The sequence below is a fragment of the Streptomyces sp. NPDC048182 genome (genome assembly GCF_043202555.1).
Classification (GTDB): Bacteria; Actinomycetota; Actinomycetes; order Streptomycetales; family Streptomycetaceae; genus Streptomyces.
Genome location: NZ_JBIDAQ010000011.1, coordinates 1 through 227,904 on the forward strand (window position 1 = coordinate 1; position 227,904 = coordinate 227,904).

A 227,904-nucleotide genomic window follows, 5' to 3' on the forward strand; every position below is an offset into this window, starting at 1 on the left:
GCGCCGGGCTGCGCCACGCCCCCCGTAGTGCCGGGTTGCGCCACGATCCCGGGTGCGGGCACGTCGTGGCTGGTCGCGCAGTTCCCCGCGCCCCTAAAGGGCGTGCAGTCACGTCGGCCGTACGGTCACAGCCGTAGCTGAGGCCATCTCGTGCCCGGCGTCAGCCGACCAGGTGGCCTTCCAGTTCCTCGACGTCCTCGGCGTCCTCGCCGATGTTGGCCTCCGTGCCCGGGATCCCGAGGTCGGACGCACGCTTGTCGGCCATGGCGAGGAGACGGCGGATCCGCCCGGCGACGGCGTCCTTCGTCAGCGGCGGGTCGGCCAGCGCACCCAGCTCCTCCAGCGAGGCCTGCTTGTGCTCCATCCGCAGCCGCCCCGCCGCCGCGAGGTGCTCCGGCACATCGTCGGCGAGGATCTCCAGCGCCCGCTGCACCCGCGCCCCCGCCGCGACAGCGGCCCGCGCGGACCGCCGCAGGTTCGCGTCGTCGAAGTTGGCAAGACGATTCGCCGTGGCCCGCACCTCCCGCCGCATCCGGCGCTCCTCCCAGGCCAGCACCGACTCGTGCGCACCCAGCCGGGTCAGCAGCGCCCCGATCGCGTCGCCGTCACGGACGACGACCCGGTCCACGCTGCGCACCTCGCGGGCCTTGGCCGCGATGGACAGCCGGCGCGCGGCCCCGACCAGGGCGAGCGCGGCCTCGGGGCCGGGGCAGGTCACCTCCAGGGAGGAGGAGCGCCCCGGCTCGGTCAGCGACCCGTGCGCCAGGAACGCCCCGCGCCACGCGGCCTCGGCGTCACAGGTGGCCCCCGAGACCACCTGCGGCGGCAGACCGCGGATCGGGCGCCCCCGGCCGTCCACCAGACCGGTCTGCCGGGCCAGCTGGTCACCGCCCGCGACCACCCGCACCACGTACCGCGAGCCGCGCCGCAGCCCGCCCGGGGCCATCACGATCAGCTCGGAGCTGTGCCCGAAGATCTCCAGGATGTCCCGCTTGAGCCGGCGCGCCGCCATCGCGGTGTCCAGCTCCGCCTCGATCACGATGCGCCCGCTCACCAGGTGGAGGCCGCCGGCGAACCGCAGGATGGCCGAGACCTCCGCCTTCCTGCAGCAGGTCCGGGTGACGGGGAGCCGGGAGATCTCATCCTTCACCGCTGCCGTCATCGCCATGGGCCGATCCTTCCATGCATCCGAAAAATACGGTCGTACGCGGCGGCCAGCAGCTCCGGGTCGTGCCTCGGAGTTCCGTCGGGCCGGGCGACCGGGGTGAGCTCGACCGCGGCGCCGAACCGTTTCGCGGCATCGGTGAGTGAGTCGCGGTCGGGCACCGCGGCCTCGTCGGCCAGCACCACGTCCAGGGCGAGTTTAGGGGCGTGTCGTCCCAAAACCTCCAAATGACGCTGCGGGGAGAACCCCTCGGTTTCTCCGGGCTGCGGCACGAGGTTCAAGGAGAGCACGCGCCGGGCCTTCGTCTCGGCGAGCGCGTCCAGCAGATCGGGCACGAGCAGGTGCGGGATGACCGAGGAGAACCAGGAGCCGGGTCCGAGCACCACCCAGTCCGCGTCCAGCACCGCGTCGACCGCCTCGGGCACTGCCGGCGGGTCGTTCGGCACCAGGTGCACGGACTGCACCTCGCCCGGGGTGAGCGCCACGGTCGCCTGCCCCCGCACGGTGTCGACGTCCTCGGGCCGCTCCGGGTCGTGCCCCTTGACCAGCGCCTGCAACTCCAGCGGCACCGCCGACATGGGCAGCACCCGCCCCTGCGCGCCGAGCAGCTTGCCGACCAGGTCGAGGGCCTGGACGTGGTCGCCGAGCTGCTCCCACAGGGCGACGATCAGCAGGTTGCCGACCGCGTGCTCGTGCAACGCGCCCTGGGACTGGAAGCGGTGCTGGATGACCCGGGCCCAGGTCTGGCCCCAGTCGTCGTCGCCGCACAGCGCGGCCAGCGCCTTGCGCAGGTCGCCGGGCGGCAGGACGCCCAGCTCGTCGCGGAGCCGGCCGCTGGAGCCGCCGTCGTCGGCCACCGTGACCACCGCGGTGAGGTCGCCGGTGATCCGGCGCAGCGCGGCGAGCGAGGCGGACAGGCCCATGCCGCCGCCGAGGGCGACGACCTTGGGCTGGGCGCCCCGGCGGCGGGGCCGGCCGCCGCGCGCCTCGGCGGGCCGCGCCGTGCGGGCCTCGGCGGGCCTGCCGCCCCGGCCCTCGGGCACCACCCGGCGCAGCTTGCTCAGCCGTGGCGGGCGCCCCGTCATTCCCGTCCCATGTCCCGGTGGACGACCACCGTCTCCACGCCCTCGGCGGCGAGCCGGGCGGCGAGCTTCTCCGACATGGCCACCGACCGGTGCTTGCCGCCGGTGCAGCCGACGGCCACGGTCACATAGCGCTTGCCCTCCCGGCGGTAGCCCGCGGCGATCAGCTGGAGCAGCTCGGCGTAGCGGTCGAGGAACTCCTTGGCGCCGGGCTGGTTCAGCACGTAGTTCGCCACCTCCTCGCTCTTGCCGGTGAAGGGGCGCAGTTCGGGGACCCAGTGCGGATTGGGCAGGAAGCGCATGTCCACGACCAGGTCGGCGTCGACGGGCAGGCCGTACTTGAAGCCGAACGACATGACCGTGGCCCGCAGCTCGGGCTCCTCGTCGCCGGCGAACTGGGCGTCCATCTTGGCGCGCAGCTCGTGCACGTTGAGGCTGGAGGTGTCGATCACCAGGTCGGCGTCGCCGCGCAGCTCGCGCAGGAGTTCGCGTTCGGCCGCGATGCCGTCCACGATGCGGCCGTCGCCCTGGAGGGGGTGCGGGCGGCGCACCGACTCGAAGCGGCGCACCAGGGCCTCGTCGGAGGACTCCAGGAAGACGATCCGCCGGGTGACGCCCCGGGAGTCGAGGTCGGCGAGGGACTCGCGCAGGTTGTCGAAGAAGCGCCGGCCGCGGACGTCCACGACGACCGCGATCCGCGCCACGTTGCCCTGCGAGCGGGCGCCCAGCTCCACCATGGTGGGGATCAGCGCCGGGGGCAGGTTGTCCACGACGAACCAGCCCAGGTCCTCCAGGCACTTGGCCGCGGTGGACCGGCCGGCCCCGGACATGCCGGAGATGATCACCAGCTCGGGGATGGGCGCGTCGTGCGCCGGGGCTGGTTCCTTGGCCGTACCCACCTGTGCTCCGTCGTCCGTGTCGGTCCCGCCGTCGGCGCGTTCTCGCGCCGCCGCGTTCGGTGTCTCGTGCTCGGTCATCGCTCCTGCCCCCGTCGTCTTTCCGGATCGCCCGCTGCCACGGGCTCCGTCGGGGCCTCCGGCGCCGTCGCGGGCGCCCCGTCCGGTTCTTCCATGATCTCGCCGGTCGCCGTGTTCACGGCGGGTCCGGCCGGTGTCGCCCCGGCGAGGGCCACGGCGACGGTCTCGGCCGTCTTGCGGCCTATGCCGGGCACCTCGCAGATCTGGTCGACGGTGGCCGACCGGAGCCTCTTCACCGAGCCGAAGTGCTTGATCAGCGCCTGCTTGCGGCTCTCCCCCAGGCCCGGCACGTCGTCCAGGGGGCCGGCGCGCAGGCGCTTGGCGCGCTTGGTGCGCTGGTAGGTGATCGCGAAGCGGTGCGCCTCGTCGCGGACCCGCTGGAGCAGGTAGAGGCCCTCGCTGGTGCGGGGCAGGACGACCGGGTCGTCCTCGCGGGGCAGCCAGACCTCTTCGAGGCGCTTGGCCAGGCCGCACACGGCGATGTCGTCGATGCCCAGCTCGTCCAGGGCCCGCTGGGCCGCCGCGACCTGCGGCTGCCCGCCGTCCACCACGACGAGCTGCGGCGGGTAGGCGAAGCGCTTGGGCCGGCCGTCCTCGTCCTTCAGTCCGCCGTCCTTCAGCTCGCCGTCGTCCACGACGTCGTCGCCGGGGGGTTCGTCGCCGTCCGCCCACTCCCCCGTGCGCTCCTTCTCGGCGAGATAGCGGCGGAAGCGGCGGGTGATCACCTCGTGCATGGACCGGACGTCGTCCTGTCCGCGGAATCCCTTGATCTGGAACCGGCGGTATTCGCTCTTCCGGGCCAGTCCGTCCTCGAAGACGACCATGGAGGCCACCACGTCGTCGCCCTGGAGGTGGGAGATGTCGTAGCACTCGACGCGCAGCGGGGCGCTGTCCAGGCCGAGGGCCTCGGCGATCTCCTCCAGGGCGCGGGAGCGGGTGGTCAGGTCGGAGGCGCGCTTGGTCTTGTGCAGGACGAGGGCCTGCTGGGCGTTGCGCTGCACCGTCTCCATCAGGGCCCGCTTGTCGCCGCGCTGCGGGATGCGCAGGGAGACGGCCGACCCGCGCCGCTCGGTGAGCCACTCTTGGACCGGTTCCACCGGCTCGGGCAGGGCGGGGACCAGGACCTCCTTCGGCACCGCGTCCCCGGTCTCCTCGCCGTAGAGCTGCTGGAGAGCGTGCTCGACCAGAGCGGCGGTGGTGATCTCCTCGACCTTGTCGGTGACCCAGCCGCGCTGGCCGCGCACCCGGCCGCCGCGGACGTGGAAGATCTGGACGGCCGCCTCCAGCTCGTCCTCGGCGACGGCGATGAGGTCGGCGTCGGTCGCGTCGGCGAGCACGACCGCGTTCTTCTCCATCGCCTTCTTCAGGGCCTCGATGTCGTCGCGCAGCCTGGCCGCCCGCTCGTACTCCATCTCCTCGGCGGCCTCGGTCATCCGCCGCTCCAGGCGGCGCAGATAGGTGCCGGTGCGGCCGGCCATGAAGTCGCAGAACTCGTCGGCCAGGTCCCAGTGGTCGTCGGGGGTGATCCGGCCGACGCAGGGCGCGGAGCACTTGCCGATGTAGCCGAGCAGGCAGGGGCGGCCGGTGCGGGCCGCGTTCTTGAAGACGCCGGCCGAGCAGGTGCGCACCGGGAAGACCCGCAGGAGGAGGTCGACGGTGTCGCGGATCGCCCACGCGTGCGCGTACGGACCGAAGTAGCGCACGCCCTTCCGCTTGTGGCCGCGCATGACCTGCACGCGCGGGAAGTCCTCCTGCATCGTCACCGCGAGGTAGGGGTAGCTCTTGTCGTCGCGGTACTTGACGTTGAAGCGGGGGTCGTACTCCTTGATCCAGGAGTACTCCAGCTGAAGGGCCTCGACCTCCGTGGACACGACCGTCCACTCCACGGACGCGGCCGTGGTGACCATGGAGCGGGTGCGGGGGTGCAGGTGCGCCACGTCCTGGAAGTAGTTCGCCAGACGCTGGCGCAGGCTCTTCGCCTTCCCGACGTAGATCACCCGGCGGTGCTCGTCGCGGAACCTGTACACCCCGGGACTGTCCGGGATCTCTCCCGGCCTGGGGCGGTAGCTGGAGGGGTCGGCCATGACTCACACCCTACTGGCGGGGGCGGACACTCCGGCGGGGCTGTGGACAACCGTCGGGGCAGGTCCCGGCGGGGGTCAGCTCGCGGGGCCCGCGACGATCCGGCCGCCCTTCACCTTCACCGGCAGTGCTTCCAGCGGCTGGGTGGCGGGGGCCTGCAGCACCTCGCCGGTGCGGGCGTCGAACTCACTGCCGTGGCAGTTGCAGATCAGCTTGGAACCCTTCAGCTCGCCGATGGGGCAGTGGGCGTGGGTGCAGATGGTGCTGAAGGCCTTCAGGGAGCCGTCGTCCGCCCGGCTGACCACCACCTTCTCGTCGCGGTACAGCTTGCTGCCGCCCTTGGCCACCTCGGTCTCCGCGCCGAGGTCCACGGGCGCGCCGCCACCCTCGTCCTCGCCCGAGGAGCAGGCCGCCAGGCCGAGTCCGGCGACGGGCGTGAGCGCCGCCGACCGCAGGACGGTGCGACGGCTCGGGTGGGGGCGACCGGCCATGAGGACTCCGCTGTTCAAGGGGCGAGGGTGTGCGAAACGCACGCTATCGGGCGCGAGGGCCACCGGAGGCGCGGGGGGCGCCCGCGAGTGACACGTAAGCGTTTACGTGCAGGCCGGTCATGGGATACGGTCCCGGCCGGTGCGGCGGGGCGAGCCGCGCCGCGGGCGGTACGAGGAAGGGGACCTTCGATGGCGACCATGGCCGATGTCGCGCGCGCCGCCGCGGTCTCGGTGGCCACCGTGTCGCACGTCCTCAACGGCACCCGACCGGTGCGCCCCGGCACCCGCCGCGCGGTGCTCGACGCCGTCGAACGGCTCGGCTACGCCCCGAACGGCCTGGCCCGCTCCCTGGTCACCTCCCGCACCCGGTCCATCGGCCTCGCGGTGCCGACGACCGGCAACCCCTACTTCACGGAGATCCTGCAGGGCGTGGAGACCGTCGCCCTGGAGCACGGCTACAGCCTCCTCGTCGCCGACCCGCACGACGACCCGCGGCGCGAGGTCGGGGCCGCCCGGCTGCTGCACGAGCGGCGGGTGGACGGCGTGATCGCCGTGCCGTCCGCCGACCCCGGCGGCCTGGTGGCCCACCTGCGGCGGCACGCGGTGCCCGCGGTGTTCCTCGACCGGCTCGTCGCCGCCGGGGACGACGCCCCGCGCATCGACCAGGTCTGCGCCGAGAGCGCCGGACCGACGGCGCTGCTGGTCGGTCACCTGGCCGGGCTCGGGCACCGCCGGATCGGCCTGGTCGCGGGCCGGGCGGGCCTGAGCACGACCCGCGAGCGCGTCGACGGCTATCTGCGCGGCCTGGCCGAGGCGGGACTGCCGTACGACGCGGGGCTCCTGGCGCACGGCGACTCCGAGGCGGCCGGCGGCGAGCGGGCCACCGCCGCGCTGCTGGCCCTGGCGGAGCCGCCTACCGCGCTGGTCACGGCGAACGACGCGATGACCCTCGGCGCGCTGCGCGCCCTGCGCGACCGCGGCCTGTCCGTGCCCGCCGACATCGCCCTGTGCTGCTTCGACGACTTCCCCTGGGCCGACCTCCTCACCCCGCGCCTGACCGCCGTGGCGCAGCCCGGCAGGGACCTCGGCGCCACGGCCGTACGGCTGCTCCTGGAGCGCCTCGCCGCGCCGGACCGGCCCGCCCGCACCGTGCGGCTGCCCTGCTCCTTCGTCCACCGCACCTCGTGCGGCTGCCCCGAACCGCCATCCGTGAAAGGCAGGACCCCGTGATCGTCGTCGCCGGTGAGGCACTGATCGACCTGGTACCGCAGGGCACGGGCGCCCTCGCCGCGCTGCGCCCGGCCCTCGGCGGCGGCCCGTACAACACGGCCGTCGCGCTGGGCCGCCTCGGCAGCCCGACCGCCTTCTGCTCCCGCGTGTCGCGGGACCTCTTCGGCGAGGCGCTCCTTGACCGGCTGCGCGAGACCGGCGTGGACGTGTCGCCGGTGCAGCGCGGCGCCGAGCCGACCACCCTCGCCGTGGCCACGGTGGACGCCGGCGGGTCCGCCGCGTACTCCTTCTATGTGGAAGGCACCGCGGACCGGCTCTTCGCCGTGCCCGCCGAACTGCCCCCCGGCACCCGGGCGGTCTCCTTCGGCACCTGCTCGCTGGTCCTGGAACCGGGGGCGAGCGCCTACGAGGAATTGCTGCACGCGTCGGCCGCGCGAGGCGTGTTCACCGCGCTTGACCCGAACATCCGGGCCGGACTCATCTCCGACCCGGACGCCTACCGGGCCCGCTTCCGCGGCTGGCTGCCCTCGGTGTCGCTGCTGAAGCTGTCCACCGAGGACGCCGCGTGGCTCGGCGGCACGCCCGAGGAGTGGCTGGCGGCCGGTCCGGCGGCCGTCGTCGTCACCCGGGGCGGTGCCGGGCTGACCGTGTTCACCCGGGACGGCGGCGAGTACGCCGTGCCGGGCGAGCGGGTCGAGGTGGTGGACACCATCGGCGCCGGCGACACGGTGAACGCGGCGCTGCTGCACGGCCTCGCGGTCCGGGACGCGCTGGACGCGGGGAAGGTGCGGGCGCTGGGCCGCATGGGCTGGGAGGACCTGCTGGGCTTCGCCGCGCGGGCCGCGGCCGTCACCTGCTCGCGGGCGGGCGCGGAGCCGCCGTACGCCCACGAGGTGGCCGGCTGACGGCCGGCGAGGCGTCAGCCCGTCGAGGGCACCGCCCGCAGCGCGCCGGGGCGGCGGCCCTGCAGGCGGTCCAGGGCCGCGGCCGTGGCGTCGTCCGCGGGCAGGTGGACGATCATCCGCTGCCCGTCGTCGGGCAGGGCCAGCGTCTCGTGCAGCAGCCTCAGCCGGCCCGCCACCGGGTGATCGACCAGCCGGCTGCCGACGCCACGCGGTATCGCCCCGATCTCGGCGTAGCGGTCGGTGAACTCCGCCCCGGCGGTCACCGCCAGTTCGTCGGCCAGCTCGGTGACATAGGGGTCGTGCAGCGGCACCTCGTGCCGCAGCCTGGCGACCAGGTCGTCCGCGACGCGGTCCCAGTCGGGAAAGGCGTCGCGGGCCCGCGGGTCGGTGAACAGGTGCCGCACCAGGTTGGGCCGCTCGGCGTCGAGCAGTCCGAGCGGGCGGGTCAGCCGGGCGTAGCCCTCGGTGTGGGCGAGGACGTCGCCGATCCAGTTCAGGACGACGGCGGGGCCCGGTTCCAGCCGGTCGAGGAGGACCCGCACGGTGGGCCGGATCGTGCGGCTGAGCGGCGGGGCCGCGGCGCAGACCAGGGGGTCGCCGCCGTCGGCCTCCTTGGTCAGGCGGCGCAGCAGCATCCGGTCCGCCAGGGAGAGCAGCAGCGCGTCGGCCAGGGCACCGAGCACCTGGACGGACGGGTTGCGATCGCGGCCCTGCTCCAGTCTGGTGAGGTACTCGACGCTGACCCCGGCGAGCGTGGCCAGCTCCGCCCGGCGCAGCCCCGGGGTGCGGCGGCGGGGGCCGCCGGGCAGCCCCACCTCCGCCGGGGTGACGGACTCGCGCCGGCCGCGCAGGAAGGTCCCCAACTCGTTGTCGCCCACGCGAGGACCGTACCCACCCAGACGGCGGAAAGGGTGGCCCTGCGACTACCAGGATCGGGCCGGTCTCCCACGTCCGGCGGGCCGGGCGCAGGGTGGGGGCATGACGACCGACGACATCAACGCCACCGCCGCCTCCGACACCACCGCGTTGCCCCTCAGGCCCGGGCAGTGGGCCCTCGACCCGCTGCACTCGAACGCCAACTTCCAGGTCCGGCATCTGGGGATCTCCAAGGTCCGGGGCCGTTTCACCGGCGTGACGGCCGAGCTGGTCGTCGGGGAGCGCGTCGAGGACGTCCGGGTGTCCGCGACGATCGACCTGGCCACCATCGACACCGGCAACGCCGACCGGGACGCGCACGTACTCTCCCCCGACCTGCTCGATGTGGCGAAGCGCCCGACCATGGTGTTCCGCTCCACCGGGGTGTCGGGGGCGGGTGAGGACTGGACGATGGCGGGGGAACTGACGATCGGTGAGGTCACGCGTCCGGTGACGCTGGCGGTGGACTTCGGCGGTGTGGTGGACGTGCCCATGGGCGGCGGCCGGCACGCCGGGTTCGAGGCGGCGGGTGAGATCCGGCGCAGCGAGTTCGGCCTCGACTTCGCTCCGGGGCTGCTGGGCGAAGTGGTGAAGATCCAGCTCGACATGCAGTTCGTGGAGCCGTCGGACGCCTGAGCGGGCGTCCGTCGGGATGTGCCGACGCGCCGCGTCCCACCGTGGGGTGGGGGACGCGGCGCGTCGGCGTGCCCGGGCGGCCGGTCGGTGCGGTCAGCCCTTGCGGGCCGGGGCCGTCTTCTTCGCGGTGGCCTTGGCCGTCTTCGCGACGGTCTTCTTGGCGGCGGCCGTGCTGTTGACCGTCCTGGCGGCGGTCTTCCTGGCCGCCGTCGTCTTGGCGGCGCCGGTCCTGGCCGCCGCCTTGCGCGGGGCCTTCACGGGGGCGGCCTCGCTGATCCGGTCGGCGCCGAGGACGTCCTGGAGGAACTTGCCGGTGTGGCTGGCCGGCACAGCGGCGATCTGCTCGGGGGTTCCCTCGGCGACGACCAGGCCACCGCCGGCGCCGCCCTCGGGGCCCATGTCCACGACCCAGTCGGCGGTCTTGATCACGTCGAGGTTGTGCTCGATGACGATGACCGAGTTGCCCTTGTCGACCAGGCCGCCGAGGACCGTCAGCAGCTTGCTGATGTCCTCGAAGTGGAGGCCGGTGGTCGGCTCGTCCAGGACGTAGACCGTGCGGCCGGTGGAGCGGCGCTGGAGCTCGCTGGCGAGCTTCACGCGCTGGGCCTCACCGCCGGACAGCGTGGTCGCGGACTGCCCGAGCCGGACGTAGCCGAGGCCGACGTCCTTGAGCGTCTTCAGGTGCCGGGAGATCCCGGGGACCGCCTCGAAGAAGTCGGTGGCCTCCTCGATCGGCATGTTCAGCACGTCGGCGATGGACTTGCCCTTGTAGTGGACCTCCAGGGTCTCCCGGTTGTACCGGGCCCCGTGACAGACCTCGCACGGGACGTAGACGTCCGGCAGGAAGTTCATCTCGATCTTGATCGTGCCGTCGCCCGCGCAGTTCTCGCAGCGACCGCCCTTGACGTTGAAGGAGAAGCGGCCCGGCAGATAGCCGCGGACCTTCGCCTCGGTGGTCTCGGCGAACAGCTTGCGGACGTGGTCGAAGACGCCGGTGTACGTCGCCGGGTTCGACCGCGGGGTGCGGCCGATGGGCGACTGGTCGACGTGCACGACCTTGTCCACGAGGTCGTCGCCGTCCACGCGCGTGTGCCGGCCGGGCACATTGCGGGCGCCGTTCAGCTCGCGGGCCAGGTGGGTGTACAGGATGTCGTTGACCAGCGTCGACTTGCCGGACCCGGAGACACCGGTGACGGCCGTGAACACGCCAAGGGGGAAGGAGACGTCGATGTCCTGGAGGTTGTTCTCCCGGGCGCCGTGCACGGTGAGCTGCCGGGACGGGTCGCGCGGGCGCCGGACGTCGGGCAGCGGGATGGCCTTGCGGCCGGACAGGTACTGCCCGGTCTGCGACTCGGTGTTGGCGAGCAGCTCCTTCAGCTCGCCGCTGTGCACCACCTTGCCGCCGTGCTCACCGGCGCCGGGGCCGATGTCCACGATCCAGTCGGCGACCTTGATGGTGTCCTCGTCGTGCTCGACGACGATGAGCGTGTTGCCCATGTCGCGGAGCCGGACCAGGGTCTCGATCAGGCGGTGGTTGTCGCGCTGGTGGAGGCCGATGGACGGCTCGTCCAGCACGTACAGCACGCCGACGAGGCCGGAGCCGATCTGGGTGGCCAGGCGGATGCGCTGGGCCTCGCCGCCGGAGAGCGTGCCGGCCGCGCGGTTCAGCGAGAGGTAGTCGAGGCCGACGTCGACCAGGAAGCGCAGGCGCTCGTTGACCTCCTTGAGCACGCGCTCGGCGATCTTCTTGTCGCGGGCGGTGAGCCGCAGCTCGCCCAGGAAGTCGGCGCAGTCGCTGATGGACATCGCCGAGACCTCGGCGATCGACTTGCCCATGACCGTGACCGCGAGGACGAGGGGCTTGAGGCGGGTGCCCTGGCAGGTGGGGCAGGGGACCTCGCGCATGTAGCCCTCGAAGCGCTCGCGGCTGGCGTCGCTCTCGGACTCGCTGTGCCGGCGCTTGACGAAGGGGATGGCGCCCTCGAAGGCCGTGGTGTAGCGGCGCTCGCGCCCGTACCGGTTGCGGTAGCGGACCTCGACCTGGGTCTTGTGGCCGTACAGCAGGGCCTTGCGGGCACGCTGGGGCAGGCCCGCGAAGGGGATGTCGGTGCGGAAACCGAGCGCGTCGGCGAGGGCGCCGATGAGGCGGGCGAAGTAGTCCTTGGTGTGCCCGTGCGACCAGGGGTGGATGGCGCCCTCGTCGAGGGACTTCTCCTCGTCCGGGACGATCAGCTCGGGGTCGACTTCCATGCGCGTGCCGATGCCGGAGCAGTCGGGGCAGGCGCCGAAGGGCGAGTTGAAGGAGAAGGAGCGCGGCTCCAGCTCCTCGAAGGACAGGTCGTCGTACGGGCAGTACAGGTGCTCGGAGTACATGCGCTCGCGCTCGGGGTCGTCCTCGGGGAGGTCGACGAAGTCGAGCACGACCATGCCGCCGGACAGGCCGAGGGCGGTCTCCACCGAGTCGGTGAGGCGGCGCTTGGCCGACCCCTTCACCGTGAGGCGGTCGATGACCACCTCGATGGTGTGCTTCTCCTGCTTCTTCAGCGTGGGCGGGGTGGAGAGCTGGACGGTCTCGCCGTCCACCCGCGCGCGGGAGTAGCCCTTGGTCTGGAGGTCGGCGAAGAGGTCCACGAACTCGCCCTTGCGCTCGCGCACCAGCGGCGAGAGCACCTGGAAGCGGCTGCCCTCGGGCAGCTCCAGGACCTTGTCCACGATGGCCTGCGGGGACTGGCGCGAGATCGGCCGGCCGCACTCCGGGCAGTGCGGCTTGCCGATGCGGGCGAAGAGCAGACGCAGGTAGTCGTACACCTCGGTGATGGTGCCGACCGTGGAGCGCGGGTTGCGCGAGGTGGACTTCTGGTCGATGGAGACCGCTGGGGAGAGGCCCTCGATGAAATCGACGTCCGGCTTGTCCATCTGGCCGAGGAACTGCCGGGCGTAGGAGGAGAGCGACTCGACGTAGCGCCGCTGGCCCTCGGCGAAGATCGTGTCGAAGGCCAGGGAGGACTTGCCCGACCCGGACAGGCCCGTGAAGACGATGAGCGCGTCACGAGGCAGGTCGAGCGAGACGTTCTTCAGGTTGTGCTCGCGCGCGCCACGGACGATGAGACGGTCGGCCACGCCGGTCCGCACCTTTCTTGAGAGAAGTGACAGGGGCGGGGCCCCCGTCACTTCCAGACTAGGGGGAGCCACTGACAACGCCGGTCGATTCACCGGTTGTCAACAAACCCCGACTCCCCAGCATGCCCGACGCCGCTTCCGACCATATAGGACGTGCATTCGATTCACGGCTGTCGTCGGCTTGCTTCACCCGAAGGTGTGACGCGGTCTAGGGTCAGCAGCATGATGGATCACGCGCATGACCTGGTCTCTGTACGTGACGCTACCGAGCGACTGCTCGTCGCGGTCGGCACACTGGACAACGCGGCCGTGACGGAGTCGTCACGGCTGCCGGGCTGGAGTCGCGGCCACGTCCTCGCCCACCTGGCCCGCAACGCGGACGCCCTCGTGAACGTCCTCGAAGGACGCCCCATGTACGCCTCCGCCGAGGTCCGCGACGCCGACATCGAGCGGGACGCCCCGCGGCCTCTCGACGTCCACCTCGCCGACCTGCGCGAGAGCGGCACCCGCTTCCAGGAGACGGGGGCCGCGCCCGCCGACTGGTCGCGCACAGTCGCGCTGCGCAACGGGGTCACCGACACGGCCTCGCGGGTGCCTTTCCGGCGGTGGATCGAGGTGGAGCTGCACCACGTGGACCTGGGCATCGGCTACGAGCTGGCGGACCTGTCCGCGGAGTTCACCGAGCGCGAGACGGAGTTCCTGGCCGCCCGGTTCGCCGGCCACCCGGACGTGCCCGCGACCCGGCTCACGGACGGCACGCACACGTGGCACACCGGCCGGACCGCTGACGCCCCCGAGGTGACCGTCACCGGTCCCCCGGCCCACCTGCTCGGCTGGCTCGCCGGACGGCCCGCCGGCACGGACGCCCTGACGGCCGAGGGCGGCCCGCTGCCGACTCTGCCGCCGCTGTAGACCCTGGGCCGGCGGGGGTCGGACCGGCGCTAGGCTGATCGACATGACCTACAGCGGAGCGGTGCGGGTCGGTGGACCCGCGGACGTGCACGAGCTCACGGACCTGATGATCACCAAGGTCGCGGTCGGCCCGATGGACAACAACGCCTATCTGCTGCGCTGCCGGGCCACCGACGAGCAGCTGCTGATCGACGCGGCGAACGACGCGCGGACGCTGCTCGGCACGATCGGTGACGACGGGATCACCTCCGCCGTCACCACCCACCGCCACGGCGACCACTGGCAGGCACTCGCCGAGGTCGCCGCCGCCACCGGCGCCCGCACCTACGCCGGCCGCCACGACGCCGAGGGCATCACGGTGCCGACCGACGTCCTGGTGGACGACGGCGACACGATCTCGGTCGGCCACGTGCGGCTTACCGCGCGCCACCTGGTCGGGCACACCCCCGGCTCGATCGTCCTCGTCTACGACGACCCGCATGGGCACCCGCACGTGTTCACCGGGGACTGCCTGTTCCCCGGCGGTGTGGGCAACACCCACAAGGACCCGGCGGCGTTCCGCAGCCTGATCCACGACGTGGAGACCAAGGTCTTCGACGTGCTGCCGGACGAGACCTGGGTCTACCCGGGGCACGGCCAGGACACCACCCTCGGCGCCGAGCGCCCGCACCTGCCGGCGTGGCACGCGCGCGGCTGGTGACGTCAGGCGCGCTCCGGGCTCAGGTCTCGGCGCGCCCCTCCCCGGCCAGCGCGGCGATCCGCTCCACCCCGAACGCGTACCCCTGCACCCCGCACCCGGCGATCACCCCGTCGGCGCGCTGCGACACGTAGGAGTGGTGCCGGAACGCCTCGCGCCGGTGGATGTTGGAGATGTGGACCTCCACCACTGGCAGCCCGTCGCAGGTGTTGAGCGCGTCCAGGATCGCCACGGACGTATGGGAGTAGGCCGCCGGGTTGATGACGATCCCACAGTGGTGCAGCCGGGCCTCGTGGATCCAGTCGACCAGTTCGCCCTCGTGGTTGGACTGCCGGAAGTCCACCGTGCCGCCGTGCGCCGCCGCCGCCTTCGCGCACAGGGCCTCGATGTCGGCCAGGGTGTCCGAGCCGTAGATCTCCGGCTGCCGCTGGCCGAGCAGGTTCAGGTTGGGGCCGTTGAGGATCATGATCGGGGCGTTGGCCAGGCTGCGGGGCACGGTTCCTCCGGTCGGGGCGGGGCGTGCGGCGGCACCAGGCGCCCGCCGCTCGGACCGGTCTATCACGGAGCCGTCCGCGGCCCCTCCCCCCGCCCGCCTCACGGGTTGATGGCCAGCTCCAGGTACGCCGCGAACAGGACCAGGTGGACACCGCCCTGGAGCGGTGTCGCCCGGCCCGGCACGACCGTCAGCGAGGCCACCACCACGGTCAGGGCGAGCAGCACCATGTGGATCGAGCTGAGGCCCAGGACGAGCGGCCCGGAGAGCCACACGGAGGCGAGGGCGACCGCCGGGATGGTCAGCCCGATGCTGGCCATCGCCGAGCCGAGCGCGAGGTTGAGGCTGGTCTGCACCCGGTCACGACGCGCCGAGCGCAGCGCGGCGATGGTCTCCGGGAGCAGCACCAGCAGGGCGATGATCACACCGACGACCGCGTGGTGCAGTCCGGCGGCGGCCACGCCGTCCTCGATGGTCGGCGACACGCCCTTCGCCAGTCCGACCACGCCGATCAGGGCGAGCCCCAGCAGCCCCAGGCTGATCAGGGCGCGGCGCGCGGACGGGGCGTCGGCGTGCTCCTCGACGGTGATCACCTCCCCCTGCCGGGTGATCGGCAGGAAGTAGTCCCGGTGCCGCACCGTGAGGGTGGCGATGAACAGGCCGTAGAGGATCAGCGAGGACAGCGCGGCGAAGGTCAGCTGCACGGGCGAGAACTCCGGTCCGGGCGCGCTGGTGGTGAACGTCGGCAGCACCAGGCTGAGCGTGGCCAGGGTGGCGACCGTGGCGAGGGCGGCGCCGGTGCCCTCCGGGTTGAACACCGCGATGCCGTGCCGCAGGGAGGCGACCAGGAGGCTGATGCCGACCACGCCGTTGCAGGTGATCATCACGGCCGCGAAGACCGTGTCCCGGGCCAGGGTGGCGCCCTTTTCGCCGCCGTCCGCCATCAGCGTCACGATCAGGGCGACCTCGATCACGGTGACCGCCACGGCCAGGACCAGCGAGCCGAAGGGCTCCCCGACCCGGTGGGCGACCACCTCGGCGTGGTGCACCGCGGCCAGCACGGACGCCGCGAGGACGACGGTCAGCAGCGCGACGACCACGCCGGGCAGATCGCGGCCCCAGGTGAAGAGCAGCAGGACGACCGCGACCACCGGCACGACGGTCGTCCACTGCGCGAGGAGCGCCCTGGGTCCAGTGGTCATGTCGCGATCGTCGCAGAGGGTCACGGTCTTCGCACTCCAGATGGCCGGCTCGGCCGGCGGGCGGCCCCCCGCCGGCCGAGCCGGCCGCGGTCAGGCCCCGACGCTGTCCTTGGCGGCCCCTTCGCTGCCGGCTGCCGCCGCCTCCGCCTCTGCCTCCGCCTTCTTGCGGGAGGCCCTCAGGCTGGTGATCGTGGTGACGATCAGGACGCCGCAGATCACGCCGAGCGAGACCGGGATGCTGATCTCCGGGACGTGCACCCCCGCCTCGTGCAGGGCGTGCAGCACCAGCTTGACGCCGATGAAGCCCAGGATGATCGACAGGCCGTAGGAGAGGTGGACCAGCTTCTTCAGGAGACCGCCGATGAGGAAGTACAGCTGCCGCAGGCCCATCAGGGCGAAGGCGTTGGCCGTGAAGACGATGTACGGGTCCTGGGTCAGACCGAAGATCGCCGGTATGGAGTCGAGCGCGAAGAGCACATCGGTGGTGCCGATCGCGAGCATCACGACCAGCATCGGGGTCATGACGCGCTTGCCGTTCTCCCGGATCCACAGCTTGGTGCCGTGATAGCGGTCGGCCACGCCGAAGCGGCGTTCGGCCGCCTTGAGCAGCTTGTTCTCCTCGAACTCCTCGTCCTCCTCGTCGGCCCGGGCCTCCTGGACGAGCTTCCAGGCGGTCCAGATCAGGAAGGCGCCGAAGAGGAAGAACACCCACGAGAAGCTGGCGAGGATGGCGGCACCGGCGGCGATGAAGCCGGCCCTGAGGACCAGGGCTATGAGGACGCCGATGAGGAGCACGCGCTGCTGGTACTGCGAGGGCACCGCGAACTTCGCCATGATCAGGACGAAGACGAAGAGGTTGTCGACGCTCAGCGACTTCTCGGTGATGAAGCCCGCGAAGAACTCACCGGCGGGCTGTCCGCCCCCGAAGAGAAGCAGGCCGAGGCCGAAGAGGCCCGCCAGGGCGATCCAGACGACCGTCCAGATGCCGGCTTCCTTGATCGACACGTCGTGCGGCTTGCGGCCGATGAAGAAGTCGACCGCGATGAGGGCGGCGAGGCCCAGGACTGTCAGGACCCACAGGGTCACCGAGACTTCCACTACACCTCCGGCAGTGTGGCACGTCAGATGTCAGCGTCATCGCTGCCGGAGGGGCTGGCCCTCCGTGTGGAGAACGGTACCCCAATCACCAAGGAACAGTAAAGAGATTGGTAAAGGGGAATCCAAAAGGCCAGTTCAGATGGGCTTTACCTACGCTTGACACATCCCCCGTCACCGGTTCCAGGAGCGCCGGGCGGCGGCCACCTGGCTGAGTACCCGCTGGAGCACCTCGCTGCCGGGCGGCACGAGCGACGGCTCGTAGGTCCAGGCGTGCCCGACCCACGGGTCGGCGAGGTGGTCGTCGGCCACCGGCGTCAGCCGCAGCAGCGAGCGCCACAGCGGGTCCAGGAGCGGCCCGTATCCGGCGGACTCCTCGCGGTCGGCCACCATCATCAGGTGGACGCCGACGGAGGGCCCTTCGTCGGCGAGGTAGCGCAACTGGTTCACCGCGCGGTCGTCGAAGCCGTGCGGGAAGTCGTTGACGATCAGGAGCTGCTGGGCAGTGTCCATCCCCGGCGGAAGCGCGTCCGGGGCGCCGCCGCGCAGCGCCATCTGCACCAGGTCCACGCGCTGAGTGAGCCGCGAGAGCACGTCCGCCACCCCCGCCGCGCCTTGCGTCGGCTCAGCGGCGAGCACGCCGGTCCGCACCAGCGGCGCGAAAGGCTGCGCCCCCGACCCGGCCGGGTCGATGACGTGCACGGTGAACTCGCCCGCGGGGTAGACGGCCAGCAGCCGCGCCGCGATGGCCACCGCCGCCTCCAGGCCCAGGCGCCGCAGCTCGTGGGAGTCGGCGAAGGAGCCGTCCAGCGAGCCGGCGCGCCCGCTGTCGATCCACAGGCCCCGCTCCAGCGGCAGCCGGACCAGCATCGGGATGCGTATCCGCTCGGCCTCGGGCAGGTGGAGGTCGCCCAGGCGCAGGGCCATCGGGATCTCCATGGGCGGGCGGTAGGCGTGCCACACGGGGTTGTCCCAGCGCGCGAAGGCGGCGGGCAGGGCCGGCTCGACGACGTCGGCCTCGGCGGCGAGCTGCTCCACGTCCCGGTCGAGGACCTCGCGGGCCTGGTCCACCAGTTGGCTGTGCTTGGCTCGCGCCGCCTCGCGCGCGGCGTCGCCCTGCCCGCCGATCCGGCTGCGCGGGTCGGACAGGACATGGTCGAGTTCCTTCTCCATGCGCGACTCGGCGAAGTCGACGGCGCTGCGGTAGGCGGCGGTGGTGCGGGCGAGGTCCTCGAACATGCCCCACACCTGGTTGTACAGGCGCTCCTCCATGGACCAGCCGGTGGCGTCCCCCGCGACGGGCTGGGCCGGCCGGCCGGGCTCGGCGGGAGGCGCGGACGGCGGGGGCGGCGGCGGGGCCGCGTGCTGTCGGCGCGGGTGGCTGTAGTCGATCGGGCCGCCGGTGGGCGCGGACGGCTGGGCCGGGGCGGCCGGGTCCCCTGCCGTACCCGGGTCCCCCGCCGTACCCGGGTACGGCGTCTGCGGCAGGGGGTCGGAGGTGCCCTGAGGTACCGGAGTCGCGTGGTCCGGTCCCGGCGCCGCTGCGGCGGAGCGGCGCGCGCGTTCGCCGTCCGGCGTCCGCGCCGGAGAGGCAGGCGGGGACGCGGGGGCCGGCGGGGCCGGTACCGAGCGGGCCAGGCCACCGGCGAGGGCAGCCTGGATGTCGGCGGCGAGCTGGTGCGCCTGGGGCAGCCCCTGGTCGGCGAGCAGCTCGGCGAGCCCGCCCGCGTACCCCTGGCCGACGGCGCGCACCTTCCAGGCGCCCTGCCGCCGGTACAGCTCGAGGGCCACGACGGCCGTCTCGGCCTCCAGGCCGGTGAGGGTGTAGCTGGCGATCTCCGTGCCGTCGAGGCCGGTGACGGCGACGAACGGGGCGGCGACGGCGCCGAACCGGGCGGGCCCCGCCCCGGTGGGCAGGGCGAGGAACACGCTGACCCGGTGCACCGCGTCCGGCACGGCGTCCAGGTCCACCGCCAGGCGGTGGTCGGCGGCGGCCTGCCGGGAGACCTCCAGGCCGGGCAGGGTGGGGGAGCCGGGATGGGCGACCCACTCCACTCCGTGCACCGTGCCGTTCTCGTCGCCGGTCGTGGCACCGGCCGCGACCGGTGCACCGGCCGAGACCCGGATCTCCAGACGGGTCCGGGACAGCGGGTGGTTCTGCCCGCGCACCAGCTCGGCCGTCATCGCCTGTCCCCCTGATTCACTTGGCTGTCACTCGCGCCGTGTCGTTCGCGACGGGGCCCGCCCGTGGGCCCCGTCCCGCCTCGTCAGGAGCTAGAGCGCCGGCAGGATCGCCGGCATCAGGTCCTGGAAGGTGCGCCCGTTGGCGGGCGTACCGAGGGCGGTCATCGCCCAGCCCTGACCCACGCGGTGCACCTTGGCCATGATCTGCGCCGTGAAGGCGCCGCCGCCGGCCAGCGTGTACCGGGCCAGTTCCTGGCCGTTGGTCTCGTCCACCAGGCGGCAGAACGCGTTCTGCACTTCCTGGAAGGTCTGGCCCGTGAAGGAGTTCACGGTGAAGACGATCTGGTCGATGTGGACGGGAACGCGCTGGAGGTCGACCAGGATCGCCTCGTCGTCGCCGCCCTGGCCGACACCGCCGACCAGGTTGTCGCCCGTGTGCCGGACCGAGCCGTCGTCGCTCACCAGGTGCCGGAAGAAGACGACGTCGACCGGCTGCTTGTCCGCGAACAGAACGGCGGAGGCGTCCAGGTCGATCTCCCGGGTGCGCGAGCCGAACAGGCCGCGCCGGGGAGCCGCCTGCCAGCCGAGACCCATGCGGACCGATGTCAGGCTGCCGCCGTCGTTCTTCTGCAGACTGATGGCCTGACCCTTGGTCATGTTGACGGTCACGCGCTGATTCCCCTCTCGAACTGTCCCCTGTTGCCGCGGTGCCCGCGGTTGACCAGAACACTACGCAGCGGCACCGACAGCGCCCCACCCTGGGTCGCACTTTGTGTCGGTCTTGCAACACACCGCGTGTCCGGACGGTCCGTCAGCCGTCGTCAGGCCAGGCCCGCCTCCCGCATCTGGCGCAGTTCCTTCTTCATCTCGGAGACCTCGTCGCGCAGCCGGGCGGCGATCTCGAACTGGAGGTCGGCCGCGGCGGCCCGCATGCGGTTGGTGAGGTCCTCGATCTGCCCGGCCAGTTCCTCCGCGGGACGGTCGGTGGGTGCCGTCTCCTCCGCCGCGCGCCGGCCCGCCTTGGCCTTCGTGGCCTTGCCGCCGAGCGCGGGAACGGGGGCCTTGGCGCCCTTGCCGTCCTTGGTCTGGCGGTAGCCCGAGCCGAGCAGTTGCTCGGTGTCGACGTCCTCGCGGGCGATCTGCGCGACGATGTCGTTGATCTTCTTGCGCAGGGGCTGCGGGTCGACGCCGTTCGCCGTGTTGAAGGCGATCTGCTTCTCCCGGCGGCGGTTGGTCTCGTCGATGGCCTTCTCCATCGCCGGGGTGATCTTGTCGGCGTACATGTGCACCTGGCCGGAGACGTTGCGCGCCGCGCGGCCGATGGTCTGGATCAGGGAGGTGCCCGAGCGCAGGAAGCCCTCCTTGTCGGCGTCGAGGATCGCCACCAGCGAGACCTCGGGCAGGTCCAGGCCCTCGCGCAGCAGGTTGATGCCGACCAGCACGTCGTACTCACCGGCGCGCAGCTCGCGCAGCAGCTCGACGCGGCGGAGGGTGTCGACGTCGCTGTGCAGATAGCGGACCTGGATGCCCAGTTCCACGAAGTAGTCGGTGAGGTCCTCGGCCATCTTCTTGGTGAGCGTGGTGACCAGGACGCGCTCGTCCTTCTCGGTCCGGGTGCGGATCTCGTGCACGAGGTCGTCGATCTGGCCCTCGGTGGGCTTGACGACGACCTCCGGGTCGACGAGTCCGGTGGGGCGGATGATCTGCTCGACCGCGCCGTCCGCGCGGGACAGCTCGTAGGCGCCCGGGGTGGCGGAGAGGTACACGGTCTGGCCGATGCGCCCCTGGAACTCCTCCCACTTCAGCGGCCGGTTGTCGAGCGCCGAGGGCAGCCGGAAGCCGTGGTCGACCAGGGTCCGCTTGCGCGAGGCGTCGCCCTCGTACATGGCGCCGATCTGGGGCACGGTCACGTGCGACTCGTCGATGACGAGGAGGAAGTCCTCCGGGAAGTAGTCCAGGAGGGTGTTGGGCGCGGTGCCCGGCGCGCGGCCGTCGAAGTGCATCGAGTAGTTCTCGATGCCAGAGCAGGTGCCGATCTGGCGGAGCATCTCCAGGTCGTAGGTGGTGCGCATGCGCAGCCGCTGGGCCTCCAGGAGCTTGCCCTGCTTCTCCAGCTCGGCCAGCCGCTCCCCCAGCTCCTTCTCGATGTCGTTGACGGCCCGCTCCATGCGCTCGGGGCCGGCGACGTAGTGGGTGGCCGGGAAGATGTACAGCTGCTCGTCGTCGCTGATGATCTCGCCGGTGACCGGGTGGAGGGTGGACAGGGCCTCGATCTCGTCACCGAACATCTCGATGCGGACGGCCAGCTCCTCGTAGACCGGGAAGATCTCGATGGTGTCGCCGCGCACCCGGAAGGTGCCCCGGGTGAACGCCAGGTCGTTGCGCGTGTACTGGATGTCCACGAAGCGGCGCAGCAGCTCGTCCCGGTCCAGCTCGTCGCCGACGCGGAGCGGGACCATGCGGTCCACGTACTCCTGCGGGGTGCCCAGGCCGTAGATGCAGGAGACGGAGGCGACCACGACGACGTCCCGCCGGGTGAGCAGCGAGTTGGTCGCGGAGTGGCGCAGCCGCTCCACCTCCTCGTTGATGGAGGAGTCCTTCTCGATGTAGGTGTCCGACTGCGGGACGTAGGCCTCGGGCTGGTAGTAGTCGTAGTACGAGACGAAGTACTCGACCGCGTTGTTCGGCAGCAGCTCCCGGAACTCGTTCGCCAGCTGGGCGGCGAGCGTCTTGTTCGGGGCCATCACGAGCGTGGGGCGCTGGAGCTTCTCGATCATCCACGCGGTCGTGGCGGACTTGCCGGTGCCGGTGGCGCCGAGCAGGACGACGTCCTTCTCGCCCGCCCCGACGCGCCGGGCCAGCTCGGTGATGGCCGCCGGCTGGTCGCCGCTCGGCTGATAGGGGCTGACGACCTCGAAGGGCGCCGGCGTGCGTTCGATCTCGGTAACGGGCCGCATGTCCTCAACGGTACGACCCACCACCGACAACCGGCCGCGATCAGCGGTTCTACGGGATCCGGGCGCCTTCCCGGACGGTCTGCCGGTCCGGCGACCGCGGCGCCGGCGGACGGTGGGCCGCGGCGCCGGCGGGCACACCAGGCCGGTCCTCGCCGCCGGGACGGGTGGCCGGCTTCCCGGTGACCATGAGCGGATCGAAGAGCACCACGACTCCGGCCAGGACGAGGAAGGCGAGGGGGCCGATCAGCATGGGGCCGAGCAGCTCGGCCGGCGCTCCGCCGGTGGCGGGGTCGGCGGTGCCGTGGGCGTGGACCTCGAGGGCGGCCATCCCGGTGTAGTGCATGCCGGTGACGGCGAGGCCCATCACCAGGCTCGCGCCCACGCTCCACAGGAAACCCCGGATCTGGCCGGCCGCCCACAGGGCGGCGGTCGCGGCGGCCACGGCTATTACGACGGACACGGCGACCGTCGGCGTGTCGTAGCCCAGCCGGCCGTCCAGACGCATGCCGGCCATGCCCAGGTAGTGCATCGAGGCGATGCCGAGACCGGTGATGGTCCCGCCGGTGAACAGGGGCGTGCCCCGCGCGCCCTGGTAGCCCACCATGAAGATCCCCACGCCGACCATGACGACGGCGACGGCGAGGCTGGCGAAGGTCATCGTCCAGTCGTAGCGGATCGGCGTGTTCTCGATCGTGAACCCCATCATCGCGATGAAGTGCATGGTCCAGATGCCGGAGCCGATGGCCGCGGACCCGAGGGCGAGCCATGCGGGGCGCCGGTGCCGGGCGGCCGAGAGCGACCTGGTGGTGCAGCGCAGTCCGAGCGCACCGCCGAGGCAGGCCATGAGGTAGGCCACCAGTGGGGTGACGAGTCCGTACCGGAACCCGTCGACCGTGTCGTGCATGTGCGGCTGCCTTTCCGCCCGCTCGCGTTCCCGGTAGCTCCCGGGCACGTCATGGTGCTGCGTCCCGTCCCCGAACCGGGCGAACGGTCGGGGCCGAGGCAGAGCGTATGTCCCCCACCGGAGTGGTCGAACGATTCTGCGGCAAAGAATCACGGCCTTGCCCCAGTTGTGCGGTCGCGGTGAGCGGGGTCGAGGCGGAGTCGGGTGACTTCCTTCGCCCGGTGGCCATGTCCCGACCCCCCGCCGCTCACTTTCCGGTGTCACAGTGAGACCGTCCGTGATCGACCCAGGCAAGGAGTACGCATGCACGCGCGCGCAGTAGCCGTCACGACCACCGCGCTCCTCGGACTCGCCCTGACGACCCCCCTCTCCCATGCCAGGACCGCCGCCGACGAGGGGCCCTCGGTCATCGCCCACCGGGGAGCGTCCGCGTACGCGCCGGAGAACACCCTGGCCGCCGTCGACAAGGCGGCTGAGCTGGGCATCCGCTGGGTGGAGAACGACGTCCAACGCACCAAGGACGGGGAACTCGTCGTCATCCACGACGACAGCCTCGCGCGGACGACCGACGTCGAGCAGGTCTTCCCGGGGCGGGCGCCGTGGAAGGTGAAGGACTTCACGGCCGCCGAGATCCGGCGACTCGACGCGGGCCGCTGGTTCGCCGCCGCCTACGCGGGCGCGCGCGTGCCGACGCTGAAGCAGTACCTCGACCGCGTGACACGCCACCACCAGAAGCTGCTCCTCGAACTGAAGAACAGCGAGCTGTACCCGGGCATCGAGCGGCAGACCCTCAAGGCCCTCGACGACGCGGGCTGGCTCGACCGGCCGCAGGACACCGACCGGCTGATCGTGCAGAGCTTCGACGTGGACAGCATCCGCACCGTGCACGCCGCCGCGCCGGCCGTGAAGACGGCGATCCTCGGAACGCCGTCGGTGTCGGCGCTGCCGGGGTACGCCGACTTCGCCGACCAGGTCAATCCGTCGTACGACACGCTGTCGTCCAGCTACGTCTCCTCCGTGCACGCCTTCACGGGGCCGCACGGCCGGCCGATGGAGGTGCTCGCCTGGACGGTGAACGACGCGGCCACCGCCCGCAAGGTCGCCGGACTCGGGGTGGACGGCCTGATCACCAACAAACCGGACGTGGTGCGTGACGCGGTGGGCGGGGCGGTGGACTTCGCGCGCCGCTGACCTGCGCGTATCCCGGTCCGCCACCCGTTGTCAGTGGCGGGCCGTACGGTTGCGCCCATGGACAGCCATGGGCGCAACACGCAGCAGGTGGTGTGGACGGTGGTCGACACCGGCATCGGGCCGTTGCTGCTCGCCGCGACCCGCGACGGCCTGGTGAACGTCGTCTTCCACGCCTCCGGCGCGATACGCGACCGCGCCCTGGAGCGCCTGGCGTCCCGGCTGGGCACGGAGCCCGTCGAGGCGCCCGGCTCACCGCTGCTGGCCGAGGCGATACGGCAGGTCGAGGCGTACTTCGCGGGCGACCGGCGCGACTTCGAGCTGCCGCTGGACTGGTCACTGATCGCGGGCTTCAACCGCGAGGTGCTGCGGGAGCTGGCCTCCGGCGTGCCCTTCGGCTCGGTCGTGGGCTACGGCGACCTCGCCGACCGGGTCGGCCAGCCGGGTGCCGCACAGGCGGTGGGCACGGCGATGGGCGCCAACCCGCTGCCGGTCGTGGTGCCCTGCCATCGCGTGGTGGAGAGCAGCGGCGGCCTGGGCGGGTTCGGCGGCGGCCTCGACACCAAGCGCCAGTTGCTCGCCCTGGAGGGCGTGCTGCCGCAGCCGCTGTTCTGAGGGCGTTGCGCAGTGTCCCGCCCGCCCCGCGGGCTGCGCCGCGTCCGGGGACGTCAGTCGTAGTGCCGGGCCTCGATGATGTTGCCGTCCGGGTCGCCGAAGTAGAAGCTGCGGCGGGCCGGGCCCCGGGCGCCGGAGGAGTCGTAGGACAGCTCGGAGACGGGGACGGACTGCGCCTCGAGCCGGGCCCGCAGGGCGTCGAAGTCGTGACGCGGCAGGGCCAGGCAGATGTGGTTGACGGGGTGGCCCGCGCTGCCCTCCGCCCCGGGCAGCATCCGCATCTGCTCGGCCAGGGCACGCGGGGCGAGATCGAGGATGGTCTCCTCGGTGAGACGTACCGAGGGGAAGCTCACCGTCCCCGCGGCGTACTCGGGGACCCGCAGCGGCTCCAGGCCGACGAGCTTCTCGTAGAAACCGGCTGCGGCGACCGGGTCCCGCACCCAGAGCACGACATGGTCGAGACGTACTGCGCTGTCCGTCATGGTTCCAGGCTGTGCGCCGGGCCTCGATGACGCAAGGGAACCACCGGTGTGGTGCGTGGGGTTTGGCGGGGCTCCGGGGTCGCCAGGGATGGAGAGAGGGCCGACGGAGGGGAGGCGGACGCATGCGACTGGTGGTGTCCGAGGAGGTGCGTGCGGCGCTCGACGCGCGTCGCCCCGTGGTGGCGCTGGAGTCCACGATCATCGCGCACGGACTGCCGCGACCGCGCAACCTGCTGGTGGCCCGGGAGCTGGAGGAGGCGGTACGGCGGGAGGGCGCCGTGCCGGCGACGATCGCCGTGCTGGACGGACGGCCGCTGATCGGCCTGGACGAGCGGCAGCTGGAGCGGATCGCGAACGAGGAGGGTGTCCGCAAGCTGGGCCACCGCGACCTGCCGCTCGCCGTCGCCGCCGGGGTGAGCGGGGCGACGACCGTGTCGGCGACCGCTCTGCTCGCGGCGCTGGCCGGCCTGCGGGTGTTCGCGACCGGCGGGCTCGGCGGGGTGCACCGGGAGTGGACGGTGACCCAGGACGAGTCGGCCGACCTCGGCCTGCTGGCGCGCACCCGGATCACGGTGGTGTGCGCGGGCGTGAAGTCCATCCTGGACGTGCCGGCGACCCTGCAACGGCTGGAGACCCTCGGCGTGGCGGTGGCCGGGTACGGCACGGACCGCTTCCCCGGCTTCTACCTCTCCGACTCGGGGCATCCGGTGGACTGGAAGCTGGACACCCCGGAGGCGGTGGCGGCGGCCATGCGGGCGCAGGACGCGCTCGGCGGGCCCCCGGCGGCGCTCGTCCTCGCCAACCCCGTGCCGGAGGAGGAGCAACTGGACCCGGCCGTGCACGCGCGGGTGCTGGCCGACGCGCTGCACGCGTGCGCGGTGGAGGGGGTGACGGGCCAGGCGGTCACGCCGTTCCTCCTCGACCACCTGGTACGGCACACCGACGGGGCCTCGCTGAGCGCCAACCTCGCGGCGGTGCGGGGCAACGTGCGGCTGGCGGCCCGGGTCGCGGCGGCCTGGGCGGCGGGGTGAACGCGGGCGGGGACGGCGCGCTGCTCGTCGTCGGCGACGTCGTGACGGACATCGTCGCCCGCCACCGCGGACCGCTGGCGACGGGCACGGACACGACCGCTGCCATCCGACGGCTGCCCGGCGGGGCGGGGGCCAACGTCGCCTGCTGGGCGGCCCGGTCCGGCTGCCCCGAGGTGCGGCTCCTCGGACGGGTCGGCGCGGACGCGGCGGCCTGGCACGAAGAGGAGCTGGCGGCCCACGGAGTACGCCCCCTGCTCACCGTCGACCCGGTCGCGCCGACCGGCACGGTGATCTGCCTGGTCGACTCCGGCGCCGGGGGCGAGCGGACCTTCCTCACGGACAGCGGGGCGTCGCTGCGCCTCGGGCCCGGCGACTGGTCGGACTCCCTCCTCGACGGGGTCGCTCGGCTGCACCTGTCGGGCTACCTGCTGTTCTCGGAGCCGGGCCGCGCCGTGGTCGCCGCGGCGCTGGCCGCGGCCCGTGCGCGTGGCACTCCGGCCAGCCTCGATCCGGCGTCGGCCGGATTCCTCAAGGAGCTCGGCACGGACCACTTCCTCCACCTGATCGACGGTGTGGACCTCCTGCTGCCCAGCCGGGACGAGGCGTGTCTGCTGACGGGGCGGTCCCGGGCGGCGGACGCGGCGGCCGAGCTGAGCCGGCGCGTGCCGCTGGTGGTCGCGACCCACGGGGCGCGGGGTGCCCTGGTGGCCCGGTCCGGTGCCGTGACCGCCCGGGTGCCCGCCCCCGCGGTGTCGCCGCTGGACAGCACGGGGGCGGGTGACGCCTTCACCGGCGCGTTCCTCGCCGCGCTGATCGCCGGCGCGGAGCCGTCGGCCGCCGCGGCGGCAGGGTGCCGGGCGGGGGCCGAGGCGGTGGCGCGGGTGGGCGGGAGGCCCCCGCGGCGGCACGAGTGAGGTGCCGGGCCACCCGAGCACCGGCGCGGGTCGGGCCGCCCGCGAGCACCGACGGCGCCGGTGACGCGATCGCTCTTGGACGCCGATGCCACGCGCCACACCGACGGACGCCGGCGCCACCCGCGACACCTTCGGGCGCCGGCGCCGCACGCCGACGGCCGCCGGCGCCGTACGCGGCACCAATGGCCACCGACCCCGCACGCGACGGTCGGCAGCCCGCGACAAGGCGCTGCGCCACCGCCCGTACCGGGCCCGCACGACCGCTACGCCTTGCGCCCCCACGCCGAGATCATGGGTGCCGTCGCGAGGTCCATGTCGCCGGAGGCCACGTTGGCGAGATGGCGGTCGATGTCCTCGTCGGTGGCGAGGCCCGCGGTGACCAGCCGGTCCCGGATCTGACGCACCGTCGCCGACTCCAGGGCGGCGCAGGCGGGCGAGGTGACGGGGAAGCAGGCGTCGGCCTCCACGCCGCGCAGGCCGGCCTCCCGGAGCAGCCGGGGAAGCCTGCGGCCGTAGGAGAGGTCCGCGCCGCGCCGGGCGAGCAGTTCGCGGAAGCCGTGCCGCAGCCGGTTCGCGAGCTGCTGTTCCTCGCCGCGGTCCTCGGGGCAGAGCAGGGGCTGCAGCGCGGGGTCGGCGTCCTCGATCAGGAGCCGGCCGCCCGGCCGCAGGGCGGCGACCATGGACAGCAACGCCTTCTCGCGGTCCGCGACATGGACGAGGACGAGCCGGGCGTGGATCAGGTCGAAGTCCTCCCCCGGCGGTTCGTCCGCGCCCACGTTGTGCAGCCGCACCTCGACCGGCGGGCGGGCTGCCGCGGTGAGGCGCGAGGTGTCGATGTCGCTCGCGACGACCCGGCCGGTGGGTCCCACCTTCTTGGCCAGCCAGGACACCACGGACGTGCCGCCGGCCCCGACCTCCCAGCAGCGCCAGCCGGGTCCGACACCGAGGGCCGAGAGGTGTCGGAACGTCGTGGGGTCGAACAGGGCGGCGAAGGCGTCGAAGCGCTCCGCCGCCTCGTCCTGCCGGTTGTCGAGGAGGTATCCGTCGGTTCGCGTCATGCCGCGATCATCCCAGTTGCCCGCCTTGTGGTGAACGGTCGACGCTCCGGCGCGGGCGGGCCCCGACGGCGTGTCGTCCACAGGCGGGAACCAACCGGAATCCGCGCTGTCCACAGGCTCGTTCGCGCTTCGCACGGATTTGGCAGACTGGCGGCCGAGGCGCGGGAGGCACGGCGCAAGGGGACCCACGCGAGGAGATCCGGATGTCGGTGGCAGGGAATCTGCGGAAGGTCAGGAGCCTGGGCAGGGCGAGCGGTCTGCGCAAGGTGGCGCGGCTCGCCCGCCGCCGCCCCCGGGTGGACCTGAGTCACCCCGCCCGCTCTCCGCTGGGCTCCTCGGTGGTGAACTGCGTGACCTACCGGGACGGGATCCGCATCCCCGAGGGCGACGATCCGGTGGCCGCGGTGCGGCGGGTGCGCGGGTACGGCAAGGGGTTCGTCTGGCTGGGCCTGCACGAGCCGACGGACCAGGAGTTCGCCGGGGTGGCGGAGCTGTTCGGACTGCATCCGCTGGCGGTCGAGGACGCGATCGAGGCCCACCAGCGCCCGAAGGTGGAGCGGTACGGCGAGACGCTGTTCGCCGTGGTCAAGACGGTCTGTTACGTCGAGCACGAGCAATTGACGGCGACCAGCGAGGTGGTGGACACCGGCGAGATCATGGTGTTCCTCGGCGAGGACTTCGTGATCACCGTGCGGCACGGACGGCACGGCTCCCTCGGCCCGTTGCGCGAGGAGCTGGAGTCGGACACCGCCCAGCTCGCCAAGGGCCCGTCCGCCGTGCTGCACGCGATCGCGGACCAGGCGGTGGACGAGTTCCTGACCGTCATCGAAGCGGTGCAGGCGGACATCGACCAGGTGGAGACGGACGTGTTCGCGGAGAACGGCGGACGGGTCGACGCGGGACGCATCTACCAGCTCAAGCGCGAACTGCTGGAGCTGAAGCGGGCGGTGGGGCCGCTGAGCCGGCCGCTGGAGGAGCTGGCCATCCGGCCGTTCCGGGCGGTCGACCCGGAGATACAGGCCTACTTCCGCGACGTGGCCGACCACCTGCTGCGGGCCACGGAGCAGCTCGCCGCCTTCGACGAACTGCTCAACTCCATCCTCCAGGCCCACCTCGCCCGGGTGACGGTCGCGCAGAACGAGGACATGCGCAAGATCACCTCCTGGGCCGCGATCGTCGCCGTGCCGACGATGGTCTGCGGGGTGTACGGAATGAACTTCGAGCACATGCCGGAGCTGCGCTGGCGGTACGGCTACGGCCTCGTCATCGGGGTGATAGCCCTCGCCTGCCTGTCGCTGTACCGGGGCTTCCGGCGCAACGGCTGGCTCTGACGGCTCGCCGGCCGGTCCCGGCCGGTGGCCCGGGCCGGCGATTCCGGCCAGTGGCCCCGGTCAGCCGGTCCACGCCGGGTGGCGCGGGTCGTCGGCGCGCACCAGAACGTCGGCCGTGCCGGACGGGTCGGCCTCCGTCTCGTAGCGCTCGAAGGCGGGCAGGGTCCAGTGCTCGGACTCGGGGGTGCGGCGGCGCAGGGCGCCGGGGCTCAGGACGAGATGGACGGTGAGGTCGAAGGGGAACCAGTGGCGCAGCAGGAAGGGGCCGTGCAGGAGCAGTGCGCCGCCCGGGGGCAGCTCGGCGTACGGGCTGCGCGTGGCGCGGTCGGTGCGGGGGTCCCACAGGTCGGGCAGGACCCGTCCGTCACCCTCGGGACCGAGCGGGTCGAAGACCTCGCGCCACAGGGCGCCGGTGTCCTGCCAGCCGTCGTAGTAGGACTCGACGTCGTGGTGCCCGTACTCCAGGCGCACTGAGGCGGGCCGCAGGAAGCCCTCCGTGCCGACCACGAGGGAGGGCCTGCCGCGGACCCGCAGCGCGTCGGACACCCGCTCGGCGAGGTCGCTGGCCCGGGCGGCCGGGGCGCCGTCGAGGGCGATCCGGGGGCGGAGGCCGCCGTCGGCGGGCTCCAGGGCGAGCACGCGCTCGGCGAGCAGGTCGCCGAGCCGGTCCCAGGTGATCGCTTCCAGTCGCACCCGCCCATGATGCGTCAACCGGCGGCCCGCCCGCCTGGACGCTCGCGCATGGGCCCGCGCGGCTGGGCCATGGTCGCCACGGCCGCGCGCAGGTTGACTTGGATCATCGGCGACGGCGGTCGGAACGACAGCATGAACACTGGGGAGACGAGGGGACATGATCGACGGACCGTACTTGGTGCTGGCGGTGCTGGGCGTGCTCGGGACCGGCATGACGGCAGGCGTCTTCTACGCCTTCTCCACCTTCGTGATGCGCGGGCTGGCCGCGCTGCCGCCGGCCCAGGGCGTCGCGGCCATGAACGCGATCAACACGGCGGCGGTGCGAGTGCCCTTCATGCTCCTGTTCCTCGGGACGGCGGCCCTCGCGCTGGCCACCGGCGTGGTGACGTGCGTGGTGTGGCCGGCGGAGGGTGCGGTGCTGTTGCTGGTGGGCAGCGCGTTGTATCTGGTGGGCTCGTTCGGTGTCACGGTGGCGGCGAACGTCCCCCGCAACGCCACGTTGCTGCGCCGGGAGCCGGGCTCGGCGGAGGCGGCCGGCCACTGGGGTCGCTATGTGCGCGAGTGGACCGCGTGGAACCACATACGCACGGCGGCCTCGGTCGCGGCGACGGCGGCCTACGCGCTGGCCCTGGTCTGACGGGACGGCATGGGGCGGCGGCACCGCGGCACAGGCGGCGCGGCCGGTGGACTGCGTACGCGGTGGGCGCGACGTATCGTGGCCGGAAGGGTCCCGTCCAGGCCCGGCTCCACGACTCCAGGACCGCCCCCGCCACGCTAGGAAGACGGCCATGGCCGATCCCAAGGGTTTCCTCTCCACTCCTCGCGAGGAGTGGCCTCGCAGGCCCGCCGAGGAGCGGGTGCGGGACTGGGAGGAGGTGTACGTCCCCGGTGCCCTGCTCCCGATCGTCGGACGGCAGGCCGATCGCTGCATGGACTGCGGGGTGCCCTTCTGCCACGAGGCCTGTCCGCTCGGGAACCTGATCCCGGAGTGGAACGACCTGGTCGCCCGGGAGGACTGGCGGGCGGCGAGCGAGCGGCTGCACGCGACGAACAACTTCCCGGAGTTCACCGGGCGGCTGTGTCCCGCGCCGTGCGAGGCGGGCTGCGTGCTGGCCATCAACCAGCCGGCCGTCACCATCAAGAACGTCGAGTGCGCCATCGCCGACCGGGCCTGGGAGGAGGGGTTCACGCCGCCGCGTCCGCCGGACCGGCTGTCCGGGCGGACGGCGGCGGTGATCGGCTCCGGGCCCACCGGCCTGGCGGCGGCCCAGCAGTTGACCCGGGCCGGTCACACGGTGGCCGTCTTCGAGCGTGACGACCGGATCGGCGGGCTGATGCGGTACGGCATCCCGGCGTTCAAGATGGAGCGGCGGCATCTGGAGCGGCGCATCGAGCAGATGCGGGCGGAGGGGACGAGGTTCCGTACGTCGACCGCGGTCGGGCGGGACGTCGACGCGGCCGGGCTGCGGAGCCGTTACGACGCGGTGATCGTGGCCGTCGGGGCGACCGCCTGGCGCGAGCTGGCCGTGCCGGGGCGGGAGCTGGCCGGGATCCACCAGGCCATGGAGTACCTGCCGTTGGCCGACCGGGTGTGCGAGGGCGATCTGTCGGCCTCGCCGTTGTCGGCGGCCGGGAAGCACGTCGTCATCGTGGGAGGAGGGGACACGGGAGCGGACTGTCTGGGGACCGCGGTGCGGGAGGGCGCCGCGTCGGTGACCCAGCTGGACATCTACGCGCAGCCGGGCGCGGAGCGCGACGAGGCGGCGGAGCCCTGGCCGACGTATCCGAAGCTCTACCGGCTGTCGGCCGCCCATGAGGAGGCGGGGCAGTTGCGGACCGCTCCGGCGGCGGACGCGGACGCCCGGCTGTTCGCGGCGTCCACGCTGCGCTTCTCGGGCGACGCGGACGGGCGGGTGCGGTCGCTGCATCTGGTCGGGGTGGACGCGGGGCGCCGGCCGCGGTCGGGCAGCGAGCGGGAGCTCCCCGCCGACCTGGTGCTGCTCGCCCTCGGCTTCTCGGGTCCCGACCGGCGGGACGGGCTGGTGGAGCAGCTGGGGCTGACGCTGGAGCCGCGGGGCACGATCGCGCGGGACGGGGACTTCGCGACCGGTGTGCCGGGGGTGTTCGCGGCCGGGGACGCCGCGCGCGGGCAGTCGCTCATCGTGTGGTCGATCGCGGAGGGCCGGGCGGTGGCGGCTGCCGTCGACCGTCACCTGTCGGGCGGGAGCACGCGACTCCCGGCGCCGATCGGCCCGTTCGACCGCCCGATGAGGGCCTGACGGTCGTTGCCGCGTCGTCGTCCGATCACTGATGTCGGGTGGCCTTCGAGCGGGTCGGCCGCGATGACACGTGTCGACGGCCGTTCATCAGCGGTCATGACAACAGAAAGTCCGCCTCCCCCGCCTTCGCGCCCTCGATGAACGCGGTCATCTCGGCGGTGGTGTAGATCAGCGCGGGCCCGTCGGGATCGGTGGACTGGCGGACGGCTATCCGGCCGTCGGCGAGTTTCATGGCCTCCAGGCAGTTGCCCCCGTTGCCGCCGCTCCACGGCTTGTGCCAGCCCTCGCTGCCCAGCTCCCGGGCCGGCATGCCGTTGTAGATCCGCTCGGAGCGGTGGCCTGCCGGGCGCGGGGGCCACGGGGAGTCGATGCGGTTCATTCACAGCTCCTTGCGGAGGTCCCGGAGGATCTCCTTCGTGCGATGTGCCGTGGCGGCCTGCGCCGCCATGCGGTCCATGACCTCGAGGTGGGTGGCCACCTCGGCGCGCGCGTCCAGGTAGACGGCGCCGGTCAGGTACTCGCTGTAGACCATGTCCGGAAGCTCCGGCATGGCGAACCGGAACAGCACGAACGGCCCGTAGGTGCCCGGGTGCGGCCCGGCGGCGAACGGGGCGATCTGGAGCGTCACATGGGGCAGCTCCATGACCTCGAGCAGCTTGTCGATCTGGGCGCGCATCACCTCCGGGCCGCCGACCGGGCGGCGCAGCACGGTCTCGTCCATGACGGCCCACATCCGGGGCGCGTCCTCGCGGGTGAGCAGGGCCTGGCGCTGTGTGCGCAGGGCGACATGGCGTTCGATGTCGTCGGGCCGGGTCTGGCCGACGGCGCCGGAGCGCAGCACTCCGCGCGCGTAGTCCTCGGTCTGGAGCAGGCCGGGGACGAAGTGCGGTTCGTAGGAGCGGATCAGGGCGGCGGCGCCCTCCAGGCTGACGTACATGGAGAACCAGCCCGGCAGGATGTCGTGGAAGCGCTGCCACCAGCCGGGCTGGTTGGCGTCCTCGGCCAGCCGGACGAATGCCTCGGCCTCCTCCTCGTCGACGCCGTAGGCCCTCAGCAGGAGCTGGAGGTACGGAATCTTGAGGGCGACCTCGGCCGTCTCCATGCGGCGCACGGTGGCGGGGGCGACGCGCAGGACGCGGGCGGCCTCCTCGCGCTTGAGTCCGGCGCGTTCCCGCAGGTCCAGCAGGCGTCGGCCGAGGACGACCTGGCCGACCGTCGGCGCGGACCGCGGCTCGCTCACCGTTTCGCCTCCCGAAATGTCCCGACAAGCCCGGCGGCGCCATTCGAAGATCTTTTCGAAGGTCCTGGCAGACCTTCGGTGATCTGAAGTGGCGCCGCTCGACGTGCTGTTGCGAGCAGTGTGCCACGCCGGTCCGGACCGTCACACAGCACTCTGCATATTTCAGAGTGAGTCTTGCCAAGTGTTCACGCCGGGGCGATAGTGGCAAGCGTGATTCCGTCCGCGCCCTTAGGAACAGACGCCGCCACGACCCGCCCGGGTCTCGGTGCCGCCATGGGAGCCGGGACCGCCGCCGCAGGGCGCAGGTTCCGCTTCGAGCTGGCCGCGCATCCGGGCTCCCCCGCGCAGGCCAGACGCCTGACCCGGGCCCGGCTGACCGGCTGGTCGGTGTGCGAGGACACCTGCGACACGGCGGCCCTGGTGGTCTCGGAGCTGGTCACCAACGCGATCGTGCACACCGCGAGCAGACACATAGTCTGCGAGCTGCACGACGGCCACGACCTGGTGCGCATAGCCGTCCGTGACGAGGGCTGCGCGCCCGGCCAGCCCTATGCCGACGGGCAGCAGCCGGACGACGAGCACGGCAGGGGCCTGGTCCTCGTCGACGCCCTGTGCGCCGCCTGGGGCGCCCACGAGCACGGTCCCGGCCTGCTGGTCTGGGCCGACCTGCCGCGCACGGCCGGCGAGCCGGACACCCTCGCACCCCGCGGCGACCTCGGCTGGGGCGCCCGCCCGAAGCCCGGCCCCGCCGACGGCTCCGAGGGCGACGGCGACACGCAGGCCCACCACCGCGACGCCCACCACCGCGACACCCATCACGACGAGGCGCACGGCCGCGAGGCCCACCACCGCGAAACGGGGACCGCATGGCTATGAGGTCCGCGACCGGCAGCACCCTGCCGCTCGCCCTTGACACCCTGGTCCGCCTCACGCGCCGCCGGCACACCCCGGGCGTGCCACTGCGGCTGTCCGTGCCGGAGGGCATGACGGCCCCGCTCGGCTGCGACGCCGTCGCGACGCCAGCGACCCTCGGCGCCCAGCTGGTGCCCCGGCTGCCCCGCGTGGGCTGCGTCTACGCCGACCGGGGGCGCTGGTGGTGGCTCGTGCCGTCCGACTCCGACTACGCCCTGGACTGGCCCGCGCCCGCCCGCTACGCCACCGACGCGGTCGTCCCCGACACCCCGGACGCGCCCCAGCTCCTCTACCGCCCCGACGGCCCGGTCCCCTACACCCCGCCCATCCCCCTCTACCTGGCCCTGTGCCGGCTGACGGGGACCACGCCGGCCTGGTCCCGGCCGGTCAGCGCCTAGGAGGCGCACGGGCCGAGACCCAGCTCGGAAGCGGGCTGCCAGACGGCACCGGAGGAGGCCGTGAAGCGGCGCGGAAGCCTCCCGTCGCGCGCCCCCGCGCCCCCTCTCAACCCCTCTCGCGCCCTGCCACCGGGCGCCCCGCCCCGCGATAGTGGCCGTTCGTCCACGATCGGGGGAGGGCCGACGGTTGCGGGTGCGCGGAGCGAGCGACGGGACGAAGAGGGACGGCGACCCGGAGGCGGCCGGGGTGTCGGAGTCCGAGCGGCTGCTCTTCGGCGGGCCGCTGCGCTACGACATGGGCTGGAACCGGCACTCCGACGCGTTTCTCGAACTGGGCCTGCGGGCCATGGTGACCCGGCTGCCCGCCCTGCTCGTCTCGAGCCTCGCGCTCGCCCGCCGCGCCGACGCCCGGGCCGCGCGGACCGTGCTGGCCGCCGAGGCCGGCCGGGGCGTGGCCCAGGCGGTCGGACTGCTCGCCGTCAACAGCGTCCTGGGCGGCCTGATGACCGCGGGCCCGGTCGGCGAGCGGCTGCGCGGCAGCCTTCCCGCGCTGGTCGTGCTGGCCGTCGTGACGTTGGCCGGGGCGCTGCTGCGGGCGGCCTCCACCCACGCCACGGGCCGGCTCGAGCCCAAGGTGGAGCGGGTGGCCACCGAGCGGTACCTGGAACGGGCGGCCTCCGTGGAGCTGGCCGCCATCGAGGACCACGCCTTCCACAAGCTGCTGGACACCGCCCAGTACGGCGCGGCCTCCGCCCGGCGCATGATCTCCCTCGGCGCGGCCGTGATGAACGCGCTGATCTCGCTGGTCGCCGCGGCCGGCGTGCTGACCGTGCTGCACCCCGCCCTGCTGCCGCTGATGGTGGCGATGACCCTGCCCAGCGCCTGGAGCGCGCTGACGCTGGCCCGCCGCCGGTACGAGTCGTTCCACGCCTGGGTGCAGCACGCGCGGGCGGGGCGGCTGCTGGCCGGCCTGCTGATCGAGCCGGGCGCCGCGCCCGAGATCCGGGTGCACGGGGTGGGCCCCTTCCTGCTGCGGCACTTCCGCGCGATGTCGGAGACCGCCGAGGGCGAGCAGGCGCGGCTCGCCCGCCTCGCGGCGCGCACCGGGCTGATCGCCTCGGCGTGGACGGGCCTGGCGGCGGCCGCGACGTACGCCACGCTCGGCGCTCTGCTGCTCGGCGGCGCGATGGCGCTGTCGGTGGCGGGCACGGCGGTGATCGCGATCCGCACCGGCTCGCAGAGCCTCGGCAGCCTGGTCGTGGAGGTCAACGCGCTGCACGAGGAGGCCCTCTTCGTCGGGGACCTGGACCGCCTGCATGTGCAGGCCGCGCAGTGGGCGGTCCCGGCGGGCGGCGCCGCGCTGCCGGAGGACCCCAAGGAGATCCGCTTCGAGAACGTCACCTTCCGCTACCCGGGCGACGCCGCCCGCCCGGCGCTCGACGACGTCACGCTCACCCTGCCGCTCGGCCGCATCGTGGCGCTCGTCGGCGAGAACGGCTCGGGCAAGACGACCCTGGTCAAGCTGCTCGCCGGGCTGTACACGCCGGACCGCGGGCGGATCCTGTGGGACGGCGTGGACGCGGCGACGGCGGACCGGCGGGCGCTCGCCGAGCGCGTCGCGATGGTGGCGCAGGACTTCAAGCGCTGGCCGTTCACCGCGCGCGTGAACGTCGCGGTGGGCCGCTCCTCGGCGCCGCTCGCCGACGACCGGGTGGCCGCCGCTGTCGCCGAGGCGGGCGCCGGCGAGGTGGTCGCGGACCTGCCGCGGGGCCTGGACACCCTGCTGGCCCGCGACTTCAGCGGCGGCCACGAGCTGTCCGGCGGGCAGTGGCAGCGGATCGGCATCGCCCGGGCCGCCTATCGCGGCGGCGACATCCTCATCGTGGACGAGCCGACGGCGGCCCTGGACGCGCGGGCCGAGCTGGAGGTCTTCGAGAAGATCCGCGCCCTGGCGGGCAGCGGCCAGACGGTCGTGCTCATCACCCACCGGCTGGCGTCCGTGCGCCACGCGGACCTGGTGCACGTCCTCGACCAGGGCCGGCTGGTGGAGTCCGGCTCACCGGAGGAGCTGCTGGCCACGGGCGGCGTCTACGCGGAGCTGTACGCGCTCCAGGCGGACCAGTTCGCCTGACGCGTCAGGCGAGGACCACCCCGGCGGTCTCGCCCCCACGGACGATGACCAGGAACATGTCCGTGACGAGGTCCATGACGACCTCCGCGGCCAGGCCCTCCTGGCGGCGTGCGTGAGCGAACTCCTCCGCGGGCCAGGATCCGCGGGGTCCACCGGCAGGAAAGCTTTCGAGCACTGTTCGCCCGTTCACCCTGCACCTCCATGTCGCGCTGTACTCGTAGAACTAAACGACAACCATGGAGTGAACGGCTCGCGGCGTGACGCTACTGAGACGTGGTCGACACTCGATCACCGTAAAGAGTGAGCTTCACCTGCGCCGTTCGGGTCTGTTCGGGACCGTGGGTGTCAGAGGTCGTACTCGTCGTGATGGCGGACGCCGCCCCGGGGGTCGCGCCGGCCGAGCGCCGTCAGGTCCAGGAGGCTGTCCGCCGAGCCGAGCCCGTCCAGGCCGCGGCCGAAGGCCGAGTAGGTGTGCAGGACCCGGTCGCCCTCGCGCAGGAAGCAGCTCAGCCCGGCCCGGTCCAGCGGCTGCCCGTCCCGCTCGACGGTCGCCTCGAGGTCGCGGTCGAAGTCGCCGGGGTACGAGGAGTACCAGGGCAGCGTCCAGCCCATCCGCGCCTTGAACGGCAGGATCCGCGGGTACGGCGCCCGGGACACGGCCGCGAACGACGTGCCCCGGGCGCGCAGGTGCGCGAGGTGCCCGATCTGGTCCAGGAACGCCGAGCAGCCGGGGCAGCCGGCGTCCCACTCGGGGGCGAACATGAAGTGGTGCACGACGAGCTGGTCGCGGCCCTCGAAGAGGTCGAGCAGCGTGGCCTTGCCGTCGCCGCCCTCGAAGACGTACTCCGTGCCGACCTCCACCGCGGGCAGCCGCCGCCGCTCGGCGCTCAGCGCGTCACGCGCGCGCGTGGCCGCCTTCTCCTTGGCCAGCAGGGCCTCGCGCGCCGCGCGCCAGTCCGCGCGCGGGACGATCTCGGGAAGCGACATGGGCGCCGGCTCCTCGTGTCCGGGGATACGTGGAAGTGGTGACCGCCGGACCCGGCGGAACTCATCGCGACGGCCGCAACCACTTCCGCCGCGACCGGCGGAACGGATGCGCGGCCACCCAGCGGGACGGATGCGCGGCCACCCCGCGGGACGGATGCGCGGCCCCGCGCACGGCCACGGCGCTCCCCGTACGACCCCGCGGCTACCCCGCGTGCGGCAGCTCGGGCAGGCGCAGGCCGCCCGCCGGGCCGCCCCGGCGTTCGGCGAGCTCGTCGCGCAGTTCGGCCAGCCGCCGGGCGTGCCGGGGCGTGAGCCGGCCGGTGTCGTCGAGGTGCACGGCGCACGCGGTGGTCGTGTCGACCAGCCGTTCCAGCACCGCCGCGACCCCGTCCGCGTCCCGGGCGTGCCGGGACAGCGGCGGCAGCTCGGCGGCGGCCAGGGCGATGGCCGCGCGGGCCTCGGCCAGCGTGCGGTACGCCTCGCGGCGAAGCCGCCACCGGGTGGCCCGATCGCCGGACTCGCTCAGGACGTGCGCGAGATACGCCTGCGCGGCGCCGGTCGCCGCCTCGGTGCGGGCCCGGACCCCGCCCCCGGCCTGCCCCGGCAACGGCAGATGGCCCACGACCAGGACGATCGCGCAGGCCAGCAGCGTCTCGCCGATGCGCCCCGCCGACGCCTGCGGCTCCCCGCCAGCCATCACCAGGGCGAGCACCAGCACGGTCACGACCGTGGTCTGCGCGGCGAAGTGCCGGGCCGCGACGGGCACCAGGGCGCCGCAGACCACGACGAGCGCGACCAGACCCGCCGGGCGGGGCAGCACCGCGGCGAGCCCGGCGAAGAGCAGGGCGCCGAGGACGGTGCCCGCCGCCCGGTTGAGCGCGCGGGAGGCGAGCGGCCCGAGATCGGGCTTGACGAGGAAGACGGCGGTCGCGGGCAGCCAGTACCAGTGCTGGTGGGAGCCGTACCACTGCTGGTGGTGCAGGAACTGGGCGGCGGCCACGGCGGTGCCGAAGCACAGGCCGACGCGCAGCCCGTACTCCCGGCCGCCGGCGCCGAGGGCGGTGCGCAGCAGGGGGTGGGCGCCGCGCGGGCGGGTGTGCAGGTCGCTCGCCCGTCCCCGGTCGAAGGTGTCGGCCGCCTGGAGGAGGGCGTCGTCCAGGGCGCGCAGCGCGGGCTCGGTGCGGTGGGGGGCGGGCAGCGGGCCGGTGTGGGTGTTGCCCCGCACGGCCGCGGCGAGGCGCCGAGGGCCTTCGGCGGCCCGCGCGGCAACCGGCCGCTCCGCCCAGGCCAGCGCGGTCGCGGCCTCGGCCAGCGGCAGCGCGGCGGCGTACTGGGCGCGCAGCCGCCGCTCGGCCGCCGGCAGGGCGCCGGGCCGCAGCCGGGGCCCGGCGAAGGCGTCCTGCGCGTCGTCCAGGGCGGCGGTGAGCGCGGCCCGCCGGGCGCCGGCGTCGGGGGTGCCGGCCGCCTCGAGGAGGGCGGCGACGGCGTCGTACACGCCGGCCACGGCGGCCCGCTCGCCGTCGAAGCGGAAGTCGCCGGCGAGGGAGCCGGGCGTGGGCAGCGCCAGCCGCAGCGCGAGCAGCCACCCGGCGCCGGCGAGGAAGGCGGCCACGTTCTGCCAGGCGGGCCCCGGCAGCGGCATCCCGGCACCCACGGCGGCGGTGACCAGCACCTGCGTCCCGGCCGCCGAGGCCACTCCTCCGGCGGCGCTGACGCTCCCGGCGAGCAGTCCGAGGCAGGCCAGCGCGAGGGTGAGCGCGACGGGCCCGAGGTACGCGCCGGCGCAGCTCCCGGCGCTCAGGCCGGCCGCCCCGGCCAGCGCGGGCACGCCGATCCGCTGGACGGAGGCCCGGCGGCTGCCCGGGCGGTCGTTGATCCCGGCCAGCATGGCGGCGACGGCGGCGACGACGCCGAGCGAGACCCGCCCGGCCATCAGCGCGGCGCACAGCAGCGGCCCGCCGGCCAGCGCGCCCCGCGCCACGGCGTTCCACGGCACGGGCCCGCGCTGGGCGCGCAGGGCGTGGGCGAGCCAGGGCGGCGGAGCGGTGGCGGGGTGGTACACGGGGGTCGGCCTCCTGATCGTCCGGCGCCGGGGCGGGGGTGAGCCTCCGGGCGACGGTGACCGGGCTGCGGGGGGGGTGGGTGGATCCGGGATGGATGCCTTGTCGGAACTTCCAGGGTACGGGGGCGGGACCCCCTTCCCCGTCAGCGTTCCGGCGCCGTCGGCAGTCCCGTCGCCGTGGCCGCCGTGCGCAGCACGTCGCGGAGCATCGGCGGAGTGAGCCGGCCGGTGAAGGTGTTGCGCTGGCTGACGTGGAAGCAGCCGAAGACGTCCAGGCCAGGATGGTCGTCCGGACCGTCGAGCCACACCCGCCGCCCGTGCCCGAAGGCCGGCCGCGGCTTCGGCACCGCCCAGCCGGCCTCGGCGAGCGCGGGCAGCGCGGCCTGCCAGCCGAAGGCGCCGAGCACGACCACCGCGCGCAGCGTCGGCCGCAGCAGCCGCAGTTCCTGGACGAGCCAGGACCGGCAGGTGTCGCGCTCGCCGGGGGTCGGCTTGTTCGCGGGCGGTGCGCAGTGCACCGGCGAGGTGACGCGCACGCCGTACAGCTCCAGGCCGTCGTCGGCGGAGACGGCCGTGGGCTGGGAGGCGAGGCCCACGTCGTACAGGGCCTGGAACAGCACGTCGCCCGAGCGGTCGCCGGTGAACATCCGGCCGGTGCGGTTGCCGCCGTGGGCGGCGGGGGCGAGCCCGCTGATCAGCAGGCGGGCGTCCGGCGGCCCGAAACCCGGCACCGGCCGGCCCCAGTACGTCCAGTCGGCGAAGGCGGCCCGCTTGGTGCGGGCCACCTCCTCGCGCCAGGCGACCAGGCGCGGGCAGGCCCGGCACTCCGTGACGTGCCGGTCGAGCTCCCGCAGGCCGAGGTCCGGTCGATCGTCCATGGCACCACCGTAGGCCGCCGCCGGGCCGCGAAATGCGGGGGCCGGGCGGGAGGCCGGGCGACTATCGTCGGGGCCATGGCCTCCGAGCATGACCGCGCTGCCGAGCACGCCCCCCGGACACAGAACCCCGGCCTGAACCCGGACCCGAACCCGGATCCGGGCACCACCGCCGCGGTCGCCGCCGCCGAGGCGGCCGGGCCGCAGGGCGGCGAGAGCGTCCGGGTCGACAGCTGGATCTGGGCGGTCCGGCTGATCAAGACCCGCTCGCTCGGCGCGACCGCCTGCAAGGGCGGGCACGTGCGGGTGAACGGCGAGCGCGTGAAGCCCGCGTACGCGGTGCGCGTCGGCGACGAGGTGCGGCTGCGGCACGAGGGCCGGGAGCGGGTCGTGGTGGTCAGGCGGCTGATCCGCAAGCGGGTCGGCGCCCCGGTCGCCGTCCAGTGCTACGTCGACAACTCCCCGCCGCCCCCGCCCCGCGAGGCCGTCGCCCCGGCCGGGATCCGGGACCGCGGCGCCGGCCGGCCGACCAAGCGCGACCGGCGCGAGATGGAACGCCTGCGCGGACCGGACAGCCTGGGGCTGAGCCGGTCCGCGCGGGAGCGGGAGCAGTAGGGGGCGGTCAGACGCGCCGGCGGACCAGGCGCAGCAGGTCCGCGTTGTGCGCGCGCCGGTTCCAGGCGATGAGCAGCAGCGGCACCATGAGGATCAGCGGTGTGGCCGCGTTGGCCCCGTCGAAGTAGGTGAGCTGCACGACGAACGCGCCCACCATGAGGGCGCTCAGCCCGGTCGCCGCCGCCGACTGCAGGACGGGCACGAGCAGGCCGATCGCGCCGGCCAGTTCCAGGACGCCGACGGCGTACATGCCGAGGCTGCCCCAGCCCATGTCGGCGAAGGAGTCCGCGGCCGAGGGGTGGGCGACCAGCTTGGGTCCGGCGCTCGCGACGGCGAAGAAGAGGGCGAGGACCACCTGCACCGTGCGCAGGGCGATCCTCGCGCCGCGCCGGCCGGTGGGGGCGGTGACGTGGACGGCGGGGGCGGCGGATGCCGTGGTCTCGGTCATGGTGTTCTCCTGGGCTGCGTGCGGTCCGTGCCGCTGGCTGCTGTCGGAGAGGTAGACGGCAGGGCCCGCCGGAACTCATCGTTCGCGGCGGGCCCTTCAGTGTCTTTTCGGGAAGAGGTCTCAGTCGTCGAACCGGGCGCGCTGGAGGTACTCCGGGTTCGGGTCCAGGGCGGCGGCCAGCCGGAAGTGCCGCTTGGCCTGGTCCGGGCAGCCGCGCCGCTCGTAGGTGCGGGCCAGCGCGAAGTGCGCGAAGGCGTTGTCCGGCTCGCGCTCCAGGACGATGGTGAACTCCAGCTCGGCCGGCCGCAGCTGCGCCGCCGCGAAGAAGGCGCGGGCGCGCAGCAGGCGGGCGGCGGTGCTCTCCGGGTGGGCGCCGATCACCCCGTCCAGGAGCTTCACCGCGCCCTGCGGGTCCCGCGCGGCGAGCAGTTGCTCGGCGGCGCGGAAGTCGATGACGTCCGTCTCCGGAGTACGTCCGGTGGAACCGCTGGTCTCGGGCACGGCACACTCCTTCCCTTGCTGAGAGGCGTCAACGCCCGCTCGGGGATCGCTATTCCGGCGTCCCGCGCCCGGCGCGCGCCCGGTCGGCCAGCTCGGCCCACACCTCGCCGACCCGCTCGCGCAACCGCTCCAGCGGTACGTCGTTGTCGACGACGATGTCGGCGATCTCCCGGCGCTGCTCGCGGGTGGCCTGCGCGGCCATGCGCGCCCGGGCGTCCTGCTCGGTCATGCCGCGCAGCCGGGTCAGCCGGTCGAGCTGGGTGGCGGGGGCGGCGTCCACGACGACGACCAGGTCGTAGAGGGGGGCCAGGCCGTTCTCGGTGAGCAGCGGCACGTCGTGGATGACGACGGCGCCGGCGTCGGCGGCCTCCTCCAGGGCCCGGGAGCGGGCGCCGACGAGAGGGTGCACGATCGCGTTGAGCGCGGCGAGCCTCTCCGGGTCGGCGAAGACGATCGAGCCGAGCTTCGGCCGGTCGAGGCCGCCGTCCTCGGCGAGCACCCCGGTGCCGAACGCGGCCACCACGGCCGCCAGCCCCTCGGTCCCCGGCGCGACCACCTCGCGCGCGATCCGGTCCGCGTCGATCAGCACGGCGCCGTGCTCCACGAGCAGCCGCGACACCTCGCTCTTGCCGGCGCCGATCCCGCCGGTCAGGCCCACCTTCAGCATGAGCGACAGCCTAGGGGCGTCTCCCCTGGGGCGGGTCAGTCCTCGCCCTCGCGCTCGGCCAGGAAGCGCTCGAACTCCAGGCCGATCTCGTCCGCCGAGGGGATCTCGACCGGCTCGGCCAGCATGTTGCCGCGGGTCTCCGAGCCAGCGGCCGCGTCGTACTGGTGCTCCAGGCCCTGGATGAGCGAGGTCAGCTCCTCGTCGCCCTCCTGGACCTGCCGGTCGATCTCGGTCTGGGTGCGGTGCGCCTCGGTGCGCAGGGAGTGCGCGATGCCCGGCAGCACGAGGCCGGTGCCCGCCGTGATCGCCTCCAGGACGGTCAGCGCGGCGTCCGGGTAGGGCGAGCGGGCGATGTAGTGCGGCACGTGCGCGGCGACGCCCAGCACGTCGTGGCCGGCCTGCATGAGCCGGTACTCCACCAGGGCCTCGGCGCTGCCGGGGACCTGCGCCTCCTCGAAGGGGCTGCGGTGGCCCGGGACGAGGTCGGTGCGGTTGCCGTGCGGGGTGATGCCGACGGGGCGGGTGTGCGGGACGCCCATGGGGATGCCGTGGAAGTTGACGGCAAGGCGCACGCCGAGGCGCTCGACGATCTGCCGCACGGCCGCGGCGAACCGCTCCCACTCGACGTCCGGCTCGGGTCCGGACAGCAGCAGGAAGGGCGCCCCGGTGGCGTCCTGGACGAGCCGCACCTCCAGGGCGGGCTCCTCGTAGTCGGTCCAGGAGTCGCGCTTGAACGTCAGCAGGGGGCGCCGGGCGCGGTAGTCCACCAGCCGGTCGTGGTCGAAGCGGGCGACGACCTGGTGCGGGAGCGCGTCGAGCACCCGCTCCACGATCTGGTCGCCGGTCTCGCCGGCGTCGATGTAGCCGTCGAAGTGGTAGAGCATCACCAGTCCGGCGGACTCCTGGGCGAGCGCCATGTCGACGACCGCCAGTCCCTTGGGCTCCCACTCGTACAAACCCTGCGGATCAAGCACAGTGACCGCTCCCCTCCTCGTGTTCACCCGTCACAACGCCCGCCGGGACCTCCGCATTCCCGCCCGGCGCCCTGTCCGCCCTACGTGGAGAGCACGCGCGTGTGCAGGGCGGTGACCGTGCGGCGGGCGGAGGTGAGGGCGCCGTGCTGCCAGGCGTCCATGTAGCTGATCCAGTCGCCGGCGAAGTGGACGCGTCCGGCGGGCTCGGTCAGCGGCCGGTAGCGGGCGTGGTCGGGGCCGCCGGGGGTGCTGTGCCAGGCGGCCTCCAGGTGCGGGGTCTGGCGCCAGTGGTGGGAGAAGGACGAGGCCAGCTCGGTGCGGTACTTCGCGCCGTAGATCTTCACGCCGGCGGCCACCGCCCGCTCCTCCCGTGCCCTGGGCGCGAGGCGGGCGTAGGAGTCGGCGTCGGTGCCGTAGTTGTAGTAGCCGACGAGGACGCCGCGCTCGCCGTGGAAGCCGTAGGACGGGTGCCAGATGTGGGTGACGTCCTGGTCGGTCTCGGTGATGCCGCCGTAGATGCGGTGGTCGGTCTCCCACCAGCGGGACCGGTACTCCAGGCCGATCTTGCCGGCCGAGGAGGGGGTGATCGCCTCCAGCGCGCTCTGCACGCCGGTGCCGAGGTTGTGCGGGACCTTGGCGAGGATGTTGGGCGGCAGGGCGGCGACGCAGTAGTCGGCGCGCGCGGTGCGGGTGCGGCCGTCCTGGCGGTAGGTGACCGTGACGCCGCGGCCGGTGTCGGTGATGCCGGTGACGACGGCGCCGGTGCGGATGCGGCCGGGACCGATCGCCCTGGTGAGGGCGCGGGGTATGCCGTCCATGCCGCCGACGGGCTGGAACATCAGCATCGCCTGGTCGTACTCGAACTCGAAGGCGAAGTACCGGCCGACCTGGGTGGCGAAGACCTCGGAGGCACCGGCCGCGGGGGTGCGCAGGACGCCGGGGGTACCGGCCGCGCCGGGCCAGGTGGTGTAGCCGCCGTTGGCCCCGCCCCGGTAGGTGAGGTCGCTGCCCAGCTGACCGTAGTCCTTGACGAAGTCGAGCAGCAGCTCCCGGTCGGCAGCGGTGAGTTCGCCGTCCAGGGCGCCCTTGTCGGTGGCCTTGGCGAGCAGTTCGGAGAGGTAGCCGAGGTAGTCCGCCTTGGCGGCCCGGTAGCGGACCGGCGCGGTCATGCCGGCCTTCTCGTTGTAGAGGTAGGCGTCGGCGTTGACGTTGGTGAAGACCTCGATGGGCACGCCGAGTTCGCGGCAGTAGTCGAGGGTGACCATCCACTGCGCGAGCCGGGCGGGGCCGGCGTTCAGGTACTGGCCGCGGGAGAAGCGGGCGGTCTGCGTGTTGCCGTAGAGGTCGGTGGTGGTGTCGCCGCCGCGGACCGTGAAGTTGCGTCCCCCGGTGCGGTCGCGGGCCTCCAGGATCGTGCAGTCGTAGCCCGCCTTGCCCAGTTCGTACGCGGTGGCGAGACCGGCGATGCCGCCGCCGATGACCAGTACGGAGGCGGCGGAGCGGCCGGTGAGGTGGAAGTCGCTCGCGGTGGGCGCCCGGAACGGCTGCTCGCGGCCGGCCGCCGCGGCGGTGGGGGCGAGCCCCAGCGCGCCCATGGTGGCGAACATGACGCCGGCGCCGCCGGTGAGGCCGACGTCGCGCAGAAAGGCCCGGCGGCTGGTGCCCTCTCGCGCCTGAAGCTCTGCCATGGTGGGCTCCCCTCTCGATCTTGACCGACGCGGGGAAGCGTGGCAGCGGCCCGTTACGGGCCGCCCCGCATTCGTGTATCGCACACGTTTCGGGCCGCCGGGGCCACGGGGCGGGGCGGCGTGCCCGAGGAGGGCCGCGGTACGGCCCCGACGGCGACACCCGCACGGCCCGACCGGTCGGCGGGCGCCAGGCCCGGGCCGAGGTCTGCCCATGGCCGGGGCAGGCCGGCTTCGCGGGCCGCGCAGGCCGCGGACGCTGGGCCCGAGGTCAGCCCCCTGGCGGGGGCAGGTCGGCTCCCCGGGAGCCCCGCGGGCTGCGCACGCGGCGGGCGCCGGGACCGGCCCGGGGTCTGACCGAGTCTGGGACAGGGCGACTTCTCGGGCCCCTCGCCCGCCGCGCAGGCCGCGGGTGCTGGGCGGGACCCGGGGCCTGCCCATGGCCGGGGCGGGCCGACTCCCCCGGCCCCTCGGGTGCCGCACAGGCGACGGCTCGGCCCGGCCGGTGGGACGGTCGCGTTCACGGCCGGGCGGGGACAGGGAACCCCGTGCGGACATGCCGAGGGCCCGCACCCCGGGTCGGGTGCGGGCCCTCGGTCGGTGAGCGGAGCCTGGGCTCAGCTCACCGCGGTCAGCTCTGGCCGCCGGCCAGCTTCTCGCGGAGCGCGGCGAGCGCCTCGTCCGACGCGAGGGCGCCGGAGTTGTCGCCGCCCTCGGAGGAGTACGAGCCGCCGCCACCGGACGCGGCCGGAGCCGCACCCGCGGTGTCGCCACCCTCGGCGGCGGCCTTCTCGTCCGCCTCGCGGGACTTGATGACCTGCGCCTGGTGCTGCTCGAAGCGCTGCTGCGCCTCGGCGTACTGGGTCTCCCAGGTCTCGCGCTGGGTGTCGTAGCCCTCGAGCCAGTCGTTGGTCTCGGGGTCGAAGCCCTCGGGGTAGATGTAGTTGCCCTGGTCGTCGTAGGACGCGGCCATGCCGTACAGGGTCGGGTCGAACTCGACCGAGGACGGGTCGGCACCGAAGGCCTCGTTGGCCTGCTTCAGCGAGAGGCTGATGCGGCGGCGCTCGAGGTCGATGTCGATGACCTTGACGAAGATCTCGTCGTTGACCTGGACGACCTGCTCCGGGATCTCCACGTGGCGCTCGGCCAGCTCGGAGATGTGGACCAGACCCTCGATGCCCTCGTCCACGCGGACGAACGCACCGAACGGCACCAGCTTCGTGACCTTGCCGGGCACGACCTGGCCGATCTGGTGGGTGCGGGCGAACTGCTGCCACGGGTCTTCCTGGGTCGCCTTCAGCGACAGGGAGACGCGCTCGCGGTCCATGTCGACGTCCAGGACCTCGACCGTGACCTCCTGGCCGACCTCGACGACCTCGGAGGGGTGGTCGATGTGCTTCCAGGACAGCTCGGAGACGTGGACCAGACCGTCGACGCCACCCAGGTCCACGAAGGCACCGAAGTTGACGATCGAGGAGACCACGCCGGAGCGGACCTGACCCTTCTGGAGGGTCGTGAGGAAGGTCTGGCGGACCTCGGACTGGGTCTGCTCCAGCCAGGCACGGCGGGACAGGACCACGTTGTTGCGGTTCTTGTCCAGCTCGATGATCTTCGCCTCGAGCTCCTTGCCCACGTAGGGCTGGAGGTCGCGGACGCGGCGCATCTCGACCAGGGAGGCCGGGAGGAAGCCGCGGAGGCCGATGTCGAGGATGAGACCACCCTTGACGACCTCGATGACGGTACCGGTGACGATGCCGTCCTCTTCCTTGATCTTCTCGATGGTGCCCCAGGCACGCTCGTACTGGGCGCGCTTCTTCGAGAGGATCAGGCGGCCTTCCTTGTCCTCCTTCTGGAGAACAAGGGCCTCGATCTCGTCGCCGACCTTGACGACCTCGTTCGGGTCGACGTCGTGCTTGATCGAGAGCTCGCGGCTCGGGATGACACCTTCGGTCTTGTAACCGATGTCGAGCAGGACCTCGTCCCGGTCGACCTTCACGATGACGCCGTCGACGATGTCGCCGTCGTTGAAGTACTTGATCGTCTCGTCGATCGCGGCGAGGAAGGCTTCCTCGTTACCGATGTCGTTGACCGCAACCTGCGGGGTGGTGGCGGTGGTCTCGGTGCTGCTCGTCATGTGGGAAAGGGCTCCGGTACGGACATTGAAGTCGTAGGTACTGCTTACGCCGGGAGCCCGTTTCGCTCTGCAGAAGCCGGACAGCCAAGGAAGCGTCACCCGGGAACACCGGTGACGCCTCGAGAACCGAGGGGACATACAACAGATGCGAGCGCGACCTGCTACGTCTGAGGTGCGCAGGCCCGCAGCGCAACTTGTAGCATACGGGGGCGGCCGGGCAGGGTCAATGCGCGAAGCCGCCCACCCGGGGCGGATCGGCGCATACCCGGCACAGAAAGCCCGGACCGCACCGAACAGGCCGCAGGTTAGTACGAGGGAGCCGGTCATCCAAGAGCTTGAACCGCCCGAGCCCGAAGCCACCCGCCGGGCCGCCGGGGTCACCGAGAGTTCCCGCGCCAACCGCGGCTGGTGGGACCGGAACGCGGACGAGTACCAGGTCGAGCACGGCACCTTCCTCGGCGACGACCGCTTCGTGTGGTGCCCCGAGGGCCTGGACGAGGTCGAGGCCGAGCTGCTCGGCCCCGCCGAGGACCTCAAGGGCAAGGGCGTCCTGGAGATCGGCGCCGGCGCCGCGCAGTGCTCGCGCTGGCTGGCCGGCCAGGGTGCCCGCCCGGTCGCCCTGGACCTCTCGCACCGCCAGCTCCAGCACGCGCTGCGGATCGGCTCCGGCTTCCCGCTGGTGTGCGCGGACGCGACCGTCCTCCCCTTCGCGGACGGCGCCTTCGACCTGGCGTGCTCGGCCTACGGGGCGCTGCCCTTCGTCGCCGACCCGCGCCTCGTGCTGCGGGAGGTGCGCCGGGTGCTGCGGCCGGGCGGGCGCTTCGTCTTCTCCGTGACCCACCCGTTGCGCTGGGCGCTGCCGGACGAGCCGGGCCCGGAGGGCCTGACGGTGTCCGCCTCCTACTTCGACCGCACGCCCTACGTCGAGCAGGACGACGAGGGCCACGCGGTCTACGTCGAGCACCACCGCACGCTGGGCGACCGGGTGCGGGACGTGGTGGCGTCCGGGTTCCGACTGGTGGACCTCGTGGAGCCGGAGTGGCCGGAGTGGAACACCTCCGAGTGGGGCGGCTGGTCGCCGCTGCGGGGCCATCTCGTCCCGGGCACGGCGATCTTCGTCTGCGAGCGCGACTGACCCGGTGCGCCGGCCCCCTACGACACTGGGGGCGTGACCCGGAGCGATGCCCCCGTACGACACTGGGGGCGTGATCCGCTACGACGCCCTGTCCGCGCTCCCCGTGCGCGCCGCCCTGCCCGCGCTGCGCGCCGCCCTGGAGGGGCCCGGCACCGCGGTCCTGGTCGCCCCGCCCGGCACCGGCAAGACCACGCTGGTGCCGCTCGAGCTGGCCGGGCTGACCGGCGACGGGCCGGCGCGGCGCGTGGTGGTGGCCGAGCCGCGGCGGATCGCGGCGCGGGCGGCGGCCCGGCGGATGGCGTGGCTGCTCGGCGAACGGCCCGGCGAGAGCGTCGGCTTCACCGTGCGCGGCGAGCGGCTCACCGGGCCGCACAAGCGCGTGGAGGTCGTCACCACCGGTGTCCTGCTCCAGCGCCTCCAGCGGGACCCCGAACTCCCGGGCGTCGACGCCGTGGTGCTCGACGAGGTCCACGAGCGGCACCTGGACGCGGACACCACGGCCGCCTTCCTGTGGGACGTCCGGCAGACCCTGCGCCCCGAACTGCGCCTGGTGGCCGCGTCCGCGACGACCGACGCGGCCGGCTGGTCCGCGCTGCTCGGCGGGGCGCCGGTGGTCGAGGCGGCGGGGGTGGCCCACCCGGTGGAGGTGGTCTGGGCGCCGCCCGCCCGCCCGGTTCGGCCGCCGCACGGCATGCGGGTGGACCCGGCGCTGCTCACGCACGTGGCGGCGGTGGTGCGGCGGGCGCTGGCCGAGCGGGACGGCGACGTGCTGTGCTTCCTGCCGGGCGTCGGCGAGATCGCCCGGGTGGCCGGGCAGTTGGGCGACCTGGGCGGGGCGGAGGTGCTCCAGGTGCACGGGCGGGCACCGGCGGCCGTGCAGGACGCGGTGCTGGCGCCCGGGGCGCGGCGCCGGGTGGTGCTGGCGACGGCGGTGGCCGAGTCGTCGCTGACCGTGCCGGGCGTACGGGCGGTGGTGGACGCGGGGCTCGCCCGGGAGCCGCGCACCGACCACGCCCGTGGGCTGAGCGCCCTCACGACGGTCCGCGCCTCGCGGGCGGCGGCCCGGCAGCGGGCCGGGCGGGCGGGGCGCGAGGCGCCGGGCGCGGTGTACCGCTGCTGGGCGGAGGCGGAGGACGCGCGGCTGCCGGCGTTCCCCGCCCCGGAGATCAAGGTGGCCGACCTGACGGCGTTCGCGTTGCAGGCGGCCTGCTGGGGCGACCCGGACGCCGCCGGCCTCGCCCTGCTCGACCCCCCGCCGGGCGGGGCGATGGCGGCGGCGCGCTCGGTGCTGACGGCGGTGGGCGCGGTGGACCCGGCGGGACGCGCCTCGGAGCGGGGCGTACGGCTGGCCCGCCTCGGCCTGCACCCGCGGCTGGGCCGGGCGCTGCTGGACGCGGGGCCCGGGCGGGCGGCGGAGGCGGTCGCGCTGCTCTCCGAGGAGCCGCCGCGGGAGTACGGGGACGATCTGGCCGCCGCACTGCGCGCCGCCCGGCGCGGGGGCGACGCGTACGGGGCCCGGTGGCGGGGCGAGGTCCGGCGGCTGCGGGGAGTGGCGGGAGCGGGCGAGGGCGGCGGGGAAGCGGGCGAAGGCCGCGGCGCCGGCGGGACGGACACGGACGCGCCGGCCGGTCTGGTGGCCGCCCTGGCGTATCCCGAGCGGGTGGCGAAGCTCGACGGCGGCTCGTACCTGATGGTCTCCGGCACCCGGGCCGAGCTGTCGGAGGCGTCGGCCCTGCGCGGGGTGGCGTGGATCGCCGTCGCGGTGGCGGACCGGCCGGTCGGGCGGGGGCACGCGCGCGTGCGGCTGGCGGCGGCCGTGGACGAGGCGACGGCCCGGAGTGCGGCGGGAGCGCTGCTGTCGGCGCGGGACGAGGTGCGCTGGGCCGGCGGTGACGTGGTGGCGCGGCGCGTGGAGCGGCTCGGGGCCGTGGAGCTGTCGGAGCGGCCCCTGAAGGACCCCGACCCCGGTCTCGTACGAGATGCGCTGCTCGAGGGGTTCCGGGAGGGGGGGCTCGGGCTGCTGCGCTGGTCCGAGGGCGCGCGGGGGTTGCGGCAGCGGCTGGCCTTCTTGCGGCTGCACCTGGGCGGGCCCTGGCCGGACGTGTCCGACGCCGCGCTGCACGCGCGCGTGGACGAGTGGCTGGAGCCGGAGCTGGGCCGCGCCCGGCGCCGGGCCGACCTCGCGCGGATCGACGCCGGGCAGGCGCTGGGGCGGCTGCTGCCCTGGGCGTCGGGCGAGGCGGCGCGGCTGGACGAGCTGGCCCCGGAGCGGGTCACCGTGCCCAGCGGGTCCCGGATCCGCGTCGACTACGGGGTGCCCGAGCAGCCGGTGCTGGCGGTGAAGCTACAGGAGATGTTCGGCCTGGACCGGTCCCCCGAGGTGGCCGGGGTGCCGCTCCTGGTCCACCTGCTGTCCCCCGCCGGGCGCCCGGCCGCCGTCACCGCCGACCTGGCGTCCTTCTGGCGGGACGGCTACCGGGGCGTCCGCGCGGAGCTGCGCGGACGCTACCCGAAGCACCCGTGGCCGGAGGACCCGGCCACGGCCGAGCCGACCCGGTACACCAACGCCCGGCTCGGCCGCTGACGACTCTCAGGAGGCGGTGCCGGTCGGCTTCGTCGACGGGGTGGTGGTGGGGCTCGGGGTGGCCTCGGGCGTGGCGCCGCCGGTGGCCGGCGCGGAGGGGGTCGGCGTCGGGGACGGCTGGGCGGCGGCCACCTTCAGCTCCACGTCGAGCGTGCCGCCGCCGGGCGTGGTCAGCCGGAGGACGAAGGTGCCTGCGGTGTCGTCCGCATAGAGCCGGGGCAGCGTCAGCAGGCCCTTGGCGTCGGTCTTCAGGCCGCTCAGGGTGCGGACGGGGTTGCCGTCGGCGCCCTTGAAGTACGGGCCCTTGCCGCTCGCGGCCGTGTCCTTCGCCGAGGCCAGGAGGCTGGCGGTCACCGCGACCTTGTCCGCCGCGGCGCCCTTGCGGGTGGCCTTGACCCCGACCTGCCCGGCGAACTCCCCGCCGGCCACTGCGGTCAGCGCGGTGTCGCCGGTGCGCGCGAGGGCGTCGGCGGTCCGCTCGGTGACCGTGGCCCGGTAGTCGAGGCCGGGTACGACGCGGCCGACGACGGTGGCCCGGACGGTGAAGGTCCCGGTCTTCTCCCCCGCCGTCAGCGCGGGCGCGGTGGCCGTGCCGGACGCGTCGGTGAGGACGGTGGCGACGTGCTCGCCGCCCGCGAAGGCGGTGTCGGTGTCGCCGAGCACGGTGAAGCGGACCCGCACCTTGCCGACGGTCTTGCCGTCCTTCGTCTCCGCCCGGCTGGTGATCCGTCCGGCGAAGGTGTCGCCGGCGGTCGCGGTCAGCGTGGGGCCGCCGGTCTTCTCCAGGTGGTCGACCGTGTCGGTGGGCGTGGGAGTGGTGGTGGGCGGCTTCGGGCCGGGCGGCGTCGTCGGCGGGGTGCCGGGCTTCTCGGGCGCCGGCTTCTCGGGGTGCGGGGTCTGCGGGTGGGGCGACGGGGACGGGGTCGTGCCGGGGGCGGCCGGGGTCTGCGGCGGGCGGGGCGAGGGCAGGGGCGGGGCGGTGCCGGCGCCGTCGTCGCTGCGGCCCACGGGCAGGGTGCCGGTGCCGTCGGGGATCTCGTGGCTGCCCCGGCGGTAGTGCTCCAGCCAGGACATGACCGTGTAGAGGTACGCGTCGGAGTTGTTGTAGCTGAGGACGGCCCGCTTGAGGTCGGCGGTGTCGGACAGGTCCCAGCCGTTGCGGCACAGGTAGTGGCCGGCGGCGAGCGCGGCGTCGTAGACGTTGTTGGGGTCGGACGTGCCGTCGGCGTTGCCGTCGCGGCCCGCCCAGGCCCAGGTCGACGGGATGAACTGCATGGGTCCGACGGCGTTGTCGTAGCTGCTGTTGCCGTCGTAGCGGCCGTCGTCGGTGTCCGGGATGAGCGCGAAGCCGTTGCCGTCGAGCTGCGGGCCGACGATCGGGCTGAGGGTGGTGCCGTCGGCGGAGACGCGACCGCCGCGGGCCTGGCCGGACTCCACCTTGCCGATGGCGGCGAGGAGTTGCCAGGGCAGGTTGCAGCCGGGCTTGGCCTGGCGCAGCTCCGCCTCGGCCCGCTGGTAGGCGTCGAGGACGGTGGCGGGGATGCCGGCCTCGGCGGTGCCCCGGGATACGGGGGTGCCGATGGTGGGCGGCGCCACGGGGACGGGGCTCTGCAGCGGCGGCAGGTCGGTGTAGTAGCGGGAGTTGCCGGTGGCGGTGTCGCCGGCGGCGGGCGCGTCGGGGGTCGGGAGGCTGTCGGCGGCGGTGGGTCTGTCCTGCGCGTCGGCCGTGACGTCGGGGGCCTGGGACGCGGAGAGGGCCGCGACCACGACTGCCGCGACCGTGGTGGTCACCGCGCCCTTGCGAAGCCTGCTGCCGAACTGCGCCGCCATAGGTAGACCCCTCCCGTGGACGCCGTCGCGCCCTTCTTCCCGCTGTCTGCGCGGCTGCTGTCGCTCCGGCCGCGGCGCACGCCTGTACGGTGCCCAGGCGACCCTACGACAACTTGTTTTGCCGGGGCACCGGTTGACGCCCGATATTCACCACTTGGCCATGCGGGGCAGCGCCGTTGCCCTTCGGGGCAGACGCTCACCGCCTCCTGGCGTACCGCCGCCCTGCCCGGGGCCCCGCGCCGCCCCTCGGGCCTCGGGCCCGGCGGAGACCGGGGGCGGCGTCGCCACACATCGCATCACGTACCGCACGGGTGCTGCAGGGCACCGGGGGCAGCCCCGGATACGCGACCCAACCCGCCCGACCGCCGGGGCTAGTGTGCCGCCGACTCCCAGTCCTGCCCCACGCCCACCGAGACGCCCAGCGGGACGCTGAGGCGGACCGCGTCGGCCATCTCGCGGCGGACCAGTTCCTCCGCGGCGTCCCGCTCGCCGGGGGCGATCTCCAGGACGATTTCGTCGTGCACCTGGAGGAGCATGCGCGAGCGCAGGTCGGCCTCGCGCAGGGCCTTGTCCACCTTGAGCATGGCCATCTTGACGATGTCGGCCGCCGTGCCCTGGATCGGGGCGTTGAGCGCCATGCGCTCGGCGGCCTCGCGGCGCTGGCGGTTGTCGCTGTTGAGGTCGGGGAGGTAGCGGCGGCGGCCGAAGAGCGTCGCCGTGTACCCGGTGGCCCGCGCCTCGTCCACGACCCGGCGCAGATAGTCCCGGACGCCGCCGAAGCGCTCGAAGTAGGCGTCCATCAGGCCGCGGGCCTCGGCCGCCTCGATGTTGAGCTGCTGGGAGAGGCCGAAGGCCGACAGGCCGTACGCCAACCCGTACGACATGGCCTTGATCTTGCGCCGCATCTCCGCGTCGACCGCCGACTGCTCGACGGAGAACACCTGCGCGGCGGCGGTGGTGTGCAGGTCCTCGCCGGAGGTGAACGCCTCGGTCAGGCCCGCGTCCTCGGACAGGTGGGCCATCACGCGCAACTCGATCTGGCTGTAGTCCGCCGTCATCAGCGACTCGAAGCCCTCGCCGACCACGAAGCCGCGGCGGATCGCCCGGCCCTCGTCGGTGCGGACCGGGATGTTCTGCAGGTTCGGGTCGGTGGAGGAGAGGCGGCCGGTCGCGGCCACCGTCTGGTTGAAGGTGGTGTGGATCCGGCCGTCCGCGGCGATGGTTTTGATCAGGCCCTCGACGGTGACCCGCAGCTTGGCCTGCTCGCGGTGGCGGAGCATGATCACCGGCAGCTCGTTGTCCGTCTGGGCGGCGAGCCAGGCCAGGGCGTCGGCGTCGGTGGTGTAGCCGGTCTTGGTCCGCTTGGTCTTGGGCAGCGCCAGCTCGCCGAAGAGGACCTCCTGGAGCTGCTTGGGCGAGCCGAGGTTGAACTCGTGCCCGGCCGCCGCGTGCGCCTCCTTCACCGCCTGCTGCACCGCGCCGGCGAAGAGCTGCTCCATGGCCTCCAGGTGGGCCCGGTCGGCCGCGATGCCGTGCCGCTCCATGCGGGCGAGCAGCGCGGAGGTGGGCAGTTCCATGTCGCGCAGCAGGTCGGCGGCGCCGACCTCCGGCAGCCGGGCCTCGAAGACCTCGCCGAGGTCGAGGATCGCGCGGGCCTGCACCATCAGCGCCTCGGCCTCGGCTCCCTCGTCCGCCCCGAAGGCGAGCTGGCCGTCGGCCGCGGCGGCCGGGCCCAGCTCGCGGTGGAGGTACTCCATGGACAGCGCGTCCAGGGCGAAGGAGCGGCGGCCCGGCTTGACCAGGTAGGCGGCGAGCGCGGTGTCCATGGCGACGCCGGCGATGTGCCAGCCGTGCTCGGCGAAGACGCGCATGGCGCCCTTGGCGTCGTGGAAGGTCTTGGGCCGCTCCGGGTCGGCCAGCCAGCCCGCCCACGCCGACTCGTCCGCCTCGTCCAGCTGGGCGGGGTCGAACCAGGCGGCCTTGCCGTCGGGTGCGGCCAGCGCGACCTCGGCGACCGAGCCGGCGCCCAGCGCCCAGGCGTCGACGGTGGCGACGCCGAGCGGCCCGGTGGCGTGCTCGGCGAGCCAGTCGGCCACCTCGCCGGTGGCGAGCACGGTGCCGTCCACCTCGACGCCGTCGGCGAGGACCGGGGTGGCCTCGGCCTCCTCGGCGCCGGGGTCGACGGCGAAGAGCCGCTCGCGCAGGGAGGGATTGCGGATCTCCAGGGTGTCCAGGATCATCGCGACGCCCTTGCGGTCGTACGCCGGGCGCGCCAGGTCGGCGACCGCCTTGGGCAGCTCGACGGCGCGCTCCAGCTCGGTGAGCCGGCGGTTGAGCTTGACGGACTCCAGGTGGTCGCGGAGATTCTGCCCGACCTTGCCCTTGACCTCGTCGACCCGCTCGACCAGCTCGGCGAAGGAGCCGAACTGGTTGATCCACTTAGCGGCCGTCTTCTCGCCGACGCCCGGGATGCCCGGCAGGTTGTCCGACGGGTCGCCGCGCAGGGCGGCGAAGTCCGGATACTGGGCCGGGGTCAGCCCGTACTTCTCCTGGACCTTCTCCGGGGTGAACCGGGTCAGCTCCGAGACGCCCTTGGTCGGATACAGCACGGTGGTGTGCTCGCTGACCAGCTGGAACGAATCCCGGTCGCCGGTGACGATCAGCACGTCGAAGCCGGCGGCCTCGGCCTGGGTGGCGAGGGTGGCGATCACGTCGTCCGCCTCGAAGCCCTCGACGGCGAAGCGGGTGACCTGCATCGCGTCCAGCAGCTCGCCGATCAGCTCCACCTGGCCGCGGAACTCGTCCGGGGTGGTGGAGCGGTTCGCCTTGTACTCCGTGAACTCCGCGGAGCGCCAGGTCTTGCGGGAGACGTCGAAGGCCACCGCGAAGTGCGTGGGCGCCTCGTCACGCAGCGTGTTGGCCAGCATCGACGCGAAGCCGTAGATCGCGTTGGTCGGCTGGCCCGTCGCGGTCGTGAAGTTCTCCGCGGGCAGCGCGAAGAACGCGCGGTACGCCAGCGAGTGCCCGTCCATGAGCATCAGCCGGGGGCGGTCCTCGCGGGAGGTCTGGTCGGTCTTCTTCGATGCTGTCTTCGCCACGTCCCCGATCCTGCCACGGACCACTGACACTCGGCTCCGGCCCGCCCGCGCCGCGCCGCCGGCCGCGGGGCCGCCGGGGCCGCTCCCCTCCCCCACCAGCGCTGTCGGTGGTCCGTGGGAGGATCGAAGAGGTATCCCACCCGTGGACGCGAAGGAGCGCGCGATGGCGAGCAAGCCGCCGAAGGGTGACCCGGTGCAGGACGCGCCGCGGGTCACGGCACCCAAGCACACGGCGGCGGGGATCCCGGCCATCGGGCACACCCTGCGCGTCGCCCAGCAGCAGATGGGCGTGCGGCGCACCGCGCTGACGCTGCTCAGCGTCAACCAGAAGGGCGGCTTCGACTGCCCGGGCTGCGCCTGGCCGGAGCCGGACCACCGGCACGCCGCCGAGTTCTGCGAGAACGGCGCGAAGGCGGTGGCCGAGGAGGCCACCCTGCGCCGGGTCACCCCCGAGTTCTTCGCCGCGCACCCGGTCGCCGACCTCGCCGGGCGCAGCGGCTACTGGCTGGGCCAGCAGGGCCGCCTCACCCACCCGGTGTACCTGCCGGAGGGCGGCACGCACTACGAACCGGTCAGCTGGGAGCGCGCCTTCGGGATCGTCGCCGAGGAGCTCACCGCCCTGGACTCGCCGGACGAGGCCGTCTTCTACACCTCGGGGCGCACCAGCAACGAGGCGGCGTTCCTCTACCAGCTCTTCGCGCGCGAGCTGGGCACGAACAACCTGCCCGACTGCTCCAACATGTGCCACGAGTCGTCCGGTTCGGCCCTGGTGGAGACCATCGGCATCGGCAAGGGCAGCGTCTCCCTGGAGGACCTGTACCAGGCGGACCTGATCATCGTGGCCGGCCAGAACCCGGGCACCAACCACCCGCGCATGCTCTCCGCCCTGGAGCGGGCCAAGGCGAACGGCGCGAAGATCATCAGCGTCAACCCGCTGCCCGAGGCGGGCCTGGAGCGGTTCAAGAACCCGCAGACGCCCAAGGGCCTCACCGCGGGCGCCGCGCTCACCGACCTCTTCCTGCAGATCCGCCTCGGCGGCGACCAGGCCCTCTTCCGGCTGCTCAACAAGCTGATCCTGGAGACCGACGGCGCGGTCGACGAGGAGTTCGTCGGCGAACACACGCACGGCTTCGCGGAGTTCGACGAGGCCGCCCGCGCCGCCGACTGGCAGGAGACGCTCACCGCGACCGGCCTCACGCGGGCGGAGATCGAGCAGGCCCTCGGCATGGTCCTCGCCTCAGAGCGCACCGTCGTCTGCTGGGCGATGGGCCTCACCCAGCACAAGCACTCCGTGCCCACCATCCGCGAGGTCGTCAACTTCCTGCTGCTGCGCGGCAACATCGGCCGCCCGGGCGCGGGCGTCTGCCCGGTGCGCGGCCACTCGAACGTGCAGGGCGACCGCACGATGGGCATCTTCGAGCGCCCGGCACCCGCCTTCCTGGACGCCCTGGAGAAGGAGTTCGGCTTCGCCCCGCCCCGCGAGCACGGCTACGACGTGGTGCGGGCCATCCGCGCGCTGCGCGACGGCGAGGCCAAGGTGTTCTTCGCCATGGGCGGCAACTTCGTGGCCGCCTCCCCCGACACCGAGGTCACCGAGGCGGCGATGCGCCGCGCCCGGCTCACCGTGCACGTGTCCACGAAGCTGAACCGCTCGCACGCCGTCACGGGCGCGCGGGCGCTGATCCTGCCCACCCTCGGCCGCACCGAGCGCGACCGCCAGGCGGGCGGCGAGCAGTTCGTCACCGTCGAGGACTCCATGGGCATGGTGCACGCCTCCCGGGGGAAGCTGGCGCCGGCGAGCGAGCATCTGCTGTCCGAGCCGGCCATCGTGTGCCGCCTCGCCCGCCGGGTGCTCGGCGTGCGCAGCACCGTGCCGTGGGAGGAGTTCGAGCGCGACTACGCGGCGATCCGCGACCGCGTCTCCCGGGTGATCCCGGGTTTCGAGGACTTCGACGCGCGCGTGCGGGACTCCGACGGGCGGCCCGGCGGACCCGGCTTCGCGCTGCCGCACGCGCCACGCGACGAGCGCCGCTTCCCCACCGCCACCGGCAAGGCCAACTTCACCGCGGCGCCAGTGGAGTACCCGGCGCTGCCCGCGGGCCGGCTGCTGCTGCAGACCCTGCGCTCGCACGACCAGTACAACACCACGATCTACGGCCTGGACGACCGCTACCGGGGCATCAAGGACGGCCGCCGGGTCGTCCTGGTCAACCCCGAGGACGCCGCAGCCCTCGGCGTGCGCGACGGCGAGCACGTCGACCTGGTGAGCGAGTGGCGGGACGGCGTGGAGCGCCGGGCGCCCGGCTTCCGCGTCGTGCACTACCCGACGGCCCGGGGCTGCGCGGCGGCGTACTACCCGGAGACCAACGTCCTGGTGCCGCTGGACGCGACGGCGGACGTGAGCAACACCCCGGCCGGCAAGTCACTGGTGGTCCGTCTGGAACAATCGGCGACCGACTGAGCGTTTGCTCAGCGAGTCTCACCACGTCTCGAACGGAGCCGGTCCATGGGCGAGCAGCAGCCGACGCAGTTCCCGCAGGAGGTCATCGACGAGTACGCCGCGCTCGGCGTCGACCTGCCCGCCCTCTTCTCGGCCGGCCACCTCGGCACGCGCATGGGCGTGCAGATCGTCGAGGCGTCCGCCGAGCGGGTCGTCGGCACCATGCCGGTGGAGGGCAACACCCAGCCGTACGGGCTGCTGCACGGCGGCGCCTCGGCGGTGCTCGCCGAGACGCTCGGCTCGGTCGGCTCGATGCTGCACGGCGGCAGCACCAAGATCGCCGTCGGCGTCGACCTGAACTGCACGCACCACCGCGGGGCCCGCTCCGGCCTGGTCACCGGCGTGGCCACCCCGGTCCACCGGGGCCGCTCGACGGCGACGTACGAGATCGTGATCAGCGACGAGGCGGACCGCCGGGTGTGCACCGCCCGGCTGACCTGCCTGCTGCGGGACGCGGGCACCACGGGCTGACTCCGGACGGGCCGACCCCGGCGCGCCGCGGGCGTTGCCCGCACCCGCCCCGCGCCCTACCGTCGGGGCATGTCACGCGACGGTCGTCCGGACCGGGGTCCGTGGGGCTCGTGAGCGGGATCGGACCGGTCGAGCCGGGTGAGGGCACGCACGTCCAGGAGCCGCCGGCCGCTCCCCCTGCCACCGCGGCGGGCCTGCGGCGACGCCGCCGCAGGGCCCTGCTCGGCGCCGCCGCGGCCCTCGCCCTGCTGGCGGGCGCCGGCGCCCTGTACACCGCCCGCAGGGCCGCCCCGGAGCCTCCGCCGGCACCGCCCTACCCCGCGCAAGCCGTCGACCTGGTCTTCCTGAACGGTGTGACCACTCCGCCCGGGGTGCCGCCGGGCGGCTCCAGCTTCGCCGTCGCCCTGAGCGTGGAGTCCGGTCCGCCGGTCACCGTGACCCGTCTCGCGCAGCCCTACGACGGCCTCTCCCTCACGGCCTCACCCAAGCCGCCCTTCCGGACCGCCCCGCACGCGGCACGCAAGATCACGATCACTCTCCGGGTGACCGACTGCGGGAAAGCCCCCCGGAATCCCGGGCTCCCTTTTCTCGACGTAACACTGCGTAATAGTCGGGCAATACAGGACCAGAGTTTCCTGCTGGGACCCCGCTATGCGCGGTACCTGGATCACATCCTGCAAGTCGCCTGCGGCAACGACTCCAAGTAATCACCAAAAAGCCTCATACGCCTGAACGTTGCCGGTCGACCCTGCGGATTCTCACTATGTGGACAGGGCGAATCGGCCGGAATTCCGCCCTTCTCCCCAACGTGTACCGCTCTGCATTACCCCGTGTCATAACAAGAGCGTCACAGCATGAGTCAGACCCTCCTCCACGTTCCCTGCACACGCTTAGAGTCACGCCCAGTCACCGCGCAGTCGGATTGTCACCTCCGTACGGCGCGCGACCCGGCCGTCTCCACGGGGACACGGCCGTGCCAGCGAAAGGACTGATCGTGCGTCAACGTTCGCTCATCGCCATCACCGCCGCTCTGGCGGCGGGGGCGCTCACCCTCACCGCCTGCGGCTCGCGCGACGACGACGGCGGAGACGACTCCGGCAAGGGCGGCGGCACCACCGTCGTCATCGGCGTCGACGCCCCCCTGACCGGCGACCTGTCCGCGCTCGGCCTCGGCATCAAGAACTCGGTGGACCTCGCCGCCAAGACGGCCAACAAGAAGAAGTACGTCGACGGCGTCACCTTCAAGATCCAGGCCCTCGACGACCAGGCCCAGCCCTCCGTCGGCCAGCAGAACGTCACCAAGTTCGTCGCGAACAAGGACGTCCTCGGCGTGGTCGGCCCGCTGAACTCCTCGGTGGCCGAGTCCATGCAGAAGGTGTTCGAGACGTCCAAGCTCGTCGACGTCTCCCCGGCCAACACCAACCCCGCCCTCACCCAGGGCACCGACTGGCAGAACACCAAGAAGCGCACGTACAAGTCGTACTTCCGCACCGCCACCACGGACGCCATCCAGGGTCCGTTCGCGGCGCAGTACGTCTACAACGACGCCAAGAAGACCAAGGTCTTCGTCATCGACGACAAGAAGACCTACGGCGCGGGCCTGGCCGGCACCTTCACCGAGGAGTTCAAGAAGCTCGGCGGCAACGTCGTCGGCACCGAGCACATCAACCCCGACACCAAGGACTTCTCCGCGGTCGCGACCAAGGTCAAGAAGTCCGGCGCGGACGTCGTCTACTACGGCGGCGAGTACCCGCAGGCCGGCCCGCTCAGCAAGCAGATCAAGGCCGCGGGCGCCAAGATCCCCGTCGTCGGCGGTGACGGCATCTACAGCGCCGACTTCATCAAGCTGGCCGGCGCGAACGGCACCGGCGACCTCGCCACCTCCGTCGGCGCCCCGGTCGAGACGCTGCCCTCCGCCAAGGAGTTCGTCGCCAACTACCAGGCCGGCGGCTACAAGGAGGCCTACGAGGCCTACGGCGGCTACTCCTACGACTCGGCCTGGGCCATCATCGAGGCCGTCAAGAAGGCCGTCGACGACAACGACGGCAAGCTGCCCGACGACGCCCGCACCAAGGTCATGGAGGCCATGCAGAACGTCTCCTTCGACGGAGTGACCGGCAAGGTCTCCTTCGACGAGTTCGGTGACGCCACAAACAAGCAGCTCACCGTCTACGCGGTCGAGAACGGCGCCTGGAAGGCGGTCAAGTCCGGCACCTACACCGGCTGACCCGGCGGTCCACACCCGCCACCACGGACGAGCCGCGCGGGGCCCTGTTCCACAGGCGCCCCGCGCGGACTCGCATCCGGCCACATTCGTCGAACATCCGAAAGTCTCGGAGGACATGCGGTGCACGAACTGCCGCAGCAGCTGGTCAACGGCCTGCTACTGGGATCCATGTACGGGCTGGTCGCCATTGGCTACACGATGGTCTACGGCATCGTCCAGCTCATCAACTTCGCCCACGGCGAGATCTTCATGACCGGCGCCTTCGGCGCGCTCACGGTCTACGTCTACATCCTGCCCGACGGCACCTCCATGCTGATCGCCCTGCCGCTGATGATCATCGGAGCCATGATCGTCGCGACCACCGTCGCCGTCGGGGCGGAACGGTTCGCCTACCGCCCCCTGCGCAGCGCCCCCCGCCTGGCCCCCCTCATCACCGCCATCGGCCTCTCCCTCGCGCTCCAGCAGGCGGTCTGGGCCTGGTACCCCGAGGCCAAGTCCGCCCGCACCTTCCCCCAGATCGACGGCGGCCCCTTCCACATAGGCAGCGTCACCATCCAGACCGGCGACGTCTTCCTCCTGATCGCGGCCCCGATCAGCATGGCCGTCCTCGCCTACTTCGTGATGAAGACCCGCACCGGCCGCGGCATGCAGGCCACCGCACAGGACCCCGACACCGCCAAGCTCATGGGTGTCAACACCGACCGCATCATCGTCGTCGCCTTCGCCCTCGGAGCCGTCTTCGCCGCCATCGGCGGCGTCGCCTACGGCCTCAAGTACGGCCAGATCGACTTCAAGATGGGCTTCGTCCTCGGCCTCAAGGCCTTCACCGCCGCCGTCCTCGGCGGCATCGGCAACATCTACGGCGCCATGATCGGCGGCGTCGTCCTCGGCATCGCCGAGACTCTGGCCACCGCCTACATCGCCGACGTCCCCGGCCTGGACAAGTTCGGCAGCCAGTCCTGGGCCGACGTCTGGGCCTTCATCCTCCTCATCCTCGTGCTGCTGCTCAGGCCACAGGGCCTGCTCGGCGAACGCGTTGCGGACAGGGCGTGACAACGATGACCACACAGACCACCGCCCCGCAGAGCGCGAGCCACCCGGCACCCGCGGCCCCGGCCGGCCTCATCGGCATACCCGCCCCGATCGGACGCGCCCTCGCCACCGTCGGCGGCGCCCTCACCGTCGTCTCCACCTTCCTCGCCTGGACCTGGACCTCCGCCTTCCCCGGCGACCTCACCGTCTACGGCTACCCCGGCGGCCTCCAGGTCCTGGTCCTGGTCGGCGGCGCCCTCACCACCCTCCTCGGCCTCGCCTCCTACGGCGTCAAGGGCCTTGGCTGGCTCGCCCCGGCCGACGCCGACGCGGCCGTCAAGCTCGCCGCCCTCGCGACCTTCGCGACCACCTGGTACACGCTCATCGCGATCACCAGCAAGCTCGGCGGCGTGGTCAACCTCGAACCGGGCGGCTACATCGCCGGGGTGACCACCCTCGTCGCCCTCCTCGGCTCCCTCGCCCTCCCCTTCGAGCGGCCCGAACCGGAGCCCATCGACCCCGACGACACCGGCTGGGAGCACTTCAAGCACGGGCTCTCGCACAACTGGCAGACCACCAAGGCCGTCTTCGCCGCCCGCGCCCCGCGCCCCGCGCGCGCCCTGCCCGGCTACGTCGAGATCCTCCTCATCGTCGCCGTCCTCGCCGCCGCCCTGCTCGTCTTCACCTACGGCATCGGCACCGAGTACGACGAGCTTTTCGTCGGCTTCCTCATCACCGCCGGCTTCGGCTTCGCCGCCCTCAACAAGTCCGGCCTGATCGCCCACGCCTCGCAGATCACCGCCCGGCACCAGAACATCACCGTCTGCGGCGCCTTCGTCGCGGCGGCCCTCTTCCCCTTCACACAGACCGACGACCAGTACGCGACCCTCGGCGTCTACATCCTCATCTTCGCCACCGTCGCCCTCGGCCTGAACATCGTCGTCGGCCTCGCTGGCCTCCTCGACCTCGGCTACGTCGCCTTCCTCGGCGTCGGCGCCTACGCCGCCTCCCTGGTCTCCGGCTCCCCCAGCTCCCCCTTCGACGTCCACTTCCCCTTCTGGGCCGCCGTCCTCGTCGGCGCCGCCGCCTCGCTCGTCTTCGGCGTCCTCATCGGCGCCCCCACCCTGCGGCTGCGCGGCGACTACCTCGCCATCGTCACCCTCGGCTTCGGTGAGATCTTCCGCATCACCGTGAACAACCTCGACGGCACCTCGGGGCCCGACGTCACCAACGGCTCCAACGGCATCGCCTCCATCCCGGACCTCAACATCCTGGGCTGGGACCTCGGCGTCCAGCACGACATCGCCGGCTTCACCATCGGCCGGTTCGCCAACTACTTCTTCCTGATGCTCGTCATCACCGCCGTCGTCGTCCTCGTCTTCCGGCGCAGCGGCGACTCCCGCATCGGCCGCGCCTGGGTCGCCATCCGCGAGGACGAGACCGCCGCCCTCGCCATGGGCATCAACGGCTTCCGCGTCAAGCTCATCGCCTTCGCCGTCGGCGCCTCCCTCGCCGGACTCGCCGGCACCGTCCAGGCCCACGTCACCTACACCGTCACCCCCGAGCAGTACCTCTTCGCCGGCACCACCCCGCCCAACTCGGCCTTCCTGCTCGCCGCGGTCGTCCTCGGCGGCATGGGCACCATCGGCGGACCCCTGATCGGCGCGGCCCTGCTCTTCCTCATCCCCAACAAGCTCCAGTTCCTCGGCGACTACCAGCTCCTCGCCTTCGGACTGGCCCTCATCCTGCTGATGCGCTTCCGCCCCGAGGGACTCATCCCCAACCGGCGCCGGCAGCTGGAATTCCACGAAGACGCCGAAGCGCCCACCGTCCTCGGCAAGACAGGGGCCTGACCGCCATGACCACCGACACCACCACCAAGGACACCACCCCGGGCGCGGCCGGCCCCGGCACCACCGTCCTCGACGCCCGCGGCGTCACCATGCGCTTCGGCGGCCTCACCGCCGTCCGCGGCGTCGACCTCACCGTCAACAGCGGCGAGATCGTCGGCCTCATCGGCCCCAACGGCGCCGGCAAGACCACCTTCTTCAACTGCCTCACCGGCCTCTACATCCCCACCGAGGGCGAGGTCCGCTACAAGGACAAGGTCCTGCCGCCCAAGTCCTTCAAGGTCACCGCCGCCGGCATCGCCCGGACCTTCCAGAACATCCGGCTCTTCGCCAACATGACCGTCCTGGAGAACGTCCTCGTCGGCCGGCACACCCGCACCAAGGAAGGCTTCTGGTCCGCCGTCCTGCGCGGCCCCGGCTTCCACCGCGCCGAAAAGGCCTCCCGCGCCCGCGCCATGGAACTCCTCGAGTTCATCGGCCTCGCCGCCAAGGCCGACCATCTCGCGCGCAACCTCCCCTACGGCGAGCAGCGCAAGCTGGAGATCGCCCGCGCCCTCGCCAGCGAACCCGGCCTGCTCCTGCTCGACGAGCCCACCGCCGGTATGAACCCGCAGGAGACCCGGGCCACCGAGGAACTCGTCTTCGCCATCCGCGACCAGGGCATCGCCGTCCTCGTCATCGAGCACGACATGCGGTTCATCTTCAACCTCTGCGACCGCGTCGCCGTCCTCGTCCAGGGCGAGAAGCTCGTCGAGGGCGACAGCGCCACCGTCCAGGGCGACGAACGCGTCATCGCCGCCTACCTCGGCGAACCCCTGGCCGACGACCCCGGCGCCGCCGAGGTCGCCGAAGTCGAAGCCGCCGAGGCCAAGGGCAAGGAGACCGACCGATGACCGCACTCCTGGAGGTCGAGGACCTCCGCGTCGCCTACGGCAAGATCGAGGCCGTCAAGGGCGTCTCCTTCAGCGTCGAGGCCGGGCAGGTGGTCACCCTCATCGGCACCAACGGCGCCGGCAAGACCACCACCCTGCGCACCCTGTCCGGACTGCTCAAGCCGGTCGGCGGCCAGATCCGCTTCAACGGCAAGTCGCTCAAGAAGGTCCCCGCCCACCAGATCGTCTCCCTCGGGCTCGCCCACTCCCCCGAGGGGCGGCACATCTTCCCGCGCATGACGATCGAGGACAACCTCCGCCTCGGCGCCTTCCTGCGCAGCGACAAGGCCGGCATCGAGCAGGACATCCAGCGCGCCTACGACCTCTTCCCCATCCTCGGGGAACGCAGGAAGCAGGCCGCGGGCACCCTGTCCGGCGGCGAGCAGCAGATGCTCGCCATGGGGCGGGCGCTGATGTCCCGGCCCAAGCTGCTCATGCTCGACGAGCCCTCCATGGGGCTCTCCCCGATCATGATGCAGAAGATCATGGCCACCATCGCGGAGCTGAAGTCCCAGGGCACCACCATCCTCCTGGTGGAACAGAACGCCCAGGCCGCGCTCTCCCTGGCCGACCAGGGCCACGTCATGGAGATCGGCAACATCGTGCTCTCCGGCTCCGGGCAGGACCTGCTGCACGACGAGTCGGTCCGCAAGGCGTACCTCGGCGAGGACTGAGGCCCGAGCCGACCGAGGTCCGTACCCCTGCGCCGGGGGTACGGGCCTCACTCCTGCTCTCCCGCGATCAGCCCTTGGCCGCCTTCTTCTCCTCGGCGTCCTGGATGACGGCCTCCGCGACCTGCTGCATCGACATGCGGCGGTCCATCGACGTCTTCTGGATCCAGCGGAACGCGGCCGGCTCGCTCAGGCCGTACTCCGTCTGCAGCACCGACTTCGCCCGGTCCACCAGCTTGCGCGTCTCCAGCCGCTGGCTGAGGTCGGCGACCTCCTGCTCCAGGGCGCGCAGCTCCGTGAAGCGCGAGACGGCCATCTCGATCGCCGGGACGACGTCGCTCTTGCTGAACGGCTTCACCAAGTACGCCATCGCACCGGCGTCCCGCGCCCGCTCCACGAGGTCGCGCTGCGAGAAGGCGGTCAGCATCAGCACCGGGGCGATGCTCTCCTCGGCGATCTTCTCGGCCGCGGAGATGCCGTCCAGCTTGGGCATCTTCACGTCCAGGATGACCAGGTCGGGGCGGTGCTCGCGGGCCAGCTCCACGGCCTGCTCACCGTCACCGGCCTCCCCCACGACGGAGTAGCCCTCCTCCTCCAGCATCTCTTTGAGATCCAGCCGGATGAGCGCCTCGTCCTCGGCGATGACGACGCGGGTCGTCAGCGGGGGCACGTGCGACTTCTCGTCTTCGGGCGCGTCGGCTGGCTGGGGCGACTCGGGGGCGCTCACGTGGGCTCCTCGTTCGGGGCGGGGTGCTGCTGACAAGAGCGTACCTAGCTGCGACGTGCAGGACGGAGCCGGTACACTTCCCTCAGGTCGCGACCTGCCCGGTTGGAGGAATTGGCGATACTCGCGGTGCTCAAACCACCGTGCCTTCGGGCATGTGGGTTCGAATCCCACACCGGGCACTTCTGAAAGCGGAGGCTCACGTTCTCGTGAACCTCCGCTTTCTGCTGCGTGTCGCGCTGACTCCTGCCTCAAAGTTGCCGCATGTACGACCACAGCACACGCGTTCTGGCTCTGGCACTGGTGGCCCAGGGCCGCAGCCTCAACTCGGTCAGCCGCGAGACGGGCGTCTCGCGCGCCGCGCTGCGATCCTGGCAGGAGCGCCTGGAGCCCCTGCCTCGCGCGGCGACTCCTGCCCCGGGCCCGCCGAGCTGCCCGCGCGCGTACGCCTACCTGCTCGGCCTCTACCTGGGCGACGGCTGCGTCAGTGCCCATCCACGCGGCACGGGCCATTACCTGCGGATCGCGTGTGCGGACGCGTGGCCCGGGCTCATCGAGGAGTGCCGCGCCGTCATCCCGCAGGTGCGCCCCGGTCTACGCGTCCACCTCGTGCAGCACCCGGGGTACGTGTCCGTGAACAGTTATTGGCGCCACTGGCCCACCCTCTTCCCCCAGCACGGCCCCGGCAAGAAGCACGAGCGGCGCATCACGCCAGAACCCTGGCAGCAAGCGATCATCGACGCGCACCCCTGGGAGTTCGTCCGCGGACTCGTCCACTCCGACGGCTGCCGGATCACCAACTGGACCACTCGGCTCGTCCGCGGCGAACGGAAGCGCTACGAATACCCGCGGTACTTCTTCACCAACGTCTCAGCCGACATCCGGCGGCTCTACACCGACACCCTCGACAAGCTGGGCGTGGAGTGGACGGAATGCCCGCGCAACGGCATTCCGTTCAACATCTCCGTCGCCCGCAAAGCCTCCGTCGCGCTCATGGATCTCCACGTGGGCCCCAAGTACTAGTCCTCCCCGATCCGATGGACCCGGACCAGGTTGGTCGTGCCGGAGACGCCGGGGGGCGAGCCCGCCGTGATGATGACGACGTCGCCCTTCTCGCAGCGGCCGTAGCGGATCAGAAGCTCGTCCACCTGGGCGACCATCGCGTCGGTGGAGTCGACGTGGGGGCCGAGGAAGGTCTCGACGCCCCAGGTGAGGTTGAGCTGGGAGCGGGTGGAGGGTTCGGGGGTGAAGGCGAGGAGGGGGATGGGCGAGCGGTAGCGGGAGAGGCGGCGGGCCGTGTCGCCGGACTGGGAGAAGGCGACCAGGAAGCGCGCGCCGAGGAAGTCGCCGATCTCGGCGGCGGCGCGGGCGACGGCGCCGCCCTGGGTGCGGGGCTTGCTGCGCTCGGTCAGCGGGGGCAGGCCGCGGGCGAGGATGTCCTCCTCCGCGGCCTCGACGATGCGGGCCATCGTGCGGACCGTCTCGATGGCGTGCTTGCCCACGCTGGTCTCGCCGGAGAGCATCACCGCGTCCGTGCCGTCGATGATCGCGTTGGCGACGTCGGACGCCTCGGCGCGGGTCGGCCGGGCGTTGTCGATCATCGAGTCGAGCATCTGCGTGGCGACGATGACCGGCTTGGCGTTGCGCTTGGCGAGCTTGACGGCGCGCTTCTGGACGATGGGGACCTGTTCGAGCGGCATCTCCACGCCGAGGTCGCCGCGGGCGACCATGATGCCGTCGAAGGCGGCGACGATGTCCTCGATGGCGTCCACGGCCTGGGGCTTCTCGACCTTGGCGATGACGGGGAGCCGGCGGCCCTCCTCGTCCATGATGCGGTGGACGTCCTCGATGTCGCGCCCGCTGCGCACGAAGGAGAGGGCGATGACGTCGAAGCCGGCGCGCAGCGCCCAGCGCAGGTCGGCCTCGTCCTTGTCGGAGAGGGCGGGGACGGAGACGGCGACGCCGGGGAGGTTGAGGCCCTTGTGGTCGGAGACCATGCCGCCCTCGACGACGGTGGTGCGGACCTCGGGTCCTTCGACGCCGGTGACCTCCAGGCAGACCTTGCCGTCGTCGACGAGGACGCGTTCGCCGGGGGTGACGTCGGCGGCGAGGCCGGCGTAGGTGGTGCCGCAGCGGTGGCGGTCTCCGGCGGCGCCCTCCTCGACGGTGATGGTGAAGGTGTCGCCGCGTTCGAGGAGTACGGGTCCTTCGGCGAAGTGGCCGAGCCGGATCTTCGGGCCCTGAAGGTCGGCGAGGGTGCCGACGCTGCGCCCGGTCTCGTCGGAGGCCTTGCGGACGCGGTGGTACCGCTCTTCGTGCTCGGCGTGGGTGCCGTGGCTGAAGTTGAAGCGGGCGACGTCCATTCCGGCGTCGACCAGGTCCTTGATCTGGTCGTACGAGTCGGTGGCGGGTCCCAGGGTGCAGACGATTTTGGCTCGGCGCATGGGCCGAGCCTATGACTTACCGGTCGGTAGTGAACTGGCGGTGCGTGACTACTCAACGCACAAAGGATTAACCGGTGTTGACAAGTGTTGAAGTGGGCGCTTGCGCGCTCCTTTGAGCATCTCCGCACGGCTCTTTGTTCGCCTTTCGGGCATTCACCCGGCCCACTGTTGACAGGTGCACGAATCAGGGCGGAATCTACGCGCGTTGTGCCAGCAGTGACCGTCGCCAGCCAGAGGAGCACTCCGCCATGCCGCTGAACCGTCGGAAGTTCTTGCAGAGGTCCGCCGTGACGGGGGCGGGTGCCGCGCTGACCGGCGCCGTGGCGGCGCCGGCGGCGGAGGCCGCCCCGGCCTCGCACCACCGGCACGAGCGGCACCCCAAGCGCTACGCCCTCACCGTGCTGGGCACCACCGACCTGCACGGGCACGTCTTCAACTGGGACTACTTCAAGGACGCGGAGTACACCGACGCGGCCGGCAACGCCCAGGGCCTGGCCCGCATCTCCACCCTGGTGGAGCAGGTCCGCAAGGAGAAGGGCCGGCAGAACACGCTGCTGCTCGACGCGGGCGACACGATCCAGGGCACCCCGCTGACGTACTACTACGCCAAGGTGGACCCGATCACCGCCAAGGGCGGCCCGGTGCACCCGATGGCGAAGGCGATGAACGCGATCGGGTACGACGCGGTGGCGCTCGGCAACCACGAGTTCAACTACGGCATCGAGACGCTGCGCCGCTTCGAGCAGCAGTGCCGTTTCCCGCTGCTGGGCGCGAACGCGGTGGACGCGAAGACGCTGAAGCCCGCTTTCCCGCCGTACTTCATGAAGACGTTCCGGGTGCAGGGCGCGCCGCCGGTGCGGGTGGCGGTGCTCGGCCTGACCAACCCGGGCATCGCGATCTGGGACAAGGCGTATGTGCAGGGGAAGCTGAAGTTCCCGGGGCTGGAGGAGCAGGCGGCGAAGTGGGTGCCGAAGCTGCGGTCGATGGGCGCGGACGTGGTGATCGTCTCGGCGCACTCGGGTGCGTCGGGCACGTCGTCGTACGGTGACCAGGTGCCGTACGTGGAGAACGCGGCGGCGAACGTGGCGAAGCAGGTGCCGGGGATCGACGCGATCCTGGTGGGGCACGCGCACGTGGAGATCCCGGAGCTGAAGGTCGTCAACGACGCGACGGGGAAGACGGTCGTGCTGTCGGAGCCGCTGTGCTTCGCCGAGCGGCTCTCCCTGTTCGACTTCTCGCTGGTCCTGGAGCGGGGGCGCTGGCGGGTGGAGTCGGTGAAGGCGTCGCTGCGCAACACGAACGCGGTCGAGGACGACCCGAAGATCACGCGGCTGCTGCGCGCCGAGCACGCCAAGGTGGTGGCGTACGTCAACCAGGTGGTGGGCCGGGCGACCGAGACGCTGACCACGGTGGAGGCCCGGTACAAGGACGCGCCGATCATCGACCTGATCACCAAGGTCCAGGAGGACGTGGTGAAGCAGGCGCTGGCGGGCACGGAGTGGGCGGCGCTGCCGGTGGTGGCGCAGGCGTCGCCGTTCTCGCGGACGTCCGAGATCCCGGCGGGCGAGGTGACGATCCGGGATCTGTCGGGTCTGTACGTGTACGACAACACGCTGGTGGCGAAGTTGCTGACGGGTGCGCAGCTGCGGGCGTACCTGGAGTACTCGGCGGAGTACTACGTGCAGACGGCGCCGGGCGCGCCGGTGGACGTGGAGAAGCTGACGAACGCAGGGGGCCGCCCGGACTACAACTACGACTACGTGTCGGGGCTGTCGTACGAGATCGACGTGGCCCAGCCGGCCGGGTCGCGGATCAAGAAGCTGTCGTTCGGGGGTGCGCCGCTGGACGACGCGGCGCAGTTCGTGCTGGCGGTGAACAACTACCGGGCCAACGGCGGCGGGGCGTTCCCGCATGTGGCGACGGCCCGGGAGCTGTGGTCGGAGTCGACGGAGATCCGGACCCGGATCGCGGAGTGGGCGACGGCGAAGGGCGTGCTCGATCCGAAGGACTTCGCGTCGGTGGACTGGTCGCTGACGCGGAACGGCACGCCGCTGTTCTGATCCCGGAAAGCGGCAGGAGGGCGGCCTCAGATCCCGTCCACCAGGGGCGTGAGCGTCCTCGGGTGGCGTGCGGACGGGATCCGGGGCCGCTGCTGTTCCAGGCCGAAGGTGGTGAAGGCGGTGCGGTCGGGCAGGGGGTAGGGCTCGGTGCCGGTGAGGTCGTTGAGGATGGTGGCGCTGCGCCAGGCGGCGAGGCCGAGGTCGGGGGTGCCGACGCCGTGGGTGTGGGTCTCGGCGTTCTGGACGTAGATCCGGCCGGTGACGCTGGGGTCGAGGAGGAGGCGGTAGCGGTCGTCGACGCGGGGGCGTTCGGCGCTGTCGCGGCGCAGGTAGGGGTCGAGGGCGGTGAGCAGCGGGCCGAGGGGGCGTTCGCGGTAGCCGGTGGCGAGGACGACGGCGTCGGTGGTGAGGCGGCTGCGGGTGTTCTGCTGGGCGTGTTCCAGGTGCAGTTCGATCTTGGTGGTGGCGAGGCGGCCCGCGGTGCGGACGGTGACGCCGGGGGTGAGGACGGTGTCGGGCCAGCCGCCGTCCAGGGTGCGGCGGTACAGCTCGTCGTGGATGGCGGCGGCGGTGTCGGCGTCGATGCCGCGGTGGAGCTGCCACTGGTCGGCGACGAGGCGGTCGCGGACGGGTTCGGTCAGGGCGTGGAAGTAGCGGGTGTAGTCGGGGGTGAAGTGCTCCAGGCCGAGCTTGGAGTACTCCATGGGGGCGAAGGCGTCGGTGCGGCCGAGCCAGTGCAGGCGTTCGCGTCCGCGGGGCCGGTGGCGGAGCAGGTCGAGGAAGATCTCGGCGCCTGACTGGCCGGTGCCGACGACGGTGACGTGGCCGGCGGCGAGCAGGCTCTCGCGGTGGTCGAGGTACTGGGCGGCGTGCAGGACGGGGACGCCGGGGGTGTCGGCGAGCGGGGCGAGGGGCTCGGGGACGTGGGGTTCGGTGCCGATGCCGAGGACGAGGTCGCGGGTGTGGGTTCTGCCGAGGGCCTCGGCCGTGCCGTCGGCGTCGAGGCGGGTGTGGTCGACCTCGAAGAGGGCGGTCTCGGGGTTCCAGCGGACGGCGTCGACCTGGTGGTGGAAGCGGAGGGTGGGGAGCTGTTCGGCGACCCAGCGGCAGTAGGCGTCGTACTCGGCGCGCTGGATGTGGTGGCGTTCGGCGAAGTAGAAGGGGAAGAGCCGGTCGCGGGCCTTGAGGTGGTTGAGGAAGGACCAGGGGCTGGCGGGGTCGGCGAGGGTGACGAGGTCGGCGAGGTAGGGGACCTGGATGCGGGCGCCGTCGATGAGCAGCCCGGGGTGCCAGTGGAAGGCGGGCCGGCGGTCGTAGAAGACGGCGTCGAGGCCGGGGAGGGGGTCGGCGAGGGCGGCGAGGGAGAGGTTGAAGGGTCCGATGCCGATGCCGACGAGGTCGCGGGGGGTGTCGGGGGCGGTGGGGTTCATGCGGGTCCTTCCGGGGCCGGCCGCGGGTCTGGTTCCGGGTCGGGGGGTGTCGTCGCGAGGGTGAGGAGCGCGGCCAGGTCGGCGGGGCGGGTGTGGGGGTTGAGGAAGGTGGCCTTGAGCCAGAGCCGGCCGTCGGCGCGGGCCCGGCCGAGGACGGCGCGGCCGGTGGTGAGCAGGGTGCGGCGGCGTTCGGCGACGGCGGTGTCGTTCGCGCCGGCGGGCCGGAAGAGGACGGTGCTGAGGGTGGGCGCGGCGTACAGCTCGGTGCGCGGGTCGGCGTCGGCGAGGGCGGCGAAGCCGGCGGCCTGCTGGAGGACGTGGTCGACGAGGGCGCCGAGGCCGGTGCGGCCCAGGGTCTTGAGGGTGACGGCGGTCTTGAGGACGTCGGGCCGGCGGCTGGTGCGCAGGGAGCGGCCGAGCAGGTCGGGCAGGCCGGCCTCGGTGTCGTCGTCGGGGTTGAGGTAGTCGGCGCGCTGGGCCAGGGCGGCGAGGTCGGCGGTGTCGCGTACGGCGAGGAAACCGGCGGCGATGGGCTGCCAGCCGAGTTTGTGCAGGTCGAGGGCGATGGTGTGGGCGGCGTCGAGGCCGTCGAGCTTGGTGCGGTGCCGGTCGCTGAGGAGCAGGCCCGCGCCGTAGGCGGCGTCGACGTGCAGGCGGGCGCCGTGGGCGGCGCAGACGCGGGCGATCTCGGGGAGTGGGTCGATGAGGCCGGCGTCGGTGGTGCCGGCGGTGGCGGCGACGAGGTGCGGGCCGGGGAGGCGGGTGAGGGCGTCGTCCAGGGCGGCGGGGTCGAGGGTGCCGGCGGGGGCGGGCACGGTGACGGGGTCGGGCAGGCCGAGGAGCCAGGCGGCGCGGGGCAGGGAGTGGTGGGCGTTGGCGCCGTGCACCAGTGTGGTGCGCGGTCCGTGGCGTTCGCGGGCGAGGAGGACGGCGAGCTGGTTGGACTCGGTGCCGCCGGTGGTGCTGAGGGCGTCGGCGGTGCGCGTCTCGCGGGCGAGGGCCTGGGTGACGAGGGCCTCCAGGGCGGAGGCGGCGGGTGCCTGGTCCCAGGAGTCCAGGGAGGGGTTCAGGGCGCTGGCGGCGAGGTCCGCGGCGGCGGCCACGGCGAGGGGCGGTCCGTGGAGGTGGGCGGCGCAGCGGGGGTCGGCGGGGTCGGCGGCGCCCTCGGCGAGGGCGGTGACCAGGGCGCGCAGGGCGCCGGGGTCGCCGTGCTCGGGCAGGATCTCGCCGGCGGCGTGGCGGAGCCGGGCGGTCACTTCGGCGGGGCCGCCGGCGGGCAGGGGGCCGTTGCGGGCCCGGGTGCCGGCGCGGAGGGCGTCGAGCACGGTGTCGAGCAGGGGGCGCAGGGCGTCGGGGCCCTGGGGGCCCGAGGCGAGGGGCGGCAGACCCATGACTGTCCTCCGGGCACCGGTACGGGGGCCCCCAGCTTCCCGGCGGGGGCGCTGCCGCGCCGGGGAAGCGGGGGGATCGGAACCCGAAAGGGTGGAAGTGCCGCGGGGGAAGTGCGAGTTGCGGAGGCGATGTGCCTAGCCCCGGCAGGCAGGCGTGACCGCATGCCCTAGGGCGTGTCCGCAAAGTCCCGTCGTCCGCCCGTAGGGCGGGCCGCGCGGCGTCCGGTGCGTGCTCTCGGTGAGCCGGGCGGACGCCCGCGTACTGGTTGTACGCGGGTGTTCGGCCGGTGCGGCGAGAGTGGGTGCCGGGCGTCGCACGGCAGGCGGGACTTTGCGGACACGCCCTAGGGGCGCGGGGAACTGCGCGACCAGCCACGACGCACCCGCAGCCGACAGACAGCGCCGCCCGCCCTCCGCATCAGTCGGTCTGGGCCTCCCGAACCCGCAGCGCCCGCGCCAGGTCGTCGAGCTGGTCGGCGAGCTTGCGGCGCAGCGCCGGGGTCGGGTCGGCGTCCGCCAGGCACTCGTGGCCCAGCCGCAGGGTCTCGGCGTCGACGGCGTGGACCGGGAAGGCGTGCCGGCCGGCGGCCTCGGCGATGGCGGGCCCGCGGCGCGCGGCGACGGCGACCGCCTCGGCGTAGAAGCGGGGGACGTAGCCGGCGACCAGGTCGGCCTGTTCGGGCTGCCAGAAGCCCTGGGCGGTGGCGGTGAACAGGTAGTTGGAGAGGTCGTCGGTGGCGAACATGGCCTCCCAGGCGCGGCTCTTCGCCTCGGCGTCGGGCAGCGCGGCGCGGCAGCGGGCGGCGCCCTCCTGCCCGGTGGCGCTGGGGTCGCGGGCGAGTTCCGCGGCGATGGCGTCCTCGTCGGTGGCGCCGAGGACGGCGAGGCGGGTCAGGACGCGCCAGCGCAGCTCGGGGTCGAGTTCGGGCCCGCCGGGGACCGTGCCGTCGGCGAGCCAGGCGGCGATGGTGTCGGGGTGCAGGGCGGTGTCGATGCGGTGGCGCACGGCGATCAGCCGCAGGCCGGGGTGGTCGCCGTCCTCGGTGCGGCGGATCAGGTCGCGGCACAGCTCGGTGAGGGTGGCCAGGGCGGCGGGGCGCTCCTCGGGCGGGAGGTAGCGGTCGGCGACATGGGTGGCGGCGAAGGTGAGGACGCCGTCGACGAGGGCGAGGTCGGTCTCCTCGCCGAGGTGGGCGGCGGCGGTGGCAAGGTAGTCGGCGGGGGCGAGTTCGCCGTCGCGGACCATGTCGCGCAGCGCGTTCCAGACCAGGACCCGGGTGATGGGGTCGGGGATGCCGGACAGGCCGCGCAGGGCGGTCTCCAGGGAGGTCTCGTCCAGGCGGATCTTGGCGTAGGTGAGGTCGAGGTCGTTGGGCACGACGAGGGCCGGGGCGATGCCGGGGCGGGGCTCGGGGTCGCCGGTCTGCGGGACGTCGGTCTCGTAGCGCTCGCGCAGGCGCAGGGAGCGGCCGTCGGACAGGTCGCGGTCGTAGACACCGACGGTGACGCGGTGGGGGCGGGAGCCGGCCCGGTCCAGGGTGAGGGCCCACCGGCCGGGTTCGGTGCGGACCGCGGCGGTGATCGTGTCGACGCCGGTGGTGCGCAGCCACGCGTCGGCCCAGGCGTGCACGTCGCGGTCGGTGGCGGCGGCGAGGGAGTCGACGAAGTCGGCGAGGGTGGCGTTGCCGAACCGGTGCCGCTCGAAGTGGATGTTGATGCCGGCGAGGAAGTCCTTCTCGCCGAGCCAGGTGACGAGCTGGCGCAGCGCGGAGGCGCCCTTGGCGTACGAGATGCCGTCGAAGTTGAGCAGGGCGGAGGCGCTGTCGGCGACGTCGTCGGGGGCGACGGGGTGGGTGGTGGGCCGCTGGTCGGCGTCGTAGCCCCAGGACTTGCGGCTGAGGCCGAACTCGGTCCAGGTGCCGGTGAAGCGGGTGGCCTCGGCGGTGGTCTGGTAGCCCATGTACTCGGCGAAGGACTCGTTCAGCCAGATGTCGTCCCACCACGTGAGGGTGACGAGGTCGCCGAACCACATGTGGGCCATCTCGTGGGCGATGACCATGGCCCGCACCTGCCGCTGGGTGTCGGTGACGGCGGACCGGAAGACGAAGTCGTCGCGGAAGGTGACCAGGCCGGGGTTCTCCATGGCGCCGGCGTTGAACTCGGGGACGAATGCCTGGTCGTAGGAGTCGAAGGGGTAGGGCTCGGCGAACTTCTCGTGGTAGCGGTCGAAGCAGGCGCGGGTGATGTCGAGGATCTCCTCGGCGTCCGCGTCCAGGTGGGCGGCGAGGGAGCGCCGGCAGTGGATGCCGAAGGGCAGGCCGCGGTGGTCGGTGCGCACCGAGTGGTAGGGGCCGGCCGCGACCGCGAGGAGGTAGGTGGAGATCGGCGGGGTGGTGGCGGCCTTCCACCGGCCGTCGCCGAGGTGCTCCGTGACGCCGTTGGCCAGCACGGTCCAGCCCTCGGGGGCGGTGACGGCGAGGTCGAAGACGGCCTTGAGGTCGGGCTGGTCGAAGGCGGCGTAGACGCGCTGGACGTCGTCGAGGAAGAGCTGGGTGTAGAGGTAGGTCTCGCCGTCGGCGGGGTCGGTGAAGCGGTGCATGCCCTCGCCGGTGCGGGAGTAGGCCATGGCGGCCTCGACGCACAGCTCGTGCTCGCCGGGGGCGAGGCCCGTCAGCGGCAGCCGCCCGTCGTCCAGGGCGGCGGGGTCCAAGGGGTGCCCGTCCAGCGTGACGGTGCGCAGCTCGGCCGGCTTGACCTCGACGAAGGTGTCCGTGGCGTCGGCCTCGCCGCGGACGGTGAAGCGGATGACGGTACGGGAGTCGAAGGTCTCCTCGCCACGGGTGAGATCGAGGTCGATCGCGTAGTGGTGGACGTCGAGGAGCCTGGCACGGGTCTGCGCTTCGTCGCGCGTGAGTACGGACATGGACGCCATGCTGCCCGATGCCCGGCGCGCGGCACGAGGGGGTTACCGCTTCCCGGAGTCCTCGGCGATGCGCTCGTGGTGGTGGATCACCTCGGCGATGATGAAGTTCAGGAACTTCTCGGCGAAGGCCGGGTCGAGCTTGGCGCTCTCGGCGAGGGAGCGCAGCCGGGCGATCTGCTGGGCCTCGCGCGCCGGGTCGGCGGGCGGCAGCTGGTGGCGGGCCTTGAGGTGGCCGACCTGCTGGGTGCACTTGAAGCGCTCGGCGAGCATGTGGACGACGGCGGCGTCGATGTTGTCGATGCTGTCGCGCAGCCGGGCCAGTTCGTCGCGGACGGCCGGGGCGGCGCCGGTACCGGTGTTGCTGGTGGTCATGGGGGACCACCCTACGGGTCGTGCGCCGCCCGGCGGCGGGGCCGGTCGTAGAGTGGGACGGGGGTTCCCGGTCTTGGGGGTGCGGGCGTGGCGAACGGCGGTCCGGTCGAGCACGGCTTCCCGCATCTGGAGACGGTGCGTGCCGCGGTGACCGCGCTGTACCGGCGGCTGTCGCACGACACGGTGCGGACCTTCGCGGCCAGCGTGGCCCCGGCCGACGTGGCGTTCTGCGACACCGACGACCTGTATCTGGGCGCCCAGCGGGTGGCCCGCGAGCTGGTGGCCCACTACCGGCTGCCGGACGCCCGGATGATCGTCTCCTTCCGGGAGATGACGCACGCGGCGAACGTCGAGCTGACCGCGGGCCCGGAGTACTTCATCGAGCTGAACGACCGCTTCCGCACCCACCGCCGGGACATCGGCGCGGCCCTGGCCCACGAGGTCATGCACGTCTACCTGCACCGCCTGGACCTGTCCTTCCCCGGCACCCGGGACAACGAGATCCTCACCGACACCGCGACGACGTACCTCGGCGCGGGCTGGCTGCTCCTGGACGCCTACCGGGAGGACGCGGCGTCCTCGCAGAAGCTGGGGTACCTCACCCCGGAGGAGTTCGGGTACGTGCTGGCCAAGCGGGCGCTGGTGTTCGGCGAGGACCCCTCGGTGTGGTTCACCAGCCCGCAGGCGTACACGGCGTACGGCAAGGGCCTGGCGCTGGCCCGGCAGGACGCGCGGCAGCCGCCGCTGACGGCGGCCGGGTGGGCGGGGCGCCGCCGCTACGCCCGGGACCGGCGGCATGCCCAGGACGTGCACGGCGGCGGTGCCGCGGCGGACGCCGGCTACTCCTTCGCGCCGGGCGCGGCGGGCGCGGCGGGCGCATCGGGCGGGGCGGACGGGTCGCTGCGGGTGGCGTTCCCCTGCCCGACCTGCCACCAGCGGATCCGGCTGCCGGTGCGGGGCCGGGTGCGGGCGCGGTGCGGGCTGTGCCGGACGGTGCTGGAGTGCGACACCTGACGTGCCGCCCGGGGTTTTCCACAGCCTCCCCGGCGTGCGCGGCGCGGTGCTTGAATGCCCGCATGACACAGGCGATCGGGGAGCCCTGGGGGCTCAGTGTGTACGGGGCGGGCAGTGTGCGGGCCGAGCCGCGGCTGGCGCGGGTGCGGCTGGCGGTGGACGTGCTCGAGCCCTCGCCGGACCGGGCGTTCGGCGAGGCGGGTGCGGCCGTGGCCCGGCTGCGGGCGGTGCTGCGGCGGCACGGGATAGCGGACACGGCGGTCTCGGGCTCCCGCCTGGAGCTGACCTCGCAGCACAGCGGCTACGGGGCCGAGCGCACGTTCCTGGGCTACGCCTGCCAGGCGGCGTACGTGGTGGAGACGGAGGCCCTCGACGGCCTCCAGCAGCTGATCGTGGACGCGGTGGAGGCGGGCGCCCACCGCATCGACAGCGTGGAGTTCGACGTGCCGGACAAGCCGGTGCTGCGGGACGAGGCCCGGCGCCGGGCGGTGGCGGCGGCCCGGCGCAAGGCGGAGGTGTACGCGGAGGCTGCGGGGGTGCGGCTGGGCGTGGTGCTGCACATCCAGGACGTGGACGCGGAGTACGCCGCGCAGCGCTACCGGGGGCACGGCGGCGGGGGCGGCGACTCCTCCGGCGACCTGGCGCCGGGGATGGTGGAGGTGTCGGCGGCCGTGCTGCTCGGCTACGCGCTCACGCGCTGACGATGCCCCGGGCCCGGGCGGCGGCCAGCCAGTCGGGGAACTCCCCCACCAGGCGGTCGTACAGCTCGGCGTCGCTCACCCGGCGCGGGTCGCGGCCGGCGTGGAAGAAGCCCGCGTTGTCCACGACCCGCTTCCCGGGCACGGCCAGCTCGTCCAGCTTGCGCAGGTACTCGAACTGCCGGCTGCCCGGGTCGCCGAAGCCGACGAACTGCCAGAACAGCGGCAGCACGGCGGCCTTGCAGAGGTACTTCTCGGCGGCGAGCCGGTTGATCGGTCCGCCGTCGGTCTGGAAGACGACCAGGGCGGGGTGGCGCGAGCCGCTGTCGAGGTAGTGGTCGATGACGGCGTCCATGGCCAGGTGGTAGCTGGTCTTCCCCATGTGTCCGAGGCCGGCGACGATCCGCTCCACCCGGCCCGTGTGGTCGGCGAGGGCGATCTCGGTGACGGCGTCGACGTCGGTGGAGAAGAACACCACCGGCACGCTGCCGTCGTCGTCCAGGTGCGCGGAGAGCCCGAGCACCCGTTCGGCGAGGGCCTGCACGGTGCCGTCCTGGTAGTACGGCTTCATGGAGCCGGAGTAGTCCACGACGAGGTAGACGGCGGCCCGGGTCCCTGCCATGCCGTGCTTGGCGAGCGACTCCCCGGCGCTCTTGTACAGGCTGACCAGCGCGGGCGCGGTCTCCTCGACCTTGGTGAGACTGATCGCGGCCATCTTCGGCTCCCCCTCGGCTCCTGCGGCCCATGACTGAGACAACGGTGCCCGCCCCCGGGTCCGGTCGGGGACAGGGGGCGGGCTCCGTCTACGGGGTCTGGGGTGTCCCCAGATGTCCCGCCCGTACGCCTTTGTACGGGACGTCTGCGCCGAGCGGTCAGGCCGTCAGGGCCCGGTCCGTCGGACGGATCGGGGCCGGCAGGTCGCTGGCTCCGGTGAGGAAGCGGTCCGCGCCGCGGGCGGCCGAGCGGCCCTCCGCGATCGCCCAGACGATGAGCGACTGGCCGCGGCCGGCGTCACCGGCGACGAACACACCCGGCACGTTGGTCTGGAAGTCGGCGTCGCGTGCGATGTTACCGCGCTCGTCCAGGTCGAGGCCGAACTGGTCGACCAGGCCGTTGTCCCGGTCGGTGCCGGTGAAGCCCATGGCGAGGGTGACCAGCTGCGCGGGGATCTTCCGCTCGCTGCCGGGCTTCGGGGTGAGCCGGCCCTCGATGAACTCGACCTCGCCCAGGTGCAGCCACTGCACGTTGCCGTCGGCGTCGCCCTCGAAGTGGGTGGTGGAGACGGCGTAGACCCGCTCGCCGCCCTCCTCGTGGGCCGAGGTGACCTTGTACAGCATGGGGAAGGTCGGCCACGGCTGGGCGAGCGGGTTCCGCTCCTCGCCCGGGCGGGGCATGATCTCCAGCTGCGTGACGGAGGCCGCGCCCTGGCGGTGGGCGGTGCCCACGCAGTCGGCGCCGGTGTCGCCGCCGCCGATGACGACGACGTGCTTGCCCTCGGCGGAGATCGGGGGCGCCACGTAGTCGCCCTCCTGGACCTTGTTGGCCAGGGGCAGGAACTCCATGGCCTGGTAGATGCCCTTCAGCTCGCGGCCGGGGACCGGCAGGTCGCGGGCGGTGGTGGCGCCGGCGGCGATGACGACGGCGTCGTAGCGCTTCTTCAGGTCGCCGGCCTTCAGGTCGCGGCCGATCTCGACGCCGGTGCGGAAGCGGGTGCCCTCCGCGCGCATCTGCTCGATGCGGCGGTTGATGTGCCGCTTCTCCATCTTGAACTCGGGGATGCCGTACCGCAGCAGGCCGCCGACGCGGTCGGCGCGCTCGTAGACGGCGACCGTGTGGCCGGCCCGGGTGAGCTGCTGGGCGGCGGCCAGGCCGGCCGGGCCGGAGCCGATGACGGCGACGGTCTTGCCGGACAGGCGCTCGGGGATCTGCGGGGCGACGTCCCCGGTCTCCCACGCCTTGTCGATGATGGAGACCTCGACGTTCTTGATGGTCACCGGCGGCTGGTTGATGCCGAGCACGCACGCCGACTCGCAGGGGGCCGGGCACAGCCGCCCGGTGAACTCCGGGAAGTTGTTGGTGGCGTGCAGCCGCTCGGAGGCGGCGCCCCAGTCCTCGCGGTAGGCGTAGTCGTTCCACTCCGGGATCAGGTTCCCGAGCGGACAGCCGTTGTGGCAGAACGGGATGCCGCAGTCCATGCAGCGGCTGGCCTGCTTGCTGATGATCGGCAGCAGGGAGCCGGGGACGTAGACCTCGTTCCAGTCCCTGACGCGCTCGTCGACCGGGCGGGAGGTGGCCAGCTCGCGGCCGTGGTTGAGAAAGCCCTTGGGATCAGCCATTGGTCGCCGCCTCCATCATCTTCTCGGTGATCTCGGTCTCGGAGAGACCGGCTCGCTCGGCGGCGTCCTTGGCGGCGAGCACTGCCTTGTACGTGCTGGGGATGATCTTGCTGAAGCGCCCGGCGGCCTCGGACCAGTTCGCGAGCAGCTTCCCGGCGACGGTGGAGCCGGTCTCCTCGGCGTGCCGGCGCACCACGTCGTGCAGCCAGTCCCGGTCGGCGTCGTCCAGGGCCTCCACGGCCGCGACGTTGCCGGCGTTGACGTTGTCCCGGTCGAGGTCGATGACGTAGGCGATGCCGCCGGACATGCCGGCCGCGAAGTTGCGCCCGGTCTCGCCGAGGACCACCGCGTGGCCGCCGGTCATGTACTCGCAGCCGTGGTCGCCGACGCCCTCGGAGACGACCAGCGCGCCGGAGTTGCGGACGCAGAAGCGCTCGCCGACCTTGCCGCGCAGGAACATCTCGCCGCCGGTGGCACCGTAGCCGATGGTGTTGCCGGCGATGGTGGAGTACTCGGCGAGGTGGTCGGCGCCCCGGTCGGGGCGGACCACGAGCCGGCCGCCGGAGAGGCCCTTGCCGACGTAGTCGTTGGCGTCGCCCTCCAGGCGCAGGGTGATGCCGCGCGGCACGAAGGCGCCGAAGGACTGGCCGGCGGAGCCGGTGAAGGTGATGTCGACGGTGTCGTCGGGCAGCCCGGCGCCGCCGAACTTCTTGGTCACCTCGTGGCCGAGCATGGTGCCGACCGTGCGGTTGATGTTGCGGATGCTCACCTGGGCGCGCACGGGGGCGGCCTCGGTGGCGTCGGTGGCGCCGAGCGCGTCGGCGGCGAGCTTGATCAGCTCGTTGTCGAGCGCCTTCTCCAGGCCGTGGTCCTGGCCGACGGCCTGGTGGCGCACGGCGCCCTCGGGCAGGGCGGGCACGTGGAAGAGCGGCTCCAGGTTGAGGCCCTGGGCCTTCCAGTGGTCGACCGCGCGGGTGACGTCGAGGGCCTCGGCGTGGCCGACGGCCTCCTCGATGGAGCGGAAGCCCAGCTCGGCGAGGAGCTCGCGGACCTCCTCGGCGATGAACCGGAAGAAGTTCACCACGTGCTCGGCCTTGCCGGCGTAGCGCTCGCGCAGCACCGGGTTCTGGGTGGCGATGCCGACCGGGCAGGTGTCGAGGTGGCAGACGCGCATCATGACGCAGCCGGAGACGACCAGCGGCGCGGTGGCGAAGCCGAACTCCTCGGCGCCGAGCAGCGCGGCGATGACCACGTCGCGGCCGGTCTTGAGCTGGCCGTCGGTCTGCACGACGATCCGGTCCCGCAACCCGTTGAGCAGCAGGGTCTGCTGGGTCTCGGCGAGGCCCAGTTCCCAGGGGCCGCCCGCGTGCTTGAGCGAGGTGAGCGGGGAGGCGCCGGTGCCGCCGTCGTGGCCGGAGATCAGCACCACGTCGGCGTGCGCCTTGGACACGCCGGCCGCGACCGTGCCGACGCCGACCTCGGAGACCAGCTTCACGTGGATGCGGGCCTGCGGGTTGGCGTTCTTCAGGTCGTGGATGAGCTGGGCGAGGTCCTCGATGGAGTAGATGTCGTGGTGCGGCGGCGGGGAGATCAGGCCGACGCCGGGCGTCGAGTGCCGGGTCTTGGCGACCCACGGGTAGACCTTGTGGCCGGGCAGCTGGCCGCCCTCGCCGGGCTTGGCGCCCTGGGCCATCTTGATCTGGATGTCGTCGGCGTTGACCAGGTACTCGGAGGTGACGCCGAACCGGCCGGAGGCGACCTGCTTGATCGAGGAGCGGCGGGCCGGGTCGTAGAGCCGCTCGGGGTCCTCGCCGCCCTCACCGGTGTTGGACTTGCCGCCCAGCTGGTTCATGGCGATGGCGAGCGTCTCGTGCGCCTCCTGGGAGATGGAGCCGTACGACATGGCGCCGGTGGAGAAGCGCTTGACGATCTCGGAGACCGGCTCGACCTCGTCCACGGAGATCGGCGCGCGCCCGGAGTCGAAGCCGAACAGGCCGCGCAGCGTCATCAGGCGCTCGGACTGCTCGTTGACCCGGTCGGTGTACTGCTTGAAGACGTCGTAGCGGCCCGAGCGGGTGGAGTGCTGGAGGCGGAAGACGGTCTCCGGGTCGAACAGGTGCGGCTCGCCCTCGCGGCGCCACTGGTACTCGCCGCCGATCTCCAGCGCGCGGTGGGCCGGGGCGATGCCGCTGGCCGGGTACGCCTTGGCGTGCCGGGCGGCGACCTCCTTGGCGACGACGTCGATGCCGACACCGCCGATCTTGGTGGCGGTGCCGTGGAAGTACTCCGCGACGAAGCCCTCGTCCAGGCCGACGGCCTCGAAGACCTGGGCGCCGCGGTAGGAGGCGACGGTGGAGATGCCCATCTTGGACATGACCTTGAGGACACCCTTGCCGAGGGCGTAGATCAGGTTGCGGATGGCCTGTTCGGGCTCGCCGTCCTCGGTCTCCAGGAAGGTGCCGGCGCGGACCAGGTCCTCGACGGACTCCATGGCCAGGTACGGGTTGACCGCGGCGGCGCCGTAGCCGATGAGCAGGGCGACGTGGTGGACCTCGCGGACGTCGCCGGCCTCGACGAGGAGGCCCACCTCGGTGCGCTGCTTGGTGCGGATGAGGTGGTGGTGGACGGCCGCGGTGAGCAGCAGGGAGGGGATCGGCGCGTGCTCGGCGTCGGAGTGCCGGTCGGAGAGCACGATCAGGCGGGCGCCGTTGTCGATGGCGGCGTCGGCCTCGGCGCAGATCTCCGCTATGCGGTTCGCGAGCGCCTCGCCGCCGCCGTGCACGCGGTAGAGGCCGGAGAGGGTCGCGGCCTTGAAGCCGGGCATGTCGCCGTCGGCGTTGATGTGGATGAGCTTGGCCAGCTCGTCGTTGTCGATGACCGGGAAGGGCAGCACGACGGAGCGGCAGGAGGCCGCGGTCGGGTCGAGGAGGTTGCCCTGCGGGCCGAGGGAGGAGCGCAGCGAGGTGACCAGTTCCTCGCGGATGGCGTCCAGCGGCGGGTTGGTGACCTGCGCGAAGAGCTGGGTGAAGTAGTCGAAGAGCAGCCGGGGGCGCTCGGAGAGGGCGGCGATGGGCGAGTCGGTGCCCATGGAGCCGATCGGCTCGGCGCCGGCGCGGGCCATCGGCGCGACCAGGACGCGCAGCTCCTCCTCGGTGTAGCCGAAGGTCTGCTGGCGGCGGGTGACCGAGGCGTGGGTGTGCACGATGTGCTCGCGCTCGGGCAGGTCACCCAGCTCGATCTCGCCGGCCTCCAGCCACTCGGCGTAGGGCTGCTCGGCGGCGAGGGACGCCTTGATCTCGTCGTCCTCGATGATGCGGTGCTCGGCGGTGTCCACCAGGAACATGCGGCCGGGCTGGAGGCGGCCCTTGCGGACCACCTTGGCGGGGTCGATGTCGAGGACGCCGACCTCGGAGCCGAGGACGACCAGGCCCTCGTCGGTGACCCAGTAGCGGCCGGGACGCAGGCCGTTGCGGTCGAGGACCGCGCCGACCTGGGTGCCGTCGGTGAAGGTGACGCAGGCGGGGCCGTCCCAGGGCTCCATCATCGTGGAGTGGTACTGGTAGAAGGCGCGCCGGGCCGGCTCCATGGAGTCGTGGTTCTCCCACGCCTCCGGGATCATCATCAGCACCGAGTGCGGCAGGGAGCGCCCGCCGAGATGGAGCAGTTCCAGGACCTCGTCGAAGGAGGCGGAGTCGGAGGCGTCGGGGGTGCAGACCGGGAAGAGCCGCTCCAGGTCCGGGGAGCCGCCGAAGAGGTCGGAGGCGAGCTGGGTCTCGCGGGCGGTCATCCAGTTCCGGTTGCCGCGGACCGTGTTGATCTCGCCGTTGTGCGCGACGAAGCGGTACGGGTGGGCGAGCGGCCAGGACGGGAAGGTGTTGGTGGAGAACCGGGAGTGCACCAGCGCGATCGCGGAGGCGAAGCGACGGTCGGAGAGGTCCGGGAAGAAGGGCTCGAGCTGGCCGGTGGTCAGCATGCCCTTGTAGACGATGGTCCGCGCGGACAGCGACGGGAAGTAGACGCCGACCTCGCGCTCGGCGCGCTTGCGCAGCGCGAAGGCCCGGCGGTCCAGGGCGATGCCCTGGGCGGGGCCGCCGGCGGCCTGTGCGGGGCCGTCGGCGACGAAGATCTGGCGGAAGGCGGGCATCGTGGCGCGGGCGGTGGCGCCGAGCAGCCCCGGGGCGACCGGGACGTCGCGCCAGCCGAGGACGGTGAGGCCCTCCTCGCCGGCGACGGCCTCGATGCGCGCCACGGCCTCGTCGGTGCCGTCCTCGGGGAGGAAGGCGATGCCGACGGCGTAGCCGCCGGCCGCGGGCAGCTCGAACCCGGCGACCTCGCGGAAGAAGGCGTCGGGGACCTGGGAGAGGATGCCCGCGCCGTCGCCGGAGTCGGGCTCGGAGCCGGTCGCGCCGCGGTGCTCCAGGTTGCGCAGGACGGTGAGGGCCTGTTCGACCAGCTGGTGGGACGCCTCGCCGGTGAGGGTGGCGACGAAACCGACGCCGCAGGCGTCGTGCTCGTTGCGGGGGTCGTACATACCCTGCGCGGCAGGGCGAGCATCCATGAAGGACCGGCTCACGGCGCGGTCGTTCGCGGAGTGCTGGGACGGCTGGCGCGGCGTACGCATCGGCTCTCCCGTCGTCGTCAAGTGGCAAGTGCAGTGCCGAGGGACGACGTTGGCCCTCTGCGTGAGCGCAAAATTTCGTGCAGGTTACATGATGGAGCGGTTCTCGGAAAGCGGATAGTCCATTCCAACATGCGGACACCGTCGGGGGGTGTGCACGGACTTTCGCGCCCGGTGGGACGGAAGCTGTGGGGGCCGGCGCGGGCAGATCGGTGTCCGGCGGCCCGACGGGGTGGTGCGGCGGGGCGGGCTTCGTCGCTCGCTCCGCGGTGCACGGCAGGCCTCATTGCCCACAGCGCTTACGGCTCATGCCCGGTGGTCACGCACTCGAAACCAGCGAGTAACGGGTACTTATGCGGCCCCTCGCATAAGTCAGAGATGGCCGGGCCGGGTCATCCTACGGTCGTACCGAACAGATTGCCCAGGAGGTACGTCACACCGGCCGCGGCACCGCCGAGGGCGAGCTGGCGCAGGCCGCTGTACCACCAGCTGCGCGCCGTCACCCGGGCCACCACCGCGCCGCACAGGAACAGCCCGGCCAGCGCGAGCAGCACCGCCGGCCACAGCGAGGCGGCCCCCAGCAGGAAGGGCAGCACCGGCAGCAGGGCGCCGAGGGCGAAGGACCCGAACGACGACACGGACGCGACCAGCGGCGAGGGCAGGTCGGCGGGGTCGACGCCCAGCTCCTCGCGGGCGTGGATCTCCAGGGCCTGCTCCGGGTCGCGGGACAGCTGCCGGGCCACCTCGCGGGCGAGGTCGGGCTCGACGCCCCGGGCCGCGTACAGGGCGGCCAGCTCGGCCTCCTCGTCGGCGGGGTGCTTGCGCAGTTCGCGGCGCTCGACGTCCAGCTCGGCCTCGACCAGCTCGCGCTGGGAGGCGACGGAGGTGTACTCGCCGGCGGCCATGGAGAAGGCGCCGGCGGCGAGGCCCGCGAGGCCGCTGAGCACGATGGTGTGCTGGCCGGCCGAGCCGCCGGCGACGCCGGTCATCAGGGCCAGGTTGGAGACCAGGCCGTCCATGGCGCCGAACACGGCGGGGCGCAGCCAGCCGCCGTTGACGTCGCGGTGGGTGTGGTTGTCGCGGTGCGCCTCGTGCAGGACGGCTTCGGTCTCGATGATGGCCACGATGTCCCCCGGATTCGGATCGGATTTGGATCGGTTCTACTTCTCGACAACGCCCAATCTACGTCGATCATTCCGGCCGTGCCAGCAAGGAAAGGCTGCGCTTACCTGCGGCTTTACCCTTTCTTGCTCATTCGTGAGCCGCCCCGCGCAGATGTCGACCGGGTGACACCGGGGCCGCTGAGGCTGCGCCGCGCACCGCACCGGGGACAGTTCCGGCACAGTCCGCGAACGTCGCGAACGGATGAGGAGCCGCCGCATGGCATCCATGGCGTCCATGGCATCCACCGCACTGCGCGAACGCGCCCGCGGCGCGCTGCTCGGCCTGGCCGTCGGGGACGCCCTCGGGGCGCCCGCGGAGAACCTGAAGCCCTCGGAGATCCGCGCCCGCTGGGGCCGTATCACCGGCTACGTCGCCGAGGTGCCGGCGGGCACGGACGACACGGAGTACGCCATCTTCTCCGGGTTGCTCCTCGCCCGGCACGGCTCGGGGCTCACCCCGGCGCACGTGGAGGCGGCCTGGCACGAGTTCATCGCGGACCGGGAGGAGGGGCCTTTCCGGGGGGCGGGCTTCAGCGAGCGCGGCACCCTGGAGAACCTGCGCCGGGGCCTGGCCGCCCCCATCTCCGCACAGCACCGGCACGCCTGGAGCGACGGGCTCGCGATGCGGGCCGCGCCGCACGGCGTCTTCGCGGCGGGCCGCCCGGCCGAGGCGGCCCGGCTCGTGGCGATCGACGGATCGGTCAGTCACGACGGTGAGGGCATCTACGGCGGCCAGGCGGTGGCGGCGGGCGTCGCGGCGGCGATGGCGGGCGCGGTGCCTGACGTGGTCGTGGCCTCGGCCCTCGCGGTGGTCCCGGAGGACTCCTGGACGGCGCGCTGCCTGCGCCGCGCGATGACGGCGGCCCACCGCGGCGAACGCGCCGTCCGCTCCGCGGTCGTCATCGGCGGCTACCCCTGGACCGACCTGGCCCCGGAGGCCGTCGCCCTGGCCTTCGGGGCGTACGCCGCGGCCGACGGGGACTTCCGGCAGGCGGTGCTGACGGCCGTCAACATGGGCCGCGACGCCGACACCACGGCTGCGGTCGCGGGCGCCCTGTCCGGCGCGACCCACGGCGCCGCCGCGATCCCGCCGGAGTGGTCCTCGGCCATCGGCCCGGCCCGCGGCAGCTGCCTGCCGGCGATGGCTGGGCAGCATGTACGGGAGGTGGCGGACCTGTTGGTGGCGGCGGCAGAACGCGAGCGGGGGCGGGGCGGCGCCGGGGGCGGGGTGGACGGGGCTGGGGCGGGGGACAGCGCCGGGGGCGGGGCAGTGGGCGGTGCGGGGCGTGACGCCGGGAGCGGCGCAGTGGGCGGTGCGGGGCGCTGCACCCTGAGAAGCGAGGCCGACGCTACGAGAACGGCGCGCGGCACCCGAGGCAGCGAAGCCGACGGCGCGAGAACGGGCCGCGGCACCCGAACCAGCGAAGCCGACGGCGCGGGCAAAGGACCTCGCACCCGGGACGGCGAAGCCGACGGCGCGAGGGCGAGGCTCGACGCCCGGGACGGTGTCCGCGCCCAAGCCGTGGGCACAGCTCCCGCCACCGGTGACCGCGCAGCCGACGGCAGGAGCACAGCACCCCGTACCCCGACCACCGAAGCCGACGGCACAGGCACGGCGCCCCCCACCCAAGACGCCGAACCCGACGGCACAGCCACAGCACCCCCCACCCAGGACGCCGAACCCGACGGCGCGAGGCCCGGCGGCCGGGACGGCGTTCAGGTCGGCGCCACAGCGGCAGCGCCCGGCGCACGGGACGGCGCCCCGTACGTGATCGTGCCCGCGCCCGACGGCGAACCCGCGGTGGAGGCCGGCTCGTGACGCGGCCGGAGGCCGGGACGCCCGCCGCCACGGCGTACGCCGCCCCGCCGGAGGCGCTGGAGCAGCCCGGCCCGGCGGGGAGCGGGCCCCTGACGATGCCGTCGCTCGCGGCGGAACCGGCCGGCGCGGTCCCCACCCCCCTCATCGCCCCCGGCGCCCGCCGGCTCGAGGGCCTGCTGCTCGGGCTGGCCGTCGGGGACGCCGCCGGCTGGCCCGCCGCCCGGCACCGGGCCGCGCGGATGCCCGAGTGGACGCGGCGGCTGACCCGCGAGCTGGACACCTTCGCCGAGCAGAACGCGACCACCACCCTCCCCGTCCCCATCGCCCTGAACCAGCCGCCCGAGCCCCTGCTCCTCGGCCCCTCCGACGACGCCGAGTGGGCGGCGTTCGCCGCGGAGGCCGTGCTGCGGGCCGGGGACGCGGCGGCGCTCGGGGATCTGAGCCGGGACCGCCGGATACGGGCCGCGATCGACCTGACCTGGAACGCCCTGGCCAGCGAGGTCGCCGCCGCCGCGGACCGCGCCCCCGAGATCGAGTCGGCCGTGCTGCCGCTGCGGGCCCGGATCTCGGTGCGGGCGGGCCTCGGCAACCTGGCCACCGGCCTGCGCCCGCCCGCCACCGGGCACGACAACCCGCACCACTTCGACGACGCCGCCTGCGTGCGGGCCTGCGTCCTGGCCGTCGCCCATCCCGGCGACCCGCGCCGCGCCGCCGCCCTCGCCGAGTTCGACGCCCGCTACACCCAGGACGGCGACGGCGTGCACGGCGCCCGGGCGATGGCGGCGGCGCTGGCGAGCGCCCTGGCCGGCACCGACGTGGCCGGCTGCGTGCGGGCCGCCCTCGCCGAGCTGCCCGAGGAGACGGAGATCGGGCGCAACGCCCGCCAGGCCCTCGCGCTGGCCGAGCGCGCGGAGAGCGCCTTCGCCCTCGTACCGCCCCTGGAGCACCGGATCGTCGACCACGTCTACAGCTACGGCGTGGCCGCCGCCGAGACCGTGCCCGTGGCCCTCGCCCTGAGCCTCGCGGCCCGGGGCAGGATCGCGGAGGCGGTGCCCGCGGCGGCCTGCCTGTCCCGGGTCGCGGACTCCGCGCCCGCCCTGGCCGGCGCCCTCACCGGCGCGCTCGGCGGCGGCGCCGCGGTGCCGGACACCTGGCGGGACGCCTGCCGCGTGCTGCCCGGCTGCTGCCTGCCCCGCCTGACCGGCACCGACCTGGTGGAGCTGGCCGCACTCCTGGACGCGGACGCCCCGCACCCCGGCACCCGGCCCGCCGGGACCCCGCACCCCGACCGACGACCGGAAGGACGCGCGACATGACCCCCGCCACCCCCCGCACCGGACCCGCCACCCTGGAGGAGCGCGTCGCCGGCGCCCTCGTCGGCGCGGCCGTCGGCGACGCCCTCGGCGGCCCCGTCGAGGGCTACTCCCCCGACCAGATCGCCGAGCGCCACGGCGGCCGGATCCACGGCATCGTCGGCCCCTGGAACGGCGACGCCTGGCGCACCGCCCGCCCCATCGCGCCGTACCACAAGGGCGACGGCCACGTCACCGACGACACCTTGATGACGCACGCCCTGGTCCGCGTCTACGCCACCGTCCGCGACCACCTCGACGCCTACGCCGTCGCCGAGCACCTGGTCCCCGACCTGATGACCAACCCGCGCTGGGTCCCCGAGCTGGAGGCCGAGGCCCTGCCCCTGCAACGGATCTTCCTCGCCGAGAAGTGGCTGGTCGCCCGGATCCACTACGGCCACGTCGACCCCCGCGAGGCCGGCACCGGCAACATCGTCAACTGCGGGGCGGCGATGTACATGGCCCCGGTCGGCCTGGTCAACGCGGCCAACCCCGCCGCCGCCTACGCCGAGGCCCTCGACGTCGCCGGCGCCCACCAGTCGTCCTACGGCCGGGAGGCGGCCGGCGTCTTCGCGGCGGCGGTCGCGGCGGCCTGCGCGCCCGGCGCCACCCCGGAGTCGGTGGTGGAGACCTGCCTGGCACTGGCCAAGGACGGCACGCGGGCGGCGATCGAGGCGGTCAGCGAGGAGGCGTCCCGGCACACGGACACCGAGTCGGCGCTCACGCCCCTGCGCGCGGCCGTCGCCCCCTTCGACACGGTCGGCCCCGACTACCGCGCCCCCTCCCTCGGCGCCCGCCGCCCCTCCCGGCTGCACGCCATCGAGGAACTCCCCGTCGCCCTCGGCATGCTGCTCGCGGCCGGCGGCGACTACCGGCACGCGGTGCTCGGCTCGGTCAACTACGGCCGCGACTGCGACTCCATCGCCACCATGGCCGGCGCCCTGGCCGGCGCGCTGGGCTCGCCGGTGCCCGAGGAGTGGGCGAAGACGGTCGCGGAGGCCAGCCGCCTGGACCTGTGGGAGCCGGCGGCCACGCTCACCGCGGTGACCCGGGAGGTCTTCGCCCGGGACGTCGAGCGGCGGCGGGCCCATGAGCGGGCGTTCGACGGGATCGGGGGCGCGGAGTGCTCCGCCTGACCTGGGTGCAGCCCGAGGACCTGGTCGGGCACGAGCTGGCCCAGGCCCGCCAGGACGGCCGGGACGCCACCGCCGTCGCCACCCGCTGGCGGTCGGCCGGCGGCTGGGAGGCACCCCCGCGCGCGGGCGCCTCCCCCGAACCTGCCTCCCGCTACCTGCGCCTGCTGGCGGAGGACCTGCTCGACGAACTGGCCGCGATGCCCTGCCCCACGGCGGACCGCGAGCCCACCGACCTCGCCGCGATCAAGGCCCGGTGCCCCGACTGGCCGGCCACGCGGCACACCGACATCACCCCCGACCGCCTGGAGGCCGCCTGGCTGGGCCGCGCCGCCGGCTGCCTGCTCGGCAAACCGGTGGAGAAGCTGCCCCTGGACGCCATCCGCGAGATCGGCCGGGCCACCGGCAACTGGCCCCTGACCGGCTACTTCACCGCCCGCGGCCTGCCCGCCGACCTCGCCGCCCGGCACCCCTGGAACCGCCGCTCGGCCGCCACCTCCCTCGCCGAGAACATCGACGGCATGCCGGAGGACGACGACCTCAACTACCCCCTCCTCAACCTGCTCCTCCTCCAGCACCACGGCCGCGACTTCACCACCGCCGACGTCGCCCGCGTCTGGCTGGACGAGCTGCCGGCGGGCCGCACCTTCACCGCCGAGCGCCTCGCCTACGGCAACCTCCTGGCCGGTCTCGAACCCCCGGACACCGCCCGGCACCGCAACCCCTTCCGGGAGTGGATCGGCGCCCTGATCCGCGCCGACGTGCACGGCTGGACCAACCCCGGCGACCCCGGCGCCGCCGCCGAACAGGCCCACCGCGACGCGACCCTCACCCACACCGCCAACGGCGTCTACGCGGCCATGTTCACCGCGGCCGTCGTCGCCACAGCCGCCGCCGGCACCCACGACGTCCACGCCTGCCTGGCCGCCGGCCTCACCGTCGTCCCGCCCGGCTCCCGGCTCGCCATGGCCGTCCGGCACGCCGTGGACCTGGCCCGGGCGCACGCCGACTTCGACGCCGTGGTGGACGCGCTGCACGCCGCCCACGCCGGCCACCACTGGGTGCACGCCGTGCCCAACACCGCCCTCCTCGCCGCCGCCCTCACCCACGCCGACGGCGACTTCACCACCTCGATCCGGGGCGCCGTCGCCGGGGGCCTGGACACCGACTCGGTCGGCGCCGCCGCCGGGAGCGTCGCCGCCCTGCTGGCCGGCTCCCCCGGCGCACTGCCCGAGCGGTGGACGGCCCCGCTGAAGAACCGCCTGGCCACCTCGGTCGGCGACTTCCACGGCACCGGCTTCGACACCCTCGCCCAGCTCACCCACCGCCTCGCCCACAGAGAGGCCCCCCGCCCATGACCCCGCGCCCCGTGACCCCCGCGACCCCCGCGCCCCTGGCGGGCCTGCGCGTCCTCGACCTGGCCACCCTCTTCGCCGGCCCGCTCGCCGCCACCATGCTGGGCGACTTCGGCGCCGAGGTCGTCAAGGTGGAGCACCCCACCCGGCCCGACCCCTCCCGGGGCCACGGCCCCTCGAAGGACGGGGTGGGCCTGTGGTGGAAGCTGCTCGGCCGCAACAAGCGCACCCTGACCCTCGACCTGTCCAAGCCCGGCGGCCGGGCCACCCTGCTCCGCCTCGCCGCCACCGCCGACATCGTGATCGAGAACTTCCGCCCCGGCACCCTGGAGAAGTGGGACCTGGGCTGGGACGACCTGTCCGCCGTCAACCCGCGCCTGGTCCTTACCCGGGTCACCGGCTTCGGCCAGTTCGGCCCCTACGCGCGCCGCCCCGGCTTCGGCACCCTCGCCGAGGCGATGAGCGGCTTCGCCGCGATGACCGGCGAGCCGGACGCGCCCCCGACCCTCCCCCCGTTCGGCCTCGCCGACTCCATCGCCGCCCTGGCCACGGCGTACGCGGTGATGACGGCGCTGGCCGCCCGCGACCGCACCGGGGAGGGGCAGGTGGTGGACATGGCGATCATCGAGCCGATCCTGACCGTGCTCGGCCCGCAGCCGCTCTGGTACGACCAGCTCGGCCACGTCCAGGCGCGCACCGGCAACCGCACCGCGAACAACGCCCCGCGCAACACCTACCGCACCGCCGACGGCACCTGGGTGGCCGTCTCCACCTCGGCGCAGTCGGTCGCCGAGCGGGTGATGCGCCTGGTGGGCCGCCCGGAGCTGATCGACGAGCCGTGGTTCACCAGCGGCGAGGAGCGGGCCCGGCACGCCGACGAACTGGACGCGGCGGTCGGCGCCTGGATCGCCCGGCACTCCCGCGCCGACGTGCTGGCCGCCTTCGAGAAGGCCGAGGCGGCCGTCGCCCCGGTGCAGGACGTGCGGGACGTGCTGGCCGACCCGCAGTACCAGGCCCTGGACACCATCACCACCGTGGACGATCCCGAGCTGGGCCCGCTGCGGATGCAGAACGTCCTCTTCCGGCTCTCCGCCACGCCGGGCGCGATCCGCTGGGCGGGCCGCCCGCACGGCGCGGACACCGAGGAGGTGCTGGCCGAGCTGGGCCTGACCCCGGCCGACGTCAAGGAGCTGCGCGAGGAGGGCGTCGTATGAGCGCACCCGCACTGACCTGGCTCTACGCTCCCGGGGACCGGCCCCATGTGGTCGCCAAGGCGCTGGCCGCCGGGGCCGACGTGGTGGTCGTCGACCTGGAGGACGCGGTCGCCCCGGACCGCAAGGTCTACGCCCGCGAGGCCACCGCCGAGCTGCTCACCGAGCCGCAGCCGGTCCCGGTGCACGTCCGCGTGAACGGCCCGGACACCGACTGGGCCGACGCGGACCTGGCAGCGCTGGCCGCGCTGCCGGGCCTGTCGGGGCTGCGGCTGCCCAAGGTCGACTCGCCGGAGCAGATCCTCTCCGTCGCCGCTGCCACCGACGGGCCGCCGCTGTACGCCCTCCTCGAGTCGGCCCTGGGCGTGGAGCGGGCGTACCCGATCGCCGCCGCCCACCCGGCGCTGCGCGGCATCGCGCTCGGCGAGGCGGACCTCGCGGTGGACCTGGGGGTGCGCGGGAACGCGGGCCTGGACTGGTCGCGCTCCCGGGTGGTCGTCGCCGCCCGGGCGGCGGGGCTCGCGCCGCCCTCGCAGACGGTGCATCCGGACACCCGGGACCTGGAGGGGCTGGCCGCGTCCTGCGCGCACGGGCGGGCGCTGGGCTTCCTGGGCCGGGCGGCGATCCATCCCCGGCAGCTGCCGATCATCGAGCGGGCGTACCTGCCGACCGAGCGGGAGCTGGAGGAGGCGGAGACGATCCTGAAGGCGGCCACCGCCCAGCCGGGCGCCCAGGCGCTGCCGGACGGGCGGTTCATCGACGCGGCGGTGGTGGCGCTGGCCCGGCGCACGCTGTCGCTGGCGCGACGGCCGACGCTGGCCTGACGCGGTCCGCACGCGACGAGGGCGCCCGGAGCGGTACGGCTCCGGGCGCCCTCGCGCCGTTCGTGTGCGGGCGCGCCCGCCGACCCGTCAGCTCTTCTTGGCCGACCCGGCCCCGTTCGTCACTTCGTCCCCGTCGGTCACCTCGGTGTCGGCCTTGCCCTCGGGTTCGGCGTCCGGCGACGCCTTCCCCTCGGGTGCGGCCTCCTCCTCGGGTACGGCCTCCCCGGCGCCGGCCTCCTTCGCACCGTCGGAGACACCCGGCTCGATCTCGGTCTCCCGGCCCGGCCGCTTGCGCGCCGACACCACCATGTAGACCACGGCGAGCAGGAAGACGAGCAGCGCCGTCCAGTTGTTGAGCCGCAGGCCGAGGATGTGGTGGGCGTCGTCGACGCGCATGTACTCGATCCAGAACCGGCCCGCGCAGTACGAGGCGACGTACAGGGCGAAGGCGCGGCCGTGGCCGAGCCGGAAGCGGCGGTCGGCCCAGATGACCAGCAGGGCGACGCCGATGCACCACAGCGACTCGTAGAGGAAGGTCGGGTGGTAGGTGCCGGGCTCGCGGCCGTCGGTCGTGGCGGTGATCTTCAGCGCCCAGGGCAGGTCGGTGGCCCGTCCGTACAGCTCCTGGTTGAACCAGTTGCCCCAGCGCCCCGCGGCCTGCGCGAGGGCGATGCCGGGGGCGACGGCGTCGGCGTAGGCGGGCAGCGGGATGCCGCGGCGCCGGGCGCCGATCCAGGCGCCGAGCGCGCCGAGCGCGATGGCGCCCCAGATGCCGAGGCCGCCCTCCCAGATCTTGAAGGCGTCCACCCAGTCACGGCCGTCGCTGAAGTACAGCTCGTAGTCCGTGATCACGTGGTAGAGCCGGCCGCCGACGAGGCCGAAGGGAACGGCCCAGACCGCGATGTCGGCCACCGTGCCGGCCCGCCCGCCGCGGGCGACCCAGCGCTTGTTGCCGAGCCAGACGGCGATGAAGACGCCGATGATGATGCAGAAGGCGTAGCCGCGCAGCGGGATGGGTCCGAGGTGATACACCCCGCGCGACGGGCTGGGAATGAAGGCAAGTTCCATGGCAGTGTCGACGCTACCGTGTCGGGCCGGACCCGCGGCGGGCAACCCGGCTACGGGTCCGTAACGGGCGGGTCCCGTCGGGCTCCCCGGTGCTAACCGTTGGCGTCCTCCACCAGCTTCTTCAGCTTCGGCGGGGTCATGCTGCGGTCCTGGTAGATGTTCTTGCCGTCGAGCAGGACGGTCGGGGTGCCGCTGAAGCCGCCGCTGCGGAAGGCCGCGTTGGACTTCTCCACCCAGCTGTTGTGCTTGCCGCCCTCGACGCACTCCTGGAAGAGGGTGGAGTCCAGGCCCTCGACCTTGCCGGCGAGGTCGATCAGCTTGTCCTCGTCGGCGAAGCCGTCCTCCGTCTCCGGGGGCTGGTTGTCGTACAGGACGTCGTGGTACTTCGGGAACTTGCCGGCGTCCTGGGCGCAGGCGGCGGCGTTGGCGGCCTTGCGGGAGCCGGTGCCGCCCATGTTGCCGTCGATGAGGGTGGCCAGGTGGTACTCGACCTTGAGCTGCCCGGCCTTCGTCAGCTCGTGGATCGTGTCCCGGTAGGCCAGCTCGAAGGCCCGGCAGGCCGGGCAGCGGAAGTCCTCCCAGACGGTGAGCGTGGACTTGGCGCTCTCCTTGCCGACCGGGATCGCCAGGCTGTCCTTGCCTTGGGCGCCCGAGGGGGCGACGATCGGGCCCGCCGACTCGCTGCCGTCGTCCTTGCCGGCGTTGGCGGCGACCACGCCGATCACCGCCGCGAGGCCCAGGACGCAGACCGTGCTCGCACCCACGATCAGGGCGCGGCGGCGCTTGTCCCTGGACTTCTGCTTCTCGCGCTCGTCCGCCAGCCGCTCGCGGGCGGTGCGCTTTCCGTCACGGTTCTTCTCGCTCACACCCGCCAAACGAACCGGGGAGGCGCTGAGCGCCTCCCCGGTTCCAGGTCCACCCGTACGAGGGACCCGCGCCGTTCGCTAGACGTCCCCGCGCACGCCCTTGGCCAGGTCACCGGCCAGCTCGCGGACCGCGGCGAGGCCGGCCGCCTCGTCCGGCGCGTCCAGCATCCGCTTGACGAAGGCGGAGCCGACGATCACGCCGTCGGCGAACCGGGCCACCTCGGCGGCCTGCCGGGCGTCGGAGACGCCGAGCCCGACGCAGACCGGGGTGCCGGTGGTGGCGCGGGTGCGCCGGACCAGGTCCTCGGCCTGCGAGCTGACCGAGGCGCGGGTGCCGGTGACGCCCATCAGGGAGGCCGCGTAGACGAAGCCGCTGCCGGCCGCGGTGATCTCCGCGAGCCGGGCGTCCCGGCTGCTGGGCGCGACCACGAAGACCGTGGCGAGCCCGTGCTTCTCGGCGTGCTCGCGCCACAGCGCCGACTCCTGGACCGGCAGGTCGGGCAGGATGCACCCGGCGCCGCCCGCCTCGGCCAGCTCGGCGGTGAAGCGCTCCACGCCGTAGCGGTCGATGGGGTTCCAGTACGTCATGACGAGGATCGGCTTGCCGGTGGCGGCGTGCGCCTCGCGGACCGTGCGCATCACGTCGGCGATCTTCACGCCGCCGCGCAGGGCGATGTCGTCGGCGGTCTGGATGACCGGGCCGTCCAGGACGGGGTCGCTGTGCGGCAGGCCGACCTCGACGACGTCGGCGCCGCCGTCGATGGCGGCCTTGACCGCCTCGATGCCGCCGTCGACGGTCGGGAAGCCGGCCGGGAGGTAGGCGATGAGGGCGGCGCGGCCCTCGCTCCTGGCGGCGGCGAGGGTGTCGTCCAGCAGCCGTACGTTCCCGCTCACTTGGCGTCCCCCTCGATCTCGGCGGTGCGCCCTGCCTCGTCGGCGGCGACCTCGGCGTCGGTGTCGTACAGCCCGAAGTACCGGGCGGCGGTGTCCATGTCCTTGTCACCGCGGCCGGAGAGGTTGACCACGATCAGCCCCTCCGGGCCCAGCTCCTTGCCGACCTCCAGGGCGCCGGCCAGCGCGTGGGCGCTCTCGATGGCCGGGATGATGCCCTCGGTGCGGGAGAGCAGGCGCAGCGCCTGCATGGCCGCGTCGTCGGTGACCGCCCGGTACTCGCCGCGGCCGGTGTCCTTGAGGTGGGCGTGCTCGGGGCCGATGCCGGGGTAGTCCAGGCCGGCCGAGATCGAGTACGGCTCGGTGATCTGGCCCTCGTCGTCCTGGAGGACGTAGGACCGGGAGCCGTGCAGGATGCCGGGCTCGCCCGCGGTCAGGGTGGCCGCGTGCTCGCCGGTCTCCACGCCGTGCCCGGCGGGCTCGCAGCCGACGAGGCGGACGCCGGTGTCGGGGATGAAGGCGTGGAAGAGGCCGATGGCGTTGGAGCCGCCGCCCACGCAGGCCACGGCGGCGTCCGGGAGGCGTCCGGCGCGCTCCAGGATCTCCCGGCGGGCCTCGACGCCGATGACGCGGTGGAAGTCGCGGACCATCGCCGGGAAGGGGTGCGGTCCGGCGACGGTGCCGAAGAGGTAGTGGGTGCGGTCGACGTTGGCGACCCAGTCGCGGAACGCCTCGTTGATGGCGTCCTTGAGGGTGCGGCTGCCGGACTTCACCGCGATGACCTCGGCGCCGAGCATCCGCATCCGGGCCACGTTCAGGGCCTGGCGCTGGGTGTCGATCTCGCCCATGTAGATCGTGCACTCCAGGCCGAACAGCGCGCAGGCGGTGGCCGTGGCCACGCCGTGCTGTCCGGCGCCGGTCTCGGCGATCACGCGGGTCTTGCCCATGCGGCGGGTGAGCAGGGCCTGGCCGAGGACGTTGTTGATCTTGTGGGAGCCGGTGTGGTTCAGGTCCTCGCGCTTGAGGAAGATCCGCGCGCCGCCGGCGTGCTCGGCGAACCGGGGGACCTCGGTGAGGGCGCTGGGGCGGCCGGTGTAGTGGACCAGGAGGTCGTCCAGCTCGCGGGCGAACTCCGGGTCGGACTTGGCCTTGTCGTACTCGACGGCGACCTCGTCCACGGCGGCGACGAGGGCCTCCGGGATGAACTTGCCGCCGTACGCCCCGAAGTAGCCTTCGGGGCTGGGGGTTTGACCCTCCGGGTCGGGGAGGAAGAACTGGCTGGGCATGTGTGTGCCTCACGGTGGGTTTTCGGTGGGATCGAAACGCCGTGGGGGCGGGGGTTGTCAGACGGCTGCGGGCCCGTTGGGGCTGGTCGCGCAGTTCCCCGCGCCCCTGGGGCATCGCCATCGCCGTCCGTTTACCTGGCCTGGTTCGTCTCCGATGACGTAGCGCACCCTGCGGCCGTGGATCCTGCGCGCGGGGGCGCGGCAGCCACGGGGACGGCAGCCGCGCGCGAGGCGGGCGTACGGGTCCCTGGTGGCGAGGGTCGGCAAGGGCGTCATCGGGGTCAGCCTAGCGGCCGTGGCGCAGGGCCGGGTGTTCGCCCGCGGCGACCAGGTCGGCGACGGCCGTCTTGGGGTCGCGGCCGGTGACGAGGGACTCGCCGACCAGGACCGCGTCGGCGCCCTCGTTGGCGTAGGCGATCAGGTCGTGCGGGCCGCGGACGCCGGACTCGGCGATCCGGACGATGCCGGCCGGGATCTCCGGGGCGACCCGCTCGAAGGTGCCGCGGTCGACCTCGAGGGTCTTGAGGTTGCGCGCGTTGATGCCGATCACCTTGGCGCCGGCGTCCACCGCGCGCTCGACCTCGTCCTCGTCGTGCACCTCGACCAGCGGGGTGAGCCCGATGGAGTGGGCGCGCTCGATCAGCGACTCCAGGGCCGGCTGGTCGAGGGCGGCGACGATGAGCAGGGCGAGGTCGGCGCCGTAGGCCCGGGCCTCCCACAGCTGGTACGAGGTGACGATGAAGTCCTTGCGCAGGACGGGGATGTCGACCCGGGCGCGGACGGCCTCCAGGTCGGCCAGCGAGCCGCCGAAGCGGCGCTGCTCGGTGAGGACGGAGATGACGGCGGCGCCGCCCGCCTCGTAGTCCGCGGCGAGGGCGGCCGGGTCGGCGATGGCGGCCAGCGCGCCCTTGGAGGGGCTGGACCGCTTGACCTCGCAGATGACCTTGACGCCGTCACCGCGCAGCGCGGCGGCACCGTCCTTGGCGGCGGGGGCCTTGGCCGCGCGCTCCTTGAGTTCGTCGAGGCTCACGCGCGCCTGCCGCTCCGCGAGGTCGGCACGGACTCCGTCGATGATCTCGTCGAGCACACTCACGCGAGCGGTCCCCTTTCCGGACGGCAAAACCTGTGGTCACTGCGATGGTATCCGCAGCGGGGCGCGGGGCCCGCATCCGGTTGACGCCGGTCCCACTACCTGGACGTTCATCGGATGATCAAGGGACGAGCCAGCCACCGAACGGCAGGTTCCGGACAACCGTGAAGACCAGCAGCAATGTCCCCAGGACCCAGAGATGGGCCGGTCCGAGGCTCAGGCGCAGCGGGCGACCGCGGGCCGCGCGGACCACCCAGACGGTCCACAGCGCGGCGAGGGCCGTGTAGCCGAGGACCGCGGCGGCGTTGGCGTGCAGGGCGGTCATCAGGTCGCCGTGGGCCACGGCGTGGGCGCTGCGCAGGCCGCCGCAGCCGGGGCAGTACAGGCCGGTGAGGCGGAACAGGGGGCAGACCGGGTAGTGGCCGGGCTCGTTGGGGTCCACGCGTCCGACGTAGGCGAAGGCGCCCGCGACGGCGGCGAGCAGCCCGGCGGGGACGGCGAGGCGGGTCGCGGCGAAGCGGGTCGCGGTGCGCGTGCGCACCGGGGGCAGGGGCTGGGCGTCCACGCCCCGCATTCTCCCCCGCACCGGTCGTGACCGCACGCGAAGGGGCGGCCCTGGCACCTGCGTGCCGGGCCGCCCCTTCGCGTGCGGTGGGGGCGTCAGCCCTTGGCGGCGACGGGCTTCTGCTCGCCGGTCAGCTGGTGCGGCTGGTGCTCCTCCTTGGGCTGGCCCATGCCCATCATGCGCATGGCCGCGCCGACGGCACCGCCGAGGAGGATGACGCCGATGCCGGCCCAGAAGCCCGCCGGCTGCGCGAGGACCATGAACATGCCCGCGATGCAGAAACCGATGAAGACGATGATGACACCGGTCCAGGCGGCCGGGGTGTGACCGTGGCTGCTGCCCGACATTGCTTGCTCCTCGTTGCTGTGTGCGCTTGTGCCTGTCTGAGCAGGACGCTCCGGCTCATTGTCCCGCACCGGCACCCGCGCCGTGACCGGGGGTCACCGAGTGCCCAGGGCCGGACGGGCGAACCTACGCCCCGGTCGGGTCCTCGCCCCGGTCCAGGGCCTTCCACAGGTCCTCCGGGCGGTCCGGGTCGACGGCCGGGGCGCGGCGCGGGCGGGGGGCGCCGGCGCGGTCGTAGCGGCCGGACATGGCGGGCCAGCGCCGGCCGTAGCGGAGGGCGAGCAGCCCGGCGACCAGCAGCAGGGCGCCGCCGACGGCGGTGGCGTAGGGCCAGGCCGTGTGGGTGAGGCCGGCCACGGTGGCCGAGGTGTCGCCGGCGGCGCGGGCCGCCTCCTCGTCCAGGGCGGCGTCCCCGGAGGCGCCGGCCAGGGCGGCGGCGACGGTGCCGGCGCCGCTCAGCGCGAGCAGCGCGGACACGGCGAGGCGGCCGGCCCGGCGCACGGCGAAGACGGCGACCAGCGCGGCCAGGCCCACTATGGCGAGCGCGGCCGGGACGCCGGTGACGTCGCTGCCCTTGACGGAGAGCGGGAAGGCGCCGCCGGCGACGGACGCGGTGCCCGACGCCCACTCCTGCCGGGTCGCCAGCAGGGTGACGGCCGCGCCGAGCGCGCCGCACAGCAGGGCGAAGGCCAGGCTCCGGCGGCCGGTCCGCGCGGGTTCCGCGGCGGGGGTACGGGGGTGAGGTACGGCAGTCACGTACTCCACTATCGCCCCAACCCCGGGCGGCACGGCACCCGGGGGCGGGACGCGGGACGTGAGAAGCGTCCTATCGGAGCCGGTTCGCCGTGTGCACCGCGCGCAGCACCGCCGCCGCCTTGTTGCGGCACTCGGTGTCCTCGGCGACCGGGTCGGAGTCGGCGACCACCCCGGCGCCGGCCTGCACGTAGGCGGTGCCGTCGCGCAGCAGGGCGGTGCGGATGGCGATGGCGGTGTCGGAGTCGCCGGCGAAGTCGAGGTAGCCGACGCAGCCGCCGTACAGGCCGCGCCGGGAGGGTTCGAGTTCGTCGATGATCTGCAGGGCGCGGGGCTTCGGGGCGCCGGAGAGGGTGCCGGCCGGGAAGCAGGCGGTGAGGACGTCGAAGGCGGTGCGGCCCGCGGCGACGCGGCCGGTGACCGTCGAGACGATGTGCATGACGTGCGAGTACCGCTCGACGGACATGAAGTCCACGACCTCCACCGAGCCGGGCTCGCAGACCCGCCCCAGGTCGTTGCGGCCCAGGTCGACCAGCATGAGGTGCTCGGCGCGCTCCTTGGGGTCGGCGAGCAGCTCTTCGGCGAGGGCCTGGTCCTGCTGCGGGGTGGCCCCGCGGTGCCGGGTGCCGGCGATGGGGTGCACCATGGCCCGGCCGTCCTCCACCTTGACCAGCGCCTCCGGGGAGGAGCCGACCACGTCGAAGCCGTCGAGGCGGAAGAGGTACATGTACGGGGAGGGGTTGGTGGCGCGCAGCACCCGGTAGACGTCGAGCGCGCTCGCGGTGCACGGGGTCTCGAAGCGCTGGGAGGGGACGACCTGGAATGCCTCGCCGGCCCGGATGCGCTCCTTGATGTCCTCCACGGCCCGCTGGTAGTCCGGGCCGCCCCACAGCGCGGTGTACTCGGGCAGCTCGGAGGGCGGCAGCGCGGCGGGCGGCTGGGCGACCGCGCGGGACAGGTCGGCCTCCATGGCGTCCAGGCGGGCCACGGCGTCGGCGTACGCCTCGTCCACGCCGGTCTCCAGGTCGTTGTGGTTGATCGCGTTGGCGATCAGCCAGACCGAGCCCTCCCAGTGGTCCATGACGGCGAGGTCGCTGGTGAGCAGCATGGTCAGCTCGGGCAGCTTCAGGTCGTCCCGCTCGCCGGGGCCGACCTTCTCCAGGCGGCGCACGATGTCGTAGCCCAGGTAGCCGACCATGCCGCCGGTGAAGGGCGGCAGGCCCAGGTCGTGGGCGAGGTCGCGGGGGGTGTGCAGGGCCTCGACAGTGGCCCGCAGGGCGGCGAGCGGGTCGCCCTCGACGGGGACGCCGACGGGCGGGACGCCCTGCCAGTGCGCCTGGCCGCCGCGCTCGGTCAGGGTGGCGGAGCTGCGCACCCCGACGAAGGAGTACCGGGACCAGGACCGGCCGTTCTCCGCCGACTCCAGCAGGAAGGTGCCGGGGCGCTCGGCGGCGAGCTTGCGGTACAGCGCGACCGGGGTGTCGCCGTCGGCGAGGAGCTTGCGGGTGACCGGGACGACCCGGCGGTCGGCGGCGAGCTTGCGGAAGGTGTCGAGGTCCATGGCGGCTGACCTTACTGATCCCGGGCCGGGGACTGGTCCCGGGCCGGTTCGCCGTCGGCCAGGAGCACGTCGGCGTCGAAGCAGGTGCGGGCGCCGGTGTGGCAGGCGGCGCCGACCTGGTCGACCTTGACCAGGACGGTGTCGGCGTCGCAGTCCAGCGCGACGGACTTCACCCACTGGACGTGCCCGGAGGTGTCGCCCTTGACCCAGTACTCCCCCCGGCTGCGCGACCAGTAGGTGCAGCGGCCGGTGGTCAGCGTGCGGTGCAGCGCCTCGTCGTCCATCCAGCCGAGCATCAGCACCTCGCCCGTGTCGTACTGCTGGGCGATGGCGGGCAGGAGGCCGTCGGGCGTGCGCTTGAGGCGCGCGGCGAGTTCCGGGGCGAGCGGGCCGGGGGTGGGGGTGGTGCTGCTGGTCATGCCGCCCATTGTGCCGCGCCGGTCGGGTGCTGCCCGGCGTTGTCCACTGGGCGGACCGGCGGCGCGGTCGTAAGCTGCACGCATGTCGACCTTCGCCAAGCGTGAACGACTTCTCTTCGCCGACCTGTTGGAGACGGCGGGTCCGGACGCCCCGACGCTGTGCGAGGGGTGGCGGACCCGGGACCTCGCGGTGCACGCGGTGCTGCGCGAGCGTCGGGTGGACGCGGCGGGCGGGCAGTTCATCAAGCCGCTGGCCGCCCGCCTGGACCGGGTGCGGGAGGAGTACGGCGCGAAGCCGTACGAGGAGCTGCTGCACCTGATCCGCACCGGGCCGCCGCGCCTGTCGCCGTTCGCCGTGAAGCAGCTGGACGAGGCGGCGAACACGGTGGAGTTCTACGTGCACGGCGAGGACGTGCGCCGGGCCCAGCCCGACTGGTCGCCGCGCGAGCTCGACCCGGTCTTCCAGGACACCCTGTGGGCCCGCCTGGAGCGCACCGCCCGGCTGCTCGGCCGCGGGGTGCCGACGGGTCTCGTGCTGCGCCGCTCGGACGGCCAGACCGTGGTCGCCCACCGGGGCACGCCGGTGGTGACGGCGACCGGCGAGCCGTCCGAGCTGCTGATGTTCGCCTTCGGCCGGCAGAGCGCGGCGAAGGTGGAGCTGGAGGGGGAGCCGGACGCGATCGCCAAGCTGCACGGCTCGAAGCAGCTCGGTCTGTGAGGCCGGCGGTCGGGTGCGGGCTGCGTCGTGGCTGGTCGCGCAGTTCCCCGCGCCCCTAGGGCACGCAGTCACGTCGGCCGCTCAGCCGCCGCCCACCCCGCCCGCGTAGCTGCGGGCAGTCGTGCCGCTAGGGGCGGCACGGGTGGGCGCTGGGGGTCCCCCCTGCTCGAAGAGCTTGGGGGAGGCACCCCGCTGCGCCGGGCTGCGCCACGCCCCCCGGAGCTACCTGGGCAGCTCGGCCCGCCGCAGGTGTGGCGCGCAGAGGACCACGACGCCCCCGAGCCCGCAGACCGCCGCGCTCGCCGCGAAGACCGGCCCCGTCCCCCACGCCCCGATCGCCGCGGCGGACACCGGCATGCTGAGCGGCGCCAGCCCCAAGCTGACGATCCCGGCGACCGAGGACACGCGGCCCAGGTAGGCGGGGTCCGCCGTGGTCTGGAGCAGCGCCCCGCACACCGCCCCGCTGAGCCCGGCCAGCAGCCCGATCAGCGCCGCGTCGGCGACAGCCGTCACGAGCCCCGGGGCCTGCGGCAGCAGGCCGATGGCGACCGCGCCCGGCAGGATGGCGCCGGCGGCGACGTACCCGGCGCGCGGCAGGTGCCCCCGGACGGCCAGCAGCAGGGCCGCCGCCCCGGCGCCCGTGCCGAAGCCGGCCAGCACCCAGCCGACCCCGGGCGCACCCCAGCCCCGTTCGTCCGCGAGCAGCGTGAGACCGACGTTGAGCGGACCGACGAAGCCGAGGTCACCGAGCGCGATGGCCAGCATCAGCGGCCCGAGCACCCGGTGGCCGCGGATGTACCGCAGCCCGTCCCGCAGGTCCCGCCAGGCGGTGGCCTTCCCGGCGGGCGCCTCGCCGCGTGGCACCTCGCGCATCCGCACGGACACCAGCAGCGGCACCGACACCGCGATCAGCACCCCGGCCAGCGCGAAGGCCGTCGCCGCGCCGCCCGCCGCCACGCCGAGGCCGCCGAGCGGGGCGCCCACGACTGAGGCGAAGCGGATGGCGAGGCCGCGCAGGCCCTGCACCCGGGCCAGCTGGTCCCGGCCGGTGATCCGAGCGGGCAGCGCCCCCACGGCGGGCAGGAACAGCGCGTCGACCGTGCCGAAGACGAGGGCGAGGACGGCGAGCAGCCACAGCCCGGGGTCGGCGGTGAAGACGAGCGCCGCGACCGCGAGGACCGCCGCGCAGCGGACGGCGTCGCTGCCGATGACGACCCTGCGCGGGCCGAGCCGGTCGGCCACCACGCCGCCGCCGAGCATGAGCAGAGCGCGCGGCAGGGCGCTCACGGCGGTGACGACACCGGCCTGGGCGGGCGAGCCGCCCTGCACGGCGGCCCAGGACAGGGCGATGTAGTAGACGCTGTCGCCCAGCATGGAGGCGGTGTAGGCGACCAGCCAGCGCAGTACGTTGCCGTCCCGGTGGGCCGGTACGGCGGCGGGGACGGGGGCCGCGGTGGCGGCTTCGGTGAGGGTGCCCGGCGCGGGCACGAGGTGCTCAGACACGGAACGGGAAGCCGTAGACGTGGACGGCGACGTTCTCGCGCCCCTCGGTGTCGCCGGCGGCGCGGCCGAGAGCGTCGTACTTGTTCATCAGCGCGATCAACTCCTCGCGCATCTCGTCCAGTTCCCCGGCGGTCAGCCGCAGCAGCGCCTCGCTGTCGGGCGCCGCGGAGTTCCACCCGGGCCCCCAGGTCGGGCGCTCGTCCAGGTAGCGGCGGTACATGTCGGCGCGCTGCTCGTGGAAGAGCCGGGTGGCGGCGATGTGGGCGGCGGCGCGCTCGGGGGCGTCGCGGAAGTCCGCGTCGCGGATGCTGACGCCCTCCGAGGCGGGCTGCCACCAGCGCTCCCGCCCGTCCGCACTCTGCGGCTCGGCCTCCTCCACCAGGCCGTGCTCGGCCAGCTTGCGCAGGTGGTAGCTGACCAGGGACACGGCCTCGTCGACCTGGTCGGCGAGGTGGGAGGCGGTCGCGGTGCGCGACACGCACAGGGCGCGGTAGAGGCGCATGCGCAGCGGGTGGGCGAGCGCCTTGAGCGTGCCCAGATCGGTGATGGAGCGGTTCTCCTGGCTCGGCATGGCAGGACCGTACGACGCGGAGGAGAAGTTGCGCAACAGTTTTTGCGCAACTTTCCTTTCGCATCTCCGCCGGCCGCTACCGGACGGGGTGCCCCGCCTCCCGCAGCGTGTCCTTGACCTGGCCGATCCGCAGGTCGCCGAAGTGGAAGACCGAGGCGGCCAGGACCGCGTCCGCGCCCGCGGCGACGGCCGGCGCGAAGTGGTCGAGCCGGCCGGCGCCGCCGGAGGCGATGACCGGCACGGAGACGTGCGCCCGCACGGCCGCGAGCATCTCCAGGTCGTAGCCGTCCTTGGTGCCGTCCGCGTCCATGGAGTTGAGCAGGATCTCCCCCGCGCCGAGGTCGGCGGCCCGGTGCGCCCACTCGACGGCGTCGATGCCGGTGCCCCGGCGCCCGCCGTGCGTGGTGACCTCGAAGGAGCCGGTCCCGGTGCGGCGGGCGTCCACCGACAGGACGAGCACCTGGCGGCCGAACCGCTCGGCGATCTCCCGGATGAGGTCGGGGCGGGCGATGGCGGCGGTGTTCACGCCGACCTTGTCCGCGCCGGCCCGCAGCAGCTTGTCCACGTCGTCGGCGGTGCGCACGCCGCCGCCGACGGTCAGCGGGATGAACACCTGCTCGGCGGTGCGGCGCACCACGTCGTAGGTGGTCTCCCGGTCGCCCGAGGAGGCGGTGATGTCCAGGAAGGTCAGCTCGTCGGCGCCCTCGGCGTCGTACACCTTGGCCATCTCGACCGGGTCGCCCGCGTCGCGCAGGTTCTGGAAGTTGACCCCCTTGACCACCCGGCCGCCGTCGACGTCCAGGCAGGGGATGACGCGTACGGCCAGGGTCATGCGGGAGCTCCTCGGAACGCCTCCACCTCGACCTCGACGACCAGGCCGGGATCGATGAAACCGGAGACGATGATCATGGACGAGGCGGGCCGGACGGTGTCGAACAGCTCCTTGTGGGCGCGGCCGACGTCCTCCACGTCCCGGGCGTGCGTGATGTACATGCGGGTGCGGACGACGTCCTCGCGGCCGAGGCCCAGTTGCGCGAGCGCGTCCAGCGCGACGGTGAAGGAGTTGACCGCCTGGTCGTAGGGGCCGCCCCCGGCGATCTGCCCGTCCACCACGGACGTGCAGCCCGAGACCAGCACCAGGCCGTTGGGCAGCTCCACGGCGCGGGAGTAGCCGAACCGCTCCTCCCAGGGCGCTCCGGACGACACTCGGCGTACGTCACTCATCCGGCTACCGCCTCCAGGGCCTCTTCGAGGGTGAACGCCTTCGCGTAGAGGGCCTTCCCGACGATGGCGCCCTCGACACCGGAGGGCACGAGTCCGGCGATGGCCCGCAGGTCGTCAAGGGAGGAGACGCCGCCGGAGGCGACGACGGGGCGGTCGGTCGCGGCGCAGACGTTCCTCAGCAGCTCCAGGTTGGGGCCCTGGAGGGTGCCGTCCTTGGCGATGTCGGTGACCACGTACCGGGCGCAGCCCTCCTGGTTCAGGCGCTCCAGGGTGCCGTAGAGGTCGCCGCCGTCCCGGGTCCAGCCGCGCCCGCGCAGGGTGGTGCCGCGCACGTCCAGGCCGACGGCGATCTTGTCGCCGTGCTCGGCGATGACCTTGGCGACCCAGTCGGGCGTCTCCAGGGCGGCGGTGCCCAGGTTGACGCGGGTGCAGCCGGTGGCGAGGGCGGCGGCGAGGGTGTCGTCGTCGCGGATGCCGCCGGACAGCTCCACCTTGATGTCCATCGCCTTCGCGACCTCGGCGATCAGCTCGCGGTTGTCCCCGGTGCCGAAGGCCGCGTCGAGGTCGACCAGGTGCAGCCACTCGGCGCCGGACCGCTGCCAGGCGAGGGCGGCGTCGAGGGGGGAGCCGTAGGAGGTCTCGGTGCCGGACTCGCCGTGCACGAGGCGGACGGCCTGGCCGTCGCGGACGTCGACGGCGGGGAGGAGTTCGAGCGTGCTCATCTACAGGGTCTCGATCCAGTTGGTGAGGAGCTGGGCGCCGGCGTCGCCGGACTTCTCGGGGTGGAACTGGGTGGCCCACAGGGCGCCGTTCTCCACGGCGGCCACGAAGGGCTCGCCGTGCCGGGACCAGGTGACCTTGGGCGCGGCGATGACCGGGTTCTCCGTCTCGAGGGTCCAGTCGTGGACGGCGTAGGAGTGCACGAAGTAGTAGCGCGCGTCGGCGTCCAGGCCGGCGAAGAGCTGCGAGTCGGCCGGGGCCTCGACGGTGTTCCAGCCCATGTGCGGCACGACGTCCGCCTTGAGCGGACCGACCGTGCCGGGCCACTCGTCCAGGCCCTCGGCCTCCTCGCCGTGCTCGATGCCGCGCGCGAAGAGGATCTGCATGCCGACGCAGATGCCCATCACCGGGCGCCCGCCGGCCAGGCGGCGGTCCACGATCCAGTCGCCGCGCGCCTCCTTCAGGCCGCGCATGCAGGCGGCGAAGGCGCCGACGCCGGGGACGAGCAGGCCGTCGGCGTTCATCGCGGTGTCGAAGTCGCGGGTGATCTCGACGTCGGCGCCCGCGCGCGCGAGGGCGCGTTCGGCGGAGCGGACGTTGCCGAAGCCGTAGTCGAAGACGACGACCCGCTTGGCGGGGTGTCCGGCGGGCGTCGTCAACTCCACACCTCCAGCCGCATCACGCCGGCCAGCAGGCACATGCCCGCGCCGATGGAGAGCAGCACGATGAGGCCCTTGGGCATCTGCTGCTTGACGAAGGAGATGATGCCGCCGACGAAGAACAGGCCGACGACGATCAGTACGGTGGACGTCCCGTTCATGGCTTACAGCGCGCCCTTCGTGGACGGGAGGATGCCGGCCGCGCGCGGGTCGTGCTCGGAGGCGTAGCGCAGGGCGCGGGCGAGGGCCTTGAACTGGCACTCCACGATGTGGTGCGCGTTGCGCCCGTAGGGCACGTGCACGTGCAGCGCGATCTGGGCCTGGGCGACGAAGGACTCCAGGATGTGCCGGGTCATCGTGGTGTCGTACTCGCCGATCATCGGCGCCATCTTCTCGGGCTCGGTGTGCACGAGGTAGGGGCGACCGGACAGGTCGACGGTGACCTGGGCGAGGGACTCGTCCAGCGGGACCGTGCAGTTGCCGAAGCGGTAGATGCCCACCTTGTCGCCGAGGGCCTGCTTGAAGGCGGCGCCCAGCGCGAGGGCGGAGTCCTCGATGGTGTGGTGGGAGTCGATGTGCAGGTCGCCCTCGGTCTTGACGGTGAGGTCGAACAGGCCGTGCCGGCCGAGCTGGTCGAGCATGTGGTCGTAGAAGCCGACGCCGGTGGCGATGTCGGTCCTCCCGGTGCCGTCGAGGTCGATCTCGACCAGGACGGAGGTCTCCTTGGTGGTGCGCTCCACGCGGCCGGTGCGGCTCATGCGCTCTGCTCCTTCTTCAACTGACGGACCGCGTCGAGGAACGCGTCGTTCTCTTCCGGGGTGCCGGCGGTGACCCGCAGCCAGCCGGGTACGCCGTTGTCCCGGACCAGCACGCCGTGGTCGAGGATCTTCTGCCACACCGCGTGGGCGTCCTCGAAGCGGCCGAACTGCACGAAGTTGGCGTCGGACTCGGTCACCTCGTAGCCGGCGGCGCGCAGTTCGGCGACGAGCCGGTCCCGCTCGCCCTTGAGCTGCTCGACGTACTTGAGCAGGGTGCCGGTGTGCTCCAGGGCGGCCAGCGCGGTCGCCTGGGTGACGGCGGACAGGTGGTACGGCAGCCGGACCAGCTGGACGGCGTCCACGACGGCCGGAGCCGCGGCGAGGTAGCCCAGGCGCAGGCCGGCCGCGCCGAACGCCTTCGACATCGTGCGCGAGACCACCAGGTGCGGGCGGCCCGCCAGCAGCGGCAGCAGCGAGTCGCCGTGGCTGAACTCGATGTACGCCTCGTCCACGACGACCATCGACGGCTTGGCCGCCTGGGCGGCCTCGTACAGCGCGACGACCGTCTCGGCCGGGACGGCGGTGCCGGTGGGGTTGTTGGGGGTGGTGACGAAGACGACGTCCGGGCGGTGCTCGGCGATGGCCCGCTCGGCGGCGGGCACGTCGATGGTGAAGTCCTCGTGGCGCGGCCCGGAGATCCAGCCGGTGCCGGTGCCGCGCGCGATGAGGCCGTGCATGGAGTACGACGGCTCGAAGCCGATGGCGGTGCGGCCTGGGCCGCCGAAGGTCTGGAGCAGCTGCTGGATGACCTCGTTGGAGCCATTGGCCGCCCAGACGTTGGCGAGGCCGACCTCGTGCCCGGCGGTGTCGGTGAGGTAGGCGGCGAGCGCGGTGCGCAGCTCGACGGCGTCCCGGTCGGGGTAGCGGTTGAGGTGGCGGGCGGCCTCGCGGACCCGCTCGGTGATCCGCTCGACCAGGGCCTCGGGCAGCGGGTAGGGGTTCTCGTTGGTGTTCAGGCGTACGGGCACGTCCAGCTGGGGCGCGCCGTAGGGGGACTTGCCGCGCAGCTCGTCCCGGACGGGGAGATCGTCGATCGTGGTGTCGCTCACTTGCTCTCCGGCACCTTCCATCCGAACCGAGCCTTGATCGCCGCGCCGTGCGCGGGCAGGTCCTCCGCCTCCGCCAGCGTCACCACGTGGTGCGCGACGTCGGCCAGCGCGTCGCGCGTGTAGTCGACGATGTGGATGCCGCGCAGGAAGGACTGGACGGACAGGCCGGAGGAGTGGCAGGCGCAGCCGCCGGTGGGCAGCACGTGGTTGGAGCCGGCCGCGTAGTCGCCGAGCGAGACCGGCGCCCAGGGGCCGACGAAGACCGCGCCCGCGTTCTTCACCCGGGCGGCGAGGGCGGCGGCGTCGCGGGTCTGGATCTCCAGGTGCTCGGCGCCGTAGGCGTCGACCACGCGGAGGCCCTCGTCCAAGCCGTCGACCAGCACGATCGCGGACTGGCGGCCGGCCAGCGCGGGGCGGATGCGCTCCTCGACGTGCTTGCTGGCCTCGACCTGCGGGGCCAGCTCCTTCTCGACGGCCTCGGCGAGCTCGGCGGAGTCGGTGACCAGGACGGCCGCCGCGAGCGGGTCGTGCTCGGCCTGGCTGATCAGGTCGGCGGCGACGTGCACCGGGTCGGCGGTGTCGTCGGCGAGGATCGCGATCTCGGTCGGGCCGGCCTCGGCGTCGATGCCGATCTTCCCGGTGAAGTAGCGCTTGGCGGCGGCGACCCAGATGTTGCCGGGCCCGGTGACCATGTTCGCGGGCGGGCAGGACGCGGTGCCGTACGCGAACATCGCGACGGCGGTGGCGCCGCCGGCCGCGTACACCTCGTCCACGCCGAGCAGGGCGCAGGCGGCGAGGATCGTGGGGTGCGGCAGGCCGTCGAAGTCGGCCTGGGCCGGGGAGGCGAGCGCGACGCTCTCCACGCCGGCCTCCTGCGCCGGGACCACGTTCATGATCACGGAGGACGGGTAGACCGAGCGGCCGCCCGGCGCGTACAGCCCGACCCGCTCGACCGGCACCCACTTCTCGGTGACGGTGCCGCCGGCCACGACCTGGGTCGTGTGCTCGCCGCGGCGCTGGGCGCTGTGCACGAGGCGGGCGCGCCGGATGGACTCCTCGAGCGCCGCGCGCACGGCCGGGTCCAGCTCGGCCAGTGCGCGGGTGAGCGCCTCGGCGGGCACCCGGACCTGGGTGAGGCGGACCCCGTCGAACCGCTCCGCGCAGTCGATCAGCGCCGCGTCGCCCCGATGACGCACGTCCTCGCAGATCGGCCGCACCTTCTCCAGGGCGGCCGAGACGTCGAAGTCGGCTCGGGGCAGCAGGTCGCGCAGGGCGGGTCCCTCGGGGAGGGCGTCGCCGCGCAGATCGATTCGGGAGATCACGCGTCCAATTCTCTCAGACCCGCTTCGGCGGCCGTTCGCGCGTATCAATGGCTGATACAGAACGCGGCGGGCCGCATCCGAGCTTCTTCACTTTGCGTGTCTCCGGATGTTCAAAGCGTCACGGGGTGGGCAAGAACATCTGTACGAAGAGTGACCACCGGCGAGTAGCCGGGAAGAGGGTGCAGTGCTGTGACCGGAGAGGACACCCGCCGTGACGGGGAGTTACCGGAGGACCTGACCGCCGTGGAGGCGGGCATGTGGCAGGCGTTCCGCGACGGGAGCCTGTACGACCTGCGGGCCGGGGACGCCGTGGCCGACGATCCGCACGGCGGGCAGCCCTGGGGCGCGGAGCGGACCGTGCGGGCCCGCGTGGTGTGCCGGCTGCTGCTCGACGGCCCGTCGGCGCTGTCGGGGCGGGTGGCCGCGCTGAAGCTGGCGGGCGTGCGGATCAGCGGCACCCTTGACCTGGCGGGCGGCACCGTGGAGCCGTACGTCGAGCTGCGCGGCTGCCGGTTCGACCGGGAGGTGGTGCTGCCCGAGACCCGGTTCACCACCGCCCGCCTGGTGGACTGCGCGGTTCCGCGCCTGGAGGGGGCCCGGCTGAAGACGGAGGGCGACCTGCACCTGCCGCGCTCCCGCTTCCCCGGCGGGATACGGCTGACGGACGCGCAGATAGGGACCGACCTGCTGCTGAACCAGGCGGTGGTGCACCGGGACCGCAGCGGGCGGTCCATCGCGGCGGACGGGCTGAGCGTGGGCCAGGACCTCCAGGCCGAGATGCTGGAGTCGTACGGCGAGGTGAGCCTGCGCAGCGCCCAGGTCGGGGTGTCGCTGAGCCTGCGCGGCGCCCGGCTGCTCAACCCGTACACGCGCCACGCGCTGAACGCGCCGCAGCTCACGGTGGAACGGACCCTGTACCTGACCCCGGCCGGTCTGGGCAGCCCGCTGCTGCGGGGCGTCACCCCGGCGGAGGGGACGCGGATCCAGCGCTTCGAGTGCCAGGGCGGGGTGCGCCTGGACGACGGGCGGTTCGGCGACTCCCTCGACCTGGAGCACGCGCGGTTCGCCTTCACCGACGACCAGGAGCTGTCGCTGCGCCGGGTGCAGACGCCGGAGCTGCGCTTCCTGGGCGAGCGGCCGGTGCGGGGGCGGGTGGTGCTGTCCGGGGCGCGGGTGGTCAACCTGATGGACCGCGCCGACAGCTGGCCGGGCCCCGGCCGGCTCCAGATGGGCGGCTTCTCCTACGAGAACCTCGTGCCGCGCGGTCCCTTCCCGCTGGCCAAGCGGCTGCGCTGGGTGGGCGCCGCGACCGCCGAGTACCACCCGGAGCCCTATGAGCGGCTGGCCGCGGTGCTGCGGGCCGGCGGGGAGGACGAGGACGCCCGCGAGGTGCTGCTCGCGAAGCACCGGCGGCGGCGGGAGAGCCTGCCGGTCGCCGCGAAGCTGGTGGGGTACGCCCAGGACTGGACGGTCGCCTACGGCTACCGGCCGGGGCGGGCGGCGGTGTGGATGGCGGTGCTGTGGGCGGCGGGCACAGTGGCCTTCGCCCGCGCGGGAGCGCCCTCGCCGTCCGGCGCGGACCAGCCCGACTGGAACCCGGCGCTGTACGCCCTGGACCTGCTGCTCCCGGTCATCGACCTGGGCCAGACCGACGCGTGGCACCCCCGTGGGGGCTGGCAGTGGCTGTCGACGGCTCTGATCCTGCTGGGCTGGACGTTGGCGACGACGGTGGCGGCGGGGGCCACGCGGTTGCTCCGCCGGGGGTGACATCGCCGGGTGCGGGTGCGTCGTGGCCGGTCGCGCTCGCGCGGCGGAGCCGCACATCGACACAACCCCGCGCCCCTGGGGCGTCGCAGCCCCGTCAGTCCCTCCGTCGCCGCCGTTGCGCCGGGCTGCGACACCCACCCCCCGGCACCCAGCCCCCGTCGCCCATTAGGCTTCGGGACCGTGACCAGCGTCCGTCTCCCCCTCTTCCCGCTGAACGCCGTGCTGTTCCCGGGACTGGTGCTCCCACTCGAGGTCTTCGAGGAGCGCTACCGCGCCATGATGCGCGAGTTGCTCAAGTCGTCCGAGGACGACCCCCGCCGCTTCGCCGTCGTGGCGATCCGCGACGGCCACGAGGTCGCCCCCAGCGCCCCCGGCATGCCCGACCCCACCGCCGTCCCCGAACGCGGCCCCGCCGCCGGCTTCGGCCCCGACCCGCTCAAGGCGTTCCACAAGGTGGGCTGCGTGGCGGACGCGGCGACGATCCGGGAGCGGGCGGACGGCACCTTCGAGGTCCTGGCCACCGGCACCACCCGGGTCCGGCTGCTCTCGGTGGACGCCTCGGGCCCGTACCTCACCGCCGAGCTGGAGCCACTGTCCGAGGAGCCCGGCGACGAGGCGGGCACGCTGGCCGAGGGCGTGCTGCGCTCCTTCCGGCAGTACCAGAAGCGCCTGGCCGGCGCCCGCGAGCGCTCGGTGGGCGACACCGAGCTGCCCGACGAGCCGGGTGTCGTCTCCTACCTGGTCGCGGCGGCGATGATGCTGGACACCCCCACGAAGCAGCGGCTCCTCCAGTCCCCGGACACCGCCTCCCGCCTGCGCGACGAGCTGAAGCTGCTGCGCTCGGAGACGGCCATCCTGCGCTCCCTCCCCTCGCTGCCCGCCGCGGACCTCACCCGCGGCCCGACCAGCTCCAACTGAGGACATGGCGAAGAAGCCCAGGAAACAGCAGCAGCCGGGCGGCACGCCCGCGACCGTGGCGCTCACCGCCGCCGGCGTCCCGTACACCGTGCACGTCTACGAGCACGACCCCGCCCACCCCTCCTACGGCGAGGAGGCGGCCGAGGCGATGGGCGTCTCACCCGAGCGGGTCTTCAAGACCCTGGTGGCCGACGTGGACGGCGCGCTGACGGTCGCCGTCGTCCCGGTGGCCGGCCAGCTCGACCTCAAGGCGCTCGCCGCCGCGGTCGGCGGCAAGCGCGCGGCGATGGCCGACCCGGCGCTGGCCGAGCGCACCACGGGCTACGTGCGCGGCGGCATCTCCCCGCTGGGCCAGCGCAAGCGGCTGCCCACGGTCCTGGACGCCTCGGCCGCCGGCCACGCCACGGTCTGCGTCTCGGCGGGCCGCCGCGGCATGGAGGTGGAACTGTCCCCCGAGGACCTGGCGAAACTGACCGGGGCGGTGCTGGCCCCGGTCGGCAGGTCGTAGGACGAGACGGGGAGAGGCTCCCTCGGCCTCCCTATGCCTGCTTCCCGCCCTGGGGCGTCGTCCCCCAGGCGTCCGGCTCCGGCCGCCCCCACTCCCCGTACGGATCGGGGTCCCGCGGCCCGAACAGCCCCGTGAGGGCCAGGTGGACCACCAGCGCCGCCAGCGGCCAGGCGAGCAGCGCGCCCTTGGCGCCGAGCTTCAGCGGGGCGGAGAAGGTCACGCCCTTGCCCACCGCGCGCGCGTGGGCGATCACATCACTGGTGGGCCCGAGGTGCGTCCCGAGCCACCACGCCAGCAGCGAGGCGAGCAGCCCGCCGGCGCCGAGCGCCACCACCAGCGGCACTCCCCCGCGCCGCCGCAGCAGGAAGACGACGGCGCCGCTGAGCGCCCCGAAGGCCAGTGCGAGCAGGGTGAAGGTGCCGTCGACGCCGATCGCCTGCTCGCCCTCGGAGTCCTGGAGGTAGACGATCCACTTGCCGCTCACCACGTCCCCGACCAGCGGCACGGTCGGGGCCAGCTGCCACCACAGCACGCCGAGCAGCGCCCCGCAGAGCGCGACCGCCACCAGGGTCAGCCCCGCCCGCAGCAGCTCGCCCAGCAGGCCGCGATCGCCCTCGGCGCCGTGGTGGCGGGCCCCGTACCCGACCGCGTGCGCGCCGACGGGCGGCGGCACGGGACCGCCGTGGTAGGAGCGGTCGTTCGGCGGCGGAGGCGGTGTCAGAGGCGCGGTCACCCTGCCATCGTGCCAAACGCACCTGTGCGGCGCGTCACCGGACGGCGGCCCGGCGGTACGCCCAGGTGGCGACGGCCAGCGAGAGCACGCCGACCGCACCGCACACGGCGAGGTCGCCGAGCACGAAGGCCCAGTCGGGCCGCTCCCCGAAGGTGCGTGCGAACGCCTCGACGCCGTACGTCGACGGCAGCAGGTCGCGGGCGAGGCGCACCGCCTCCGGCATCCGCTCGGCCGGCAGCACGCCGAGCAGCAGCGCCGCCGACATGCCCAGCTGGCCGAGGAGGGTGGCCAGTTCCGGCCGGGGCGCCAGCAGGCCGAGGGCGGCGCCGAGGCCGGCCAGCGCGGCGCCGGCCAGCGGGATGACGGCCGCGAGCACCCACAGATGGGTCAGCGGCAGCCCGAACAGCACGCTGCCGAAGACGGCCGTGACGACGGTGCCGGGCACGGTGAAGGAGGCGTACGCGCCGGCGGCGCCGAGGACCACGGCGGCCGGCGGCACCGGCAGGGTGGCGTAGTGGTCGAGCCCGCCGCTGGCGCGCAGCTGCCCGAAGTACTGGGCGAGCAGGTTCAGCGCGACGAACGCGACGACCAGCACGGAGGAGCCGGCCACCACGGCCTGCGCCTCGCCGCCGCCGTCCACGACGCCGCGCATGAGGATCATGATGCCGATGGACTGGAAGGTGGCCACGAAGAGCAGGGGGATCCTCGCCACCCGGGCCCGGGAGAGCTGCGCCCGGTAGACGGCCACGAGGGACGGCCACAGCCGCGCCCGCGGGCCGAGCGGGACGGCCGCGCCCCGCTCGTCGGCCAGGGTCCGGCCGGGCAGGGCTTCGGCGGGTACGGCACTCACCTCGCGCTGCTCCCCTTCACCAGTCGTCCCTCTCCCCGCGGTCTGCGTCCGCACGCTCACGCTCTCACCAGTCCCTGCCGTGCCGCGCCGCCGAGGGCCAGATAGACGTCCTCCAGGCTCGGCGTGGCCAGCGTGAAGTCGTCCAGGGCGGCGAAGGCGGCCCCGCCGGTGACGGTGGCGACGACCGCGCGGGCCTCCTCGGGGGCGAGCCGCAGCGTCCAGCGGCGGCCGGAGGCGGTGGCCCGGTCGCGCAGCGCGGCGACCTCGGGGACGTGCAGGGGGGCGCTCTCGCGCCACACCAGGTCGACGCGGACCTCGCCGGCGACGCTCTCCTTGAGCCCGGCCGGGGTGTCGCAGGCGATGACGCGTCCGCGGTCCAGGACGGCGACGCGGTCGAGGACGGTCTCGGCCTCGATGACGTTGTGGGTGACGAGCAGCACGGTGGTGCCGCTCTCGGCGCGCCGCCGGTCCACCGCGGCCCACACCGCGCGCCGGGCGACGGGGTCCATGCCGGTGGTCGGCTCGTCCAGGACCAGCAGCGCCCGCTCCCCCACCAGCGCGGCGGCGAAACAGGCGAGGCGCCGCTGACCGCCGGAGAGCTTCTTCAGCGGGCGGGCGGCGAGCGCGGTGAGCCCCAGCTCGTCGAGGACGGCGTCGCGCTCGGCGCGGGCGTGCCGGGCCTCCAGGCCGCGCAGCCGCCCGGTGGTCTCGGCGGCGAGCGCGACGGTCAGCTCGTCCAGGGCGCTGGACTCCTGGCCGAGGTAGGCGAGGATGCGGGCGGCGCGCTCCGGGTGGCGCACGATGTCGTGGCCGAGGATCTCGACGCTGCCGCGGTCAGGGCGCATCAGGCCGGTCAGCTGGCGGACCAGGGTGGACTTGCCGGCGCCGTTCGGGCCGAGCAGTCCGAAGATCTCGCCGCGCCGGATGTCGAGGCTCACCTCGTCGGTGGCCCGGACCTCGGGGATGGCGGGCACGCCGCGCCGGCCGCGCACCGCGGGGTAGGTCTTGGTGAGCCCGCGCACGGCACACACGGCATCACCACCGAGCCGGAGTTCCTTCGCCGCGCACTCACTCACAAGGCACGAGCCTACGGGGTCCGGACCCCCGCCCCACTCCCGGGTCCACCCAAACGCCCCGATTCAGCCGGGCCGGCCGACGTGAGAGCAACCCCCAGGGGCGCGGGGCCGTATCGATATGCGGCTCCGCCGCGCGGGCGCGACCAGCCACTACGCAGCCGGCGTGCCTGCAACCCCCTAGGGGCGCGGGGAACTGCGCGACCAGCCACGACGCGCCCGCACCGGGAGTCATTGCGCAACCCGGCACTACGGGGGGCGTGGCGCAGCCCGGCGCGACGGGGTGCCGCTGCGCCCACCCGTGCCGCCCCAGCGGCACGACTGCCCGCAGCTATGCGGGTGGAGGGGGGCAGGGGCGCGGCATCCCGGGGCGGAGCCCAGCTCGCCCCTCACTCCCCGGCGGGAGCCCGTTCCGTGGCTGTCCGGACATCGATCTCGCGCCAGAACCCCGCCCGGATCGCATACCGGTCGTGTTCGTCGATCTGGTCGTCCTTGTGGGCGAGCAGCCCGAACCGCGCGGCGTACCGCAGCAGCTCCCCGTCGACGCGGTGCGGGACCCGCGGGTACATCCCCGACAGCCGCTGGAGATGCCCGTGGTCACCGAGCCGCTCCAGCCACCGGCGGGCGAACACCTGACCGACCTCGTACGGATCACCGCCGACCGTGGTGATGTCCTCCTCCCGGTCGGCCCACCGCTGCTCGGCCGTGGTCAGCTGCGCCAGCGTCGGCATGGACGCGGCCTCGGCCGGCTCGGCGACGGGCCGGTCGACCCAGCCCTTGTCGGAGGACCAGCGCAGGGTCGCGTTGGTGGGGGGCGGGGCGGCGTGGCCGCCATGGGCGCGCAGGGCGGCCAGGTCCTTCGGGGTGGGGACGCCCTTGGCGGCCGGGGCGCGGTCCTCGGCGCCGTCGGCCGCGGGACCGGGCCCCACGGGGTGCGGGCGCTCCTCGGCGGGCCGCTCGGCGGCGGCGGCGCCGAGCGCGGACTCCGGCAGCGGCGCCGACAGGATCGCGGCGATCTCCGGCCGGGGCACCGGGGGCGGCGCACAGCTCCCGCCGGTCTCCTTGGCCCGCACCGCCTTGGTGATCCAGGCCCGGTCCAGGACCCGGCGCTCGTCGGCCTCGGCGACCAGGTCCTCGGACTGGTTGTAGTCCCCGTCGGCGGCCTGCACGGCCCACAGGTGGACGGCGACCCCGTGCTCCTTGGCGGCCATCATGCCCGGCAGCAGATCACCGTCGCCGGTGACCAGGACGATGTCCGAGCAGGCCCGGTTGCGCGCCAGCTCGGTCAGCTCGGCGTGCATCGCGGCGTCCACGCCCTTCTGCGCCCACCGCCCGTCGCTGCGGGTCAGGGCGCCGAGCCGGACGGTGACCCGGGGCAGCACGCGCAGCCTGCGGTGCTCGGGCTGCGGGACCCGGTCGGGGGCGCCGTCGAACCAGTAGATCCGCAGCAGCGGCCGGCCCGTGTCGGACTCGGCGCGGTCGCGCAGGCCCTGGATCAGGGCGGTGTGGTCGACGGTGATGCGCGAGCGCGAGGGTTCCCCGGCGAGGAGACTTGCGGCCGCCCCCAGCAGGTACCCGGCGTCCACCAGGACGATGCAGCGGTCCACGGGGTCCACCCTCTTTCCGGGAGGTTTGCTTCGGGCTTCCTTCGAGTCTGCCCGACGGCAGGGGGGTTAACGGCCCGAACTCGATCTTCGGCGTGGCGTTTCCCCGCGTCGGTTCGCCGACCAGCCGTGTCACACACGGTAATTGTCCGACATGCGACCTTTATCGGCCTATGTGAATCTGGTCGCGGCCCGGCCCAAGAGGGCCCCACACCTCACAGGAGGCACCCCATGGCCAAGAACAAGAACAACCGCGACCGCAAGCAGCCCCGCGCCGAGCGCGCCCCGCAGGGCGGCGCCGAGACGAACACGGCCGTCCTCGACCGCGAAGAGCCGCCCTCCACGCCCACCGACCCGATATCGCGCAAGCGTCAGAAGCGCTTCGGCCACAACTGACGGCAGCAACTGACGGCAGCAACTGACGGCAGCAACTGACGGCAGCAACTGACGGTCACGACCGACCGACGTCGACAGGGGCGTACCCGGCACCGGGCACGCCCCTCTTGGCTTCCCGCGCTCAACCCGCCAGGCAGGACGGGCCGAGCAGCACTTTCAGGTCGCCGAAGAGCGCCGGGTCGGGCTTCACCCGGTGCCGGTCCAGGCGCAGCACGGTGGTCCTGGTGGGCCCCTGGAGCTTGATCCGCACCTCGCTGTCGCCCTTGTGGTGGGTGAGGATCTCGCCGAGCCGGCTGACCATCGGCGGCGTGATCCGGGTGGCCGGGATGGTGAGCACCACGGGCGCGTTGGTGCCCGCCATGGACAGGTCGGGGACCATCAGCTCCATCGCGACCAGACGCGGCACGTCCTCCCGCTTGTCGAGCCGGCCCTTGACGAACACCACGGCGTCCTCGACGAGTTGGGTGGACACCAGCTGGTAGGTCGCCGGGAAGAACATGCACTCGATGGAGCCGGCCAGGTCCTCCACGGTGGCGATGGCCCAGGCGTTGCCCTGCTTGGTCATCTTGCGCTGCAGGCCGGAGATGATGCCGCCGATGGTGACCACCGCGCCGTCCCCGAAGTCGCCGCCGGTGAGCTGGGAGATGCCCGCGTCGGCCTTGTCGGAGAGCACGTGCTCCAGGCCGAAGAGCGGGTGGTCGGAGACGTAGAGGCCGAGCATCTCCCGCTCCTGGGCGAGGAGATAGGTCTTCTCCCACTCGTCCTCGCCGAAGACGACGTCGAGTCCGAAGCCCGGTTCGTCCTGCGCGTCGCTCATGCCGCCGAAGAGGTCGAACTGGCCCTCGGCCTCCTTGCGCTTGACCGCGACCACGTTGTCGATCATCGGCTCGTACTGCGCGGTGAGGCCCTTGCGGGTGTGGCCCATCTCGTCGAAGGCGCCGGCCTTGATCAGCGACTCGGTGGTCCGCTTGTTGCAGGCGACCGCCTCGACCTTGTCCAGGTAGTCGGGGAAGGAGAGGTACTTCCCCTTCGCCTTGCGGCCCCGGATGATCGCCTCGACCACGTTGGTGCCGACGTTGCGCACGGCGGACAGGCCGAAGAGGATCACCTCGTCGCCCTGGGCGGCGAAGTTGGACATCGACTCGTTGACGTTGGGCGGCAGCACCCTGATGCCCATGCGTCGGCACTCGTTGAGGTAGACGGCCGACTTGTCCTTGTCGTCCTTCACCGAGGTGAGCAGCCCGGCCATGTACTCGGCGGGGTGGTTGGCCTTGAGGTAGGCCGTCCAGTACGACACCAGGCCGTACGCGGCGGAGTGCGCCTTGTTGAACGCGTAGCCGGCGAAGGGCACCAGGACGTCCCACAGGGCCTGGATCGCCTCGTCGCTGTAGCCCTTGTCGCGGGCGCCCTGCTGGAAGAGGACGAAGTTCTTGGCCAGTTCGTCGGGCTTCTTCTTGCCCATCACGCGGCGCAGGATGTCGGCCTCGCCGAGCGAGTACCCGGCGATGATCTGGGCGGCCTTCTGGACCTGCTCCTGGTAGACGATCAGGCCGTGGGTGACGTCCAGGACCTCGCGGAGCGGCTCCTCCAGCTCGGGGTGGATCGGGGTGATCTCCTGCTGGCCGTTCTTGCGCAGCGCGTAGTTGATGTGCGAGTTCATGCCCATCGGGCCCGGCCGGTACAGGGCCGAGACGGCGGAGATGTCCTCGAAGTTGTCGGGCTTCATCATGCGCAGCAGGGAGCGCATGGGGCCGCCGTCGAACTGGAAGACGCCGAGGGTGTCGCCGCGCTGGAGCAGCTCGAAGGTCTTGGGGTCGTCGAGCGGGAGGCTCAGGAGGTCGATGTCGACGCCCTTGTTGGCCTTCACCATCTTGACGGCGTCGTCCATGATGGTGAGGTTGCGCAGGCCCAGGAAGTCCATCTTCAGCAGGCCGAGCGACTCGCAGCTCGGGTAGTCCCACTGCGTGATCGTCACGCCGTCGGTGTGGCGCACCCACACCGGGACATGCTCGGTGATGGTCTCGCTGGACATGATCACGCCGGCCGCGTGCACGCCCATCTGCCGGACCAGGCCCTCCACGCCGCGCGCGGTGTCGATGACCTTCTTGACGTCCGGCTCGTTCTCGTACATCCCGCGGACCTCGCCGGCCTCCGAGTACCGGGGGTGCTGGGGGTCGAGGATGCCGGAGAGCGGGATGCCCTTGCCGAGGACGTCGGCGGGCATGGCCTTGGTGAGCCGGTCGCCCATCGCGTACGGGTAGCCCAGGACGCGCGCGGAGTCCTTGATCGCGTTCTTGGCCTTGATGGTGCCGTACGTGCCGATCATGGCGACCTTGTCGGCGCCGTACTTCTCCGTCACGTACCGGATCACCTCGACGCGCCTGCGCTCGTCGAAGTCGATGTCGACATCGGGCATGGAGACGCGCTCGGGGTTGAGGAACCGCTCGAAGATCAGGCCGTGCGGGATCGGGTCGAGGTCGGTGATGCCCATGGCGTAGGCGACGATCGAGCCGGCCGCGGAGCCACGCCCCGGACCGACCGCGATGCCCTGGTTCTTGGCCCACATGATGAAGTCGGCGACGACCAGGAAGTACCCCGGGAACCCCATCTGGATGATGACGTCCATCTCGTACTCCGCCTGCTTCTGGCGGTCGTCGGGGACCTGGCCGGAGAAGCGCCGCTCCATGCCGCGCCTGACCTCCTCCTGGAACCAGGTGACCTCGGTGAACCCGGCGGGGATGTCGAACTTCGGCATCAGGTCGCGCTTGTCGAACATGCCGGTGGTGTCGACCATCTCGGCGATCAGCCGGGTGTTGGCGCAGCCCTCCTGCCAGGCGTCGGAGGAGTCGATGGCGTACATCTCGTCCGTCGACTTCAGGTAGTAGCCGGTGCCGTCGAACTTGAAGCGGTCGGGGTCGGAGAGGTTCTTGCCGGTCTGGATGCACAGCAGGGCGTCGTGGGCGGTCGCCTCGTGCGCGTACGTGTAGTGCGAGTCGTTGGTGACCAGGGGCGGGATGCCGAGCTTGCGGCCGATCTCCAGGAGGCCGTCGCGGACCCGGTGCTCGATGTCGATGCCGTGGTCCATCAGCTCCAGGAAGTACCGCTCCTTGCCGAAGATGTCCTGGTAGTCGGCGGCGGCCTTGAGGGCCTCGTCGAAGTGGCCGAGCCGGAGCCGGGTCTGCACCTCGCCGGAGGGGCAGCCGGTGGAGGCGACGATGCCCTCGGACCACTGGGAGATGGTCTCCTTGTCCATCCGGGGCCACTTCTGCAGCCAGCCCTCGGCGTAGGCGTCGGAGGAGAGCCGGAAGATGTTGTGCAGGCCCTTGGCGTTCACCGCCCACATCGTCTTGTGGGTGTAGCCGCCGGAGCCGGAGACGTCGTCCCGCTTCTGGTGCGGCTGGCCCCACTGGATCTTGCGCTTGTTGCGCCGCGACTCGGGCGCGACATACGCCTCGATGCCGATGATCGGGGTGATCCCCGCCTTCTTCGCGGAGTGGAAGAAGTCGTACGCCCCGTGCAGGTTGCCGTGGTCGGACATGGCGATGTGCGACATGCCCATCTCATTGCAGGCGTTGAACATGTCCTTCAGCCGCGCGGCACCGTCCAGCAGCGAGTACTGGGTGTGGACGTGCAGGTGCGTGAACGGCGGCTTGGACACGTGCGGCCTCCTGGGGAACGCGGGACGACGGGCTGCGGTCGGTTCGGGGGGTCAGCGTCGAAGTCTATGCCCCGCGACTGACACTCCGGGGGCCGCTCCGCGTACCTTCGTGCGGGGGCCCGCGTGTCGCGCGGACACCCGGCGCGGCGGGCACTCGCCCGCCGTCCCGCACGTTGGCCCGGGTGGCGGGTCCGCCCGGATCCGCTCCACTCGTCACGCACCGTCCGTACCAGGAGGCACCCAGCGATGTCGGTCCCGCAGCTCAACGAGGAGAGCCGCGGCGAGGAGATCCTCGCCGTCTTCGACACCGCCTTCGGGCAGCTCCTGGCCGCCGACCCGGCCGCCTTCCGCGTGAAGTTCCGGAAGATGGCCGCCTCGGCCTTCGCCTTCTACCGCGGCACGGCCTGCCTCTTCTACCACGACCTCGACCGGGAGTCCGGCGAGCGCTCCGGACCGTATCTGGACGACCGCACCTCCCGGGTGTGGATCCACGGCGACCTGCACGCGGAGAACTTCGGCACGTACATGGACGCCACCGGGCGCCTGATCTTCAACGTCAACGACTTCGACGAGGCGTACGTCGGCCCCTTCACCTGGGACCTCAAACGCTTCGCCGCCTCCATCGCCCTGATCGGATACGCCAAGGCGCTCGGCGACGAGCAGATCACCGAGCTGGTCGGGGTGTACGCGGACGCCTACCGGGAGCGGATCCACGCCCTGGCCACCGGCGCCAAGAGCGACGAGGTGCCGCCCTTCACCCTGGACACCGCCGAGGGCCCGCTGCTCGGCGCGCTGCGGGTGGCCCGCTCGCTGACCCGCTTCGGCCTGCTCGACTCGATGACCGAGATCCGCGACTTCGAGCGGCGCTTCGCCTCCGGCGGCGGCTCCGTCGAGCTGGACGCGGCCACCCGGTACAAGGTCCTGGCCGCCTTCGACGGCTATCTGGAGACGCTCCCGGAGTCCTCCCTGACCCGCCCCGACTCCTACCGCGTGAAGGACGTCGTGGGCCGCCGGGGCATCGGCATCGGCTCGGCGGGGCTGCCGTCGTACAACATCCTCCTGGAGGGCAACAGCGACGCCCTGGAGAACGACGTGGTGATCTACATCAAGCAGGGCCAGACCCCGGCGGTCTCCCGGCACATCACCGACCCGGCGATCCGCGACTACTTCCAGCACGAGGGGCACCGCACGGTGATCTCCCAGCGCGCCCTCCAGGCGCACGCCGACCCGTGGCTGGGCTGGACCGAGCTGGACGGCGCGGGCCAGCTGGTCGCCGAGGTCTCGCCATACGCGGTGGACCTGGACTGGGGCGACATCGACGACCCGGAGGAGATCGCGGTGGTCGTCGCCGACCTCGGCCGGGCCACCGCCGCGATGCACGCGGCGGCCGACGACCAGTCCGGCGAGTCCCTGGTGCCCTTCTCCACCGAGCGGGCCATCGACGCGGCCATCGCGGCCGACGAGGAGGGCTTCGCGGGCCTGCTGACCGACTTCGCGCACACGTACGGGGCCCGCGCGCGGGCGGACCACCAGATCTTCGTCGACCTGTTCCGCAACGGGCGGATCCCGGGCCTGTGACACGGCGCGCGGGCGGGAGCCGGCCCGGGGGCCGGTTCACAGGGACCCTTTAGGGGTCTCTTACCGCCCGCCGTGACACACTCGTCTACTGCTATGGACATATCCGGGACCCCCCTCAGAGCCGTACGCGCGGCGCTGTTCACGGCACTCGCCGTGACGCTCAGCACCGCGTCGCACGTGCTGCTGTCCGGGGTCCCGCTGCCGCCCAGCACGGTGGCCGCCGTCGCCGCCGCCGCGTTCGCGCTCGCCTACGCGCTGGCCGGCCGCGAGCGCGGCTTCGGGCGGATCGCCGCCCTGCTGATCCCGCTGGAGCTGGCCGCCGACACCGTCTTCACCACCGGCCAGCACGTCTGCTACGGCCGGGCGGGCGGCCCGGTCGCGGGCCCGCTGCGCTCGGTCGGCCTCGATGTGCTGTGCGGCGGCGGCACGGGCGTGGCACCCGCGCTCGGCACCCCGCTGACCCGGGTCACCGGCGCCGACGGCGACCGCCTGGCGGCGCTGGTGGCGCACGCCGACCCGGGGACCGCCTGGCTGCTGCTCGCCGCGCACATCGGCGTGGGGCTGCTCGCCGCGGCCTGGCTGCGGCGCGGCGAGCGGGCCCTTGCCCAGCTGCTCGGCGCGGTCGCCGCGACCACCTTCCGGCCGCTGCTGCTGGCCGTCGCCGCCGTGACCGTGCGCCGCACACCCGCACCGCGCCGCCCGGCCCCCGCGGCCCACCGCTCCTCCACCGCCCGGGAGCGGCTCCTCGCGCACAGCCTGGGACGGCGGGGACCGCCGCGCCGGGTCGCCCTCGTCTGACCCGCGGGTCGGGCGAGGACGCGACCGAACACCGGCAGTTCCCCGCACGTACTTCCGCACACCCCGGTGTGCGCGTCCCCGGAGAGATCACCATGAGCAAGCGGAACAGCCAGAACGCGAAGAACGCCGCCCGTGAGCGGCTGCGCGTGGAGCGCGAGCGCCAGGCGAAGAAGGACAAGGCCAAGCGGCAGGTCATCGTGGCCGGCTCCATCGTCGCCGTGCTGGCGATAGCCGGCGGCATCAGCTACGCCGTCGTCCAGGGCAACCAGCCCTCCCACTGGGAGAAGGCCGCCGACGCCACGGTGGTGCCCCCCGCCAACACCTCGGGCAAGGACGGCACCACGGTCGTCGTCGGCGACTCCAAGGCGTCGAACGACGTCCACCTCTACGAGGACCCGCGCTGCCCCGCCTGCGCCGCCTTCGAGCAGACGGTCGGCGATACGGTCAACAAGGACATGAAGGACGGCAAGTACAAGCTGACCTTCACCATCGGCACCTTCCTGGACGGCAACCTCAAGGGCGAGGGCTCCAAGAACGCGCTCAGCGCCCTGGGCGCCGCGCTGAACGTCAGCCCCGACGCGTTCCTCGCCTACAAGACCGCCCTGTACTCCACGAAGTACCACCCGGAGGAGACCAAGGACGACCTGGCCAAGGACGCCTACCTGATCAAGGTGGCGGACACGGTGCCCGCGCTGAAGGACAACAAGAAGTTCCAGGACGCCGTGGAGAAGGGCACGTACGACGCCTGGGCGATGCGGATGAGCAAGTCCTTCGACGACGCCGACGGCGTCGACTCGACCCCGACGATCAAGATCAACGACAAGGTGGTCAAGTCCCCGGACTCGACCGGCTCCTGGACCGTCGACGCGTGGAACAAGACGCTGAAGGACGCGGGCGTCACGAAGTGATCCCACGCCGCCAAGTGGCCATGGCCTGACGGCCGGAGAACGAGCGGGCGAATTTCGGCGAGTTCGCCCGCTCGGAGCTCTACCGGTCAGTAGCCTGATCGGCCGTGACCAGTCGACACAGATCACCCGAGCCGTCCCCCGCCGCCCCCACCCGCACCCCGAGCCGCCGTACGGTCGTCAAGGCCGCGGCGGCCGGTGCCGTCCTGGCCGCCCCGCTCGCCGCGGCGCTGCCCGCCGGCGCCGCCGACACCGCCCCCGCCTTCCTGCACGGCGTCGCCTCCGGCGACCCGCTGCCGGACGGCGTCCTGCTGTGGACCCGGGTGACCCCGGTGCCCGAGGCCGTGCCGGGCTCCGGCATAGGGCCGGACACCGAGGTGGGCTGGGCCGTCGCCACCGACAAGGCGTTCGCGAACGTCGTCGCCAAGGGCTCCGTCACCGCGACCGCCGCCGCCGACCACACCGTCAAGGCCGACGTCCGCGGCCTCGCCCCCGCCACGACCTACTGGTACCGCTTCACCGCGGGCCCCACCGACTCCCCCGCCGCCCGCACCCGCACGGCCCCCGCGGCCGACGCCGCCGTGCCGGGCCTGCGCTTCGGCGTGGTCTCCTGCGCCAACTGGGAGGCCGGGTACTTCTCCTCGTACCGGCACCTCGCGGCCCGCGGCGACCTGGACGCCTGGCTGCACCTGGGCGACTACATCTACGAGTACGGCACGGGCCAGTACGGCACCCGCGACACGGTGGTGCGCCCGCACGCGCCGGCCAACGAGATCACCACCCTCGCCGACTACCGGATCCGGCACGCCCGCTACAAGACGGACCCCGATCTCCAGGCGCTGCACGCGGTGGCGCCGGTGGTGGCGATCTGGGACGACCACGAGTTCGCCAACGACACCTGGTCCGGCGGCGCGGAGAACCACACCGAGGGCGCCGAGGGCAGCTGGACGGACCGTCAGGCAGCGGCCAAGCGGGCCTACTTCGAGTGGATGCCGGTCCGCCCCGCGCTGGCCGGCACCACCTACCGCCGGCTGCGCTTCGGCAAGCTCCTCGACCTCTCCCTGCTCGACCTGCGCTCCTTCCGCTCCCAGCAGGTCAAGGTGGGCAACGGGAGCGTGGACGACCCGGAGCGCACCATCACCGGGCGGGCCCAGCTGGACTGGCTGAAGGCCGGCCTGAAGGCGTCCGACACCGCCTGGCGGCTGGTCGGCAACTCGGTGATGATCTCGCCGTTCGCCATCGGCGCGCTCCCCGCCGAGCTGCTGCGCCCGCTGGCCGAGCTGCTCGGCCTGCCCAAGGGGGGCCTCGCCCTCAACACCGACCAGTGGGACGGCTACACCGACGACCGCCGCGAGCTGCTCGCCCACCTGAAGGCGAACGCCATCCGGAACACGGTCTTCCTGACCGGCGACATCCACATGGCGTGGGCCAACGACGTGCCGTACCACGCGGGCACCTACCCGCTGTCGGCGTCCGCCGCCACGGAGTTCGTGGTGACCTCGGTGACCAGCGACAACCTGGACGACACCCTGAAGGTCCCCGAGGGCACCGTCGCCGCGGTGGCCGAGCCGGTGATCCGGGCCGCCAACCGGCACGTCCACTGGGTCGACACCGACCGGCACGGCTACGGCGTGCTCGACATCACCGCCGAGCGGGCGCAGATGGACTACTACGTCGTCTCCGACCGCACCGACCCGCGCGCCACCTCGGCGTGGGCCCGCTCCTACCGCACCCGCAGCGGCACGCAGCGGGTCGAGCGCACCTACTCGCCGGTCTGAGGCGCGTCCTCCGCCGGGTCGAGGGAGTCCAGGAAGCCGAGCGCCACCCGCCAGGTGGCCTCGGCGGCCTCCTCGTCCCAGTCGGGCGAGTCGGGGTCGGTGTAGAGGTGGCCGGCCCCCGCGTACCGGTACACCTCCACCTCGGCGCCGATGCGGTTCATCTGCAGATACCAGGCGCTGAGCCAGTCGTCCGTCTCGAACGGATCGGGCTCGGCCACGTGCAGCTGTACCGGCAGGGCGTCCACCGCGGCGTTGGGCGCGATGTCCGAGGTGCCGTGCAGCAGGAGCAGGCCGCGGGCGCGGTGGTCGCCGAGGGCGAGGGTCTGGGCGACGGAGGCGCCGAAGGAGAACCCGGCGTAGACCAGGCCGCGCTCGGAGTAGGGCGCGGCGGCCAGCACGGCCCGCTTCAGCAGCTCCTCCCGGCCGGTCTCCTCCTGGAAGGCCATGCCGTCCTCGACCGTGTCGAAGGTCCGGCCCTCGAAGAGGTCGGGCGTCCACACCTGGTGCCCCGCCGCGCGCAGCCGCTCGGCGGCCCGGGCGACCGCGGGCCGCGCGCCCTGGGTCGAGTGAAAGAGCATGATGTTCATGGGGCCATCGTGCCAGCCGGGTGTGACAGCGGGGGCGCGCCGTGACACCCGGGGGGCGCGCGCCGATCCGGGACAGGACGCAAGTCACAGGTTCACCCGCGCGCGAGCCGGTTACGTTCGAGGGATGGAGAACGTACTCCGACCACTGATCGTCGTCGGTGGCTCCGTCGTGCTGACCCTGGTCATCGGCTGGGCCACCGACCTGCTGCTGCGCAAGGCCGACGAGCGGCACCACGAGACGCCCCTGTGGGGACTGCTGCGCCGGGCCCGCGTCCCGTACAGCCTGCTGCTGTGCGCGTCCCTGCTGAGAGGCTCCTTCGACTCCGCGCAGGTCCTCGAGGACCACAAGGAGGGCATCGGGCGCACCCTCACCCTGGTGGTGATCGGGTCGGTCGCCTGGCTGGTGATCCGCATCGCGGGCGCCGTCGTGGAGACCTCGTACACCCGCTACGCGCACGCCCGTGCCCAGCGCGACCCGGCCCGGGTGCGGCGGGTCCGCACCCAGGTGTCGCTGATCATGCGCGTGGTCTCCGCGGTCGTCGGCGTGGTCGCCGCCGCCTCGATGCTGCTGACCTTCCCCGCGATGCGCGCGGCCGGCACCTCGCTGCTCGCCTCGGCCGGTGTGCTCGGCATCGTGGCCGGCATCGCCGCCCAGTCCACCCTCGGCAACCTCTTCGCCGGCCTGCAGATCGCCTTCGGCGACATGGTGCGCATCGGCGACACCGTGGTGGTGGAGGGCGAGTGGGGCACCGTCGAGGACATCACGCTGACCTATCTGACCGTGCGCACCTGGGACGAGCGCCGGATCACCATGCCGGTGTCGTACTTCACCGCCAACCCGTTCGAGAACTGGTCGCGGGGCACCCCGCAGATGACCGGGATCGTCTACTGGCACCTGGACCACTCGGCCCCGCTGGACGCCATGCGCGAGCGGCTGCGGGACATCCTGCGCCAGTGCCCGGCCTGGGACGGCCGCGACTACAACCTGACCGTCACCGACAGCACCCCGAACACCGTGCAGGTGCGGGCGCTGGTGACGGCGAAGGACGCGGACGACATCTGGACGGTGCGGGTCACCGTGCGCGAGCAGATGATCCGCTGGCTCTCCGACGAGCACCCCTACGCCCTGCCCCGGGTCAACGCCGCCGACGCGGCGACGCCACCCGGCCGGGAGGCACCCGCGCGGCCCGCCTCCTCCGACGGGCCGGCGCGGCGCTTCCCGCGGCAGCCGGGCAAGGCGCTCCCGGGTGAGGCGGCCGCCAAGCCCTGGTGAGCGGCGCGGTCAGCGCAGGCTGCGGACGTCGAGGTGGCGCAGCACCCGGTCGACGATCTCCGGATCGGCGCCGGGTTCGCTGCGCGCCGCGAGCACCTCGTGCCGGGCGGCGCTGAGCATCTCGTTCTGGATCCGCCGGACCCGCTTGATCCGCCGCGCCCGCTGGAGCTGCGCCTCCCGGCGCTCCTCGTCCCCCATGTCGGGGCTGATCCGCACCCCGATGTCGTAGGCGCGGCGCAGCATCTGGTCGGACAGCTCGTCGGGCAGCTCCTCGACCGACTCGATCTCCTTCAGCCGCTGCTTGGCCGCCTTGGCCGCGCGCAGGGCGAGGCTCTTCTCGAAGTCCTTCTCGCGCTCGCTGTCGGCCCGCACCCCCAGCCGGCCCACCAGCCACGGCAGGGTGAGCCCCTGGAGCAGCAGGGTGACCATGATCACCCCGAAGGCGATGAAGATGATCTCCTCGCGCTCGGGGAAGGCCGCCCCGCTGTCCGTCTCCAGCGGGATGGCGAGCGCCAGCGCCACCGAGGCCACGCCGCGCATCCCGGCCCACCACATGACGACGGTCTCCCGCCAGCTCACCGGGATGTCCTCGTCCTGGTCGCGCTTGCGGTGCAGTCGCTGGGTCAGCCAGGTGGCCGGCAGCAGCCACAGCAGCCGCACCAGGATCACCACGCCCACGATGGCCGCCGCCCACCCCAGCAGCTCGGTCCAGCGGCCCGAGGCGGTGCGGACGGCGTTGTGCAGCTCCAGGCCGATCAGCCCGAAGGCCACGCCGGTGACCAGCGTGTCGACCACGTCCCAGACGGTGTGCCCGGCGAGCCGGCTCATCACGTCGTCGGCGTCGGAGGCGTACTCGGCGAGGAACATCGCGGTGGTCAGCACCGCCAGCACACCGGAGCCGTGCAGCTCCTCGGCCAGCACGTAGGAGACGTACGGGACGAGCAGGGTCAGGCCGATCTGGAGGGTGGGGTCGCCGAGCAGGTCGAGCAGCTTGTACGCGCCCCAGCCGAGCGCCAGGCCCACGGCGACGGCGACGACGGCGGACAGCACGAGGTCGAGGCCGGCCCGCCAGGGCGAGAAGCTGCCGCCGACGGCCGCCGCGATGGCGACGTGATAGAGCACGATGGCCGTCACGTCGTTGAAGAGCCCCTCGCCCTCCAGGATGGAGACCAGGCGGCGCGGCAGCCCCAGCTGACCGGCGACGGCGGTCGCGGCGACCGGGTCGGGCGGCGCCACCAGCGCGCCGAGCGCGAAGGCGGCGGCGACGCCGAGGCCCGGCACGATGGCGTGCGCGACGCTGGCCACGCACGCCATGGTGACGAAGACCAGGGCGACGGCCAGCAGGAAGATCGGCCGCTTGTTCGCCGCGAACTGCCGCCAGGAGGTGCGTCTGACGGCGGCGTAGAGCAGCGGTGGCAGCAGGGCGGGCAGGATGAGGTCGGGCGGCACCTCGACGTTCGGCACGAAGTCGAGCAGGGCGAGCACGATGCCCAGGACCGTCATCAGGACCGGCGCCGGCAGCTTGAGCCGGTCCCCGAGCGGGACGCTCAGCAGGGCCCCGAGCAGCAGCACGAACAGCAGGGCCAACTGGTCCACGGTCAGCGCTCCGGAGGGGTCGCGGGTCTCGGCCTTCACACGGCTCGGCTCAAGCCTGCCATGCCACCGGCCCCACCAGCCTCTTCGGCGCCCGCGCTACGGAGTGAGTGCGCGGCGCATCGCCCGGTGGGGTATCCCCGCGTCGGGGAACTCCGGTCCGTACGCCTGGTACCCCAGCCGCTCGTAGAAACCCAGCGCGTGGGTCTGGGCGTGCAGGTCGACCGCGGTGAGCCCGCGCTCCAGGGCCGCCGCCTCGATGGCCCGCACCAGGGCGGCGCCGACGCCGAGGCCCCGGGCCCGGGCGGTCACCGCCAGCCGGCCCAGCGAGCCGACCGCGGGGTCGCCGCCGGTCTTCGCGGCAGCCGCGGCCCCGTGCAGCAGCCGGCCGGTGCCCAGCGGGACGCCGTCCGCCCGGACCGCCAGCACGTGCACGGCGTCCGCGTCGTAGGCGTCGTACTCGATGTCCTCGGGGACCTGCTGCTCGGCGACGAAGACCTCCTTGCGCACGGCGAAGCATGCCTCGCGGTCGGCGGGGTCCTCGGCGAGGCGTGTCTCGTAGGCCCGGGCGCTCATCCGTAGGTCTCCTCACGGACCCGGTCGAGGGCCAGCTGGAGGTCGGCCGGGTAGTCGCTGGCGAACTCGACCCACTCGCCGTCGCCGGGGTGCTCGAAGCCCAGCCGCACGGCGTGCAGCCACTGGCGGGTCAGGCCGAGCCGCTTGGCGAGGGTGGGGTCGGCGCCGTAGGTCAGGTCGCCGGCGCAGGGGTGGCGGTGGGCGGCCATGTGGACGCGGATCTGGTGGGTGCGGCCGGTCTCCAGCTTCACGTCGAGCAGGGAGGCGGCGCGGAAGGCCTCGATCAGGTCGTAGTGCGTGACGGAGGGCTTGCCGTCGGCGGTGACCGCCCACTTGTAGTCGTGCTGCGGGTGGCGGCCGATGGGGGCGTCGATGGTGCCGCTGGTCGGGTCCGGATGGCCCTGGACCAGCGTGTGGTAGCGCTTGTCGACCGTGCGCTCCTTGAACTGGCGCTTGAGCGAGGTGTAGGCGCGCTCCGACTTGGCGACCGTCATGAGACCCGAGGTGCCCACGTCCAGGCGGTGCACGATGCCCTGGCGCTCGGCGGCGCCGGAGGTCGAGATCCGGTACCCGGCGGCGGCCAGGCCGCCGATCACGGTGGGGCCGCTCCAGCCGGGCGACGGGTGGGCGGCCACCCCGACCGGCTTGACGATCACGACCACGTCCTCGTCGTCGTGCACGATCTCCATGCCCTCGACCGGCTCGGCCACGACCTGCACGGGCGCGGGCGCCTGCGGCATCTCGACCTCCAGCCAGGCGCCGCCGCTGACCCGCTCGGACTTGCCGACCACCGCCCCGTCGACCTGCACCTTCCCCGCCGCGGCCAGCTCGGCGGCCTTGGTGCGGGAGAAGCCGAACATGCGGGAGATGGCGGCGTCGACGCGCTCGCCCTCCAGGCCGTCGGGCACGGGCAGGGTGCGGATCTCGGGAATCGTGCTCACCCGTCGAGTATGCCGGACACCTCCGAGAGGCCCGCACGTGCCTGTGGACGAAGCCCGGGGAAGGCGTCAGTCCTTGTGGACGGTGCCGTCCGGGTCGAGGCCACGGAAGGAGAGCAGCACGATCAGGATGCCGCCGCAGACGATCGCCGAGTCGGCGAGGTTGAAGACGGCGAAGTGCTTGGGGGCGATGAAGTCGACCACCGCGCCCTCGAAGACGCCGGGCGCGCGGAAGATCCGGTCGGTGAGGTTGCCGAGGGCGCCGCCGAGCAGCAGGCCGAGCGCGATCGCCCAGGGCAGGCTGTACAGCTTGCGCGCCAGGCGGGCGATGACGACGATCACGGCCGCGGCGATCACCGTGAAGATGATGGTGAACGCCTCGCCGAAGCCGAAGGCCGCGCCCGCGTTCCGGATGGCCGACAGCCGCAGCCAGTCGCCGATGATCTCGATGGACTCGTGGTGCTCCAGCTTGGCGACCACCAGCATCTTGCTGACGAGGTCGACGAGGTAGGCGAAGGCGGCCACGACGAAGAGCACGGCGACGCGGCGCCTGCCGCGGGGCCGCTCGGTCTCCTGCTCCCGCGACCCGTCGTCCCCCGCCGTGTCCGGGGTGTCCGGCGTACCGATGATGCGCTCCGCCTCTGCCACCTGAGTCCCTCGAACTAGTGCCGACTGAGCATGAGGGTACGGCACACCTCCCGCACCCTCCGTGCCCAGGACACCCGTCAGTACCTGCGCTCCTGCTTCTGCTTGCACTCCACGCACAGCGTGGCCCGCGGGAAGGCCTGCATGCGGGCCTTGCCGATGGGGTTGGCACAGTTCTCGCAGAGGCCGTAGGTGCCCGCGTCGAGGCGCTCCAGGGCGCGGTCGGTCTGGAGCAGCATCTCGCGCGCGTTGGCGGCCAGCGCCAGTTCGTGCTCGCGGGTGACGTTCTTGGTGCCGGTGTCCGCCTCGTCGTCGCCCGCGCCGTCCGCGGAGTCCCGCATCAGGCCCTGCAGGGAGCGCTCGGAGGCGGTGATCTCGGCGCGCAGCCGGTCGGACTCGGCCTGGAGGTCCGCGCGCGCCTCCTCGACCTCCTGCGGGCTCCAGGGGTCCTCGCCGGGGCGTACGGCGAGGTCGCCGGGGTCCGCGGTGCCGCGCGCCTTGGGTACGGCGGACTTGGCCGCCGTGGCCGTGCCTGGGTTCTTCTTCGCAACCACGGTCGTGGCTCCCGTCTCCTCCGCGGCCCTCGCCGCGCCCGCCTTCTTCTCGCCGCCGGCCGTCCTGGCCGCCGCCTTCGCCGTCTTCGCCGCCTTCGGGGCCGCTGCCGAGCCCTTCTTCGCCGCCGCGCTCTTCTTCGCCGCCGAGACCTTCTTCGCGGCCGTGGTCTTCTGCGCGGCCGTGGTCTTCTGCGCGGCGGTTGTCTTCTTCGCGGCCGTGGCCTTCTTCGCAGCCCCGCTCTTCTTCGTGGCCGTGGTCCTCTTCGCGGCCGTGGTCTGCTCGGCGGCGCTCTTCCTCGTCGTGCCCTTCTTCGCCACCATGGCCGCGGCCCCTTCACATGCTGTGATCTTGCTCGCGAATCGTGCTGGGACGATAAATCGACTTGGAGTCCACGGCAACGGGGCACGCCGCCCGGCTCCTCCACCCCGGGCACCCGGCGCGCCGAGCATGCAAGCGTTGTGCCCCGCTGCCCGCCGGGTAATCCGCCCGGTCCGGGCCGTGGCATTCGGCTCAGCGCCGGCTCCGGAAAAGCGGTCGGCCGCTGTCGGCGGGGCGCCGTACACTGGGCGGAGCGAAAGGCGTGGATGGGGACGAGTAGCGGCGTACGCAGCCCGAAGCGACCCGGGGACGGTGGGAGCCCGGGGGCGAGCGCGACGTGAAGATCACCCCGGAGCCGCCGGAGGAAAGCCGCGGAGCAACCGGCCGCGGCGGAGTAGAACCGGCCTCGCGACCCCAATGAGGGGGCTCACCGGCGCGGCCGACGCACCGGGGGCCAAGGAGGGTGGTACCGCGGGAGCACTGCTCTCGTCCCTCCGACGGAAGGCAGCACATCCGCCGGAGGAAGCCCGTTGAACACGCCGCCGCAGTACCGCCAGGTACCCGCCCAGGTCGACCTGCCCGCGCTCGAGCACGCGGTGCTCGACTTCTGGAGCGACCAGAAGATCTTCGCCAAGAGCCTGGAGCAGTCCGAGGGCCGCCCCGAATGGGTCTTCTACGAGGGCCCGCCGACCGCCAACGGCATGCCCGGCGCCCACCACATCGAGGCCCGCGTCTTCAAGGACGTCTTCCCCCGCTTCCGCACCATGCGCGGCTACCACGTGGGCCGCAAGGCCGGCTGGGACTGCCACGGCCTGCCGGTCGAACTGGCCGTGGAGAAGGAGCTGGGCTTCACCGGCAAGCAGGACATCGAGCGGTACGGCATCGCGGAGTTCAACGCCAGGTGCCGCGAGTCGGTGACCCGGCACACGGACGCCTTCGAGGCGCTGACCACCCGCATGGGCTACTGGGCCGACCTCCAGGACCCGTACCGCACCATGGACCCGGAGTACATCGAGTCCGTCTGGTGGTCGCTGAAGGAGATCTTCGGCAAGGGCCTGCTGGTCCAGGACCACCGCGTCGCCCCCTGGTGCCCCCGCTGCGGCACCGGCCTCTCCGACCACGAGCTGGCGCAGGGCTACGAGACGGTCGTCGACCCCTCGGTCTACGTCCGCTTCCCGCTGACCTCGGGCCCGCTGGCCGGCGAGGCCGCGCTCCTGGTGTGGACGACCACGCCCTGGACGCTGGTCTCCAACACCGCCGTCGCCGTCCACCCCGAGGTGACCTACGTCGTCGCCACGGACGGCGCCGAGAAGCTGGTCGTCGCCGAGCCGCTGGTCGGCAAGGCGCTCGGCGAGGGCTGGGAGACCACCGGGGAGCGCTTCACCGGCGCCGAGATGGAGCGCTGGACCTACCGGCGCCCCTTCGACCTGGTCGCCTTCCCGGAGCCGGCGCACTACGTGGTGAACGCGGAGTACGTGACCACGGAGGACGGCACCGGCCTCGTCCACCAGTCCCCCGCCTTCGGCGAGGACGACCTCAAGGTCTGCCGCGCCTACGGCCTCCCCGTCGTGAACCCGGTCCGCCCGGACGGCACCTTCGAGGAGGACGTCCCGCTGGTCGGCGGCGTCTTCTTCAAGAAGGCCGACGAGAAGCTCACCGCCGACCTGGACGAGCGCGGGCTGCTCTTCCGCCACATCCCCTACGAGCACAGCTATCCGCACTGCTGGCGCTGCCACACCGCGCTGCTGTACTACGCCCAGCCGTCCTGGTACATCCGCACCACGGCGGTCAAGGAGCGCATGCTCCAGGAGAACGAGAAGACCAACTGGTTCCCGGAGTCCGTCAAGCACGGCCGCTTCGGCGACTGGCTGAGCAACAACATCGACTGGGCGCTCTCCCGCAACCGCTACTGGGGCACCCCGCTGCCGATCTGGCGCTGCGAGGAGGGCCACCTCACCTGCGTCGGCTCCCGCGCGGAGCTGACCGAGCTGTCCGGCACCGACCAGGCGGGCCTGGACCCGCACCGCCCGTTCATCGACGCGGTCACCTTCGGCTGCCCCGAGGAGGGCTGCGGGGCGACGGCCACGCGCGTGCCCGAGGTCATCGACGCCTGGTACGACTCGGGTTCGATGCCGTTCGCGCAGTGGGGCTACCCGTACAGGAACAAGGAGCTGTTCGAGTCCCGCTACCCGGCGCAGTTCATCTCCGAGGCCATCGACCAGACCCGCGGCTGGTTCTACACCCTGATGGCGGTCGGCACCCTGGTCTTCGACAAGTCCTCCTACGAGAACGTGGTGTGCCTCGGCCACATCCTCGCCGAGGACGGCCGCAAGATGTCCAAGCACCTGGGCAACACCTTGGACCCGATCCCGCTGATGGACCGGCACGGCGCCGACGCGGTGCGCTGGTTCATGGCGGCCGGCGGCTCCCCCTGGGCGGCCCGCCGCGTCGGCCACGGCACCATCCAGGAGGTCGTCCGCAAGACGCTGCTGACCTACTGGAACACGGTCGCCTTCCAGGCCCTGTACGCCCGCACCACCGGCTGGGCCCCCGGCGAGGCCGACCCGGCGCCCGCGGAGCGCCCCGTCCTGGACCGCTGGCTGCTCTCCGAGCTGCACGCGCTGACCGACCAGGTCACCCAGGCGCTGGACGCCTACGACACCCAGCGGGCCGGCAAGCTCCTCTCGGCCTTCGTGGACGACCTGTCCAACTGGTACGTCCGCCGCTCCCGGCGCCGCTTCTGGCAGGGCGACAAGGCCGCGCTGCGCACGCTGCACGAGGTCGTGGAGCGGGTCACCCAGCTGATGGCCCCCCTGGTGCCGTTCATCACCGAGCGGGTGTGGCAGGACATGGTCGTGCCGGTGACCCCGGGCGCCCCGGAGTCCGTGCACCTCTCGTCCTGGCCGGAGGCGGACCTGGACGCCATCGACCCGTCGCTGTCGCGGCAGATGCTGCTGGTACGCCGCCTGGTCGAGCTGGGCCGGGCCACCCGCGCCGAGTCGGGCGTCAAGACCCGCCAGCCGCTCAGGCGGGCGCTGATCGCGGCGGCCGGCTTCGAGGCCCTCTCCCCCGAGCTGCGCACGCAGATCACGGAGGAGCTGAACGTGGAGGCGCTGGCGACGCTCAGCGAGGTCGGCGGCTCGCTGGTCGACACCACCGCGAAGGCCAACTTCCGTGCGCTGGGCAAGCGGTTCGGCAAGCGGGTCCAGGAGGTCGCCAAGGCGGTGGCCGCCGCGGACGCCGCCGCGCTCTCCCTGGCGCTGCGTGAGGGCACGGCCTCGGTGTCGGTCGACGGCGAGACGGTCGCCCTCGCCCCGGACGAGGTGATCATCACGGAGACCCCGCGCGAGGGCTGGTCGGTGGCCTCCGACGCGGGCTCCACGGTGGCTCTCGACCTGGAGATCACGGAGGAGCTGCGCCGAGCGGGCCTCGCCCGGGACGCCATCCGCCTCATCCAGGAGGCCCGCAAGAACAGCGGCCTGGACGTCGCCGACCGCATCGCGCTGCGGTGGAGCGCCGCCGACCCCGCGACTGCCGCCGCGCTCTCGGGCCACAGCGGCCTCATCGCGGAGGAGGTCCTGGCAACGGACTTCGCGGAGGGCGAGGCGGACGACACCTACGGCGCCCCGTTCACCGACGAGCCCCTGGGCCTCACCTTCCACCTCCGCAAGGCGTAACCGGCACGAGGGGGGCGTGGCGCAACCCGGCGCAACGGGGTGCCGCCGCGCCCACCCGTGCCGCCCCAGCGGCACGACTGCCCGCAGCTACGCGGGACGAAGGGCGGGTGCGGCATGACTGCCCGCAGCTGGGGCGGGGGGTGCCGCAGCTATCGCACCGGCGGGACTGCATGCCCTAGGGGCGCGGGGAACTGCGCGACCAGCCACGACGCGCCCGCAGACGGCGCACAACAGGACGCACAAGGGCGGGGCCCCGGGTACGTAACCCGGGGCCCCGCCCTGAACTGCGTCGGCGTCAGCCGGTCAGTTGTCGTCCTCGTCGATCAGGAAGCCCCGCATCGGCGACGGCGCCTGCCCCATCGCCGAAGGCCCCTGCGGCCGCACCGGCGCCATCGGCTGGGTCATCGCCGGAGACATCTGCTGCTGCGCACCGTAGGAGGGCCCGTTCTGGCCCGGACCCGACTGGTTGCCGCCGTAGGACGGCGCACCGGCCGGAGCCATCGAGGGCGACGGGGACGGCGGCAGCGAGGCCGTCGCGGGCGTACGCGGCGGCGCGAGCGAGTCGTCCGCCTGGGTCTCCAGCTGGCGCAGCTGCGACTCCAGGTAGGACTTCAGCCGCGTCCGGTACTCGCGCTCGAAGCCGCGCAGGTCCTCGACCTTGCGCTCGAGGGTGGCGCGGGCGGATTCCAGGGAGCCCATCGCGACGCGGTGCTTCTCCTGCGCGTCCCGCTCCAGCGCGTCGGCCTTGGCGCGGGCGTCCCGCTCCAGGCCCTCGGCACGCGAACGCGCCTCGCCGACGATCTTGTTGGCCTCGGAACGGGCCTCCGCGATCGCCTGGTCGGCGGTCTGCTGGGCCAGCGACAGCACGCGCGCGGCGCTGTCGCCGCCGGGACCGCCCTGGCCGGGCATGCCGGGGCCGCCGGGACCCTGCGGACCGCCCATGGGGCCGCCCATCGGGCCGGGGCCCATCTGACCCTGCATCTGGCCCTGCATCGGACCCTGGCCCATCGGACCCTGGCCCATGGGACCGGGACCCTGGCCCATCGGGCCGGGACCCTGCGGGCCGCCCTGGCCGCCGGGTCCTGCGGGCAGCTGCGGGGCGCCGCTCGGCAGCTGGGGCGGGCCGCCCATGGGGCCACCCATCTGCTGCGGCGGGCCCGATATGCCGGCGGGCACCGGGGCGCCAGGACCGCGCATGCCCTGCTGGGGCATGCCCTGCTGCGGCATGCCGGGGCCTGGCTGCTGCTGGTGCGGCGGCCCGTCCTGTTCAGGAGGCTTCCGCATGTTCTGCTGGTTCTGCGCGGCCGCGCGCGTGGCGGCGGCCAGCTTGGCGCGCAGGTCCTCGTTCTCGCGGAGCAGACGGGTCAGTTCGGCTTCGACCTCGTCGAGGAAGGCATCGACCTCGTCCTCGTCATAGCCTTCTCGGAGGCGGACGGTCGTGAACTGCTTGTTCCGCACGTCCTCGGGGGTCAACGGCATCTCTTCACCTCAACGTTGTCGTCGGCATTCGGCAAGCCCGTATCTCTCTCATCGCTCACAGCCGGCTCACGATCGAGATCAGGATGTAGACGATGATCATCAGTACGAAGAAGGACAGGTCGAGCGCCACGCCCCCGAGACGCAGCGGCGGGATGAACCGCCGCAGAAGCTTCAGCGGTGGATCGGTGACAGTGTAGGTGGCCTCCAGAACGACCACCATCGCCTTGCCGGGTTGCCACGAACGGGCGAACTGGAAGACGTAGTCCATGACCAACCGGAAGATGAGCACGATGAGGAAGCACATCAGCGCGATGTAGACGACATCCAGGACCACGCTCATCGGTTGTGCTTCCCTCTCCCCTGATCCATCTCACCAGTGCCGGGTACCCAGATCCTGGGTCTCAGCTCTGGTTGAAGAACCCGCCCTCTGCGATGCGGGCCTTGTCCTCCGCCGTGACATCGACGTTAGCAGGCGACAACAGGAACACCTTCTGCGTCACCCGCTCGATGCTGCCGTGAAGACCAAACACCAAACCGGCCGCAAAGTCGACAAGTCGCTTCGCATCTGTGTCATCCATCTCAGTGAGATTCATGATCACCGGCGTGCCCTCACGGAAGTGTTCCCCGATGGTACGGGCCTCGTTGTACGTCCGCGGGTGAAGTGTGGTGATCCGGTAGGGCTCTCGTTCAGACACGACCTTGGGCATGATGACCGGTGCGCTCTTCTCCAGGCTTGCGCGTTCTTGTGTGATGGACGCCACGGGCGCGATACGCGCCGGGCGCCCGGATTCCGCCGCGAGCGAAGCGGCCCGGGCCAACGGCTCGCGCTGGGCGGGCGGCTGGACGACTCGCACCTCTTCGTCCCTTTGCGGCTGATGTGCACCATGCGACTGATGTGCCGGTTCGTGTCGCCGGTGGTCCCGTTCGGGCTCCGGGTCGAGTTCGGGTTCGAAGTCGTCGTCGGGGTCGAAGCCCCGGCCGTCGTAACCATCGTCCTCCACGAGGCCGAGGTAGACCGCCATCTTGCGCATCGCGCCGGCCATGCTCTGAGTCCTCCGCTCTGTGGTGGATCGGCTGACGACTGCCAATTGCCCGCGATCCACGAGGTCGTTGCGTCCGCCCTTCGACGGTAATGACCATATTTTCTGCTGTGGTCCGACTTCTTGGCGACGTTACCCGAGCCTGGGGCGGACTCCGAGTACCGCGGTGCCGACGCGTACATGTGTCGCTCCGGCGGCCACGGCCTGCTCGAGGTCCGCGCTCATCCCTGCGGAGACCATGTTCGCAGCCGGATGGGCTCGGCGCAGGTCGGTCGACAAATCCATGAGCCGGTCGAACGCCGCCCGTTCGCGTCCCGCGTACTCCCCGGCGAGCGGCGCGACGGTCATCAGCCCGTCGAGGCGCAGCCCGGGCGACTCGGCCACCAGTGCGGCCAACTCCTCGACGCCGCCGGGTGCCACCCCGCCGCGCTCGCCCCGCCCGCTCGCGCCGGCGTCCAGGGCGACCTGGAGCAGGCAGCCCACCTCGCGCCCGGTGCGCTCCGCCTCCTTGGACAGGGCCGTGACCAGCCGGCCCCGGTCGACGGACTGCACGACACCGGCGTAACCGACCACCGAGCGCACCTTGTTGGTCTGGAGCTGCCCCACGAAGTGCCACGTCAGAGACAGGTCGGCGCACTCGGCGGCCTTCGGGGCCGCGTCTTGGTCGCGGTTCTCGGCGACCTCGCGCACGCCGAGGTCCGCCAGGATCCGCACGTCGCTCGCCGGGTACGTCTTGGTGACCACGATCAGGGTCACCTCCTCGCGGGGCCGGCCCGCGGCCTCGCAGGCGCGCGCGACGCGCTCCTCCACCTTCGCCAGGTTCCCGGCGAGTTCGTCCTTACGCTCCGTCATGCCCCATCAGTCCAGCCAGACATAGCCGGCGAGCCGCCCGGTGACGCGGTCGCGGCGGTACGAGAAGTGGTCCTTCGACTCCAGGGTGCACACCGGCGACCGCTCCCGGTCGCGCACCCCCAGTCGCGCCAGTTGCGCGTGCACGCCGGCGCACACGTCGAGGGCCGGCGTGCCCCAGCTGGTCTCGGCGTGCGCCGCCGGCTCGGCGGCGGCGACCTCGGCGCGCATGGCCTCGGGCACCTCGTAGCACCGGCCGCACACGGCGGGCCCGGTCCGGGCGACGATCCGGCCCGGTTCGGCGCCCAGCTCCGCCATGGCCCGTACGGCGGCCGGGACGACCCCCGCGACCAGGCCCGGCCGCCCGGCGTGGGCGGCGCCCACGACCCCGGCGACGGGGTCGGCGAGCAGCACCGGCACACAGTCGGCGGTGAGCACGGCGAGGGCGAGCCCCCGCTCGGCGGTGACGACCGCGTCGACCTCGGGGACCGGGCGCTCGCCCCAGGGGCCGTCGACGACCGCCACGTCGGCGCCGTGCACCTGGTTCATCCAGACCACCCGGGACGGGTCGGCGCCCAGCGAGCGCGCCGCCCGCTCCCGGTTGGCCAGGACGGCGTCCGCGTCGTCGCCGACGGCGCCGCCCAGGTTCAGCTCCTCGTACGGAACGGCGCTCACCCCGCCCCACCGGTCGGTGAAGCCGAAGTGCGCGCCGTTCACGGACTCGCGCGGTGGTGTCACTTCAGGAAGTCCGGCACGTCCAGTTCCTCGGCGGCGCTGTCGGAGTAGCTGCGGGACGGCGGGACCGGCGGGGCGACCGGCGGCAGGTCGGCCGCGGGCTCCGGGGCCGGCTCCGGCTCCTCCTTGGGCTTGACGCTGCCGAGCGAGCCGAAGCTCGGGCGGTTGTCGGCGGCCCTGGCCGGGGTGGGCTCCTCGCGCTTGGCCGAGGCCGAGCCGATCACGTTCTCCCGCTTGGAGGGCGGCTGCCCGCCGTCGAAGCCGGCCGCGATCACGGTGACCCGCACCTCGTCGCCGAGGGCGTCGTCGATCACCGCACCGAAGATGATGTTGGCCTCGGGGTGGGCGGCCTCGCTGACCAGCTGCGCGGCCTCGTTGATCTCGAACAGGCCGAGGTCGGAGCCGCCGGAGATGGAGAGCAGCACGCCGCGGGCGCCGTCGATGGACGCCTCCAGGAGCGGCGAGGAGATCGCCATCTCGGCGGCGGCCACCGCGCGGTCGTCGCCGCGGGCGGAGCCGATGCCCATCAGGGCCGAACCGGCCTCGGACATGACCGACTTGACGTCGGCGAAGTCGAGGTTGATCAGGCCGGGGGTGGTGATGAGGTCGGTGATGCCCTGCACACCGGAGAGCAGCACCTGGTCGGCGGACTTGAACGCGTCGAGCACGCTGACCTGGCGGTCCGAGATGGACAGCAGCCGGTCGTTGGGGATGACGATGAGGGTGTCGACCTCTTCGCGCAGCTCGGCGATGCCGTCCTCGGCCTGGTTGGCCCGGCGCCGTCCCTCGAAGGTGAACGGGCGGGTGACCACGCCGATGGTCAGGGCGCCGAGGGAGCGGGCGATGTTGGCCACGACGGGTGCCCCGCCGGTGCCGGTGCCGCCGCCCTCGCCGGCGGTCACGAAGACCATGTCGGCCCCCTTGAGGACCTCCTCGATCTCCTCGCGGTGGTCCTCGGCGGCCTTGCGGCCGACGGCCGGGTTGGCACCGGCGCCGAGTCCGCGGGTCAGTTCCCGGCCGACGTCGAGCTTGACGTCGGCGTCGCTCATCAACAGCGCCTGTGCGTCGGTGTTGATGGCGATGAACTCGACGCCCTTGAGACCGACCTCGATCATCCGGTTGATGGCATTGACACCACCGCCGCCGACACCGATGACTTTGATGACTGCGAGGTAGTTCTGCGGTGCTGCCACGTCGAAGGCCTCTCGCCTCGAGTTACGTGTCGACCGATCACCGAAGCACTGCTGCCCCGCGATCCGACGACTGATGCCGATTGGGACGGTCCGTAGCGCCGACCCGAACCCTAACGCTGAAGTTTAGGGTTACCAGTGTGTCTGTTCCTTGGAGTCTTCTGAACAGGACACTAAGTCGACAAGTGGCGCGCGTTCAACGAACACGCCGAACCTCCCGTTTTTCTTTTCACCCTATGTGATCAGCCGTAGCGGTGCCCAACCAGGGTGCTGACCTGCACGTATGTCCGTCAACTCGCCGATGACGCGGGGGCGGTGGGGACGCTCACGTCGAAGTGCCGTGCGCGTGGGGAGGCTTTCATCAGGGCGGTCAACGCGCGGCCCTTGCCCGCGGCATGTTCGCCGCTCCCCCACGCCACGGTGCGCCGGTCGCTCAGCTCCAGCGAGATGTCGTCGTAGGTACGGACCTTGACGACCCGGGTGCGGTGCGCGACCGCCTTCGGCACGCCGCCCGCCACCCGGACCGCCTCGCGCACCAGCCGGTCCTCGCCGAAGCGGCGCAGGCTCGCCGCGGCCGACCCCGAGCGGGCGGGCGTCAGTTCCAGCGCGGGCACGCCCTTGGGGGCCCGGGAGACGGTGGCGAACCGCACACCCTCGTCGTCGACTTCGACGTACCGGCCGCCCTTGCGCACCACCAGCACGGCGGTGCGCTCCGTGACCTTCACCGTCACGCCGTGCGGCCAGGACCGCTCCACGCGCACCTCGTCAATGCGCGGCAGTTTCCGGGCCAGGCGGGCCTCGATCGCGCCGGTGTCGACGGAGACGAGCGGGTCTCCGAGGGGCACGTCCGCGGCCTCCCGCACCTGCGCGGGCGTCAGCTCCCGGGTCCCGGAGACGGACACCTGCTCGGCCTGGAGCCAACTGGAGCCGTAGAGCAGCCAGACGGTGCCCGCGCCGGCCAGCACGAGCCCGGCCGACGAGAGGATGATCGTACGGAGGCGGGGGCGCCGGAAGCGTCCCGCGCGGGGCGGGCCGGACGACTCCTGCTGGGCTTCCCCGCGCTCGGCGGCGGTCGGTCCGGCCACGCTCCCTGCCTTCTCTCAGACGCGTCTAGCGGTGCGCACGGGCGGAGATCGCCTCGTACACCATGCCGACGAGCAGTTCGTCGGCGTCCCGGCGGCCGAACTCGGCGGCGGCGCGGGACATCTCGTACAGCCGGTGCGGGTCGGCGAGCACCGGCAGCACCTGCTGCTGCACCCAGTCGGGCGTCAGTTCCGCGTCGTCGACCAGCAGTCCGCCGCCGGCCTTGACCACCGGCTGGGCGTTGAGCCGCTGTTCGCCGTTGCCGATGGGCAGCGGGACGTAGGCGGCCGGGAGTCCGACGGCGGAGAGTTCGGCGACGGTCATCGCGCCCGCGCGGCAGAGCATCATGTCGGCCGCGGCGTACGCGAGGTCCATCCGGTCCAGGTAACTTACCGGGATGTAGGGGGGCATGCCGGGCATCTGGTGCACCTGCGGCAGTTCGTTCTTCGGGCCCACCGCGTGCAGGATCTGGATGCCGGCCTGCTGGAGCCAGGGCGCGACCTGCTGGATCACCTCGTTGAGGCGGCGGGCGCCCTGCGAGCCGCCGGTCACCAGGAGCGTCGGCAGGTTCGGGTCGAGACCGAACAGGGCGCGGGCCTCGGGGCGGGCGGCGGCGCGGTCCAGGGTGGCGATGGAGCGGCGCAGCGGGATGCCGATGTAGCGGGAGCCCCGCAGCTTGCTGTCGGGGGTGGAGACGGCGACCTGGGCCGCGTACCGCGAGCCGATCTTGTTGGCCAGGCCGGGGCGGGCGTTGGCCTCGTGGACCACGATCGGCACGCCGAGCCGCTTGGCCGCGAGGTAGGCGGGCAGCGCCACGTAGCCGCCGAAGCCGGCCACGGCGTCCGCCTTGGTGCGCTCCAGGATCTGCTCGGCCGCCTTGATGGTGCCGCGCAGCCGGCCCGGCACGGTGATCAGTTCGGGCGTGGGCTTGCGCGGCAGCGGCACGGCCGGGATCAGCGCCAGCTCGTAGCCGCGCTCGGGCACCAGGCGGGTCTCCAGACCGCGCTCCGTGCCCAGGGCCGTGATCCCCACGGTCGGATCCTGCCTGCGCAGGGCGTCCGCGAGGGCGAGCGCGGGCTCGATGTGGCCCGCGGTTCCTCCGCCGGCGAGTACGACATGCACCGAAATTCACCGCTCTCCGGACGTACGCGCCGCCGAGGCGCGCCGTCGCATCGTGTTCCAACTCCGGGGGCTCCCCTTGGACCCGGTGCCCCCGGTTCCCCGCTTTCTACCAAAGCGAGGTTGCCGCAGCGCAAGCGCCGCCCGCGCACCGGGCTCGTCGCGCGCGAACGCGATCAGCAGCCCGATGGCGAACATGGTCGGCAGCAGGGCGGATCCCCCGTAGGAGAACAGCGGGAGGGGGACGCCGGCGATCGGCAGCAGTCCGAGGACCGCGCCGATGTTGATCACGGCCTGGGCCGTGATCCAGGTGGTCACACCTCCCGCGGCGTACCTCACGAAGGGGTCCTCCGTGCGTCCGGCCACGCGGATACCCGCATAGCCTAGAGCGGCGAAGAGGGCGAGCACCGACAGCGTCCCCGCCAGGCCCAGTTCCTCGCCGGTGACGGCGAAGATGAAGTCGGTGTGCGCCTCGGGCAGTTGGCCCCATTTCTCCACACTCGCGCCGAGCCCGGAGCCGAAGAGTCCGCCCGAGGCGAGGGCGTAGATGCCGTGCACGGCCTGCCAGCAGGAGTCGCCGGGGCCGGGGTCGGTGGCGCCGAGGCAGCCGAGGCGGGCCATCCGGTTGGGGCTGGTCTTGATGAGGATCACACCGAGCAGCGCGGCCACCGACAGGGTGCCGGCGAACAGCCGGGTGGGGGCGCCGGCCAGCCAGAGCAGGCCGAAGAGGATCGCGGTGAGGATGATCGCGGTGCCCATGTCGCCGCCGATCATGATCAGCCCGAGCAGCATGAAGGCGGCCGGGACCAGCGGGACCAGCATGTGCTTCCACTGGGTCAGCAGCTTCTTGTCCTGCTTGCGGGCAAGCAGGTCGGCGCCCCACAGCACCAGGGCGAGCTTGCCGAACTCGCTGGGCTGGATCTGGAAGGAGCCGCCGAGCGAGATCCAGTTCTGGTTGCCGTTGACCGCCATCCCTATCCCCGGCACCTGGACCAGGATCATCATGAAGACGGCCCCGGCCAGGATCGGATAGGCAAGCGCCCGGTGCAGCTTCACCGGCATCCGCATGGCGACGGCCAGCAGCCCGGCGCCGATCAGCGCGGCGAGCGCCTGCTTGCGGAAGAAGAACGAGCCGGGCAGGGACAGCTGGAGCGCTGTGATCTGGGAGGCCGAGTAGACCATCACCAGGCCGAGCACGGTGATCAGCAAGCTGCCGCCGAGGATCAGGTAGTACGCGGTCAGCGGCCGGTCCCAGGCGCGGCGCAGCCGGGTGTAGTGGCGGACGAGGGGGTTCTGCCCGGTCGGCCGCGGTGCGGCGGGTCGGCCGGCGGCCCGCGCCACGGGCGGACGTCCGGTGCGGCTACCGGGCATCAGGGCCTCCGGTGTACGTCGGCTTGGACCGTCCCACGCGTCCCTCCCGAGGTCGCCCGGCGCAGGCGGCCGGGTCAGGCGCCGAGTTCGCGAACGGCCTGCGCGAACGCGTCACCACGCTGGTTGTAGTTGGTGAACATGTCCATGGAAGCGCAGGCGGGGGCCAGCAGCACCGTGTCGCCTGGCCGGGCGAGCCGCCGAGCCTCCTGGACGGCCTGGAGCATCGCCCCAGTGTCGGTCCGGTCGAGGTCGACCACCGGGACCTCCGGGGCGTGTCGCGCCAGGGCTTCCCGGATCAGGGCGCGGTCGGCGCCGATCAGCACCGCCCCGCGCAGCCGCCCCGCGGCACCGGCCACCAGCTCGTCGAAGGTCGCGCCCTTGGCGAGGCCGCCGGCGATCCAGACGATTCCCTCGTAGGCCGCCAACGAGGCGGCGGTGGCGTGGGTGTTGGTCGCCTTGGAGTCGTCCACGTAGGCCACCCCGTCGACGTCCGCGACGTGCGCGATGCGGTGGGCGTCGGGGCGGAAGGCGCGCAGCCCGTCGCGCACGGCGCTCGCGGGGACGCCGTAGGCGCGGGCCAGGGCGGCGGCGGCCAGGGCGTTGGCGATGTTGTGCGGCGCGGGCGGCTGCACGTCGGCGACCTCGGCCAGCTCCTGGGCGTTCTTCTGCCGGTTCTCGACGAAGGCGCGGTCGACCAGCAGGCCGTTCACGACGCCGAGTTGGGAGGGCCCGGGGGTGCCGAGGGTGAAGCCGACGGCGCGGCAGCCCTCCTCGACGTCGGCCTCGCGGACCAGGTCCTCGGTCGCCTTGTCGGCCACGTTGTAGACGCAGGCGACCTGGTTGCCCTCGTAGATCCGGCCCTTGTCGGCGGCGTACGCCTCCATCGAGCCGTGCCAGTCGAGGTGGTCGGGGGCGAGGTTGAGGACGGTCGCGGAGTGGGCACGCAGCGAGGGCGCCCAGTGCAGCTGGTAGCTGGACAGCTCCACCGCGAGGACGTCGTACCGCTCCTCGCCGGTGACCGCGTCGAGCAGGGAGACGCCGATGTTGCCGACGGCGGCGGTGCGCAGGCCCGCGGCCTTCAGGATCGAGGCGAGCATCTGGACGGTGGTGGTCTTGCCGTTGGTGCCGGTGACCGCCAGCCAGGGCGCGGCGTCCGGGCCGCGCAGCCGCCAGGCCAGCTCCACGTCGCCCCAGATGGGCACGCCGGCCGCGCGGGCCGCGGTGAACAGCGGCTTGTCCGGCTGCCAGCCGGGCGCGGTGACGATCAGGTCGGTGCCCTCGGGCAGGGTCGCGCCGTCGCCCAGGCGCACGGTGACGCCGAGCGCGGTCAGCTCCGCGGCCTGCGCGCGGGCCCGCTCGTCGTCGCCGTCGTTGACGACCGTGACGCGCGCGCCGAGGCCGGTGAGGACCTTGGCGGCGGGCACGCCGGAGACGCCGAGACCGGCGACGGTGACGTGCTTGCCGTTGAGTTCCGAGAGCGCCGAGGAGGTCACTTGTCCGCTGCCCATCCCGCGTAGAAGAGGCCGAGGCCGACGATCACGCAGATGCCCTGGATGATCCAGAAGCGGACCACGACAAGGACCTCGGACCAGCCTTTGAGTTCGAAGTGGTGCTGCAAGGGTGCCATCCGGAAGACCCGCTTGCCGGTCATCCGGAAGGAGCCGACCTGGATGACCACCGACATGGTGATGAGGACGAACAGGCCGCCGAGGATGGCCATGAGGAGCTCGGTGCGCGAGCAGATCGCGAGGCCCGCCAGCACGCCGCCGAGGGCGAGGGAGCCGGTGTCGCCCATGAAGATCTTGGCCGGCGAGGTGTTCCACCACAGGAAGCCCAGGCACGCGCCCATCAGCGCGGAGGCCACCACCGCCAGGTCGAGCGGGTCGCGCACCTGGTAGCAGGCGCCCGGGTTGGTGAGGGTCTGCGCGTTGGCGCAGGACTCCTGGAACTGCCAGACGCCGATGAAGGTGTAGGCGCCGAAGACCAGGACGGAGGCGCCGGTGGCCAGGCCGTCCAGGCCGTCGGTGAGGTTCACGCCGTTGGACATGGCGAGGATCATGAACAGCGCCCACACCACGAACAGCACCGGGCCGATGGTCCAGCCGAAGTCGGTGATGAACGACAGCTTGGTGGAGGCCGGGGTGTTGCCGCGGTTGTCCGCGAACTGCAGGGACAGGACGGCGAATCCGATGCCGACGGTCAGCTGGCCGGCCATCTTGGCCTTGGCCCGCAGGCCGAGCGAGCGCCGTTTGACGATCTTGATGTAGTCGTCGAGGAAGCCGACCAGGCCCATGCCGACCATCAGGCCGAGGACCAGCAGACCCGAGTAGGTCGGGGAGGTGTCGGCCTCGTCGTCCAGGTATCCCGTGATCACCTTGGCCAGGAAGTAGGCGACGACGGTGGCCAGGATGAAGGCGATGCCGCCCATGGTCGGCGTACCGCGCTTGCTGGCGTGCTCGCGCGGGCCGTCGTCCCGGATGTACTGGCCGTAGCCCTTGCGGGCGAGGAGCTTGATCAGCAGCGGGGTGCCGACCAGCGTGAGGAAGAGGCCGATGACTCCCGAGAACAGGATCTGCTTCATCATCGGGCGGCGACCTCGCCTTCGGTGCCGGTCTCCAGCAGCGCCGAGGCGACGCGCTCCAGACCCACCGAACGGGACGCCTTCACGAGGACGACGTCTCCCGGGCGCAGCTCGCTGCGCAACAGGTCGACCGCCGCCTGTGCGTCGGACACGTGCACCGACTCCTCACCCCACGAACCCTCGTTGTAAGCGCCCAGTTGCAGCCAGGCGGCTTCCCTGCCGCCGACCGCGACGAGCTTGCTGACGTTGAGCCGGACGGCGAGCCGCCCGACCGCGTCGTGCTCGGCGAGCGCCTCGTCCCCCAGCTCGGCCATCTGGCCGAGCACCGCCCACGTACGGCGTCCCTTGCCCATGGCCACCAACGCGCGGAGCGCGGCCTTCATGGACTCGGGGTTCGCGTTGTAGGCGTCGTTGACGACCGTCACGCCGTCCGGGCGCTCGGTGACCTCCATCCGCCAGCGGGAGAGGGAGCCCGCCTCGCAGAGCGCGGTGGCGATCTCGTCCGTGGACATGCCCAACTCGTGGGCGACGGCGGCCGCGGCGAGCGCGTTCGACACGTGGTGCTCACCGTACAGGCGCATGGTCACATCGCTTGCACCGGAGGGTGTGTGAAGCCGGAACGAGGGCTGTCCGGTGTCCGTGAGTCGCACGTTCTCGGCGCGTACGTCCGCTTCGTCGGACTCCCCGAACAGCGTCACCTTGGCCTTGGTGCGGGAGGCCATGGCGCGGACCAGGGCGTCGTCGGCGTTGAGGACCGCGATGCCGCCGTCCGCCTCGCCCGGCAGCGCTTCGACCATCTCGCCCTTGGCCTGGGCGATCTGCTCCCGGCCGCCGAACTCGCCGATGTGGGCGCTGCCCACGTTCAGCACGAGGCCGATCCGGGGCGGGGTCAGCTCGCAGAGGTAGCGGATGTGGCCGATGCCGCGGGCGCCCATCTCCAGCACCAGGAACTTCGTCTCGGCGGTGGCGGTGAGCGCGGTGAGCGGCAGCCCGATCTCGTTGTTGAGCGAGCCCGGCGTGAACACCGTGGGTCCCTTGCGGCCGAGTACCTGGGCGATCAGGTCCTTGGTACTGGTCTTGCCGGCCGAGCCGGTCAGCGCCACCAGGGTGGTGCCGAGCCGCTCGACGACGTGCCGGGCGAGGGCGCCGAGGGCCGCCTGGACGTCGTCCACGACGATCGCGGGCACGCCGACGGGGCGGGAGCCGAGCACGGCCGCCGCGCCCGCGGCCACGACGGCCTCGGCGAAGTCGTGGCCGTCCACCCGCTCGCCGACGAAGGCGACGAACAGGGCGCCGGGCCCGGCCTCCCGGGAGTCCCGGACGACCGGCCCGGTGACCTCGACGGACGCGTCCGGTATGTCGTGCATCTGCCCGCCGACGACTTCTGCGATCTCGGCGAGGGAGAGGGCGATCACAAGTTCATCCCCTGGGTCTTCCGGGTCGTCATCCCCGGGTCTTCGGGTGGGTGTTCCGGATGGCTTCGCGCAGTACCTGGCGGTCGTCGAAGGGGCGGACCACCCCGGCGATGTCCTGGCCCTGCTCATGGCCCTTGCCCGCCACCAGGACGGTGTCGCCGGGCTCGGCCCGGGCGACGGCGGCGGCGACGGCCGCGGCCCGGTCCTCGAACACCTGGACCTCGCCGCGCTCGTGGGCGGGCACTGAGGCCGCGCCCTGGAGCATGGTGGCGAGGATCGCGAGGGGGTCCTCGGAGCGGGGGTTGTCGGAGGTCAGTACGGCGGTGTCGGCGAGCCGGGCCGCCGCGGCGCCCATCGGCTCGCGCTTGGTGGTGTCCCGGTCGCCGCCGCAGCCGAGGACGATGTGCAGCCGCCCCTCGGTGACCTTGCGCAGGGCCCGCAGCACCGACTCGACGGCGTCGGTCTTGTGGGCGTAGTCGACCACCGCGAGGTACTCCTGGCCCTCGTCGACGCGCTCCAGGCGTCCCGGCACGCCGGGCACGGCGGCGACGCCGTCGGCGGCGGTCTGCGGGTCGAGCCCGGCGACGGCCAGGGCGACGATCGCGGCGAGGGTGTTGGCCACGTTGAACGGGCCGGCCAGCGGGGAGGTGGCGGAGATCCGCTCGCCCTTGGGGCCGACCGCGGTGAACGTGGAGTCCAGCGGGCCGACGGTGACGTCCTCGGCGCGCCAGTCGGCGTCCGGGTGGCCCTCGGCGGAGTAGGTGACGACCGGGACGGTGGCCTCGTTGGCGAGCCGGCGTCCCCACTCGTCGTCGGTGTTGACCACACCGAGCTTGCTGCGCAGCGGGGTGAACAGCTGGGCCTTGGCCTGGAAGTAGTCCTCCATGCCGGAGTGGAACTCCATGTGCTCCGGGCTGAGGTTGGTGAAGACGGCGACGTCGAAGACGCAGGCGTCGACCCGGCCCAGCACCAGGGCGTGGCTGGAGACCTCCATGGCGACCGCCTCGGTGCCGCGTTCGCGCATCACCGCGAAGAGGGCCTGGAGGTCGGTGGCCTCGGGGGTGGTGCGCTCGGACTTGATGCGCTCGTCGCCGATGCGCATCTCCACGGTGCCGATCAGGCCGGTGGACTTCGCGGTGCGCAGGCCGCCCTCGACCAGGTAGGCGGTGGTGGTCTTGCCGGAGGTGCCGGTGATGCCGATCTGGAGCAGGTCGCGGCCTGGGTGGCCGTAGATCGTGGCGGCCAGCTCCCCCATCCGGGCCCGCGGGTCGGCCACGACCAGGGCGGGCAGCCCCGCGTCGGCGACGCGCGCGGCGCCGGCCGGGTCGGTCAGCACGGCGGCGGCGCCGAGGCCGGCGGCCTGGGTGACGAAGTCGGCGCCGTGGGCGCGGGCGCCGGGCAGGGCGGCGTACAGGTCGCCGGGGCGCACGGCGCGCGAGTCGTGGGTGATGCCGGTGACCGAGGCGTCGCCGCCGGGGGCGGTGACGCCCAGCTGATCGGCGAGGGCCGCGAGGGGGGTGGCGGGGTTCTGCACCGGCCGGGGCGGTCCCGGGTAGGTCACGGGGTGGCCCTTCTGGGTGGTTCGGGACTGATCAGCGTGTGGCACGGCGGTGAGCGTACCGGGCGCACCGGGCTGCGGGCGAAGCGAGGGGCGGGGTCCGCCCCGGTTCCCGGGGTCGGGGGTGATCGTCGTCACGCGTGGTCCTGAGGGTTCGGTACGGGTGGTTCCTGGGGGCTCGGCGCGGGTCGGGACGCGGTCACGACGTGAAGTCGACCGGGAGTCTCGCGGGCGGCGCGCCGGTCGGGGGGACCTGGAGGGTCTTGAGGGCGAACTCCATGACCTGCTTGTAGACCGGGCCGCAGATCTGGCCGCCGAAGTGGCTGCCCCGGGTGGCGTTCTGGATGGCGCAGTAGACGGTGACGCGGGGCTGGTCGGCCGGGGCGAAACCGGCGAAGGACGAGGTGTAGCCGTGGTACTTGCCGGTGGCCGGATCCACCCGGTTGGCCGTGCCGGTCTTGCCGGCCACCCGGTAGCCGGGGATGCGGGCCTTGGTGCCGGTGCCCTGCTCGTCGTCGACCACGGACTCCAGCATCTGGGCGAGGGTCTTGGCGGTCTTCGCGCTGACGACCCGGCGCTTGTCGGGCTCGGGGGCCTTGGTGAAGCCGCCGTCGGCGCCCCTGGTGCCGCGCACCAGGGTGGGGGCGGTGCGCAGGCCGCCGTTGGCGATGGTGGAGTACACGGAGGCCGCCTGGAGGGCGTTGAGGGAGACGCCCTGGCCGAAGGGGATCGTGTACTGCTGCGAGGTGGACCACTGCTGCGGGGGCGCGAGGATGCCCTTGGTCTCGCCGGGGAAGCCGAGGCCGCTGTAGCCGCCGATGCCGAACTTGCGCAGGTAGGAGTAGAGGACCTGGTTGGCCTCGCGCTGGGTCTTGCCGAGTTGGCCGGTGGCCAGGATGGTCCCGATGTTGCTGGACTTGGCGAGGACGCCGTTCAGGGTGAGGTTCCAGGTGGCGTGGTCGACGTCGTCCTTGAAGAGCCGGTCGCCGCGGTGCAGCCGGTTGGGGACGACGACGTGCGTGCCGGGCGTGGCGACGTTCTCCTCCAGGACGGCGGCCATCGACATCACCTTGGCGGTGGAGCCGGGCTCGTAGGCGTCCTGGAGGGCGCCGTTGCCGAGGGCGGTGGGGTCGGCGTGGGCGAGGTCGCCGGGGTCGAAGCCGGGCGAGTCGGCCATGGCGAGGATCTCGCCGGTGCGGGTGTCCTGGACGATGACGTAGCCCTCGTCCGCCCCGGAGTCGGCCACCTGCCGGCTGATGGCGTCCTGCGCGGCCCACTGGATGTCGCGGTCGATGGTCAGCTCGACGTCGCTGCCGGGCACGGCGGGCGTCTCCGTGCTGCCCGCGGTGGGCACCTGCCGGCCGCCGGACTGGGCGTAGCGGATCTTGCCGTCCTTGCCGGCCAGCGTCCCCTCCAGCTGGCGCTCCAGGCCGCCGCCGCCCTTGCCGTCGGCGGAGACCCAGCCGAGGATGCCGGCCGCGAGGTCGCCGCCGGGGTAGATCCGCTTGTTGCTGGGGTCGGCGAAGACGCCGGCCAGGACGTTGGCCGCCTTCGGGTCGGACTCGGCCTTGGCGGTGAGCGCCTTCTTCAGGTCCTTGATCTGGTTCCAGACCTGCGGGGTCTGCCGCTGGGCGAGGCGGACGTAGCGCAGCTCCGTGTTCTTCGGGCGGAGCCGGGCGACCAGGTCGTCCTGGTCCTCGCCGAGGATCGGCGCGAGGAGGGCGGCGGCCTGCTCGGGGCCGTCGCCGGTCTTCAGCCGCTCCCGCGTGAACATCGTGGGGTCGGCGGTGATGTCGTAGGCGTCCACGGTGGTGGCGAGCGCGACGCCGTTGCGGTCGGTGATGCCGCCGCGCTCGGCGGCCAGGGTGTGCACGACGTAGCGGTTCAGCTCGGCCTTGGCGGTGTAGGTGCCGGCGTCGACGGCCTGCACCTGGAGCAGCCGGACGACGAACGCGAGGAGCACCAGGGTCAGCGCGACGGCGATCAGGCGCAGCCGGGGGCGGGGGCTGCCCAGCCGGATGACGCGGGGCGCGGCGCCCCGTGGCGGCGGGCCGGGGCGGCGGGCCGGCCGGGCGCCGGGCCCTGGGGGACGCCGGCCGCCGGAGCGGACGGGCCGGGCGGGGCCGGGCACGCGGCGGTGCGGCGCTTCCCTGTCGGACACTTCCGTCACCCTCCGGTGGTCGGGGTCGGGGCGGGGGTGAGTACGGGTGAGGCGGTGGGCGCGGTCAGCGCCTCGGGGGCGAGGACCAGCGGGGCGGCGGCGGGCGCGGCGGGGCTCGGCGAGCCCTTGACGGTGCCGTCGGGGGCGAGGAAGGCGGGGTCGCCGCCGGGCACCATGCCCAGCTCGCGGGCGCGGCGCTGGAGGGCGCGGGGGGCGGAGTAGGCGTCGATGTCCCGCTGGAGGGCCTGCTCCTCGTCGGTGAGGCCCTTGGTCTCCTGCTTGAGGTCGTCCAGCTGGAAGGAGCCCTCGCTGAGCGCGGAGTTCAGCATCAGCAGGCAGATGAGCCCGCCGCCGAGCAGCAGGACGACGAGCAGCACGAAGGGGGCGCGGGCGGCCTGCCCGCCCCCGGGCGGCAACAGCCGCGCCAGCCGCGCGGCCCGCCCGCGCAACTCGGACGCGCCGGGCCGGGGGGCGCCGGGGCGCGGTGCGGCGGGGGCGGGTCTCGGGGTGCCGGGGCGGGGAGTGCCGGTTCGGGGGGCGCCGGTTCGCGGGGCGCCGGGGCGGGGGGAGCCGGATCCTGACGCACCGGAACCGGGACCGCGGGAACCGGAAGCGCCGGAATTGGAGGCACCGCCGGCTCGCGGTCCGGGTGTCCTACCCACACGCCCTCCCCTCGGCACGGCCTCGCCGACCACGACCCGGTCCGGCCTCGCCCGCCCGACGTCGCCCGGGCGCACCGGAGCAGGGGGCTCCGGGGCCGGGCGCGGCCGAACCCGACAGGACGGGACCGGGAGTGCCGGAACCAGGAACGCCGGAACCGGAAATGCCGGAACCGGGAGCGCCGGGCCCGGAAGCGCCGGAGGCTGTCGCACCGCCGGCTCGCGGTCCGGGTGTCCTACCCACGCGCCCTCCCCTCGGCACGGGTCCGCCGCTCGCGTCCGTGCCTGGCCTCGTTCACCCGATGTCCTCCCTGATGCGCTGCGCGCCGCGCAGCCGTGCCGGAGCGGCTCGCCGGTTCTCGGCGATCTCCTCCTCGGTGGGAAGTTCGGCACCGCGGGTGAGCAGCTTGAGCCGGGGCGCGTACTGTTCGGGCACCACCGGCAGCCCGGGCGGCGCCGTATTGGCGGCGCCGGCCGCGAACACCTGCTTCACCAGCCGGTCCTCCAGCGAGTGGTACGACAGCACCGCGATCCGTCCGCCGACCGCGAGCCCCTTCACGGCGGCCGGGATCGCCCGCTCCAGGACGGCGAGTTCGCCGTTGACCTCGATGCGCAGGGCCTGGAAGGTGCGCTTGGCCGGGTTGCCGCCGGTGCGCTTGGCGGCCTGCGGCAGCGCGGCGCGGATCAGCTCGACCAGCCGGGCGCTGCGGTCGAACGGCTCCTTCTCGCGCTCGCGCACGACCGCCGACACGATCCGCTTGGCCTGCTTCTCCTCGCCGTACGCGCGCAGGATGCGCACCAGTTCGCCGGGCGGGTAGGTGTTGAGCACCTCCGCGGCGCTGACGCCGGTGCTCTGGTCCATCCGCATGTCGAGGGGCGCGTCCTGGGCGTAGGCGAAGCCGCGGTCGGCCTCGTCGAGCTGCATGGAGGAGACGCCGAGGTCGAACAGGACGCCCTGGACGTGCGGGAGGCCGAGCCGGTCGAGGACGTCGGGCAGCTCGTCGTAGACGGCGTGGACCAGGGTGGCCCGTTCGCCGTAGGGGGCGAGCCGTTCGCCGGACAGCCGCAGGGCCTCCTTGTCGCGGTCCAGGGCGACGAGACGGGCCTCGGGGAAGCGGGCGAGCAGCGCCTCGCTGTGCCCGCCGAGTCCCAGTGTGCAGTCCACGACCACGGCTCCCGGCTCCGTCAGCGCGGGCGCGAGCAGGTCCAGGCACCGCTGGAGCATCACGGGGACGTGTCGGCTCTGACTCAAGTGGGGCGGCCTCTCAGGTCCGGCGCGGCGCGCGCACCGCCGGGTCCGCTCCCGCTCGCTCGTGATGTACGTACGCGCCGCGCACGGGGGGAGATCTGGCGGGGCGTCGCGCTTCGCGTCACTTTAGTCCACCGTGTCGCCCGGTCAATCAACCGGCCTGCGCGTCGCGGGCGCCGGAGCGCGGGGAGGGCTCGCGCGCCGCACATCACCCGAACGGCGGCTTCCGCGCCCGCTGTGGAGTGGCTCACAACAGCGCGCGATGGGCTTCTTTGTCCCTCTTCACAGCGGGCCCGCCCCGGCGGTGACCAGTAACGTCAGGGATATGACGACTTCTGCATCGGTTCCCGCCGGCTCCGGGTCCGCCATAACCGGCGAGGACACCGTCACCGACCAGCTGGTTGCCGCCAACGAGCGCTACGCCGCCGACTTCACCGACCCCGGCATGGACGCCAGGCCCGTCCAGCGCGTCGCCGTGGTGGCCTGCATGGACGCCCGCCTCGACCTGCACGCCGCGCTGGGCCTGGCGCTCGGCGACTGCCACACCATCCGCAACGCGGGCGGCGTGGTCACCGACGACGTGATCCGCTCCCTCACCATCAGCCAGCGCGCGCTCGGCACCCGCAGCGTGGTCCTCATCCACCACACGGGCTGCGGCATGGAGACCCTCACCGAGGAGTTCCGGCACGACCTGGAGCTGGAGGTCGGCCAGCGCCCGGTGTGGGCGGTGGAGTCCTTCCGCGACGTGGACCAGGACGTGCGGCAGTCGATCGCGCGCGTGCGCACCTCGCCGTTCCTCCTGCACACCGACGACGTGCGCGGATTCGTGTTCGACGTGAAGACCGGCCTGCTGCGCGAGGTCGCCCCCGCCTGACCGCCCGGTGTCCCCCGCGTGATCGCAAAGGACGCAAGCCCCGACATATCGAGAGCAGTTGTCCACAGGCGAGTGACACGAATCGGTAACGGCGGCAAGAATGCGGGGAAGCGGTGTCGCGCGGAACTTTCTCCGCGCGTCATCCGTGATTCCCACAGAGCGCGGGGCAAGGGCCGAGGAGGGCCGGGTGACGACCTATGACGATCGAGCGAGCCTCACAGATCTGACCGCCGTGGTCGAGCGGGTGCGCGGGTCGGTGGAGAGCGTGATCGAGGGCAAGCCCGAGGTCGTACGGCTCTCGCTGACGGTGCTGCTCGCCGAGGGGCATCTGCTGATCGAGGACGTGCCCGGCGTCGGCAAGACCATGCTGGCCAAGGCGCTGGCGCGGTCCATCGACTGCTCGGTGCGGCGCATCCAGTTCACGCCGGACCTGCTGCCCTCGGACATCACCGGCGTCTCCATCTGGGACCAGCAGCGCGCCGACTTCGAGTTCAAGCCGGGCGCGATCTTCGCCCAGGTGGTGATCGGCGACGAGATCAACCGCGCCTCGCCGAAGACGCAGTCCGCGCTCCTGGAGTCGATGGAGGAGCGCCAGGTCACCATCGACGGGCAGTCGTACGAACTGCCCGCCCCCTTCATGGTGGTGGCCACGCAGAACCCGGTCGAGATGGAGGGCACCTACCCGCTGCCGGAGGCCCAGCGCGACCGCTTCATGGCCCGGGTCTCCATCGGCTATCCCAGCCCGGACGCCGAGCTGCGGATGCTGGACACGCACGGCGGGGTCAGCCCGCTGGACGACCTCCAGCCGGTGGCGCACGCGCACGAGATCCTCAAGCTGGTCGAGGCGGTCCGCGGCGTGCACGTGGCCGATCCGGTCCGGCGCTATGCGGTGGACCTGGTCGCCGCCACCCGCACCCACCCCGACCTCAGACTGGGCGCCTCCCCGCGCGCCACCCTGCACCTGCTGCGCGCGGCGAAGGCCTCGGCCGCCCTGAGCGGCCGGGAGTACGCGCTGCCGGACGACGTGCAGGCCCTCGCCGTCGCCGTCCTCGCCCACCGGCTGCTGCCCACCGCCCAGGCCCAGCTGAACCGCCGCACCGCCGAGCAGGTCGTCCAGGAGATCCTCCAGCGCACCCCGGTGCCCGCCGCGCCCGCCCAGCAACCCGGCCTCGGCCTGTCCGGCGCCCCGACCGGGTACGGCACACAGCCGCCGCGGAGGCTGTGATGGGCGCCGGGGGGACCGGCCGGGAACCGGAGCCGGAGGAGGGCGGGGGTGTCCGCGTCGCGCTGGCCGGCCTGACCACCCGCGGCCGGTCCTTCCTGGCCGCCGGCATCGCCGCCGCGATCTGCGCGTACGTCCTCGGGCAGAGCGGCCTGCTCCGGGTCGGGCTGCTGCTGAGCGTGCTGCCGCCGGCCTGCGCGCTGGTGCTGCACCGCACCCGGCACCGGGTGGCCGGCAGCCGCCGGCTCTCCCCCGCCCGGGTGCCGGCCGGCGGCGAGGCCCGGGTCGAGCTGCGCGTGGACAACGTCTCCCGGCTCCCCACCGGCCTGCTGATGCTCCAGGACCGGGTGCCCTACGTCCTCGGGCCGCGCCCCCGATTCGTCCTGGACCGGGTGGAGCCGGGCGGCAGCCGCGAGGTCTCCTACCGGGTCCGCTCCGATCTGCGCGGCCGCTATCCCCTCGGCCCGCTCCAGCTGCGCCTGACCGACCCGTTCGGGATGTGCGAGCTGACCCGCTCCTTCTCCGCGTACGACAGCCTCACCGTCGTCCCGCGCACCGAGCCGCTCCCCCCGATCCGGCTGGCCGGCGAGGCGCAGGGGTACGGCGACGGGCGGCAGCGCTCCCTGGCGCTGGCCGGCGAGGACGACGTCATCCCGCGCGGGTACCGGCACGGCGACGACCTGCGCCGCGTGCACTGGCGCTCCACCGCGCGGTACGGCGAGCTGATGGTGCGGCGCGAGGAGCAGCCCCGGCGCGCCCGGTGCACGGTGCTGCTCGACACCCGGGTGGTGGCCTACGACGGCTCGGGCCCGGGCTCGCCCTTCGAGTGGGCGGTGTCGGGCGCGGCGTCGGTGCTGGCGCACATGCTGGAGCGGGGCTTCACCGTCCGGCTGCTCACCGACGGCGGGGACGCGGTGCCGGGCGAGGGAGGCGACGGCTTCCAGGGCATGGGCCAGGCGGCGGCGGACGCGGCCGGGCTGATGATGGACACCCTCGCGGTGATCGACCACTCCGACGAGATCGGCCTGTCGCGCGCGTACGACGTGCTGCGCGGCGGGAACGAGGGGTTGCTGGTGGCGTTCTTCGGCGACCTGGACGAGGAGCAGGCCGCGGTGGCCGCCCGGATGCGGCAGCGCAGCGGGGCCGCGGTCGCCTTCGTCCTGGACAGCGCGGCGTGGCTGCGGGAGCCCTCCGACGTGCCGGGGGCCCTGGCGGCGGACCCGACGGAGAGCCTGCGGCTGCTGCGCGAGGCGGGCTGGACGGCGCTGGCGGTGCCCCGGCACATCCCGCTGGGCGAGCTGTGGCGCCAGGCCGACCGGGAGCGCGGCGGCCTCGCGGCGGCGGGCGGCGGCCCGGTCGGCGACGGGGCGGGCGGCGCCGGGGCGGGGGCGGCGTGAGCGGGCTGGCGCGGCTGGCGCTGTGCGCGTGGGCGGCCACCCTGCTGACGGCGTGCGCGCTGCTGCCGCTGGTCGACCCGGCCACCTGGATCTTCGAGGCCGCCTTCCTGCTGGCGGTGCAGTCCGGGGTGGGCATGGCGGCCCGCCGGGTGCCGCTGGCGAGGTGGCTGACCGTCGCCGCGCAGGCCGTGGTGGCGCTGGTGCTGCTGACGCTGGTCTTCGCCCGGCAGCAGGCCCTCGCCGGGCTGTTCCCGGGCCCGCGGGCCCTCCGGCACCTCGCCGACCTGCTGAGCCAGGGCGGCGACGACATCGCGCGGTACGCGATACCGGCGCCGCTGGAGTCGGACGGCATCCGGCTGATGCTGGTCGGCGGCGTGCTGGTGGTCGGCCTGCTGGTGGACACGATGGCGGTGACCTTCCGCGGCGCCGCCCCGGCCGGGCTGCCGCTGCTCGCGCTGTACTCGGTGGCCGCCGGGCTGTCCCGGAGCGGCACCGACTGGCTGTGGTTCCTGACCGCGGCGGGCGGCTATCTGATGCTGCTGCTGGCCGAGGGCCGCGACCGGCTCGCGCAGTGGGGCCGGGTCTTCGGCGGCGCCCCGCCAGGTCCGGGCGGCGGGTCGGGCGGCGCGGTCGCCCCGGTCCGGGCCGGGCGGCGCATCGGCGTCTTCGCGGTGGGCGTGGCCCTGCTGCTGCCGCTGGCGCTGCCCGCGATGGACGGCGGCCTGCTCGACGGCGCGGGCACGGGGGGCGGCTCGGGCGGCGGGGGCGGGGGCACCATCTCCGCGGTGAACCCGCTGGTCTCGCTCCGCGACAGCCTCAACACCGACGAGGACCGCGAGGTGCTGTCGGTGCGGGCGTCGTCCGGGAACGCGAGCGACCTGTATCTGCGCATCGTGTCCCTGGACGACTTCGACGGCACCACCTGGAAGCCGTCCAAGCGGCACGTCACCTCCGTACCGGAGGACGGCTTCCCAGGACCGGCCGGCCTCGGCCCCGAGGTGGCCCGCGAGGAGCGGTTCACCGCGATCAGGGCGGCGGACTGGTACGCCCAGGACTGGCTGCCCATGCCGTATCCGCCGAGCGGCGTCCGGCTCCCGGGCAAGTGGCGTTACGAGCCGGAGGGCATGACCGTGGTCGGCGACCACGGGCAGAACACCCGCGGGCTCGCCTACGACGTGCGCAGCCTGGACGTGCGGCCGACGGCGGCGCAGCTCGCCGCGGCGCCGCGGCCCCCAGAGTCGGTGCGCCGGGAGTACACCGAGCTGCCCCGCTCGCTGCCCGAGGTGGTCTCGCGCACCGCCCGCGAGGTCACGGCGGGCGCGTCGAACCCCTACGAGCAGGCGGTGGCGCTCCAGAACTACTTCGCGGTCGACGGCGGCTTCCGGTACGACACGCAGGTCAAGGTGGGCAGCGGGTCGCAGGCGATCGCCACCTTCCTGAAGGACAAGGAGGGCTTCTGCGTCCACTTCTCCTTCGCCATGGCGGCCATGGCCCGCTCCCTGGGCATGCCCGCCCGGGTCGCGGTCGGCTTCGCGCCGGGCGCCCCGCAGGGGGACGGGTCGGTGTCGGTGACGCTGCGGGACGCGCACGCGTGGCCGGAGGTGTACTTCGAGGGCGTGGGCTGGACCCGCTTCGAGCCGACGCCGACGCGCGGCTCGACCCCGCCGTACACGCTCCCGGACACGCCCGGCAGCGCGGTCCCGGACCCGGCCCTGCCGTCCCGGAACCCGGAGGCGGTGCCCTCGGCGGCCCCGTCGGCCAGTGACAGCTGCCCGGCGGAGCGGCGCGAGCCCGGGGCGTGCGAGAGCGAGTCCGCGGCGGCGGCGCCGGTGACCGGTGGCGGTGGACCCCGGTGGTACGAGGTGGCGGGTTGGACAGCGGCCGGCCTCGTGGCCCTGGTCCTCCTGCTGGCCCCGCTACTGTGGCGGCTGCGGGTCCGGGCACTGCGCCTCCGGGCGCACGGCCGGGGCGAGGCCGATGTCGCCGCGCACGTCCTGGCGGCCTGGCAGGAGCTGACGGACACGGCCTGGGACCTGGGCATCCCGCCGGACGACTCCCTCACCCCGCGCGCGGCGGCGCACCGCGTCGTCCGCCTGGGCCGCCTCGACCCGGCGGCCGGGGCCTCGGTGCATCGGCTGGCGGACGCGGTGGAGCAGGTCCTCTACGCCCCTCGGCCCCGCCCCGTCGCCGGCCTCGCGGCGGACGTCCGCCGCGCGAGCGCCGGTCTGCGGGCCCCGTTGGGCCGCGCCCGGAGACTGCGCGCACTGCTCGCCCCGCGTTCGGCCGGACGGGTGGCCTGGGCGGTGTCGGCCCGCTGGACGGCCCTCAGACAGCGCGCCACCGCCCTGAGGCCGACCCTGCGGAAACCGTCGGGCCAGCGGGGCTGACCCACCCGACCGGGGACGCGCGACCTCGGGCCGTCGGCCCCAGCGGCCTCGTGCCTGCGCCGGGTCAAGGGACGACGGGGCGCCGGTCGGGCAGGGCAGGCCGGGTGACGCGGCGTCCGCGCAAGGGGCCGGGCCCGTCCAAGTCGGCCCCGCCGGGGGCGGGTGCATGGCGAAGGGGCGGCCACCGGTGTCGGTGGCCGCCCCTCGCGGCAAAGTTCTGACGGCCGGGTGCTCCGAGCGGGTTACTGGCCCTGCTGCTCGTCCCGGCGGCGCTGCCAGCGCTGCTCGATGCGGTCCATCACGGAGCGCTTCTGCCGCACCTGGCGGCGCGCCTGCGGTCCCGCGCCGGCGGCCGGCTGCTCGCCCGGCTTGGGGGCCTTGCGCCAACCGGTGACCGCGAGCACCGCGCAGCCCAGCATGACGAGGAAGCCCACGACGCTGAGCCACACCTGCTTGGCGACCATTCCGGCCATGAGGAGCGCAATACCGACGAGGAAGCCCGCGACCGCCTGGTAGACCCGTCGCCGGGTGTACGTACGCAGCCCGCTTCCCTCGAGCGCTGTCGCGAACTTGGGATCTTCGGCGTACAGCGCTCGCTCCATCTGCTCGAGCATGCGCTGCTCGTGCTCCGAGAGCGGCACGGAGTCCTCCTCATCGTGCAGTCGCCGGGGCGACCCAGGGGTCCCTTCAGGATAGGCAGGGAATCGCCCCCGTGAAACCCGCCCCTCTGCCCAATTGGCCAACCGGACTCCGTCAAAGCCGCGCCGGCTCGCTGGGATTCACTTTCCCCGGCGGCCGACCCGTCATGCCGGGCGGTCTCCTCCGATCATACGGCGCCCGGGCGGAGTTCGGGGGGCCTGTGGCGTACTCCATCTGCGGCAGCGCCGCTGATCAGGGCGTTGCCTCATGGGGTGGCTCAGGCCCCGTCGGCCCCCCGCGTCTCACCGAGCACGTGCAGCTGGGTGGCGACGGAGTGGAAGGCGTCGAGCTCCGCCGCGGCGGCCTCCAGGCGGAGCAGCGCGTCCATGGCGCCCGGCTCGGTGTCCACCAGGACCCCGGGCACCAGGTCGGCGAAGACCCGCACGCCGTGCACGGCGCCCACCCGCAGCCCGGCCTCCTCGACCAGCGCGGTCAGCTGGGCCGCGGTGAACCGGCGCGGCACCGGGTCGCCGGTGCCCCAGCGGCCGTCCGGGTCGGTGAGGGCCTGCCGGGCCTCGTTGAAGTGCCCGGCGAGGGCGCGGGCGAGCACGGCGCCGCCGAGGCCCGCGGCGAGCAGGCTGAGCACGCCGTCGGCGCGCAGCGCGGCGACCACGTTGCGCACGCCCTCGGCGGGGTCGTCCACGTACTCCAGGACACCGTGGCAGAGCACCGCGTCGTGGCCGCCGGGCTCGACCACGTCGAACAGGCCGTGCACGTCCCCCTGGACGCCGCGCACCCGGTCGGCGACGCCTGCCTCGGCGGCGCGGCGCTCCAGGGCGAAGAGCGCGTTGGGGCTCGGGTCGACGACGGTGACGCGGTGGCCGAGCCGGGCGACGGGCACCGCGAAGTTGCCGCTGCCGCCGCCGGTGTCCAGGACGTCGAGCGCCTGGCGGCCGGTGGCCTTGGCCCGGCGGTCCAGGGCGTCCTGGAGGACGTCCCAGACCACGGCGGTACGGAGGGCGGCGCGGGGACGCATCGGGTCCGGCACGGCAGTTGACTCCTCGGCGCGGCACCGCCGGCGACATGGGCGGAGCGAACGGGCTGCCGCCCCGGCCCGGTGCGGACGGGGGCAGGCTTCGGGCGCCCCCCACCCTATGGCCTCGGGCCCACCGCCCGGCGACGCGTCTCACCAGGCGTCTCACCGGAACGCGTCGCCCTACGCCTCGCCCTCCGGGCGCGGGCGGGGCAGGGCCGGCTGGAGGACCAGCATGCGCTCCACCAGGCGCAGGAACATCGCCACGTCGCGTATCAGGTCGTCCGCGTCCCGCCGCCCGGCCGCGCCCTGGATGCCGGCCTCGGCGCGGGCCCGGCGGGAGGCGCCGGCGGCGAAGAGGGCGCTCCAGTCGGCCAGCTCCGGGGCGATCTCGGGCAGCACCTCCCAGGCGCTGCGGATGCGGGCCCGGGCCCGCTGGGTGGTCTCGGGGCGGCCCCGGGCGGCGAGCACCGCGGCGGCGGTGCGCAGGGCGGCGAGGTGGGCGGTGGCATAGCGCTCGTTCGGCGTCTCCAGGGCGGACGCCTCCTCCAGGCCCGCGCGGGCCTGGGCGAGCAGGTCGAGGGCGGCGGGCGGGGCGCTGGACCGGCGCAGCACAGGGTGCACGTCGGTGGCGGGCCCGGTCAGTGAGGGTGCAGGGCCGGACGCGCGGTGCCGCCGGGCGGCGGCTGCGGACGAGTGGGCCATGACGATCCTCCTGTCGTCTCCGTGACGGCACTGTGGCCGTATGTGCACATCGTGCGGTATGCCACTGACAATCCGTTGTGACCTGCGGTTTTGCCTCGACCGCGCGTTCGGGTTAGCTTTTGTACTGACCAGTCAGTTCAAAAGTATGCGTACCCAGGGGGTGGGGATCCGTGGAGGAACCGTCCGCACCGGCCGGACTCGCCGTGACGGCGCGCGGCCTCGGGCTGAAGGGGCCGCGCGGCCGGGCGTTCCGCGGCGTCGACGTCGACGCGGAGCCCGGCGCGCTGGTCGCGGTGACGGGGCCGTCCGGCTCGGGGCGCACCTGCCTGCTGCTCGCGCTCACCGGCCGGATGAAGCCGACGGAGGGGACCGCCGAGGTCGGGGAGCTGCGGCTGCCCCGGCAGGCGGCGGAGCTGCGCCGGGTCAGCGCGTTGGCCCACGTACCCGGCGTCACCGATCTCGAACCCGCGCTGACCGTCGCCGAGCACCTGCGCGAACGGGCGCTGCTCCAGCGGCGCTTCGGGAGCCCCGTACGCGGGCTGCTGCGCGGCCGGGCCGAGCGCGCCGCCGCCTCCCGGGAGCTGATCGACGGCTCGCTCACCGCGGCGGGCCTGGACCTGGAGGCGCTGCCCAAGGGGCCGCGCACCGCCGTGCGGGACCTGGAGCGCACCGAGGCGCTGCGGCTGGAGATCGCCCTCGCGCTGCTCGCCCGCCCCCGGCTGCTCGGCGTGGACGACGCCGACCTCAAGCTGGCGGACGGCGACCGGGAGGCGGTCTGGTCCCTGCTGGCCTCCCTCACCGCCTCCGGCATCACGGTGCTGGCCGTGTGCGGCGAGGCCCCCGCGTCCGTTTCCGCGGTCACCGTGTCCACCCGGCCGGACGGCGAGACGTCCGACGACGAGGCGAAGGGGGCGGCCGATGCGCTCGCCGAAACTGGCCGCGCTTGAGCTGAGGCGCTTCGGGCGGGGACGGCTCCCGCGCGCCGCCCTGGCCGCGCTGCTGCTGCTCCCCCTGCTCTACGGCGCCCTGTACCTGTGGTCGTTCTGGGACCCCTACGGCCGCCTGGACCGCGTCCCGGTGGCCCTGGTCAACGACGACAAGGGCGCGACCGCGGGCAAGGAGAAGCTGCACGCGGGCGACGACATCACCAAGGGGCTGCGCGACAGCAAGACCTTCGAGTGGCACGAGGTGAGCGCCGACGAGGCCCGCGCGGGCGTCGAGGACGGCCGCTACTACCTCTCGCTCACCATGCCCGCCGACCTGAGCCGGCGCATCGCCTCCAGTTCGGGGGAGGCTCCGGAGACGGGCGCGCTCCAGGTCCGTACGAACGACGCGAACAACTACATCGTCGGGCAGATCTCGCGGACGGTCTTCGCGGAGGTGCGCACGGCGGCGTCCGGCAAGGCGTCGCGGTCCTTCCTGGACAAGATCTTCATCTCCTTCTCCGACATCCACGGCGAGACGGAGAAGGCCGCCAAGGGCGCCGACCGGCTGTCGGGCGGCATCGGCAAGGCGAAGAAGGGCTCCGAGGACCTCGCGGCCGGCCTGAAGGAGGCCGAGTCCGGCAGCGGCCGGCTGTCCAAGGGCGTCGGCAGGCTCGACAAGGGCGCCGGCGACCTGGAGACCGGCTCCCGGAAGGTCGCGGACGGCACCCGGCAGCTCGCCGACAAGGTCAACGCGGTCGCCGGGCGGCTGGGCCCCTTCCTGGCGGACAACGAGAAGGCGATCGGCGACACCGCCCAGTTCGTCGCCGACTCCTCCGGGAAGCTCCGCGAGGACCTCGGCACGCTGACGAAGCAGGCGCCGGCCGCCGCGAAGGACGCCCACGCGGAGGCGGACCGCCTCGCGGCGGTGTACCGCACCCGCTGCGCCGACCCGGCGGTGCCGGACGCCGCCTGCGCCGACCTGGAGAAGGCGAAGGACGCCGCGGGCACCGTCGCGGGGGTCGCGGACGACCTCAGCGGCCTGGTCACCGAGCACAAGGCGGAGCTGACGAAGCTCGACACCGACCTGGGCACCCTCCAGAAGCAGGCCCAGACCCTCGCCGACCGCGCCCCGCACCTGTCGGAGGACCTCGACGACGCCGTCACCAAGGTCAACGCCCTCGACAAGGGCGCCGGAAAGGTCGCCGACGGCGCGAAGCAGCTGCACACCGGCCTCGGCACCGCCAGGACCGGAGCCAAGGACCTGAACGCGGGCGTCGACAAGCTGCACACCGGCGCCGACGACCTGAGCGGCGGCATGTACAAGCTGGCCGACGGCTCGGGCGAGCTGGCCGGCGGGCTGCACGACGGCGCGGAGAAGATCCCCGACTACGACAAGAAGGACCGCGACCGGCGCACCGACGTGATGGCCGACCCGGTCCGCCTCGCCTCGCACGACCTGCACCGGGCGCCCAACTACGGCACCGGCTTCGCCCCGTACTTCATCCCGCTCTCCCTGTGGGTCGGCGCGATGGTGGCGTACATGCTGATCGCGCCGCTGAACCGGCGGGCCCTTGCGGCCGGCGCCTCGGCCTGGAGGATCGCGCTGGCGGGCTGGCTGCCGGTGCTGGCGATCGGGGTGCTCCAGACGGCCGCCCTGATGGCGGTGCTGCACTGGGGGGTCGGCCTGGAGATGACCCGGGCGGCCGGCACGATCGGCTTCCTGGTGCTGGTCACGGCCTGCTTCACGGCCGTCGTGCAGTGGCTGAACGCCCGCTTCGGGCCGGCCGGCCGGATCCTGGTCCTGGCGCTGCTGATGCTCCAGCTGACCTCGGCGGGCGGCACGTACCCCGTGCAGACCAGCCCGGGCTTCTTCAACGCCATCCACCCCTTCCTGCCGATGAGCTACGTCGTCGTCGCGCTGCGCCGGCTGATCACGGGCGGCGGCCTGGAGCCGGTGTGGCCGGCCTGCGCGGTGCTGGCGGCGTTCACCCTGGCGGCCCTGGCCCTGACCGCCCTGTCGGCCCGCCGCCGGCAGGTGTGGACGCTCGACCGGCTGCACCCGGAACTGACGCTGTGACGCCGGCGCGGGCCGCGGCTGTGAGAATCGGGACCATGGAACGCAGCAGCGGCGGCCGTCGCGAGGCCACCCGGCAGAAGCTCTACGAGGCGGCGGTCACCCTCATCGCCGAGCAGGGCTTCTCCGCCACCACGGTCGACGAGATCGCCGAGCGGGCCGGGGTGGCGAAGGGCACGGTCTACTACAACTTCGCCAGCAAGTCGGTGCTCTTCGAGGAGCTGCTGCGGCACGGGGTCGGCCTGCTCACCGCCTCGCTGCGGGAGGCGGCGGAGCGGACGGCGCGGGAGGGCGGCAGCCGGGTCGACGCGCTGGACGCGATGGTCCGGGCCGGCCTGGTCTTCATCGACCGCTACCCGGCCTTCACCCAGCTCTACGTGGCCGAGCTGTGGCGCACCAACCGGGCCTGGCAGTCCACCTTGATGGTGGTCCGCCAGGAGGCCGTCGCGGTGGTGGAGGGCGTGCTGCGCGACGGCGTGGGGAGCGGGGAGTTCAGCGACGAGATCGACGTGCAGCTGACCGCCGCCGCGCTGGTCGGCATGGTCCTGGTGGCGGCGCTGGACTGGCAGTCCTTCCAGCCCGAGCGCTCCCTGGACGACGTCCACGCGGCGCTGTCCCGGCTGTTGCAGGGCCGGGTGAGCGGGCGCCCTTGAGCGGGTCCCGACGGGGAAGCGGGGCCGGCCGCCGTTCCGGCGCCCCGTGTCGCCGGTGCCGTCGGCCGTGCCCTTCTCCGTGCCCCCACTCTCTCGTCCGCGCAGGTCGGAGCCCATCCGCGCGGGTACTCATCTGTGCTTCTAGGTACGGATACTCAGGGCGGGAGCGCCGGCGGCCGGCGGTTAGAGTCCTGCGCATGGCACGGATTGTGGTGATCGGCGCCGGGATGGGCGCGCTGGCGGCCGCCGCCCGGCTGGCCGTCGCGGGCCACCGGGTGACGGTGTTCGAGCGGACGGAGACCTACGGCGGCGCGGTGCGCCGCTTCGAGCGCGACGGGTTCCGCTTCGACACCGGACCCGGCCTGCTGCCGCTGCCCGCGGTCTGGCGGGACCTGTTCGTCAAGACCGGCAAGCAGGCCCTGGAGGACCGCGTCGAGCTGGTCCAGGCGGACCCCTCGGCCCGGCACGTCTTCGCCGACGGCTCCGAGGCGGCGCTGCCCGACACCTCGCGGGCCGGGGTGGTCGCCGCCCTCGACGCGGCGCTCGGCGCGCCGGCCGGTGAGCGCTGGGGCGGCTTCCTGGTGCGGGCCCGGGAGACCTGGGACCGCACCCGCCGGCCGCTCCTGGAGGAGCCGCTGTGGCCGAACTGGGGAGTCCTCGCCGAGCGCGAGCCCTATCCCGCCCTCCCCCACAAGCGGCTGCTGCGCACCCGCCGGGCCGGCACGCTCGCCGAGGTCGGCGCGTGGGAGCTGCGGGACGCCCGGCTCGCCGCCCTCCTGGAGAGCCACGCGCTGGCGTACGGCCTCGACCCCCGCACCGCCCCGGCCAACGCGGCCGTGCTGCCGTACATGGAGCACGCCTTCGGCGTCTGGTACGTGCGCGGGGGGCTGCGGGAGCTGGCCCGGGCGGTCTACGAGCGGTGCGTGGAGCGGCGCGTGGAGTTCCGCTTCCACGCCGAGGTGGCGGGGATCGCGGTGCGGGACGGCCGGGTGGCCGGGGTGCGGCTGGCCGACGGCGCCGAGGCGGAGGCGGACTTCGTGGTCGCCGGGGTGGCGCCGGGCGTCCTCGACGGCCTCGTGGACGGCGCGGCCGTGCACGCCGCGGACGGGCCTCCCGCGGCGCCGCAGCGGTCGGCGGCGAGCCGGGCGACCGTGCTGCTGGCGCTGCGGGGCTCCCGTCCGCCGGGCACGGCGCACCGGACGGTGGTGCACGCGCCGGACCGGGAGGCCGAGTTGGACGCCCTGTTCGGGTCCGTGCCGGGCCCGCCCGAGCGGCCCACGGTGACCGTGCTGCGGCCCGACGACCCCGCGTCGGTCCCGGACGCCGGCCACGAGGCGGTGACGCTCACCTCGGTGGTCCCGGCCGGCGCGGCGGTGGACGCCGAACGGCTGGTGGACGCCGCCGCCCGTGCGGTGCCCGGGCTGCGCGACCGGCTGCTGTGGCACGAGGTCCGCACCCCGGCCGACATCGCCGCCGCGACCGGCGCGGCGGGCGGCGCGGTGCCGGTGCCCGCCCTGGCGGCGGCGGGCGGGCGGCTGCTGCACGCGGCCAACACCACGGGGATCGGCGGGCTGTTCACGGCCGGCGGCTGGTCGCATCCCGGCGGCGGGCTGCCGCACGCGGGCATGTCGGGGGCGCTGGTGGCCGGGCTGGTCGTGGAGGGCCCGGACTTCCGGGGCTCGGCGTGAGCGCCGGGCGGCCCGGGGCGCGTCAGAAGCGGTACTGCTCGTCGTAGCCCTGGGGCTGCTGCGGCTGGCCGTCGCCCTGGTACGGGTAGCCGCCCTGCTCGGGCGGGAGTTCGGCGCCGTAGGGGTCCTCGGGGTTGCGCTGCTGCGGCACCCAGACGCCGCCGGCCGGGGTCTCGCCGCCGCTCTGGGCGCCGGCGTACGGGTCGGGCGCGTAGCCCTGCTGGCCGTACTGCTGCCCGCCGGAGGTGTCCCAGCCGCCGCCGGTGTCGTACGGGGCGGTGCCGCCGTAGGTGCCGATGTACGGGTCGGAGTAGGCGGCGTACTGCTGCTGGGCGGCGTCGTAGCCGTAGCCCTGGTGGTGGCCGTCCTGCTGGGCGTAGGCCGAGTAGTCGTAGGCGTAGGGCCGGCCGGCGCCGGTGTCCGCGTCGGCGCCGGGGTAGACGCCGTAGGAGCCGGTGTCGTCCGGCATGGGCTGCGGCTCGTAGACGGCGGTGGTCTCGGCGGGGCGGCCCGGGGCGAAGACGTCGTCGTGGTCGGGGTCGTCCTGGCCGTAGGCGTCGTAGGCGTAGGGGGCGGGCGGTGGCTGCTGGTCGGGGCCCTCGTGCCGGTCGTCGGCCGGTTCGGCGGCCTCCAGGCCGGAGACCTCGAGGGCAGGGTCCCGGTGGGCGCGCTCGGGGCGGCGGCGCCTGCTGCCGACGAGGCCCTCCGGCGCGTTGACCGCCCAGCCGGACTCGAAGCCGCGGCGGAAGGAGAGCGTGACGTAGGTCTGGCCGATCGCGAAGGTGATGGCGCCGAGGCCGATCACGACGACGGACGGCAGCAGCACGCCCACCACCACGCCGACGAAGCCGCCGAAGGCGAGCAGCCGCCAGCGCAGCCGCGCCTTGTACTGCAGCAGCACCTCGCCGAGCAGCCACAGCGCGACGATGCCGAACGCGATGTAGAGGACCGTCCAGCCCATGTACGCCCCTCCGGTCTAGGCCCGCGGGGGGCGGTGCAGGCCCAGGTTCTCGTAGATTTCCAGCGTCGCCGTCGAATTGTTCAGCGTGATGAAGTGCAGTCCGGGGACGCCCTCGGAGCGTAGCCGCGCGCAGAACTCCGTGGCGAACTCGATGCCAATGGAGCGTACCGCCGCCGGATCGCCCGCTGCCCGCAGGATGCGCTCTTTCAGCTCCGCCGGGAACAGGGCGTTGCTGAGCTTGGGCAGCCGCTCCAGCATCTTCACGCTGGTCACCGGCATGATCTCGGGGATGACCGGGGTCTCGCAGCCGGCCGCGGCGACCTTGTCGCGCAGGCGCAGGTAGGACTCCGGCTCGAAGAACATCTGGGTGATCGCGTAGTCGGCGCCGGCCCGGCACTTGGCCACGAAGTGCGCCACGTCGGTGTCCCAGTCCGCCGAGCGCGGGTGCATCTCGGGGAAGGCGGCGACGCCCACGCAGAAGTCGCCGGAGTCCTTGATGAGCCGGACCAGGTCGGCGGCGTACGTCAGGCCCTCGGGGTGCGCGATCCAGTCGCCCATCGGGTCGCCGGGCGGGTCGCCGCGCACGGCCAGGATGTTGCGGATCCCGGCGTCGGCGTACTGGCCGATGATGTTGCGCAGCTCGGCGACGGAGTGGTCGACGGCGGTGAGGTGGGCGACCGGGGTGAGCGTGGTGTCGGCGACGATCTGCTGGGTCTCCTTGACGGTGCCCGCGCGGGTGGAGCCGCCGGCGCCGTAGGTCACGGAGACGAAGTCCGGGGCGACCGCCTCGACCCGCCGCAGCGCGCTCCACAGGTTGCGCTCGCCCTTGGCCGTCTTCGGCGCCGAGAACTCGAAGGAGTACGTCGTCTTGCCGGCGGCGAGCATGTCGCGCACGGTGCGTGCGCGATCAGTCCTGGTGGATGCGGTTCCGAAGGCCATACGGGCAGGTTAGCGACGGGGTGGCGGCGACCCAACCGGATCTGGGGAAAACGTCCGGAATGCCGGATCGCCGTCCACCCCTTGGACACCCGGGGACACCCGGGGACACCCGGGGACACCCGGGGACACCCGGCCGCGAGCGGGTCAGGTCTCGCGCAGCCGCTTGGCGAACTCGGCCGCCGCCGCGCCGGGGTCGTCCGCGGCGGTGATCGCGCGGACGACGACCACGCGGCGGGCGCCGGCGTCGAGGACCTGGTCGAGGTTGGCGAGGTCGATGCCGCCGATGGCGAACCAGGGGCGGTCGGTGCCCAGGGAGGCGGTGTACCGGACGAGGTCGAGGCCGGGGGCGTGGCGCCCTGGCTTGGTGGGGGTGGGCCAGCAGGGGCCGGTGCAGAAGTAGTCGACGCCGTCCTGGGCGGCTGCCGCGGCGGCCTCGGACTCGGCGTGGGTGGAGCGGCCGATCAGCACCTCCTCGCCCAGGATCGCCCGGGCGGCGGGCACCGGCAGGTCGCCCTGGCCGAGGTGGAGTACGTCGGCGCGGGCGGCGTGCGCGACGTCCGCGCGGTCGTTGACGGCGAGCAGCCGGCCGTGCCGGGCGCATGCCTCGGCGAAGACCGCCAGATGCTCGAGCTCCTCGCCTGCCTCCATCCCCTTGTCCCGGAGCTGCACGACGTCGACCCCGCCGGCCAGCACCGCGTCGAGGAACTCGGGCAGGTCGCCCTGCTCGCGGCGGGCGTCGGTGCACAGGTAGAGCCGGGCGTCGGCGAGCCGGGCGCGGGCGGTGTCGGGCATGCGGGTGTCCCCCCAGGTCGGTGGTGCGGGCCGGCCACCGCGGGGCGTGGTGCGGACGCCCCGCGGTGGCCGGGTCAGGCCGGATCGGGCCGGGTCAGCTCAGAAGGCGAGCGCCTGGGCGCGGCGCTTCACCTCCGTGCCGCGATTCTCGCTCAGCGCCTGGGCGGGGGTGCCGGGCAGGGTGTCGTCGGGCGTGAAGAGCCACTCCAGCATCTCCTCGTCCGTGAAGCCGTCGTCGCGCAACACGGTGAGCAGCCCGGTCAGGCCCTTGACGACCTTGTCGCCGTCGATGAAGGCCGCCGGGACGTGCAGCGCGCGGTTCTCCCCGCGGCGTACGGCGATGAGCTGGCCCTCCTTGATGAGCTGGCGTACCCGGGTCACCTCGACGTCGAGCTGTTCGGCGATGTCGGGGACGGTGAGCCAGGCGGGTACGAGAGCATCGGTCTTTGCGTCAATCTCGGTCACGCCTCAAGCCTGCCATCTGCCACCGACAGCCGGAAGCGGAAGCCTGCGGCGCGGGGCCGGGGGGGCATCGAGGCGGGGCCACCCTGGCGGGGCCACCGTGGCGAAACCCACCCGGGGTGGGACCGCTGGGCGGGACCTACGGGGTGGGGCCAGCCGGGCGGGGCTACCGGGGAAGTACCAGCCGGGCGGCGCCACCAGGGCGGAGCCCACCCGGGCGGACCCGCCGGGCAGAACCTACGGGGTGGGGTCGGCCGGGCGGGGCTGCGGGGGCGGAGCCAGCCGGCCGGGGCCCCCGGGGGGCGGACCCGGCGAGGCAGCGCTACCGGGGCGGGACCACCAGGGCCGGCCCGCCCGAACGAGGCCACCGGGGGCGGGGCCAGCCGGGGCGGGGCCGTCGGACAGCGGGGCCGGAGCCGGCCGGGGCGGCGCCAGCGGGGCGGGACCGCCGGACCGGGCCACCCGAGGCTGGACACCCGGGCGGAGCAGGCGGGGCGGGACCGGCAGGGCCGGGCCAGGCAGGGCCGGGCCAGCCAGGCAGGCCCAGCCGGGGCGGCACCGCTGGGCAGGGCCTCTCGGACAGGGCCTCCCGGGGCGGAGCCAGCCGGGCGGCGCCGGTGGGGCGGGACCGGCAGGGGCGGGGCAGCCGGGGCGGGACTGCCAGGGGCGGGGCAGCCGGGGTGGGGTCGGCTGGGTGGGGCTAGTGGGGGTTTGTGGTGGCGGACTTCAGGGGGCGGGACGGGTCGGGGAGGAGGCGGGGGTTCATGGGGGTGCCGGACGTGATCAGGCGGCGGCCCTGGGCCAGGTCGCGGGGGCGGCCCACCGCGAGGAGGGCGACCAGGCGGTCGCCGCGCAGCCAGCAGACCGTCCAGGCGGGGCCCGTGGGATCGCCGCGCCACAGGACGGTGTCGGCGCCGGTGTGGTGGCCGGCGTACTGGACGAAGCGGCCGAACTGCTCGGACCAGAAGTACGGCACCGGGTCGTAGGGTGCGGGTTCTTCCCCGGCGGCGGCGCCGACGATGTCGGCGGCGACCGTGCGTGGGCCCTGCAGGGCGTTGTCCCAGTGGTGTACCAGGAGCCGCTCGCCGTAGCGCCCGGAGGGGAAGGACGCGCAGTCGCCGACCGCGTACACGTCCGGCGCCGAGGCGCGCAGCCGGTCGTCGGCCAGCACCTCGCCGTGCGCGCCGAGGGCGATGTCGGAGCCGGCCAGCCAGCCGGTGGCGGGGCGGGCGCCGATGCCGACGACGACCGCGCCGGCCGGCAGCCGGGTGCCGTCGGCCAGGACGACCGTGCCGGCCGCGTCGCCTGCGCCCGGCTCGACGCGCTCCACGCGCGCGTGGGTGCGCAGCTCGGCGCCGCTGTCGGCGTACCAGGCGGTCATCGGCGCGGCGACCTCGGCGGGCAGGGCGCCCGCCAGCGGCCGGTCGGCGGCCTCCACGACGGTCACCGCGCAGCCGGCCTCCCGGGCGGCGGTGGCGAACTCGGCGCCGATCCAGCCGGCCCCGACGACCACGATGTCGTGCTGCCGGGCCAGCACGGGCCGCAGCCGCTCGGCGTCGTCCAGGGTGCGCAGCAGGTGCACGCCCGGCACACCCTCGGTGCCGGGGAGGCGAATCGGTTCGGCGCCGGTGGCCAGCACCAGGGCGTCGTACGGGACGGGTCCCGCGGAGGTGTCCAGGGTGTGCGCGCCGGGCCGGACGCCGAGGGCCTCGCAGCCGAGGCGCAGGGTGATGCCGAGCGCCTCGAAGTCGACGTCGAAGGCGGAGCCCTCGGCGGTGCCGAGCAGGACGGCCTTGGACAGCGGGGGGCGGTCGTAGGGCTGGTGGGGCTCGGCACCGATCAGGGTCACGGCGCCGGTGAACCCCTGCTCGCGCAGGGCGACGGCGGTCTGGACGCCGGCCATGCCCGCGCCCACCACGACCACGCCCGGTGCCTGTGCCGTCTCCCGCGTCAGCTCGCTCACCTTGATCACCTTAGTCATCCGGACGCCCGCCGGTCAGTGCCCCGGAGCGATCTCCTCCACGACGCTCGTCCCGCTGCCCGGCTGCGACTCCCATTCCCAGGTCTCCGCCAGCCGCACCCGCCCGTCCGGCAGCTCGGTCACGGTGGACGCGCAGTGGCCCGATGACGTGCTGCCGTCGGTCTTGAGCTGCACGTACCGGAAGTCCAGCCGGTCGCCGTCCCGGGTGCCCACCAGGTGCCCGCGCACGACGTCCCCGCCCGCGTACTCCGCCCAGATCGCGCCGTCCTCCTCGTGGTACGCGAACCGGGTGCGGGTGCCCACCTGGCCGGGCGTCTGGTCGGCGACCGGGGCGAGGACGAGTCCGTCGAGCGAACGGGCCATGCGGGAGGCTCCCTTACTGGGCGGCGGGGCGGAGAGCTAGGGTGGCCAAGGTAGAGCACACGCGGGAGCCCGGACGCAGCGGGCTGAGAGGGAGGCTGGCGCGGCCTCCGACCGTCCGAACCTGATCCGGGTCATGCCGGCGAAGGGAGGGTCTTGACGCCATGGCGTCTTCAGCACCTGCAGGAACGCCGTCAGCACCTGGCGGATCCCCGTCCGGGGCCGCCGACGTCCTCGTGGTGGGCGGCGGGATCATCGGCCTGGTCACCGCCTGGCGGGCCGCGCAGCGGGGCCTGGCCACCGCCGTGGTGGACCCCGAGCCGGGCGGCGGGGCCGCGCAGGTGGCGGCCGGGATGCTCGCCGCCGTCACGGAGCTGCACTACGGCGAGGAGACGCTGCTCGCGCTGAACCTCGCCTCCGCGCGCCGCTACCCGGAGTTCGCCGCCGAGCTGGCCGACGCGACCGGCCTGGACCTCGGCTACCGCCGCTGCGGCACGCTCGCCGTCGCCCTGGACGCCGACGACCGCGCGCACCTGCGCGAGCTGCACGCCTTCCAGGAGCGCTCGGGGCTGACCTCGGAGTGGCTGTCGGGGCGCGAGTGCCGTCGCCTGGAGCCGATGCTCGCGCCGGGCGTGCGCGGGGGCCTGCGGGTGGACGACGACCACCAGGTCGACCCCCGCCGCCTGGCCGCCGCGCTGGTCACCGCCTGCGAGCGGGCCGGCGTCGCCTTCCACCGGACCTGGGCCGCGCGGCTGACCGTCGCCGCGGACCGGGCCACCGGCGTGGTCACCGCCGACGGCACCGAGCTGCCGGCCGGGCAGGTGGTGCTGGCCGGCGGCAGCCTGAGCGGGCGCCTCGACGGCGTGCCCGAAGGGCTGGTGCCGCCGGTGCGGCCGGTCAAGGGCGAGGTGCTGCGGCTCACGATGCGGGAGGGCGCACCGCTGCTGGGCCGCACCGTGCGGGCGGTGGTGCGCGGCAACCCGCTCTACCTGGTGCCGCGCGAGAACGGCGAACTGGTCGTCGGCGCCACCAGCGAGGAGCAGGGCTGGGACACCACGGTGACCGCGGGCGGCGTCTACGCCCTGCTGCGCGACGCCCACGAGCTGGTCCCCGGCATCACCGAGCTGGCCCTGACGGAGACCCGCGCGGGCCTGCGCCCCGGCTCCCCGGACAACGCCCCGCTGCTCGGCCCGACCGGCCTGGACGGGCTGCTCCTGGCCACCGGCCACTACCGCAACGGCGTCCTGCTCACCCCGGTCACCGGAGACGTGCTGGCGCACGCCCTGACCACCGGGGAGCTGCCCTCGGAAGCCCGCCCCTTCACCCCCCGGCGCTTCGGCGCCGCCCTCGCCCTCTCCTCCCCGGAGCCGACCGCATGAACATCTCCGTCAACGGGGAGCCGCGCGAGGTGGCCCCCGGCACCGCCCTGGACGCCCTGGTGGGCGTCCTCACCGCGGCCCCCTCCGGCGTGGCCGCCGCCGTCAACGAGACCGTCGTCCCGCGCACGCGGTGGGCCGCCACCGCGCTGGCCGAGGGCGACCGCGTCGAAGTCCTCACCGCCGTCCAAGGAGGCTGACCCGATGGCCGACGACCCCTTCGTCCTCGGCGGCACGTCCTACACGTCCCGCCTGATCATGGGCACCGGCGGCGCCCCCAGCCTCGACGTGCTCGAGCGCGCCCTGGCGGCCTCCGGCACCGAGCTGACCACGGTGGCGATGCGCCGGGTGGACCCCTCGGTGCACGGCTCGGTCCTGTCGGTGCTGGAGAAGCTGGGCGTGCGGGTGCTGCCGAACACCGCCGGCTGCTACACCGCCGGCGAGGCCGTGCTCACCGCCCGCCTGGCCCGCGAGGCCCTCGGCACCGACCTGGTCAAGCTGGAGGTCATCGCCGACGAGCGCACCCTGCTGCCCGACCCGATCGAGCTGCTGGACGCCGCCGAGACGCTGGTCGACGACGGCTTCACGGTGCTGCCGTACACCAACGACGACCCGGTGCTCGCGCGGAAGCTGGAGGACGTGGGCTGTGCGGCGATCATGCCGCTCGGCTCGCCGATCGGCTCCGGGCTCGGCATCCGCAATCCGCACAACTTCCAGCTGATCGTGGAGCACGCGCGCGTGCCGGTGATCCTGGACGCGGGCGCCGGCACCGCCTCGGACGTGGCCCTGGCGATGGAGCTGGGCTGCGCGGGCGTGATGCTCGCCTCGGCGGTGACGCGGGCGCAGGAGCCGGTGCTGATGGCCGCCGCGATGCGGGCGGGGGTGGAGGCGGGGCGGCTCGCCCGGCTCGCGGGGCGGATCCCGCGCCGGCACTTCGCGGAGGCGTCGTCCCCGGTGGCGGGCCTGGCCGACCTCGACCCGGAGCGGCCGGCCTTCGGCACGCCCTGACGGCATCCGACGGGCGCACGCCGGGAGAGACACGTCACAGCTCCGCTCCAGTACCGCCCCGATCGCGCCGCACACCGCGGAGGTGTCGGTGCCGGCTCGTAGACTCGCCTGCGTGGACACGACCCTCCAGGACCCTCTCGTCGGGCAGACGCTCGACGGCCGGTACCGCGTCGAGGCGCGGATCGCGGTCGGCGGGATGGCCACGGTCTACCGGGCCGTGGACACCCGCCTGGACCGCGTGCTCGCGCTCAAGGTGATGCACCCGACGCTCGCCACCGACGTCTCCTTCGTCGAGCGGTTCATCCGCGAGGCCAAGTCGGTGGCCCGGCTCGACCATCCCAACGTCGTCCAGGTCTACGACCAGGGCGCCCAGGGCGCGTACGTGTATCTGGCGATGGAGTACGTCGCCGGCTGCACCCTGCGCGACGTGCTGCGCGAGCGCGGGGCGCTCCGGCCGCGGGCCGCCCTCGACATCCTGGAGCCGGTCCTCGCCGCCCTGGGCGCCGCCCACCGGGCGGGCTTCGTGCACCGGGACATGAAGCCGGAGAACGTGCTGATAGGGGACGACGGCCGGGTCAAGGTCGCCGACTTCGGGCTGGTCCGCGCGGTCGACACGGTCACCGCCACCACGGGATCCGTGCTCGGCACGGTCTCCTACCTGGCGCCCGAGCAGATCGAGTCCGGCGCGGCGGACCCGCGGGTCGACGTCTACGCGTGCGGTGTCGTCCTTTACGAGATGCTGACCGGCGAGAAGCCGCACGACGGGGACTCCCCCGCGCAGATCCTCTACAAGCACCTCCACGACGACGTGCCGCCGCCGTCGGCCGCCGTGCCGGGCATGGCGTACGCGCTGGACGAGCTGGTCGCCCTGGCGACCGCGCGGAACCCCGAGGTCCGCCCGCCGGACGCGGTGGCGCTGCTCGGGCTGGCCCGCGAGGCGCGGGCCGCGCTCGGCGCGGAGCAGCTGGACGCCGTGCCGCCGCGGGCCACCGAGGGCGCGCATGTCGGCGCCGAGAACCGCACCAGCGTCATCCCGCGCGCGCTGCCCGTGGACGGCGGCGCCGCCGCCTCCGTCCGGCACACCGCCCGCTTCGCCTCTCCCCCGCTGGATCCGCCGGCCCCCCGCCGCCCGCGCCGCCGGCCGGCCGTGCGGCGCGGGCCGCTGGCCGTGGTGGTGGCCGTCCTGCTGGTGCTCGGCGTCGGCACCGGGCTGTGGTACATCAACTCCGGCCAGTTCACCAAGGTGCCGCCGCTGCTGTCCAAGACCGAGGTCCAGGCCCGGGATCGGCTGAAGGAGGCCGGCCTGGAGGTCGGCAGGGTCCGGCACGCCTACAGCGACACCGTCCGGCGCGGCACGGTCATCTCCACCGACCCCGGTGTCGGCGCCCGGATCCGCGACAGCGACGCCGTCTCGCTCACCGTCTCCGACGGCCCCGAGACGGTGGAGCTGCCCGACGTCCGGGGCGACAAGCTCGACCGGGCGCGCGACACGCTCAAGGACGAGGGACTCGAACCGGGCATGGTGACCCGGGAGTTCAGCGACGAGGTGGAGCGCGGCTCGGTGGTCGCCACGGACCCGGAGCCGGGCACCGAGGTCCGCGCGGGCACGGCCGTCGCCCTGACCGTCAGCAAGGGCAGCCCGGTGGAGGCCCCCGACGTCACCGGCGACGACCTCCAGGACGCGCGCGACCAGCTGGCGGAGGCGGGCCTGAAGGTGAAGGTGGCCTCCGGGCAGGTCACCTCCGAGTACGACAAGGGCCAGGTGGCCCGGCAGTCCCCGGACCCCGGCGAGCAGCTCGCCGAGGGCGACACGGTGACGCTCACCGTGTCCAAGGGCCCCGAGATGATCGAGGTCCCGGACGTGACCGGCGACAGCGTGGACGAGGCGCACGACAAGCTGGAGAGCGCCGGCTTCGAGGTGCACGAGGACCGCGGCTTCCTGGGCCTGTTCGGCGACGAGATCAAGGACCAGTCGGTGGACGGCGGCGACAAGGCGCCCAAGGGGTCGACGATCACCATCAAGATCCGCTGACGCGCACCCCGGGGATCCCTCGGGGCGGTGCCCGCACCGCCTCGGGAACAGTCCGGCAACGGCCGTCGGCGGGGCCCTTCGCCCCCTCCGCCGGCCCCGCGGAGGCCGCTACTATGGCGGCTTCGCGGACGGTCGGGGGGTGGGCGTCTTGGGGGCGGAAGCGGTCGCGCGCACCGCGGTGGCCGACGACTGGCAGGTGAGCATCCTGGGGCCCGGCGGGCAGCCGGTCGGCGGCGGGGTCGTGATCCCGCCCCGTTACGTGCTGACCTGCGCCCATGTGGTCGTCTCGGCCCTCGGCGGCCGCCCGGCCGACGACCCCGGCGCCACCGTCACGGTCGCCCTGGCAGGCGGCCTGGAGCACACCGCGTCCCCCGGCGGCGGCCACCACTGGACGGGCGGCAGCCACCACGAGGACGTCCTGGTGCTCACCCTCCACGGCGACCTGGGCCGCGGCCGGTTACCGGTCACGCACGGGCACCTCTCCGCCGGTGACTTCGCGGTCCGGCGCGAGATGCAGGTCTACGGCTACCCGCAGGGCCAGCCGCACGGCGTGTGGGCCGACTGCCTGATGGCCGGGCGGGGCGGGCCGGACGCGGCGCTGATCCAGCTGAACGACGCGCCGGGCACCGGGCGCCGGGTGGCCCGCGGCTACAGCGGCTGCGGCGTGAAGGACGCCGCCACCTCCCGCGTCGCCGGCCTGGCTGTGCTGCGCGACCGGTCCCCCGAGGCGGGCGTGACCTGGATGATCCCGCTGGACCGGCTGGCCCGCGCCTGGCCGCCGTTGCGCGCGGCCCTTGGCCTGGCCGGGGAGCGTCTCGAGCCGCCCGGGCCCGCCGAGGAGGGCCAGGAGGACCCGTACGACGGCCCGTTCGACGCGGAGGCGATGGACGACCTCTACCGTCTGCTCCTGGACGGCGGCCACGCGCCGGCCGGCCTGGTGGCGCTGCGCGACGAGGCGCTGGGGCCGGTGCGGCGGACCTGGCGGGGCGCCCCGGAGGACATCCTCGGGATCGTGCACGACCTGCGGCACATCGCCCAGGCGGGCCGCCCGGTGCCGCCGCTGCTGACCTTCGTCGCCGCGCTGTCCCGCATGGTCCCCGGGCCGCGCGGCCAGGAGCTGGCCCGCTGGGTGCGCGGCCGGGCCGGGCACTGCGTCCCGGCGGTCGACCCCGGGCCCCTCCTCGAGCGCCGCGCCCGTCCGGCGGGCGCCGGCGCGCGGTGGACGTACGCCACCTTCCGCGTCACCCCGGCCGCCACGCGGGCGCACTACCTCCTGGACGTCTTCCGCGAGCACGAGGGCACCCCGCGCGAGGCGGTGCGCCAGTACACCGAGGCGATGAAGCCGGCCCGGGTGGAGCGCCTGGTGGTCGAGGAGATCCTGCGCATGCGCCGCGAGCAGACCCCGGACTCCCCCGACCTGTTCGTGGAGTTCGTGCTGCCCCGCGAGCTGCTCGGCCGGCCGGTCGACACCCTCACCATCCCGACCCCCAGCGGCGCGGAGGTGCGTCTGGGGGTGGTGCACCCGGTGGCCGTGCGCAGCCTCGAGCGCCAGGACGCCTCGGAATGGGTCGACTGGGGGCATAACTGGTCCCGCAAGTGGGACAGGATGAGGGCATTGGCCGCACTCTCCGGAGAGGGCGTGGTGGATGTGATCCCCGTCCGCAATCAGGAGGGCTCCTCCTACGAGGACCTGTTCTCCGCGCTGCTGGCCGACGAGGGGCCGCTGGCGCTGGTCCTCGGCTTCCCGCCGCGCGCGCCGCGCCGCCGGGCGCCGGACGCGGAGTTCGACGCCGCCCTGGACGCCGGCGTACCGGCCCTGGTCTGGGCCCACGACGAGCAGGACGGGCCGCAGGTGTGCGCCGGGCTGCCGGACCGGCTGCGCGCGGCGGCTGCGGGCACCCTGTCCGCGGAGGTGCTCAGGGCCCGCCGCGGGGAGTGGGCGGCCCGGGCCGGCGTGGCCCGCTCGCGCGCCGCCGGCGGACTGCGCCTCGGCTTCCTGTGGGACCCCTTCGACCGGCTGCCCCCGCGCGCCCCCCTGACCCCGCCCGCCCCCGCACCCGGAGGTGACCCCCGGTGACCGAGCCCGCAGCCCCGCCGCCGCCCGCGTGGTGGATCTACCGCGGTGACGGCGTCCCGCACAACGCGATCGAACGGCTGCCGGACCCCCCGGTGTGGCGCCCGCTCCAGCAGGGCATGCCCCCGCAGGACGACGACGCGGTCGCCCCGGAGCCGTCCGACGCCCAGCGGGGCCGGGTCTTCCAGGTGGACCGGGGCCTGGTGGACGCGGTCAACGCGGCCCTGCTGCTGCGCCGCCCGCTGCTCCTGACGGGCCGTCCGGGCACCGGCAAGTCCACGCTGGCGCACGCGGTCGCCTACGAGCTGGGCCTCGGCCCGGTGCTGCACTGGCCGGTGACCTCGCGGACCACGCTGCGCGACGGCCTGTACTCCTACGACGCCATCGGCCGCCTGCACGAGGCCAACCTGCGCCGCGCCGGCCTGGACACCGGCGGCGGCACCGGGGAGATCGGCCGCTTCCTGCGGCTCGGCCCGCTGGGCACGGCGCTGCTGCCGCGCCGCCGGCCGCGGGTGCTGCTCGTGGACGAGCTGGACAAGAGCGACATCGACCTGCCGAACGACCTGCTGACGGTCTTCGAGGAGGGCCGCTTCAGCGTCGAGGAGCTGCTGCGGCTGCCGCCCGAGCAGGGCACGGTCGCGGTGCGCACCGCGGACGGCTCCACCGAGCCGGTGACGGACGGCGAGGTGAGCTGCTGGGCGTTCCCGTTCGTGGTCATCACCTCCAACGAGGAGCGCGAGTTCCCCGCCGCCTTCGCCCGCCGCTGCCTGCGCTACGACATCGAACCGCCGGGCCCGGAGCGGCTGGCCGCGATCGTCGCCGCGCACCTGGGCGAGGAGGTCCTCGACCAGACCCGGCCACTGGTGGAGGCGTTCCTCGCCGAGCAGGACCACGGCAGCGTCGCCGTCGACCAGTTGCTCGGCGCGATCCAGCTGGCCCGGGCCGGCGCGGACGAGGACCCCGAGCAGTGGCAGGACCTGCTGCGCACCCTGTGGCGGCATCTGGAGACGGGGCCCTGATGGCCTACGAACCGCCGCCCGAGCGGCCCGCCCCGGACGCCCGGGAGATCGCCGAGGTGCTGTGGCTGGCGGCGCAGCTGGCCCGCGCCCCGGCCGAGCCGGCGCCTGGCCGCGACCCCGCGCGTCCGCACCGGCTGTCCGGGCTGGCCGGCGAGCTGGAGCCCGGCACGCCGCACCGCCCGCCCGAGGACCCCGGCGCGGACGACGTCCTGCCGCCGCCGGCCGGCGATCTCCCGGCGGACGGCACCGGCGAGGCCGCCCGGCAGCCCCGGCTGCACATGCCGGGCACCGGCACTCCCGGCCCGCCGGTGCCGGCGCTGCCGGTGCGCTCCCCCGGCGTACGGCCGCTGCCCCGGGCGGCGGAGCTGGGCCGGGCGCTCAGGCCGCTGCGCCGGCGGGCCGCCTCGGCCGTACGGCACCGCCTGGACGAGGAGGCGACGGCGGAGCGGGCCGCGCAGACGGACGTCTGGGAGCCGGTCCTTGTCCCGGCGGAGGAGCCCTGGCTGGACCTGGTCCTGGTGGTGGACACCGGCGAGTCGATGGTGCTGTGGGACGGCGCGGTGGCCGAACTGCGCACGGTGCTGCGGCGGGTGGGCGCCTTCCGGTCGATCACGGTGCGCTGGCTGGAGCACCTGCCGGACGGGGCGGTGGCGGTGCGCGCCGCGCCGCCACCGTGGAGCGGCCCCGCCGCCGCGGGCGACCGGCCGCCCCCGCACTCCCCGCGCGGCACGGTGCTGGTGTTCAGCGACGCGATCGGCCCGGGCTGGCGCTCGGGCGCGGTCTCCCGGCTACTGTCCCGCTGGGCGCGCGGCCGGCCCACGGCACTCGTCCAGCCGCTGGACCGGCGGCTGTGGCACCGCACCGCGCTGCGCCCGGTCCCCGTCACCCTCAAGGCGGCCCGCCCCGGCGCTCCCAACACCGACCTGCGCGGCGACGCGGCCGGGCGGGGGCCGCTGGTGCCGGTGGTCGAGCTGGACCCGGCGGCGCTGGGCTCCTGGGCCCGGCTGGTGGCCCGCCCGGAGAGCGCCGCCTTCCAGGGGTACGCGGTGCGCACCGGTGCCGCGCGCCGGGCGCCGGCGGAGGCCGGCCCGGAGCGGGCGGCGCGCGACGAGCGGCGCTCACCGCTCGACCGGGTCCTCGCCTTCCGGGCGGTGGCCTCGCCGCAGGCCTTCGAACTGGCCGGGTACCTGTCCGCCGCGCCGCTGTTCCTGCCGGTGATGCGGCTGGTGCAGCAGGTGATGGCGCCGCGCACCACGCCCTCGCACCTGGCGGAGGTGTTCCTGTCCGGGCTGCTGCACCCGGTCTCGCCGGGGCCGCGTCCGGCGGAGCAGACCGAGTTCGACTTCCCCGAGGCGGTGCGGTCGCTGCTCCTCGGGTCGCTGCACCGGCAGGAGAGCCGCCGGGTGCTGACGGCGGTCTCCGGGTACCTCGCCGAACACTCCTCCGCCCCGTACCGGTTCGACGCGACGCTGACCGACCCGGCGCACGAGCTGCCCGCCCGGATCAGCGTGGAGAGCCTGCCGTTCGCCAAGGTGGACGCGGCGGTGGCGGACGCGCTGGGCGGCGGGTTCGCGGCCCGGGCGCGCCGGCTGCGCGGCCTGATCTCCGGACCGCCCCGGCCCCGGCAGGAGGGTGACGCTGCGTCGCCCTACGATGACGCTGTGACTGACACCACAGCCGTCAGCGGCACCATCGAAGCGGAGGCCGGCCGCCCCCGTCCGGCGGGGGAACCGCCCCGGCACCCAGCGGAAAGGGATCGATCCGTGGCCGAGCACCGCTCCCGACCGGCCGGCGCCGACGGCCGCACGGCCCTCGCGGAGCCCCTGACGGGTCCGCTGTCCTCGCTCACCCGGCCGATGCGGTTCGAGGAGGCCGTTCCCCAGGTGTGGGGTCGGCGCATCCCGCCGCGCAACCACAACTTCACCGGCCGGGACGAGCTGATCACCCAGTTGCACGAGCGGCTGGGCGACCGGCGGGCGGCGATCGTGCCGCAGGCCTTCTTCGGCCTGGGCGGGGTGGGCAAGACACAACTGGCTGTTGAATACATCTACCGTTACCAGTCCCAGTACCAGCTGATCTGGTGGATCAACTCCGAGGACCCGGCCCTGGTCCGCACCGCCATCGCCGCGCTCGCCCCGCACCTGGGCCTGGAGGCCGGGCCCAGCGGCGACGAGGCGCTCCCGCTCGTCCTCGACGCGCTGCGCCGGGGCTCTCCGTACCGCAGGTGGCTGCTGGTCTTCGACAACGCCGACCGGCCCGAGGACCTGGAGGAGTACTTCCCCTCCGGCGAGGGCCACGTCCTGATCACCTCCCGCAACCAGAGCTGGGCCGGGCACGCGCACCCGGTCTCGGTGGACGTCTTCTCCCGTGAGGAGTCGGTGCGCTTCCTGCGCCGCCGGGTGCCGGGCATGCCCGCCGAGGACGCCTCGCGGCTGGCCGAGGCGCTGGGCGACCTGCCGCTGGCGGTGGAGCAGGCCGGGGCGTGGCACGCGGAGACGGCCATGTCGGTCGACGAGTACCTCCAGCTGCTGGGCGAGCACGCCGGCCGGCTCCTGGACACCTCGGTGCCCTCGGGGTACCCGCACTCCGTGGTGGCGACGTGGAACCTCGCGATGGAGCGGCTCGGCCGGCGCAGCCCGGCGGCGGTGCAACTCCTGCGGCTGTGCTCCTGCATGGCGCCGGAGCCGATCAGCTGGGCGATGCTGCGCAGCGCCGCGTTCGCCCCGCTGCCCTCCCCGCTGGCGGAGGCGCTGCGGGACCCGGTCGAACTGGGCCTGGTCACCCGGGAGATCGGGCGGCTCGCCCTCGCCCGCATCGACCACCGCAGCAACAGCCTCCAGATGCACCGCCTAGTACAGGCGGTCCTCTTCAACCAGATGTCGGAGCAGGAGCAGGAGGACACCTACCACCTGACGCACGTCCTGCTGGCGGCGGCCGACCCGCACGAGCCGGAGAACGGCGACAACTGGCGCCGGTACGCCGAACTGCGGCCGCACATCCGGCCCACCCGGGCCGTGGAGTGCGACCACCGCGAGGTGCGGGACCTGGTGCTCAACGAGATCCGGTACCTGTATCTGTACGGCGACTACACCGGCGGCACGGAACTGGCCGAATTCGCACGCAAGGAGTGGCAGCAGCGGCTCGGCGAGGAGCACCCGCAGACCATGCGGGCCACCCGCTCCTACGCCACCCTGATCCGCACCTTCGGCCGGTTCGACGAGGCCCGGGAGCTGAACGCCGAACTCCTGGTGCGGGCCCGCCGGGTGTTCGGCGAGGACCACGAGGAGACGCTGGCCATCGCCAACAGCACCGCGGCCGACCTGCGGGTCCTTGGCGACTTCGAGCAGGCGGAGCAGCGGGACGGCGACACCCTGGACCGGCTGACCCGCGGCTTCGGCCGGGACTACCCGCTGGCACTGATGTCGGCCGCCAACCACGCCCTGGACCTGCGCCTGCTCGGCCGCTTCCGGGAGGCCCTGGAGCTGGACGCGGACACCTATCAGCGGCGGCAGCGGATCTTCGGACCCGACGAGACGGTGACGCTGGTGGTGGCCGCCAACTACGCCCGCGACCAGCGCGAGCTGGGCGACTACCGGGGCTCGGTGGAGTCGCTGCGCGCGGTCTACCCGAAGCTGCGGGACCTGCACGGCAGCGAGCACCCCAACACCCTGGACGTGGCGAAGAACCTGGCGGTGTCGCTGCGGGCGATGGGCGCCTACGAGGAGGCGTACGACCGCTCCTCGCGCACGGTGGACCGCTACCGGGCCCGGTACGGCGAGGGCGACCTCAACACCCAGGCGGCGGTGGGCAACTACGCCGTCGACCTGCTGCTGCGCGGCGAGCTGGAGGAGGCCGAGCGGCTGGCCGCGCAGACGGTCGCCGGGTACGTGCAGCTCTTCGGCCCCGAGCACCCCTACGTGCCGATGACCGAGACCAACCACGCGCTGGTGTTGAGCGCCCTGGGCGAGCACGAGCGGGCCCTGTCGCTGAACCTCGTGGCCTACGAGAAGCTCACCGAGCGCTTCGGCCCCGAGCACAACTGCACGCTGCGCTGCGGGGTCAACCTGGCCAACGACCTGCACGCGGCCGGCCGGCACGAGGAGGCGGCGCAGGCCGACACCCGGCACCTGGCGGCGCTGCGCGCCACGGTCGGCCCGGACCACCCGGTCACCCTGGTCTGCGGCGGCAACCTCGCCCACGACCTGGACGCCCTGGACCGCACGGAGGAGGCCGCCGCGCTACGGGAGGACGTCGTCGCCCGCTTCACCCGCACGCTGGGTCACGACTACCCGGTCGCCGAGGTCTTCGCCCGCGGCGACCGCGCGTTCTGCGACATCGAGACGCCGGTGTTCTGACCCGTCCGGGTCCCCGGCCGCCAGCCAGGCCGCCAGGTCCAGCGGGTCGGCCGGGTCGGACAGGAAGAGGTGGCGGACCAGGTCGGTGCGGTGGCGCAGGGCCGTGGCGCCGGGGAGGCGCTCCTCGGCGGCTGCCGCAGCCAGCTCCGCCCAGCGGTCGGCGCGGTGCGGCTCGGCCGCGGCGGCGCGGGCGGCGTCGCGGGCCGGGCGGGCGCGCTCGGCGCCGCGTTGCCGGGCCGCCCAGCGCATGACGTCCGGGCCGGGTCCGGTGACCGGCCCCGTGGCGGGGCGTACGGCGTCCGGGGGCAGCTCCCCGGGCGGGCGCCCGGCGCGCCGGCGGGCCACCAGGCGGGCCGTCGCGGCGGCGTCGGGCGGCACGCCCCAGCGCAGCCGCCAGACGGCCTCCTCGCCGGTCTGCACCCGGGCGACGGCCCGCAGCAGCCGCGCGTCCGGGACGTCGGCCCCCGCGCGTACGGTGTCCGCGACCCGGTCCAGGAAGCGGACGCCGAGTCCGGTGAGCGGGACGTGCGCGGTCGCCTCGGCCAGGCCGCGCTCCACGTGCACCCGGGTGCCGGCCGCCCGCCACGCCGCGTCGGCCTGCCCGGGCCCGTCTTCCCGCCCGCCGCGCTCCCGCCAGAAGGCCAGGTCGCCGAGGTGGGCGTAGACGCCCTGGAGGAGCCCCGCGGCCGGGCGCGGATCGGGCCGCCAGGGGGCGTAGAGGCGGGCCCCGCCGTCCCCCTCGTGCAGGGCGACCAGGTCGGTCAGGGCGCTGAGCTTGCTGTGCTGGAACTCGTGCAGCAGGCTCAGCGCCAGCCGCTCGGGGTCGGCCGGCCAGGAGGTCAGCACGGTGCCGAAGGCGTGCCGCGAGGTGGCGGAGGCGACGCCGCGCGCCGGGGCGGGCAGCGGCACCAGGGCGGTGAGGCCGGCGGCGAGTTCGGCGGCGCGGCCCGGGTGGCGCTCCACCAGCAGCTCCCAGGCCGGCCCGAGCAGCCCGAGCCAGGCGGCGGGACCGGCGCTCGCCGTGTCCAGGGCGGGCAGCCGCGGGTCGGCGGTCTCCAGCGGCACCCGCAGGGCCAGGCCCCGGTGCTCGACGGCCAGCACGGCCACCGGCTCCCAGCCGTGCCCGGCCCGCGTCAGGTCGCGCGGCAGCGGGTGCGCCGTGCCGCCGGCCGCGATCCGCACCCGGCACGCCCCGGCGGGCCCCGCGCCGGGCTCGACGCCGACCACCGCCTCCGCCGCGTCGCCCAGCCCGCACACCGTGCCGAGGCCGGGCAGCGGCAGCCGCCCCGCCCGCACCGGCACGGCGATCTCGGCGGCCCGCTCGGCGCGCACCGCGGCGACCACGGCGAGGGCGGCCAGCTCCCGGGCGGCGCACCCGCCCCGCCGGTGCGCCGGGCAGTCCCGTACGGCCCGGGCGGCCCAGGTGCCGAAGGCCGGCCCGCCGGTCACCGCCCCGACCACCGCGGGGGCGGCCCGCTCGATCCGCGCGAGCAGCGCGGCGGCCGGCTCGGCCGCGGCCCCGCAGGGCCCGTCCAGGACCCGGCGCAGCAGGAGCAGGTGCCGGCTGCGCCGGGCCCGCAGCAGCAGCCGCACCGCCTCGGGGCCGCCCTCCCCGGCGGCGAGGGCGTCGAAGAGGGCGTCCGGGACGACGCACGGTTCGAGCACGTCAGCGCTCCGCCGCGCGGGCGAGCCAGCGTCTGATGTGCCCGATGAGCAGCAGCAGGTCGGCGCAGTACACCGTCGGCCACCGGTATCCGGCGCCGGGCCGGTAGCGGTGCCCGTACTCGCCGCCGCCGCACACGGCCAGCTCCGGGCAGCCGAGGCACTCCTCGGCCAGCGCCCGCTCCCCGGCCTGCCGGGCGGCGAAGCCGGGGTGCAGCAGGACCTCGTCGAAGGAGTTGCGGAACACGTCGAGGCCGCTGGCGGAGGCGCCGTCGGCCCCGGTGCGCAGGGTGTCGTTCTGGTGCAGCGAGCCGTCGGCCTCGACGAACACCGAGACCGTGCCGGTGACGCCGACCCAGTCGAGCCGGGAGCGCCCGCCGAGCACCGTGTGCAGCAGCTCGTCCAGGATCCGCACGGAGGTCTCCTTGCCGGGCGCGCCGGCCCAGCGGTCGAAGACGGCCGCGAGCCACCGCCCGTGCGCGCCGGGCGGACCGGACGGCGGGGCGCCCCAGTGGCCGTGCGGCAGCAGGAAGTCGATCAGCGGGGGCCGGGTGGCGAGCAGCGACTCGTAGACGGCGACCGGGTCGCGCTCCACGTCCACCGTGCACAGCAACCCGGCGTAGAGCTGCGGGTAGGAGCCGGCGAGCAGGTGCAGACCGGCCTGCACCCGGTCGTAGGAACCGCGTCCGGCGCGGGTGCGGCGGTGCGCGTCGTGGGCGGCGCGGTCGCCGTCGACGCTGACCCCGACCCGCACCCGGTGCTCGGCCAGCGCGTCCAGCATCCGGGGCGTGAGCAGGGTGCCGTTGGTCTGGACGGTGAACTCGGCCTCGGCGCCCGCCTCCGCCGCGGCCTCCCGGACGGTGCGCACGATGCCGGCGACCCCGCCGGGTCCGGCGAGCAGCGGCTCGCCGCCGTGCAGCACGATCCGCACCCGGCCGAGGCCGTGCCGGGCGGCGTGCTCGGCGATGCGCTCGGCGGTGCGGGCGAGCACGGCGGGGCCCATGGCGTGCGGCTGGCGGCGCCAGGTGTGGTCGCCGTGCTCGTAGATGACGCAGTAGTCGCAGGCGAGATTGCACCGGCTGCGGACCTTGAGGACGAACTGGCGCAGCGGCGCGGGGCGCCAGCCGTCGGCGAGGAGCGCCGCGACGTCGACCGCCGGCCGCTCGGGCGCCCGCGGTCGCTCGGGCGCTCGTGGCAGCTCAGGCGTCCGTGGCCGCTCAGGCGCTCGCCTGCCAGCTGGTGTATTCGTCGTCATCGGACTGGGCGGCCTCCGTCTCCAGCCGCTCCAGGGCCACCGCGAGCACGGATCCCGGCAGCGCGCGCAGCGCGTCGATGGTGAATCCCGCGATGTCCGGCAGCCCGGACCCGACCCCCGTCGTCTCCTCCATGCCCCGTCCCCTTCCGGCCCTGAGGTTCCGGTCTCCCGGATGGTAGGCGGATCCCCCGCCGCCGCGGGAGCGGGCCGCCTCCCGCGCGGCCGGATCCGGACACCCCGCCGCACCGGCGCCGGGCGGCTACCGCTCCCACACGGCGCGCACGACGAGGTGCGCCTCGGTGGTCGCCTTGGCCAGCACGGCCCCGGCCTCCCCGCTGAGCTTCACCCCGAACTCCAGCTCCAGCCTGTCCGGGGCGACGTCGAGCGCGGTGATGCGCGCGTGCGCCTCCGCGGCCATCCGCCGGATGCCGTCCAGGGCCTCGTCGAAACCCTCCCGGGCCCGCCGCACCACGGTGCTGCCGCTGACCGAGATCTCCTGGAGCCCGTAGGCCGCCTCCTCGTCGGCCGGCTCCACCAGGACCCGCCCACCGTCCGGCAGCGCGAAACTGACGACCTCCGCCATGTGCACCCTCCCCCGGTTCACGTGTGCTGGTCCTCTCGTACCCGTGTCGGGGCCCCCGCCACACCCCTGGCATCCTGGAGAGGACATGAGCACCACATCCCGCCCCGCAGCCGCCGCCGTCCGCAATCCCGTCGGCGCCCACGTCCCGGTGGCCGGCGGCCTGCACGCCACCGGCCTCTCCTACGCCCGTGACCTGGGCGCCGAGGCCGTGCAGGTCTTCGTCGCCAATCCGCGCGGCTGGGCGACCCCGGTGGGGAACCCCCAGCAGGACGAGGCGTTCCGCGCGGCCTGCGCGTCCGAGGGGATCCCGGCCTACGTCCACGCCCCCTACCTGATCAACTTCGGCTCGCACACCGAGGCCACGGCGGAGCGGTCGGTCGAGTCGCTGCGGCACTCGCTGCGGCGGGGCCGGGAGATCGGGGCGCTCGGCGTGGTCGTGCACACCGGCAGCGCGACCGGCGGGCGGGAGCGGGCGGTGGCCCTGCGCCAGGTCCGCGGGCGCCTGCTACCGCTCCTGGAGGAGCTGACCCACGAGGACGATCCGTACCTGCTCCTGGAGTCGACCGCCGGGCAGGGCGCCTCGCTGTGCGCGCGGACCTGGGACTTCGGGCCGTACTTCGACGCGCTGGACGCCCACCCGAAGCTGGGCGTGTGCCTGGACACCTGCCACATCTTCGCCGCCGGACACGACCTGACCGGCCCCGACGGCATGCACCAGACGCTCGACCTGCTGGTGGACGCGGTCGGCCCGGGCCGGCTGCGGCTGATCCACGCCAACGACTCCAAGGACGTCGCCGGAGCGCACAAGGACCGGCACGAGACCATCGGCGCCGGGCACATCGGCGAGGAGCCGTTCCGGGCGCTGATGACCCACCCGGCGACCGAGGGGGTGCCGCTGGTGATCGAGACGCCGGGTGGCAAGGAGGGGCACGCGGCGGACGTGGAGCGGCTGAAGAAGCTGCGGGACACCTGAGCCCCCGGACGCTACAGCTCGGGGCCGTCCCCGGGTTCCTCCTGGTAGGAGTAGCGCTGCTCGCGCCAGGGGTCGCCGATGTTGTGGTAGCCGCGCTCCTCCCAGAAGCCACGGCGGTCGGCGGTCATGTACTCCACGCCGCGGACCCACTTGGGGCCCTTCCAGGCGTACAGGTGGGGGACGACCAGGCGGAGCGGGAAGCCGTGCTCGGCGGTGAGCAGCTCGCCGTCCTTGTGGGTGGCGAAGAGGGTGCTCTCGGCGGTGAAGTCGGCGAGCCGCAGGTTGGAGGAGAAGCCGTACTCCGCCCAGACCATCACATGGGTGACGCCCGGCGCGGGCGGCGCCAGCTCCAGGATCGTGCGGGCCGGGATGCCGCCCCACTCCGAGCCGAGCATGGTGAACTTGGTGACGCAGTGCAGGTCCGCCGTGACCGTGGTGTACGGCAGGGCGGTGAACTCCTCGTGCGACCAGCGGGGCGTGGAGCCGTCGGCGGTGGCGCCGAAGACCCGGAACTCCCAGCGCTCGGGGCGGAACTTGGGCACCGGGCCGTAGTGGGTGACCGGCCAGCCGCGCTGGAGCCGCTGCCCCGGCGGGAGGTCGAGGTCCACCGCACCACGGGCACCGCCCGCGCTCTCCTGTCCCTCCGGTCGACCCATGTCCCCATCCTGACAGACCCGGACCGATGCCCCCGACCCGGGCTTCCCGTGCCGGACGAAAGCCCAGGATGCCGACAATCCCGACTGAGCCTGTACTTACTTACTAAGTCAAGACTTACTGGACGATCTTCATCACCGATGCAATAGTGCGGCGCAACACGCCAGTTCCCGTTCTAAGGAGCTTCACGCGATGCAGGGCGACCCCGAGGTCATCGAATTCCTCAACGAGCAGCTCACCGCCGAGCTGACCGCGATCAACCAGTACTTCCTGCACGCGAAGCTGCAGGACCACAAGGGCTGGACGAAGCTGGCGCGGTACACCCGCGCGGAGTCCTTCGACGAGATGCGCCACGCCGAGGTCCTCACCGACCGCATCCTGCTCCTGGACGGCCTGCCCAACTACCAGCGGCTCTTCCACGTCCGGGTGGGGCAGACGGTGACCGAGATGTTCCAGGCCGACCGGGAGGTCGAGATCGAGGCCATCGACCGGCTGCGCCGGGGCATCGAGGTGATGCGCAACAAGAACGACATCACCTCGGCGAACATCTTCGAGGCGATCCTGGCCGACGAGGAGCACCACGTCGACTACCTGGAGACCCAGCTGGACCTGGTCGAGAAGCTGGGCGAGTCGCTCTACCTGACGACGGTCATCGAGCAGGCCCAGCCGGACGCCTCGGGACCGGGCACCGGCGGCTTCTCCACCAGCTGACCCGCGGGAGGCCCTACGCGGCCTCCGGCAGCTCCGCGAGAACCGGCCGGCCCTGGTCGGCGAGGCCGCGGCGCGGGCAGGATCCGCGCCCGAGGAGGGCCTGGATGCGCCGCACGCAGCCGCCGCAATCGGTGCCCGCCTTGCAGGCGGAGGCGATCTGCCGGGGCGTGCACGCGCCGGCCGCCGCGTGGCTCTTCACCTGTTCCTCGGTCACCTGGAAGCAGCTGCAGACGAACACGCGGAGGTCACCTCCCGGGCGGGGTAAAGGTCGTGCCGAACCGGCGACCTGGGGACCCGGGAAGCGGTGAGGCAAACCTAACCTTACCCAGAGCGGCCGAACGGCAAAAGCGGATGGGGCGCGGATCCCTTGTGACCCGCGCCCCATTCAGCCGTGTCCGGCCGCCGCCCTCACTGGTCCCGGTACATCTCCGCCACCAGGAAGGCCAGGTCGAGCGACTGGCTGCGGTTGAGCCGCGGGTCGCAGGCCGTCTCGTAGCGCTGGTGCAGGTCGTCGACGAAGATCTCGTCGCCGCCGCCCACGCACTCGGTGACGTCGTCGCCGGTCAGCTCCACGTGGATGCCGCCCGGGTGGGTGCCGAGGCCCTTGTGGACCTCGAAGAAGCCCTTGACCTCGTCAAGCACGTCGTCGAAGCGGCGGGTCTTGTGCCCGGAGGCCGCCTCGAAGGTGTTGCCGTGCATCGGGTCGGTCACCCAGGCGACGGTGGCGCCGGAGGCCGTGACCTTCTCCACCAGCTCCGGGAGCCGGTCGCGGATCTTGTCCGCGCCCATCCGGACGATGAAGGTCAGCCGGCCGGGCTCGCGGTCGGGGTCGAGGCGCTCGATGTACTGCAGCGCCTCCTCGGGCGTGCTGTTCGGGCCGAGCTTGATGCCGATCGGGTTGCGGATCCGGGAGGCGAACTCGATGTGCGCGTGGTCCAGCTGCCGGGTGCGCTCGCCGATCCACACCATGTGCCCGGAGACGTCGTAGAGCTGCCCGGTGCGGGAGTCGACGCGGGTGAGCGCCGACTCGTAGTCGAGCAGCAGCGCCTCGTGGGAGGCGTAGAACTCGACCGTCTGGAACTCCGCCGGGTCGGTGCCGCAGGCCCGCATGAAGTTCAGCGCGTTGTCGATCTCCCGGGCGAGCTGCTCGTAGCGCTGCCCGGAGGGGGAGGACTTCACGAAGTCCTGGTTCCAGGCGTGCACCTGGCGCAGGTCGGCGTAGCCGCCGGTGGTGAAGGCGCGCACCAGGTTCAGCGTGGAGGCCGAGGCGTGGTACATGCGCTTCAGGCGCTCCGGGTCAGGCACCCGGGCGGCCTCGGTGAAGTCGAAGCCGTTGACCGAGTCGCCGCGGTAGGTCGGCAGGGTCAGGCCGTCGCGGGTCTCGGTGGGCTTGGAGCGCGGCTTGGAGTACTGCCCGGCGATCCGGCCGACCTTCACCACGGGCACGGAGGCGGCGTAGGTGAGGACGGCGCCCATCTGGAGCAGCGTCTTCAGCTTCTGGCGGATGTGGTCCGCGGACACCGCGTCGAAGGCCTCGGCGCAGTCGCCGCCCTGGAGGAGGAACGCCTCTCCCTTGGCGACGGCCGCCATCCGGGCGCGCAGCTGGTCGCACTCGCCCGCGAAGACGAGCGGCGGATACGACTCGAGGTCCGCGATCACTGCGCGCAGAGCCTCGGTGTCGGGGTACTCGGGCTGCTGCGCCGCGGGCAGGTCTCGCCAGGTGTTGCCAGCGCCGGCGCTGGTCTTAGCGTTCACGGTCACGACGTCAACACTACGGGGTCGTACCGGGGCCTCCGCGCCATGCCCATGGAATGAGACAGGGAGTACACCCTGCGGACAGGGGGTCCCGCCGGGCCGTCGTGCGGTACGCTCCGGCTCATGTTCGCGCATTCGACCCGTACCTGGTGGTGGACCGCTCATCCGGCGGCCCACTGACTGCGCGTAGCTCGAGACTTCGCGAAGGCCGCCCGAGAGGCGGCCTTCGGTGTTTTCCGGACCCTGGCCGTTCCTCTCGCCGATCATCTCCCGCCGATCACCGAGAAGGACACGGACCATGACACAGCTCGACCGGCTGCTGACCGACCCCCGCCCCTTCGCCCTGCTGCGCCGCCGCACCCCGGGCCGCGACCACGACACCGTCGAGCTGCTGCTCGGCCCCGTCACCGAGCACGACCGCCTCGCCGACCTGCCCGCCGAGGGGCTCGCCCTGGTGCCCTTCCGGCAGATCCGGGAGCGCGGCTTCGACATCCGCGACGACGGCACCCCGCTGCTCGTGCTGACCCCGGAGGAGCGGTACGAGATCCCGCTCGCCGACGCCCTGGCCCAGCTGCCCGCCGGCGAGGTGCGGGTCGAGGGCGGCGGCTTCGACGTCGGGGACGAGGAGTACGCGGGGATCGTCGGCCGGGTCCTGGAGGAGGAGATCGGGCGCGGCGAGGGTGCCAACTTCGTCATCCGGCGCACCTACGAGGGCACGCTCCCGGGGTTCGGCCGGGCCACCGCCCTGGCGCTGTTCCGGCGGCTCCTGGAGGGCGAGCGGGGCGCCTACTGGACGTTCGTCGTGCACACCGGGGAGCGGACGCTGGTCGGCGCCAGCCCCGAGGTGCACGTGCGGATGTCGGGCGGGACGGTGGTGATGAACCCGATCAGCGGCACGTACCGCTACCCGGCGGGCGGGCCGACCCCCGAGCACCTCCTCGACTTCCTCGGCGACGCCAAGGAGACCGAGGAGCTGTCCATGGTGGTCGACGAGGAGCTGAAGATGATGTGCACCGTCGGCGACATGGGCGGCGTGGTCGTCGGGCCCCGGCTGAAGGAGATGGCGCACCTCGCGCACACCGAGTACGAGCTGCGCGGCCGGTCCTCCCTGGATGTGCGGGAGGTGCTGCGGGAGACCATGTTCGCGGCGACGGTGACCGGCTCGCCGGTGCAGAACGCCTGCCGGGTGATCCAGCGGCACGAATCCGGTGGGCGCGGGTACTACGCGGGGGCGCTGGCCCTGCTCGGCCGGGACGCGGGCGGCGCGCAGACCCTCGACTCCCCCATCCTGATCCGCACCGCCGACATCGACGCCGCCGGGCGGCTGCGCGTCCCGGTGGGCGCCACGCTGGTGCGGGGTTCGGACCCGGCCGGGGAGGTGGCGGAGACCCACGCCAAGGCGGCCGGGGTGCTGGCCGCGCTGGGGGTCCGCCCGGGCCGGCCGCGGGCGGAGGCGGCGCGGCCCCGGCTCGCCGACGACCCGCGGGTACGGGCCGCACTCGACGGGCGCCGGGCCGCCCTCGCGCCGTTCTGGCTGCGGATGCGGGAGGAGCCGTCGGGGGCGCCGGCCGGGCACGCCTTGGTCGTTGACGGGGAGGACACCTTCACCGCGATGCTGGCGCACGTGCTGCGCTCGGCCGGGCTCGCCGTCACCGTCCGGCGCTACGACGAACCGGGGCTGCGCGAGGCGGCGCTCGGGCACGAGGGGCTCCTCGTCCTGGGCCCGGGCCCCGGGGACCCCTCCGACACCGCCGACCCGAAGATGCGCTTCCTGCGCGCCCTCACCGCCGACGTGCTGCGCGGCCACCGGCACGGCGTGCTGGGCGTCTGCCTCGGCCACGAGCTGATCGCGGCGGAGCTGGGCCTGGACGTCGTCCGCAAGGAGGTGCCCTACCAGGGGGCGCAGACGGAGATCGAGCTGTTCGGGCGGCGGGAGACGGTCGGCTTCTACAACAGCTTCACCGCCCGCTGCGACGACGAGGCCGCCGCGGAACTGGCCGCGCACGGCGTCGAGGTGAGCCGCTCGGCGGGCGGCGAGGTGCACGCGCTGCGCGGGCCCGGCTTCGCCGGCGTGCAGTTCCACCCGGAGTCGGTGCTGACCCTGGCCGGCGCGGTGATCGTGCGGGAGCTGGCGGGTCAGGTGGCCCGGGGCACGAGCACGTTCTCCGAGCGGCGTCCGGCGCGGTAGTCCAGGACGTTGGCGAGGGTGGCGTCGACGATCTGCCGGACGGCGTCCTCGGTGTAGTACGCCTGGTGCGAGGAGACCAGGACGTTGGGGAAGGTGACGAGGCGGGCCAGGGTGTCGTCGGCGATGGCCTCCAGGGACTTGTCGAGGAAGAACAGGCCCGCCTCCGCCTCGTAGACGTCCAGGCCCGCCCCGGTGAACCGCCCGGCGCGCAGCTCCTCGACCAGGGCGGCGGTGTCGATCAGGCCGCCCCGGCTGGAGTTGACCAGGATCGCGTCGTCCCGCATGGCCTTCAGGGCCCGCGCGTCGATCAGGTGCTGGGTCTCGGGCATCAGGGGGACGTGCAGGGTGACCAGGTCGGCGGCGGCGAGGAGGTCGTCCTTGGGCACGTAGGTCATGCCCAGCTCCCGGCAGGCCGGGTTCTCGGCGACGTCCCAGCCGAGCAGCCGCATGCCGAAGCCGTGGGCGATCCGGGCGAACGCCTCGCCGATCTTGCCGGTGCCGAGGATGCCGGCGGTGCGGCCGTGCAGGTCGCGGCCCATCAGGCCGTCGAGGCGGAAGTCGAAGTCCCGGGTGCGGGTGGCGGCCCGCACGATCCGCCGGTTGACGGCCATCGCCAGCGTCCACGCGAACTCCGCGACCGCGTACGGGGAGTAGTACGACACCCGGGCGACGGTCAGGCCGAGGCGCTCGGCGGCGGCGAGGTCGATGTTGTTGAAGCCGGTGGAGCGCTGGGCGACCATCCGGGTGCCGCCGGCCGCGAGGATCTCCAGGACGCCCGCGCCGAGGTCGGCGTTGACGGAGGTGGAGACGATCTCGTGGCCGGCCGCGATGGGGGCGGTGTCCTCGCTGAGGAAGACCTCCAGGCTGTGCACGGCCGCGTGGCCGGCGAACGCCTCCTCGATCAGGGGCCGCTCGTCGGCCTGGACGCCGAAGGCCAGGATCTCCATGACCGCTCCCGTTCTGTGCCGGTGCCGGGCGGACCCCCTTGAGGGCCGACGATACGGGCCCGGGGCGGGGAGCGCCGGTCGGGGCGGGGCGGGTCGGGTCAGGTCAGGTCAGGTGGGGTCGGGTCAGCCGAAGAACACCCCCACCTCCGCGTAGAGCGCCGGGTCGACGGTCTTCAGCCGGGCGGTGGCCTCGGAGATCGGGACCCGCACGATGTCCGTGCCGCGCAGGGCGACCATGCTGCCGAACGCGCCGTCGCGCACGCAGTCCACGGCGTGCAGGCCGAACCGGGTGGCGAGCCAGCGGTCGAAGGCGCTGGGCGTGCCGCCGCGCTGCACGTGCCCGAGGACGGTGGTCCTGGCCTCCTTGCCGGTGCGCCGCTCGATCTCCTTGGCCAGCCACTCCCCCACCCCGGAGAGCCGCACGTGCCCGAAGGAGTCGAGGGACCCGTCCTTGAGCACCATCTCGCCGTCCCGCGGCATCGCGCCCTCGGCGACGACCACGATGGGCGCGTAGGACGCCCGGAACCGGGAGGTCACCCACTCGCAGACCTGCCCGGTGTCGAAGCGCTGCTCGGGGATGAGGATGACGTTGGCGCCGCCGGCCAGCCCCGAGTGCAGGGCGATCCAGCCGGCGTGCCGGCCCATCACCTCCACCACCAGGACCCGCATGTGGGACTCGGCGGTGGTGTGCAGCCGGTCGATGGCCTCGGTGGCGATGCCGACCGCGGTGTCGAAGCCGAAGGTGTAGTCGGTGGCGGACAGGTCGTTGTCGATGGTCTTGGGCACGCCGACGCAGGGCACGCCGTACTCGTCGGTGAGGCGGGCGGCGACGCCGAGGGTGTCCTCGCCGCCGATGGTGACCAGCGCGTCGACGTCGAGCTTGGCGAGGTTGTCCTTGATGCGGCGTACGCCGTCGTCGTGCTGGAAGGGGTTGGTGCGCGAGGAGCCGAGGATGGTGCCGCCGCGGGGCAGGATGCCGCGCACGGCCGGGATGTCGAGGCGGACGGTGTCGCCTTCCAGGGGGCCGCGCCAGCCGTCCCGGAAGCCGGTGAAGTCGTAGCCGTACTCCTGGACGCCCTTGCGGACGATCGCCCGGATCACTGCGTTGAGGCCGGGGCAGTCGCCGCCCCCGGTGAGTACTCCGACCCGCATGGAAGTGTCCCTTCGCCGGCGTTGCCGAGTGCGGTGCGTGAGCTGTCTCACACGGTAGCGGTGACGTGGGTCACTTCGGCAGGGGGCGTCGGGGGCCTCGCGGGCCGGGCGAGGCCGGGTCAGTCGTCGTCGAGGCCGCGCTCGATGGCGTAGCGGACCAGCTCGACGCGGTTGTGCAGTTGGAGCTTGCCGAGGGTGTTCTGGACGTGGTTCTGCACGGTGCGGTGGGAGATGACCAGGCGTTCGGCGATCTGCTTGTAGCTGAGGCCCTTGGCGACCAGGCGCAGCACCTCGGTCTCCCGGTCGGTGAGGCGGGGCGCGCCCGGTTCGCCGGTGTCCTTCGCGGGGGCCGGTTCGGAGGCGAGGCGGCGGTACTCGCCGAGGACCAGGCCGGCCAGGCCCGGGGTGAACACCGCGTCCCCTGCGGCGGTGCGGCGCACGGCTTCCCGCAGCTCCTCGGTGGAGGCGGACTTGAGCAGGTAGCCGGTGGCGCCGGACTTCACCGCCTCCAGGACGTCTGCGTGCTCGCCGCTCGCCGAGAGCACCAGGACGCGCAGCCGGGGGTCGGCGCCGACGGCCTCCTTGCAGACCTGCGCGCCGGGCTTGCCGGGCAGGTTGAGGTCGAGGACGAGGACGTCCGGGGCGGTGGCGCGGGCGCGGCGCACCGCCTGCTCGCCGTCGCCCGCGGTGGCGACCACCTCGAAGCCGGACTCGGCCAGGTCGCGGGCGACGGCGTCGCGCCACATGGGGTGGTCGTCGACGACCATGACCCGGATCGGACCCTGCTGTTCGCTCACGCTCGGCTCACTCTCCTCGTCGTACCGGGCCGGTGGGGGCGGCCTTCGGGACCGCCAGTTCGACCTCCGTGCCCTGCCCCGCCACCGAGACCCACTCCGCCGTGCCGCCGAGGTCGCGCAGGCGGCCCCGGATGGAGAGGGCGACGCCGAGCCGCCCCTCGCCCTCGGCCTCGGCGAGCCGCCCCTCGGGGATGCCGGGGCCCTCGTCGCGGACGGTGACGATCACCCGGTCCGGCTCGTCCTCGACCAGGATCCACGCGCGCGCGTCCGCGCCGACGTGTCGGCGGACGTTGTCCAGGGCGGCCCCGACGGCGGCGGCCAGCTCCCGGGCCGCCGGCGCGGGCAGCGGGACCGGCGCGCCGGGCTCGGCGAGGTGCACGCGCGCGCAGGCGTGCGGGGCGAGCAGCGCCCGCAGGTCGGCGACGGCGTCCTGGACCTCGGGGTCGGGCTCCTCCACCACGCGGACCAGCGCGCCCTCGGCGGCGTCCTCGGAGACCCGGGAGACCGGCACCAGGCCGCCGGAGACCAGGGTGCGCAGGGCGATCTCCTGCTCCCCGGCGAGCCGGCCGAGGTCGGCCGCCTCGCCGCCGAGGACGGCGCCGCGCCGCTGCACCATCGCGAGCACCTGGAGCACGCTGTCGTGGATGTCCCGGGCGAGGCGCTCGCGCTCCCGGGTGGCGGCCTCGATCTCCAGGGCGCGGGCGAGGGTGCGCTCGGAGGCGCGGGCGACCTCGACGACGTAGCCGATGGCGATGGCGGCGACCCAGACGAGGACCACGTTGTGCACGGTGTCCCGGGCGGGGCTCCCCCGTTCCGCCAGGTTGGCGAGGGCGACCAGGGTGGAGGCGAGGGCGGCCCAGCGCCAGCCGCCCTTGAGGGCGAAGGCGAGGACCGAGCCTGCGGTCCATATCGAGGGCAGCGTCGGGCCGCCGTCCACGATGCGCGCGTGGGCGTCGGTGGCGGGGGTGAGCAGGATGCCGGTGAGCGCGATGGTGAGGTCGGCGGCGAGGAAGGGTTTCGTGCAGCTCGCCGCGCCGGCGACCCTGGGCAGGGTGGCGAGGGTCCACACGGCGAGGACGGCCAGATAGCCGATGGCGAGCCAGGGGCGGTGGAAGCCGTCGTAGGCGGAGGCGAAGAAGCCGATCGCGTACAGCATGGTCAGGACGCGGTAGGCGGTGAGCGCGCGCCACAGCGGCTGCTCGACCGACATCCTCATGACGCGCTCGCGTCCGGGCATGCGCCCCTCCCCCGTGTTCCCCCCGCCGGCCCGGCTACCGCTCCTCGGCGCGCTCGGCCGCCTTCTCCTTCTGGGCCTGGTCCTTCTCGGCCTGCGCGAGCGCGGCCTTGGCCGCCTTGCCCGCCTCCTTCTCGGCCTTCGCCGCGTCCGCGAGCTGCCGCTTCCTGGCGGTCGCGTACATGTCGACGTACTCCTGACCGGAGAGCTTCATGATCTCGTACATGACCTCGTCGGTCACCGCGCGCAGGACGAAGCGGTCGTGCTCCATGCCCTGGTAGCGGCCGAAGTCCAGCGGCCGGCCGATGCGGATGCCGGGGCGCATCAGCTTGGGCATGACCTGGCCGGGCGGCTGGATCTTCTCGGTGTCGATCATGGCGACGGGCAGGACGGGCGCGCCGGTGGCGAGCGCCACGCGCGCGAGGCCGCCGGGCTTGCCCCGGTAGAGCTTGCCGTCCGGGGAGCGGGTGCCCTCGGGGTAGATGCCGAACAGCTCGCCGCGCTCCAGGACCTCTATGCCGCTCTTGATCGCCGCCTCGCCCGCGCCGCGCGCGCCGGAGCGGTCCACCGGGAGCTGGCCGACGCCCTTGAAGAAGGCGGCGGTCAGCCGGCCCTTGATCCCGGGGGTGTTGAAGTACTCGGCCTTGGCGATGAAGGTCACCTTGCGGTCGAGGACGGCGGGCAGGAAGAAGGAGTCGGAGAAGGAGAGGTGATTGCTCGCCAGGATGGCGGGGCCCTCGGCCGGGACGTGCTCCAGGCCCTCGACCCAGGGCCGGAAGGCGAGCTTCAGCGAACCCCCGATGGTGACCTTCATCGCGCCGTACAACAACCGAGTGCCTCCCGTGTCTGTGACTTTCGACCTTATCCCGGTGCACCGCCGATGGCGCCGACGGCCCTGGTCGGTGTCAGCCCGGTCGCGTACCGTGAAGTACCGCATCCGACCCGCCGGCTGTGCCGGCCCCCTGACGACAGGAGACCGCGACGTGCCGGTCCTGCCCGGAGCCGAGCCGTTCCGCCACGAGGGCGGCGACGTCGGCGTCCTCCTCTGCCACGGTTTCACCGGCTCCCCGCAGTCGCTGCGCCCCTGGGCGCGGTATCTCGCCGCGCGCGGCCTGACCGTCGCGCTCCCCCTGCTGCCGGGCCACGGCACCCGCTGGGAGGACATGCAGCTCACCGGCTGGCAGGACTGGTACGCGGAGGTGGACCGCGAGCTGCACGCTCTGCGGTCGCGCTGCGAGCGGGTCTTCGTGGCCGGCCTGTCCATGGGCGGCGCGCTGGCGCTGCGGCTGGCCGCGAAGCACGGGGACGCGGTGAGCGGCGTGGTGGTGGTCAACCCGGCGAACAGGATGCACGGCGTCGCGCAGCACGCCCTGCCGGTGCTGCGCCACCTCGTGCCGGCCACGAAGGGCATCGCCAGCGACATCGCCAAGCCGGCCGCCGCCGAGCTGGGGTACGACCGGGTCCCGCTGCACGCGGCGCACTCGCTGCGCGCCTTCTTCCGGCTCGCCGACGGCGACCTGCCGCAGGTCACGCAGCCGCTGCTGCTGCTGCGCAGCCCGCAGGACCATGTGGTGCCGCCGGCCGACTCGGCCCGGATCCTCGGGCGGGTGTCCTCGGTGGACGTGACGGAAATCCTGCTGGAACAGAGCTACCACGTGGCGACGTTGGACCATGACGCGGACCGGATCTTCGCGGAGAGCGTCGCGTTCATCGGCCGGCTCGCGCCCGGTTCCGTCGGTGAGCCGGAGCCCGGTCTCGGCAAGGAAGGGACGGCCGCAGGTGGCTGAGCACAACGCGGACCGCGAGGACGAGCGGGAGCGCGGGCAGGTGGAGCGCGGGCAGGTGGGGCGCGAGAAGGCGGAGCCCGAGAAGGCGGAGCCCGAGCAGCCGGCGAGCGGCGCCGCCGCGGCGCCGGCCGAGGGCGTGCCCTTCGACGAGGACGCGGCCTGGGCGGCGATCGTCGCCGGGTACGGGGACGAGCCGAAGGACCCGCCGGGCGCCAAGCCGTTCAAGTCGGTGGAGGACCTGGCGCTCCTGGAGCCGGAGACCAACGACGAGCGCCCGGAGCCCGAGCGCCCGGCCTCGGCCCGCCCACTGGGCGGCTCGGTGGCCTTCGCGCCGGGCGTCGGCCCCCGCGACCACTCGCCGGCCGAGCCCTCCGACGACGACCTCGGCGCGGACGACGAGGGCCACTTCGTGCCGCCCGAGCCGCCGCCGCTGCCCGACGGCGACACCACCGCCCGGTTCGCCTGGCTGGGCGTGCTCGGCGGCCCGGTGCTGCTGCTGCTCGCGGTGCTGCTGGGCTGGGAGATGACCTGGTGGCTGACGACGCTGAGCATCGGCGGCTTCCTCGGCGGCTTCGCCACGCTGGTGGTGCGGATGCGACCGGGTGACGAGGAGGACGACGACCCGGGGCGGGGCGCGGTGGTCTGAGCGCGGTGGGGCTGAGACCCCATGGGCCCCGGCAGGGGTCAGCTCGCGGGGATGCGGAGGGCGGCCAGGACCGGCAGATGGTCGGTGGCCGCCCTCAGGTCGTCCTCGGCCACGCCGGGCAGGTCCGTCGGCACGCCGCAGCCGAGCACCTCGACGCCCTCGGTGGTGAAGAGGGCGTCGATGCGGCGGTCGGGGGCGGTGGCGGGGAAGGTGTACTCGCCGCCGTGGGGCGCGGTCGTCCAGGCGTCCCGCAGTCCGTCGCCCAGGCGCCGGAAGACCCGGCCGCCGGGGGGCTCGTTCAGGTCGCCGCCGGCCACCGCGTGCGGGACGTCGAGGGCGGCGAGCTGGTCCAGGAGCAGGCCGGCCTGGGCGTGGCGCTCGTCGGGGCGCAGGGAGAGGTGGCAGCTGAGGACGCCGATGCGGGCCTGGCCGAAGCGGAGGACTGCCGTGGAGAGGCCGCGGCGGTGCTGGCCGGGAGTGAGGGGGAGGAGGGTGTCCTCGGTGCGCTCGATGTCGGCGCGGAGGGTGCAGAGGAGGGCGGGGCCCGCTGCGGGGGCGCCGCCGGCGAGGTAGGTGAGGCCCGCGGCGTCGGCTACGCGGGTGAGCTTCTTGCGCCAGCGGAAGAAGCGGGGGGCTTCTTGGACCAGGACCAGGTCGGGGGCGCAGGCGGTGATGACGCGGGCCAGGGCGGCTGTGTCGTCGCGTAGGGAGCGGACGTTGTACGTGAGGACGCGGATGACGGCGGAACCGTCTGACTCTGTGCGGGAGTTGGGGAGCTGGTCCATGTTGATCAATCTACGCCCAAGGGGGTGGGGGGCGGGGATTCATGCGCGAGTGGCGGTGCGTTGTGGCTGATCGCGCAGTTCCCCGCGCCCCTAAAGCAAAAGACAAAAGCCTTCTACATGATCGGGTCGGGTTCCCTGGCCAGGTCCGCCGCGCCCACCAGGCCCGCCTTGTTGCCGAGTTGGGCGGCGACGACGTCGGCGACCGGGCGCCAGTTGCCGCCCACCAGCCAGCGCTTGTAGGACTTGCGGATGGGGTCCAGGACCAGGTCGCCCTCGTCGGAGAGGCCGCCGCCGACGATGAAGGCGGACGGGTCGAAGAGGGAGGCCAGGTCGGCGAGGCCGGCGCCGGCCCAGCGGGCCAGCTCCCGGTAGGAGTCGACGGCGACGGGGCAGCCCTGCCGGGCGGCGACCGAGATGTGCTTGCCCTCGATGCCGTCCGGGGTGCCGTCGCCGAGCGCGAGCAGCACCTCGGCACGCTCGGGGGTGGCGTTGGCACGCTGCTGGGCGTAGCGGACGAGGGCGCGCCCGGAGGCGTACTGCTCCCAGCAGCCCTGGGAGCCGCAGCCGCACAGCAGGCCGTCCGGCACCATGCGGATGTGGCCGAACTCGGCGGCCACGCCGAAGTGCCCGCGGCGCAGCTTGTTGCCGATGATGATGCCGCCGCCGAGGCCGGTGCCGAGGGTGATGCAGATGACGTTGCGGTGGCCCTTGCCGCCGCCGAACCTGTACTCGCCCCAGGCCGCGGCGTTGGCGTCGTTCTCCACGACGACCGGGAGGGCGACGCGGGCCTCGACCTTCTCCTTCAACGGCTCCTGGCGCCAGTCGATGTTGGGGGCGAAGTAGACCGTGGACCGCTGGCGGTTGACGTAGCCGGCGGCGCCGATGCCGACGCCGACGATCTCGTGTCCCACGCGCGCGCCCTCCACCGCCGAGGCGATGGCGTCCACGATGGCCTCGGCGGTGCTGGGGGTCGGCACCTTGTGGGTCGAGAGGATGTTGCCTTCCTCGTCGACCACGCCGGCCGCGATCTTCGTGCCGCCGATGTCGACGCCGATGGTGAGTCCCATGAATCCCTCAGTTCGGTCGAGCCCCGCTACGGCCCACCGTACCCGAGGGCCGTCAGTCCAAGTCGATGCGCTTGCCCGGGCCGGTGCCCTCGTCGCCCTCGCCGGGATCCGGGGCGGCGCCGGGGCGTTCCGCGGTCCAGCGGCGCTCCTGGCCCGCGACGGCGGAGCGGTAGGCGGCGAGGAGTTCGCCGCCGGCCGCCGCGAGGTGGTCGAAGACCTGGGGGTTGCGCTCGATGACCGGCTCGACGGCCGCCCTGGCCTGCTGGACGGCCTGCCGGACCGCCTGCTGGGCCGCCGGCCCGGCGAGCTGGCCGAGCAGCGGGGAGCGGAGGTCGGACAGCCGGTCGGCGACGCCCTCGACGAGCCGGCGCAGCTCCTCGGCGGCCGAGCCGGGCGGCGGCCCGGACGCGCCCCGCCGCCGGGCCTGCTCCGCCCTGAGGTCCTCGGCGGCGGCCGTGGACCAGGCGTCGGCGTCGCCGACGCGCACCTCGTCGTCTTCGCTACCCATGACGGACTCCTGACTGCGGTTCGTCGTCACGCTTCGTCGTTACGGTTCGTCCCTACGACGTTACCCGACGGCCACAGCCTCGGGTCGGGCGTGAACCGGACGGCGAGGGTGCCCTCGCGCAGGGCGGCGCCCGCGACGGTGCAGCGGCGCAGCGCGGACGGCAGCGGCACGATGCGGCGGAACGGACCGGCGGTGACGACGAGTTCGTCGCCGCGGCGGACCAGGTCGAGGTCGTCGCGGGTGGCGCCGGGCAGCGGGATGTGCCAGACCAGGACGCCGTCCTCGGCCCGCCGGTCGGTGACGGGCCAGGCGACCCGACCGCCCGGGTCGACCGGGTCGCCCGGGTCCGAGCCGAGAGCGCCGGGGGCGGCGAGGGCGGTCAGGTCGTCGGTGCCGCGCGGGTCGCGGCCGAGGTGGGGCAGGGTGTGCACGGCGTGGCCGGCCCGCCACTCGTCCAGGGTCTTGCGCTGCTGGGCGAGCGGCCCGGCGAGCCAGCTGTCGGCGTGGGTGTCCTCGGGCAGCGTCCGGTTGGCGATCAGCAGGTCGGTGCGCAGACCGCGCAGGGCGAGCCCGAGGCGGGCGAGGCGGACGGCGTCGGCGCCGGCCGGTCCCGGCTCGGCGACCAGCCGGACGACGGTGTCCCGGTCGGCGAGGACGGCCTCGGCGGCGGCCAGTTCGAGGTCCCAGCGGGCGACGGCCTCGTACAGCGCCTCGGTGGGTACGGGGACGCCCGCGAGGCGGCCGAGCATCGGGCGCAGGGCGCGGGCGGCCTGCCGCTCGGGCGGCAGCAGGCGGCGCAGGTAGCGGCGCAGCTCCTCGGGGAGGGCGAGCAGGGCGAGGGCCTGCGGGGCGGCCGGCAGGTCGACGACGAGGACGTCGTGGGCCTCGGCGAGGGCGGCGTCGCGCAGGGCGCGCAGCAGGGCGAGTTCGCCGGCGCCGGGCAGCGGGGTCAGCTCCTCGGGGTCGAGGCGGGCGGCGCCGAGCAGGTCGAGGGCGGAGGCGGCGCGGTCCTGAAGGGCGGCGAGGTCGTCCCGGAACCCGCGTGCGGGGTCCGGCCGCCACACCCGCAGCCCCGGCTCCACGTCGACCGGCTCGGGCCCGCTGGCCACCCCGAGCGCGGCCCCGAGGGTGTCGTCCCGGTCGGCCCCGAGCAACAGGACCCGGTACCCGCTCCGGGCGGCGACGAGCGCGGTGGCGGCGGCGACGGTACTGCGCCCACTGCCGCCGGGCCCGGTGATGAGAATGCTGCGCATGCAGCGAAGCTTAGAACCCGCACTTCTCTACTCACCCGAAACGGGTGGCGGGTGGGCACAGGCCCGGGGTCCAGGGGCGGAGCCCGTGGCGAGGCGTGGGGCGGAGCCCCACACGGCACCCGCGCAGCCCCCTACTTCCCGGCGGTCGACTCCACCCGCTTCTTCAACCCCGCCAGCGCCCGATCGATGATGACCTTCTCGGCCTTCCGCTTGATCATCCCCAGCATCGGAATCTTGACGTCGACGGTGAGCCGATAGGTGACCTCGGTCCCGGTGCCCACCGCGCGCAGCACATACGCCCCGTCCAGGGACCGCAGCATCTGCGACTTCACCAGCGTCCAGGACACCTCGTCCGCCCCGGTCCAGGTGTACGCGAGCACCTGGTCGTCCTTGATGGCCCCCGCGTCCATGACCAGCCGCACCTGCTCGGCACGCCCCTGCGCGTCGGACGCGAGGACCTCCGCCGACTTCACCTCGCCGGTCCAGTCCGGGTAGCGGGCGAAGTCGGCGATCACCGCCATGACGTCGGCCGTTGCCGCCTCGATCGTGATGCTCGAGCTGGTGTGTTCCGCCATCGCCGTGGCTCCTCCAGATGCGGCCGGTACTCAGGTGTGCGTCGCGCGCGGTACGCGGTACGCAGCGTGAAGGCTACCGCGCGGCACACACCGCGACGGCACCCGCTGCCCGCCCCACCTCGGCCTCACCACTCCAGGGCCCACGGCCGCCCGGTCGACGCGAAGTGGCCGACGTTGACGCACTCGGTCGCCCCGACCCGCATCCGGCGCACCAGCGGCTGGTGGACGTGGCCGAAGAGGGCGTACCGGGGCCGGGTGCGGCGGATCGCGTCGAGCAGCGCCCGGCTCCCCCGTTCGAAGCGGCGCGCGACGGTGTCGTAGACCAGCTCCGGCACCTCCGGCGGGATGTGCGTGCAGAGCACGTCGACCTCCCCGACCGCCTCGACCTTCGCCGCGTACTCCTCGTCGGAGATCTCGTACGGCGTCCGCATCGGCGTGCGCAGGCCGCCGCCGACGAAGCCGAAGACGCGCCCGCCGATCTCCACCCGCTCGCCGTCCAGGACGGTGACGCCGGGGCCGGCGTACTCCGGCCACAAGGTCGGCATGTCGACATTGCCGTACGTGGCGTACGTAGGGGTGGGGAAGGCCGCGAACAGTTCGGCGTACTGCCGCCGCACCGCCCCTTCGATCAGCCGGGCCCGGCCCCCGCCCACCTCGGCCCACAGCCGGGCCCCCAGCTCACGGGCCTCGGAGAAGCGGCGGGCGGTGCGCAACGCCACGATCAGGTCGGCGTTCTCGACGCCGAACAGGTCGGGGAAGATGCCGCGCGAGTGGTCGGCGTAGTCGAGGAAGAGGACGAGGTCGCCGAGGCAGACCAGGGCGTCCGCGCCCTCTCCCGCCCGGGCCAGGTCGCGGGCGTTGCCGTGCACGTCGCTGACCACGTGGACGCGTGTGGGTGCCATGGCGATCAAGGGTAGTTCTGTGCGGTCCGCGTGAACAATGGCGGCCGGACCTGCGCTTACTGGCTGGTCGGTTGATACGTCGACTACTCTGCGCGAAGGAACTTTCAGCCGTGTGACGCAGCGAACATCTCGCGAGGACCCCCTGTCGGGAACCGCATACCGACGGGTAACGTCCGGGCAGTCGCATCACCCGACGTCGTGGCGCCGGCGCCTATGAGGAGCAGCAGTCTTGCGCGAGTTCAGCCTTCCGGCCCTGTACGAGGTCCCCGCGGACGGAAATCTCACCGACATCGTCCGCAGAAACGCCGCGCAGCACCCCGACGTCGCCGTGATCGCCCGCAAGGTGGGCGGCGCCTGGCAGGACGTCACCGCGCGTGACTTCCGCACCGAGGTGCACGCCGCCGCCAAGGGCCTGATCGCCGCCGGCGTCCAGCCGGGCGACCGGGTGGGCCTGATGTCCCGCACCCGCTACGAGTGGACGCTGCTCGACTTCGCGATCTGGAGCGCCGGCGCGGTGACCGTGCCGGTGTACGAGACCAGCTCTCCCGAGCAGGTCGGCTGGATCCTCGGCGACTCCGGCGCCACCGCCTGCGTGGTGGAGACCGGCGAGCACGCCGCCGCCGTGGAGTCGGTGCGCGAGGGGCTGCCCGGGCTGAAGCAGGTCTGGCAGATCGACGCCGGGGGCGTGGAGGAGCTGGGGCGGCTCGGGCAGGACGTCGCGGACACGACGGTGGAGGAGCGCGGCTCGGTCGCCAAAGCGGACGACCCGGCGACCATCGTCTACACCTCGGGCACCACAGGGCGCCCCAAGGGCTGCGTGCTCACCCACCGCAGCTTCTTCGCGGAGTGCGGCAACGTGGTGGAGCGGCTGCGCCCCCTCTTCCGCACCGGCGAGTGCTCCGTGCTGCTCTTCCTGCCCCTCGCCCACGTCTTCGGGCGCCTGGTGCAGGTGGCGCCGATGATGGCGCCGATCAAGCTGGGCTGCGTCCCGGACATCAAGAACCTCACCGACGAGCTGGCCGCCTTCCGGCCGACGCTGATCCTGGGCGTGCCCCGGGTCTTCGAGAAGGTCTACAACTCGGCGCGCGTCAAGGCGCAGGCCGACGGCAAGGGCAAGATCTTCGACAGGGCCGCGGACACGGCGATCGCGTACAGCAAGGCGCTGGACACGCCCGCGGGTCCTTCGGTGGGCCTGAAGATCAAGCACAAGGTCTTCGACCGGCTGGTCTACGGCAAGCTGCGCGCGGTGCTCGGCGGGCGCGGCGAGTACGCCATCTCCGGCGGCGCCCCCCTCGGCGAGCGGCTCGGCCACTTCTTCCGCGGCATCGGCTTCACCGTCCTGGAGGGCTACGGCCTGACCGAGTCCTGCGCGGCCACCGCCTTCAACCCCTGGGACCGGACGAAGATCGGCACGGTCGGGCAGCCGCTGCCGGGCTCGGTGGTGCGGATAGCGGACGACGGCGAGGTGCTGCTGCACGGCGAGCACCTGTTCACGGAGTACTGGAACAACCCGGCGGCGACCGCCGAGGCGCTGGCCGACGCCTGGTTCCACACCGGGGACCTCGGCACCCTGGACGAGGACGGCTACCTGCGCATCACCGGCCGCAAGAAGGAGATCATCGTCACGGCGGGCGGCAAGAACGTCGCGCCGGCCGTGATCGAGGACCGCATCCGCGCGCACGCGCTGGTCGCGGAGTGCATGGTGGTCGGCGACGGCCGCCCCTTCGTCGGCGCCCTGGTCACGCTCGACGAGGAGTTCCTGGGCCGCTGGTGCGCCGAGCACGGCAAGCCGGCCGGCGCCACGGCCGCGTCCCTGCGGGACGACCCGGACCTGCTGGCCACCGTCCAGGCGGCCGTGGACGACGGCAACGCGGCGGTGTCCAAGGCGGAGTCGGTCCGCAAGTTCCGCGTGCTGCCCGCCCAGTTCACCGAGGAGACGGGCCATCTGACGCCGTCCCTGAAGCTCAAGCGGAACGTGGTGGCCCGGGACTACGCGGACGAGATCGAGGCGCTGTACGCGAAGTAGCCCCCCGGGCTGCTCACAACAGGTCCTTCAGCCGCTCCGCCAGCAGGTCCCAGCGCCACTTCTCCTCCACCCAGGCCCGGCCCCGCTCGCCCATCCGGCGGCCCAGCTCCGGGTCGGCCAGCAGGGCGCCGACCCGCTCGGCGGTCTCCTCGGCGGAGCCGCCCCGCACGACCCAGCCGGTCTCCCCGTCGAGGACCGCGTCCGGGGCGCCCCCCGAGTCGCCGGCGACGACGGGCAGGCCGGTCGCGGATGCCTCCAGGTAGACGATGCCGAGCCCCTCCACGTCCAGGCCGCCGCGCCGGGTCCGGCAGGGCATGGCGAAGACGTCCCCGGCGCCGTAGTGGGCGGGCAGCTCCGCCCAGGGCACCGCGCCGGTGAAGCGCACGGAGGCGGCGGCGCCGGTCTCGTGGGCGAGGCGGCGCAGGTCCTGCTCGTAGGGGCCGCCGCCGACGATCAGCAGGACGGCGTCCGGCTCGGCGGCGAGGATCCGGGGCAGCGCGCGGATGAGGGTGTCCTGTCCCTTGCGCGGCACCAGCCGGGACACGCACACCACCACGGGGCGGTCGGTCAGCCCGAGCCGGGCCCGGACCTCGGCGCCGCCGGAGCCGGGGTGGAAGGTCTTCTCGTCCACGCCGGGCGGCAGCTGCGCCATCCGCGCGGCGGCCTCGGGGCTCAGCGCGCGGGCGATCCGCGAGCGGGTGTACTCCCCCAGATAGGTCAGCGTGTCCGTGGCGTCGCCGATCCGGCCGAGCAGCTGCCGGGCGGCGGGCAGCTGGGCCCAGCCGGCCTCGTGGCCGTGGGTGGTGGCCACGATCCGCTCGGCGCCGGCCCGGCGCAGCGCGGGCGCCATCAGCCCGAGCGGCGCGGCGGCCCCGAACCACACGGCCTCGCAGCCGTGTTCGCGCAGCAGCCCGACGGCCCGCCGGGTCGCGCCCGGGGTCGGCAGCAGCATCGTCGTGGTGTCCCGTACGACGGTGAAGGGCTGCTCGGCGTCGAAGGCGGCCGTCGCCCGGGCGCCCTCGGCGCCGCGCTTCCAGGTGGAGGCGTACACGACGAGCCGGTCGGGGTCGAGCCGCAGGGCCATGTTGTGCAGGAAGGCCTGGATGCCGCCGGGGCGGGGCGGGAAGTCGTTCGTGACGATCAGGGTCTTGCGCATCGCCGACGACCCTATCGGCCCCGCCCGCCCGTGTGGCAGGGGCACGGCCGCGCACCCATGATGGCCGGACCGGCACGGTGACGCGGACGGGGACGGGCAGGGAGCACGTGGAGACGACGCAGGCGGGACGCGGCTGGACGCGGTGGGCGCTCCCGGCGGCCTGGGCCGCGACGCGCGCGGTGCTGCTGCTGTTCATGCTGCGGGTGTGGATCTTCCCAGGGCCCGACGTCACGGTGGACGTCTCGGTCATCTACCGCGACTGGTACGAGGTGCTGCGCACCGGTGCGTTCCCGCGCGCGGACGTCACCTGGCAGTACCCGCCCGCCGCCGCCCTCGCCCTCGCCGCCCCCGCGCTGCTGCCGTTCCTGGACTACGCGACGGCCTTCTACGTACTGGCCTGCGCCGCCGACCTCGCGGTGCTGCTCCTGCTGCGCCGGGCGGGCCGGGGCGCCGGGCGCTCCCCGCGCGGGGCGTGGCTGTGGGTGGCGGGCGTGCCGCTGCTCGGCCCGACGGTGTACGCCCGCTACGACGTGCTGGTGACGGCCGTCGCGGTGGCCGCGCTCCTCGCAGCCGGGCGGCACCCGCGCACGGCGGGGGCGTTGGCGGCCCTCGGGGCCCTGCTCAAGATCTGGCCGGCGCTGCTCCTGGCCGGGGTGCGCCGCCGGGCCTCCTGGACGACGGCCCTGCTGACCGGCTCGGGGCTGGTGGCGTTGTTCGCCTCGGCGGCGCCGGGGGCCTTCGCGTTCCTGGCCTTCCAACGGGGGCGGGGCACCGAGGTGGAGTCCCTCGGCGCGCTGCCGCTGCACGTCGCCCGGTGGCTCGGGGTGTGGGAGGGCCAGGTGCTGCTGCACTACGGCTCGGTGGAGTTCCTCGGCCCGTGGGTGTCCACGGTGAGCACGTGCGCCCTGGTGCTGAGCGCGGCGGCGTTCGCGTGGCTGCTGGTGTGGCGGGTGGCGGCGGTGCGGTTCGGGGCGCACACGGTGGCGGACGCGGCGTTCACGGCGGTGCTGCTGTTCACGGTGACGAGCCGGGTGATCAGCCCCCAGTACCTGGTGTGGCTGGTGGGGCTCGCGGCGGTGTGCGGGTGCCTGGCGGGGAGCCGGATGCGGGTGCCTGCGGCGCTGGTGCTGGTGGCGGTGCCGGTGACGACCCTCGAGTTCCCGGTCTGGTTCGCCCACGTGGTGGCGAGCGACCCCTTGGGCATCGGGCTGCTGACGGTCCGCGACGGGTTGCTGGCGTGCGCGGCGCTGGTGGCGGCCCGTTCGCTGTGGCGGGACACGGTGGTGCGGGCCGAGGGGGCGTGGCGCAGCCCGGCGCGGCGGGGTGCCGCTGCGCCCACCCGTGCCGCCCCAGCGGCACGACTGCCCGCAGCTAGGCGTACCTAGGGGCGCGGGGAACTGCGCGACCAGCCACGACGTGCTCGCAGGCAACGGACGGGCCGCCACCCCCCACCCCGGGTCAGCCGAGTTGTTCCGCCACGTACTCCCGCCACCGCGCCGTGAAGTCCGCCTCCGTCGTGCCGAGGGCCTCGCGCAGGGCCTTGTCCACCGCGCCCGCCCGCTCGGCGCCGGCCCCCACCGCACGGTAGAACGCGTCGAGCCGGTCCTCCCCCCACCGCTCGGCGATGAGACGGCACGCCAGCCAGCCCCCCTCGTAGGCCCGCGCCAGCCCCTCCGCGTCACCGGTGAAGGCGAAGGCCTTGTCCGAGGGCAGGGCGTCCGGGAGCCGGCCCGCCTCGACGGCGCGGGCCAGTTCGGGGGCGGCCTGGCCGGGGGTGCGGCCGGCGGCGCGGTAGCCGACCCAGTCGGCGTACCCCTCCGACAGCCACAGCGGCGTCGCGGCGGTGGTGTCGGCACGCGTGGCGACGTGGGTCGTCTCGTGGGTGAGCACGACCTGCCGCCCCAGCGTGCCGAGCATCCCGTACGCGTCGGGGTTGATGACGATCCGGTCGGCGGGGGCCCGCTCGTGGCCGCCGGTCTCGCCGGTGGTGACCGCCGCGATGCCCCGGTAGGACGCGGCCGGTGAGCCGAGCAGGTCCGCCATGCCGGCCAGGGAGCGCGGGACGAGGAGGACGACGCCGCGGGCCCAGGGACGGTCCCAGGCGTCCGAGACGGCCGGCACCGCCCGGTCGGCCAGGTCGGCGAAGCCGCGCAGCGTCCCGGTGCTCTGGCCGACCCCGAGGACGAGGCTGTGCGTGCCGCGCACGGCCTGCACGGTGCCCTCGTCCCACAACTGCCGGGCGGCCTTGGGCGCGGGGCCCTCGGAGGTGACGGACCAGCGGCCGTTGCCGTCGCGCCGCAGCCCCACGCTGCGGCGGGCGGTGACCGAGCCGCGGTCGTGGCCGGCGATGCGGTAGCGCAGCTCGGCGGTGGCGGTGGCGGTGTCCCCGGCGCGGTCCAGGGCGGTCACCCGGTACGCCCAGGCGGCCAGCGGCACCGCCCGCAGCGCGTCGAAGCCCGCGGCGGTGCCGGTGACGGCGTAGGCGTCCCGGTCGCGGTGCAGGACGGCCGCCGCGCGCCGGTCGAGCACCCGCTGCACCTCGGCCCGCGCGGTGCCGGCGCCGTCGTCCCGGCCGCCGCAGCCGACCAGGGCGGCGAGCAGCAGGCACACCACCGCCACCGCCGAGGTACCCGGCACCACCCGCCCACGACGACCCGCCACGCCCCGATCGTACGGGCGGGACCGGGCCCCCGGGTCTCAGACCCGGGTGACGGAGGAGACCGGCATCATCCCGACCGGGTCGTAGCGCACCGGGGCGCCCGGGTAGGGCGCGTGGATGACCCGGCCGCCCCCGACGTACATGCCGATGTGGCTGGCGTCGTCGCGGTAGGCGACCAGGTCGCCGGGGCGGGCCTGGGAGAGCGGGACCTGCCGGCCGGCGTAGCGCTGGGCCTGGGAGGTGCGGGGCAGGCCGATGCCGGCCTGGGCGTAGGACCACTGCATGAGGCCCGAGCAGTCGAAGCCGGAGGGGCCGTTGGCGCCCCAGACGTAGGGCCGGCCGAGCGCGGAGCGGGCGGCGGCGAGCGCGGCGGCGGCCCGGCCGGAGGCGGCGACACCGCCGGGCGCCGGCAGGTCGTCGCGGCCGGAGCGGGAGGCGTGGGCGAAGGCGGCGCGTTCGCCGTCGGGCAGGGAGTCGAGCAGCCGGCGGGCCGCGGCGAGCTTGCGCTCCACGGTGCGCTTGTGCGCGGCGACCGCCTTGCGGCCCTTCTCCAGCTCGGTGAGCTGGTGGCGGGCCTCGGCGCGGTCCTGGGCCAGGTGCCGCATGGCCTCCTGCAACTCCCCCAGCCGGCCCGCCTGCTGGGCGGTGATCCGGTCGAGCGTGGCGGCCTTGTCGAGGTAGTCGGCGGGGTCGTCGGCGAAGAGCAGCGCCACCGACGGGTCGACGCCGCCCGCCCGGTACTGCGCGCCGGCCAGCGAACCGAGCGCGTCCCGCATGGTGTTGATGCGCTCCTGCTGGCGGGCGATCGCGTCCTGCGCGTCGCCCACCCGGCGGCGCAGCTCGTCGGTGTGCTCGTCGGCCTTGTTGTACGCCTCGGTGGCCTCCTCGGCCTCGGAGTAGAGGCGGTCCACCTCGGCCCGCCGGTCGTCGTGCGGCGCCGCGGCGGCGGGCACGGCGCCGAGGACGGCGGCGGCGACGGAGAGGAGGCCGACGGCGGCGGTGCCGCGGTCGGAACCGGTCGGTGCGAGACGGCGATGGGACCCCACGGGTTGCCGCACTCCTTCCGCTGGCGGACGGGAAACGCGGCAGACAGTAGCCGCGCCACCGGGCACCGGCCAACGACCTCCGGCGGCGTACACGCGTCCGCCCCGCCGCTGACGCAGGTCACCGGCGGGGCGGGGAGTCAGAACGCCGTGCCGCGATTCGCCCGAACGGGCGGCACGTGAGGGGGTTTGGAGCGACCTTTCCGGGGCCCCCGGTCAGGTCCGGGCGTCGGAACGGTCGGACCCGGAACGGTCAGACCCGGACGCCGAACATGAACGGGCCGCCCATCGTGCCCATCGACTCGTAGCGGACGACCGTGCCGGTGCGCGGGGCGTGCAGCACCTGGCCGTTGCCGGCGTAGAGCCCGACGTGGTGCAGGTCGCCGAAGAAGAAGACCAGGTCGCCGACTTGGAGGTCGCTGGTGGAGTAGATGCGCTGCCCGGCGTTGGCCTGGGCCTGCGAGGTGCGCGGGATGCCGACGCCGGCCTGGGCGTAGGCCCAGGAGGTGAGGCCGGAGCAGTCGAAGGAGGACGGGCCGGTGGCGCCGTAGACGTAGGGCGAGCCGATCCGGCCCTGCGCGGCGGCGAAGGCGGCGCCGGCCCGGCCGCTGCCGTGCCCCACGGGGGTGCTGGAGCCGGTGGAGGTGTTGAGGGCCTGGCGCTCGCTGCTGCGGGTGGCGCGCTGCTCCTGCTCCTCCAGGGCGGCCTTCTCCGCGGCGGTGAGGGTGTTCAGCAGCTTCTGGGCGGAGGCCAGCTTGCCCTGGACTTCCTTCTTCTTGTTGCCCAGTTCGGTGCGGGTGGCGGAGAGGTCCTTGAGCTTCTCGGCGGCCTCGGCGCGCTGCTGGGCGAGGTCGCGCTGCTTGTCCTGGATCTTCTTCAGCGCCTCGACCTGCTGGCCGCTGAGCTGGTCCAGGGTGGACGCCTTGTCCAGGTAGTCGTCCGGGTCGGCGGAGAGGAAGAGCTGCAGGGAGGGGTCGATGCCACCGGAGCGGTACTGGGCGCTCGCCATCGAACCGAGGCCGTCGCGCAGGTCGTTGAGCTCTTCCTGGCCGCGGGCGACGTTGTCCTGGACGGTGGATATCTCCCTCTGGAGCTTCTCCTGCTTCTCCTTGGCCCCGTTGTACTTCTCGGTGGCCTGCTCCGCCTCTTCGTAGAGCTTGTCGACCTTGGCCTTGACCTCGTCCTTGCTCGGCTTCTCGCTGGGCGCGGCGTTGGCGGCCTGCGCACTGAGAGCGACAGCGGCGGCGGCAGCGGTGGTGAGCACGGTCACACGCGTGCGGCTCGGCTGCTTGGGACGACGGTGGGACGCCACGGAGTCGAGCTCCTTCTTGAGAGTGATCACCCGAGAACGGGTTCGAAGGCAGACCCTAGTGACCCACTCGTGATCAGTTCAAATCCTCGGCCGAAAATATCCGGTCACTGACCGCATCTTTTGCCTCAACTCACCAGTGGTGACGCGCGAATGACACTACGTCGCGTGACGAAACCTTCAATTGAGGTCCAGTTCGGACAGAACCGCAGATTCCGGGGAGGCGTCAGGGGAGGCGCTTGAGGAGGACCGCCGACGCCACCGGGCGGGCGCCCGCCCGGGCCACGCCGTCGGCGACCTCGCGGTCGGTGGAGACCACGATCACCGGCCGGCCCGGCGGCTCGGCCCGCACCAGCTGGCGGATCAGCTCGTCGGCCGTGATCCCCGGCTTGGAGAACAGCACCCGCACCCCGCGCGGCGGCGCGAGCAGCACCGGCGCCGCCAGTTCGGCCCCGTCGAAGACGCAGGTCGTCTCGGCGCCCGTCTGCGCGGCGAGCTGGGAGAGCTGGCCGAGCAGCCTGAGGCGCTGCTTCTCCAGCGGCATCTGCGGATAGCCGGTCTTGGTGACGTTGTAGCCGTCGACGACGAGGTGCGCCTGGGGCAGCGCGAGCAACTGGTCCAGGATGGCCGGGTCGCTGTCCGACAGGGCCCGGTTGGCGATGTCCTTGGGCGTCATCCGGCCCGGTTCGACGGCGTCCACCGTCTCCGCGGGGCGCACCGACACCGGGGGGAGGGCCAGTTCGCGGCGCAGCCCCTGCGCGCTGTCGAGCAGGGTGTCGAGCAGCAGCCGTACCCGCATGTCCTCGACGCTGCGGCCCTCGCGGGCGGCCTTGCGGGTGGCCTCCAGGGCCGCCTCCGCCTCGCCGAGCCGGGCCTTGAGCCGCCGGTTCTCGCTCTCGGCGGCGGACAGCTGGGTCTGCCCCTCGGCGCGCGCGGCGTCCGACTCGCCCCGCAGCTTGCGCAGGGCGGCCTCGCCGCGGCGTACGTCACTGACGGCGGAGCGCAGCTTGCGGGCGAGCGAGTCGGCCTCCTTCCGCGCCGCGTCCAGCTCGGCGCGCAGCCGCTCGGTCTCGGCCCTGGTGTGCTCCCGGGCCCGGCCCAGCTCCTCGTGCAGCCGCTCCAGCTCGGCCCGGCTCTCCTCGCCGGCCCGCTCGGCGTCCGCGCGCTGCGCCTCCTCGCCGGCGGCGGCCACCAGCTTCGCCCAGCCGTGCGGGCGCAGCACATAGGCCGCGGCCGCCACGTCGAGCGGGTCCGCGGCCGGGGGCGGGGAGCCGGAGTCCAGGGCGCCGGTCAGCTCCGGCTGGGCCTCTCTGAGCTTCTCCCCGATGCGCTGGCGGAACAGCGGGTCGGCCTCCACCGCGGCGGCCATCGCGTTGCCGGCGAACTTTGCGCGGCGGTTCGGCGCGAACCGGGCGTACTGCCGCAGCTGGGCGGGGAGTTCGCCGAGGGTGAGGCCGCCGAAGCCGTCGGAGACGATCTGCACGACCCTGCGGCGGACCGCGTCCGGCAGCGGACGGTCGAGCACCTCAGCGGCGCCGTCGCCCGGCCCCCCGCCGTGTGTCTCCACCATCCGTCACCCCAATGCCGTCAGCGGGGCCCGCTCCGCTCAGGAGCCGGCGCCCGGCCTGTCCACGAGCTCCACCTGGTCCACCGCGTTGCACCAGCGGCAGCGCACCGACTCGATGGTCTCACTGAGCACCTCGCGCTCCTCGACGGACGGCTCACCGGCCAGGTCGAGGTGGACGTACTCGACGACCTTCGACGCCCGGGTCACGTCGAACCGGGTGAGGTTGCCGCACAGGGTGCAGCGCCACCGTGTCGTGTCGGTCGGCAGGGGAACCGTCATCGTGGCTGTCCGCTCTCTTTCCGTGCTTCCAGTGTCGGCGACGCGCCGGGGCGCCCGGTGCGTGTGGCTCGTAACCCTACGGCCTGGCGGGTACCCGCCGTCCACGCGTCCACGGCGGCGAGGCGGTATGGGTCCATGCGTCCGCTTGCGCCATGCTCTGTGTCCATGATCCGCGACTGGACCACCAGGGCCGTCCGCTCGGCCGGCCGCCTGCTCACCCGCGGCCGGCCGCAGGCGCCGGTGACAAGTGCGCTGCTCGCCGCCTGCTGCCTGCTGTTCCTGGTCAGCCCGGCGGCCGGGCTGAATCCGGCGTACGGCACGGGCGAGGAGGCGCTCGCCGCGCAGCGGGCCTACTTCCACCGCTGGGGCGTGATCCCCGCAGACCTGTTCGAGGACTCCCCCTGGTCCGCGCTGACCCCGGCGACGGCGCTGTTCGTGCACGGCGGCTGGGTGCACCTGCTCGGCAACATGCTCTTCCTCTACGTCTTCGGCGCGATGACGGAGGAGCGCATGGGCCGGCTCCGGTTCCTGCTCTTCTACCTGTGCTCGGGCTACCTGGCGCTGCTCGGCTACGCGCTGGCCAACACCGACTCCGATCAGCCGCTGGTCGGCGCCTCCGGGGCGATCTCGGCGGTCCTCGGCGCCTTCCTGTTCCTCTTCCCTCGGGCCAGGGTGATCAGCCTGCTCCCGTTCGCCTTCTTCCTGCCCCTGCGCTTCCCGGCCTGGCTGGTGCTGCCGTTCTGGGCGGCCCTGCAGTGGATGGCGGCCGGGCGCGCCGGGGACGGCCCGGGCGTGGCCTACCTGGCCCACCTGGTCGGCTTCGGCCTCGGCTTCTGCTACGCCTGGCTGCGGTTCGGGCGGAAGCCGGGGGCGGGGCGGGCAGGGCCTAGAGTGAGGACGGCCCCAGCGACCGCCGCCCCCGAGGGAGAGAACCAGCCGTGATCAGCGCGATCGTCCTCATCAAGACCAGCGTGGACCGCATCCCCGAGATCGCGGAGCAGATCGCCGCGCTGGACAGCGTCTCCGAGGTCTTCTCCGTCACCGGCACCTACGACCTGATCGCCATGGTCCGGGTGGCCCGGCACGAGGACCTGGCCGACGTGATCCCCGGCCGGATCAGCAAGATCCCGGGCGTGGAGGGCACGGACACGCACGTGGCGTTCCGCACCTACTCCCAGCACGACCTGGAGGCCGCCTTCGCCATCGGCCTCGACAACTGAGGATCTCGGCACCCGGGGCTCAGGCGGAGGTGTCCGGGACGCAGCGGCCCTCCTCGGTGCGGTAGCTCCACCGGGCGCCCTCGCGCACCAGCGTGCGCACCGCGCCCACGAACCGCTCGACGTGCTCGTCCGGCGTGCCCGCGCCGAAGCTGACCCGGATGGCGTTCAGCGACTTCTCCCCCGGTGCCGCCTCGGGCGCCCCGCACTCGCCCTGCGTCTGCGGGTCGCTGCCGAGCAGGGTGCGCACCAGCGGGTGGGCGCAGAACAGCCCGTCGCGCACCCCGATGCCGTACTCGGCGGACAGGGCGGCGGCGAAGTGGGAGCTGTTCCAGCCCTCGACGACGAAGGAGATGACCCCGACGCGCGGGGCGTCGTCGCCGAAGAGCGACAGGACGCGCACCTCGGACACCTCGGCGAGACCCGCGCGCACCTTGGCGATCAGGTACTCCTCGCGGGCGACCAGCGCCTCGAAGCCGGCCTCGGTGAGCGCCTTGCAGGCCGACGCGATGGAGTAGGCGCCGATGACGTTGGGCGAGCCGGCCTCGTGCCGGGCGGCGCTGTCGTGCCACTCCACGTCCACGCCCCCGTCGGCGCGCCGGCTGACCTTGCGGCTGGCGCCGCCGCCGGCCAGGTACGGGTCGGCCTCGCGCAGCCAGTCGGAGCGGCCGGCCAGCACGCCGGCGCCGAAGGGGGCGTACAGCTTGTGCCCGGAGAAGGCGACCCAGTCCACGTCCAGGTCGCGGACGTCGACCGGGTGGTGCGGGGCGAGCTGGGCGGCGTCCAGGACGATCCGGGCGCCGTGCGCGTGCGCGGCGGCGGCCAGTTCGCGCACCGGCCACAGCTCGCCGGTGACGTTGGAGGCGCCGGTGACGCAGACCAGGGCGGGGCCGTACGGCTCCCTGGCGGCGAGGGCGCGCTCCAGCGTCTCGACGGCCTCGGCCGGGCTGCTCGGGGCGTCCAGGTAGGTGACCTCGGCGTTCCGCCAGGGCAGCAGGGAGGCGTGGTGCTCGGTCTCGAAGACGAAGACCTCGCAGCCGGCCGGGAGCGCGGCGGCCAGGAGGTTCAGCGAGTCGGTGGTGGACCGGGTGAAGACGACCTGGTCGCCCTCGCGGCAGCCGAGGAACGCGGCGACGTCCCGGCGGGCGTTCTCGAACAGGTCGGTGGAGAGCTGCGAGAGGTACCCGGCGCCCCGGTGGACGCTGCCGTAGTACGGGGCGTAGGCGGCCACGTCGTCCCAGACCCGCTGGAGCGCCGGGGCGCTGGCGGCGTAGTCGAGCGCGGCGTAGGTGACCTCGCCGCCGGTGACGAGCGGCACGGTGACGTCCCGGCCGAGGACGGGCAGCGGGGCGCAGACGGCGGGAACGGCGGCGACGGTCATGGGGGAACTCCCGTGAAGGCAGGCGGAATCCACCACGCGAGCGGGTGTGCTCGAGCGTGACGGAGAGGTGAAGGGGGATGCGGAGGCGGGGCTCTGCGGCCCTATCGCATTCGCTGATTCACGGAAGGCTCCCTCGAACGACCAGGACCCCTGGTGACGCGAGGAGTCCGCGCTTGCCGCAGACCTCGCTGCCTACGACCTGGTCTTCACCCGGGGCACCCCGCCACGGACGGAGGGTTGCCGGACAGTCGGCCGGGGCCGAATGACTGTCGCTCATGACCTGCCAAGGAACGTACGGGATGCCCGCGGCACCCCGCAACCCGAGTCCGAATTGCGGGACACGGGACTGCAACCCCCTCAGGGGCGCGGGGAACTGCGCGACCAGCCACGACGCGCCCGCACCCGGCATCGTGTCGCAACCCGGCACTACGGGGGGGCGTGGCGCAGCCCGGCGCTGCGGGGTGCCTCCCCCAAGCTCTTCGAGCAGGGGGGACCCCCAGCGCCCACCCGTGCCGCCCCAGCGGCACGACTGCCCGCAGCTACGCTGGCCTGTTTTTGGGGGCGCGGGGAACTGCGCGACCAGCCACGACGCTCCCGCGGACGAGAACCAAACCCCCGGCCACCCCCTACGCGTTGCTCGCCGTCACCCACCGCTCAAGCGCCCGCAGGGCCGCGCCGGAGTCGATCGCCTCGGCGGCGCGGGACATCCCGGCCCGCAGCCGCGAGGTCAGCGACCCGGCGCCGGGCTCCAGGGCCACCAGCGCCGCCGCCGAATTGAGCAGCACCGCGTCCCGCACGGGACCTCGCTCACCGGCCAGCAGCCGGCGCGCGACGTCCGCGTTGTAGGACGCGTCAGCGCCCCGCAGCGCCGACACCGGGACCAGGTCCAGGCCGACGTCCCGGGGGTCGAAGGCCTCCTCGGTGACCGTGCCGTCCCGCACCACCCAGACCCGCGACGTCGCGGTGGTGGTCAGCTCGTCCAGGCCGTCGTCGCCGCGGAAGACCAGCGAGGAGTGCCCCCGCTCGGCGAAGACACCGGCGATGATGGGGGCCATCCGGGCGTCCGCGACCCCGATGGCCTGCGCCTTGACCTGCGCGGGGTTCGTGAGCGGGCCGAGGAAGTTGAACACCGTCCGGATGCCCAGCTGCCCCCGCGCCCCGGCCACGTGCCGCAGCGCCGGGTGGAACTTCACGGCGAAGCAGAAGGTGACCCCCGCCTCCTCGGCGACCTCCGCGACCCGGCGCGGCGTCAGCTGGAGGTTCACGCCGAGCTTCTCCAGCACGTCGGAGGCGCCGGAGGCGGAGGACGCGGCCCGGTTGCCGTGCTTGACGACCTTCGCACCGGTGCCGGCCACGACGATGGCCGACATGGTGGAGATGTTGACCGTCTTCGCGCCGTCGCCGCCGGTGCCGACGATGTCGACCGTCTCCCCCGGCACCTCGATCACGTTGGCGTGCGCGTACATCGTGCGGACCAGCCCGGAGATCTCCTCGACCGTCTCGCCCTTGGCGCGCAGCGCCACCGCGAAGCCGGCGATCTGCGCGTCGGTGGCCTCGCCGCGCATGATGACGTCCAGCGCCCAGGCGGTGTCGTCGGCGGAGAGGTCGCGGCCCTCCAGGAGGCCGTTCAGCAGGGCGGGCCAGGAGCGGTCCGCCGCGGTGTCGCCTCCGGCGGGGGTAACAGCGCTCATGAGCCGCTCCTGGGGGTTTCAGGGTCCTGGGGTGTACACACACCCGACGTACACCCCACCCTATCCAGGCCCGGGCAGCGCCGAGGGCCCCCGTCCGATTCCCGGACGGGGGCCCTCGGCCCGTCGTGTGGCGACGTGGCGGGAGAGAGAGGATCAGTGGTGGCCGTGGCCGCTGGTGATCTCCTTGTACTCCTCGACGGTCGGCTTCTGGATCTGCGCGTCCTCGCCGTAGTACGCCTTGCTCAGCTTGGCGCGCAGCCGCTCGGGACCGGCGACCTTGCGCTCGACGCCGTTCTCGTCGGTCGCCGGGCCGATCTCGGCGGGGGCGTACTGGTTGTGCGCCGTGAGGGTGTGCAGCGCCTCCTGGCTGAGCGGCTCGTGCACCTCGATGAACTCACCGTGCGGCAGGCGCTTGATGATGCCCGACTCGCGGCCGTGCAGCACCTTCTCCTTGTCCCGGCGCTGCAGGCCGAGGCAGATCCGCTTGGTGACCACGAAGGCGAGTACCGGGCCGACGAAGAACATGATCCGGACGAACCAGGTGATCGCGTTCAGCGACAGGTGGAAGTGCGTGGCCCACAGGTCGTTGCCGCCGCCGATGAGCAGCACGAAGTAGACCGTCATCCAGGCCACACCGAAGGCGGTGCGGGTCGGGGCGTTGCGCGGGCGGTCCAGGATGTGGTGCTCGCTCTTGTCCCCGGTGACCCAGGACTCGATGAACGGGTACACCGCGATGGCCACCAGGACCAGCGGGAAGATCAGCAGCGGGATGAACACGCCCAGGACGAGCGTGTGGCCCCAGAAGTTGACCTCCCAGCCCGGCATCACGCGGATCAGGCCCTCGGAGAAGCCCATGTACCAGTCGGGCTGGGCGCCGGTGGAGACCTGGTCCGGGCGGTAGGGGCCGATGGCCCAGATCGGGTTGATCGTGGCGATGGCCGAGACCACGGCGATCACGCCGAAGACCAGGAAGAAGAAGCCTCCGGCCTTGGCCGTGTACACCGGCAGCAGCGGCATGCCGACGACGTTCTTGTTGGTGCGGCCGGGGCCCGCGAACTGCGTGTGCTTGTGGTAGATCACCAGGATCAGGTGGGCGACCACCAGACCCAGCATGATGCCCGGCAGCAGCAGGATGTGGACCGAGTAGAACCGCCCGACGAAGTCGTGGCCGGGGAACTCTCCGCCGAAGAGGAAGAACGACAGGTACGTGCCGACGATCGGCACGGACAAAATCGCGCCCTCCATGAAGCGGATACCGGTGCCGGAGAGCAGGTCGTCCGGGAGCGAGTAGCCGGTGAAGCCGGTGAACATGCCGAGGACGAGCAGCAGGAAGCCGAACAGCCAGTTGACCTCGCGCGGCTTGCGGAACGCGCCGGTGAAGAACACGCGCATCATGTGCACGAACATGCCGGCCAGGAAGATCAGCGCCGCCCAGTGGTGGATCTGCCGGATGAGCAGACCGCCGCGGACGTCGAAGCTGATGTGCAGCGTCGAGGCGTACGCGTCGCTCATCATCTGGCCCTGGAGGGGCACGTACGAGCCGTGGTAGGTGACCTCGGTCATCGACGGGTGGAAGAACAGCGTCAGGTACACACCCGTGAGGATGATGATGATGAAGCTGTAGAGGCAGATCTCGCCCAGCATGAACGACCAGTGGTCGGGGAAGATCTTGCGCATGTTGGACTTGGCCAGGGCGTAGATCCCCAGCCGGCCGTCCGCCCAGTCGGCGACGCGCTCGCCGGCCGGCGCCTTGCCGCGGGTGCGGCCGGCGGGCGTGGTGCTTGCTGAAGTGCTCATCCGCGCTCCCAGTAGGCAGGACCGACGGGCTCTTCGAAGTCGCCGAGCGCTTCGAGGTAACCCTCGTCGTTCACACCGATGCGCAGCTGCGGCAGGGCGTGACCGGCGGGACCGAAGATGACCCGGGCACCGTCGGCGAGGTCGAAGGTGGACTGGTGGCAGGGGCAGAGCACGTGGTGCGTCTGCTGCTCGTACAGGGAGATCGGGCAGCCGACGTGGGTGCAGATCTTCGAGTACGCGACGATGCCCTCGTGCGACCACTCGAGTTCGCGCTTGTCCTTGATGTTGTCCGGCTGGATACGGACGATCATCAGGGCGGCCTTGGCGATCTCGTTCTGGAACTCCTCGTCGCTCTCCTCCAGGCCCTCGGGCCGGGCGAAGGTGAGCGAGCCCACCGCGACGTCGGAGGGGCGCAGCGGCTGGTTGGTGTTGACGTTGACCAGCAGCTTGCCCTTGGACCAGATGGTGTGGCGCAGCTTGGTGCCGGGCAGCGGGCCGAGGTCACGCAGCAGCACGACGCCGGAGAGCGGCACCAGGGCCACCGCGCCGAGCATCGTGTTGCGGATCAGCTTGCGGCGCCCGATCGCGGACTCCTTGGCGCCCTGCTTGAAGTCGGCGTGCACCTTGGCGCGCAGCTCCGCCGAGGCCGCGATGTCGTGGCGCTCGTCGGTCAGCTCCTCGTCGGACATCAGGGTGCGGGCCCAGTGGACCGCGCCCGCGCCGATCGCGAAGAGCGCGATGCCGAGGGTCAGGCCGAGCGCGAAGTTCAGCGCGCTGATGTGACCGATCGGGAAGATGTAGACCGACTGGTCGACGTCGATGCTCACGTAGGCGGCGATGAAGCCGACGGTGGCCAGCATCGACAGCGTGAACAGCAGGGCGACGGCGCGCTCGGACCGCTTGGCGGCCTGCTCGTCGATGTCCTGGACCCGGTGCTCGTGCGGCGGCAGGCCCGGGTCGGCGAACGGGTTCTCCTCGTCCGCGAGGCGGACCTGGCCGCGCGCGGCGTGCGGCGCGGCGGGGAGGTTGTTCTCTTCGGGGATGTCTTGGCTACTCATGACTTCTTGGCCTTTGCGGTCCGAGCGGCTACCCAGACGGCGACCGCGACCAGCACGCCGAGCCCGAAGACCCAGGCGAACAGACCCTCGCTGACCGGCCCCAGCCCACCCAGCTCCAGGCCGCCGGGGCTCGTGGTCTCGTCTCCGTTGACCGCGTTCAGGTACGCGATGATGTCCTTCTTGTTCTGCTCCGACATGGTGGTGTCGGGGAAGGAGGGCAT

The 227,904-nt window shown here is 73.6% G+C and carries 199 protein-coding genes, 1 tRNA gene and 2 riboswitches (1 of these 202 only partly in view); of the genes, 73 read left to right on the plus strand and 127 right to left on the minus strand.

Translation table 11 applies throughout. From position 1 onward, the window contains the following. Positions 1-160: 160 nt before the first annotated feature. The 5 genes from whiA to ACGFZL_RS21320 all read right to left on the minus strand — a co-directional run bounded on the left by whiA (position 161) and on the right by ACGFZL_RS21320 (position 5,797). On the minus strand, positions 161-1,168 hold the full coding sequence (gene whiA / locus ACGFZL_RS21300; RefSeq protein WP_355175046.1) for a DNA-binding protein WhiA: 1,008 nt from the start codon (positions 1,166-1,168) through the stop codon (positions 161-163). Continuing rightward, the gene (yvcK, locus tag ACGFZL_RS21305) at positions 1,159-2,250 is read right to left on the minus strand and encodes a uridine diphosphate-N-acetylglucosamine-binding protein YvcK (protein ID WP_393693776.1); all 1,092 of its coding nucleotides are present in this window, start codon (positions 2,248-2,250) and stop codon (positions 1,159-1,161) included. Before yvcK ends, whiA begins: the two co-directional genes overlap by 10 nt. Next, positions 2,247-3,224, minus strand: coding sequence for an RNase adapter RapZ (gene rapZ / locus ACGFZL_RS21310; RefSeq protein WP_355175050.1), 978 nt, complete (start codon positions 3,222-3,224; stop codon positions 2,247-2,249). Before rapZ ends, yvcK begins: the two co-directional genes overlap by 4 nt. Further along, positions 3,221-5,308, minus strand: a complete 2,088-nt coding sequence (gene uvrC / locus ACGFZL_RS21315; protein ID WP_393693779.1) for an excinuclease ABC subunit UvrC — start codon at positions 5,306-5,308, stop codon at positions 3,221-3,223. Before uvrC ends, rapZ begins: the two co-directional genes overlap by 4 nt. A gap of 75 nt (positions 5,309-5,383) precedes the next feature. Further along, entirely contained in the window at positions 5,384-5,797 is a 414-nt protein-coding gene (locus tag ACGFZL_RS21320; protein WP_393694101.1) for a Rieske (2Fe-2S) protein, read from the minus strand. A 189-nt stretch (positions 5,798-5,986) separates the two neighbouring features. Here ACGFZL_RS21320 and ACGFZL_RS21325 point away from each other — a divergent pair, with 189 nt between their 5' ends. Together ACGFZL_RS21325 and ACGFZL_RS21330 are read left to right on the plus strand one after the other, a co-directional pair. Further along, on the plus strand, positions 5,987-7,027 hold the full coding sequence (locus ACGFZL_RS21325) for a LacI family DNA-binding transcriptional regulator (RefSeq protein ID WP_393693781.1): 1,041 nt from the start codon (positions 5,987-5,989) through the stop codon (positions 7,025-7,027). Beyond that, positions 7,024-7,932 (plus strand): carbohydrate kinase, encoded by a 909-nt coding sequence (locus ACGFZL_RS21330; protein ID WP_393693783.1) that lies wholly within the window; start codon positions 7,024-7,026, stop codon positions 7,930-7,932. The genes ACGFZL_RS21325 and ACGFZL_RS21330 overlap by 4 nt, the downstream gene beginning before the upstream one ends. 14 nt (positions 7,933-7,946) lie before the next feature. Here ACGFZL_RS21330 and ACGFZL_RS21335 read toward each other — a convergent pair whose 3' ends face one another. Next, the gene (locus ACGFZL_RS21335; protein WP_393693785.1) at positions 7,947-8,810 is read right to left on the minus strand and encodes a helix-turn-helix domain-containing protein; all 864 of its coding nucleotides are present in this window, start codon (positions 8,808-8,810) and stop codon (positions 7,947-7,949) included. Between the two features lie 100 nt (positions 8,811-8,910). Here ACGFZL_RS21335 and ACGFZL_RS21340 point away from each other — a divergent pair, with 100 nt between their 5' ends. Further along, entirely contained in the window at positions 8,911-9,483 is a 573-nt protein-coding gene (locus ACGFZL_RS21340; protein ID WP_393693787.1) for a YceI family protein, read from the plus strand. A 93-nt stretch (positions 9,484-9,576) separates the two neighbouring features. Here ACGFZL_RS21340 and uvrA read toward each other — a convergent pair whose 3' ends face one another. Further along, on the minus strand, positions 9,577-12,603 hold the full coding sequence (uvrA, locus tag ACGFZL_RS21345; protein ID WP_393693789.1) for an excinuclease ABC subunit UvrA: 3,027 nt from the start codon (positions 12,601-12,603) through the stop codon (positions 9,577-9,579). 222 nt (positions 12,604-12,825) lie between these two features. On the opposite strand from uvrA, the gene ACGFZL_RS21350 reads away from it, so the two are divergent. Continuing rightward, complete coding sequence (locus ACGFZL_RS21350; RefSeq protein WP_393693791.1) at positions 12,826-13,515, plus strand: maleylpyruvate isomerase family mycothiol-dependent enzyme; 690 nt, start codon at positions 12,826-12,828, stop codon at positions 13,513-13,515. A 43-nt stretch (positions 13,516-13,558) separates the two neighbouring features. Then, positions 13,559-14,215: an MBL fold metallo-hydrolase gene (locus ACGFZL_RS21355; RefSeq protein ID WP_393693793.1), complete on the plus strand. Its 657-nt coding sequence runs from the start codon at positions 13,559-13,561 to the stop codon at positions 14,213-14,215. Positions 14,216-14,234: 19 nt separating this feature from the next. Here the strand turns inward: ACGFZL_RS21355 and aroQ are convergent, their stop codons facing one another. From aroQ to ACGFZL_RS21390, 7 genes are all read right to left on the minus strand, one after another. Continuing rightward, positions 14,235-14,708, minus strand: coding sequence for a type II 3-dehydroquinate dehydratase (aroQ, locus tag ACGFZL_RS21360; protein WP_355175068.1), 474 nt, complete (start codon positions 14,706-14,708; stop codon positions 14,235-14,237). A gap of 98 nt (positions 14,709-14,806) precedes the next feature. Then, a complete protein-coding gene (locus ACGFZL_RS21365) occupies positions 14,807-15,907 on the minus strand; it encodes a calcium:proton antiporter (protein ID WP_393693796.1) in 1,101 nt (366 codons plus the stop codon). 90 nt (positions 15,908-15,997) lie between these two features. After that, positions 15,998-17,005 (minus strand): TerC/Alx family metal homeostasis membrane protein, encoded by a 1,008-nt coding sequence (locus tag ACGFZL_RS21370; protein WP_355175072.1) that lies wholly within the window; start codon positions 17,003-17,005, stop codon positions 15,998-16,000. 171 nt (positions 17,006-17,176) lie between these two features. After that, complete coding sequence (locus tag ACGFZL_RS21375) at positions 17,177-19,186, minus strand: TerD family protein (RefSeq protein WP_393693799.1); 2,010 nt, start codon at positions 19,184-19,186, stop codon at positions 17,177-17,179. A 90-nt stretch (positions 19,187-19,276) separates the two neighbouring features. After that, a complete protein-coding gene (locus ACGFZL_RS21380) occupies positions 19,277-19,855 on the minus strand; it encodes a TerD family protein (RefSeq protein WP_355175076.1) in 579 nt (192 codons plus the stop codon). Between the two features lie 152 nt (positions 19,856-20,007). Next, the gene (uvrB, locus tag ACGFZL_RS21385; protein ID WP_355175078.1) at positions 20,008-22,143 is read right to left on the minus strand and encodes an excinuclease ABC subunit UvrB; all 2,136 of its coding nucleotides are present in this window, start codon (positions 22,141-22,143) and stop codon (positions 20,008-20,010) included. Between the two features lie 49 nt (positions 22,144-22,192). After that, the gene (locus tag ACGFZL_RS21390) at positions 22,193-23,047 is read right to left on the minus strand and encodes an MHYT domain-containing protein (RefSeq protein ID WP_393693802.1); all 855 of its coding nucleotides are present in this window, start codon (positions 23,045-23,047) and stop codon (positions 22,193-22,195) included. Positions 23,048-23,350: 303 nt separating this feature from the next. Here ACGFZL_RS21390 and ACGFZL_RS21395 point away from each other — a divergent pair, with 303 nt between their 5' ends. Both ACGFZL_RS21395 and ACGFZL_RS21400 read left to right on the plus strand, forming a co-directional pair. Continuing rightward, a complete protein-coding gene (locus ACGFZL_RS21395) occupies positions 23,351-24,238 on the plus strand; it encodes a glycerophosphodiester phosphodiesterase family protein (RefSeq protein ID WP_355175082.1) in 888 nt (295 codons plus the stop codon). A 57-nt stretch (positions 24,239-24,295) separates the two neighbouring features. After that, positions 24,296-24,850, plus strand: coding sequence for a methylated-DNA--[protein]-cysteine S-methyltransferase (locus ACGFZL_RS21400; protein WP_393693804.1), 555 nt, complete (start codon positions 24,296-24,298; stop codon positions 24,848-24,850). 53 nt (positions 24,851-24,903) lie between these two features. Here the strand turns inward: ACGFZL_RS21400 and ACGFZL_RS21405 are convergent, their stop codons facing one another. Further along, positions 24,904-25,332, minus strand: coding sequence for a VOC family protein (locus tag ACGFZL_RS21405; protein WP_355175086.1), 429 nt, complete (start codon positions 25,330-25,332; stop codon positions 24,904-24,906). 122 nt (positions 25,333-25,454) lie between these two features. Here ACGFZL_RS21405 and ACGFZL_RS21410 point away from each other — a divergent pair, with 122 nt between their 5' ends. Together ACGFZL_RS21410 and ACGFZL_RS21415 are read left to right on the plus strand one after the other, a co-directional pair. Further along, positions 25,455-26,363 (plus strand): pseudouridine-5'-phosphate glycosidase, encoded by a 909-nt coding sequence (locus ACGFZL_RS21410; RefSeq protein WP_393693807.1) that lies wholly within the window; start codon positions 25,455-25,457, stop codon positions 26,361-26,363. Further along, a complete protein-coding gene (locus ACGFZL_RS21415) occupies positions 26,360-27,277 on the plus strand; it encodes a carbohydrate kinase family protein (protein ID WP_393693809.1) in 918 nt (305 codons plus the stop codon). Before ACGFZL_RS21410 ends, ACGFZL_RS21415 begins: the two co-directional genes overlap by 4 nt. A 263-nt stretch (positions 27,278-27,540) precedes the next feature. On the opposite strand, the gene ACGFZL_RS21420 is transcribed toward ACGFZL_RS21415, so the two are convergent. After that, positions 27,541-28,335 carry a methyltransferase gene (locus ACGFZL_RS21420; protein WP_393693811.1) on the minus strand — a complete coding sequence of 265 codons (795 nt, stop codon included), beginning with the start codon at positions 28,333-28,335 and terminating at the stop codon, positions 27,541-27,543. Between the two features lie 203 nt (positions 28,336-28,538). Between ACGFZL_RS21420 and ACGFZL_RS21425 the strand changes: the two genes are divergently transcribed. Next, on the plus strand, positions 28,539-29,666 hold the full coding sequence (locus tag ACGFZL_RS21425; RefSeq protein WP_393693813.1) for a magnesium and cobalt transport protein CorA: 1,128 nt from the start codon (positions 28,539-28,541) through the stop codon (positions 29,664-29,666). 60 nt (positions 29,667-29,726) lie between these two features. Here the strand turns inward: ACGFZL_RS21425 and ACGFZL_RS21430 are convergent, their stop codons facing one another. Continuing rightward, on the minus strand, positions 29,727-30,359 hold the full coding sequence (locus ACGFZL_RS21430; RefSeq protein ID WP_393693815.1) for a uridine kinase: 633 nt from the start codon (positions 30,357-30,359) through the stop codon (positions 29,727-29,729). Between the two features lie 157 nt (positions 30,360-30,516). Between ACGFZL_RS21430 and ACGFZL_RS21435 the strand changes: the two genes are divergently transcribed. Both ACGFZL_RS21435 and ACGFZL_RS21440 read left to right on the plus strand, forming a co-directional pair. Beyond that, positions 30,517-30,996, plus strand: coding sequence for a DUF1772 domain-containing protein (locus ACGFZL_RS21435; protein ID WP_393693817.1), 480 nt, complete (start codon positions 30,517-30,519; stop codon positions 30,994-30,996). A gap of 151 nt (positions 30,997-31,147) precedes the next feature. After that, complete coding sequence (locus ACGFZL_RS21440) at positions 31,148-32,638, plus strand: glutamate synthase subunit beta (protein WP_393693819.1); 1,491 nt, start codon at positions 31,148-31,150, stop codon at positions 32,636-32,638. Between the two features lie 94 nt (positions 32,639-32,732). Here ACGFZL_RS21440 and ACGFZL_RS21445 read toward each other — a convergent pair whose 3' ends face one another. Both ACGFZL_RS21445 and ACGFZL_RS21450 read right to left on the minus strand, forming a co-directional pair. Next, a complete protein-coding gene (locus tag ACGFZL_RS21445; RefSeq protein WP_393693821.1) occupies positions 32,733-33,017 on the minus strand; it encodes a DUF397 domain-containing protein in 285 nt (94 codons plus the stop codon). Continuing rightward, positions 33,018-33,878, minus strand: coding sequence for a helix-turn-helix domain-containing protein (locus tag ACGFZL_RS21450; RefSeq protein WP_393693823.1), 861 nt, complete (start codon positions 33,876-33,878; stop codon positions 33,018-33,020). Between the two features lie 174 nt (positions 33,879-34,052). Here ACGFZL_RS21450 and ACGFZL_RS21455 point away from each other — a divergent pair, with 174 nt between their 5' ends. The 3 genes from ACGFZL_RS21455 (at position 34,053) to ACGFZL_RS21465 (ending at position 37,319) form a co-directional block, all read left to right on the plus strand. Further along, positions 34,053-34,754 carry an ATP-binding protein gene (locus ACGFZL_RS21455; RefSeq protein WP_407078457.1) on the plus strand — a complete coding sequence of 234 codons (702 nt, stop codon included), beginning with the start codon at positions 34,053-34,055 and terminating at the stop codon, positions 34,752-34,754. Further along, positions 34,745-35,188, plus strand: coding sequence for a hypothetical protein (locus tag ACGFZL_RS21460; RefSeq protein ID WP_393693827.1), 444 nt, complete (start codon positions 34,745-34,747; stop codon positions 35,186-35,188). The genes ACGFZL_RS21455 and ACGFZL_RS21460 overlap by 10 nt, the downstream gene beginning before the upstream one ends. A gap of 295 nt (positions 35,189-35,483) precedes the next feature. Beyond that, positions 35,484-37,319: an ABC transporter ATP-binding protein gene (locus tag ACGFZL_RS21465; RefSeq protein ID WP_393694103.1), complete on the plus strand. Its 1,836-nt coding sequence runs from the start codon at positions 35,484-35,486 to the stop codon at positions 37,317-37,319. A gap of 4 nt (positions 37,320-37,323) precedes the next feature. On the opposite strand, the gene ACGFZL_RS21470 is transcribed toward ACGFZL_RS21465, so the two are convergent. From ACGFZL_RS21470 to ACGFZL_RS21485, 4 genes are all read right to left on the minus strand, one after another. Beyond that, positions 37,324-37,509, minus strand: a complete 186-nt coding sequence (locus ACGFZL_RS21470) for a hypothetical protein (RefSeq protein ID WP_393693829.1) — start codon at positions 37,507-37,509, stop codon at positions 37,324-37,326. Between the two features lie 155 nt (positions 37,510-37,664). Further along, positions 37,665-38,306 (minus strand): DUF899 domain-containing protein, encoded by a 642-nt coding sequence (locus ACGFZL_RS21475; RefSeq protein ID WP_393693831.1) that lies wholly within the window; start codon positions 38,304-38,306, stop codon positions 37,665-37,667. Between the two features lie 202 nt (positions 38,307-38,508). Next, positions 38,509-40,368 (minus strand): FUSC family protein, encoded by a 1,860-nt coding sequence (locus tag ACGFZL_RS21480; protein WP_393693833.1) that lies wholly within the window; start codon positions 40,366-40,368, stop codon positions 38,509-38,511. Between the two features lie 143 nt (positions 40,369-40,511). Then, positions 40,512-41,246, minus strand: a complete 735-nt coding sequence (locus ACGFZL_RS21485; RefSeq protein ID WP_393693835.1) for a uracil-DNA glycosylase — start codon at positions 41,244-41,246, stop codon at positions 40,512-40,514. Between the two features lie 75 nt (positions 41,247-41,321). Between ACGFZL_RS21485 and ACGFZL_RS21490 the strand changes: the two genes are divergently transcribed. Continuing rightward, entirely contained in the window at positions 41,322-41,858 is a 537-nt protein-coding gene (locus ACGFZL_RS21490) for an RNA-binding S4 domain-containing protein (protein WP_393693837.1), read from the plus strand. A 7-nt stretch (positions 41,859-41,865) separates the two neighbouring features. On the opposite strand, the gene ACGFZL_RS21495 is transcribed toward ACGFZL_RS21490, so the two are convergent. The 6 genes from ACGFZL_RS21495 to rpsA all read right to left on the minus strand — a co-directional run bounded on the left by ACGFZL_RS21495 (position 41,866) and on the right by rpsA (position 48,267). Next, positions 41,866-42,306 carry a DoxX family protein gene (locus ACGFZL_RS21495; protein ID WP_393693839.1) on the minus strand — a complete coding sequence of 147 codons (441 nt, stop codon included), beginning with the start codon at positions 42,304-42,306 and terminating at the stop codon, positions 41,866-41,868. Between the two features lie 120 nt (positions 42,307-42,426). Next, on the minus strand, positions 42,427-42,807 hold the full coding sequence (locus tag ACGFZL_RS21500) for a tetratricopeptide repeat protein (RefSeq protein WP_355175122.1): 381 nt from the start codon (positions 42,805-42,807) through the stop codon (positions 42,427-42,429). Positions 42,808-42,856: 49 nt separating this feature from the next. Further along, positions 42,857-43,474 carry a dephospho-CoA kinase gene (gene coaE, locus ACGFZL_RS21505; protein ID WP_393693841.1) on the minus strand — a complete coding sequence of 206 codons (618 nt, stop codon included), beginning with the start codon at positions 43,472-43,474 and terminating at the stop codon, positions 42,857-42,859. A 35-nt stretch (positions 43,475-43,509) separates the two neighbouring features. Next, complete coding sequence (locus ACGFZL_RS21510; protein ID WP_355176039.1) at positions 43,510-44,448, minus strand: PAC2 family protein; 939 nt, start codon at positions 44,446-44,448, stop codon at positions 43,510-43,512. An 80-nt stretch (positions 44,449-44,528) separates the two neighbouring features. Beyond that, on the minus strand, positions 44,529-46,055 hold the full coding sequence (locus ACGFZL_RS21515; protein WP_393694105.1) for a flavin monoamine oxidase family protein: 1,527 nt from the start codon (positions 46,053-46,055) through the stop codon (positions 44,529-44,531). A gap of 709 nt (positions 46,056-46,764) precedes the next feature. Further along, positions 46,765-48,267 (minus strand): 30S ribosomal protein S1, encoded by a 1,503-nt coding sequence (gene rpsA, locus ACGFZL_RS21520; protein ID WP_393693844.1) that lies wholly within the window; start codon positions 48,265-48,267, stop codon positions 46,765-46,767. Positions 48,268-48,493: 226 nt separating this feature from the next. On the opposite strand from rpsA, the gene ACGFZL_RS21525 reads away from it, so the two are divergent. Both ACGFZL_RS21525 and hrpB read left to right on the plus strand, forming a co-directional pair. Further along, on the plus strand, positions 48,494-49,402 hold the full coding sequence (locus ACGFZL_RS21525) for a class I SAM-dependent methyltransferase (RefSeq protein WP_393693846.1): 909 nt from the start codon (positions 48,494-48,496) through the stop codon (positions 49,400-49,402). A 70-nt stretch (positions 49,403-49,472) separates the two neighbouring features. After that, entirely contained in the window at positions 49,473-51,986 is a 2,514-nt protein-coding gene (gene hrpB / locus ACGFZL_RS21530; RefSeq protein WP_393693848.1) for an ATP-dependent helicase HrpB, read from the plus strand. 6 nt (positions 51,987-51,992) lie between these two features. Here the strand turns inward: hrpB and ACGFZL_RS21535 are convergent, their stop codons facing one another. Beyond that, entirely contained in the window at positions 51,993-53,816 is a 1,824-nt protein-coding gene (locus tag ACGFZL_RS21535) for a lytic murein transglycosylase (protein WP_393693850.1), read from the minus strand. A 371-nt stretch (positions 53,817-54,187) separates the two neighbouring features. Beyond that, entirely contained in the window at positions 54,188-56,914 is a 2,727-nt protein-coding gene (polA, locus tag ACGFZL_RS21540; RefSeq protein ID WP_393693852.1) for a DNA polymerase I, read from the minus strand. 163 nt (positions 56,915-57,077) lie between these two features. Between polA and ACGFZL_RS21545 the strand changes: the two genes are divergently transcribed. From ACGFZL_RS21545 to ACGFZL_RS21580, 8 genes are all read left to right on the plus strand, one after another. Next, the gene (locus tag ACGFZL_RS21545) at positions 57,078-59,375 is read left to right on the plus strand and encodes an FdhF/YdeP family oxidoreductase (RefSeq protein ID WP_393693854.1); all 2,298 of its coding nucleotides are present in this window, start codon (positions 57,078-57,080) and stop codon (positions 59,373-59,375) included. 45 nt (positions 59,376-59,420) lie between these two features. Continuing rightward, positions 59,421-59,885: a hotdog fold thioesterase gene (locus tag ACGFZL_RS21550; protein ID WP_355176046.1), complete on the plus strand. Its 465-nt coding sequence runs from the start codon at positions 59,421-59,423 to the stop codon at positions 59,883-59,885. Positions 59,886-59,995: 110 nt separating this feature from the next. Then, positions 59,996-60,592, plus strand: coding sequence for a Tat pathway signal sequence domain protein (locus tag ACGFZL_RS21555; RefSeq protein WP_393693856.1), 597 nt, complete (start codon positions 59,996-59,998; stop codon positions 60,590-60,592). Positions 60,593-60,879: 287 nt separating this feature from the next. Further along, the gene (locus ACGFZL_RS21560; protein ID WP_355176048.1) at positions 60,880-62,112 is read left to right on the plus strand and encodes a branched-chain amino acid ABC transporter substrate-binding protein; all 1,233 of its coding nucleotides are present in this window, start codon (positions 60,880-60,882) and stop codon (positions 62,110-62,112) included. A gap of 120 nt (positions 62,113-62,232) precedes the next feature. Then, positions 62,233-63,165, plus strand: a complete 933-nt coding sequence (locus ACGFZL_RS21565) for a branched-chain amino acid ABC transporter permease (RefSeq protein WP_355176049.1) — start codon at positions 62,233-62,235, stop codon at positions 63,163-63,165. 5 nt (positions 63,166-63,170) lie between these two features. Beyond that, entirely contained in the window at positions 63,171-64,997 is a 1,827-nt protein-coding gene (locus ACGFZL_RS21570; protein WP_393693859.1) for a branched-chain amino acid ABC transporter permease, read from the plus strand. 5 nt (positions 64,998-65,002) lie between these two features. Next, on the plus strand, positions 65,003-65,887 hold the full coding sequence (locus ACGFZL_RS21575) for an ABC transporter ATP-binding protein (protein ID WP_355176051.1): 885 nt from the start codon (positions 65,003-65,005) through the stop codon (positions 65,885-65,887). Next, entirely contained in the window at positions 65,884-66,600 is a 717-nt protein-coding gene (locus ACGFZL_RS21580; protein ID WP_355176052.1) for an ABC transporter ATP-binding protein, read from the plus strand. Before ACGFZL_RS21575 ends, ACGFZL_RS21580 begins: the two co-directional genes overlap by 4 nt. Before the next feature lie 67 nt (positions 66,601-66,667). Here the strand turns inward: ACGFZL_RS21580 and ACGFZL_RS21585 are convergent, their stop codons facing one another. Continuing rightward, entirely contained in the window at positions 66,668-67,324 is a 657-nt protein-coding gene (locus ACGFZL_RS21585; protein ID WP_393693862.1) for an ANTAR domain-containing response regulator, read from the minus strand. Between the two features lie 96 nt (positions 67,325-67,420). Between ACGFZL_RS21585 and ACGFZL_RS21590 the strand changes: the two genes are divergently transcribed. Then, a tRNA-Leu gene (locus tag ACGFZL_RS21590) sits at positions 67,421-67,503 on the plus strand. An 82-nt stretch (positions 67,504-67,585) separates the two neighbouring features. Next, positions 67,586-68,344 (plus strand): helix-turn-helix domain-containing protein, encoded by a 759-nt coding sequence (locus ACGFZL_RS21595; protein ID WP_393693864.1) that lies wholly within the window; start codon positions 67,586-67,588, stop codon positions 68,342-68,344. Here ACGFZL_RS21595 and pyk read toward each other — a convergent pair. Then, on the minus strand, positions 68,341-69,765 hold the full coding sequence (gene pyk / locus ACGFZL_RS21600; RefSeq protein ID WP_393693866.1) for a pyruvate kinase: 1,425 nt from the start codon (positions 69,763-69,765) through the stop codon (positions 68,341-68,343). The genes ACGFZL_RS21595 and pyk overlap by 4 nt on opposite strands. Before the next feature lie 248 nt (positions 69,766-70,013). Here pyk and ACGFZL_RS21605 point away from each other — a divergent pair, with 248 nt between their 5' ends. Next, positions 70,014-71,825, plus strand: a complete 1,812-nt coding sequence (locus tag ACGFZL_RS21605; protein WP_393693868.1) for a bifunctional metallophosphatase/5'-nucleotidase — start codon at positions 70,014-70,016, stop codon at positions 71,823-71,825. Positions 71,826-71,851: 26 nt separating this feature from the next. Here the strand turns inward: ACGFZL_RS21605 and ACGFZL_RS21610 are convergent, their stop codons facing one another. From ACGFZL_RS21610 to ACGFZL_RS21625, 4 genes are all read right to left on the minus strand, one after another. After that, positions 71,852-73,255: a SidA/IucD/PvdA family monooxygenase gene (locus ACGFZL_RS21610; protein ID WP_355176057.1), complete on the minus strand. Its 1,404-nt coding sequence runs from the start codon at positions 73,253-73,255 to the stop codon at positions 71,852-71,854. Continuing rightward, positions 73,252-74,646 carry a pyridoxal phosphate-dependent decarboxylase family protein gene (locus tag ACGFZL_RS21615; RefSeq protein WP_393693871.1) on the minus strand — a complete coding sequence of 465 codons (1,395 nt, stop codon included), beginning with the start codon at positions 74,644-74,646 and terminating at the stop codon, positions 73,252-73,254. The genes ACGFZL_RS21610 and ACGFZL_RS21615 overlap by 4 nt, the downstream gene beginning before the upstream one ends. Before the next feature lie 418 nt (positions 74,647-75,064). Continuing rightward, positions 75,065-77,578, minus strand: a complete 2,514-nt coding sequence (gene pepN / locus ACGFZL_RS21620) for an aminopeptidase N (RefSeq protein ID WP_393693873.1) — start codon at positions 77,576-77,578, stop codon at positions 75,065-75,067. Positions 77,579-77,611: 33 nt separating this feature from the next. Further along, entirely contained in the window at positions 77,612-77,941 is a 330-nt protein-coding gene (locus ACGFZL_RS21625) for a chorismate mutase (protein ID WP_355176060.1), read from the minus strand. 87 nt (positions 77,942-78,028) lie between these two features. Here ACGFZL_RS21625 and ACGFZL_RS21630 point away from each other — a divergent pair, with 87 nt between their 5' ends. Together ACGFZL_RS21630 and ACGFZL_RS21635 are read left to right on the plus strand one after the other, a co-directional pair. Further along, positions 78,029-78,955 (plus strand): hypothetical protein, encoded by a 927-nt coding sequence (locus ACGFZL_RS21630; protein WP_393693876.1) that lies wholly within the window; start codon positions 78,029-78,031, stop codon positions 78,953-78,955. A 62-nt stretch (positions 78,956-79,017) separates the two neighbouring features. Beyond that, positions 79,018-79,656 carry an SIMPL domain-containing protein gene (locus tag ACGFZL_RS21635; protein WP_393693878.1) on the plus strand — a complete coding sequence of 213 codons (639 nt, stop codon included), beginning with the start codon at positions 79,018-79,020 and terminating at the stop codon, positions 79,654-79,656. On the opposite strand, the gene ACGFZL_RS21640 is transcribed toward ACGFZL_RS21635, so the two are convergent. The 4 genes from ACGFZL_RS21640 to ACGFZL_RS21655 form a co-directional block, all read right to left on the minus strand. Next, on the minus strand, positions 79,646-80,368 hold the full coding sequence (locus ACGFZL_RS21640) for a vWA domain-containing protein (protein WP_393693880.1): 723 nt from the start codon (positions 80,366-80,368) through the stop codon (positions 79,646-79,648). The genes ACGFZL_RS21635 and ACGFZL_RS21640 overlap by 11 nt on opposite strands. Before the next feature lie 157 nt (positions 80,369-80,525). Beyond that, positions 80,526-81,989, minus strand: coding sequence for a glutamate synthase subunit beta (locus ACGFZL_RS21645; protein WP_393693882.1), 1,464 nt, complete (start codon positions 81,987-81,989; stop codon positions 80,526-80,528). Further along, complete coding sequence (gene gltB, locus ACGFZL_RS21650; RefSeq protein WP_393693884.1) at positions 81,982-86,610, minus strand: glutamate synthase large subunit; 4,629 nt, start codon at positions 86,608-86,610, stop codon at positions 81,982-81,984. Before gltB ends, ACGFZL_RS21645 begins: the two co-directional genes overlap by 8 nt. Before the next feature lie 389 nt (positions 86,611-86,999). Further along, positions 87,000-87,731, minus strand: coding sequence for a VIT1/CCC1 transporter family protein (locus ACGFZL_RS21655; protein ID WP_393693886.1), 732 nt, complete (start codon positions 87,729-87,731; stop codon positions 87,000-87,002). Between the two features lie 256 nt (positions 87,732-87,987). On the opposite strand from ACGFZL_RS21655, the gene ACGFZL_RS21660 reads away from it, so the two are divergent. From ACGFZL_RS21660 to ACGFZL_RS21685, 6 genes are read left to right on the plus strand one after another with little or no spacing between them, the layout of a single operon-like run. Further along, entirely contained in the window at positions 87,988-89,589 is a 1,602-nt protein-coding gene (locus tag ACGFZL_RS21660; RefSeq protein ID WP_393693888.1) for an ADP-ribosylglycohydrolase family protein, read from the plus strand. After that, the gene (locus tag ACGFZL_RS21665; RefSeq protein ID WP_407078458.1) at positions 89,586-90,905 is read left to right on the plus strand and encodes an ADP-ribosylglycohydrolase family protein; all 1,320 of its coding nucleotides are present in this window, start codon (positions 89,586-89,588) and stop codon (positions 90,903-90,905) included. The genes ACGFZL_RS21660 and ACGFZL_RS21665 overlap by 4 nt, the downstream gene beginning before the upstream one ends. Then, positions 90,902-92,077 carry an ADP-ribosylglycohydrolase family protein gene (locus ACGFZL_RS21670; RefSeq protein ID WP_393693890.1) on the plus strand — a complete coding sequence of 392 codons (1,176 nt, stop codon included), beginning with the start codon at positions 90,902-90,904 and terminating at the stop codon, positions 92,075-92,077. The genes ACGFZL_RS21665 and ACGFZL_RS21670 overlap by 4 nt, the downstream gene beginning before the upstream one ends. Next, entirely contained in the window at positions 92,065-93,432 is a 1,368-nt protein-coding gene (locus ACGFZL_RS21675) for an ADP-ribosylglycohydrolase family protein (protein WP_393693892.1), read from the plus strand. The genes ACGFZL_RS21670 and ACGFZL_RS21675 overlap by 13 nt, the downstream gene beginning before the upstream one ends. After that, entirely contained in the window at positions 93,429-94,643 is a 1,215-nt protein-coding gene (locus ACGFZL_RS21680) for a CaiB/BaiF CoA transferase family protein (RefSeq protein ID WP_393693894.1), read from the plus strand. The genes ACGFZL_RS21675 and ACGFZL_RS21680 overlap by 4 nt, the downstream gene beginning before the upstream one ends. Continuing rightward, on the plus strand, positions 94,640-95,464 hold the full coding sequence (locus ACGFZL_RS21685) for an HpcH/HpaI aldolase/citrate lyase family protein (RefSeq protein WP_393693896.1): 825 nt from the start codon (positions 94,640-94,642) through the stop codon (positions 95,462-95,464). Before ACGFZL_RS21680 ends, ACGFZL_RS21685 begins: the two co-directional genes overlap by 4 nt. An 87-nt stretch (positions 95,465-95,551) precedes the next feature. On the opposite strand, the gene lgt is transcribed toward ACGFZL_RS21685, so the two are convergent. The 11 genes from lgt to hisI form a co-directional block, all read right to left on the minus strand. Beyond that, entirely contained in the window at positions 95,552-96,532 is a 981-nt protein-coding gene (gene lgt, locus ACGFZL_RS21690; protein WP_393693898.1) for a prolipoprotein diacylglyceryl transferase, read from the minus strand. 92 nt (positions 96,533-96,624) lie between these two features. Continuing rightward, positions 96,625-97,398 carry a thioredoxin domain-containing protein gene (locus ACGFZL_RS21695; RefSeq protein WP_393693900.1) on the minus strand — a complete coding sequence of 258 codons (774 nt, stop codon included), beginning with the start codon at positions 97,396-97,398 and terminating at the stop codon, positions 96,625-96,627. Between the two features lie 78 nt (positions 97,399-97,476). Next, on the minus strand, positions 97,477-98,292 hold the full coding sequence (trpA, locus tag ACGFZL_RS21700; RefSeq protein ID WP_393693902.1) for a tryptophan synthase subunit alpha: 816 nt from the start codon (positions 98,290-98,292) through the stop codon (positions 97,477-97,479). Next, positions 98,289-99,575 carry a tryptophan synthase subunit beta gene (trpB, locus tag ACGFZL_RS21705; RefSeq protein ID WP_393693904.1) on the minus strand — a complete coding sequence of 429 codons (1,287 nt, stop codon included), beginning with the start codon at positions 99,573-99,575 and terminating at the stop codon, positions 98,289-98,291. The genes trpA and trpB overlap by 4 nt, the downstream gene beginning before the upstream one ends. A 57-nt stretch (positions 99,576-99,632) precedes the next feature. Then, the gene (trpM, locus tag ACGFZL_RS21710) at positions 99,633-99,851 is read right to left on the minus strand and encodes a tryptophan biosynthesis modulator TrpM (RefSeq protein ID WP_393693906.1); all 219 of its coding nucleotides are present in this window, start codon (positions 99,849-99,851) and stop codon (positions 99,633-99,635) included. A gap of 10 nt (positions 99,852-99,861) precedes the next feature. Further along, complete coding sequence (gene trpC, locus ACGFZL_RS21715; RefSeq protein ID WP_393693908.1) at positions 99,862-100,668, minus strand: indole-3-glycerol phosphate synthase TrpC; 807 nt, start codon at positions 100,666-100,668, stop codon at positions 99,862-99,864. Positions 100,669-100,786: 118 nt separating this feature from the next. Beyond that, positions 100,787-101,239, minus strand: a complete 453-nt coding sequence (locus ACGFZL_RS21720) for a DUF2752 domain-containing protein (RefSeq protein ID WP_393693910.1) — start codon at positions 101,237-101,239, stop codon at positions 100,787-100,789. A gap of 86 nt (positions 101,240-101,325) precedes the next feature. Next, complete coding sequence (locus ACGFZL_RS21725; protein ID WP_355176079.1) at positions 101,326-101,577, minus strand: HGxxPAAW family protein; 252 nt, start codon at positions 101,575-101,577, stop codon at positions 101,326-101,328. A gap of 124 nt (positions 101,578-101,701) precedes the next feature. Then, a complete protein-coding gene (locus ACGFZL_RS21730) occupies positions 101,702-102,340 on the minus strand; it encodes a TIGR02234 family membrane protein (protein WP_355176080.1) in 639 nt (212 codons plus the stop codon). A 61-nt stretch (positions 102,341-102,401) separates the two neighbouring features. Beyond that, entirely contained in the window at positions 102,402-103,889 is a 1,488-nt protein-coding gene (locus ACGFZL_RS21735) for an anthranilate synthase component I (RefSeq protein WP_393693913.1), read from the minus strand. An 11-nt stretch (positions 103,890-103,900) separates the two neighbouring features. Beyond that, positions 103,901-104,317: a phosphoribosyl-AMP cyclohydrolase gene (hisI, locus tag ACGFZL_RS21740; RefSeq protein ID WP_393694109.1), complete on the minus strand. Its 417-nt coding sequence runs from the start codon at positions 104,315-104,317 to the stop codon at positions 103,901-103,903. 73 nt (positions 104,318-104,390) lie between these two features. Between hisI and ACGFZL_RS21745 the strand changes: the two genes are divergently transcribed. Continuing rightward, entirely contained in the window at positions 104,391-105,026 is a 636-nt protein-coding gene (locus ACGFZL_RS21745) for a TIGR03085 family metal-binding protein (RefSeq protein WP_393693915.1), read from the plus strand. Between the two features lie 222 nt (positions 105,027-105,248). Here the strand turns inward: ACGFZL_RS21745 and ACGFZL_RS21750 are convergent, their stop codons facing one another. The 10 genes from ACGFZL_RS21750 to hisD form a co-directional block, all read right to left on the minus strand. After that, complete coding sequence (locus ACGFZL_RS21750) at positions 105,249-106,529, minus strand: MFS transporter (protein WP_393693917.1); 1,281 nt, start codon at positions 106,527-106,529, stop codon at positions 105,249-105,251. Further along, positions 106,522-107,100: an ArsR/SmtB family transcription factor gene (locus tag ACGFZL_RS21755; protein ID WP_393693919.1), complete on the minus strand. Its 579-nt coding sequence runs from the start codon at positions 107,098-107,100 to the stop codon at positions 106,522-106,524. The genes ACGFZL_RS21750 and ACGFZL_RS21755 overlap by 8 nt, the downstream gene beginning before the upstream one ends. Positions 107,101-107,176: 76 nt before the next feature. Further along, on the minus strand, positions 107,177-107,932 hold the full coding sequence (gene hisF / locus ACGFZL_RS21760; protein WP_393693921.1) for an imidazole glycerol phosphate synthase subunit HisF: 756 nt from the start codon (positions 107,930-107,932) through the stop codon (positions 107,177-107,179). Next, on the minus strand, positions 107,929-108,324 hold the full coding sequence (locus ACGFZL_RS21765; protein WP_393693923.1) for a RidA family protein: 396 nt from the start codon (positions 108,322-108,324) through the stop codon (positions 107,929-107,931). Before ACGFZL_RS21765 ends, hisF begins: the two co-directional genes overlap by 4 nt. After that, a complete protein-coding gene (priA, locus tag ACGFZL_RS21770) occupies positions 108,321-109,046 on the minus strand; it encodes a bifunctional 1-(5-phosphoribosyl)-5-((5-phosphoribosylamino)methylideneamino)imidazole-4-carboxamide isomerase/phosphoribosylanthranilate isomerase PriA (RefSeq protein WP_355176087.1) in 726 nt (241 codons plus the stop codon). Before priA ends, ACGFZL_RS21765 begins: the two co-directional genes overlap by 4 nt. After that, the gene (hisH, locus tag ACGFZL_RS21775) at positions 109,047-109,703 is read right to left on the minus strand and encodes an imidazole glycerol phosphate synthase subunit HisH (protein ID WP_393693925.1); all 657 of its coding nucleotides are present in this window, start codon (positions 109,701-109,703) and stop codon (positions 109,047-109,049) included. Continuing rightward, entirely contained in the window at positions 109,700-109,864 is a 165-nt protein-coding gene (locus ACGFZL_RS21780; protein WP_355176089.1) for a hypothetical protein, read from the minus strand. The genes hisH and ACGFZL_RS21780 overlap by 4 nt, the downstream gene beginning before the upstream one ends. A gap of 3 nt (positions 109,865-109,867) precedes the next feature. Beyond that, positions 109,868-110,461 (minus strand): imidazoleglycerol-phosphate dehydratase HisB, encoded by a 594-nt coding sequence (hisB, locus tag ACGFZL_RS21785; protein ID WP_355176090.1) that lies wholly within the window; start codon positions 110,459-110,461, stop codon positions 109,868-109,870. Then, the gene (locus tag ACGFZL_RS21790) at positions 110,458-111,570 is read right to left on the minus strand and encodes a histidinol-phosphate transaminase (RefSeq protein ID WP_393693928.1); all 1,113 of its coding nucleotides are present in this window, start codon (positions 111,568-111,570) and stop codon (positions 110,458-110,460) included. Before ACGFZL_RS21790 ends, hisB begins: the two co-directional genes overlap by 4 nt. After that, positions 111,567-112,892, minus strand: coding sequence for a histidinol dehydrogenase (gene hisD / locus ACGFZL_RS21795; RefSeq protein ID WP_393693930.1), 1,326 nt, complete (start codon positions 112,890-112,892; stop codon positions 111,567-111,569). Before hisD ends, ACGFZL_RS21790 begins: the two co-directional genes overlap by 4 nt. Positions 112,893-113,081: 189 nt before the next feature. Between hisD and ACGFZL_RS21800 the strand changes: the two genes are divergently transcribed. From ACGFZL_RS21800 to ybaK, 3 genes are all read left to right on the plus strand, one after another. Next, complete coding sequence (locus ACGFZL_RS21800; RefSeq protein WP_393693932.1) at positions 113,082-114,659, plus strand: oxidoreductase; 1,578 nt, start codon at positions 113,082-113,084, stop codon at positions 114,657-114,659. A gap of 180 nt (positions 114,660-114,839) precedes the next feature. Next, positions 114,840-115,577 (plus strand): LON peptidase substrate-binding domain-containing protein, encoded by a 738-nt coding sequence (locus ACGFZL_RS21805; protein WP_393693934.1) that lies wholly within the window; start codon positions 114,840-114,842, stop codon positions 115,575-115,577. Positions 115,578-115,581: 4 nt separating this feature from the next. Next, positions 115,582-116,085 carry a Cys-tRNA(Pro) deacylase gene (ybaK, locus tag ACGFZL_RS21810; RefSeq protein ID WP_355176095.1) on the plus strand — a complete coding sequence of 168 codons (504 nt, stop codon included), beginning with the start codon at positions 115,582-115,584 and terminating at the stop codon, positions 116,083-116,085. A gap of 31 nt (positions 116,086-116,116) precedes the next feature. On the opposite strand, the gene ACGFZL_RS21815 is transcribed toward ybaK, so the two are convergent. The 4 genes from ACGFZL_RS21815 to ACGFZL_RS21830 form a co-directional block, all read right to left on the minus strand. After that, on the minus strand, positions 116,117-116,818 hold the full coding sequence (locus ACGFZL_RS21815; RefSeq protein WP_355176096.1) for an AAA family ATPase: 702 nt from the start codon (positions 116,816-116,818) through the stop codon (positions 116,117-116,119). A 34-nt stretch (positions 116,819-116,852) separates the two neighbouring features. Further along, positions 116,853-117,668: an ABC transporter permease gene (locus tag ACGFZL_RS21820; RefSeq protein ID WP_355176097.1), complete on the minus strand. Its 816-nt coding sequence runs from the start codon at positions 117,666-117,668 to the stop codon at positions 116,853-116,855. 56 nt (positions 117,669-117,724) lie between these two features. Next, on the minus strand, positions 117,725-118,699 hold the full coding sequence (locus tag ACGFZL_RS21825) for an ABC transporter ATP-binding protein (protein WP_393694111.1): 975 nt from the start codon (positions 118,697-118,699) through the stop codon (positions 117,725-117,727). A 431-nt stretch (positions 118,700-119,130) separates the two neighbouring features. Further along, complete coding sequence (locus ACGFZL_RS21830; protein ID WP_355167095.1) at positions 119,131-120,348, minus strand: NYN domain-containing protein; 1,218 nt, start codon at positions 120,346-120,348, stop codon at positions 119,131-119,133. A 228-nt stretch (positions 120,349-120,576) separates the two neighbouring features. On the opposite strand from ACGFZL_RS21830, the gene ACGFZL_RS21835 reads away from it, so the two are divergent. Then, positions 120,577-120,741 carry a hypothetical protein gene (locus ACGFZL_RS21835; RefSeq protein WP_355167093.1) on the plus strand — a complete coding sequence of 55 codons (165 nt, stop codon included), beginning with the start codon at positions 120,577-120,579 and terminating at the stop codon, positions 120,739-120,741. 121 nt (positions 120,742-120,862) lie between these two features. On the opposite strand, the gene dnaE is transcribed toward ACGFZL_RS21835, so the two are convergent. After that, positions 120,863-124,399, minus strand: coding sequence for a DNA polymerase III subunit alpha (gene dnaE, locus ACGFZL_RS21840; RefSeq protein ID WP_393693938.1), 3,537 nt, complete (start codon positions 124,397-124,399; stop codon positions 120,863-120,865). A 246-nt stretch (positions 124,400-124,645) separates the two neighbouring features. Between dnaE and ACGFZL_RS21845 the strand changes: the two genes are divergently transcribed. The 4 genes from ACGFZL_RS21845 (at position 124,646) to ACGFZL_RS21860 (ending at position 129,458) form a co-directional block, all read left to right on the plus strand. Beyond that, positions 124,646-125,977, plus strand: coding sequence for a DUF2252 domain-containing protein (locus ACGFZL_RS21845; RefSeq protein ID WP_393693940.1), 1,332 nt, complete (start codon positions 124,646-124,648; stop codon positions 125,975-125,977). Between the two features lie 93 nt (positions 125,978-126,070). Continuing rightward, entirely contained in the window at positions 126,071-126,775 is a 705-nt protein-coding gene (locus tag ACGFZL_RS21850) for a hypothetical protein (RefSeq protein ID WP_393693942.1), read from the plus strand. 92 nt (positions 126,776-126,867) lie between these two features. Continuing rightward, positions 126,868-127,683: a DsbA family protein gene (locus ACGFZL_RS21855; protein WP_393693944.1), complete on the plus strand. Its 816-nt coding sequence runs from the start codon at positions 126,868-126,870 to the stop codon at positions 127,681-127,683. A gap of 104 nt (positions 127,684-127,787) precedes the next feature. Continuing rightward, the gene (locus ACGFZL_RS21860; protein ID WP_393693946.1) at positions 127,788-129,458 is read left to right on the plus strand and encodes an alkaline phosphatase D family protein; all 1,671 of its coding nucleotides are present in this window, start codon (positions 127,788-127,790) and stop codon (positions 129,456-129,458) included. Here ACGFZL_RS21860 and ACGFZL_RS21865 read toward each other — a convergent pair. Then, complete coding sequence (locus ACGFZL_RS21865; RefSeq protein ID WP_355167081.1) at positions 129,443-130,045, minus strand: dienelactone hydrolase family protein; 603 nt, start codon at positions 130,043-130,045, stop codon at positions 129,443-129,445. The genes ACGFZL_RS21860 and ACGFZL_RS21865 overlap by 16 nt on opposite strands. A 124-nt stretch (positions 130,046-130,169) precedes the next feature. Here ACGFZL_RS21865 and ACGFZL_RS21870 point away from each other — a divergent pair, with 124 nt between their 5' ends. Beyond that, positions 130,170-131,318 (plus strand): mechanosensitive ion channel family protein, encoded by a 1,149-nt coding sequence (locus ACGFZL_RS21870; protein WP_393693949.1) that lies wholly within the window; start codon positions 130,170-130,172, stop codon positions 131,316-131,318. A 9-nt stretch (positions 131,319-131,327) separates the two neighbouring features. On the opposite strand, the gene ACGFZL_RS21875 is transcribed toward ACGFZL_RS21870, so the two are convergent. From ACGFZL_RS21875 to ACGFZL_RS21895, 5 genes are all read right to left on the minus strand, one after another. Beyond that, complete coding sequence (locus ACGFZL_RS21875) at positions 131,328-132,914, minus strand: Na+/H+ antiporter (RefSeq protein ID WP_393694113.1); 1,587 nt, start codon at positions 132,912-132,914, stop codon at positions 131,328-131,330. A 96-nt stretch (positions 132,915-133,010) separates the two neighbouring features. Further along, on the minus strand, positions 133,011-133,487 hold the full coding sequence (locus ACGFZL_RS21880) for a GNAT family N-acetyltransferase (RefSeq protein ID WP_355167077.1): 477 nt from the start codon (positions 133,485-133,487) through the stop codon (positions 133,011-133,013). Next, positions 133,484-134,428 (minus strand): RluA family pseudouridine synthase, encoded by a 945-nt coding sequence (locus tag ACGFZL_RS21885; RefSeq protein WP_393693951.1) that lies wholly within the window; start codon positions 134,426-134,428, stop codon positions 133,484-133,486. Before ACGFZL_RS21885 ends, ACGFZL_RS21880 begins: the two co-directional genes overlap by 4 nt. Positions 134,429-134,494: 66 nt before the next feature. Continuing rightward, positions 134,495-135,073 carry a signal peptidase II gene (gene lspA / locus ACGFZL_RS21890; RefSeq protein ID WP_393693953.1) on the minus strand — a complete coding sequence of 193 codons (579 nt, stop codon included), beginning with the start codon at positions 135,071-135,073 and terminating at the stop codon, positions 134,495-134,497. Between the two features lie 77 nt (positions 135,074-135,150). Then, complete coding sequence (locus ACGFZL_RS21895) at positions 135,151-135,945, minus strand: TraR/DksA family transcriptional regulator (protein WP_393693955.1); 795 nt, start codon at positions 135,943-135,945, stop codon at positions 135,151-135,153. Positions 135,946-136,473: 528 nt separating this feature from the next. Between ACGFZL_RS21895 and ileS the strand changes: the two genes are divergently transcribed. Further along, positions 136,474-139,620, plus strand: a complete 3,147-nt coding sequence (ileS, locus tag ACGFZL_RS21900) for an isoleucine--tRNA ligase (protein ID WP_393693957.1) — start codon at positions 136,474-136,476, stop codon at positions 139,618-139,620. Positions 139,621-139,923: 303 nt separating this feature from the next. On the opposite strand, the gene ACGFZL_RS21905 is transcribed toward ileS, so the two are convergent. From ACGFZL_RS21905 to rsmH, 16 genes are all read right to left on the minus strand, one after another. Then, positions 139,924-141,099: a DivIVA domain-containing protein gene (locus ACGFZL_RS21905; protein ID WP_393693960.1), complete on the minus strand. Its 1,176-nt coding sequence runs from the start codon at positions 141,097-141,099 to the stop codon at positions 139,924-139,926. 55 nt (positions 141,100-141,154) lie between these two features. Next, complete coding sequence (locus ACGFZL_RS21910) at positions 141,155-141,439, minus strand: YggT family protein (protein ID WP_007448661.1); 285 nt, start codon at positions 141,437-141,439, stop codon at positions 141,155-141,157. Between the two features lie 61 nt (positions 141,440-141,500). Further along, positions 141,501-142,142: a cell division protein SepF gene (locus ACGFZL_RS21915; RefSeq protein ID WP_355167065.1), complete on the minus strand. Its 642-nt coding sequence runs from the start codon at positions 142,140-142,142 to the stop codon at positions 141,501-141,503. Between the two features lie 129 nt (positions 142,143-142,271). Continuing rightward, positions 142,272-142,991 carry a YggS family pyridoxal phosphate-dependent enzyme gene (locus ACGFZL_RS21920; RefSeq protein WP_393693962.1) on the minus strand — a complete coding sequence of 240 codons (720 nt, stop codon included), beginning with the start codon at positions 142,989-142,991 and terminating at the stop codon, positions 142,272-142,274. A gap of 6 nt (positions 142,992-142,997) precedes the next feature. Beyond that, on the minus strand, positions 142,998-143,726 hold the full coding sequence (gene pgeF, locus ACGFZL_RS21925; protein WP_393693964.1) for a peptidoglycan editing factor PgeF: 729 nt from the start codon (positions 143,724-143,726) through the stop codon (positions 142,998-143,000). Continuing rightward, on the minus strand, positions 143,723-144,916 hold the full coding sequence (gene ftsZ, locus ACGFZL_RS21930) for a cell division protein FtsZ (RefSeq protein WP_393693966.1): 1,194 nt from the start codon (positions 144,914-144,916) through the stop codon (positions 143,723-143,725). The genes pgeF and ftsZ overlap by 4 nt, the downstream gene beginning before the upstream one ends. A 287-nt stretch (positions 144,917-145,203) precedes the next feature. Further along, positions 145,204-145,998, minus strand: coding sequence for a cell division protein FtsQ/DivIB (locus ACGFZL_RS21935; RefSeq protein ID WP_393693968.1), 795 nt, complete (start codon positions 145,996-145,998; stop codon positions 145,204-145,206). Between the two features lie 25 nt (positions 145,999-146,023). After that, positions 146,024-147,118, minus strand: coding sequence for an undecaprenyldiphospho-muramoylpentapeptide beta-N-acetylglucosaminyltransferase (gene murG, locus ACGFZL_RS21940; protein WP_393693970.1), 1,095 nt, complete (start codon positions 147,116-147,118; stop codon positions 146,024-146,026). Between the two features lie 6 nt (positions 147,119-147,124). Further along, positions 147,125-148,486, minus strand: a complete 1,362-nt coding sequence (gene ftsW / locus ACGFZL_RS21945; RefSeq protein ID WP_393693972.1) for a putative lipid II flippase FtsW — start codon at positions 148,484-148,486, stop codon at positions 147,125-147,127. Positions 148,487-148,560: 74 nt separating this feature from the next. Beyond that, positions 148,561-149,994 carry a UDP-N-acetylmuramoyl-L-alanine--D-glutamate ligase gene (murD, locus tag ACGFZL_RS21950; RefSeq protein WP_393693974.1) on the minus strand — a complete coding sequence of 478 codons (1,434 nt, stop codon included), beginning with the start codon at positions 149,992-149,994 and terminating at the stop codon, positions 148,561-148,563. Continuing rightward, the gene (gene mraY, locus ACGFZL_RS21955; RefSeq protein ID WP_355167194.1) at positions 149,976-151,067 is read right to left on the minus strand and encodes a phospho-N-acetylmuramoyl-pentapeptide-transferase; all 1,092 of its coding nucleotides are present in this window, start codon (positions 151,065-151,067) and stop codon (positions 149,976-149,978) included. The genes murD and mraY overlap by 19 nt, the downstream gene beginning before the upstream one ends. Then, entirely contained in the window at positions 151,067-152,482 is a 1,416-nt protein-coding gene (murF, locus tag ACGFZL_RS21960; protein WP_393693976.1) for a UDP-N-acetylmuramoyl-tripeptide--D-alanyl-D-alanine ligase, read from the minus strand. The genes mraY and murF overlap by 1 nt, the downstream gene beginning before the upstream one ends. Positions 152,483-152,510: 28 nt before the next feature. Further along, positions 152,511-154,043: a UDP-N-acetylmuramoyl-L-alanyl-D-glutamate--2,6-diaminopimelate ligase gene (locus tag ACGFZL_RS21965; RefSeq protein WP_355167192.1), complete on the minus strand. Its 1,533-nt coding sequence runs from the start codon at positions 154,041-154,043 to the stop codon at positions 152,511-152,513. Between the two features lie 196 nt (positions 154,044-154,239). Then, positions 154,240-156,210: a peptidoglycan D,D-transpeptidase FtsI family protein gene (locus ACGFZL_RS21970; protein ID WP_393693978.1), complete on the minus strand. Its 1,971-nt coding sequence runs from the start codon at positions 156,208-156,210 to the stop codon at positions 154,240-154,242. Next, a complete protein-coding gene (locus ACGFZL_RS21975; protein ID WP_355167047.1) occupies positions 156,207-156,617 on the minus strand; it encodes a hypothetical protein in 411 nt (136 codons plus the stop codon). The genes ACGFZL_RS21970 and ACGFZL_RS21975 overlap by 4 nt, the downstream gene beginning before the upstream one ends. A gap of 538 nt (positions 156,618-157,155) precedes the next feature. Further along, the gene (rsmH, locus tag ACGFZL_RS21980; protein WP_355167045.1) at positions 157,156-158,112 is read right to left on the minus strand and encodes a 16S rRNA (cytosine(1402)-N(4))-methyltransferase RsmH; all 957 of its coding nucleotides are present in this window, start codon (positions 158,110-158,112) and stop codon (positions 157,156-157,158) included. Positions 158,113-158,434: 322 nt separating this feature from the next. Between rsmH and ACGFZL_RS21985 the strand changes: the two genes are divergently transcribed. The 4 genes from ACGFZL_RS21985 (at position 158,435) to ACGFZL_RS22000 (ending at position 163,989) form a co-directional block, all read left to right on the plus strand. Beyond that, positions 158,435-158,983 carry a beta-class carbonic anhydrase gene (locus ACGFZL_RS21985; protein WP_393693981.1) on the plus strand — a complete coding sequence of 183 codons (549 nt, stop codon included), beginning with the start codon at positions 158,435-158,437 and terminating at the stop codon, positions 158,981-158,983. A 187-nt stretch (positions 158,984-159,170) separates the two neighbouring features. Further along, positions 159,171-160,208 carry an AAA family ATPase gene (locus ACGFZL_RS21990; RefSeq protein ID WP_393693983.1) on the plus strand — a complete coding sequence of 346 codons (1,038 nt, stop codon included), beginning with the start codon at positions 159,171-159,173 and terminating at the stop codon, positions 160,206-160,208. Then, positions 160,208-161,602: a DUF58 domain-containing protein gene (locus tag ACGFZL_RS21995; protein WP_355167039.1), complete on the plus strand. Its 1,395-nt coding sequence runs from the start codon at positions 160,208-160,210 to the stop codon at positions 161,600-161,602. The genes ACGFZL_RS21990 and ACGFZL_RS21995 overlap by 1 nt, the downstream gene beginning before the upstream one ends. Then, a complete protein-coding gene (locus ACGFZL_RS22000) occupies positions 161,599-163,989 on the plus strand; it encodes a DUF3488 and DUF4129 domain-containing transglutaminase family protein (RefSeq protein ID WP_393693985.1) in 2,391 nt (796 codons plus the stop codon). The genes ACGFZL_RS21995 and ACGFZL_RS22000 overlap by 4 nt, the downstream gene beginning before the upstream one ends. A gap of 242 nt (positions 163,990-164,231) precedes the next feature. On the opposite strand, the gene ACGFZL_RS22005 is transcribed toward ACGFZL_RS22000, so the two are convergent. The 3 genes from ACGFZL_RS22005 to ACGFZL_RS22015 all read right to left on the minus strand — a co-directional run bounded on the left by ACGFZL_RS22005 (position 164,232) and on the right by ACGFZL_RS22015 (position 166,366). Further along, positions 164,232-164,630 carry a DUF3040 domain-containing protein gene (locus ACGFZL_RS22005; RefSeq protein ID WP_393693987.1) on the minus strand — a complete coding sequence of 133 codons (399 nt, stop codon included), beginning with the start codon at positions 164,628-164,630 and terminating at the stop codon, positions 164,232-164,234. A gap of 275 nt (positions 164,631-164,905) precedes the next feature. Beyond that, entirely contained in the window at positions 164,906-165,676 is a 771-nt protein-coding gene (locus ACGFZL_RS22010; RefSeq protein WP_355167033.1) for a methyltransferase, read from the minus strand. A gap of 168 nt (positions 165,677-165,844) precedes the next feature. Further along, positions 165,845-166,366, minus strand: coding sequence for an SAV_6107 family HEPN domain-containing protein (locus ACGFZL_RS22015; protein ID WP_355167031.1), 522 nt, complete (start codon positions 166,364-166,366; stop codon positions 165,845-165,847). Between the two features lie 170 nt (positions 166,367-166,536). Between ACGFZL_RS22015 and ACGFZL_RS22020 the strand changes: the two genes are divergently transcribed. From ACGFZL_RS22020 to ACGFZL_RS22035, 4 genes are all read left to right on the plus strand, one after another. Further along, entirely contained in the window at positions 166,537-167,313 is a 777-nt protein-coding gene (locus ACGFZL_RS22020) for an ATP-binding cassette domain-containing protein (protein WP_393693990.1), read from the plus strand. Beyond that, entirely contained in the window at positions 167,285-169,369 is a 2,085-nt protein-coding gene (locus ACGFZL_RS22025) for a YhgE/Pip family protein (RefSeq protein WP_393693992.1), read from the plus strand. The genes ACGFZL_RS22020 and ACGFZL_RS22025 overlap by 29 nt, the downstream gene beginning before the upstream one ends. A 35-nt stretch (positions 169,370-169,404) precedes the next feature. Then, positions 169,405-170,019 (plus strand): TetR/AcrR family transcriptional regulator, encoded by a 615-nt coding sequence (locus ACGFZL_RS22030; RefSeq protein ID WP_393693994.1) that lies wholly within the window; start codon positions 169,405-169,407, stop codon positions 170,017-170,019. Positions 170,020-170,216: 197 nt separating this feature from the next. Continuing rightward, positions 170,217-171,707, plus strand: coding sequence for a phytoene desaturase family protein (locus ACGFZL_RS22035; RefSeq protein ID WP_393693996.1), 1,491 nt, complete (start codon positions 170,217-170,219; stop codon positions 171,705-171,707). A gap of 22 nt (positions 171,708-171,729) precedes the next feature. Here the strand turns inward: ACGFZL_RS22035 and ACGFZL_RS22040 are convergent, their stop codons facing one another. The 6 genes from ACGFZL_RS22040 to ACGFZL_RS22065 form a co-directional block, all read right to left on the minus strand. Continuing rightward, positions 171,730-172,668 (minus strand): hypothetical protein, encoded by a 939-nt coding sequence (locus ACGFZL_RS22040; RefSeq protein ID WP_393693998.1) that lies wholly within the window; start codon positions 172,666-172,668, stop codon positions 171,730-171,732. Between the two features lie 15 nt (positions 172,669-172,683). Then, positions 172,684-173,607, minus strand: coding sequence for a methylenetetrahydrofolate reductase [NAD(P)H] (metF, locus tag ACGFZL_RS22045; protein WP_355167019.1), 924 nt, complete (start codon positions 173,605-173,607; stop codon positions 172,684-172,686). A gap of 144 nt (positions 173,608-173,751) precedes the next feature. Further along, entirely contained in the window at positions 173,752-174,399 is a 648-nt protein-coding gene (gene thiE / locus ACGFZL_RS22050; RefSeq protein WP_393694000.1) for a thiamine phosphate synthase, read from the minus strand. Between the two features lie 99 nt (positions 174,400-174,498). Further along, positions 174,499-174,864: an Rv2175c family DNA-binding protein gene (locus ACGFZL_RS22055; RefSeq protein WP_355167015.1), complete on the minus strand. Its 366-nt coding sequence runs from the start codon at positions 174,862-174,864 to the stop codon at positions 174,499-174,501. 697 nt (positions 174,865-175,561) lie between these two features. After that, complete coding sequence (locus ACGFZL_RS22060) at positions 175,562-176,824, minus strand: NAD(P)/FAD-dependent oxidoreductase (protein ID WP_393694002.1); 1,263 nt, start codon at positions 176,822-176,824, stop codon at positions 175,562-175,564. Positions 176,825-176,857: 33 nt separating this feature from the next. Then, positions 176,858-177,205, minus strand: coding sequence for a hypothetical protein (locus ACGFZL_RS22065; protein WP_393694004.1), 348 nt, complete (start codon positions 177,203-177,205; stop codon positions 176,858-176,860). 51 nt (positions 177,206-177,256) lie between these two features. Then, a riboswitch (TPP riboswitch) is annotated at positions 177,257-177,370 on the plus strand. On the opposite strand from ACGFZL_RS22065, the gene thiO reads away from it, so the two are divergent. From thiO to fxsT, 7 genes are all read left to right on the plus strand, one after another. Then, positions 177,367-178,581 (plus strand): glycine oxidase ThiO, encoded by a 1,215-nt coding sequence (gene thiO / locus ACGFZL_RS22070; RefSeq protein WP_393694006.1) that lies wholly within the window; start codon positions 177,367-177,369, stop codon positions 178,579-178,581. (Overlaps the previous riboswitch by 4 nt.) Beyond that, positions 178,578-178,778 (plus strand): sulfur carrier protein ThiS, encoded by a 201-nt coding sequence (gene thiS, locus ACGFZL_RS22075; RefSeq protein WP_355167007.1) that lies wholly within the window; start codon positions 178,578-178,580, stop codon positions 178,776-178,778. Before thiO ends, thiS begins: the two co-directional genes overlap by 4 nt. 4 nt (positions 178,779-178,782) lie before the next feature. After that, positions 178,783-179,586: a thiazole synthase gene (locus ACGFZL_RS22080; RefSeq protein ID WP_393694009.1), complete on the plus strand. Its 804-nt coding sequence runs from the start codon at positions 178,783-178,785 to the stop codon at positions 179,584-179,586. 112 nt (positions 179,587-179,698) lie between these two features. Further along, positions 179,699-181,618, plus strand: coding sequence for a Stk1 family PASTA domain-containing Ser/Thr kinase (pknB, locus tag ACGFZL_RS22085; protein ID WP_393694011.1), 1,920 nt, complete (start codon positions 179,699-179,701; stop codon positions 181,616-181,618). 148 nt (positions 181,619-181,766) lie between these two features. Continuing rightward, positions 181,767-183,695, plus strand: coding sequence for a hypothetical protein (locus tag ACGFZL_RS22090; protein WP_393694012.1), 1,929 nt, complete (start codon positions 181,767-181,769; stop codon positions 183,693-183,695). Then, positions 183,692-184,711 carry an AAA family ATPase gene (locus ACGFZL_RS22095; protein ID WP_393694014.1) on the plus strand — a complete coding sequence of 340 codons (1,020 nt, stop codon included), beginning with the start codon at positions 183,692-183,694 and terminating at the stop codon, positions 184,709-184,711. Before ACGFZL_RS22090 ends, ACGFZL_RS22095 begins: the two co-directional genes overlap by 4 nt. Further along, positions 184,711-189,066: an FxSxx-COOH system tetratricopeptide repeat protein gene (fxsT, locus tag ACGFZL_RS22100; RefSeq protein ID WP_393694016.1), complete on the plus strand. Its 4,356-nt coding sequence runs from the start codon at positions 184,711-184,713 to the stop codon at positions 189,064-189,066. The genes ACGFZL_RS22095 and fxsT overlap by 1 nt, the downstream gene beginning before the upstream one ends. On the opposite strand, the gene ACGFZL_RS22105 is transcribed toward fxsT, so the two are convergent. From ACGFZL_RS22105 to ACGFZL_RS22120, 4 genes are all read right to left on the minus strand, one after another. Then, complete coding sequence (locus ACGFZL_RS22105) at positions 188,950-190,731, minus strand: aKG-HExxH-type peptide beta-hydroxylase (RefSeq protein ID WP_393694018.1); 1,782 nt, start codon at positions 190,729-190,731, stop codon at positions 188,950-188,952. The two genes, fxsT and ACGFZL_RS22105, sit on opposite strands and share 117 nt — an antisense overlap. A gap of 1 nt (position 190,732) precedes the next feature. After that, entirely contained in the window at positions 190,733-191,983 is a 1,251-nt protein-coding gene (locus tag ACGFZL_RS22110; protein WP_393694020.1) for an FxsB family cyclophane-forming radical SAM/SPASM peptide maturase, read from the minus strand. Then, a complete protein-coding gene (locus tag ACGFZL_RS22115; protein ID WP_355166992.1) occupies positions 191,946-192,116 on the minus strand; it encodes a hypothetical protein in 171 nt (56 codons plus the stop codon). The genes ACGFZL_RS22110 and ACGFZL_RS22115 overlap by 38 nt, the downstream gene beginning before the upstream one ends. A 126-nt stretch (positions 192,117-192,242) precedes the next feature. Further along, positions 192,243-192,566 (minus strand): CU044_2847 family protein, encoded by a 324-nt coding sequence (locus ACGFZL_RS22120; protein WP_393694022.1) that lies wholly within the window; start codon positions 192,564-192,566, stop codon positions 192,243-192,245. An 85-nt stretch (positions 192,567-192,651) separates the two neighbouring features. Between ACGFZL_RS22120 and ACGFZL_RS22125 the strand changes: the two genes are divergently transcribed. Then, positions 192,652-193,539: a deoxyribonuclease IV gene (locus tag ACGFZL_RS22125; RefSeq protein WP_393694024.1), complete on the plus strand. Its 888-nt coding sequence runs from the start codon at positions 192,652-192,654 to the stop codon at positions 193,537-193,539. 11 nt (positions 193,540-193,550) lie between these two features. Here ACGFZL_RS22125 and ACGFZL_RS22130 read toward each other — a convergent pair whose 3' ends face one another. Further along, positions 193,551-194,195 (minus strand): sulfite oxidase-like oxidoreductase, encoded by a 645-nt coding sequence (locus ACGFZL_RS22130; protein WP_355166987.1) that lies wholly within the window; start codon positions 194,193-194,195, stop codon positions 193,551-193,553. A gap of 190 nt (positions 194,196-194,385) precedes the next feature. Between ACGFZL_RS22130 and bfr the strand changes: the two genes are divergently transcribed. Further along, positions 194,386-194,904 (plus strand): bacterioferritin, encoded by a 519-nt coding sequence (gene bfr, locus ACGFZL_RS22135; protein ID WP_393694026.1) that lies wholly within the window; start codon positions 194,386-194,388, stop codon positions 194,902-194,904. Positions 194,905-194,917: 13 nt separating this feature from the next. Here the strand turns inward: bfr and ACGFZL_RS22140 are convergent, their stop codons facing one another. Further along, on the minus strand, positions 194,918-195,142 hold the full coding sequence (locus ACGFZL_RS22140; RefSeq protein WP_355166983.1) for a (2Fe-2S)-binding protein: 225 nt from the start codon (positions 195,140-195,142) through the stop codon (positions 194,918-194,920). A 170-nt stretch (positions 195,143-195,312) separates the two neighbouring features. Then, on the minus strand, positions 195,313-196,665 hold the full coding sequence (locus tag ACGFZL_RS22145; RefSeq protein WP_355166981.1) for a class II 3-deoxy-7-phosphoheptulonate synthase: 1,353 nt from the start codon (positions 196,663-196,665) through the stop codon (positions 195,313-195,315). A 117-nt stretch (positions 196,666-196,782) separates the two neighbouring features. On the opposite strand from ACGFZL_RS22145, the gene ACGFZL_RS22150 reads away from it, so the two are divergent. Continuing rightward, on the plus strand, positions 196,783-196,839 hold the full coding sequence (locus tag ACGFZL_RS22150; RefSeq protein WP_078493144.1) for a trp operon leader peptide: 57 nt from the start codon (positions 196,783-196,785) through the stop codon (positions 196,837-196,839). A gap of 118 nt (positions 196,840-196,957) precedes the next feature. Further along, on the plus strand, positions 196,958-198,847 hold the full coding sequence (locus ACGFZL_RS22155; protein ID WP_393694029.1) for an anthranilate synthase family protein: 1,890 nt from the start codon (positions 196,958-196,960) through the stop codon (positions 198,845-198,847). On the opposite strand, the gene ACGFZL_RS22160 is transcribed toward ACGFZL_RS22155, so the two are convergent. From ACGFZL_RS22160 to ACGFZL_RS22180, 5 genes are all read right to left on the minus strand, one after another. Further along, positions 198,796-199,794: a 2-hydroxyacid dehydrogenase gene (locus ACGFZL_RS22160; protein WP_393694031.1), complete on the minus strand. Its 999-nt coding sequence runs from the start codon at positions 199,792-199,794 to the stop codon at positions 198,796-198,798. The two genes, ACGFZL_RS22155 and ACGFZL_RS22160, sit on opposite strands and share 52 nt — an antisense overlap. A 123-nt stretch (positions 199,795-199,917) precedes the next feature. Continuing rightward, positions 199,918-200,946 carry a 6-phosphofructokinase gene (locus ACGFZL_RS22165; RefSeq protein ID WP_355166975.1) on the minus strand — a complete coding sequence of 343 codons (1,029 nt, stop codon included), beginning with the start codon at positions 200,944-200,946 and terminating at the stop codon, positions 199,918-199,920. Between the two features lie 119 nt (positions 200,947-201,065). Beyond that, a complete protein-coding gene (locus tag ACGFZL_RS22170; protein ID WP_355166973.1) occupies positions 201,066-201,743 on the minus strand; it encodes a response regulator transcription factor in 678 nt (225 codons plus the stop codon). Positions 201,744-201,750: 7 nt separating this feature from the next. Then, complete coding sequence (gene macS, locus ACGFZL_RS22175; protein WP_393694034.1) at positions 201,751-202,980, minus strand: MacS family sensor histidine kinase; 1,230 nt, start codon at positions 202,978-202,980, stop codon at positions 201,751-201,753. 34 nt (positions 202,981-203,014) lie between these two features. Next, positions 203,015-203,791 carry a lysophospholipid acyltransferase family protein gene (locus ACGFZL_RS22180; protein ID WP_355166969.1) on the minus strand — a complete coding sequence of 259 codons (777 nt, stop codon included), beginning with the start codon at positions 203,789-203,791 and terminating at the stop codon, positions 203,015-203,017. A gap of 169 nt (positions 203,792-203,960) precedes the next feature. Here ACGFZL_RS22180 and ACGFZL_RS22185 point away from each other — a divergent pair, with 169 nt between their 5' ends. Together ACGFZL_RS22185 and ACGFZL_RS22190 are read left to right on the plus strand one after the other, a co-directional pair. Continuing rightward, on the plus strand, positions 203,961-204,764 hold the full coding sequence (locus ACGFZL_RS22185; protein ID WP_393694036.1) for an alpha/beta hydrolase: 804 nt from the start codon (positions 203,961-203,963) through the stop codon (positions 204,762-204,764). Beyond that, positions 204,757-205,410 (plus strand): hypothetical protein, encoded by a 654-nt coding sequence (locus ACGFZL_RS22190; protein WP_393694038.1) that lies wholly within the window; start codon positions 204,757-204,759, stop codon positions 205,408-205,410. Before ACGFZL_RS22185 ends, ACGFZL_RS22190 begins: the two co-directional genes overlap by 8 nt. A gap of 38 nt (positions 205,411-205,448) precedes the next feature. Here the strand turns inward: ACGFZL_RS22190 and ACGFZL_RS22195 are convergent, their stop codons facing one another. The 6 genes from ACGFZL_RS22195 to ACGFZL_RS22220 all read right to left on the minus strand — a co-directional run bounded on the left by ACGFZL_RS22195 (position 205,449) and on the right by ACGFZL_RS22220 (position 210,479). Further along, a complete protein-coding gene (locus ACGFZL_RS22195) occupies positions 205,449-206,195 on the minus strand; it encodes an endonuclease/exonuclease/phosphatase family protein (protein ID WP_393694040.1) in 747 nt (248 codons plus the stop codon). 113 nt (positions 206,196-206,308) lie between these two features. Beyond that, positions 206,309-207,262 carry an ROK family glucokinase gene (locus ACGFZL_RS22200; RefSeq protein ID WP_393694042.1) on the minus strand — a complete coding sequence of 318 codons (954 nt, stop codon included), beginning with the start codon at positions 207,260-207,262 and terminating at the stop codon, positions 206,309-206,311. 52 nt (positions 207,263-207,314) lie between these two features. Next, positions 207,315-207,770 carry a DUF5304 family protein gene (locus ACGFZL_RS22205; protein WP_355166959.1) on the minus strand — a complete coding sequence of 152 codons (456 nt, stop codon included), beginning with the start codon at positions 207,768-207,770 and terminating at the stop codon, positions 207,315-207,317. A 26-nt stretch (positions 207,771-207,796) separates the two neighbouring features. Beyond that, positions 207,797-209,023 carry an ArsA family ATPase gene (locus ACGFZL_RS22210; protein WP_393694044.1) on the minus strand — a complete coding sequence of 409 codons (1,227 nt, stop codon included), beginning with the start codon at positions 209,021-209,023 and terminating at the stop codon, positions 207,797-207,799. Between the two features lie 131 nt (positions 209,024-209,154). Further along, positions 209,155-209,598, minus strand: a complete 444-nt coding sequence (locus ACGFZL_RS22215; protein WP_355166955.1) for an SRPBCC family protein — start codon at positions 209,596-209,598, stop codon at positions 209,155-209,157. A gap of 125 nt (positions 209,599-209,723) precedes the next feature. After that, the gene (locus ACGFZL_RS22220) at positions 209,724-210,479 is read right to left on the minus strand and encodes a metallophosphoesterase (RefSeq protein WP_393694115.1); all 756 of its coding nucleotides are present in this window, start codon (positions 210,477-210,479) and stop codon (positions 209,724-209,726) included. 250 nt (positions 210,480-210,729) lie between these two features. Between ACGFZL_RS22220 and ACGFZL_RS22225 the strand changes: the two genes are divergently transcribed. Beyond that, positions 210,730-212,526 (plus strand): AMP-dependent synthetase/ligase, encoded by a 1,797-nt coding sequence (locus ACGFZL_RS22225; RefSeq protein WP_393694046.1) that lies wholly within the window; start codon positions 210,730-210,732, stop codon positions 212,524-212,526. Positions 212,527-212,539: 13 nt separating this feature from the next. On the opposite strand, the gene ACGFZL_RS22230 is transcribed toward ACGFZL_RS22225, so the two are convergent. Further along, positions 212,540-213,682 carry a glycosyltransferase family 4 protein gene (locus ACGFZL_RS22230; RefSeq protein WP_393694048.1) on the minus strand — a complete coding sequence of 381 codons (1,143 nt, stop codon included), beginning with the start codon at positions 213,680-213,682 and terminating at the stop codon, positions 212,540-212,542. Positions 213,683-213,789: 107 nt separating this feature from the next. Here ACGFZL_RS22230 and ACGFZL_RS22235 point away from each other — a divergent pair, with 107 nt between their 5' ends. After that, positions 213,790-215,067 (plus strand): glycosyltransferase 87 family protein, encoded by a 1,278-nt coding sequence (locus tag ACGFZL_RS22235; protein WP_393694050.1) that lies wholly within the window; start codon positions 213,790-213,792, stop codon positions 215,065-215,067. Between the two features lie 73 nt (positions 215,068-215,140). Here the strand turns inward: ACGFZL_RS22235 and ACGFZL_RS22240 are convergent, their stop codons facing one another. From ACGFZL_RS22240 to ACGFZL_RS22260, 5 genes are all read right to left on the minus strand, one after another. After that, a complete protein-coding gene (locus tag ACGFZL_RS22240) occupies positions 215,141-216,343 on the minus strand; it encodes a hypothetical protein (protein ID WP_393694052.1) in 1,203 nt (400 codons plus the stop codon). Positions 216,344-216,379: 36 nt separating this feature from the next. Continuing rightward, positions 216,380-217,387 carry an NlpC/P60 family protein gene (locus tag ACGFZL_RS22245; protein ID WP_393694054.1) on the minus strand — a complete coding sequence of 336 codons (1,008 nt, stop codon included), beginning with the start codon at positions 217,385-217,387 and terminating at the stop codon, positions 216,380-216,382. Between the two features lie 250 nt (positions 217,388-217,637). Next, positions 217,638-218,696 (minus strand): NlpC/P60 family protein, encoded by a 1,059-nt coding sequence (locus ACGFZL_RS22250; RefSeq protein WP_393694056.1) that lies wholly within the window; start codon positions 218,694-218,696, stop codon positions 217,638-217,640. Positions 218,697-218,919: 223 nt separating this feature from the next. Then, entirely contained in the window at positions 218,920-220,263 is a 1,344-nt protein-coding gene (locus ACGFZL_RS22255; protein ID WP_393694058.1) for an NYN domain-containing protein, read from the minus strand. A 36-nt stretch (positions 220,264-220,299) separates the two neighbouring features. Then, the gene (locus tag ACGFZL_RS22260; protein ID WP_077797604.1) at positions 220,300-220,539 is read right to left on the minus strand and encodes a hypothetical protein; all 240 of its coding nucleotides are present in this window, start codon (positions 220,537-220,539) and stop codon (positions 220,300-220,302) included. 165 nt (positions 220,540-220,704) lie between these two features. On the opposite strand from ACGFZL_RS22260, the gene ACGFZL_RS22265 reads away from it, so the two are divergent. Both ACGFZL_RS22265 and ACGFZL_RS22270 read left to right on the plus strand, forming a co-directional pair. Then, positions 220,705-221,481, plus strand: a complete 777-nt coding sequence (locus tag ACGFZL_RS22265; protein ID WP_355166939.1) for a rhomboid family intramembrane serine protease — start codon at positions 220,705-220,707, stop codon at positions 221,479-221,481. Next, a complete protein-coding gene (locus ACGFZL_RS22270; RefSeq protein WP_355166937.1) occupies positions 221,478-221,759 on the plus strand; it encodes an Lrp/AsnC ligand binding domain-containing protein in 282 nt (93 codons plus the stop codon). The genes ACGFZL_RS22265 and ACGFZL_RS22270 overlap by 4 nt, the downstream gene beginning before the upstream one ends. 19 nt (positions 221,760-221,778) lie before the next feature. Here the strand turns inward: ACGFZL_RS22270 and ACGFZL_RS22275 are convergent, their stop codons facing one another. From ACGFZL_RS22275 to ACGFZL_RS22295, 5 genes are all read right to left on the minus strand, one after another. Next, positions 221,779-223,137 (minus strand): aminotransferase class V-fold PLP-dependent enzyme, encoded by a 1,359-nt coding sequence (locus ACGFZL_RS22275; RefSeq protein ID WP_393694061.1) that lies wholly within the window; start codon positions 223,135-223,137, stop codon positions 221,779-221,781. A gap of 164 nt (positions 223,138-223,301) precedes the next feature. After that, positions 223,302-223,418, minus strand: a riboswitch (SAM riboswitch). Between the two features lie 345 nt (positions 223,419-223,763). After that, positions 223,764-224,828, minus strand: a complete 1,065-nt coding sequence (trpD, locus tag ACGFZL_RS22280) for an anthranilate phosphoribosyltransferase (RefSeq protein ID WP_355166933.1) — start codon at positions 224,826-224,828, stop codon at positions 223,764-223,766. A gap of 153 nt (positions 224,829-224,981) precedes the next feature. Beyond that, complete coding sequence (locus ACGFZL_RS22285) at positions 224,982-226,625, minus strand: cytochrome bc complex cytochrome b subunit (protein WP_393694064.1); 1,644 nt, start codon at positions 226,623-226,625, stop codon at positions 224,982-224,984. Continuing rightward, positions 226,622-227,683 (minus strand): Rieske 2Fe-2S domain-containing protein, encoded by a 1,062-nt coding sequence (locus ACGFZL_RS22290; RefSeq protein ID WP_355166929.1) that lies wholly within the window; start codon positions 227,681-227,683, stop codon positions 226,622-226,624. The genes ACGFZL_RS22285 and ACGFZL_RS22290 overlap by 4 nt, the downstream gene beginning before the upstream one ends. Beyond that, positions 227,680-227,904 carry the end of a c-type cytochrome gene (locus ACGFZL_RS22295; protein ID WP_355166927.1) on the minus strand. It continues 585 nt past the right edge of the window, so the window shows 225 of its 810 coding nt (coding positions 586-810); the start codon falls outside the window, past its right edge; its stop codon occupies positions 227,680-227,682. The genes ACGFZL_RS22290 and ACGFZL_RS22295 overlap by 4 nt, the downstream gene beginning before the upstream one ends.

Excerpts from the sequence above, each read along its gene's own strand:
- whiA (WP_355175046.1), bottom strand. The coding sequence starts at position 1,168 with ATGGCGATGACGGCAGCGGTGAAGGATGAGATCTCCCGGCTCCCCGTC.
- yvcK (WP_393693776.1), bottom strand. The coding sequence starts at position 2,250 with ATGACGGGGCGCCCGCCACGGCTGAGCAAGCTGCGCCGGGTGGTGCCC.
- rapZ (WP_355175050.1), bottom strand. The coding sequence starts at position 3,224 with ATGACCGAGCACGAGACACCGAACGCGGCGGCGCGAGAACGCGCCGAC.
- uvrC (WP_393693779.1), bottom strand. The coding sequence starts at position 5,308 with ATGGCCGACCCCTCCAGCTACCGCCCCAGGCCGGGAGAGATCCCGGAC.
- ACGFZL_RS21320 (WP_393694101.1), bottom strand. The coding sequence starts at position 5,797 with ATGGCCGGTCGCCCCCACCCGAGCCGTCGCACCGTCCTGCGGTCGGCG.
- ACGFZL_RS21325 (WP_393693781.1), top strand. The coding sequence starts at position 5,987 with ATGGCGACCATGGCCGATGTCGCGCGCGCCGCCGCGGTCTCGGTGGCC.
- ACGFZL_RS21340 (WP_393693787.1), top strand. The coding sequence starts at position 8,911 with ATGACGACCGACGACATCAACGCCACCGCCGCCTCCGACACCACCGCG.
- ACGFZL_RS21350 (WP_393693791.1), top strand. The coding sequence starts at position 12,826 with ATGATGGATCACGCGCATGACCTGGTCTCTGTACGTGACGCTACCGAG.
- ACGFZL_RS21355 (WP_393693793.1), top strand. The coding sequence starts at position 13,559 with ATGACCTACAGCGGAGCGGTGCGGGTCGGTGGACCCGCGGACGTGCAC.
- ACGFZL_RS21365 (WP_393693796.1), bottom strand. The coding sequence starts at position 15,907 with ATGACCACTGGACCCAGGGCGCTCCTCGCGCAGTGGACGACCGTCGTG.
- ACGFZL_RS21375 (WP_393693799.1), bottom strand. The coding sequence starts at position 19,186 with ATGACGGCCGAGCTGGTGCGCGGGCAGAACCACCCGCTGTCCCGGACC.
- uvrB (WP_355175078.1), bottom strand. The coding sequence starts at position 22,143 with ATGCGGCCCGTTACCGAGATCGAACGCACGCCGGCGCCCTTCGAGGTC.
- ACGFZL_RS21390 (WP_393693802.1), bottom strand. The coding sequence starts at position 23,047 with ATGCACGACACGGTCGACGGGTTCCGGTACGGACTCGTCACCCCACTG.
- ACGFZL_RS21395 (WP_355175082.1), top strand. The coding sequence starts at position 23,351 with ATGCACGCGCGCGCAGTAGCCGTCACGACCACCGCGCTCCTCGGACTC.
- ACGFZL_RS21400 (WP_393693804.1), top strand. The coding sequence starts at position 24,296 with ATGGACAGCCATGGGCGCAACACGCAGCAGGTGGTGTGGACGGTGGTC.
- ACGFZL_RS21405 (WP_355175086.1), bottom strand. The coding sequence starts at position 25,332 with ATGACGGACAGCGCAGTACGTCTCGACCATGTCGTGCTCTGGGTGCGG.
- ACGFZL_RS21410 (WP_393693807.1), top strand. The coding sequence starts at position 25,455 with ATGCGACTGGTGGTGTCCGAGGAGGTGCGTGCGGCGCTCGACGCGCGT.
- ACGFZL_RS21420 (WP_393693811.1), bottom strand. The coding sequence starts at position 28,335 with ATGACGCGAACCGACGGATACCTCCTCGACAACCGGCAGGACGAGGCG.
- ACGFZL_RS21425 (WP_393693813.1), top strand. The coding sequence starts at position 28,539 with ATGTCGGTGGCAGGGAATCTGCGGAAGGTCAGGAGCCTGGGCAGGGCG.
- ACGFZL_RS21435 (WP_393693817.1), top strand. The coding sequence starts at position 30,517 with ATGATCGACGGACCGTACTTGGTGCTGGCGGTGCTGGGCGTGCTCGGG.
- ACGFZL_RS21440 (WP_393693819.1), top strand. The coding sequence starts at position 31,148 with ATGGCCGATCCCAAGGGTTTCCTCTCCACTCCTCGCGAGGAGTGGCCT.
- ACGFZL_RS21445 (WP_393693821.1), bottom strand. The coding sequence starts at position 33,017 with ATGAACCGCATCGACTCCCCGTGGCCCCCGCGCCCGGCAGGCCACCGC.
- ACGFZL_RS21460 (WP_393693827.1), top strand. The coding sequence starts at position 34,745 with ATGGCTATGAGGTCCGCGACCGGCAGCACCCTGCCGCTCGCCCTTGAC.
- ACGFZL_RS21465 (WP_393694103.1), top strand. The coding sequence starts at position 35,484 with ATGGGCTGGAACCGGCACTCCGACGCGTTTCTCGAACTGGGCCTGCGG.
- ACGFZL_RS21475 (WP_393693831.1), bottom strand. The coding sequence starts at position 38,306 with ATGTCGCTTCCCGAGATCGTCCCGCGCGCGGACTGGCGCGCGGCGCGC.
- ACGFZL_RS21485 (WP_393693835.1), bottom strand. The coding sequence starts at position 41,246 with ATGGACGATCGACCGGACCTCGGCCTGCGGGAGCTCGACCGGCACGTC.
- ACGFZL_RS21490 (WP_393693837.1), top strand. The coding sequence starts at position 41,322 with ATGGCCTCCGAGCATGACCGCGCTGCCGAGCACGCCCCCCGGACACAG.
- ACGFZL_RS21495 (WP_393693839.1), bottom strand. The coding sequence starts at position 42,306 with ATGACCGAGACCACGGCATCCGCCGCCCCCGCCGTCCACGTCACCGCC.
- coaE (WP_393693841.1), bottom strand. The coding sequence starts at position 43,474 with ATGCTGAAGGTGGGCCTGACCGGCGGGATCGGCGCCGGCAAGAGCGAG.
- ACGFZL_RS21515 (WP_393694105.1), bottom strand. The coding sequence starts at position 46,055 with ATGTTCGCCACCATGGGCGCGCTGGGGCTCGCCCCCACCGCCGCGGCG.
- rpsA (WP_393693844.1), bottom strand. The coding sequence starts at position 48,267 with ATGACGAGCAGCACCGAGACCACCGCCACCACCCCGCAGGTTGCGGTC.
- ACGFZL_RS21525 (WP_393693846.1), top strand. The coding sequence starts at position 48,494 with ATGCGCGAAGCCGCCCACCCGGGGCGGATCGGCGCATACCCGGCACAG.
- ACGFZL_RS21535 (WP_393693850.1), bottom strand. The coding sequence starts at position 53,816 with ATGGCGGCGCAGTTCGGCAGCAGGCTTCGCAAGGGCGCGGTGACCACC.
- ACGFZL_RS21545 (WP_393693854.1), top strand. The coding sequence starts at position 57,078 with ATGGCGAGCAAGCCGCCGAAGGGTGACCCGGTGCAGGACGCGCCGCGG.
- ACGFZL_RS21550 (WP_355176046.1), top strand. The coding sequence starts at position 59,421 with ATGGGCGAGCAGCAGCCGACGCAGTTCCCGCAGGAGGTCATCGACGAG.
- ACGFZL_RS21570 (WP_393693859.1), top strand. The coding sequence starts at position 63,171 with ATGACCACACAGACCACCGCCCCGCAGAGCGCGAGCCACCCGGCACCC.
- ACGFZL_RS21575 (WP_355176051.1), top strand. The coding sequence starts at position 65,003 with ATGACCACCGACACCACCACCAAGGACACCACCCCGGGCGCGGCCGGC.
- ACGFZL_RS21580 (WP_355176052.1), top strand. The coding sequence starts at position 65,884 with ATGACCGCACTCCTGGAGGTCGAGGACCTCCGCGTCGCCTACGGCAAG.
- ACGFZL_RS21595 (WP_393693864.1), top strand. The coding sequence starts at position 67,586 with ATGTACGACCACAGCACACGCGTTCTGGCTCTGGCACTGGTGGCCCAG.
- pyk (WP_393693866.1), bottom strand. The coding sequence starts at position 69,765 with ATGCGCCGAGCCAAAATCGTCTGCACCCTGGGACCCGCCACCGACTCG.
- ACGFZL_RS21605 (WP_393693868.1), top strand. The coding sequence starts at position 70,014 with ATGCCGCTGAACCGTCGGAAGTTCTTGCAGAGGTCCGCCGTGACGGGG.
- ACGFZL_RS21610 (WP_355176057.1), bottom strand. The coding sequence starts at position 73,255 with ATGAACCCCACCGCCCCCGACACCCCCCGCGACCTCGTCGGCATCGGC.
- ACGFZL_RS21615 (WP_393693871.1), bottom strand. The coding sequence starts at position 74,646 with ATGGGTCTGCCGCCCCTCGCCTCGGGCCCCCAGGGCCCCGACGCCCTG.
- pepN (WP_393693873.1), bottom strand. The coding sequence starts at position 77,578 with ATGGCGTCCATGTCCGTACTCACGCGCGACGAAGCGCAGACCCGTGCC.
- ACGFZL_RS21625 (WP_355176060.1), bottom strand. The coding sequence starts at position 77,941 with ATGACCACCAGCAACACCGGTACCGGCGCCGCCCCGGCCGTCCGCGAC.
- ACGFZL_RS21635 (WP_393693878.1), top strand. The coding sequence starts at position 79,018 with ATGACACAGGCGATCGGGGAGCCCTGGGGGCTCAGTGTGTACGGGGCG.
- ACGFZL_RS21640 (WP_393693880.1), bottom strand. The coding sequence starts at position 80,368 with ATGGCCGCGATCAGTCTCACCAAGGTCGAGGAGACCGCGCCCGCGCTG.
- ACGFZL_RS21645 (WP_393693882.1), bottom strand. The coding sequence starts at position 81,989 with ATGGCTGATCCCAAGGGCTTTCTCAACCACGGCCGCGAGCTGGCCACC.
- gltB (WP_393693884.1), bottom strand. The coding sequence starts at position 86,610 with ATGCGTACGCCGCGCCAGCCGTCCCAGCACTCCGCGAACGACCGCGCC.
- ACGFZL_RS21660 (WP_393693888.1), top strand. The coding sequence starts at position 87,988 with ATGGCATCCATGGCGTCCATGGCATCCACCGCACTGCGCGAACGCGCC.
- ACGFZL_RS21670 (WP_393693890.1), top strand. The coding sequence starts at position 90,902 with ATGACCCCCGCCACCCCCCGCACCGGACCCGCCACCCTGGAGGAGCGC.
- ACGFZL_RS21680 (WP_393693894.1), top strand. The coding sequence starts at position 93,429 with ATGACCCCGCGCCCCGTGACCCCCGCGACCCCCGCGCCCCTGGCGGGC.
- ACGFZL_RS21685 (WP_393693896.1), top strand. The coding sequence starts at position 94,640 with ATGAGCGCACCCGCACTGACCTGGCTCTACGCTCCCGGGGACCGGCCC.
- lgt (WP_393693898.1), bottom strand. The coding sequence starts at position 96,532 with ATGGAACTTGCCTTCATTCCCAGCCCGTCGCGCGGGGTGTATCACCTC.
- trpB (WP_393693904.1), bottom strand. The coding sequence starts at position 99,575 with ATGCCCAGCCAGTTCTTCCTCCCCGACCCGGAGGGTCAAACCCCCAGC.
- trpM (WP_393693906.1), bottom strand. The coding sequence starts at position 99,851 with ATGACGCCCTTGCCGACCCTCGCCACCAGGGACCCGTACGCCCGCCTC.
- ACGFZL_RS21720 (WP_393693910.1), bottom strand. The coding sequence starts at position 101,239 with ATGCGGGGCGTGGACGCCCAGCCCCTGCCCCCGGTGCGCACGCGCACC.
- ACGFZL_RS21725 (WP_355176079.1), bottom strand. The coding sequence starts at position 101,577 with ATGTCGGGCAGCAGCCACGGTCACACCCCGGCCGCCTGGACCGGTGTC.
- ACGFZL_RS21735 (WP_393693913.1), bottom strand. The coding sequence starts at position 103,889 with ATGGACCTCGACACCTTCCGCAAGCTCGCCGCCGACCGCCGGGTCGTC.
- hisI (WP_393694109.1), bottom strand. The coding sequence starts at position 104,317 with ATGGGCGGCATGACCAGCAGCACCACCCCCACCCCCGGCCCGCTCGCC.
- ACGFZL_RS21745 (WP_393693915.1), top strand. The coding sequence starts at position 104,391 with ATGTCGACCTTCGCCAAGCGTGAACGACTTCTCTTCGCCGACCTGTTG.
- ACGFZL_RS21755 (WP_393693919.1), bottom strand. The coding sequence starts at position 107,100 with ATGCCGAGCCAGGAGAACCGCTCCATCACCGATCTGGGCACGCTCAAG.
- hisF (WP_393693921.1), bottom strand. The coding sequence starts at position 107,932 with ATGACCCTGGCCGTACGCGTCATCCCCTGCCTGGACGTCGACGGCGGC.
- ACGFZL_RS21765 (WP_393693923.1), bottom strand. The coding sequence starts at position 108,324 with ATGAGTGACGTACGCCGAGTGTCGTCCGGAGCGCCCTGGGAGGAGCGG.
- priA (WP_355176087.1), bottom strand. The coding sequence starts at position 109,046 with ATGAGCACGCTCGAACTCCTCCCCGCCGTCGACGTCCGCGACGGCCAG.
- ACGFZL_RS21780 (WP_355176089.1), bottom strand. The coding sequence starts at position 109,864 with ATGAACGGGACGTCCACCGTACTGATCGTCGTCGGCCTGTTCTTCGTC.
- hisB (WP_355176090.1), bottom strand. The coding sequence starts at position 110,461 with ATGAGCCGCACCGGCCGCGTGGAGCGCACCACCAAGGAGACCTCCGTC.
- ybaK (WP_355176095.1), top strand. The coding sequence starts at position 115,582 with ATGGCGAAGAAGCCCAGGAAACAGCAGCAGCCGGGCGGCACGCCCGCG.
- ACGFZL_RS21835 (WP_355167093.1), top strand. The coding sequence starts at position 120,577 with ATGGCCAAGAACAAGAACAACCGCGACCGCAAGCAGCCCCGCGCCGAG.
- ACGFZL_RS21845 (WP_393693940.1), top strand. The coding sequence starts at position 124,646 with ATGTCGGTCCCGCAGCTCAACGAGGAGAGCCGCGGCGAGGAGATCCTC.
- ACGFZL_RS21850 (WP_393693942.1), top strand. The coding sequence starts at position 126,071 with ATGGACATATCCGGGACCCCCCTCAGAGCCGTACGCGCGGCGCTGTTC.
- ACGFZL_RS21855 (WP_393693944.1), top strand. The coding sequence starts at position 126,868 with ATGAGCAAGCGGAACAGCCAGAACGCGAAGAACGCCGCCCGTGAGCGG.
- ACGFZL_RS21865 (WP_355167081.1), bottom strand. The coding sequence starts at position 130,045 with ATGAACATCATGCTCTTTCACTCGACCCAGGGCGCGCGGCCCGCGGTC.
- ACGFZL_RS21870 (WP_393693949.1), top strand. The coding sequence starts at position 130,170 with ATGGAGAACGTACTCCGACCACTGATCGTCGTCGGTGGCTCCGTCGTG.
- ACGFZL_RS21880 (WP_355167077.1), bottom strand. The coding sequence starts at position 133,487 with ATGAGCGCCCGGGCCTACGAGACACGCCTCGCCGAGGACCCCGCCGAC.
- ACGFZL_RS21895 (WP_393693955.1), bottom strand. The coding sequence starts at position 135,945 with ATGGTGGCGAAGAAGGGCACGACGAGGAAGAGCGCCGCCGAGCAGACC.
- ACGFZL_RS21905 (WP_393693960.1), bottom strand. The coding sequence starts at position 141,099 with ATGCCGTTGACCCCCGAGGACGTGCGGAACAAGCAGTTCACGACCGTC.
- ACGFZL_RS21910 (WP_007448661.1), bottom strand. The coding sequence starts at position 141,439 with ATGAGCGTGGTCCTGGATGTCGTCTACATCGCGCTGATGTGCTTCCTC.
- ACGFZL_RS21915 (WP_355167065.1), bottom strand. The coding sequence starts at position 142,142 with ATGGCCGGCGCGATGCGCAAGATGGCGGTCTACCTCGGCCTCGTGGAG.
- ACGFZL_RS21920 (WP_393693962.1), bottom strand. The coding sequence starts at position 142,991 with ATGACGGAGCGTAAGGACGAACTCGCCGGGAACCTGGCGAAGGTGGAG.
- ftsW (WP_393693972.1), bottom strand. The coding sequence starts at position 148,486 with ATGCCCGGTAGCCGCACCGGACGTCCGCCCGTGGCGCGGGCCGCCGGC.
- murD (WP_393693974.1), bottom strand. The coding sequence starts at position 149,994 with ATGGGCAGCGGACAAGTGACCTCCTCGGCGCTCTCGGAACTCAACGGC.
- mraY (WP_355167194.1), bottom strand. The coding sequence starts at position 151,067 with ATGAAGCAGATCCTGTTCTCGGGAGTCATCGGCCTCTTCCTCACGCTG.
- ACGFZL_RS21985 (WP_393693981.1), top strand. The coding sequence starts at position 158,435 with ATGACGACTTCTGCATCGGTTCCCGCCGGCTCCGGGTCCGCCATAACC.
- ACGFZL_RS21995 (WP_355167039.1), top strand. The coding sequence starts at position 160,208 with ATGGGCGCCGGGGGGACCGGCCGGGAACCGGAGCCGGAGGAGGGCGGG.
- ACGFZL_RS22015 (WP_355167031.1), bottom strand. The coding sequence starts at position 166,366 with ATGGCCCACTCGTCCGCAGCCGCCGCCCGGCGGCACCGCGCGTCCGGC.
- ACGFZL_RS22025 (WP_393693992.1), top strand. The coding sequence starts at position 167,285 with ATGCGCTCGCCGAAACTGGCCGCGCTTGAGCTGAGGCGCTTCGGGCGG.
- ACGFZL_RS22030 (WP_393693994.1), top strand. The coding sequence starts at position 169,405 with ATGGAACGCAGCAGCGGCGGCCGTCGCGAGGCCACCCGGCAGAAGCTC.
- ACGFZL_RS22035 (WP_393693996.1), top strand. The coding sequence starts at position 170,217 with ATGGCACGGATTGTGGTGATCGGCGCCGGGATGGGCGCGCTGGCGGCC.
- ACGFZL_RS22040 (WP_393693998.1), bottom strand. The coding sequence starts at position 172,668 with ATGGGCTGGACGGTCCTCTACATCGCGTTCGGCATCGTCGCGCTGTGG.
- metF (WP_355167019.1), bottom strand. The coding sequence starts at position 173,607 with ATGGCCTTCGGAACCGCATCCACCAGGACTGATCGCGCACGCACCGTG.
- thiE (WP_393694000.1), bottom strand. The coding sequence starts at position 174,399 with ATGCCCGACACCGCCCGCGCCCGGCTCGCCGACGCCCGGCTCTACCTG.
- ACGFZL_RS22065 (WP_393694004.1), bottom strand. The coding sequence starts at position 177,205 with ATGGCCCGTTCGCTCGACGGACTCGTCCTCGCCCCGGTCGCCGACCAG.
- thiO (WP_393694006.1), top strand. The coding sequence starts at position 177,367 with ATGGCGTCTTCAGCACCTGCAGGAACGCCGTCAGCACCTGGCGGATCC.
- thiS (WP_355167007.1), top strand. The coding sequence starts at position 178,578 with ATGAACATCTCCGTCAACGGGGAGCCGCGCGAGGTGGCCCCCGGCACC.
- ACGFZL_RS22080 (WP_393694009.1), top strand. The coding sequence starts at position 178,783 with ATGGCCGACGACCCCTTCGTCCTCGGCGGCACGTCCTACACGTCCCGC.
- fxsT (WP_393694016.1), top strand. The coding sequence starts at position 184,711 with ATGGCCTACGAACCGCCGCCCGAGCGGCCCGCCCCGGACGCCCGGGAG.
- ACGFZL_RS22110 (WP_393694020.1), bottom strand. The coding sequence starts at position 191,983 with ATGACGACGAATACACCAGCTGGCAGGCGAGCGCCTGAGCGGCCACGG.
- ACGFZL_RS22115 (WP_355166992.1), bottom strand. The coding sequence starts at position 192,116 with ATGGAGGAGACGACGGGGGTCGGGTCCGGGCTGCCGGACATCGCGGGA.
- ACGFZL_RS22120 (WP_393694022.1), bottom strand. The coding sequence starts at position 192,566 with ATGGCGGAGGTCGTCAGTTTCGCGCTGCCGGACGGTGGGCGGGTCCTG.
- ACGFZL_RS22125 (WP_393694024.1), top strand. The coding sequence starts at position 192,652 with ATGAGCACCACATCCCGCCCCGCAGCCGCCGCCGTCCGCAATCCCGTC.
- ACGFZL_RS22130 (WP_355166987.1), bottom strand. The coding sequence starts at position 194,195 with ATGGGTCGACCGGAGGGACAGGAGAGCGCGGGCGGTGCCCGTGGTGCG.
- bfr (WP_393694026.1), top strand. The coding sequence starts at position 194,386 with ATGCAGGGCGACCCCGAGGTCATCGAATTCCTCAACGAGCAGCTCACC.
- ACGFZL_RS22155 (WP_393694029.1), top strand. The coding sequence starts at position 196,958 with ATGACACAGCTCGACCGGCTGCTGACCGACCCCCGCCCCTTCGCCCTG.
- ACGFZL_RS22160 (WP_393694031.1), bottom strand. The coding sequence starts at position 199,794 with ATGGAGATCCTGGCCTTCGGCGTCCAGGCCGACGAGCGGCCCCTGATC.
- ACGFZL_RS22165 (WP_355166975.1), bottom strand. The coding sequence starts at position 200,946 with ATGCGGGTCGGAGTACTCACCGGGGGCGGCGACTGCCCCGGCCTCAAC.
- macS (WP_393694034.1), bottom strand. The coding sequence starts at position 202,980 with ATGCCCGGACGCGAGCGCGTCATGAGGATGTCGGTCGAGCAGCCGCTG.
- ACGFZL_RS22180 (WP_355166969.1), bottom strand. The coding sequence starts at position 203,791 with ATGAAGGTCACCATCGGGGGTTCGCTGAAGCTCGCCTTCCGGCCCTGG.
- ACGFZL_RS22195 (WP_393694040.1), bottom strand. The coding sequence starts at position 206,195 with ATGGACCAGCTCCCCAACTCCCGCACAGAGTCAGACGGTTCCGCCGTC.
- ACGFZL_RS22200 (WP_393694042.1), bottom strand. The coding sequence starts at position 207,262 with ATGGGACTCACCATCGGCGTCGACATCGGCGGCACGAAGATCGCGGCC.
- ACGFZL_RS22205 (WP_355166959.1), bottom strand. The coding sequence starts at position 207,770 with ATGGGTAGCGAAGACGACGAGGTGCGCGTCGGCGACGCCGACGCCTGG.
- ACGFZL_RS22210 (WP_393694044.1), bottom strand. The coding sequence starts at position 209,023 with ATGCGCAGCATTCTCATCACCGGGCCCGGCGGCAGTGGGCGCAGTACC.
- ACGFZL_RS22215 (WP_355166955.1), bottom strand. The coding sequence starts at position 209,598 with ATGGCGGAACACACCAGCTCGAGCATCACGATCGAGGCGGCAACGGCC.
- ACGFZL_RS22230 (WP_393694048.1), bottom strand. The coding sequence starts at position 213,682 with ATGCGCAAGACCCTGATCGTCACGAACGACTTCCCGCCCCGCCCCGGC.
- ACGFZL_RS22255 (WP_393694058.1), bottom strand. The coding sequence starts at position 220,263 with ATGGTGGAGACACACGGCGGGGGGCCGGGCGACGGCGCCGCTGAGGTG.
- ACGFZL_RS22260 (WP_077797604.1), bottom strand. The coding sequence starts at position 220,539 with ATGACGGTTCCCCTGCCGACCGACACGACACGGTGGCGCTGCACCCTG.
- ACGFZL_RS22265 (WP_355166939.1), top strand. The coding sequence starts at position 220,705 with ATGATCCGCGACTGGACCACCAGGGCCGTCCGCTCGGCCGGCCGCCTG.
- ACGFZL_RS22275 (WP_393694061.1), bottom strand. The coding sequence starts at position 223,137 with ATGACCGTCGCCGCCGTTCCCGCCGTCTGCGCCCCGCTGCCCGTCCTC.
- trpD (WP_355166933.1), bottom strand. The coding sequence starts at position 224,828 with ATGAGCGCTGTTACCCCCGCCGGAGGCGACACCGCGGCGGACCGCTCC.
- ACGFZL_RS22285 (WP_393694064.1), bottom strand. The coding sequence starts at position 226,625 with ATGAGCACTTCAGCAAGCACCACGCCCGCCGGCCGCACCCGCGGCAAG.
- ACGFZL_RS22290 (WP_355166929.1), bottom strand. The coding sequence starts at position 227,683 with ATGAGTAGCCAAGACATCCCCGAAGAGAACAACCTCCCCGCCGCGCCG.